Origin of the sequence: Kordiimonas aquimaris, assembly GCF_025574485.1 — a bacterium.
GTDB lineage: Bacteria > Pseudomonadota > Alphaproteobacteria > Sphingomonadales > Kordiimonadaceae > Kordiimonas > Kordiimonas aquimaris.
The window spans coordinates 443,567-674,252 of record NZ_JAOBPO010000003.1 but is presented as its reverse complement, the minus strand read 5'-3'; the positions used below and the strand labels follow the sequence as shown (position 1 = coordinate 674,252).

Below are 230,686 nucleotides of genomic sequence, written 5' to 3'. Positions count from 1 at the left end.
ATACTGCTTTTTCTTGTTTTGCTGTTTATGTTTCCCCTGAAGTTTTTTGCCAGTTTCGTTATTGATTATATTATTTTAGAAGGCTGGTTTGGTTTCGAAATGCCAGTGAATTATTCCATCTCATATGATCAGTATAATATATTGCACGTTTTATATGCGTGTGGTTTTGCATCTGTTTTTTGGTGTTTTTCATGGCTCTACAAAATAGCCTTCGATGAAAGAGAACTACTCCAATTAGACGATAAGGAAGCACTGCAAACGCAGGTTCATATTAAATCTTTTCTTATCGTTGGTATTGTTCCACTTTTCACAATACCTATGCTTTTCTTGCCAACTGCTTATGCGCCTTTCATTGCTGGTTTTGCCAACATTCTCGTTTGGCCGATACAGTGGCTATACGTACGCCAAACAGCCATAAAACTGCGTGCGATGTCAGAATCTACAAAAGGTAATGCATAATGGCTAGACCATTACCAAAAGATGTAGAGCAACAAATAGCAGGTATGGCGCGCCGTTCAGAGGCTCGTTCTGTTGGTGTGATGGGTTTTATGCTTGGTATTGCATGCGGTGTTGGCATAGGTGCTTCGTTTGTTCCTGCGGATAGTGGGTCATTATTTTTTCTAATTGGTGCAGGCGGTGTTGCCGCACTTTGGTTATTTGCTGCGCTTCGGCGCAAACAACAGTAGGAGCGTGAGGTCATGTTCAAGAAAATCTTGATAGCGAACAGGGGCGAGATCGCTTGCCGCGTGATCAAAACTGCCAAGAAAATGGGCGTTAAAACAGTAGCCGTTTATTCTGACGCGGATGCAGATGCATTGCATGTGGAAATGGCAGATGAAGCAGTTCATATTGGCCCGCCTGCAGCAGCAGAGAGTTACCTGATTGCCGAAAAAATACTACAGGCTGCTATAGACACAGGTGCAGAAGCTATTCACCCCGGGTATGGATTTCTGTCAGAACGCGCATCTTTTGTTGAAGCCGTTCAGAAAGCAGGCCTCACTTTTATTGGCCCAGATCCTAAAGCTATTGAAGCAATGGGTGACAAAATTACATCCAAAAAGCTAGCAGCAGAGGCTGGTGTTTCCACGGTGCCAGGTCATATGGGTATCATCAAGGATGCAGATGAAGCTGCCAAGATATCAGCGGAAGTTGGCTACCCGGTGATGTTGAAAGCTTCTGCTGGCGGTGGCGGTAAAGGCATGCGCATTGCCTATAATGATGAAGAAGCGCGTGAAGGGTTTATTTCTGCGCAAAATGAAGCAAAGTCAAGCTTCGCTGACGACCGTGTTTTTATTGAGAAGTTTGTTGAAGAACCGCGTCATATCGAAATTCAGGTGCTGGGAGACAAGCACGGTAATGTCATTTACCTCGGTGAACGTGAGTGTTCTATCCAGCGGCGCCACCAAAAGGTTGTGGAGGAAGCGCCTAGCCCGTTTCTGGATGAAGAAACACGTGCTGCGATGGGCGCTCAATCCGTAGCGCTTTCTAAAGCCGTGGATTACTGCAGTGCTGGTACGGTTGAGTTTATCGTTGATAAACATCGGAACTTTTATTTTCTGGAAATGAATACGCGGCTTCAGGTAGAGCACCCTGTTACGGAGTATGTAACGGGCATTGATCTTGTGGAACAGATGCTTCGTGTCGCTTACGGTGAAAAGCTTGTTATGGCACAAGACGATGTGAAGCTAACTGGATGGGCAGTGGAAAACCGCGTGTATGCGGAAGACCCGTTCCGCGGGTTCTTGCCGTCCATTGGGCGTTTGTCACGTTACATACCACCAAAAGAAACGGAAAATGTACGCGTGGATACGGGTGTGTACGAAGGTGCGGAAATTTCCATGTTTTACGATCCGATGATCGCAAAACTGGTGACGTATGGTTCGACACGTATGGAAGCAATTGAATTGCAACGCCGTGCCCTTGATGAATATTATATTCGCGGTATTGCACACAATATTCCATTTTTGTCTGCATTGATGGCACATCCTCGTTTTCAGTCTGGTGATATGACCACTAACTTTATTGCTGAAGAATATCCTGATGGTTTCCTCGGTGGTGCCCTAAGTGAAAATGTAAAGGAAGCGCTGATTGTTGCGGCGACATTCATTAACGCTGTGGAGCAGTCACGCGCTAGTCAGGTCGAAGGGCAAATAAGTACACCGGCAGGCCCGCAAGACCAAAGCTGGGTTATTGGTGTTGATGATGAAAGTATCCGCACACGTATTGTACCACTGCAAGATAGTGCAGAGGTAGCGATTGGTAATATGCGGATAGAAATTGTCACGAGCTGGCTGCCCGGTATGCCTGTTATGCAAGCAAATATTGGCGGCCGTGATATTGCTATTGAAGTTGATAAGAACCCACTAGGCTGGACATTAACAACAGACGGCGTATCGAAAGAAATCCGCGTTCTCGGCGAAAAAGCAAGCCAGTTATTGGAGTTGATGCCGGAGAAGGTTGCGCCCGATACTTCCAAATTCCTGTTATGTCCTATGCCAGGTCTCGTTGTTTCTGTTTCTGTAGTTGAAGGTGAAGAAGTTAAAGCAGGGCAATCGCTTGCTGTTGTTGAGGCCATGAAAATGGAAAATATTTTGCGAGCAGAGAAAGATGGTATTGTGAAGTCTGTATCAGCGTCGGCTGGTGAAAGTCTGTCGGTAGATGCCGTTATTCTCGAGTTTGAATAACCACACATGACTTTGATAGTAGATACCAAGGACATTCTGAGTGACCTGATTGGATTTGACACCACTAGTCATCGGTCAAACTTGGCATTGATTGATTATATTGAAAAATATTTGGCAAAGCATGGTGTGCATGCTCATGTTTTACATGCCGCTGAGCAGGCTAAGGCTAATTTAATAGCAACCATTGGCCCTAATGTGCCGGGCGGTGTTGTCTTATCAGGCCATACAGATGTGGTCCCAGTGGACGGACAAGACTGGCATACGCCGCCGTTTAAAATGACTGACAAAGACGGCAATTTCTACGGCCGAGGCACGGCGGACATGAAGGGGTTTATTGCGGTTGTCCTTGCATATGTACCTGTTTTTACCAAAGCTAAGTTAACCCGACCCATCCATTTGGCTTTTTCTTTTGATGAAGAGGTCGGCTGCCTGGGTGTGCAGGAGATGCTGCCATTTCTTAAAGAGAATGTTCCTTTGCCGCGTCTTGTTGTGATCGGTGAGCCTACTTCAATGCAGGTGGCTACGGCACACAAGGGTCAGTATGTAATGAAGACGAAGGTCATTGGTCAGGAGGCACATTCCAGCCGCCCAGATGACGGGGTTAATGCGGTTGTTGTAGCTGCAGAGCTGATCAGTATGATTGATGAAATGGCTCAGAATTCCAAGAAGAATGGCCCTTTTGATGATGCGTTTTCGCCGTCATACACCACGTTTAATATTGGCCCCATTTCTGGTGGAAGTGCGTTTAATATTATCTCAAACTACTGTGAATTTGACTGGGAATTTAGATTTTTACCAACGGTTGATGGCCCAGCAATAGCAAAGAAATATCAACAATATCTGGATGATGAAGTTGTTCCGCGAATCCGCATGAAGTTTCCGCATTGCAACGTTACCAATGAAATGTGGGCTTATTTGCCACCACTGAAATCAGAGCCAGGGGCGGACGGTGAAAGTTTTGCCCTTGCTTTGGCACAGCGTAATGATTCAACCGTTATCGCATTTGGTACTGAGGGTGGGCATTTTCAAAACCTTGAATTTCCGGTGGTGGTATGTGGCCCCGGTGATATCGCGCATGCACATAAACCTAACGAGTTTGTGCCTGTCACACAGCTTGAAGCGTGTGGGCGCTTTATGCAGCGCCTATCTGAAGCTATGGCCACTTGAAAATCAAGCGCTACGGCCTTCTTGCTGCATGCGTTAGTGAGCTATTAAGATAAAGGTATTATACTTGGGCTGCTAAATGCTTTTGAAGGGTTGATTGATTGAGCAGCATCCAACAGCTTGAAATGCAGCAGTTTTCTTTGGGAGATATGCCAGATCTGCCTCATTTCAAGCCTATTTTAGAAACATATTTTGCTAGACGAGGCGCCAAAGTGATGCCGAGTTGGTCAGATTTTGAATTTCGAGACTTTATTGGCTGGCATTCTAAATTGGCTTTATCAAAATATGAAGAAGGCGGTTTTCGCTTCCGTATTTTCGGCGATGATCTTGTTGAAGTATTTGCGCGTAACTTGACTGGAGAGCTACTGAGTGAATCGGTTGCGCCTGAGCAAGTGGAGATAACTCGTCGTTATTTTGAAAAATTAGTGACTGGCCCATTTATTGGTTTGAGAACGGGGCGTGTTCCGGTGCAAGGGAGAGGCTTTCTAAACTTTCAAGTGTTGCATCTTCCGCTTTCCGCGACAGGCAACAATGTTGATCATTTCATCCATATTTTGAAGCCGGGTTAATTGGCTATATCTGGAAAACGGGATGTGTTGCTTCAATTGGATTTGAAACATCTTGCTCGTTATTTTCTGTTGGCATGGCTTCAAATGGCATTTTTGTTACCTTTTTCTCAGGCGCTGGTGTTGCCGAAAGGTGCATAGGGCGCGGCTCTATGCCAAATACTTCATCAAAAACATCTTTAATGACAACATCAAGATCGTTGAGAGTTATCGGCAAGCCAAGATCAGACATACTGGTCACGCCGTGTTCTGAAATGCCGCAAGGTACGATCCCGTCAAAATGATTAAGATCGGGTTCTACGTTGATGGCAATGCCATGATACGTGACCCACTTGCGCACGCGAACACCAATTGCAGCGACTTTGTCTTCTCGGCCGGCGCCGCGTTCAACCCATACACCGACACGGCCATTGCGGCGTTCTGCAACGACGTTAAATTTTGCGAGTGATCGAATGATGACTTCCTCGAGGCTGTAAACAAACTGCCTTACATCGCGGCCACGTTTTTTGAGGTCTAGCAAAAAGTAACCAACTCTTTGGCCTGGGCCATGATATGTATATTCGCCGCCACGGCCTGCATCGTACACAGGGAAGCGCTCAGGATCTATGAGATCAGCGATATCAGCGCTTGTGCCAGCTGTATAAAGCGGTGGGTGTTCCAGAAGCCACACGAGCTCTGGCTCTGTTCCTGCGCGAATTGCTTCTACGCGGGCTTCCATTTCACTCAGTGCATCAGGGTATGCAACCAATTCGTCTGTTATGCGCCATTCTAGAGACATCGTGTCTTACCTTATTGGACCCGTGATATATAAACGGGGTTTAACGTGTTTTCATGCCTGCGCCAAGTTTTTGCTAAAACCTTACACGGAATGCTTATGGTTAACGAAATGATAAGGTTCGCTGTGTAAGCATCATCTTTGATCATGTTACTGGAATAGAGTTAATCATATGAATGTTGAAGCCGTAGGCAGAGTTAGCGTTGAGATAACAGTCGTTCTTGGGCGTACTGCTATGCCCGTCCGGCAACTTCTCAAGATGGGCCGCGGTGCTGTCATTGATCTTGATGCCAAGCACGAGGACGAATGCTGGATATATGCAAATGGTGAATTGTTTGCACGCGGCGAGATTATGATTGTTGGTGAAAAGATTGGCGTTTCCATTACGCGTATGATGAGTCAGTTACAAGTCTAGGCGCTGAAACATTTTGTCACATATCAATGTCTTTTTACGCTTGCAGGCGGTTGGCTTAGCTGATAGATAATCGCCCGATCTTGCGGCCGTGGCGGAATTGGTAGACGCGCAGCGTTGAGGTCGCTGTGGGCTTCGGCCCGTGGAAGTTCGAGTCTTCTCGGCCGCACCAAAACATTTTACCATTGTTTATGAAATAGGGCAATTCCTTCAAAGGGTTGCCTTTTTTATATCTTCCGCTTTGGATGCACGAGGTTTGCTGGCGGCCTCAGTAAGCGAGCCAAAATCAACCGCATAAATAAATTCGGTAATGCTGTTTAGGTTATTTTTCATTGTTTCCTGTGGGTAACAATATGTTTTTACATCGTCTATTGTTTCCCTAAAGCGTCCCACATAAAGTGGCGAACAAATCACTTGGTAATTGCAAGGAGCCATAACATGAAAACACGTGCAGCTATTGCTTGGGGCGCGGGTAAACCACTTTCACTTGAAACCGTGGACCTTGAAGGACCCAAGGCTGGCGAGGTGCTGGTTGAAATTAAAGCGACCGGTGTATGCCATACAGATGCTTTCACGTTGTCAGGTGATGACCCTGAAGGTGCTTTTCCGGCTATCTTGGGTCATGAGGGTGCAGGCGTTGTGGTTGAAGTCGGGGCAGGGGTTAAAAGCTTGAAGCCGGGTGACCATGTTATCCCGCTCTACACGCCAGAGTGCCGAGAGTGCGATTACTGCTTGCATCCAAAGACGAATCTTTGTCAGTCAATACGCGAAACACAGGGCCAAGGTGTTATGCCGGACGGCACAAGCCGTTTTAGCATCGATGGCACACCTATTCTGCATTACATGGGCTGCTCAACATTTTCTAATCATACAGTGTTGCCAGAAATTGCGCTTGCCAAAGTACGTAAAGATGCCCCGTTCGACAAGATCTGTTACATCGGTTGTGGTGTCACCACAGGTGTTGGGGCGGTTGCTTTTGATGCGAAAGTCGAGCCTGGTTCGAATGTTGTGATCTTTGGCCTTGGTGGTATTGGCCTTAACGTTATTCAGGGCGCTCGTATGGTTGGAGCCAATAAAATTATTGGTGTGGACATTAACAACGCGCGTGAGGCAATGGGTCGTCAGTTTGGCATGACCGATTTTATTAACCCAAAAGAATGCGACTTGATGGAAGCCATCATGGACCTTACCAACGGCGGCGCAGACTATTCGTTTGAATGTATTGGTAATGTTAATACGATGCGCCAGGCATTGGAGTGTTGTCATAAAGGGTGGGGCGAAAGCATTATTATTGGTGTTGCGGGTGCAGGCCAAGAAATTTCTACACGCCCGTTCCAGTTGGTGACAGGTCGTGTTTGGCGCGGTAGCGCTTTTGGCGGTGCGCGTGGTCGTACTGATGTGCCTAAGATTGTTGACTGGTACATGGATGGTAAAATCAATATTGATGACCTTATCACACACAAAATGCCATTAGACGATATTAATAAGGCTTTTGATTTGATGCACTCGGGTGAGAGCATTCGTAGCGTGGTGGAATTCTGATAATGGAATGCACCAGTGAAACCATCGCCTTTGGCGGTCAGCAGCGGGTATACAAGCATGCCTCATCAACAACGCAAACGGACATGGAGTTTTCTGTATTTATACCGCCACAAGCACACGATGGCACAAAGGTGCCTGTGCTGTGGTATCTGTCTGGCCTGACCTGCACACAGGAAAATGTAACAACCAAAGCTGGCTTTCAGCGTTTAGCATCAGAACTGGGTATTATGGTGATTTGTCCAGATACGAGCCCGCGCGGTGAAGGCGTGGCAAACGATGATGCCTATGATTTGGGTCAGGGGGCAGGGTTTTACCTGAACGCCACAAAAGAGCCGTGGGCGCGGCACTTCCGCATGTATGATTACATTACGCAAGAGATGCAGGAACTTGTTCGCAGAAATTTCCCTGCAGATATGAATGCACAAGGTATTACCGGACATTCTATGGGTGGGCATGGTGCCTTAACTATTGGGATCAGAAATGCAGGCATTTTCAAATCAATTTCTGCTTTTTCACCGATTGTGGCACCTATGCAGGTGCCTTGGGGGCAGAAAGCATTTGCTGCATATCTGGGTGAAGATACCAGTAGGTGGTCACAGTACGATGCATGCGTACTGATTCAATCAGCGGAAGACAGATCAGGTTTTGCTGAAATTCTCATTGATCAAGGGCTTGCAGATAATTTTCTTGGTGATCAGCTCAAGCCTGAGTTGTTTGCCGCGGCCTGTAAAAATGTTGGGCAGAGATTAAATCTAAGGAAACATGAAGGTTACGATCATTCGTATTACTTTATCGCCTCCTTCGTTGAAGACCATTTACGCCATCATGCACAGTATTTGACCTAAAATAATAATGCGGTGGCCTTGTTGTGCGCATGCCGCATCTTGAGCTTAGTCAGATCGCTGTGCCCTGCACCGATATGATGGTGTCATATTGTTTCGTTGTTACATTCATTATGTGTTCTGTTCTGAAGACGTGAGATGAAAGAAGTAAGTGTAGAAATCATTTTCGCGTTTCCAGCCTAGTTTTTCATAGAGTTTTTGTCCGGGTATGTTTGTGAGCGCTGTTTCTAGTCGCAACCATGTTGCGCCGGATTGCGCAGCAAAATTTTGTGCGGCTTGCATCAACTGATCAGCAACGCCCTTTTTGCGTGCGTCTTCGCTGACAAAAAGGTCATAAAGTATCCATGCTGGCCGCATACTTACAGAGCAGAAAGTTGGATAAAGTTGTGTAAAGCCAATGCACTGGCCATTTTCGCTGATAGCCATGAAGATCACACTGGTTTCATTTTTTAAGTGCATGCACAGGTAATTATTAGCCTCCGTTAAATCAGAAGATTGCTCATAAAATTGCCTGTAAGCGTCAAATAAAGGTGCTATTTTACCTGCGTCAGATAACTGTGCTTGTGTGATTTTCATGAGAGTCTTTATGAATTAGGCGTTATTATTAAAACTACTCCGCGGCTAAAGCTTTATGAGTGAGGTCGAGGCTCTTTCGAATTAAGGAGAACATTTCATCAATTTCGCTTTCGGTAATGACGAGTGCTGGCGACAGGAACATCGTGTCATCAACGGCGCGCATAATTACACCTGTCGAGAAACAGAAATCCCGGCATAACCCGCCAGCACGACCTTCTGGCTCATATCGGCGCTGTGAGCTTTTGTTTTTTACCAACTCAAGGGCACCTAGCATACCAACCCCTCTTGTTTGACCTACTAAAGGATGTTCACCCAGTTCAGCGAGGCTTTTCTGGAAATAGGCTGATGTTTTTTCGCCGCGAGCGCCAACTAACTCCATACTTTCAATTAATTGGATATTGCGCAGCGCTATAGAGCACGCTACCGGATGCCCGGAATAGGTGAAGCCATGGGCCATTTCGTTGTCAGAACTAACGATTGTATTTGCAATTTCTTCGTTTAGTGCAACGGCTGAGATTGGCACATATCCACTGGACATACCTTTTGCCATGGTTATTAGGTCAGGTGTGAAGTCGTAAGTCTGGCAGCCAAACCAAGAGCCGGTTCTTCCGAAGCCACAAATGACTTCGTCGGACCAAAGCAGCACATTATATTTGCGGCAAATAGCTTCAATTTTTTGCCAGTACCCCTCAGGCGGTATCATCAGGCCGCCTGCGCCCATTACAGGTTCGCCTATGAATGCCGCTACATTCTCCGGGCCAAGATCAAGGATTTTATCCTCTAGCGCTTGAGCACTGCGTGCTGCGAACTCTGTTTCACTTTCTCCCGGTTGTGCATAATCGTAGAAGTGCGGGGTTGGTTCAATGTGATGAATATTAGGAAGCGGTAGGTCGAAAATATCATGCATGAAGGGCAGGCCCGTGAGGCTCGCCGCACCAATTGTTGTGCCGTGATAAGCTCGATTACGGCTAATGATAGCCTTTTTTTGAGGCTTACCTTTCAAATTCCAGTAGTACCAAATAAGTTTCATCGCTGAATCGTTAGCTTCAGAACCTGAGCTTGCAAAAAATATCTGATTAAGATCAGCAGGTGTTTTTTCAGCAATAAGAGCACTTAGCTCAACAACAGCAGGCGTCGTGGTTTGAAAAAACGTATTGTAATAGCTAAGGTTCTTAATGGCGCTAGAGGCAGCGTCTGCCAACCCTTCAACGCCGTAACCAAGTTGAGTGCACCATAGGCCAGCCATGCCATCAATGATACGATTTCCATCACTGTCCCAGAGATATACGCCTTTACCGTGGGAAATTACGCGCGGTTTCTGATCTCTTAGTTCATGGTGAACGGTAAAGGGGTGCAGATGGTGCGCGCTGTCTAAGGCTTGGTATCGCGCAGTATCGGCTTTATCAGTTGATGCGTTTAGGGCTGCTGTTTCATGATCTGTAGCCATGTTTTATCCTTTATGCTTCCACCTTGGAAATAGTAGCTAACTTATTGTGCTCAAACGGGCTGTTGAAACTGTACTTTATTGTCCCTTGTGCTGCATTGCTCTTTATTTAAAGCCAGCGTTTGATTATCAAATTTATTTTTTACTCAATGTATTGGTGAAAGTTAAATTAAATGTTATAATTATGTGATCACAAATTGACCAAAAGGTCAACGATCAACCTGAGTCAGTTAGATAATTATCATAGGATTGTTTTAAGTAATCGGCTGTGAAGGCTTTTTTAAAAAAGACGATATGCTATGACCTGCCAAAGGAAACATAGCCCCATAACTATGGTGTTCCTGTAAACGCAAGGCATAGGTTAAGAATATGGTTGAAAAGCTTGCGCTAACTGATGAAGGAAAGCTTCAAGAGCAAGGTTCTTACATTCATGAGCAAGTATACGGCAGGCTGCGTGAAGCCTTGATGGCTGGCGAGCTGGTTCCTGGAAGAGCTATTTCCATGCGCCGATTGGCGGCTGAGTTTGAAGTTAGTGCTATGCCCGCGCGTGAAGCTATTCGGCGTTTGGTTGCTTTGGGTGCGCTAGAGTTGACGCCAACGCGTCGTGTCATGATTTCTCGAATGACGAAAGAGCGATTGTTAGAAATTAAGGCGGCACGGCTTGCGCTAGAACCTTTATTGGCAGAGGCGGCGTTAGCGAATGTTGCCAAGCGTGTTAGAGAAAAAAATAAGGTAATTCGATCTCTCGAACAAAGCGATGCGTTGTTGGATGAAGCTATCCGGAAGGGTGACGTGCTGGGTTATTCTCGCTTCAATCGCGATTTTCATTTTGAATTATACAAGGCCTCTGACGCGACAGTCATTTTGGGCCTGGTCGAAAGTTTATGGCTTCAATTTGGCCCATTTATGCGGCAGGTCATAGGGCGTTTAGGTACTTCTTGCTTGATTGATGATAAACACAAGGAAGCAGTGAGAGCATTCAAAGAATGCGATGCCGAAAGGCTTAAATCGGCTATCATGGCTGATATCGAACACGGCATGAACACAATCGACGTAGAAGACGCCGAATCAAAGCGCTAATTCTAAAACATATTAACTGTAAATATCTTTCATTGCTATTTGCATCGTTTTTGCAATGTCTCTGTGTGGTGATGTTGTTAGTAGTTGTTGCTTTGACAGTTATGGATACTTCTTGTAAATGTGATCACAAAATTATATTTTATTGATATATTAGCCTACCAGCGCTAGCTTTTTCACAAATTTACCAGATTCAGAAAATTTGTGCATGATCTGTCTTTTTGGCTTAATCGTGCTTCATGTGTGCGGACGCTAAAGCAATGAATGTGCAAACTAGCGATGCCAACTCTGATTAAGTGTGTTCTGCGCTTGTGGGAGTTACCGTCTGGACACAGCAGTTTATAGATGCTTACGACATATTAGATGTTGAAGGTGATGGTTGGTTTTATAACTGTAAAGGCAAAATGTAATGGTTGAATTGAGGCCGGATATAAAAGTGGCCATTTTACAAACAGGCCGAGCGATTGAGTCTGCATTGGCAGAGCACGGTGACTATGATGAAATGTGTAAAACATTGTTTAAGAAAGCACCGGATGAAATAGATACGTTCAGGGTTTTGGATAACCATTTCCCTGACGATATTGATGCTTATGATCTTTATATTATTACCGGTTCTAAACACGGTGTTTACGAGCCACACAAATGGATTTTACCGCTTGAAAACTTGATACGTGAAGCTTTTCATCGAAATAAAAAGCTCATTGGCATTTGTTTTGGGCATCAAATAATGGCGCAAGCTTTAGGTGGTTGTGTTGAGAAAAGCGACAAAGGTCTTGGTGTCGGTTTGATGGATTATGATGTGACCTCTGCCGATGGTACTGTAAGACCTGTATCATTATATGCCTGGCATCAGGATCAGGTGGTAAAAGCGCCAGATGGTAGTAAAGTTATTGCTAAGTCTGACTTTTGTCCGATTGCAGGGCTGCAATACGGCGATCAAGCTATTTCAGTTCAAGCCCACCCAGAATTTACCGCGGATTATGAAAGAGACTTACTGCTAGCGCGCAGAGGCATAACAGTCTCTAAAGGCGTTGCAGATAAAGCCCTTCGTTCATTAGATAGGCCAAATAGCGCAGTATATATTCAGTCATTATTTATCGAGTTTGCAAATGCTTAACGGGTGCTGAAGAATAAATAGTTATGATTGGGCCAAGTTAATGTCAGTTTTAGTTATAGTATAATTTCAACTCACAATATGCATGCCCTATCTACTGAGTGTCGAAAACATTGCTTGCAAACATGCTGTAGTGAGGGCGGCGGATTAATAGGCGGCTATGTAACACTACAAACTGCCTTGATGTAGATGCAAAACATATAACAATCTGCGATATTGCGAATAATTCCTCTTACTCATATCACTTATTTCCTCTATAGAGTTACAAGCGAAACTAAATGAGGATACCTATGTCTGCTATCGTACATCTTGCTATTCCAGCTGGTGATCTGGAAACCACTGTAAAGTTTTATACCGATGTTTTTGGTTGCACGCTTGGGAACAGCGAAAAAGGGCGATGGGTTGATGTCAATTTCTGGGGCAATGAGCTGACATTGCATCAAAGCGAAGAGCAGTTACCTTCTGTTCGCCATGATGTTGATATGGGCGCTGTGTTGGTGCCTCATTTTGGGGTTCACCTGACGCAGAGCGATTTTGACGCGCTCAAAGAACGCATTGCCGCAGCAGGACTTAAGTATATTGATGAGCCTTATCGTCGTTTCTCGGGTGATAAATACGAGCAAGAAACCTTTTTTATTGCTGATCCAAATAATAATATCCTAGAGATCAAGACGATGAAAAATCCTGAGGTTCTATTCCCTGACGTTTGACGATTATACGTTTCTGCATCAAGTGACATAGACAGTATGGTGGCATAAGTATGCTACTATGCTGCAAACAGTAAGATTGTGTGGATGGTCTGCTGTAGGCAGGCCAAAATACCTGTATATGCTCATAACACAGCATCTAATTGCTCTCGTTTTAGTAGTTAGTAACTATTGCTGCAATAAACTTAATCCTTGAGTAAAAAATCGCGGTACCTGAAACTATATCGCCTGTTTTCGCATGCAATACTAGCTTCCTGTCCGGGTTTCTTCTATCAATTGATCAACAATCATTCACTGGCTTAATTACGGCTAATGTTTGGGAGGGCGATTGTGACACAAGCTGAAAACAATAATGAAGAGTCAAAAGTTGAAGCGCTTGATGATGCTGTTGCGATAGCTGCTGATATTTTGGATATTCCGCAAACTGATGTTCACTTAAGCCGTCCATTCATGGATGAGTTGCAAGATGCAGTGAAGATTGATGATAGTGATCGTATTCAGGATTTGCTCGGCGAAATTCATGCCGCTGACGTTGCTGATTTGTTGGAAACCTTACCTTCGAGTAAGCGTGTTAAACTAATTGGCCTGATAGGTGACCAACTCGACCCCGAAGTACTCATTGAGGTTGAAGGTGAGGCACAAGATGACCTCTATGAACATGTTCCCAACGAACAAATTGCAGATGCTGTCACCGAACTGGACACCGATGATGCTGTATACATCATTGAAGAGCTCGACAGGAGTGACCGTGAAGAAGTTCTTGGAGCTTTGGCAACGGATGACCGGGTCGCAATTGAAGAGAACTTAAGTTATCCGGAAGACTCTGCAGGGCGATTGATGCAGCGCGATCTGGTTGCTCTGCCTGAATTCTGGACCGTTGGTCAAACGATTGATTTTTTGCGGTCTGCCGCACCTGATATTCCTGATGATTTTTATGATTTGTTCGTTGTAGACCCATCGCATCACCCTGTTGGTACCTTGCCCCTCTCACGCCTGATGCGTACAAAACGGCCTGTTACTATTGGCGAATTGATGGATGCCGACCCGTTTTTGATTGATGCGAATGCGGATCAGGAAGACGCGGCTTATCAATTTACCAAATATCACTTGATTTCAGCGGGTGTAGTGGACAATAGCGGGCGGTTGGTTGGTGTTATTACCGTTGACGATGTTGTTGACGTCATTGGAGATGAGGCTGAGGAAGACTTGTTGGCGTTGGCAGGTGTCGGTGAAGAATCCGGCCTCAATGAGAATTTCTTCGAGATCACCAAGGGCCGGTTTACATGGCTATTTGTCAATTTAGGGACTGCTATATTAGCGTCTATTGTTATTGGGGCATTCGATGCAACAATTGAACAAATGGTTGCGCTTGCGGTTCTTATGCCGATCGTTGCATCTATGGGAGGCAATGCAGGTACACAAACAATGACTGTTGCGGTGCGTGCGATTGCTACACGCGAAATCAGTTCCACAAATGCATTGCGCGTAATGATGCGTGAGCTTGCTGCAGCCAGCTTAAATGGCGGCGCACTCTCGGTATTATCTGGCGTGGTTGCTTACTTTTGGTTCGGCGATTTTATATTATCAGTAGTGTTCGCCGTTGCCATGATGGTCAATATCTTTGTAGCGGGATTTTCTGGGATGATGATACCGATAACACTTCATAAACTCGAGATTGATCCAGCGATTGCATCCAGTGTTTTTGTGACGACAATCACTGATGTCGTTGGTTTCTTTGGTTTTTTGAGCCTCGCTGCTTATTTTTTGCTTTAGCGGGGAGTGGATAAGACCATAATTATATATGAAGACAGGCCCGATATTACTCGTTGATGATGAACCTATTGTACTGCAGCTACATGCTGCCGCGGTACAGCACTTTGGCTTTGAAGCTATCATTGCAGCGACAGCAGAAGAGGGAATGCAGTATACGCGAGCCTACCAACCAGCCCTAGTTATCACAGATGTACAAATGCCAGGTGAAGGTGGTTTTGACTTTGTTGCTAATCTTGAACGATCGGGATTGAAAACGATGCCGGTGGTATTTTTAACAGGCTATGACGATATTGATATTGTGCGTAGTGGTTTGCGGGCAGGGGGTGATGATTTTATCATCAAAGGCGGCTCTATTGAGAAACTACGTAACCGCATTGCATTTTGGATGGTGGGTGGCTTTACCGAGCTACCAACAGACGTACGTCGACGTGCGTTAACAGCAGCAAATACAGTTACGGGTGATACATTCAGTAACGTAGAAGACCATATGCAGATAAACCCTGATGTACTGCGTCGAATTTCTGCTCGTGTTAGTGACGAACTGGCAGCATTACCGGAAACATTTGGGGAACGATTAGTCGAACGCATATGTTTTCTGGGTCGCTTATCAAAGATAGCTATTGAGGAATCACAGGGATTTGGTGACATGGTACGCTTTCCCGATTATGCGGTGAGTGCTGTTCGCGGCCTCGACATATCGTGGAAAAACGACATTTGGCCGCTTTTTATGAGATTTGACGATTGGGCGTGTGATACACGATTTGTCCTGTCGGGTGTCGAACCACTTAAGCAATTTTTCGACTATGATTGGTACAATAAGGGACTAGATCAATAATATTATTGATGCATTTTGACTTATGAGGATCGGTCAAGGTGTATCAATGTAAAAGGGAGATGGGGATGAAGAACCTGGTTCTTGCGGGCGTGTTTGCGGCCACAATGTCAATGTCAGCAAATGCTGCAGAGACGGTTAATCTAGATGTTATCAATAAAATTCGTGACGAAGGTTTTAATCGTTCACAAGTAATGGAAACACTCCAGCATCTGACCGATGGAATTGGCCCACGACTGACTGGCTCGCCAGCCATGTTGGAAGCTAATAACTGGACGCGTGATAAGTTAACTGAATGGGGCCTTAAAGATGCACGTTTGGAAGGGTTCGAGTTTGGCTATGGCTGGACTGCAGAGCGCTCTGAAATGTTTATGATAGCCCCGCGCCGCACGCAGTTATATGCTTTGCCTTTGACATGGCACCCGGGCACGGACGGCGTTATTGAAGGCGAGGTTGTTCATGCGCCTATAAGGTCAGCGGACGATTTCTCTAAATGGGAAGGTAAACTTTCAGGCAAGATTGTTATGGTACATTCTGTGCCATCTCAGAAACCACCTTCAAATCAGGTTTTCACGCGCCATGACGATAAAGGTTTGGAAAAAATCACTGATTATAATGTGCCGACCGGAGACCCTGAAGCTGGCACAGAAGGTTGGCGTAAATACAAAAGTTTTTTCTATGAACTAGAGCAGTTCCTGGCCAAAGAGGGTGCGATTGCAATGGTGCGCCGCTCGCCGCGCAAAGCAATGTTGATTGAAGCAACATCTTATCAATATAAAGCCGGCAAAAATGCGACAATTCCAGGAATTGGTATGGCATGGGAACATTATTCCCGGATGGCGCGCATGCTTGAAAATGGTGAAACTGTAAGAATGAGCATTGATGTCGATGCTACCTTCTATACGGAAGATACAAAAAGCTATTCCACACTTGCAGACATTCCAGGAAAAGGACGCAGGCCTGAAGTTGTCGTTGCTGGTGCACACCTTGATAGCTGGTTTGTCGGGGATGGTGCGGCAGATGATGGTGCAGGCGTTGCAGTTGTCATGGAAGCTGTTCGTATTCTTAAAGCAATTGGTGTTGAACCAAAGCGAACAATCCGTGTTGGTCTTTGGGGCGGTGAAGAGCAGGGTTATTATGGCTCTCAACAATATGTAATGGACCACCTTGTAGAACGGCCTGAAAACAAAGATGAGAAGCTGCAATACATGGGCTCTTATGAGAAGTACTATGGCCAGTTCCCAATGACACTGAAACCTGAGTATGACCGTTTCTCCGCTTACTTTAATCTAGATAATGGTTCTGGAAAAATTCGCGGTGTATACGGAGAAGGTAACGCCGCCATTGTGCCAATTTTTGAGGAATGGTTAAAACCTTTCCATGATTTGGGCGCTGACACCGTTACGCTTAACTCGACAAGTGGTACTGACCATGAGCCGTTTGATGATATCGGTTTGCCAGGCTTTCAGTTCATTCAGGATCCATTGGATTATGGTAGCCAGTTGCATCATAGCCAAATTGATACCTTTGATCATGTATATGAAGAAGACTTGAAGCAGGCGTCTGTGATTATGGCGGCCTTTATCTACAATGCTGCAATGCGGGATGAAAAGTTACCGCGTAAACCAATGCCAGTAGCGCCGGAAGTGCCGGTTATAGAAGAGTAGCATTAGGTATGCGAGTTATATCGAAGCGCCTTCGGGCGCTTCTTTTGTTTGCGCTGTATAATGTTGCCTACTCAATGGGCATATTGTCCAGTAAGCGAACCTTACCAATGCGTGCAACAGCAACTAAACGCGCTGGCATCGCTAGTTCTTCCATCGGTTTAAGCGTTTCAGGTTCAACCACGGACACATAATCCACGCTTGAGAAACCAGCATCCAGCAATTGTTGAGTGGTTTTGTTTTCCGCTTGCTTTATTGGTTCGCCATCACGGACGGATTTTATCATATTTTTCAGTATGACATTGAGTTGCCCTGCTGTTTTTCGCTCGGTAGCGTTAAGGTATACATTGCGGGAAGATGCAGCGAGGCCGTCAGCTTCACGAATGATTGGGCCACCAATAACATTTACTGGGATATGAAGGTCTTTCACGAACCTTTTGATAACAGCAAGTTGCTGGAAGTCTTTTTCGCCAAAAATAGCAACATTGGGCATACACTGAAGCAGAAGTTTTGAAACAACAGTAGCAACGCCTGCAAAATGGCCCGGACGCTCGGTGCCTTCGAACATTTCTGTTATTTGGTCGACAGTTACAGTTGTAACATCTCCGTTTGGATACATTTCCTCGACAGATGGCGCATAGACAAGCGCAGTGTTTGTTGTTGCCAGTTTTTCCAAGTCAGCTTGTTCGGTCCTTGGGTATTCTGAAAAATCTTCACCTTCACCAAATTGCGTGGGGTTTACAAAAATTGAGACAATGGGTGTATCTACATGCTGTGAAATGACGTCAACAAGTGACAGATGACCATGATGTAATGCACCCATAGTCGGAACCAGTCCTATACTGTGGCCTAAATTCCGTTGGTCCGATATGAATGCGCGCAGTTCCGTTACGGTGCGCACGACAGCAGGTAATGTGCTCATGTTAACGGCTTTGCTGTGTATTGGAGGTTAATTGTGCGTTGTCGAGACCGTCGAGGTCGTTGTAATTAATGATTGATAGAATATCGCCCACATAATCGGCGCCGCGTTCAGAGTAGTCTACCAGAGCGGGGGCAAGAGCGCTGCCTGTCAGCATTAGGCTATGCTTGCGTAGTTCAGCACGTCGATCACGCAACCCTTTATAGCTTTTATGCCTGTTGAGGTTGGTCATGTAGCTACGAACGCTATCAAGTAGATATTCAAACTTCTTGATGCGGTGGGTTTTCCCTTCGTCTCTGGATCGCGGTAAAATGCCTTGAGCATCACCCCAAACCCATTGTCCAAACAGGGCATTGCCTTCTTGCGCGAAATAGCTGGAGCCCCAACCAGACTCCATTGCGGCTTGAGCTAACGCGAGCGAAGGCGGAATCACATCAACTTTCAGCAATAAGCGGTCGATTTCTGCTGTTTTAGCTGGTGTGGATATTTTAACGCGGTAACGCTTCGCCATAGTTTCCAACCAGTTTCGTTGTCGTTTTCCCGCTGCGCCGGTATTTTTGATGCGTGATTTAATTGCGATAAGTCTGCCGCGATCAGCTACTATTAGCTCATTAGCGCGTAAAACCAGTGGTAGCATTGCAGATATAAATATTTGCTTCCGATATTTAGCGTCTTGTATGTCAGGTAAATTCTCAGGCAGTTTTGCAAGGAAGGTACGCGGTACTGCGTCAACTTCTTTCATGTTGTTGCCTAGTAGCTGCGACAAGCGTGGTGTCATCTCTGAGTCGCCGCTTGGCGGATACTGATGAGACAGATAGTTTGGTTTATCAGGAACCAGCGCATCATTTCTTGACTGGCTTAATAAATGACGCGCGGCACCAATTGGTATGATTGCCAAGAGCGCTATAAGCAGCAGAAAGCCTGTATATTGACGAATTTGATCTCGCACTCTTTTGCTTACTCCGTTGATACGAATTGGTATCTAGTTAGTAACAGCACTATACAAGCAAGTTCTTGCTATATCGTTGCACTTACAAGCAACGTTATTTTCTTTTATATCTGACTATTATATTTGTGTGCAATGGCGTATGACCATCCCGCAGCTCTTCAGGGTATGAAACAAGCTCCAAGTGTTGCATAAAGTAATCGTATTTCGTTTTGTGGAGTTTCAGTGTGCCCAACGGCGACGTTAAGGTAGAAAACACGATTCCAGATCGTCCTTATTTAATTGTTCTAGGTAATGAAAAGGGTGGTTCTGGAAAATCAACAACCGCGATGCACATCGTGGTATCGTTACTGAGTGAAGGTTATAAGGTTGGCACAATTGACTTGGATGCCCGGCAGAAAAGTTTAACGCGCTATATCGAAAATAGACGGAAATATTGTGCAGATAGAGGCAGTGACTTGCCTTTGCCGCAAGAACTTGTTGTGCCCCGGTCTGAATTGCGATCAGCAGATGCTGCAGAGGCGGACGAAAAACAACGCTTTGAAGAGGCTTATTTGAAGCTTGCGGGCAATGTCGATGTTGTAGTGATTGATTGTCCCGGCAGTGATACATACCTATCGAGATTAGCGCATACAGCTGCAGATACCTTGGTGACGCCTGTAAATGATAGTTTTGTTGACCTTGATTTGCTCGCACGGACTGATCCGGTAACATATAAAGTGCAGGGCCCAAGCCTTTATGCTGAAATGGTCTGGAAAGCACGCCAGCGCCGCGCGATGGCGGATGGTGGTAAAATTGATTGGGTTGTGCTCAGAAATCGTGTTGGAACACTTCACGCAAAAAACAAAGAACGTGTTGAGGCTGTGTTATCGGAGCTCGGCAATCGTATCGGTTTGCGGTACATTCCAGGCCTTGGTGAACGTGTTGTCTACAGGGAATTGTTCTTGCGTGGCCTGACATTGATTGATTTAAAACACGAAGGCGGATTGGACGGTAAAGGTCTGTCCATGTCTAACGTTGCAGCGAGGCAGGAATTGCGAGCATTGATAAATGCTTTACAGTTGCCTTTTCGCAGCAAAGGGGAAGGCAACGCATGATCGGTTATCTCTTTATAGGCCTGTTGCTCGCGGGTCTGTTACTTTTACTTCTCAATTGGTGGGCAAATGCTGATGTTAAATCGGCAAAAAGCGGGCTTCTTTGGGGTATTGTTGGCGTATGCGTCGTCTTGGCTATGCTCTTGTTGGCAACTGGTCGCGGCCTTTTTGCCATATTTCCGGCAGCTTTTGCTGCGTTTAGAATGTTTGGCCCGTCAATTTTAGGGCGTGTTTTAGGTAATATAAGTAATAACGGGCAATCGCCAACGCGCGGCAACAAATCCATGTCCAAAAGCGAAGCCCTTGAAGTTCTTGGTCTTGATGAGGGTGCCGACAAGGAAACCGTTAATGCGGCTTACCGCCGATTGATGGGGCAGGTTCATCCTGATAAAGGCGGTTCCGATTGGATGGCTGCAAAGCTGAATGATGCCCGTAAAACGCTTCTCGGCGAATAGTTTCTTATATTGTTAGCATCAAGCGCCTGACATATTGACAATGTGTCATGGTTACTCATTTATATTGATCTATAAACGCCACCAAATTCACGCACGTTAGAGGTAGTTATGTCTGCACACGCTTTTCACCCCACAGTTTTACGCGAATATGATGTACGTGGGATCGTTGATGAAACAATTTCTGCCGCAGATGCTCGCGCTCTAGGGCGCGCGTTTGGCACGGCTGTTAAGCGTGAAGGTGGATCGCGTATTACGGTTGGCTACGATGGTCGGTTATCTTCACCGGACCTGTCAGATGCATTGATCGAAGGTGTTCTTAGCACTGGTGTCGATGTTGACGCTATTGGTCTAGGCCCAACGCCGATGCTTTATTATTCGGTCTTTGAACTGGATGCTGATGGCGGTGTGATGATCACTGGTTCTCATAACCCACCAAACTACAATGGCTTCAAGATGATGATTGGTAAAAAGCCATGTTTTGGAGAAAAAATCCAAATGCTTGGCAGTTTAGCTGCTGAGGGTGATTTTGAAGTTGGCGAAGGTACGCTTACACAGATTGATATTTTTGATCGCTATATTGACCGTTTGGCACGTGACATTGATTGTAACGCATACAAAGTTGTTTGGGATCCAGCAAACGGTGCAGCAGGCCCAGCTGTTGAGGCGCTTATTAAACGATTGCCCGGTGAACATATCGTTATTAACGCCGAGATTGATGGTACTTTCCCCAATCATCATGCAGACCCTACAGTGGAGGCGAACCTTGAGCAGTTGAAAGTAGCCGTTGCTAAGCATAATGCTGATGTTGGTTTTTCCTTCGACGGCGACGGTGATCGTATTGGCGCTATCGATACGCATGGTCGTGTTGTGTGGGGTGATCAGATGCTCGCTATAATGGCAGGCGATTTGTTGAAGGTATTGCCTGGCGCGCCGATTATTGCGGATGTTAAGGCAAGCCAAGTACTATTTGACCGTATTGCAGAACTTGGTGGTAAGCCGGTTATGTGGAAGACGGGGCATTCCCTTATTAAGGCCAAAATGGTTGAGTTAGAGTCTCCATTAGCGGGAGAAATGTCAGGGCATATCTTCTACAAGCATAATTTTTACGGATTTGATGATGCCATATACGCGGGTATTCGTTTTTTGAACGCGGTATCGACACAGGGCGGCGATTTGGCTGCGCTTAAAGATGGTTTGCCGCATGCTATTAATACGCCTGAACTCAGGTTTGATTGCGATGAAATGCGCAAGTTTGACGTTGTTGATGAGGTAAAGGCGCGGTTAGAAGCTGCCGGTGCCAACATGTCGACAGTAGACGGTGTGCGTGTCCAAACTGAGGATGGCTGGTGGTTGTTGCGTGCCTCCAATACGCAAGCCGTCCTGGTTGCACGCTGTGAAGCTGCAACCGAGGAAGGACTTTCGCGTTTGAAAACTGCACTCACAGAAGCGCTTGCTGGCTCCGGTATTGAAGCACCTGCAGACCTGTAAGCATATTAACATTATGCTCACGTTTTGGTAAGATTATACGAAGATGGCATTTTTGCCCTTTTAGTCGCTGAAATACGTATTACATTACAAGTGAATGTGTTTTGGAGGTTTAATGTCTGACAAAGACAAGAATGATGATGACAAGGGAACGGGAACGGGGCTGCTAACGCGCCCTGAAACCAAAACCAAGAAACCATCAATGTATAAAGTATTGTTGTTGAATGATGACTTCACACCGATGGAGTTTGTCATTCACATCCTGCAGCGCTTTTTCCGCATGACCGTGGAGCAGGCAACAGATGTTATGTTGCATGTGCACCAAAAGGGCGTAGGTGTGTGCGGCGTTTTCACATTTGAAGTTGCAGAGACCAAAGTTAATCAAGTGATGTCTTTTGCAAAGCAGCATGAACATCCGCTGCAATGTACGTTGGAAAAAGAATAGATCAGGTATCAATGGAATTGCGACTTGGTTCTATAACTTGCACATGCAAGACTTCAAATATGACCACTACGAAATAAGGAAGCCGTTTTGCCTAGCTTTTCACCGCATCTTGAAGAAACACTGCACCGCGCTCTAAAAGAAGCAAACACGCGTTCGCATGAGTACGCAACGCTTGAGCACTTATTGCTATCCCTTCTTGATGACCCTGAAGCACTAGCCGTAATGCATGCTTGTGATGTTGATCTTGATGAACTGCGTGAACAGATAACCGAGTATCTCGACAACGAGATGGAAAGCCTTGCTGTTGACGGTGAAGGTATTGAAGCCACGCCTACAGCGGGCTTTCAGCGTGTTGTGCAGCGTGCCTTGTTGCATGTCCAATCATCAGGTCGTGAGGAAATGACAGGAGCAAACCTTTTGGTTGCCTTGTTCTCGGAGCGGGAAAGCCATGCCGTTTACTTCTTGCAAAGTCAGGATATGACACGGCTGGATGCGGTTAGCTACATTTCTCATGGTATTGCAAAAGTGCCTGAACTTGGTGAGGCCAAACGAGTTGAAGGTGCTGATGAAGCCGCTGACGACCTGGAGGGTTCGGAAGACGAACCATCGTCCAAGAAAAACAAAGCGCTTGACGCTTATTGTGTCAATCTGAATGAGAAAGCACAATCAGGTAGTATTGACCCGCTAATTGGCCGTGCCGATGAGCTAGAGCGTACGGTTCAGATTTTATGCAGACGCTCCAAGAATAATCCATTGTTGGTTGGAGACCCGGGTGTTGGTAAAACTGCTATTGCAGAAGGCCTTGCTCGACGAATTGTTGAGAATGATGTGCCGGATGTGTTAGCGCCAGCCGTTATTTATTCACTGGATATGGGAGCTTTGCTTGCCGGAACACGCTACCGCGGTGACTTTGAAGAACGCTTGAAAGGCGTCATCAAAGAAATTGAGAGAATTGATCAAGCCATTCTTTTCATTGATGAAATACATACGGTAATTGGGGCAGGTGCCACATCAGGCGGTGCGATGGATGCATCTAACCTGTTAAAGCCAGCGCTTGCTAATGGCTCCCTGCGGTGCATGGGGTCGACAACCTATAAAGAGTTTCGAAGCCATTTTGAAAAAGACCGTGCTTTACTGCGACGCTTCCAGAAAATTGATGTCAATGAGCCAACCGTACCTGACACCGTTAAAATTCTGAAAGGGCTTAAGCCATATTATGAGGAACATCATAATGTGCGCTACACTCACGATGCAATTAAGACGGCAGTTGAGCTTTCAGACCGTTACATCACCGATCGAAAATTGCCTGATAAAGCGATTGATGTGATTGATGAAACGGGTGCGGCTCAGATGCTGCTACCTGCGTCCAAGCGTAAAAAAACGATTAGTGTTAAAGATGTTGAAGCTGTTGTAGCAAAAATTGCACGTATACCGCCTAAAACAGTAACACGCGATGAAAGCCGTGTAATGTTCACGCTGGAGGATGACCTTAAGCGTGTCGTGTTTGGGCAAGATAAAGCAATTGAAGCGCTGTCTGCATCTATCAAATTGTCACGTGCAGGCTTGCGTGAACCTAACAAACCCATCGGTTCATATCTTTTTGCTGGCCCTACGGGTGTCGGCAAAACTGAGGTAGCACGTCAGCTTTCAGGGTTGCTCGGCGTGGAGTTGCACAGGTTTGATATGTCTGAGTATATGGAGCGCCACGCGATTTCTCGCCTTATCGGTGCACCACCAGGTTATGTTGGCTTTGACCAAGGTGGCTTGCTGACTGATGCCGTGGATCAGCACCCACACTGCGTTTTATTGCTGGATGAAATTGAGAAAGCACACCCTGATCTATTCAATGTTTTGTTGCAAGTTATGGATAACGGTACACTGACGGACCATAACGGTAAGAAAATTGATTTCCGGAATGTCATTTTAATTATGACAACAAACGCTGGGGCAAAGGACTTGTCTAAATCCGCGATTGGCTTTGGGCGCAGCACGAACGAGCATGCTAGCGATGACGCTATCAAGCAGATGTTCAGCCCAGAGTTCAGAAACCGTTTAGATTCAGTAGTGAACTTTGGTTTCTTGCCGCCAGAAGTGGTGGCGATGGTTGTGGAAAAGTTTGTTTTGCAGCTTGAGTTACAATTGGTTGATCGCGGTGTCGAAATCTCACTTGATGAGGCAGCAAAAGCATGGCTCGCTGAAAAAGGGTATGACCGTGCCTTTGGTGCACGACCATTGTCTCGCGTTATTCAGGAAAATATTAAAACACCGCTTGCAGACGAGCTTTTGTTCGGAAAATTGGCCAAAGGTGGTGAAGTTATTGTTAAATTGAAAGATGATAAACTTGCTTTCGAGATAACGCCGCATGCACCTAAAGCGGCAACAAAATCTGAAGCGGTTGGTAAGCTTAAGACAAAAGCATCTGTTAAAAAGAAAACAGTGAAGGCGTCTGTACCAACAACTAAAAAATGACGATACTCCAGTAACATTATTTGGATGGTTGGAGTGTAAATAATGCAGATAATTACTGATAGATTGATACTGCGTACTTGGCGAGATGAAGATCGTCAGGCATTTACAGAAATCAACACTGACCCAGACGTTATGCGCTATTTTCCGGCTCTACAGCCAGCAAGTGTCAGTAACGCAAGCGTTGATAAACGTATAGCGCATCAAGAGAAGCATGGGGTATGTTTCTGGGCCGCAGAGTTAATTGAAAGCCATGAATTTGTTGGCTTTATTGGCATGGAATACGTACACGAAGATATTCCTTACGCTGGTTCTCTGGAAATTGGTTGGCGTTTAGCTAAAGAATACTGGGGAAGAGGGCTAGCGCCTGAAGGAGCTCGTGCATGTCTTGCTTATGCTTTCTCAGCGCTAAAAGCAAAGCATGTTGTTTCGTTTACAACAGAAAACAATCTTTCATCACGCCGTGTCATGGAAAAAATTGGCATGGTTCATGAGCCACAACATGACTTTGATCACCCAGAGGTGCCGGATGATAGTTCACTGAAGCGACATGTTTTATATCGCATTAAACCAGACTCACTGTTTTTGGCTTAGGTGTCTTTTTTGAATGGTGTTTTGGTGCTCAAATAATTGATTTCACCAGCAATACCTTCGCGTTCTTGTTCGAGGAAATGAGCTACCGCAGTCTGAAAACTGTCATTTTGAATGTAATGAGCGCTGAATGTACGCACTGGTTCATATCCGCGTGCAAGTTTGTGCGCTCCTTGTGCGCCTGCTTCTACATGCCTTAATTTATGTTTAATAGCGTATTCAATGGCGCGGTAATAGCATGTTTCGAAGTGTAGGTACGGATGATCTTCTATGCAGCCCCATTGGCGTCCATAAATTGTATCTGGTCCGAGGAAGTTTAGCGCGCCTGCAATGTAGCGGTCAGCGCGTTTGCATAGGAAAAGAACAATTTTATCAGGCATTGCTTTGCCAATTGCGCTGAAAAAAGAGCGCGTAAGATATGGCTGACCCCATTTGCGCGCGCCAGTATCAATGTAGAATTCGTAGAATGCATCCCAGTGAGCTTCATTGATTTCCTGGCCTGTAATGGTTTCAATCTGGATGTCCGTTTCATGTACGGTACGGCGTTCTTTTTTTATTTGTTTTCGCTTGCGCGAGGAAAGCTGAGCAAGGAATGATTCAAATGATTCATAATCTCGATTGTACCAATGGAATTGTTGGTCGTGTCTTATGAGGAAACCGTTTTGTTCTGCAGTTATTGCTTCATCTTCAGGAACAAATGTTAAGTGCGCCGATGATAGGCCAAGCTTCTGCGTTATTTGTTGTAGCCCACCTAAAAGGGCGGACTTAAGTGCCTCATGGTGTTCTGGTGCGCAATTATTATTGATCAGTAGCCGTTGTCCTGTTGCCGGTGTGAAAGGGGCACAGGATTGCAATTTAGGATAATATTGACCACCAGCTCTTTCATATGCATCCGCCCAGCCATGGTCGAAGACATATTCGCCGTAAGAATGCCCTTTCAAATACATAGGCATGCATGCTGCGATTGTTGCGTCAACGGTTTCGCTGCTGCGTATGATCATGTGGTACGGGGACCAACCTGTACTGTCTCCAACACTGTTAGATTGCTCAAGTGCATGTAAAAAAGCATATGAGGTAAACGGGTTATGCGTTGTGTTGCACATATCCCATTCTGAAGCGGTTATTTCTTCGAGTGATTGCACAAAAGAAATATGCAAGTTCTCAAGTGCTATCACGTATTTTCCTGTATTTTATACGTCTGAAGATAAAGCATTAATACAGCCTATTCTCCCACGACAGCTGGTGCTTCAAATATCAATGCATCAGCATGATCTCTAGCAATTTTTTCCAATTGTTTGTCTTTGACCGTCCATGTCAGCAATGGTTTGCCGCGTTTACGCCAGCGAGAACAGAGACCATTCGGTAGAAGGTTTATATCACAAGCAAGAAAATCTGGTTTTAGCCGACCTAGCCATAATGTTAATGCGGTACGATTGCGCCAGCTTAAAAGTGATTCCCTTCCTACTACCAGGCCACGCGGATAGTTAGGCATATAAGCCTTGAACCATGAAATAACGCGGGGATCAAAGCTCATTACAGCGATTTCACCTCTATATCCTTCAAAGCAATGACGCACGCCAGCACACAACACTTGGATATCTGTCTTTTTTGATGTTTTGATTTCTACAAAAATGGGTGCTTTTGTATCAACAATTTCCATTACATCAGGTAGACTTGGCATTGGTTTGCCAGAATTACCAATGAGAAACTTTTGCATTTGAGCAAAGCCAAGTTTGTCAACTTCGCCATTACCATCAGTCATGCGGTCAAGTGTTTCATCGTGGAAGGCGACGATAATGCCGTCCACGGTAGCACGGACATCAACTTCTACGGCAAAACCGGCTTCAATCGCAGCACTTACTGCGGCGAGAGTGTTTTCTTCTCTGGCAGTGCCTGCTTGATGTAGCCCTCTGTGTGCAATGTTTTTTTTGGTTAACCATCCAAAGGTACGGTCACCAATTGCCTTATCTATTTGCCCCATCAGTTATTCCAACTCAATGAAGGCATCAATCTCAACGGGCACATTGAGCGGTAAACTGCTGACGCCGACAGCGGATCTGCTATGGCGACCTTTGTCGCCAAATACTTCAACCATCAGATCACTTGCGGCATTAATAACAATAGGCTGTTGCCCAAATCCGTTTTTGGAGCTTACAAAACCACCTAATTTAACGATGCGCTTAACTTTGTTGAGGTCACCGCCACATGCGGCATTCATTTGCGCTATCAGGTTGATGCCGCATAAGCGTGCAGCAGCGCATGCATCGTCCATACTGACATCGTCCCCAACAGTACCAGTGTAAGCTGGCTTTCCGTCTACAAAGGGCACTTGCCCGGATATACTCACCATATTACCAAAGATGACGAAAGGAACATAGTTGGCAACTGGCGCAACAGGTTCCGGTAACTTGATACCAAGCTCAGCAAGGCGTTTTTCAACTGACATAATATTCCCTAAACACAATACCCCTAGAAAGGATATACCAAAGCAGCATGTAATAAAAAAGAGGCTATAAGCCCCTTTTCATTTGGTGTGTCTTTGGTATCACAATATGTATTAGGCAGAGCGTAACTCATGCTGTCGATTTTGTTTATCTTCATACATTGATTTATCAGCGTTTTCGATCAAAAGAGCAGGGTCGCTCTTACCGTCAAATTCAGTTGTGCCTACAGAACAGTTCACTTCTATGTGTTTGCCTGCGTAGTTCACGATACTACCATTAATATCGTTCTGTAGTTTCAGAATACGCTTTTGCCCTAGCTCAGCAGAACAACGTGTTAACACAACCGCAAATTCATCACCGGCAATGCGCGCAACAATGTCAGTTGGACGCACATCTGCTTTCAACCTTTTAGCGACAAAGCGAAGAACAGCATCTCCAGCCATGTGCCCATTAAGGTCGTTAATTTCTTTGAAGCGATCAAGGTCAATAAACCCGAGAACGCCTGTTTCGCGGTGCCTGGCTGCGGCAGCTAGTGTTTGACCAAGTGACAATCTTAAACCGCGGCGGTTTGGAATGCCGGTCAATTCATCTGTAACTGATAATTGCTCAAGGTAGGAAATACGTTCCTGCTGCTCACACATGCGTTGCTCTGCGGCGGCTGCGTAACTCAAGACTTCAGTGATGAGTTGCCAACCATTACTATCGAACTTCATTTCTGCATCAGCTGCTGTTCGCATCAGTTTGCCGGCTAGTGTACTAACGTATGGGTTGATGTCAGCTTTGGTACTCTTAATACCTTGAGTCTGTTCAATCATTTGGGGGCTCCGTCCACTGTTATTCAGAGTGAAGTAGCAAGTCGTATGCCACTTTCAGATGTGATTTGCTGTGTAAAGCGCTTGATTTCTGAAGCTGCTTTGTCGGAAAAATTTGCCGGTAGGCAATTATGCTAGGCTTTTTTTGCCGCCTTTTTGGTTTCAGCAGTTTTTCCCTGAGGTTTTAATGTGCGCCCTTTGTGAACCGAGTGGAGGCCGTACCGACCTTTAAGCTTGTCCATGGCTTTTTCCGCATTTGCGCGTTTAGTCCGTTTTGGTTCAATAAGGTCCGGTTGATCGGCTTCGGTTAAAGGGCGAAATTGGCTAACCCCCATGCCTATTAGTCGATACGGTGTTCCATCGATCATTGGCCGCAACAAATCCTGCCCGACCTCAAAGATTGTCTCGGCCAATTGTGTCGGTGATTCTAGAGTGCGGGAACGTGTAATAATACGGTGCATGCTGGTCTTCAGCTTCAATGTCAGTGTTATGCCAGCCATGTTTTTACGTTTCAAATCAGCTGATACATTCTCTGCGAGTGACCATAATTTATCCTCCAATTCTGGATAATTTGCTAAATCGCGCTCCAGTGTACGCTCGCTTGAGATACTCTTAGCCTTTCCTGATGATGTTACTGACCTAACATCAATCCCGCGTGATAAACGAAATAAACGTTGCCCGATTTCACCGTAACGTCGCATCAGTGTGGCTTCGTCCATGCTTTGTAGTTGGTGGATTTCCGTTAGTCCGTCTTTGCGTAATTTTTCGGCTGCTTTTTTCCCGATACCATATATGCGAGTTATAGGCAGTGCGCCGAGGGTTTCATGCATGTCATGTTCACCAATGACTTTAAAGCCGCGAGGCTTTTCCCAATCAGAAGCTAGTTTTGCAAGAAACTTATTAGGCGCCAAGCCAACGGAAATTGTTACGCCGATGTCCTTTTCAATATCGTTTGCGAGCATCGCGAGCATTGCTGCAGGTGAGTGACCATGTAAGCGCTGGGTTCCGCTTAGGTCAAGGAAGGCTTCATCAATGGAAAGAGGTTCTACAAGAGGGGTTAAAGCTTCAAACTTTGCCCGGATATCTCTGCTTACACTTTGATATAGGCGCATATTTGGGCGCAGAATAACAGCATCTGGACATAGCTTTTTAGCTTTATACATCGGCATGGCTGATCGTACGCCGCTCATGCGTGCAATATAACATGCAGTGGATACAACGCCTCTGTGTTCCCCGCCGATGATAAGCGGTTTGTTGGAAAGTGTTGGGTCTTCCTTTTTTTCAACAGAAGCGTAAAAAGAATCGCAGTCTACGTGGGCTATCGACAAATCCAGAAGCTCAGAATGACTGACTAATCGTGAGCGCCCGCAGTTGTGACAGCCACGCAGCTTTGCTTCTGCGCTCAGTTCAAAAACTGAAGCGCAGGTACGACACAGCGTTGTTTTGGGTATGTTGGCGTTATCAACCATATTGCCGCTCTTACAGACGAAGATTTATTATCCATAATACTGTGATCGCGCATTATTTGATATAGTCAATCAAATGCGCTTTTAGCTCGCGCCAATCATCAATTCGAACATGGGCATCTGGTGCTTTGTTAATGAGTTTAGCGAGCCGTGGATCGCCCACAAAATGAACAAGATACGTATCTGGTGCATGTGTCGCGACCGAGCTTAGTTGTGGCGGAAGGTCATCAACAAAAACAATGGTTTGTGACGTTTCTTGCTGTATTTTTTTTATGGTTGGGCCTTTACCGCCACTGTTGGCGATAACAGGATAATTGAAGCCATGAGAATGTAAATTGTTTTGGCGTCTTACGCGGTGCTTGTGAGGTATATTAGTCAAGACTGCAATTTGAAAAACAGTAGATAATTGCTGTAATGCCTCTGCGGCGTGGTCAATTGCCGGCACCGTATCTACGTGTTTGTCAAAAAAAGATGCAATAAGATATTTTACTGTTTCCTGATCAGCCGCTGCCTGGTTTTCTATCTCCCGAATGTTTCCGGCTAGCTGAAAGGTCTCTAGGTTCAATACATAGCCTTCAGACTCAAGATGAAGTTCAAGGTGCTGAATAAATTTTAATAATACTTCGTCAGCATCAACCAACAAAATAGGACGATGTGGTGAAAAATCAGGGAGGGTAACTTCAGTGTCTTCGGTCATTGCAATAATTTACCAGTCTTGCCCAACGCCGCCACCAAGAGCACGCCATGCGCCAGTGACAGATTCTGGTGCTATGTCTTCATTCTCGGCAAAAGCAATAAGATCAGGTTCAAAGTTAACAAAAAACTCCAGAACGCTTATTAAAAACACTCTGTCCTGCACGGCGTTTTTGATCATGCTTTCATCTATGCCTGAAAGAGTCATGAAGCGATCTCTTAGTTCATCATTCTGAACAATGAATGCAACAGCTTTCAGGGCAAGAATTTCTGCTGTTTCATCGGACATAATGATGGTTCCTAATGGAAATATAAGCTTGGCTAATTTCTTAAATGAATACAAACAGATATAATTGTGAGTATGCTATGGGTAAATGCAATAGTTTGTTAGGTATTTTCTGCTTTAGTGCACTGTGTAGGCTTGTGTTTGTAAGCAAAGCGAGACTATTATTTGCATGGGGGTACGTTTAGTGTTCTTGAATTTGGGAGTGGGTGAGTTCCATGGCTAAGAAAATTCTAATTGTCGAAGACAATGAATTGAATATGAAATTATTTTGCGACCTGCTTGAAGCTCATGATTATGAGACAATTCAAACAAGAGATGGCATGGCCGCTCTTGATCTTGCACGTAGCCATCAGCCCGATTTAATTCTCATGGATATTCAATTACCTGAAGTTTCAGGCCTTGAAGTTACCAAGTGGTTGAAAGAAGATGAAGACTTGCAAAAGATACCGGTTATTGCCGTAACAGCGTTTGCAATGAAAGGCGATGAGGAAAAAATCCGCGAAGGCGGTTGTGAGGCCTATATCGCTAAACCAATTTCTGTCGGGCACTTTCTGGAAACCGTGAAACAATTTGCAGGATAATGCACGATGACAGCACGCGTGCTTGTTGTAGATGATGTTCCACCGAACGTTAAGTTACTAGAAGCCAAGCTTACAAGTGAATATTTTGATGTCCTGACAGCTTACAGCGGTCCGGAGGCGTTAGATATTATTAGCCGCGAGCACCCAGATATTATTCTACTTGATGTCATGATGCCGGGCATGGACGGTTTTGAGGTATGCAAGCGTATTAAGGCTGACCCTACTACAGCGCATATCCCTGTTGTTATGGTGACAGCACTTGATCAACCATCAGATCGTGTTGCTGGACTAGAAGCGGGTGCAGACGATTTTCTGACGAAACCGGTTCAAGACTTAGCGATGTTCGCACGTGTCCGCTCCCTTGTGCGTCTGAAAGTGATGATGGATGAGTTGCGTAACCGCAAAACAACCGGCGCGTCACTGGGTTGGGATGAAGAAGAGGGGGTGGCATTTGATGTAACTGCTCCTATTGATGGTTCGATTCTTATTGTTGATGAGCAAGAACGTGTTTTTGAACGTATAGCCAAAGCTCTTGAGGGTGTCGGACAGCTGGAGTTTATCCCTGGCGGTGATGATGCTGCGGAAAAAGCGAGAGAGAAGAACTTTGACCTGATTATTGTTTCTCTCACTATGCGCGACACTGATGGTCTTCGTGTGTGTTCCAAGCTTCGATCTTTCGAAGAAACGCGCCATGTACCGATTTTGGTTATGGTAGATGACGGTAATACCAAACTATTGGTCCGTGCGTTGGAGATGGGTGTTAATGACTATGTGGTTCGCCCCGTGGATAAGCTTGAATTTTTGGCGCGGGTTAAGACACAGCTAAAGCGCAAGCGGTATGCGGATAAATTATGGGAAAACTTCCATTTATCAATGCAGCTTGCCACAACTGATGCTGTAACGGGGCTTTATAACCGGCACTATTTGACCAGTCATTTGGACACACGTATGCAAACTGCTCAGAGCCAAGGTAAAGCTTTGTCGGTTCTAATGATGGATATTGATCACTTTAAGCATGTGAACGATACATATGGTCACGCTGCTGGTGACCTTGTTTTAAAAGAGTTTGCTAGTCGAATCGGTCGTAATATCCGCGGTGTTGATTTAGCTGCTCGGTATGGCGGTGAGGAATTTGTGGTCATGATGCCTGAAACGCCAACAGATTGGGCTACAATGATTGGGGATCGTTTACGTCAGGAAATGAGTGACAACCCGTTTGACGTTGGTCTGGCTGAGGGGCCTATAACGGTAACTGTCTCTATTGGAGTGGCGACAAGCAAAGATGGTCAAACACCGGGGCAGCTCATCAATGAAGCAGATAAAGCACTTTATGAAGCAAAAGCTGGCGGTCGCAATAAAGTAGTTATTGCTTCTTAATCAAGGTACTTTGTTGTTATTAAACATAAAAAACGCCGCATCCAGTTTGGAGGCGGCGTTTTTTTGATCAGATCAAGAATGCAAGATTATTTAATCTTGGCTTCCTTGAAATCTACGTGCTTGCGAACAACAGGGTCATACTTACGCTTGACCATTTTCTCAGTCAGAGTACGTGGATTCTTTTTAGTTACATAGTAATAACCAGTATCCGCTGTGCTCACGAGCTTGATCTTGATGCTGGACGGCTTTGCCATCTTACTTACTCCAAGAGAATAATTATTCAGACCGCGTCGCGCAGTCACATTGAGCGCGCAAAATACCCATGACTGCGCGTAAGTCAAGCATGTTTGTTGAATCTTAAAAAAATTATTGAGAAATCGGTTTTGCTAACTCTCAGGTAACTATTTGTATGGCATCACTAAGCTTTATCTCGTGCAGTAAGTAGAAAGCTAAAACATAATGATGCAATCGGATTTGTTAGATGAGTTACGTACCGAAGCAATTGACACTGCGGAAGACCGCCTCAGAAATATCCAGGAAGTGACGCAATGTTATACGCAAGGTACAGTAAACGCTGCTGATGCTTTATCGACGTTGCGTTTAGAGGCACATTCCTTAAAGAGTGTAGCCGCGTCATTTGAAATGAAAGCATTGAAGGTTATGTGTCACCGTTTTGAAGATTATTTCTTCAATGTGACAGACCTCAGCGAAAGCATCTGCCGTGATATTCAGTTTTTTGCAGACCGAATGGCTGAGTGCCTTGAGGCATTTGTGTACGGTAAAGATATTGATGTATCTAAACTGATGCGGAAACTGCCAAATAAGGCAGGCTTTGAAGTTGCAGATATTACAGTTGCCAATATTGAAGTTATGTTGGTGATGGCACCAGGAACAGCCACCAAGATTGTGACGAGAGAGTTGCTGGAATGCGGCTATCGGATGGTAAATGTTGCAAGCACGATGGATGCGTTTCAACTCATACCGTCCATGCAGCCTGATGCTGTAATTATTTCCCGTGTGATGCCTGAACTATCCGGTATAGACCTTGCTTGTGCTTTAAGTGCGATGCCTGCAACGAAAAGTATCCCCGTTGCTTTGTTGGCGACCGAGAATGGCGATATCAAAGATTTGCCCAAAACAGTGCCAGTGCTTCGCAAAGGTGCAAATTTTGCTGATGATGTTGCGGATGTATTTATGGAGCTTGGAATTTTATAGAGGAGCAATCTGTATTTATCGTCGCTTGCGATTGCCTCGGTTTCTTTGTTCAGCCCGTTTCCGCTGATGATACTTTTTTTGCTGTCCGTGGCCAGGTCTTGTTCCGTCGTCGATCAATTCAAGTCTCAAGCCACCAGTAAACTTGTTCGCCTCGGTCAAGCGAACGTCCAGTTTGTCACCTAGCTTGAATTCTTCGCCGAAGCGTTCGCCGACCAAGCGGTGGTGATCTTCGTCGTGCGTGTAATAATCATTGCCTATTTCTGAAATGGGGATCAGGCCGTCACCGCCGGATGGTTCAAGTTCAACAAATAGCCCAAACCGTGTTACGCCAGTGATGCGACCAATGAATTGATCGCCAACATGATCAGCAAGATACGCGGCCATATAGCGATCTGTTGATTCGCGTTCGGCAGCCATTGCTCGTCTTTCTGTGTTGGATATCTGCTCACCAATAGCATTAAGCTCTTCAATTTCAGGTGCTGTTAGTCCATCATCGCCGAGCCCAAGCGCCTTTATGAGACCACGATGCACCAACAAATCTGCATAGCGTCGAATTGGTGATGTAAAGTGAGCGTACTTGGGCAAAGCAAGGCCAAAATGCCCCTGATTGTCTGGTGAATAGTATGCTTGCGTTTGCGAACGCAATACAACTTGGTTAACCATTTGTTCGTGAGCTGTTTCCCGCACTTTGGAGAGAATGCCGTTGAAGAGGCGAGGCATCATTACTGCGCCCTTGGTTAACTTCATATCAAGAGTAGATAAAAATTCACGCAGGTTTTCGAGCTTGTCGAGCGGCGGTTCCTCATGTACCCGGTACATAGCAGGCACTCGTTTTCGTTCCAGCTCTTCTGCAGCAGCAACATTAGCCGCAATCATAAACTCTTCAACGATGCGGTGTGTATCCAGGCGTTCGCGTAGCACAATGCCTTTAACAAAACCTTCTTTGCTGAGTTCTATTTTTCTTTCAGGTAGATCAAGTTCCAATGGTTCCCGCTTATCACGCGCTGCCATCAATGCTTTGAATGTACCAAGTAGGGGGGCAAGCACAGGTTTAAGTAATGGCTCTGTCATTTCGTCTGGCAGGCCATCTAGTGCTGCCTGAGCCTGTGCGTAGTTAATATTGGCATGACTATTCATAAGCCCGCGTACAAATTTATGCCTAATCTTGTTTCCGTAAGCGTCAAACCACATGTGAACAGCCATGCAGGCGCGGTCTTTTCCGGGTTGTAGGCTACACAGTCCTGCTGATAATGCCTCTGGCAACATTGGCACGACACGGTCCGGGAAATAGCAGCTATTGCCGCGTTTTATTGCTTCGCGGTCCAATGCACTGCCTGATTGTACGTAGTGAGCGACATCAGCAATAGCAACAATTGCATGCCAGCCATCTTTGTTCTTTGGGTCAGAGTCAGGCTCGGCCCATATTGCATCATCATGGTCGCGAGCATCAACAGGGTCTATGGTGATGAGTGGTATACTTCTCAGATCATCCCGGTTGCTTAGGTCAACGGGTTTTGCCTGATCAGCACTTTTTAGTACATCATTTGGAAAGTCCATGGGTATGTCATGCGCATGAATTGCGATCATACTGATTGAACGTGCAGCACTGACGTCGCCAAGGGCTTCTCTGACACGTGCCCGTTTGGGCCCTGAAGAACGTCTACGATTAAGAACTGGCTCAGCTGTAACGAGCTCGCCATCAACAGCGCCGCGCACATCCTCTTTATCTACCCAGTATTCATCACGATTTTTCTTGTCTACAGGGTGAATGCGACCACCGTTTTCACCGCCTTTGAAGACACCAAGAATACCGCGAGGCGCAGGCTTTAAAACTTTAAGAATTTGAGCGCGGTAAACCGGCGGATCATTCTTTATCGGAATGAGCTTTGCTAAAGCGCGTTCACCAGCGCCGATCGCTGGCCCTTTTTTGCGTTTATCAGAACTCAGAAATATTTTTGGTGCAGGACCGCTGCCATCCCATTTCACTGGCCGGACAAGCACGTCGCCGTGTGTGTCAACACCGGCATACTCAACGACCTGAACAGCAGATAGCTGTTCTGCTGGCCTTAAAGAGCGAGATGCATCTTGGGCAATAATTCCGTCGTTCAGCATTTCGCGCAGCAGTTTTTTTAGCAGAACTTTATCCTGCCCGCGAATTTGAAATGCGCGTGCAATTTCGCGTTTAGTAGCTTTTGAACGGGCATCTTTCAGAAATCCAAGAATATCATCCTTGGTCGGAAAATGGTCGAGCGTGTTTTTATTTACCACAGACCGTGTGTCCTGATTTGTAAGATAAGAAGGCGCTATGACGCTTTCTTTTTCCGTTTTGCTGGTTTTTTCTTAGCAGGTTTCTTTTTGGAAGCTTTAGCTGCAAGCCATTCAAGCGCTTGTTCAAGTGTTACACTTTCAGGCTCTGTATCTTTTGGCAAGGTTGCATTGACACGTTTGTGGTTCACATAAGGGCCATAGCGACCATCCAGAACACGTATGGGGCCATCTTCTTCAGGGTGCTCACCCAGGTCCTTCAATACCGTTTTGGCTGCTCCGCCTTTTTTAGCTGCAGTGTCAGCTAAAATGGCTACTGCCCGGTTTAAACCGACACTAAACACTTCTTCAGTGGAACTTAGTTTTCCATACACTCCGTCATGTAATACATATGGACCATAACGCCCAATCGCGGCAGTTATTGGTTTGCTTGTTTCAGGGTGTGTACCAACTTCGCGCGGCAATGACAAAAGAGCGATAGCCATTTCAAGGTCAATCGAGCCCTTGTCAACGTCTTTAGGTATTGTCGCTCGTTTAGGTTTTTCGCCTTTTTCTGCCTCACCAATTTGAATATAAGCACCGAAGCGACCTGTACGAACACTAATATCAGCACCTGTTTCCGGGTCTGGGCCTAGTATAGTTGGTCCACCATTGCCATCTTCACCAGCCTCATCTGACTTTTGTCCAAACGGCCTTGTGTGTTTACATTCAGGATAATTAGAACAGCCGACAAAAGCGCCGTAACGGCTGGTTTTTAGACCCAAGCGGCCATCTTCACAGGCTGGGCATTTGCGCGGGTTTTCGCCTTCCTTTTCGACGGCGAACAGCATTGGCTCAAGAAATTCATCCAACGCATCAATAACAACAGCATTGCGTACGCCAATAATCTCTTCTGTCTTGGGCTTAAATTCACTCCAGAAATCATGCAGTACTTTTTTCCAATTTTCTTTCCCAGCGGATATAAAATCCAGTTTTTCTTCCAGATTTGCTGTGAAATCATACTGAACATACCGGTCAAAGAATTTCTCTAGGAAAGCTGTAACCAGCCGCCCTTTATCTTCCGGTACAAAACGATTGCGGTCCATGTGAACATAGTTTCGTTCGCGTAGTACCGTTAGAATAGAGGCATATGTCGATGGACGACCAATTCCTAGTTCTTCCATCCTTTTAACAAGGCTCGCTTCAGTGAAACGAGGTTGTGGTTCGGTAAAGTGCTGTTTAGGCAATACTTCGTTAAGTGTAACAGTTTCACCTTCATTCATCTTAGGTAGCAACGTCTCCGCTTCGTCAGCTTCGTCGTCTTTGCCTTCCTGATAAACGGATAAAAAGCCATCAAATGTAACGACGGTTCCCGTTGCTCGCAGTTCTGCGCGTTTGTCGGCTGAATTGATTGTTACAGTTGTACGCTCCATTTGCGCACTTTCCATTTGGCTTGCGATTGTGCGTCGCCAAATCAATTCATAAAGCTTCAGTTCATCTTTATCCAGTGCATGCGCAACGTCCGTTGGGCGGCGCATTGGGTCTGTTGGACGTACAGCTTCGTGAGCTTCCTGTGCATTCTTGGCTTTAGTTTTATAAACTCGAGGTTTTTCCGGTAGGAATTGCGCGCCGTAACGGCTCTCGATCATGCCCCGTGTTGCATTGAGTGCTTCCTGAGCAATCGTAACACCGTCTGTCCGCATATATGTAATAAGACCAGTTGTTTCACCGTCCAGCGTTTTACCTTCATAAAGGCTTTGGGCCACCCGCATTGTCCGATTGGCAGGGAAACCCAATTTACGTGCTGCTTCTTGTTGCAATGTAGAGGTTGTAAATGGCGGTTGTGGGTGTCTGCGTGCCGGTTTGCGCTCAACAGCTTGCACCGTTAAGGGTTCACTGCGAACAAGGGCTGCAGCCGCAGTTGCGGTTTCTTCGTTGTTTAGGTCGTATTTAGCCAGCTTTTTACCGTCTGTCGCGAAAAGCCGACCATTAAAGGCTTTGCCTGATTGCGCTTTTAGAGCCGCTTCAACAGACCAATATTCTTGAGGGGTAAATTCTTCAATTTCTGACTCGCGGTTACATATAAGCCTTAGCGCCACTGATTGAACGCGGCCAGCAGACCGTGCGCCGGGCAACTTGCGCCACAGCACAGGTGAAAGTGTAAACCCAACTAAATAATCAAGGGCTCGGCGCGCTAAATAGGCATTAACCATTTCATCATCAAGCGCTCTTGGTTCAGCCATTGCTTTCAAGATTGCAGATTTGGTTATTTCATTGAAAACGACACGTTTGACGTCGACGTCTTTTAGAGCTTTCTTCTTGGCAAGCACTTCAAGTACGTGCCAGCTAATAGCTTCCCCTTCACGGTCAGGGTCAGTTGCCAGATACAAACGATCCGCACCTTTTACAGCTTTGGCGATTTCGGTTAAACGCTTGTTTGAGTCGCGATCAACTTCCCAATCCATCGCAAAATCTTCATCAGGCTTCACTGAACCATCTTTTGCAGGCAAATCACGAACGTGACCAAAACTGGCTAAGACATTGTAATCTTTACCAAGATATTTGTTGATTGTTTTCGCTTTGGATGGTGATTCTACGATAACGACGTTCATACGCCTATAGTCTCCGTCAACTTTTTGGGGCGATTTTTCGCCTTTTTTTACCAGTCACATGTGTTCTGACCTAGTGGTATGTTAGCTGTAATGCAATGAGATTGTTACATTTTCATTGATTTAAACTGAACTGACTGCCGCTGTGACGTATTATTTTGCCTTCAAGTTCCATCAATTGTAACTCTGTTAAAACATCATTGGCACTTTTGCCTGAAAGCCTGACTATCTCATCGATATGAGTAGGATGCTGGCTAAGTAATTGCATGAGTTCAGGCAAAGCTTCTTGAGGTTTGATAGCGGCATTGTTTGTAGACTTTTCTTGGCTTGATACGGTGGTTGAGCGTGTCATGGAGGAGTCAGTAAATACAGACAATTCCTGTATTATGTCGTCTGAACTGCGCACCAGAACAGCACCGTCTTTGATCAATTGATTAGTGCCTGCGGAGCGTGGATCAAGCGGTGAACCTGGAACTGCGTATATATCTCGCCCTTGATCCGCCGCGAAGCGTGCAGTGATAAGAGAACCTGATCTTGCTGCGGCTTCAACAACTAATACGCCAGATGATAGGCCTGAGATTATGCGATTGCGCCGAGGAAAATGTCGTGCCTGAGGTTTGATGTTTGGAGGCATTTCACTCACGATCAAGCCATTTTTAGCGATTGCATTATAAAGTTCGGTGTTCTCTTGTGGGTAGATGATGTTAATACCACCAGCCAGGCAGGCGATTGTACCAGTGTTAACGGTAACCGAGTGAGCTGCTGTATCTATACCGCGTGCCAGACCAGAAGTAACTACAATGTGTTGCTCACCGAGTTCTTTGGCAATTTTTTTAGTCAGTTTTATCCCTGATGCGCTGGCGTTGCGCGCGCCGACAATTGCGATGCTCTGACGTTTCAATAAGCCTATATTACCTAGTACATATAATATTGGCGGGGCATCGCTGGTTGCTGCAAGAGGTTGGGGGTAGTCTTTGTCGCCGACAAAAAGGCATTTTGCCCCAAGTTTGTGGGCTTGTTCTAGCTCGCGCTCTGCAATGTTTATATCAACGATGTTTGCTGATTTTGGTCCATCCATTAATGACGCTACTGCATGGACAGCTGAACCGAATTTATTGATAAGTTTTCCGAAAGTGACTGGACCGACAGATTTGCTACGAGCTAATTGTACGCGGGCAATTTTTTCGGATTCTTGCAAAGTGAGGTGTCTTTCTATTCAGTTTTATCTGAATTCTCGGACGGCGTATCTGACTTTTTTTGACCAATTTTGGATTCAGTACCGCTAAGAATGCGTTTTATGTTGTCACTATGTCTTACAAAAATGACAATCGACATGCCTGCGATAAATATCCATGTTGACCCACCTGTAAAATAGTAACTGAATACTGGCGCAGACAGGGCCGTAATCAAACCAGCAAGTGAAGACATGCGAAAAAGAAGGGCCGAGAGCACCCAGCTGCCGCCAGCCGCCAACCCCATTGGCCAACTTATAGCGAACAAAGTACCGAAAAAAGTAGCAACACCTTTACCACCCGCAAACTTTAGGTAAAGCGAGAAACAATGTCCGATAAAAGCAGCCATGCCTGCAGCAGCTGCCAGTTCTGGCTGATTAACAACATACAATGTTGCAAATACAGCAATGGCCCCTTTGCCCGCATCCAACAGAAGTGTTGCGAGCGCGAGATCCTTGCGGCCAGTGCGTAGTACGTTGGTTGCCCCAATGTTGCCAGACCCAATACTACGAATATCACCAAGGCCTGAGAGACGTGTGATTACTAAGCCAAAAGGTACAGACCCAAGCAAGTAGCTTGAAAACAAGACTAAAAGAGTCTCAAGAGACAGGGACATTTACGATCCTTGCTGGAATACAGTTTTGCCGTCAACAATTGTGCGCCAAACTTGCCCTTGTACGGGTAAGGTGTCAAATGGAGTGTTCTTGGCGCTGGAAATCAGCTCATCAGCTTTGATCCGCCACGGTTTGTTTGGATCAAAGATAACGATATCAGCATAAGCACCGCTGGTAAGTGTTCCTGTATCTAGCCCAAGGAGTTTTGCCGGTGTAATGGTCAAGCTTTTAAGCAATGTATTCATGCTAACTTTACCTGCATGCACTTGTGCCAGCGCCAATGCCAGCATTGTTTCAAATCCTACTGCACCGGCAGCTGCTTGAGCAAACGGAAGCCGTTTTACATCTTCACTCTTGGGAGCATGATCGCTAACAAGAGTATCAATCGTGCCGTCGGCAAGTGCCTTAACAAGTGCTAATCTGTCTTCTTCACTGCGGAGTGGAGGTAAGACTTTGGCAAAGGTGCGATAACCCTCAAGGGCATTATCATTAAGGTGTAGATAATGTGCAGCTGTTGAACAACTCACGTTAATACCTGCTGCTTTAGCGGTTTTAATGGCTTCAACACCTTCACGCGAAGAAATGAGTGCGAAATGAACCCGCCCACCGGTGAGTTGAGCCAGTTTTGCATCACGTTCAATTTGCATTGCTTCTGCAACTGCAGGTATGCCTGATAAACCGAGGCGCAGAGCAGTTTCCCCTTCGTGTGCTACACCGTTGCTGCCAAGGTCTTTATCTTGTGCATACTGCACGATCAGCGCATCAAAGTGCTTTGCATATTCTAGTAGGCGCCTCATGACCTGACTGTTGGCAACGGGTTTAGAACAGTCTGTGAAGGCAACAGCACCGGAAGCTTTCATTTGGCCAATTTCTGCGATTTGCTCACCTTGCATGCCCTGGGTTGCAACACCCATCGGGTAAACAGTTACGATTTCAGCGTTAACGGAGCGGTGGCGTATTCGCTCAACAACCGCGTCTGTCTCAATCATTGTTGTTTGATCAGGCTGAAGAATAATAGTTGTGACGCCACCTGCCAAGGCGGCGTCTGCATCTACAGCATGTGCACGCATGTCAATGAAGCCAGGGCATAGTATCCGCCCTGCACAATTAACAATTATAGCACCGTCTGGGATTGAAACATCTGTACCGTATGTTTCAATTCTTTTGTCGTTTACAAGTAGTGTGCCTGTGTCATCAAATTTACTTGCCGGGTCTAGAATGCGCGCATTGGTGTAGGCTGTGATCATGAACCTGCCTCCTCGCGCAAGTTTCGCGTCAACACATCAATACATGCCATACGCACGGCTACACCCATTTCAACCTGTTCTTGTATAGCAGAGCGATCAAAGTCGTCTGCTACATCAGAGGCAATTTCTACGCCGCGATTCATGGGGCCGGGGTGCATAACAAGTACGTCTTTGTCTGCTGCTTGTAATTTTTCGCGCGTTAATCCCCAGAAGTGGAAATATTCACGCATGGAAGGCAAGAAAGCCCCTTGCATCCGCTCTTGCTGCAACCGCAGCATCATAACGACATCTGCACCTTCCAAGCCTTGTTTCATATCATGAAAGACTTCCACACCCAGATGGCCAATATCTTTTGGCAACAAGGTTGGAGGAGCAACAACGCGCACGCGTGCGCCCATTGCATTTAGCAGGTAAATGTTAGATCGCGCGACGCGGCTATGCGTTACATCGCCTGAGATTACGATGGTTTGCCCGTGAATGGAGCCTTTGCGTCTGCGAATGGTGAGGGCATCCAGCAACGCTTGGGTTGGGTGCTCAGAACGTCCATCTCCAGCATTGATAACGGCGCAATCCATTTTCTCTGATAACAATTTAACCGCACCGCTATCCCCGTGACGGACGATTAGAACGTCGGGATGCATCGCGTTCAATGTTGATGCGGTATCGAGCAAGGTTTCGCCTTTCTTAATGGACGAAGAACCTGTAGCCATTGAGATGGTGTCAAGCCCAAGGCGTTTGCCCGCGATCTCGAAGCTCATCAACGTACGCGTTGAATTTTCAAAAAACAGGTTGATTTGCGTTAGCCCTGCGCAAATGCGTTTGGTTTTTATAGCTTGTCTGTTTTGCTCGACATATCCATCAGCAACATCAAGCAAGTGTTTTATGGCGGTTGGGTCAAGTGCCCATGTGCCTAGTAGATGCTTATGTGGAAAAAGAGAACCTGATGGCGGATCGACGTCCGCGCGTGGGTATGATGTTTGTTCGGTCAGGTCTGTATTCATTAAGCTGGCCTTATAAGGGGAATAACACATGTCCGCAAGCCGGTTTTGCGTACGGCTTTAACTCAGTGAATTAAAACGTATAAATTACATAGCGTGCAACGCTCCCTGAAGAATGTAAGCTGCAGCCATTTTATCGACTAATTCTTTACGCCTTGCACGGCTTCGGTCAGCTTCAATAAGAGTGCGTTCTACGGCAGCCGTCGATAACCGCTCATCCCAAAGCGCCTGAGGGAGAGGTATTTTTTCAGCCAAGTTGCGGGAAAATGCCATTGTTGATTGGCACCGAGGACCTTCACTGCCGTCCATATTAACGGGCCAACCCAGCACAAAGCCACCAACACCTTGTTCGTTGACTATCGTTTGAAGGCGCATGACATCAACTTTAAATTTTGTGCGTTTGATGGTTTCCATCGGTGTTGCGATCATCAACATGGTGTCAGAAAGAGCCAGACCAATAGTTTTACTGCCTATGTCAAGGCCAAGTAGTCGCTGCCCTGTCTTTAACTGTGCCTTCAGCTCTGCGGTGGATAAAACACTCATCGGTTTTGGTTCAGCCATGCTTGGGCACGTATCGCTGCATTCTCGCGGATATTCATGTAAAACATATGATAATCATATACATGATAGTTTTCGCCAAACATCTTATAGTCTTGCCATGCTTCTCCAGGTTCTTTGGTTAAATATAAAAAACCATCTTCACCGCATTTAGCGCCATTGAAATTGCCAACAGGCTCGCCGATAGGCGACTCATCTTCAACAACTGTGACAGCACCTATGTTCATGCTGCTTTCCGCTGTGTCATCGGTTATCCATGTCAGTGGGTTAGTGCATAACATTTTTGTTCCTTGGCGCGGCATGCCACCCAATCCATTGGTAACGCGGAAATAACGCTGCAAGCCAGATGTGTCACCAGATGGTCCGAAGGTTTGGTGGGATACGACACATCCTGTATCGTCTGCAGAGTCACAGGCATTAATGCCATCTAATGCATCAAGGTCAGCCTCAATACTAACCGGCCAGCCGATAACATAGGCAGCCACCATTCTGTCTGCGAGAGAGGTGCCGGCAATACGGCTTTTGAGCAAGCTCAGCATGTGAAGAGAGCCTTGGCTATGACCTGCAACAATGAAAGGCCTGCCTTCGTTACGATCCTGAATGAATTGATCAAATGCATCTTGTACGTCTTTGTAGGCATATATGAGGGCTTGTAGACCGTTACCTTCTTCATCAAAGAAAGCTCCAAACGTTGCTTGGCGATATTTCGGTGCATATATGTTGCCAGCAAGGTTAAAGGCGCTTGCCTGCATTTTAAGTACACGTTTTTCAATCCGCATATTGGCGTCTGCGTGGTCAAGCGGAGCATTCCAGCTATCACGGCTAAGGTATGTTGTTGGATGAACAAAAAATACATCAACGCCGCTAATCGCTGTATGGTCCATTACACCGGCAGGTTTTGCTTTTGCGAATGTATCCATTGAAGGCAGAGCAACCCAATTGGTATCATCAGTGTAATCCAGTGGTTCAGTACTGATGGGTGTGTATGGTTCTGAAGGTGCAAAGGCGATTTTCAATGCGGCGGTTGGATTAGACTGGAACCAGAAAAAACCAGCCAAGACAATGACAATGATGCCTGTAACAATTACTAAAAAGATTCCAGCTGGTTTTGCTTTTAAGGCCATTTTACTGTTCCATATTTATTTCAACGTTTGATGAATTTGGCCAGTATGCCATCAAAATATCATCAACGAAACGTTCATTTTTATACTTTATGGCATCTTTACGCCTGCCTTCTATTACAAAGCCAGCTTTTTCATACAAATGAATGGCTATTGCATTGTCGCTGTGCACATGCAGTTCGACTTTGCTCAACTGATTGTGCTCTGACACCCAACCAGTATAAGTATTCAGTAATTCTTGTCCTATACCTTTGCCGCGGTGGTCTGGGTGAACGGACATAGAGAATGTTGTGACATGTCTTGTTCTTGCCCGTCGATCTGTTGCACTTTCCAGAACGCCTAAAATGCTTTTGCCGTGTAGTGCCACAATGCAGATTTCATGTGTATTTGCAGCTTTTCGTTTAATCCAGACGCGTTGTTGAAACGGCGTCATTTTGAACTCTTCAGGCTTTGTAACAAGATGCCTGCTTTCGGCAAAAATACTGCGCAGATATCGGTTCAAATATTTAGCATCGCTGGGAATTGCGTTTCTTATCAAAAAATTTGCAGTGGTCATACTGATTCCCTGCTTGCTACAGAGCGCTTGTAGCGTTAAGTTCCGCGCTGATTTCAGCAGTTTTTTCTGATGATTCCCAGATTTTTTCTGATAATTTCAAGAGATTCATGCCCAACAGGAATTTTTCATGTCTAATATCGATAAGGCAACCGTTGCCAAAATTGCAAGGTTAGCACGCATTAAAACCGAAGAAGATAAGCTTGAACCTTTAGCAGGTGAGCTGAATAACATCTTGGGTTGGGTGGAGCAACTAAGCGAAGTTAATACTGATAATATTGAACCAATGGCAAGTGTTGTGGACGCTAAGCTTCGCTGGCGCACTGACGAAGTGACTGACGGCGCAAAAGCTAACAGCGTTCTCAAAAATGCACCAAAACCAGAATATGGCTTTTTTGCTGTACCAAAAGTGATTGAGTAGGGTGTGTAGATGACTGATTTAACTAAATTAAAAATTGCTGAAGCACGCGACATGCTTGCCAAAGGTGAATTGACTTCGCGTGAGCTGACCGAGGCCCACATCGGCGCAGTTGATGCCATGAAGTCACTAAATGCTTACATTGTTACAACGCCTGACATTGCTCTTGCGCAAGCCGATGCTGCTGACGCGCAGATAAAAGCGGGTAATCAAAAAGCCATGACGGGCATACCTATCGGCATCAAAGACTTGTTTGCCACCAAAGGTATTCACACTCAAGCTTGCTCAAAAATTCTGGATGGCTTTAAGCCGGAGTATGAAAGTACCGTAACTCAGAACCTTTGGGATGACGGTGCGGTTATGCTTGGTAAGCTTAATATGGACGAGTTTGCCATGGGTTCATCTAACGAGACCAGTTTTTATGGTCCTGTGAAAAACCCTTGGCGCGCAACAGGTAGCAACAGTGATTTTGTCCCTGGTGGATCATCAGGTGGTTCTGTTGCCTCAGTTGCAGGTTTTGCTGCGATGGGTGCAACAGCCTCTGATACAGGTGGCTCTATTCGTCAACCCGCAGCTTTTACCGGTACGTTTGGTATTAAGCCAACATATGGTCGCTGTAGCCGGTATGGCATGGTTGCTTTTGCCAGCTCTCTTGACCAGGCAGGAACCATCACACGCGATGTGCGTGATGGTGCTATCATGCTTGAAAGTATTTCTGGCTTTGATCCGAAAGACAGCACGTCTGTTGATATTGCTGTGCCAAACTTTGAAGCAGCACTAACGGGCGACATTCGTGGCATGAAAATTGGTATTCCGCGTGAATATCGTTTGGACGGCATGCCTGCTGAAATCGAAGAGCTTTGGCAAAAAGGTATTGCCTGGATGAAAGATGCCGGTGCAGAGATAGTCGACATTAGCTTGCCGCACACAAAATACGCGTTGCCAACGTACTATATTGTTGCGCCTGCTGAGGCGTCATCAAATCTGGCTCGCTACGATGGTGTTAAATACGGCCATCGCAATATCGGTGATGGTGGTGGTCTTGATGACATGTACTATGCAACACGCGGCGAAGGATTCGGTGACGAAGTGAAGCGCCGGATTATGATCGGCACTTATGTGCTGTCTGCTGGTTATTATGACGCTTATTATCTTAAGGCGCAGAAAGTGCGCCAGCTAATTGCTGATGACTTCAAACAAGCCTTTGGACAAGTTGATGCGATTTTGACACCGACCGCACCAAGCGCAGCCTTTGCTTTTGGTGAGAAATCAGATGACCCGCTGGCGATGTATTTAAATGATGTGTTTACGGTTCCTGCGTCACTTGCAGGCTTGCCGGGCTCAAGCGTTCCTGCAGGTCTGAGTGCTGATGGATTGCCACTTGGCCTTCAGGTGCTTGGCAAAGCGTGGGACGAAGAAACAGTGCTTAAAGTTTCTGGTGTGATTGAACAAGCTGCTGCCTTTACGGCGCAACCGCAAGAGTGGTGGAGGTAAGGCCCATGTCAGATTATCGTATTCAAGGTGCAACGGGTGACTGGGAAGTTGTAATTGGGCTTGAGGTCCACGCGCAGGTTATCTCAAACGCCAAGTTGTTTTCTGGTGCTTCAACAGAGTTTGGCGCAGAACCAAACGCGCAGGTGTCACTGGTTGATGCCGCAATGCCAGGTATGCTGCCAACTATCAACGGTGAATGTGTGCGCCAAGCAGTGCGCACAGGCCTTGCCTTAGGTGCACAAATCAACAAATATTCTGTTTTTGACCGTAAGAACTATTTCTATGCTGATTTGCCGCAAGGCTATCAAATTTCGCAGTTCAAACACCCTATCGTTGGGCCAGGTATAGTCACGCTTGATCTTGATGGTGGACGCACCAAAAAGGTAGGTGTTGAGCGTATCCATTTGGAGCAAGATGCCGGTAAGTCGATGCACGACCAACATCCACAGTTTACATATGTAGACCTTAATCGTTCTGGCGTCGCTCTCATGGAGATCGTTTCTGACCCAGATATGCGTAGCCCTGAAGAAGCTGGTGCTTACCTAACCAAACTGCGTACGATCTTGCGTTATATTGGCTCATGTGATGGCAATATGGAGCAAGGGAGTATGCGTGCTGATGTGAACGTTTCTGTTCGAAAAGTAGGCGACCCACTGGGTACACGCTGTGAGATTAAAAACGTGAATTCTATCCGGTTTGTGCGCCAAGCCATCGAAATTGAAGCGAGCCGTCAGGTTGATATTATTGAAGCCGGTGGCACAATCGATCAGGAAACGCGTTTGTTTGATCCTGTAAAAGGTGAAACGCGCTCTATGCGTTCTAAAGAAGAAGCACATGACTATCGCTACTTCCCGGACCCAGACCTTTTGCCGCTTGAATTTGATGATGCATTTATTGATGCTGCACGTGAAAGCTTGCCAGAATTGCCTGATGACAAGAAAGCACGCTTTATAAACGAGTACGGTCTCAATGATTACAATGCCAGTGTGCTTGTTGCGGAGAAAGATCAATCTGATTATTTTGTGTCGTTGGTTTCGGCGTTGGCGACAGCAACTAAAAAATCTGAAAGCGATGTTGCCGTTAAGGCATCCAATTGGCTAACAGGCGACCTGTTTGGCGCGTTGAACAAAGCAAATAAGTCAATTGATGAAACGCCTGTTTCTGCTGAGCAAGGCGCAGAGTTGTTAGCTTTGGTTGAAGACGGCACAATTTCTGGCCGTATTGCTAAAGACGTATTTGAAATTATGTTTGATACAGGCAAGGGCGCAGCTTCAATCGTTGAGGAAAAAGGCTTAAAGCAAGTTTCCGATACGGGGGAAATTGAGAAAATAATTGACGAAGTTATTGCGGCTAACCCTAATCAGCTGGAGCAATATCGCGGTGGCAAGGATAAACTGATTGGTTTCTTCGTTGGTCAGGTTATGAAGGCAACTGGCGGTAAGGCCAACCCGGGCATGGTGAACCAACTGCTTAAACCAAAGCTTGATGGATAAACGTTTGTAGCAAACTTAAATTGAAGGGCCCGCCTTTTTGGCGGGCTTTTTCGTCTAAGTACCTGTTATGTGCGACAAGTGGTCGCGACGAATACTTCAGGTTACTGTATTGTTTCCTTTAACAGGGAGACATAAAAATGGAAACGACACTCAGTCGCCGTTCAACTTTAAAGTTAATGCTTGGGGCTGGCGGAGCCGTTTTATTATACCCTGGCGATGCATTGAGCACCGAAAAGGCTGGTAGTAATTTCTACACTGACGATGGTATGGACACACCACTCGTTAAAATTCTAGATGATAATAGTGCGATAATTTACAGCCCTAACCCTGATATGGGGCAAGGGACATCAACTGTAATCCCAATGATGATTGCGGAAGAAATGGACCTTGATTGGTCGCGTGTTCGCGTAGAAACTTTAAAGTTGAGGCGCCGGTTAGATGAGAAAGGGCAAATGCAGTATGTTTATGCTCGGCAACATTCCGGCGGTAGTGGCAGCGTAAGACGGGCATGGGGTGTTTTGCCACAATACGGTGCGCAGGGGCGCGATATGTTTTTGAGAGCCGCTGCTGATCACTGGGGGGTATCGGTTCATAAATTAATTGCCCGAGATAGTCATGTCTTTGATACCTCCAGTGATAAAAAGCTTTCGTATGCCGAACTGCTAGAGGCTGTGGCAAAGCTAAGTCCACGCGAAAATGTGCAATTAAAGAAACAAAATGAGTATCGATTGATCGGCTATCCGCAACGATCGAAAGCGGCGCATTCAATAGTCACAGGTAAGCCAATATTTGGCCTTGATCAACAAATTGCAGACATGTCGCACGTTGTTATTGCTCGGTGTCCACATTTTTGTGGAAGCCTCAAATCTTTGGATGAAAGTGCCGCACGCCAAGTTCAAGGTGTACAGGATATAGTGCAAATTGAACAATCAGATAAAGATGGTCCCATGGCGTGGCTATTGGTCGCAAGTGTGGCGGTTGTTGCGGATAGTTTGTGGGCGGCGAAAAAAGCTCGTGACTTACTGGAGATAGAATGGAATTCAGGCCCATATGAAGGTTTTTCTTCAAGTGAGGTAGAGACTGAAAGCCTTGCGGCACTTGATAGTGACGAAGGTTTTGCATTGTTGAATCATGAAGGGCGCATTAGAGAAGAAGGAGACTTTGATGCTGCTCTGCGAGATGCAGTGCTCACTCACGATGCGAAGTATGTTGTAAGACGGATCGCGCATGCTTTAATGGAGCCTCATTCCTGTATCGCTGACGTTCGAGATAGTGAGGTATATCTCAATTGCCCTGCGCAGACCCCTTCTCGAATTCAGGATCTAGCGCATTTGATGACAGGCATTGACCATGAGAATATTCATGTATCAGTAGCGCGCTCAGGTGGAGCTTTTGGTAGGCGGTGGGAACTTGATTACCCTGCCGAGGCAATTTTATTGTCGCAAAAACTAAAGCGCCCGATGAAAGTAACATGGACACGTGAGGACGAACTCACACAGTGTAGATACCGTGCCGCAAATAATTTTCGGATGACTGGTGGTTTAAACTCTGAAGGAAAAATGATTGCATTACGGCAACGTCAAGCGTCAGATTATCCAACTTTGGATAAGGATAAAGAACCAGCTATCCAGTGGCCTTATGAAGACTTGATGGGGTGGCATTTCGAGGCTGGTATCGTACCGAACCACCGCATGGAGGTTCGCTTTACGGCTGGGCCAGTGCCACGAGGGCCTTGGCGTGCCCCGGGTAGTGTCAATTCGGCTTTTGCTCAAGCTAGTTTTCTTGATGAAATGGCACATAAGGCAGGTATTGATGCGCTTGAGTTTCAGTTGAGTGTGCTAGGGAAACCGCGATTTCTCCCTGATGGAGATGAGGGGCCAATGGCTATGCATACAGGACGCATGGCAAATTGTTTGAAGCTGGCTGCAGATAAGGCGGGTTGGGGTGAAGCTCTGCCCGATGGTTGGGGCCGCGGCATTGCTGGTTATTTCTCCCATGTATCATTTGTTGCTCATGTAGTTGAGGTCTCTGTCATTGATGGAAAGCTTGTTGTTGAGCGTGTAGTAACTGCGGCGGATTGTGGCCTTGTTATAAATCCATTGGGCGTGAAAGCTCAAATAGAGGGTTCGATTCACGATGGCCTTTCTGTTGCTATAGGGCAAGAAATTACGATTGAAAATGCTACCGTTGTTGAAAACAACTTTGATACGTATGAAATGGCTAGAATAGATGCAGCACCGCGCAAAATTGAAATACATTTAGTGCAAAGCAATGAGCACCCAACCGGTATGGGTGAACCGGCGATACCACCTTTTGCTCCTGCTTTGATGAATGCAATTTTTAATGCTACGGGAAAGCGGATCAGACGGTTGCCAATCGCTGATCAAATATGATTTCAGCTTATATATGATTTCAGGGACTCTGCGATGTGAAACTCACTTATCGCGGGTTTTGTTATGCCGTAATTCTGCCATGACTTTTGTGCACTTTTACAATGTATGTAAATTAGCGTAGAGTTTAATGCGTGTTGCGTGTGAATGAAGTGAAATGCGGGGGTTCATGTTGGGTTCAGTTAGCTAGTGCTAATGTGTGCTTAACTTAGTTGGAGAGTGTTATGTTTAAAAAGTCATTATTGCTTTTAACGACCACAGCCATCTTGCTGCCCTTGCAGGCTGCTGAAGCACGATTTGTTGACGACCGCAAAGAACGCGTGATTTCTGAGCGTAGTGAAGCACGTGCCAATAGGCGCGCAGCGCGACCAGAGCGGGCGCGTTCTGGTCAAAGTAGGCAGCGTGTTGATGCGCGTGGTAGACGTTCGCAGCCTCAGGTTCGCGCTTCCCGAAGTGATCGGGCACAGCGTTCATCAAGACCTCAACGCGTAGAGCGCAGTGCGCCGCGTAATCAACAGGTAACGCAACCACAAGTGCGTCGCAGCGATGCGCGCTCACAAAGTAGAGCGCAACAACGACCACAAGACAGGTCTCGAGCAACTGAAAGTAGGCGTGTTCGCCAGCAGGTGGCACGCGAAACAACAAATGATCGCCAGCTTCAGGCAACGTTGTCGGCTGCTCCTTCACAGCAGCGCCAAACCACACGCGAAAGAGGCCGTGTGCGTGATACTGTGCGCCCAAGTCGCCAGCGCGCACGCGAAGCACAGCGCAGCCGCACGCGTGCAGCAAACAATGCTGTAAGGCGTGACGTAGTAAGGGACCGTACGCGCGGTGTTACACGCTATGATCGTGACGATGCAGCACGTTATGCTGGGGCACGAAGCCGTGCAGACGCACGCTATGACAGGATAGAGCGCACACGAAATAGAAATGAACCACGGTCTTATCGTGGACATCGTCGTGCTGATCCGTATCAACCGCATGTACGCCGTAATTTCCGACGGAGTGTATATAATAACTACTATTTCGGATTTGGTAGTTTCTTTGGTGGACCGGGCTATTCTATAGGCTACTCATACGGATATGATCCGTTTGGTCCGTTTAGCCCTTTCAGTCCTTTTTATTCACCAGTTTTTCAGCCATATAATCATTATAGCTATTTTGGCCATTGGCCGCATGCACGCGGTCTTTATGGCAGGCGAGCATTTTGGGGGTGGAACCATATCCATAGCCATTATCACTATGGTGATTACTGCCCTGGCTTTGATCGTGCCCATAACGGCTATTATGGCTATGATAATTACGCTTATTCAAACCATGGCCACTCAGGTGGCGATAATGTTGCCGGTACGTTGTTAGGCGCTGTTGTTGGTGGTATCATTGGTGCTGAAATTGATGGTGGGTATAACCGTACTGCGGGCGCTGTTGCTGGTGCTGTTGTCGGTGCCACTATTGGCAATGCAGTGACAAGTGACCATGAATACCGCGGTGATGGTACAGCAGAGTATCGCCCTTATTCAAGCAGTGACCATTTTGACAGCAATGGTCGTCACATTTATGAGACACAAACATATCAGCCACCGGAAGAAATACGGACTTGCATGAAATATGGTTACCGCCGCGGGAACTATGTGTGCACAAAGTGGACGGTTGAATATGCTTATGATGAAAGTGCGGATCAACAATAACTGCTTGTTTGACTAATTGAAAGCCGTCCTCTTGGGGCGGCTTTTTAGATTGGCTTTGACGTCAGATGGCAAACAAGCATTCAACTGGCAATGATTGCCTTAAGTTTCTCACTTCCTTCAATTAACTTTCGCTGGATATCAAGCTCGCGTGTTATTCTGCCTTCAATCTGCTGCCCTTCGCTCGAAGTCATAACGGCATTCAGATACGGTGATTGTTTCAGCCAGTTTATATCTCGCCATCCAAGGTTCACAGCTTGAGAAAGAAATCCAATGGCTTTGCTGTTTTGGCCAAGGGCCGCGGTGATTTCAGCCAAATGGATACGTTCATCCGCTGATGGGCTTGCTTCCACTGCTTCCATCTTGTCTGAAATCAATAATGCTTCTGCCTGAGTTACATTGCCGGCGTGGGCATTTAGTGCAATGACATCAAAATATGCTCCATTTCCAGCTGCTTCTAGGAAAACCCTTGCTTCATCTATATTCCCGAGTACGGCGTGTGCTCTACCGTGCAATTGTAAAATTTGCGGCGCAGATTGGTCGGCTCCTTCTGCTTGAGTAAGTATTTGAAGTGCGGCGTCTGGGTTTCCTTGGCGCAGGTGTGACTGTGCAAGTACACTTAATATAACTATTTGATTGGGGTTGAGAAATAAGGCCTTCTCATACCATTTTTGGAATGCCGGATGACCAATTAATTCCAGACTTTGTGCAATCTGCACTTCTGCATAACGCGAATGCCCTCCAGTTTGCATTGCTTGCGCTTCTAGTAGTAATGCCTGATAAAGTTCGCCGCGGATTAGTTGCGTGTGGGCCGCACTAGAGATGGCTGCCGTGTTTTGCGGATTAAGTTGATACGCGTACTGATAAGCAGACAGACTTTCATCGAGGCGTCCTTGTGAACCAAGTGAGTATGCAAGAGCAGACCAGGCATTACTATTGTTTGGTTGTTCATCAATCAGAGAGCGAGCAATTGCCTCAGCTTCTCTCTCAAGATTTGCATCATCACCGAATTTCGTCGTTTTTGTTGAAAGTGCAAAGCTCAACGTCATACGAGCATCAAAGTTATCAGATTCCATGGACAAAGCTTCACGCAGCATTGCAATAGCGCGGTCAGTCTCTCGTGATTGATGCAGTTTCAGTTGCGCTTGGGCGCTGTCTATCAAAATTGCAATGTCAGATTTCTGGCTTGTTTCCGGTGTTGTTTCAATACGTGCTGGTGCGAGGCTTTGCTTATTTAAAACCGCGATAGATAACGCAAAAAGAACCAGAACGCCAAAAGCAGTAGCGATAATATTTTTTCGCCTGAATGCTGATGCAAAGTTATGTACGGGTTGGCTTTTGGTGATTTTAACAATACCTACAACGGCATATCCTTGGCCTCTGCTTGTGCGAATGTATTGGGGGTCTTTTGCATTATCGGCAATGGATTTTCTGAGCAGCGTAATACGCTGTGCGATGGTTTCATCGCTGACGTGTTCAGCGTGCCAAACTTCCGTGCAGAGCACAGCTGGGCTCACTGCATTGGGTGCAGACACAACGAGCTTGACCAGAACATCAAAACTTAAATCAGGCATGTTTACAGCTTTGCCTTCACGGTGAACCGTTCTGGCGATTGTGTTGATAGTTAAGTCTTTCAAAACATAAATCATTACATCAAGCTTAAACGGTTTTGAAAACGTGCGCTTCAAGAAAATTCAACTTTCTTCAAGTGACGGCAGTTGCGCTAGTCATCATGTTTCCCGCTCACTGAAGTGTACTTATCACTGAATTTAGGGAGTATTTATGATGAAGATATATGCTGCACTAGGGCTTTGCGCCCTTGTTGCTATGCCCGTCTTTGCACAAGGTCGTTGGACTGACATGGAGGCGTTAGAAGCAAATGTAAGCAAAGATGATTACGGTACTGTAACAAGCGTTCTGATCATGGAAAACGGGCAGATTGCTTATGAAGGTTATTTTAATGGTGCTAATGCGAATAGTCTTCACAATACCCGCTCGGTTCCAAAGACAATCACTGGAATGGCCGTAGGTGCGGCCGTTGATGATGGTCTGTTGAGGGTAGACATGCCCGCAGCGAGTTTCTTTGGTGATATAGCTCCATTCGAGAACCCAGACCCACGTAAGTTCAAGATTACGATCGAAGATGTGATCACCATGAGCAGCGTACTTGAATGTGACGACAATGATCGATTTTCCCGCGGGAACGAGTCGCGTATGTCTATTGTGGAAGATTGGACGTCATTTTTCTGGGATCTTCCTATTCGCGGTTATCCAGGGTGGTCAGACACGCCTGCGACGGCAAAATATGGTCGCGTTTTTTCTTATTGTTCCGCTGGAGTAGAAATGGCAGGCCAATTGGTTGAGCGTGCAACGAAGACACGATTTCAGGATTATGTAAAAGCAAAGTTTTTTGATCCAATGGACATCACTCAATTTGAGTGGCAGGAAAATGGCTTGGGCCAAGCACATAAAAGCGGCGGTCTGTCGCTCACGGCGCGCGATCTTGCCAAATTTGCGGAAATGCAACGCAACAATGGTGTTTATAACGGTGAACGAATTCTGTCTCAGTCATGGACAGATGAGTCTGTGAAGCCGCGTGCAGTGGTTTTCGCCGACCGAGAGGTTGAGTATGGTTATTTGTGGTGGCGCTCAGCGTATGAAGTTTCAGGAGAGCGCTATGAGAATTACTTTATGACGGGGAACGGTGGCAACCGTGTTGTAGTTATGCCTGCTCACGAGCTTGTTGTTGTGATCACCAAGACGGATTACAATACAAGAGGTATGCATCAAGCCACTGACAAACTTATAGAAAAAGAAATCATAGAGCGATTATCGCAGTGATAGTCAAGCCTATGAGTTGAAGCAGTGTTGGCATGTAAGTATTATGGTCTATCGCCAGACAAACACATGCCAACCGCTATCAAATAAAAAAGCACCCCAATCTTTCGATTGAGGTGCTGTTGTTTGCCATAGTTTAGTTGAATTAGCTCTTGTATATCTTGCTGTCTGTAAAAGCCTTCTTGTAATAATCCGTTCAATACGGTGTATCTGGGCTTTCTGGTTGTTCGTATTTTGGCTCGTTTTCATAACGTCTTGGCCCATCATCATTGTAACGCGGTGCGTTATGATCAAAAACCACGCGGCTTCTGCTGCCGCTAAATGTAATGATAACCGGAGCCCCTTCAGGTAACGGATTTGTATCCTGTTGAACCATACTGACTAAAGCGCCGCTTTCTGTGCGAATAAGATACTCAAACCCGCCTTTTTTGCTGCCAGACTTTTCAATGCTGTTACCAATTAAGCCGCCGAGTAGAGCGCCGCCAATCGCGCCAATTACATTTTCAGCACCGCGCCCACGTCCACTGCCAATGGTTGAGCCCGCTGCTGCGCCAATACCTGCACCGGCTACTGTACCAACACCTGAGTTTTGGCGTTCAATCTGAACCCAACGATAGCTTTCAATTGTGCCGCGTTCAACACGGTTAACCTGACCAACTGCACGTTGATCGTACGAGTTTGGTGATAAATTTGTACTGCAGGCCCCTAAGGCCAATGCAAGTGGAATAATTGCCACCAATCCAGTCTTTTTCAATTTCATGTCAGGCTCCTGTTATGCCTCTAGATATGTAAACTTTGCGCTGAATAAAGGCTTTATAAAGGCAAATTTTTGAACATATGAGGGCAGGGTATACGCCTGATCCTGAACTCTGAATTAACAAAAGGGCATCAATGTCTAAATGGATGTTGGTTCGATATTGAAAAGCGGCATTGAAAGCCGCTTTTCTCATTGATTGTTAATATCTAGCTTTGAAGTACTTCCAATGCCTTATTAATTAGGTAAGCAATATGATCACGGTGAGCGCGTGTTGCCGCATCACCCCGCCAGCGTGCCATATTATTACGAATACTCTTTAAATTTGAGAAAGCATTCGAGCGGGCAATGTTATTGTATGCTGCACCGTTAAATATATTGATGAGGCCTTTTACATACATGGTCTGTAGCTCTTGACGGTGGCTGTTAACCGCCGTTCGGCTGTCATCTTCAAATACTGCTTTTGTCAGATCGGACAAAACTTCTGTCACGCTGTAGTTATTGCCATACAGGGCGCTATCAGACATGCGTTGCATTGTTGCAGGGTGCAGAATGTGATTAAGAATATCTGCCTGAATAGTAGCAACCCGGGCATGAATTTTAGGGTCTTCCGTGCCGCCGCCATGTAGGAAGCCGCGGCGCTGGATTGCTAGGTGTTGCAGCAATACGGGGTCAGCTTCAAATGCGTTTGGTGACAAGAGGTATGTACGCAGCATCTGCATGGCCTGTTTCTGACGTCTTTCTTCCACAGGACGATACGGCGCAGTTTCACCATCTTGTCCTGCAACAGCGCGCTCTACGTAAACACCGCCGATATAACGGGAGGCAACGCGGCCTTGCCACGCCATATCTGCTGTTAGAATAACATAGGCGTTGCGTAGCTCTTGGTAACTTTGGCCATCTTTAATGAAATTTTGTCTCAGTTTCCCCATGGCGTTTTGTGCCAGCTTCATACGATCTTCGGCGAAACGGATCGCATCATCGGTCATATCGAAAACATTAACGCGTGGATCAATTCCTTTTCCGGGTGATCGCATATCATCGGCATCGTTGCCGAAAGCGAGCCCTTTTTCAGCCGAGCGGGCCAAATGTGCTGCGCGTTTTTGCGGGTCATCCATGTCAGGGTCATATCCGAACTGGATAGCCCACGTGTCATATGTGCCGGGAATTATACTATAGTAGTGTGCCTGATCTTTACCTGGAGGTGCAAAATTAATGGACGGATAATCCATAACGGAGCCAGCAAGACCATCATCCTGGGCAGATATGTCATAAGCTGTTTCGTATGAGCGGGCCTGCGTTGCACGCATGTTGTGATTAAGACCAAGAGTGTGTCCAACTTCATGTAAAATCAGATAGTGAAGCGACTCTTCAACCATCTTTTTGGACACATCGGCACCTTGCTGCAGGGTACGGGCAAGGGTTTGGCCAACCATGGTGTTCAGTTGCATATGCGCACCGATACTGCAATTCCGGTTATGGTTTCTGATCGCTTCCATAAAAGATGTTGCGGTCTCTTCTTCACCAAGAGAAAGCGCCGCACTCTCGAAAACATTGCTGGTATTGATGCGGTTCGTCAGAAACGAATACTCCAACATGATATCAGCCGCGAGCAATTGTCCTGTTCGTGGATTGGAAAAGCTAGGGCCATAACCACCGAACGGCGGTTGTGGGCTTGATGTCCACCTTAGGACATTATACCGAATGTCGCCAGCGTCCCAATCAGCATCGTCTGGTTGAATTTTAACTTGTATGGCATTTCTAAAGCCTGCTGCTTCAAATGCTGGATTCCATGCTTCAGCAGCACTCTTGATGATAGGGCGAATATCTTCCGGTGTTGTATTTTCTATCCACCATACAATCGGCTCTACTGGTTCTGAAATTGCAGCTGATGGGTCTTTTTTAACCAGATGCCACCGATTTATCATATCGCGCCAAGGTGTTGCGGAAGTGGTTGTTTGATCATTAACATAATCAATAAAGTAGCCAACACGTGCATCATCAAAACGAGGTTTGTAATCATTTTCAGGCATGGCAACCAATGTGTGCTGGACACCCACAGTGATGTTACGTGCATCTGTTATATCGAACCAGTTGCCACGATTAACAGGTGATGGATTTGAGTATACGTAATCCACAGAAACCGCAATGTTTTCTGGGTAATTATGTACGTCAGTTATACGTGTTTTACCGCTTGATAATTTGCCAAGGGAAAATGATTGTCCTGGTGGGGTACGCGGATTGTTACTGGGTTTAATCTGATCAAAGCTTTCGCCTTTAAAAAGACCGTCCACGTTAATCAGATACGTTGTTTCTTCTTCGTTAGTACCTCGAATGCGGCTTGTCGCCATCACGGAACGGGAGATATTGGCGTCTTGTGCTTTTGCTAGATTACTATCCGGATCAAAATAGAAATAAGGATTTTGTTCAACGAATGCGATTTGATTGTATTGCTTTTCTATAGTGAATACTTTTTGTGACCTAAACTGACCTCTAAAATGCCCACCTTCAACAACGCCGTTTGTTATGTGCGAAAAATAAATGAATTCTTTACCGATTTGGTCATCACGGACTTCCATGCTTAAGCTACCGTTTTTAGGGTTACGGTAAACTTTAAACAGGCCTTCCATGTAATCGTGGTCTTTGACCAATGTTTTGATCAGTGTCTTTTTTTTCTTTTTTTTATCTTTCTCTTCGTCCTTAGCGTCTTTTTCCTCTTCAGTAGGCTTCTCTTCCTCGTCCGCTTTTTCTTCAGGGTCTTCCTGCTTTTTTGTAACAGCAGGTTTCTTTGGTTTTTCTTCCTGAAGAAAACCAGTGCTTGCGCCGATTGTCGCAGTGGTAACAATTGCACCAAATGCAATACTGGTCGCAAAGCGTTTTAAAAGCTTATCGAGATTAATCACTTTTGTTGTCCCTTATTGTCTTTATCAGACATTTCTATAGTGGCCTTTATGTACATAGCTCGAGACTTAGTTTCCTTAAGCTCGAAAGCGCGGTCAATCCCCAAGAAAACCGTTCGGCTTGTTAGAATGTCTGTTGGTCTCATTTTTTGAGGCTATTGCAAACTCTGACGTGCTCGCTCAAATGTGAGCGTAAATTCTGGACAAGGTTTTTCAGGTGCGCGAACAGAATAAGCGTCTAGTACATTCTTAAATTCGAGCCGTGCCAGCACTTTTTCATATTCGTCGGACGCCAATACTGATAGCCGCGCTTCAACGCGCGCAATGAATTCTTCAACCAAGTCATCATCAAGCTTGCAGTATTTGGCACCACCAGCAACAATTGCGCTTTCCCGTGCAATTAGCAAAAGCTTGTTTTCGTTAGCATTGGCTGAAATTGTCGGTAGAAATAACACCGAGCAAGTGAGAAAGAAAAAAACATTGCGTAGCTTGTGCGTCATTACACTCTATCCATTTTTTGTGCATGGTAATGCCCGAGGAACTTGCCTTCAAATCACGTTGCCGTCAAAAAGAAAAGTCAGCTGGGCCACTAGATTGAGTAATATCTGCCCCACGGCGCTGACCGTTCACCACTGCCATAACCGAATTTGTTTGTCCTGGTAATTCTTCCAACAGCATTGTGTTCATATACTCAATACGCTTGGGTACGGTAGCCCAATTGGCTTCCATATATATGAAAATGGTTTGATTTTGGTTTTCCATACCAATGTAATCTAAATTGATAAGCTGATCGTCGATTTTCAAGGCAATGCTTTCCCGTGCATAGAGAGACATTGTCGCCTGTAGTTTGCTAAAATCGGCATCTTCGAGAAAACTCAAGCGTTCACCACTAAGAATTGAGAGTTTTGTCTCAAGTTCATGACTGTGGGTTTGCATGACGAGTTCAATAGACCCGTCATTGTTATTCCAGTCAATCTGAGTGAAGGAACCATAAACATTGTGAGCGAGCAGTGGCGGCGAAACTATCAAGGCTAGAAGCAGGGCAAACCATTGCCATTGTTTCATTCGCCATGTGTAAGCTTTAAAATAGAAACCCATTATTCGTACCCTACAACGCGGTTGCGGCCATATGACTTTGCACTATATAGCGCTTGATCTGCCCTATCCAAAGTTGTTTCGATATTGATTTCGTTGGGTTGCCACTTTGCAATGCCGATACTTGTTGTAAACCTGAACTTCTCTGCCTCACTCACGGTTTGGTGTTTCGCGGTTTGCTTGCGAATTTTCTCAGCTAAGCGGAAAGCATCATCAAGCGAACAATTCGGTAAAATAGCAGCAAACTCCTCTCCGCCCATACGCCCCACAAAACCATTGTCACCAACAACTTCAGTCATAATATGTGCAAAATCACGTATCGCAACATCACCAGCGCCGTGACCATATGTATCGTTTACGCGCTTGAAATGATCAATGTCTAGCATGAGGGCCCATATGGAGGCGTCCTCTTTGGCTGTAGATATTGTTTCCTGTGCCTTAGCGGAAAAGCGTCGCCGGTTAAGTAAGCCTGTCAATGAGTCTGTGTTGGCCAGGCGTGTAAGCTCTGCTTGTTTAGCCTCCAATTCAGCCTTTGCATGGTAAAGCTGCTCTGCCATTTCTGCGGTCCGTGCAGCATCAGCCTCAAGCATAGTTTGATGCATAGCGTGATCATCACTGACAGCTAGGTCCTGCGTTACATCTGATAAAATCCATAAACGTAGATCTGTGCCATCAATCGGCTTAGTAGACCGTTCAATAGCTCGGCCATCTTTTAATTGTAACGTATCGGAGAATTGAATTTCAGGTGATGATAGAACCGCTGTTACGATGTCGTCTGCTTGGTCGCGTTCATTCAATTGGGCATGCAGTGCTTCAAAAAGGCTTTGAACGCCGTTGCATTGTGTTTTGTTGCCTATCAAGGCCGTACAGGCATTGTTTACGCCGTGAATATTGCCGTTCATATCGGAAACAAATATAGCGTCAGAGAGCCAGTTTGGATCAATTGTCCAGTCACTTTTTAATTCGGCCCTATCCACATAAATATTTTTAAGCATAAGGATCATGTGAAACAACATGGCGACCACAAAGATGAGTAACGCGATATCTCCAAGCGGCTCAGGTATATCAATAGCTGTATCAGCAACGACAATAAGAGACGCTATCAAAGCAATACATACGGTATAAAAGTAAGCTTTTTTCATCACTAAAAACGTGCCTTAATCAAGATAAGATACCGCCGTCTATGCCATTTCAACGCATTGACGTACACTCATACGCTATCACTATTTTATGAAGAGAGGTTGAATACATAAGAGGCAGGTGCGGCAACACCTGCCACCCAAACGATTAATCATCTGTCTTTTCATCTGAGTCTTCTGTTTTATCTTTAAGGACCTCTCGCATCAAATTGCGAGATGATTTTCTTTTGAATAATTCCAAGCGAGACATGACTGGTTTTGCAGGCCATGTATTGTTTGCAGAATCAGCATCAGCAATTTCATTATAAGGATCGAGAACTACTGACTTGATTTCTTTGTCGCGCACTAGCAACTTTGTTGCGTTTTTTGGATTTCGGCGCCAGATTTCCGCTGCAATATGTACTTCCTCTGATGATCCATCAGTGTATTCCACTTTTAAGATAAGTGGCATGACAAGGCCGCCAATGTTTTCAAAATCGATGAAATATAGCTCGTGTCCGAATTTTAGTAGTTCTTTTTCCCACCCTTTGAGGCCAGCGAGCTTGCGTTGATAAGAGTTGCGGTTTCCTTGTGTTACAATGAAGTCATCGTTTTCATTATAAAAATCAAGCAGTTCTGGAAAACGATCAACGCGGCGTTCGACTTTCTCGTCGTTATTACGCATTTCAGCAATATAGACGTTATCTTTTTCTGATTTCTCGCGCTTTAGCTGATTTTCAATGTCTGGATCTTCGGTATCGATCCGCGCATGAGTAACACCGGTTATAGCAATGTCAACGTGATCTGTTGTGTAGAACCACCCACGCCAAAACCAGTCAAGGTCTTTTGACGAAGCGTCTTCCATTGTGCGGAAAAAGTCGGCCGGATAGGGGCGCTTGAATGCCCAGCGCCGTGAATATTCCTTGAATGCAAAATCAAATAATTCACGGCCCATTACAGTTTCGCGAAGGATATTGAGAGCGATTGCCGGCTTTGTATACGCATTTGGGAAGTACCCAATAATACTGTCAGACTGTGTCATTATAGGTGTCTGGTTTGGACTAACCATGTAAGGTACAGCGCGGTCAGGGTGACCATACCGTGATGGGTAATTGGCTTCCCATTCACGCTCTGCCTGGCTTTGCAGAAAACTGTTTAGTCCTTCATCCATCCATGCCCAGTTGCGCTCATCTGAGTTGACAACCATTGGGAAATAAATATGCCCGATCTCATGGATTACTACAGAGATTAGGCCGTATTTAGCACGTTTGGTATATGTGCGTGTTTCCTCGTCACCCTTTCTTTCGATCACTGGCTTGGGACCGTTGGAGGTGATCATTGGATACTCCATACCACCGCCTATAGGGCCGTTAACTGACCATGCGACAGGGTAGGGATATTCAAAAGAGTACCGGCTGTAAGTATCAAGTGTATGTGCAATTGCGTGTGTTGAATATTTGTCCCACAGCGGCATTGCCTCGTCAGGGTATAGCGACATAGCCATGACGGTGCGCCCTGATTTTGGCATTTTTACACCTAGCGCATCCCAAACAAACTTCCGCGATGAACCAAAGGCAAAATCGCGCACATTTTCTGCAGCAAAAGACCAGGTTTTTGTATCTGATGCGCGTTCTTTTTCGTTTTCGAGCGCTTCTTCACGTGTAACAATAAATATGGGTCGGTCTGCGGTTTCTGCTTGCTTCAGGCGGCTACGCTGCGCAGATGTGAGAACATCACGTGGATTTTGCAGTTCGCCAGTTGAGCCTACGATGTGATCTGCTGGTACAGTAATATCTACAGTGTAATTACCGAATTCCAGTGTGAATTCGCCCGTACCCAAAAACTGCTTGTGCTCCCACCCCTGCAGGTCGGTGTACGCCGCGAGGCGAGGAAACCATTGAGAAATGAAGTAAACGTCATTTTCGTCGCGTTCATAAGGTTCATAGCCGCCGCGCGCACCAAAGATTTTACCTTCAACAATGTTGAACCACCAGTCTATCTCAAACGAGACAGTGTCACCCGCAGCCAGCGGTTGATCCAGATCAATACGCATCATGGTATCATTGATAATGTAACTCAGGTTCTTACCAGCTGATTGAACCCGTGTGAGGTTGAAACCCCAGTCTTTGCGGTCTGTTCGCGCGATATATTCCAGTGCTGAATATGACATTCGTTTTTTTGACGCACTGCTGGCTGCCATCGCGCCGACTGCATCTGAATGTTTGGAAAAACGGTTTTGATCAAGTTGCAACCATAGATAGGTCAATGTGTCGGGTGAATTGTTTGTGTATATAACTTTCTGTGAGCCAGAAATTCTTCGATTGGCTTCATCCAGAGTTACATCAATATCGTAATCGACTTTTTGCTGCCAATAAGCATGACCCGGGGCTCCTGATCCAGTACGATAAACATTGGGTGTTGGTAGGTATTCATCCAGCTGACGAAATTTGTCCTTAAATGTGCCTTTGGTTTGTTGAATAACATCAGCGGATGCATTGAATGACAACAATGAAACCAAAACCAAAACAAAAATTCGCATGCGAGCCCTCCCCAGATCATGTCGTTTGTTCAAGCAGAACCTAAGGTAGCGAGCGGTTTATCGCAAGAAAATAGCGAAACAAGACAATAGCTAAAATTCATAATGTTTAAAACGAATTGCGAAGGGTTTGCCGGTGATAGCTCGTACCTAAATTAGAGCGCCTTTTATTCATCAAGAATGCGAGCGCCGAAGGTTTATAAAATCGACAGATTGATAGCATAGGAAAATATGATGAAATATATATTAGCAATTGCAACGCTCGGCGTTCTCGGCACAACAGCCCTTGTTGCGCAAGATGGTCCGCGCGGCATGTTTAAGCAGCTGGACAGAGATGGAAATAATGTTGTTACACATGAAGAACTTCTAAATGAAGCGCGCCAGCATTTCGCTGATTTTGACCATGATGGTAATCAACTGATTGAACTAGCTGAACTACCGCAAGAGATGCCGCTTCGCGGTCCGCAAAAACGCCGCCTGGAAAGGGTGAAAGATCGCATGGAGAAGCGAGCGGAAAGGCGCGATGAAAGCCATGAGCCTCGTATGACAGTTGAAGAAGTTGAGGATCGCATGCGGCATTCGCGCATTCAGTTCATGGCCCGCATGGACAGAGATGAAGACGAGCAGCTTACTGTTGAAGAGTTTGCAGCACCGCTTATCAAGCGATTTAAGAAAGCGGATATAGACGGTGACGGAAATGTGACCTTGGAAGAATTTGAAGATACGCAAAAAAATATGCGTCGTGGACGTCGTGATAAGCGCGGGAAAAGGCAGAGCTACTAAGCGTTTGCTTCATCATGTCATTATTTTGACAGAATGGGGTAGTTTATCCTTGTGAACTCTTGGCTGACGCATCCGAGGCTTGCCCTTTATTGAGGCTGGCGTTAGGGTGCGCCAGATTTTTGTTCCGCATAAGGATAAGCTAATGTTCAAAGGGTCAATTCCCGCACTTATTACACCGTTTAAAGAAGACGGTACAATTGATGCTGAACGTTTTCAGAAGTTTGTTAATTGGCAGATAAATCAAGGGTCTCACGGTCTTGTTCCTGTTGGCACAACAGGCGAGTCGCCTACCCTTAGTCACGATGAGCATCATCATGTAATTGAGTTGTGTGTTGAAGCTGCAGAGGGACGTGTGCCTGTTATAGCAGGCACTGGTTCCAACAACACTGCCGAAGCAATCCAGCTTACTCAATATGCCGAAAAAGCCGGTGTTTCCGGTGCATTGGTTGTAACCCCGTATTACAATAAGCCAAGTCAAGAAGGGTTATTTCAGCATTTTCAAGCGATCCATGATGCATCAAATTTACCAATTATCATTTATAATATTCCAGGCCGGTCTGTTGTTGACATGACACCTGAGACAATGGCGCGCTTATTTGAATTGCCGCGTATTGTAGGTGTAAAGGATGCAACCGGCGACCTTGATCGATGTGCTAGCCAGCGCGCAATTGTTGGCGAAGGCTTTATTCAGCTGTCGGGTGAAGATGCAACGGCTGTGGGCTTCAATGCTATGGGTGGTGTAGGCTGTATATCTGTTACTGCAAATGTGGCTCCGCGACTTTGTGCTGATATGCAAAACGCCTGTACTGCAGGTGACTTTAAAACGGCACTCGCAATCCATGACAAGTTATTAACCATGCACCGCGTTATGTTTATGGAACCAAGCCCTGCGCCGGCTAAATATGCAGCTTCACTGCTGGGAATTTGTACCGATACTGTACGTTTACCGATTTTGCCCGCAAGTGATAATGCCCGCGCACTGATTGCATCAGCTGTTAACAGGCTTGGCTTAAGCCCAGCAGAGCTGTGAAATACTGATGGCGCAAAAAAAGAAAAAACAAAGTAAACCACCTTCGCGTGTCGCCGCGGACAACAGAAAGGCGCGCCACCTTTATTTCATCGAAGATGAATTTGAAGCGGGCATTGTTTTAGCTGGAACTGAGGTAAAGTCTCTGAGGGACGGCAAAGCCAACATCAAGGAAAGCTATGCGGAAGCCAAAGACGGTGAGTTATGGCTTATTAACGCTTACATCCCTGAATTTTCACATGGCAATCGTTTCAACCACGAGCCAAGGCGACCTCGGAAACTATTAATGCATGCACGAGAAATTTCTCGACTTGGCGGTGCAGTGCAAAAGGGCGGCATGTCTCTTGTGCCACTTAAAATATATTTCAATGATCAAGGGCGCGCCAAAGTGGAGCTTGGTCTTGGTAAAGGCAAGAAGCTGCACGATAAGCGTGAAACAGAGAAACAACGTGATTGGAACCGCCAGAAAGCCCGTTTAATGAAAGATCATGCTTAGTAAGCTTTTTGTTTAAGCTTATTTTGCTTCTTCTTCCACACGCTGCAGCGCGTTCATAAACATTTCTTCAGTCAATCGTTTTGTGTTCACATTATAGCGTGAGCAGTGATAGCTATCTACCAATGTCAGTCCGTTTGGCAACTTGTGAACGGCCTCATGGGCAAACTTGTATGCCGACTGTTTCAAGCCAAAAGTTTTGATCGCTGTATCATGTGCAATTTTGCCAAGCGCCAGCATCACTTTTACCTTGGGCAGGTGTTTCAACCGGGATATAAGAAACGGTCTACAGTTATTAACTTCACTACCTATCGGCTTGTTTTGTGGTGGTACGCAGCGAACAGCATTTGTGACCATCACTTTTTTGAGTGTAAAGCCATCATTAATGTGCTGATCATAGTTTCCGGAAGACCAACCCATCTGAGCAATGCATTTGTATAACAAGTCTCCTGCATAGTCGCCGGTAAAAGGCCTGCCTGTTTGATTGGCACCTTTAAGCCCAGGTGCTAGTCCGATAATGAGAATTTCCGCGTTATCGTCGCCAAAGCTTGGTACAGCACCGTTAAAAAACGCAGGAAATTTAGCTTGATTTGCCGTTCGAAAATCAACAAGACGTGGGCACAAGTTGCAGTCTGCTGTTGGCTCTGGTGGGCATGTTTCTGGTGTCATGATCAAAACTATACCATTTGCGTTTCAAGGTGTTCTTCATAACCAGCATCCATCGGTGCATCATCGTCTTGATGCGATACCGGCCTGCCAAACAGGTCGCGCATGTTCTCCAAATCTACAAATTGATCTGCCTGGCGACGCAGTTCATCGGCAATCATGGATGGTTTTGTACGGTTTGAGCTAATAACAGTTGCGCGTAGTCCGCGGCGTTGCACTGCCTCGAGAAGGCGGCGAAAATCACCATCGCCAGAAAATAATACAACATGGTCTAACTGCTCGGATATATTGAGCATATCCACGGCAATTTCTATATCCATATTGCCTTTGATTTTACGGCGGCCACTTTCGTCTACAAATTCTTTGACCGGTTTGGTGACAAGGGTAAAGCCATTGTAATCCAGCCAATCAACAAGTGGGCGCAAGGGGCTGTATTCCTGGTCTTCCAGTAATGCCGTATAGTAAAAAGCACGAATGAGCCGCCCTTGTTCTGCAAAGTACCTGCGCAATTGTTTATAATCGATTTCCATATCGAGTGAGCGAGCAGTGGCATAAAGGTTGGAGCCATCAATAAAAAGGGCAATACGTTCTTCAGGATAAAAGATCATAAAAAATTCCAGCTAAATTAGTAAAAGTAAGGTAATCAAATAATAAGCGGCTATTTGCTAATAAATGCATGCCGCTCAGGGATAATGTGCTGTTTTTATGTATTTGTCCAATTGTTGAATATGTTGATGCCACGAAGATGAAATCAAAGCAGGGTATATTTTTAGGGATAGGTAGTAACTTATCTTTTGGTTTATTGCAGCCGTATGAGGTTTTGCAACACGCAGTACAACTCATGCCCCAATTTGGCTTGGATGTTGAGAATGCATCTTCAATCTATGAGACACCACCATACCCTGACGCGCAGCAGCCTAACTTTGCCAACGCAGTTGTTGAGGTTAAAACACATCATCAACCACATGATGTTTTGCAAGCATGCCTGGATATAGAAGAGCGCTTCAACCGAGAGCGTAGAGAGAGGTGGGGCGCGCGTACATTGGATATTGATGTGTTGGCATATAATGAAATTATACTGCCTGACATGAAATCCTGGAGCAATTTCGCACAGCTTGATGATGTGGTCATTAACGATTTGGTTTTACCGCATCCGCGCCTTCATAAGCGCATGTTTGTTCTTGTACCTTTCCAAGAAATTGCGCCGTATTGGACCCATCCGGTGTTACATCATTCTGTTGTAGAGTTTTGCAGCCAAACCCAGGTTACAGGCAATGACGGTGGCATTAAAAAGCTAAGCTCAAAACTGTTGTAAATGAGGGTTTACAGCAGAGGCTGTCGCTTGTATAAGCGTGCGCTTGAGTGAAAGGGTTAGAGCCCTTAGTACAGATTTGGAGATAAAGCATGGCTCGCGTTACTGTTGAGGATTGCGTTGATAAAGTTACAAACCGCTTTGACTTAGTGTTGGTCGCAGCCCAGCGTGCACGTCAAATTTCAGCAGGTGCTCCTCTTGAAGTTGAGCGTGATAACGATAAGAATGCTGTTGTTTCATTGCGAGAGATTGCTGAAGAAAAGATTTTTGAAGATGATCTTAAAGAATCAGCTATTCACGGTTTGCGTAAGGTTGTTGAGTCTGACGAGCCTGAAGAAGTTGATATGTCAATTTTGATGGCGGGTATGGATGATGCTGGTGGGAAGCCTGCTGAAGCTGCTGCACCTGCAGTTGAAGAAGCTTCTACCGAAACTGAGTAGTTTGATTTTCAAATGACGCTTTAAAACCCGGTTTTGCCGGGTTTTTTTATGCCTGCAGTTGGCCAGATACATCAATAACAATCTTACCTTTAGCGCGCCATGACTGACTATGATCAAAGGCAGATTGAATATCATCTAAGGTATAAATTGAGTCGATTACGCTAGTGATTTTGCCGCAGCCAATCAGATCAGCTATCGCGGTAAGGTCTTCTGGAACCGGCTTTACTACAATAAGCTGTGTTCGTTTATGCTTGCCTGGCATAATGAGTGATGCGACCCAGCTTTTAGTTGCTTCAAACACTGTTTTTGCGTTTGGTATTGTCGTTACGTAGCGTCCGCCAGCTTTTAAGCATTTTGTGGCACGCCTCGGACTTGAGCGACCAATAACATCGTAAACCACATCGAACGTTGCCTCATATTCTTCAAAGTTGTTCTCTGCGTAATCCAGCACTTCATCCGCATCCAGTTGTTTGCACATTTTAATGTTTTTTCCACTACAAACAGCAACCACTTTTGCGCCGTGTGCTTTTGCAATCTGGACCCCATATGTGCCAACACCACCTGATGCACCGTTAATAAGGATTGTTTCGCTTGGTTTCAGTTGGGCAAGTCTGTGAATTGTCTGATAGCTGGTCATACCGGCACAAGGAATTGCTGCGGCATCAGCATGGCTTATTGTCTCTGGTTTTAGGGCAATGGCATTTGCACGGATTTTAATATATTCGGCAAAGGCACCAAATTGTCCTTTGAGCGGCTGCATCCCAAAAACGGTATCGCCAACTTTGAAGTGTTTTACGTTCGCGCCGCACGCAGTAATAGTGCCGGAAAAGTCGCTGCCGAGCGTTGCTGGTAGTGGTTCTACAAAACGTTTTCCTTGATATACACCGCGCATCAATAACCAGTCACGAGGATTAACAGAGGCAGCTTCTACTTTTACAAGTACCTCGTTATGCCCAATGCTCGGAACGGGAATATCTTCGACATGTAGAACACCATGTCGCCCATAACTGTGAATAACAGCAGCTTTCATTGCGATCTCTGTTTCTTTTCCTTTGATAAATATCACTTTAGCGCTTTAATTGGATAAATGGGCTGAAATTACTTTTTGGAAAGGCTATTTGTTGCTGTGCGGATTAAGTGGTCAAAAAAGGTAGAGTTTTAAGTGATAAGACAGTTTGAACTCGTTGATAAGGTTCGCGCCTATGATCAAAATGTTGATGAGGCGCTTTTGAACCGTGCTTATGTATTTGCAATGCAGGCACATGGCACGCAAACGCGCGCTTCTGGTGACCCATATTTTTCTCATCCGCTGGAAGTGGCTGGTATTCTTACTGATATGAAACTGGACAGTGATACCATTGCTACTGCATTGCTGCATGATGTTATCGAAGATACTGTCGCGACTGTTGAGCAAATCACTGATTTGTTTGGACCGAAGATTGCCGAAATGGTTGATGGTGTAACCAAGCTTTCTAAAATTGAAATGCAGGCAGAAACAACACGTCAGGCAGAAAACTTCCGTAAGTTTTTGCTGGCAATGTCGAATGATATTCGTGTGCTACTCGTGAAGCTAGCAGACCGCCTGCATAATATGCGCACCTTACATCATATCTCCAAGCCCGAGAAGCGCCGTCGTATATCGCTTGAAACGCTAGAGATATACGCTCCGCTGGCTGAGCGGATTGGAATGCACGTTCTCAAAGATGAACTGGAACATTTGTCTTTTGGGAACCTTGATGCCGAGGCAATGGAATCTATTACCGCACGCCTTAATTTTCTTATTGAAGAAAACCCTGACCTTGAACGTGAAATGGTAGCAGCTTTGCAAGAGCTGATGGATATTTCCGGTATTAAGGCAACTGTGAATGGCCGTATTAAAAAACCATATTCCATATGGCGAAAAATGGAGCGGCAAAACATCAGCTTTGAGCAGCTTTCAGATGTTATGGCTTTCAGGGTTATTGTCGATAGTGAAGACGAGTGTTACCGCGCACTCGGTGTTGTACATCGGCGTTATTCAACAATTCCAGGGCGGTTTAAAGATTACATTTCAACACCGAAGCGTAACTTCTATCGCTCTATTCATACCGCTGTGATCGGGCCGAAGAACAGGCGCCTGGAAATTCAGGTGCGTACACATGATATGCACGCAGAGGCGGAGCTAGGTGTTGCGGCTCATTGGCAATATAAGCAGGGCACCGAAAGTGTTGAAGGTTCGCAGTATGTTTGGGTCAGGGAGTTGCTTGAAATTCTTGAACATGCGCAAGACCCGGAAGAATTTTTGGAGCATACTAAACTCGCAATGTTCCAAGACAAGGTTTTTTGCTTTACGCCCAAAGGGGAATTGATTTCGCTGCCACGCGGTTCGTCTACAGTTGATTTTGCTTATGCCGTACACACTGAAGTTGGAGACCACTGTGTCGGAGCGAAGGTAAATGGTCGTATGGTGCCACTGCGGCATCAACTGCATAATGGAGATCAGGTAGAGATTTTAACCTCAAAAGCACAAACACCATCCGATAGATGGGACGCGTTTGTCGTAACCGGTAAAGCACGCTCGGCCATTAGGCGTCATGTTCGCCATACAAGGCATGAGGAATTCCACGGATTAGGCCGTTCTCTCATTGAAAAGGCTTGCAAGCGTTTGGGTTTGGATTTTTCAACAGCAGCAATGCAGGAAGCAGCCAGTGTACTTAATGTTGGTGACTTGGATGCATTGTATGTTGCGATCGGTGAAGGCGTTTTGCCGGAAGAGGCTGTGCTGGAGGCTGCGTTTCCCGGTTTTCAAATGGATACGCGTTCCGACAAACTGCCCGCTGTGCATGATGATTGGCAGCATACACGAGGACAAACAGGCCCGATTACAGGTGTTGATTCTTCTGTCGCGCTTCACATGGCCGAATGTTGTCATCCTGTTAGGGGTGACAGAGTTGTCGGTATTCGCGTCGAGGGTCGCGGTGTGGAAGTTCACACCATAGATTGCGGTAAGTTAGCGAGCTATGATGACAAACCTGAACTGTGGGTTGATTTGGGGTGGCGTGAAGCTGCGGAAGATGATGTATATTATGTGGCACGTTTGCACCTTGAGGTTTTGAATGAACGCGGTGCATTGGCCTCAATCGCTGCAGTGGTTGCTAAAGCCGGTGGTAACATGTCCAATTTAGAAATACTGGAACGTGATCCAGAATTTTGCATCATGTGTGTCGAGGTTGATGTGCAGGATGTGAAGCATTTGAATGATATTGCGCGCGCATTACGCGTGAACCGCGTAATAGAACGGGTCGATCGGGTTACTGGTTAACTCGCTTCGCAGATTTATATGTTGATTGCGTGCCTTCTACCGCGCTGGCAGCAACATCTATCGATAAAAACTTGACGTACTGATGTGTAAGTTCTATCCGCCACTAACAGTTATTCTATCATTAAATAAACGCTGCGGCGCTTAATCTGGAGGCATCCATGGATCAAGAAACAGTTCTGAATGAATTTCGTGCTGCTGGTGCATTACTTGAAGGACATTTTAAACTGTCATCTGGGCTTCACAGCCCGGTTTATTTGCAATGTGCGCGGGTGTTAATGGACCCTAAGCGAGCTGATAGATTGTGTACTGCATTTGCCGAGAAATTACGCGCAACTAACGTGTCTGTTGATTTGGTGGTTAGTCCTGCCATGGGTGGTGTGGTTGTGGGCTATGAAGTGGCGCGGCAACTTGGCGTGCCAGGCATATTCACTGAGCGTGTTGATGGTGAATTTGCATTGCGCCGTGGATTTGAAATCCCGAAAGGCGCAAACATTTTAATGATGGAAGATATCATCACCACTGGGTTGTCCTCGCGTGAGTGTATCAAAACAATAACTGAATGGGGTGGTAATGTCGTTGCAGCTGGGTGTTTGATTAACCGGTCTGGTGGGCGAGCGGAAGTAGGAGCGCCGGTTACAGCGCTCGCTACGATTGATGCGCCAACATATACGGCGGATACTGTTCCAGAGTCTTTGCGCGCTATTCCGGCAATTAAACCAGGTAGTCGAGGCTTAAAAGCTTAGTTTTGAGTGTAATATGTTGTTTCGTCGTCGTCATAAACCGTCTTTTTGGGCTAACTTGCGAAGCTGGCTTTGGCCAAAGTCTGGGTGGCGCCGTGCCGGTATCTATGTTTGGCATAGGTTAGCCCGTTTACCCGGAACACCGCACTCAATTGCTGTTGGCTTTGCCAGCGGTGTCGCCGTTTCATTCACGCCTTTTTTAGGATTACATATCCTGATTGCCATAGCGGTTACTGCACTTTTTCGCGGTAATTTTCTCGCGGCGGTCATTGGTACTGTTGTTGGTAATCCATGGACGTTTCCGTTATTTTTTGCGCTTACCAATAGTGTTGGCGGTCTTATTTTGGGCACCGAGAGTATGGCGGCTGTGCCGGTTTGGAACTGGGACGCTGTTTTTAATGCCCCGCTTGATTACATGGTTGATTTCATTCCCATTGTATTTCCATTAATTGTTGGGGGAATCCCGATTGCGACAGTTGTTTGGATTATATCTTATTTGGTTTTCAAAGGGCTGCTGACCAAGTATCGTATGCGCAAGATTCAAAAAAATCAGCGATCTACTGATACCGGAGATAATCTTGATGAGCACGCGTAAAAGTAGTCAGAAGTTACGCCTTGGTGTTAACATTGATCATGTTGCAACTATTCGTAATGCGCGTGGTATTCGCCATCCAGACCCTGTTCGTGCTGCTGGTCTTGCTGTTAGGGCAGGGGCTGATGGGATTACGGCTCATTTGCGTGAAGATCGCCGGCATATTTCGGATGAAGATATAGCAACGCTATCTGATGTACTAACCGTTCCTCTTAATCTTGAGATGGCAGCTACAGATGAAATGCTTGAAATTGCGCTGCGCCATCGCCCGCATGCAGTTTGTATCGTACCAGAAAAAAGACAGGAACTAACAACTGAAGGTGGGCTTGATGCCGCCGGGCAGCATAATAGGCTCAAACATTATGTAGATGAATTGGTGCGCGCTGGATCACGTGTCAGTTTATTTATTGATCCGGACAAGTCGCAGATTGACGCTGCAATGACCCTTGGTGCCCCCGTTGTAGAATTACACACAGGCGCTTACTGTGAATTGTCAGGTAAGCCTCAGGAAGAAGAGCTGGGCCGCATTCAATCAGCCGCGAAGTACGGTGCTTCGCTTGGTCTTGAAGTACATGCAGGACACGGCCTTTCATACGATACGGTCAAGCCGATTGCCGTTATTCCGGAATTACACGAGTTAAACATTGGTCACTTTTTGATTGGAGAAGCTATTTTCCACGGTCTTGAAGCGTCCATTAAGCAAATGCGCCGTCTCATGGATGAGGCTCGGGCTTAAGAATGGAACGTGTAGCAAAGTCGAAGCCATCCCGTTTTATTAAAAAACTTGCCGGATATACCTTTACCCAAACCAGCTTGCTTGATGAGGCTCTCACACATCCTTCTTTGTCAGGAAACTATAATTACCAACGTCTGGAGTTTTTAGGTGACCGTGTTTTGGGGCTTGTGGTGTCCACTTGGCTGCTGGAGGAATATCCAAACGAGGCAGAAGGTAGGCTAAATCAAAGGTTTACCGCACTTGTACGCAGAGAGACTTTAGCTGAGATGTCAGTTAAGCTCGGTATTGTTAAGGCATTGAAGCTAACCCCTGGCGCTGAGCAGGAAGGCACGCGCGATAAAGAAGCTATCCAGGCGGATGTTTGCGAGTCTTTTATTGGCGCACTATATCTTGATGGTGGTTTTGATGCTGCAAATGTCTTTATTCGAGAACATTGGAAATCTTTAATCGGCGCTGGGCCAAGTGCTTTTAAAGATAGCAAAACTATATTGCAGGAATGGTGTCAGGCGCGCAGCATTGCAGTGCCAAATTATAATGTAATCGAACAGACTGGGCCGGACCATAATCCTGTATTTACCATCGAGGTGAGTATCGATGGTCATGGTACAGCACGTGCATCAGGTTCAGCTAAACGCATAGCCGAGCAGGCCGCTGCGCAGGAACTATTCGATATTTTAACCGGAGAAAATTAATGGCTGATAGCCAAGAACCTCATGTTGGTTCCGCGAATGATAACCCAGAAAAATGCGGGTTTGTTGCCATTATTGGTGCCCCTAACGCTGGTAAGTCAACGCTACTAAATGAACTGGTTGGTGCCAAGGTTGCGATTGTAACCCACAAGGTACAGACAACGCGCACGCGCATTACCGGTATCGGTATGCATGAAAATACACAACTTGTGTTTATCGACACACCCGGGATATTTGAGCCAAAGCGCCGCCTTGATCGTGCAATGGTTAATGCTGCATGGAAAGGCTCCGAGGATGCGGAAACAACAGTATTGGTTGTTGACGCAAAAAAAGGGCTAACGCCTGAAGTTGAACGTATTATTGACGGATTGAAAGCAGCTGGCCGAAATGCTGTTTTGGCACTCAATAAAATTGATAGCATCAAGCGAGATACATTGCTCGCGCTTGCGCAAAGTATGAATGAAAAAGATGTATTCACAGATATATTCATGATTTCAGCACTCTCTGGTGATGGTGTGTCGGACCTCAAGGGGTATCTGTCTGATCTTGCGCCTGTTGGGCCATGGATGTATCCAGAGGATCAAATTTCGGACACAACCATGCGTTTGCTGGCGGCTGAAATAACCCGCGAAAAAGTGTATCTGCGTCTTCATGAAGAATTACCTTATGCCATTACAGTTGAAACTGAGGCGTGGGAAGACAAGCCTGATGGTTCTGTAAGAATTGAGCAGGTTATCCATGTGCAGCGCGATACCCAAAAAGGCATTGTGATTGGCAAAGGTGGTTCAATGTTGAAAACCCTTGGGCAAATGGCGCGTGAAGACATGACCGAGAACTTTGACCGTAAGGTGCACTTGTTTCTGCATGTGCGCGTTACTGAAAAGTGGGCAGACGACAAAACGATGTTCCAGGATATGGGGCTTGAATATGTTGACTAACATTAGAGCTACATAAAGTGGAGTGGACGGACGAGGGTATAGTGCTTTCCGTCAACCGTTTTGGTGAAAATGACGCCGTTCTAGAAGTGATGAGCCGTGCACATGGACGTGCGCGTGGTTTTGTTAAGGGAGGCATGGGGCGCCGGAACAAAGCCAACCTTCAGCCCGGCAATATGCTGTCACTTACTTGGCGTTCACGAATTGAAGCAAATCTTGGGCGCTTTCAACTAGAGTTAATACATAGCCCGCTCGGTAATCTTATCAGTGATGGACGGCGGATGTCTGCATTAGCCGCGGTTACAGCAGTTGTTGCCAGCACAATGCCTGAAAGAGAATCTCATCAAGGCGTTTATCAAGCTTTGCAAGGCTATGTCTCACTTCTTGAAGCCGAAGAAGGAACGTCAGCGCATTGGGCTGCCGCATTGGCGCAGATAGAACATGGTATTTTAAACGAACTTGGTTACGGCCTTGACCTGACTACTTGTGCGGCTACCGGGCGTCAGGATGATCTTATCTATGTATCCCCAAAGTCTGGTTGTGCAGTATCAAGTGAAGCAGGCGCACCATACAAGGATAAGCTTTTGGCGTTGCCATCATTCTTGATAAATGCTGATGAAGGTGAGCGGTCAATGCGGTCCGCTATACAAGGATTGAAATTAACAGGATATTTTCTTGAGCGAAACGTCTGGATTGTAGCAGGAAATGGCCAACCTGATGCGCGTGAACGGTTTGTTTCAAGCATTCAACGCTAGTCACAGGCGGAAGTTCACGGCTAAACACTGAGGCTTGAAAACTTTTTGTGGATAACCACAACATCTTGTGGTTTTTCGTCATTTGCTTGATATATTCAAGGTATGACAGAACTAGCACCAGAAAACATTGTTGAGGCACCGTTTGCGGACGCCTTGAGCGAACGCTATTTAGCGTATGCGCTATCTACAATCATGTCGCGGTCATTGCCTGATGTGCGTGACGGATTAAAGCCGGTACACAGGCGGTTGCTTTATGCCATGCGGCTTTTGAAGCTGGACCCTAAAACCGGCTATAAGAAATGTGCGCGTGTTGTTGGTGATGTTATCGGTAAATATCATCCGCACGGTGATCAGTCAGTTTATGACGCATTGGTGCGTTTGGCGCAGGACTTCTCTGTTCGCTACCCGCTAGTGGACGGCCAGGGTAACTTCGGAAATATTGACGGCGATAACGCCGCAGCTATGCGGTACACCGAGGCGCGCCTAACCGAAGTCGCGGCATTGTTGATGGATGGCCTCGACGAAGACGCTGTTGATTTCCGCGATACATATGACGGTGAAGACGAAGAACCACTCGTCTTTCCTGGTGCTTTCCCAAATTTACTTGCCAATGGCTCCAGTGGTATTGCTGTAGGCATGGCCACGAATATCCCGCCTCACAATGTAGGCGAATTGATGGACGGCCTTCAATTGTTGATTGAGGCGCGCCGTGATCCTTCTTTGGAGGTTACAACAGCAAAGCTTCTAGACTACATCCCGGGACCTGATTTCCCAACGGGCGGTCTGATGGTTGAGCCGCGTGAAAGTATTATTCAGTCATATGAAACTGGTCGTGGCAGTTTCCGTGTGCGCGCTAAGTGGGAAAAAGAAGAGTTGCCTCGCGGACTGTATAATATTGTTATCACTGAAATTCCCTATCAGGTTCAAAAATCAAAGTTGATAGAAAAAATTGCAGAGCTTGTTTCAGACAAGAAACTGCCCATCTTGGCTGATGTGCGGGATGAATCTGCTGAAGATATGCGCATTGTACTTGAGCCGAAAAACCGAACTATCGACGAGAAGATGTTGATGGAAAGCCTGTTCAAGCTGACAGAACTTGAAACACGGTTTTCCCTTAATCTCAACGTGATTGCTTCTGATCAGCGCCCACGTGTGCTCTCACTCAAAGAAACGCTTGATAGTTTCCTGGATCATCAGGTTGATGTGCTGATCCGGCGTAGTAATTTCCGCCTGCGTAAAATTGAACGCCGTCTTGAGATATTATCAGGGTATCTGATTGCCTACCTTAATCTTGATGAAGTGATCCGCATAATCCGCGAAGAAGACGATGCCAAACTGTCTTTGATGCAGACTTTTAAGCTAACGGACAATCAAGCCGAAGCCATTTTAAATATGAGACTGCGCGCCTTGCGTAAGCTTGAAGAGATGGAAATTCGCACCGAGCATAACAAGCTTGAAGAAGAACAAAGCAAATTACAGGCGCTGGTCGCGTCAAAAAAACTGCAGTGGCTTGCAGTTGGTGACAAGTTTGCTGATGTGAAGAAACGATTTGGTCAGGAAACAGAACTTGGTAAACGGCGTACCAAGTTTGGTGAGGCGCCGATTTCTGAAGCAATTCCGCTGGAAGCGATGATCGAGAAAGAGCCCATTACCGTTGTATGCTCTAAGCGCGGTTGGATACGGGCACTTAAAGGCCATACCAAACCTGAGGAAGTCCTGAAGTATAAGGAAGGTGACGAAGAAAAGTTTCGTTTCCATGCCTACACAACCGATAAGATTTTCGTATTTGGTAGCAACGGCAAGATATACACACTCGGTGGTGATAAACTGCCCGGTGGGCGTGGTAACGGCGAGCCCTTGCGTATCATGGTGGATATGGATGCCAATGACGAAGTTGTGTGCTTATTACCGTACATACCGGGCGGTAAGATGCTGGTCGCCAGTTCTATAGGCAAAGGTTTTGTCGTTGAGGCTGATAACGCTGTTGCTATGACAAAAGGTGGTAAGCAAATCATCAATTTACCGGGTGACGCGGTGGCAACACACTGTATGCCTGTTGAGGGTGACAGCGTTGCTGTAATTGGCAAAAACCGGAAATTGCTCGTATTTTCTATCGATGAATTGCCGACAATGAACCGCGGACAAGGCGTTGTACTGCAACGTTACAAAGATGGAGGTATGGTTGATATCATAACCTTCCACCGTGAAAGCGGACTGACGTGGCCAATGGGCGGTTCAGGTGATCGTTGGCGCACAGAAACTGAGCTTACACCATGGACAGGCAAGCGCGGCAACGCAGGTCGTTTGCCACCAATGGGTTTCCCGCGTAACAACAAGTTTCGTTAAGGTAGTTGTCGTCAGATATATTATGGTGAGGTTGGCAGCGGGTTTCCGCCCCACGTGCCATTGCATACTACGCTCGGGAGATCGCTTTTAGGCCTCAAGGTTGTTGTGTCATACTCATAAGTAATGGTTACGCCAAATTCTGCCTCTAACACTGCAATGTCCGTAGCTGCAGCAACTTTAAACCGATTGTAGGCTGCCACTGCATCAGCTTGTTTTTGCGCAGGTGTTTTTGTCGCATCGGCACGTATGGTATCAAGCTCGCGCTGGAAACGCCCCCAATGTTGCTCAATTATATAAACATTGCGCCCCCAAGGGAGAGTTGCTTTTGCTGACCATTCATATCGATAAACTTTTTGGCGCTTGATCACGGTGAGAATACGCTCAAACCAGATGGTAAGATCAGGTTCACCTTCCAGACCTTTACCATCATCAAGGCCAGGTTTTGTGCCGCCTGTTGGCGTTGTCATGCGGGCTGTCATCTTTGCCAGTAATTCTAACATTTTAGTAATGAGTGACTCGGTGTTGCGCTTTTCTTCCTTTGGTATGGATGTGTGCGCCACGCCCTCGACCATACCTTTACGGTGGCTTGCTTCATGCAAAAGTTGCGAAAGTGCTTGCCTAAGAAAACCTTCTTCAACGTCTGCGCGATTGGCTGCTGTTGCGCATTTGATAGCAAGCAACATAGAGCGCCACTGCCTGCGGGACAGCCTGATGCGTGTGTTGGCAGGTGTTGCTAGTAAGGTTTGATCGATTTTTCCAGTCATGCTGTTTTCAATATTGTCAAAACTGACACCAGCACGAACACATTGCCAAAGGTCGATACTCACTTTCTTCAGTATCAGTTTAATTTGGTCTAAATATGTATTTAGTTCTGCTTCCGTGACTGTCTTTGTTACTGGCGCCGCTTGCATGTAAATGGTCGGTATAACGGCAGTGACTGCATACGAAAACACTTCAAGCGAAGAATAGATGATAGTGCCGCAGGCAGATGTGAGTGAAATGTGATTTGGTGTTTGAGGCACTAATTCAAACGGTATCTCAAGGAGATTTTCACAAGTCAGCATTATATCTTGCTCACTTCTATAGATATGAGCTGTTTCTCCGTCATCATGCCAAACCGCAGCTTCACTTATTAACTTCAGTGGCAAGTCTTTAGGAGCGCCAATAATAAGGGGGAGTGCATTTCCCTTGATTGTTAGTGGAAACGCAGTGCTGTTAAATCCAAGTGCATCAACAGTCTCAGCAGGGTGAAGGCCAAACCCATTTATAATGACATAATCATCTACTGCTAAGAAAAAGCCGCTTTCAGTTGATTGCTGTTTCTGTTGCATCTTGCCCTCCCGTTTGTGTGTAATTGTAATATACAATCAAAAGAATATAAAAAACATCCTATAATAGTAATTTGTACAGCGGGAATGATGCTGGCTTACGTACTGCTTCGACTTCTTGCTTACTAGGTTTAAAATTCTATTTCATACTCATGAGGTACATCGGGCAAAGAATGGGAGTGGTGAATGAGTAAAGACAATCTTCAACGTTGGTATGATTTTGTTGAAAACCATGATCAGGACGCCTTGCGCGATATGTTGGCAGACAATGTAGTTTTTCATTCACCTGTTGTTCACACACCGCAGGAAGGTAAAGCGATTACCTTTGCGTATCTTGCGTCAGCCGGGAAAGTGCTTGGTGGTGATAATTTTGAGTATGTCGGCGAATATCTCTCTGAAAATGGTGCGGTAATTGAATTTATTACCGTAATTGATGGTATCAAAATTGATGGTATTGATATGATCACTTGGAACGATGATGGTAAAATTACCGAGTTTAAAGTGATGTTGCGCCCGTTAAAGGCAGTGAACAAGGTTCATGAAATGATGGGTTTAATGCTTCAGAAGATGGCTAAATAACCAGATTACTTCTAGTGGTGAAGGATATAATGCTTTCACCTGTAACCTGTATCTATGCATAAAGAACAAGCTTTTACACGATATGTGCTTGCAGGTAAAAGAAAAGGCGCTCAGGAGGGAGCGCCTTTAGGTGTTGGGGGTTTCGGATTTAGTATTGTTTATGTTTAAACTTAAGCTGTGCCCATGAAGAATGCATTGAGCTTGTTTCCGTCCAGGTCACGAAAATAGGCTGCATAAAAAGTGCTGTCATCGCCGCCTCGAAGGCCGGGTCCGCCTTCATCTGTTGCACCCAGAGCTATGGCTTTAGCGTATATTTTATCTACGGTTGCGCGATCAGGTGCTACAATGGCTATCATTGTTCCATTGCCCACTGTTGCCGGGTTGCCGTCAAATGGTTTCGCAATTGAAATGCCTGCGCCAGTTGGCGAATTACCCCACGCGACAAAGCTAGGGTCATCCCATACGCGCTTCGCCCCTACTATCGATAGTAGTTCGTCATAAAATGCTGCCGCTTTAGCAAAATCGTTTGTTCCCACAGTTGCGTATCCAAGCATATCGTATTCCCTCTCTATTCCGATGTTTGCCGGTATAAAGCTTAAATGGTGATAGAAATACATATAAAAAGGTGCAAATGTGCAGAGCAGCCATTCAGTTTTGAATATTGTTGCGTTTTAACTTTTGATCGGTCCGATGCCTTGAGAGAGAAGAAATGCTTCAATTTTGTCCGCTGATGTTAATCCTGCAACGCGTGTGACTTCTTTGCCATCGCGGTAAAATATGAGGATTCCGGTATAGTTCAGGCTGTTTCGGGTGCGAAAATCAACATCACGATCAAAATCTACGCGTATTGCCCGTACATTAGGTTGCCGACCTTCTTCGATAAGGTTTTCAAAGGCCTTGTGTTGGGCAAGGCAAGTTGGGCACCAGGAAGCATATACCTCAACCAGTAGAGGGTCTCCGCGTTCTATCAATGCGCTAAAGCGTTGCGCGTTGTATTCTTCCCAACCTGGCAAAATTGGATCAGCAGAACGCAAATTCATGTAGATCAGATTGCCAAAAAGGATGATGGCTAATAGGCCTGCAAATCCAATGCTTACCCATATTCTTTTTAAATGAGCGATTAATGTTACTGTTACTTTATTTTTCATGAACGCTGCCTATCAGCGTTAAAAACAGTTTGCAATAAACGTCAGATCAACTTTCTGTAAGCCGTAAAATCTGCCGAACTATAAGCCATTTTCACTGAGAAAGGCTTTGATTTTATCAGCCGAGGTAAGCCCGGTTTGGCGAGCAACTTCTTTGCCTTTATTGAACAAAACCATTGTTCCTGTGTATTTAAATTCAAACTGTTCAAGAAAGTCTTTGTTTTTATCAAAATTAACGCGAATGGCGTTGGCTGGCAATTTGTACCCATCAGATTGCATAGCTTCCAATGCTCTGTGTTGAAGGAGGCAAATAGGACACCATGATGCATATACCTCGACCAGAATTGGATCACCATCCTTCATCAGGCGTTCAAAGTATGCAGGTGTATACTCTTGCCAACCCTGAATGATTGGAGATGATGATCGGTTGATCATGTATGTGACCGCAATGGCGGGTACCATGAGAACGAACCCAAAGGTGAATAATATCCGGCGGTAAACCCGTTTGCGTGGTTTTGTGTTTTGCTGTTTTTTTGTCATGGCTACAGCATATAAACACGGTTCAATTTGCTGCAAGGATTGTGAGCTCAACTTTATATAAAGACTTTATCAAGAAATTATAAATTCATAATAACCCTTTGATATATATATTATTTCCTATTTGAATAACTGTGACGGTAGCCATGTAACCAATTCAGGAACAGTTGCTATCAGCAGCAAAGCAAGGGTTTGTATAATTACAAATGGAATAACACCTTTGTATATTGCTGTGGTTGGAATGTGTTCTGGAACAACACCGCGTAGATAAAACAAGGCAAAGCCAAAAGGTGGTGTCAGGAAACTGGTTTGTAGGTTCATTGCCATCAGAACGCCCAGCCAGATTGGGCCGTAAGTTCCATCCATAGCCAACAGTGCGGGGGCTACAACAGGCACAACGACAAAAGTGATTTCAATAAAATCAAGAAAGAAACCGAGCACAAACATTAAAATCATTACAAGAAGAATGGCTGTGAACTGACCACCGGGAAGGCTGTGGAGCATTCCTTCGATAATATCGTCACCACCAACGCCGCGAAACACCAAAGAAAATAATGAGGCACCGATAAGGATGGCGTAAATCATTGTGGAGATACGTACAGTTGAACGCATAACTTCAGAAAGAACACCTGATTTATGGGTCTTCCAAAGTGCAGTAATAAGGCCGGCAGCGAAGAACACCGCTAATATTATAGCAACCCAAAAGGCAAATGTATCGGAGGTCGGTATTACTTCGCGCGTCATGCGCAAGTCGAAATTGGTTGAGATCAGCAGCATCGCCAAAACTGACACGAGTGTAACAATGACGACACGCTGCATCGTTTGACCCATGCGAGCCGCACCAAGTAGAATTGCGCCAACAGCACCAACAGAGGCTGCTTCCGTTGGTGTTGCAATGCCAGTGAGAATGGAGCCAAGAACTGCAATAATCAGTACAAGGGGTGGTAATAACGCAAAGAACAAGCGTTTATAAAACCCTTTTGTTCTTTCTGCTTCATCAATCGGTATTGCCGGGCAGCTCTCTGGCCTTAGAATAGCCATGGCAATTTGATATAGAATGTACATGCCAACGAGCATAAGACCAGGTATCAGTGCTCCGGCAAACAGTTCGCCAGCACTCATCGGTATGGGCGAAAACAGGCCTGCATTAAGTTGAGCTTGCTGCCATGCGTTAGACATTACATCGGCGAGTAAAATAAGCACGATTGAAGGCGGAATTATTTGACCGAGTGTGCCGGCTGCAGCAATGGATCCGGTGGCAAGCGACGTGCTGTAGCCACGGCGCATCATTGTTGGTAATGATAACAAGCCCATAGTAACGACGGTGGCACCAACAATTCCGGTGGAGGCTGCCAGTAATGCGCCGACAATGGTTACCGAAATACCCAGACCACCTCTCATTGTGCCAAACAGTTTACCCATGCTTTCCAGCAGTTCTTCAGCAACGTTAGATTTTTCTAGCATTACACCCATGGCGACAAACAGGGGTACTGCGAACAAAAGCTCGTTTCTAACAACGTTTCCAAAAAGACGATTGGGCAATATCTCCAGAAAACTAGGGTCAAGCACATCAATGGCGTAACCAATGCCACCAAATAATAGGCCTGTGCCCGCTAATGTAAATGCAACAGGAAATCCTGTTAGCAATAAACCAACAAGAACCGTAAACATGGATATTGTTATGATAACTGACATATCCATTAAGCTTCTGCCTTGTTGGTTTGTTGTTTTCCAAACAGCTGTTTACCGGTGCGCAAAAGATCAGTCGCTGCATGCAGTGACATAGTCAGCGCAAATAATAAGAGTGTAGTTTTTAAAATATAAATGAAGGGTAGGCCGCTTGACTCAACACTGGTTTCTTTTATCGCCCAGCTTTCAAGGACATAAGGCAAAGTCGCTGACCAGAATAAAATAAGAAAGGGGATAAGCAAAAACAGGGTGCCAAGGAAATTGACCCATGATTTTCCTATTTCGCTGAAGCGCGTGTAAAATATGTCGACGCGAACATGCTCATCTTTAAGGGCAGTATAGCCAGCTCCACCGAGAAACATCATCGCATTGATGTATTGCAAGCTTTCCTGCAATTGAATGCTGCCGACATTGAACACATAAACAAGCAACACAACGGTAAATTGAACTAGCACGAGAGCTAGCGGTAACACTGAAAGTACTTTCCCACTGGTTTCAGCGAAATAGTCAAGCCGCTTGATAATTGTATCAATCATAGACTTGATCAGCCTTCAGAGAGCTGACGCGCATTCATATAGCCTTGCTCAGCAAGAGCCCCCCAACGAATACCTTCTATTCGCGCTTTGATATAGCTATCGTAAATGCGGCGTGTAAGGTCATCATGATCGGCCGTTTCAGCGACAACTTCTGCTGATATCCGTCCGAGCTCAATTAGTATCTCATCACTAAAGCGCCGCAATATAACATCATGTTCATTGATGAGTGTGTCGAGTGCGCGTGCATTATTTGAATTAAATTCTGCCAACATGATATCATTCTCGGCAGCTGATGCTGTTTCAATGATTGTACGCTCATGCTCGTTAAAATCATTCCATAGATCTAGGTTCATGCCGAGTGCAATGGCAGTGCCGGGCTCGTGGATGCCGGGGTAATAATAATTTTTGACTATGGAATAAAACCCAAAAGCGAGATCATTCCATGGCCCGACCCATTCTGTTGCGTCAATGTTGCCCTGACTTAAGGCCTGGAATATTTCGCCGCCAGCTTTTGTGACAGGCGATGCACCCAAACGTTTCAAAACTTCACCGCCGAGGCCAGGCATGCGAATACGCAGCCCCTGAAAGTCTTCAACAGTATTAATCTCTTTTGCGAACCATCCACCCATTTGTGTACCGGAATTGCCGCCGAGGAATGGCTTAACGTTAAAACCAGCAGACAGCTCGTCCCATAGTTCTTGGCCTCCGCCGTAACGTATCCATCCGGTAATTTCCGCGGCAGTCATGCCCATTGGAACAGCTGCGAAGAAATTGAAGGCGGGTGATTTGCCTTGCCAATAATATTCTGCGCCGTGGTAAAAGTCTGCCTTGCCTTGTGATACGGCATCGAAAGCTTCGAGGCCTGAAACAAGTTCATTTGCTGCATATAATTTTACAGACATGGCTCCACCTGAGAGCGCTTCAATTCTGCGTGCAATACGCTCAGCTCCGGTGCCGAGGCCTGGGAAATTTTTAGGCCACGCTGTTACCATTTTGAGACGTCGTTGTTTTAAACCAGAAGTGTCCACTGTGCCGGTATTTGCCGTGTCTGTGCCGCCACTGCAAGCCGCTAATGCGGTTGCTGCGCCAACTGCACCTACACCGCGCAGCAAATGCCGACGATTAATTGCTTTGTTATCACCAGCATCAGTCGATTTTTCGCTTTTTGCTGTTTTAGTGACTTTTTTTGTCACGCGCATGCCCCCGGATTATATTCGCAAAATTATATTTAATCTGTGTTAGCCCCACTTGCTAACAGAAATTTCAGAATGTTACCTGATATCAGTGACCATTCGAAACTGTGCGCAGTATAAGGTGAGATCAATACAGAGCAAGCAAAGAGCGTTCAAACGTGCCTAAACTGATTGTGAATGTGCATCAAATGGATACCAACCATTTGGCCCGAGCCGCTCAAGTGGCTTGAAGCGTGATTTATAGTTCATTTTCGTACTGCCTTCGACAAAATATCCTAGATAGATATATTGCTGATTCGCTAACTGAGCTCGGTTAATGTGATCATGTATGAGGTACGTGCCAAAAGAGCGCTTTGGCTCGTCCGGGTTAAAGAAGCTATATACCATCGAAAAGCCGTCGGACAGTTCATCAGTTAGTGCTACTGCCATCAGTTCTGCGTTAAAAGCACGCCTGTATTCAATAGTTATGGTCTGAACGGGGCTTGCCTCGACCATGTCTTTATATTCTTCAAACGTCATGTCTGCCATTGAGCCATCAGAGTGTCGTGTATTCAAATAACGCGAAAGCAGATCGTATTGTTCCTGAGTTGCTATAGGCGGGCGTATTTCTGACTGAATGTCGGCATTTGCACGTGCAATACGTTTAATTGATTTGCTCGGTGTGTGTGCAAGCGCATCAACTCGCACCGATACGCACTCGGCACATGCTTCGCATGCTGGTCTATACACAACATTCTGGCTACGCCGGAAACCCACCTTGCCAAGTGCTTCATTGAGAGCGTTTGCATCCGGCCCTTGGAGTTCGGTGAAAACTTTGCGTTCCTCTTCACCGTCCAAGTAAGGACACGCTGCGGATGCAGTAACGTAGAACTTGGGAAACTGTAAGTTCTGATTAGTCATAACGGACCAGCTTGTGAGTTTGTAAAATGAATACGATGGTTTTATGCATTACAATAACCCATAATACCATGGAACAAATAACGTAAATACAATCCACATAATGAAAATAAGGGGTGTTCCAACTTTCATGAAATCAGAGAAACTATAATGCCCTGGGGCCATGACAAGCAGGTTGGTCTGATAGCTCATCGGTGTTGCAAAGCTACAGTTCGCACCGAAGATAACAGCAAGCAAGAATGGCATAGTTGGTGCCTCAAGTGTATGGGCAACTGATACCGCAATTGGCGTGAACAACACTGCCGTTGCGTTGTTTGACAACACATTGGTCAGTAATGCCACCAGGATAAAGAAACCGGACAAGATCATCCATATGGGTGCCCCCATCATTTGGTTCATTGCTGTCTGAGCAAGCCATTCAGCACCACCTGTACCTTGCATTGCCGTGCCGAGAGCAAGGGCAGCGCCAACGATAGTAAATACCCGACGATCAATAGCGCGGCTCGCTTGCCGTACATTCAAACAGCGCAGTACCATCATCATAGTAGCGCCTAGAAGGGCCGATACCGTGATAGGCATGATTTCAAGTGCTGCTGTGAATACAACGCCGACAAAAACCATGAGTGCGCGAACTGCAAATTCTTTCATTGGTACATCAGTTGCTGATGATTCCATTAGCAGCACATCTTGATTAGATCGAAGATCAAGAATGTTGTCTCTTGCGCCCATTAGCAGCAACACGTCGCCAGCTTCCATGCGTAACTGTGATATAGCGGCACGGATCATCCGGCTGCGACGTTGTACGCCGAGAACGGAACAGCCTGTTTCCGCCCGGAAACCTGATTGAGACAGTGTGCGTCCATCAAGGCGCGAGGCAGGTGCTATAACGGCTTCTGCCAGAATCCGGCGTTTTCCTGCTTGTTCATCATTAGTATCATCACCCTCTGCATCTGCAACCACATCTGGTGAAGCATTCAGAATATCCGTCATAACATTGCGTGTTGCAGCGACCATCACGATGTCGCCGACTTGAAGTGTTACGTCATCATAAGGCGGTAATAGTTTTTGATGGCCGCGTTGGATCATTCGCACCGTTACATCTTTTAATCCGGGGAACATGCCTGCAATTGCCGTTTGGCCGACCATGCCGTTGTCGTATGACAACTCCATTTGGAACAAAAACTGTTTGCCGTTGCTTCCTGCTACGCGTTTGGCGATGCCTGCACGGTCCTCCAATAGGCGTGGGGCAACGAAGATTACATAAAAGAAGCCAACAACGGCAAGCGCTGCGCCGGGTATAGTAAAGTCAAAGAAGTTAATGGTACCGCCGTTAACCTGTTCATAAGCGCCTGCAGCAAGTAGGTTTGTGCTGGAACCAATTTTTGTCATGTTGCCGCCTAGAATTGCTGCAAAGCTTAGTGGCATCATGACTTGGCCTGGTGGTTTACCAAGCTTGTCTGCAAGTGAGGCAAGAATAGGGATAAATATAACAACAACAGGTGTATTATTCATAATACCTGATATCAGCATCACAACAAGAAAACTGACAGTTAATACTGTGTTGGGGTGATTTTGCCCCCAACCTACCAACATCTGTGCGGGGCCATTAAGCGCACCTGTTTGTACGAGGCCTTGCCCAACCACCAGTAGCGCCATGATAGTGATTAGGGATGGGTCAGCAAACCCCATCAGGATGTCACGTACACCTATTATTTTCGATCCGTCTTCGCCGTGAAGCGGCATGAATTCGAATAAGATCAATAGGATAGCAACAGTTGCTATTGATGATAGCTCAAGAGGAATTCGATCGTACGAATAAGCTGCAATAGCACCAACGACGATTGCGAATGTTAGCCACATTTGAATCGTAGGCTCAATGATCTCCACAGCAACAATGCTCCATCAACAGTGTGTAGGCATTATTTTTAACGAGAGACTTCATGTTGAACAAGGACAAACGATGGGCAAGTCACAATCATTTGCAGATACAACTTGGCAGAAGTTCATTTATACATTGAATAAGTATTGAATGGTTAGGAGGGCAATAAGGCTAGTTGCCGCCTGTGAGGTTAGGTGGCACAACAGGTGCTTCGCGTAAAACAAGAATTGTAATACGGCGGTTTTCAGTGCGTGTTGGTTGATCAGGATATAGCGGGTCGGTACCTGCTTTGCCGATAACTTCAAAGAAACGATCTTCTGTGACGCCAGATGTATCTAATACACGGCGTGCTGAATTGGCGCGGTCTGCGCTCAACTCCCAGTTTGTACTTCCATTTGAACCGGTGAATGAGCCACCATCAGTATGACCCTGAATAGTGATGCGGTTAGGGAGGTCTTGAACAGAGCGGCCAATTTCAGATAAGAGATCACGCGCATAATTGTATAATTCGTCTGAGCCTTTTCTGAACATGGCGCGGCGATCTTTGTCATGAAGTTGAATTTTCATGCCGTCTTCTGTTACTTCCAGTATTAACTGGTCCTGCAGTTCCGAAAGCGTTGGAGATTGCTGGATAGCAAGTCTTAGTCTTTCCTGCATTTGCTCAAAAGCAACATCCTCTTGCTCTCGAATACGGTTAGCTTCTGCAATTACATCCTGAATAGTAGGGTCACCACCACCCTCGCTGTCGGCGCCTTCATTGTCGCCGCTTGTCGGTCCAGATTGCGGAGGGCCGGGATTGGAGATAAGCACAGCAGGTGAGGGGTTTGAGCCAACGGAGTCTTCGGTTGGCGCATTGATAGCATCAACACCTGAACGCCCTGAGACTGCCGCTGTTGTTGGCGCAAAGTAATCAGCAAGACCAGCAAGAGTTTCTGGCGGTGCAACATTCAACAGCCATAAAAGCATGAAAAATGCCATCATTGCAGTTGCAAAATCAGCATAGGCAACTTTCCAGGCGCCACCATGGTGTCCACCTCCTTCGACCTTCTTTATCTTTTTGATAATCGGTCTAGGTTTTTCGTCGTCGCCAGCCAATGTGTATACTCGTTTGATTTCGGGTGATTATTTATCGCCCGAGAAGGTTAACAAGTAGTTGAAATTGTCGGTGTTTATACCGGTTTCATAATGAAATAAGCGTTACCTCATTCATTTCGGGGCCGTAATGTCATAATGGCCGTCACATTTTCAGGTACAGTGGTTGCTGTCGGAATAGTAAAGTAATCAACATCAAGCCATGTCTGGAACATGTCGCCGTAGTGATCGGAAAACGGATTACCTGATTGACCAGTAGGTTGAACATAAAGAGACTTGTCTGGGTCGGACATATCGAAAATACCACGGTAACTTGGGCCATAAGTTGAATGGTTCATTGTATTAGGGTTTTGACTGACGCCGCCTACATTAACGGTGAAACGCCCCCCTGGTACAGGAGCAGCAAGTTCATAAATACCTTTCATGCCGGGTATCTGGCTCATTGGACGGTGGCTTTGGAACAGCAGGTGCTCTGCACCCCATTGCCATGCATTAGCGTCGTTTCCGTAGCGCGTACTCAGTTCAGCAATGGCCGTGTTCATTGCCTGATTAGCCAGCTCAGTACATGTTTCTGAACTGTCATTAGTTGTCACATCATCACACCAACTTAGAGAGATATCTTGATCTAACACCGGTAGAGCATAATAGCCCGTGTTCCAGTCATCGTTGTTTTCTCCCTTGGTTTGTGACCAGTAAAGTGATGATTTGACTAACCGAGGCCTGTGACCAGTGTAGTTTGAATAAAGATCACCTAATTCGTCACTCACCAATAGTTTCTGATAATGGCGAATCCATGTGTAAAAAATCAATGGCTCCGCCGCGTCTGCATTCATTGCGCCATTCCAGTCTGCGAGCATGGTTTTGTGCGTGCTGTCTTGAACGGCACTTAAAAGCCAGGGCATAATATCTCGAGCCATATCGGAAACGACATCGCTGTGTAGTTCACCGAAAGTACCTAACGTATGTTTCTCAACACTTGCTAGTTGATGACGAATGCGGTTGCCACGATAAGGTAAAGCCCAATCACCTGTGATAAAATGAGGATAATTGTCGTCGACAATCTTCTCGTTAGCTGTCGCGATCACGCCGCCATCAGGGTTAAAACGTGTTGGTAATTCATTGTAAGGGATGAAACCTTGCCAGTCATATGTTGCATCCCAACCTGGCGAGGGTAGACGCCCGCCAATTTGGTTATCAGGATGACGCACAGGCACCATACCCGGTGCATAATAACCAATATTACCGTCGGTATCTGCATAAATCATATTTTGCTGTGGGCCTGCATAAAAACTGCCGGCTGCTTGAAACGATGCAAAATCTATTGCTGCACCTAATTTTTGCAAACCAACGACACCATCATCACGGTCCATTAGCGCCGTCCACTGCAATGCAATAACATGATCGTCGTCCAGGATGTCTTTAGAGCCTGTGTATATGTCAGAAACAACGGGACCATGGCGAGTCTCTCGCACGACCAGTTCTTCTCGGGCGCCGCCGCGAATAAGAATTGTTTCAGTTCTGGTTTTGAATCGTGCTGTCCCCGTTGGCGTAAGATAGCTGTCTTCACCGACCACTTTTTCAATGTAAAGGTCCATGATATCAGGCGCGGTATTGGTAAAGCCCCAAGAAATCTTATCATTACGCCCCAATACAATCGAGGGTGACCCAGGGAAAGTCACACCAACAACATTTTCACCGTTTGAGCGATTATGTAGGCGCATCAAGTACCAGATTGAAGGTGTTGTAAGGCCAAGGTGAGGGTCATTTGCCAGTAGCGGCATGCCACTTTCTGTATGAGTGCCGTCAACAACCCAATTGTTGGAGCCATAACCAGCAGGTTTTTCAGGACCCATTGCCAAAGCGGCGGCAGCGATAGGGCTGGCGGAAAATATGTCTTTTAGTTCCGGCAGAGGTAGCGCGCTGTCGCCCGGGTAAGGTGCATATATGCTCGCGACTTGCGCCGGAGTTAGTTTCGTGAGTAAGCGTGCGCGAGCTAGTTCTTGGCGCGCGTTACCTGAGAGATCCAGCCACATCATCTTTTGCCAGACTAGTGTGTCTATTGTTTTCCATGGTTCAGGTGTAATGCCTGTTAGCAGAAATTCTGGCGGTAATGCGCCTTTATGCTCATTTAAATAAGCATTTACACCGTCAGCGTATTTCTCAAGGTTGTCCGTTACATCAGCGGGTAGATGATCAAGGGCGCTTTGGGCACGGTGCGTAAAACCAAGTGTCCTAAAATAGCGGTCAAATCCAAGCCCGGCTTCACCTAAAACTTCTGCAACACGTCCGTGACCAATGCGGCGATTCATTTCCATTTGCCACAAGCGGTCCTGAGCATGAACATAGCCAGCTGCAAATGCCAAGTCTTGCTCATTGGCTGCATCTATATGAGGGACACCGCGCTGATCCCGGGCAACAATTATTTCTGCACTTGGGCCATCAAGGTAGAATGTACCATCAATCTCGGGGAGGCTACTTTTCATCCAGCCGAAAGCTATGATTGCAAACGTCAATAGTAATGAGCCAATGAAAATTAACCAGAATTTGATAGTGCGCATAATATCCCTAACTTGTTCGTGATTGTCTCAATATCAACAATACAGCCGCTTTTTCAGTATTAACCTGAATGATGGATACCTTTTCTGGACTGATGCGTCTAGTCAGTAACGTCACCGTCACCCTTTAGTTATGGGACGTGACACCATTTCTTTGCTTCTTGCTCTAAGGTTTAATTAAATCAGATAAAGGAATGGAATCATGAAAAGAGAAATTGCAAAAGGTTTTGCGCTGGTCGGGCTTGCTACTTCTATAATGTCCCCAGCTTTAGCCCGGGACATCAGCGGTGTAGATGCGGCTCTAATTGCTGAAAATGTGAATTTTGAAACGGTTTCTGATAATCACCGCGACATTGTGGAAATCGCCATGGGTGGATTTGACCCAACACTATATTTCGCAGGCGGCGTGCCAAGGCAAGGTGATACATCGATCAGCTATACCTATGAAGGGCAAGTTTATCACTTTGTAACATTGGAAAGCCGGAGCCGGTTTGCCGAGAACCCTAAAAAATACGCACCGCAATATGCAGGACACTGTGCTTTTGCCATGGCTGAACACCTGCGGGTGCAAGCTGACCCATCGGCCTTTGCGGTAGAAGACGGGAAATTGTTCTTGTTTGAAAATCAAACCAAACTTGAAATGTGGAAAACAAATAGCTTGAAATTTCGTGTGGTTGCCGACAAACGCTGGGAACTGGAAGCGAAAGATTTGTTTGGTGTAAAGGCAAAATTTTAAGCGTTACTTGCAACTCTTTTCATATCCTTGCTGGACAAGATGACAGGCCTCGCTTAGTGATCAGAGCCAATCGTTATTGATGTTTTTGGGCGTACGTGGAATTGGTGGAGGTTGTTATGGCAAATGTTGCATTTCTTGGTTTGGGTGTCATGGGATACCCCATGGCGGGACATTTGGCGCAAGCGGGACATAATGTCAGCGTTTACAACCGAACCATTACTAAAGCCGAACAGTGGATTGAGCAGTATTCAGAATGTGATGGCGTTGAATTGTTTGCTGCGCCAACGCCGGCTGGGGCAGTAGCTGATGCAGACGTTGTTTTTGCTTGTGTGGGCGCAGACAAAGATGTTGCCGAAGTTTGTGTCGGTGATGAAGGCGCGTTTGCTGCAATGAAAAGCGGTAGTATTTTTGTTGATCATACCACGGCCTCTGCAGAGTGTGCGCGGAGCATGGCATCTGCTGCCGCAAAACATAACATTGGGTTTGTTGATGCGCCAGTTTCGGGTGGAGAAGCCGGTGCGGTTAATGGTGCTTTGACGGTTATGTGCGGCGGTGAACCCCGCTATTTTGATGCTGTTGAACCCATTATTAATGCATATGCAAAATCTATCAAATTGCTTGGTGAAGTAGGGTCTGGTCAGCAAACCAAGATGGTTAACCAGATTTGCATTGCGGGAGTTGTGCAAGGGTTAGCAGAAGCGCTCCATTTTGCGATGGAGGCAGGGTTAGACGCTAACGCCGTTGTTGATGTGATCAGCAAAGGAGCAGCACAAAGCTGGCAAATGGACAATCGTGCTGTCACAATGATTGACGGTAGTTTTGATTTTGGGTTTGCTGTCGACTGGATGCGTAAGGATTTGGATATCGTTTTAAATGAGGCAAAAAGTCTCGGCGTTTCACTGCCTGTGACAGCGTTGGTGGACCAATTCTACGGCGATGTCCAAAACATGGGCGGCAATCGTAATGACACATCAAGCTTGATCAGGCGTTTCCGTGGATAAAGGTGATCATGATCCATCCGTATGGGAGCTGTTGACTGCGCGCGCAACTGTACGTCGAGCTACACGTGTCGGGTTGATTGTAGGCACCGTTCTTGTGACTATCAATCAATGGGAGGCCGTTTCGGGAGATGCGCCTTTTGATGTTTTGAAAGTTATATTAACCTACATGGTGCCCTATTGTGTTTCCAGTTACTCGGCTGTTATGGCGTATCTGGAATTTAACAAACCCAATACAGATTGATTGTGTGCCTTTTATGCTGAATTTCTTCTAATATATTGGCTAGCGACATCGTTGATGGCGACATTATAAACTCTAACCAGTCGTCCATACTTGGTTATAAGACGGAATATATTGAATGACTTTATTCAAGACATGCTTTTTGCATATCGGTGCTCCCAAGACGGGTACGTCGAGCATTCAGTATACGTTGTTCAATAACCGGGCACATCTTAAAGAAGCCGGTTTCTTCTATCCAGCAAATGCGTCTAACCATGTTTTTCTGGCTTCTCGCTTCAGGGATAATCCTGAGGAAATGATTTTTCATAAAAAGAGAGGCCGGCTTACGCGTGCTGTGATTGATGAATATCACAAAGCTGAGATGACACGTTTTGAGCAGGATGCCAGAGAAAGCAAGTGTGAGAACTTGATTTTGTCGTCAGAGTTCTTCCCGAGCACATCCAAAGCAGCCTGTCATGAGCTTTTTACTTACCTCAAGCAGTTCGCTGAGGAAGTGAAAGTCATCTATTATATTCGTCATCCTCTCAGTCAAATAACGTCTTCGTATCAACAGCGTGTAAAAGTTGGCATTCCTGTTGAGGATAATTATGCCGACTACAAGTTTTATGCGCCGAACGTATCGAAGAAATTTGCAAATGCATTTGGTGTTGAGAATATGGATGTGCGCGAATTTGATAGAAGATACTTGAAAAATGGTGACGCAGTTGCTGATTTTGCTGAAGCGGTAGGTATCTCTGATGCACTTCTTTCCCGTATGGAAGTATATAGTGAAAACCAAAGTCTGAGCCATGAAGCGTTTTTGATTGCAGACTCAATCAATCGGCAATTCCCGGCATATGAAGACGGGCGCTGGAATCCGATGCGTGCCTCACACCTTGATTTCACGGGCATTCCTGGTGAGCGCTTCAAGATTGATACAGCTGTTGTTGATGGGCGGGCAGTAGAATTTGCTGATGGTATAAAGTACTTGCGCGAGGCTTATGGCTTAAAGTTGGAGACGCCGAGTCCTAAAGACCAGAAAAATTCCGAAGCTTCCTGGAAGCCAGAAACAATTAATGCGATAGCAGCCACATTCAATGCAATGGGGTTGGAACGTCAGAAGTTGCGTGCGCGATTGCACCTTGCTGAGGGCAGGTTGGCACAGCAACTAGGGAATTATGAATTAGCCAAGCGAGAGCTTAATAGTGCGCTTGTTGAACAGCCTGATAATTTTCATGCGCTTGTGGTTTATCTGGAACTGTATAGGCAAAGCCATATTGAGCACGATAACATCGTGGCATGGCTTGAGGGTTTGGTGGCATTGAACCAGAAAGACGATAGATTTCATCAGGTTTTGGGTGAGGTTTTGCTCGGCAATGGTGATAATGTTCGCGCGCGCAGCAGCTTTGAGGCTGCGCTGTTGATTAACCCTGATAATATTACTGTTAAGCAGGCTATTGCAGCCCTTGACAGTGAAAGCCAATAAAAACTTCATTAAACCCCAGTTTGCTGCGTTTTAATGTGGATTATCTTGCATAATTCGTTTGACTTTCGCATCCGGCACCTATAAATCCCGCATCATTAATGAATGGACAGGGCAATAACGCTTCTGTCCGCGCGAGCAACACAGTGCACTGACTACGGACCGCACACGCTCGTGGCGCCAGCTTAAAAGGAGCGATTCGCATGTCCAAGCGTATTCAAGCGAAATACAAGATCGACCGCCGTATGGGCGAAAACATTTGGGGCCGCGCCAAGTCCCCAGTGAATAACCGTGACTATGGCCCAGGCCAACATGGTCAGCGCCGTAAAGGTAAACTGTCTGATTTTGGTATTCAGTTACGCGCTAAGCAAAAACTGAAAGGTTACTACGGTAACATCACTGAAAAACAATTCCGCCGTTATTATGCAGAAGCTGATCGCCGCAAAGGTGATACTGGTGAAAACTTGATCGGTATTCTAGAATGTCGTTTGGATGCGGTTGTTTACCGTTCCAAGTTTGTACCGACTGTATTTGGTGCACGTCAGTTCGTGAACCACGGCCACGTTCTTGTAAACGGCAAGCGTTGTAATATTCCTTCACGCCTACTAAAAGCTGGTGACGTTGTTGAAGTGCGCGAAAAATCACGTGCTATTCCAATGGTTATCGAAGCAGGTCAAAGCCCAGAGCGTGAACACCCTGAGTACATCAGCGTTGATGGTTTCAAGGCAACATATGTACGTGTTCCAACACTGGACGAAGTTCCGTACGCTGTGATTATGGAACCTAATCTGGTTGTCGAGTTTTACTCACGCTAATCTTCAGCGCCGATCCTGTTTAGGATTGGCTGCTAGACAAATTCAGAACCGCTCAGTACTTTTGGTGCTGGGCGGTTTTTTATTGGAAAAATGATGAAAGAACTAAGACGTGCAACAAGCGTTGATGAATATCTTGAGAAGCGGCCAAAGTTCGTTAGTGAGGCTGGTCATGCTTACGCCGATACATTTGTGCCAAGACCCTCAGATGTAATTATCGCTACATTTCCTAAATGCGGCACCACTTGGATGCAGCAAATAGTGCACGGCTTACGCACAAACGGTGATATGGACTTCGGTGAAATTACTGAGGCTGTTCCGTGGATAGAAATGGCATATGATTTAGGCATTGACTTAAACGCGCCGCAAAAAGGTGCCTTTCGCGCCTTCAAGGTGCATCACACGTATGACACTGTGCCCAAAGGTGCGCGTTATATATGGGTTATGCGTGACCCTAAGGATGTGGCGCTCTCGTTTTATAATTTCATGAACGGCTGGCTGATTGAACCCGGTACGGTTTCCGTTGATGAGTTTGTTCAGGAAGTTTTTCTAGGCGATTATCTTTATGGTAGCTATTGGGCATATTTGCTCAGTTGGTGGCAAGTAAAAGACCATGAAAATGTGTTAGTCACCAGCTTTGAAGATATGAAAGCTGACTTGCAGTCAGTGGTCGGTAAAATAGCAAATTTTATTAACTGCCCGGATACTGCGGAAATTGCGATCAAGCAGGCTTCTTTTAAGTTCATGAAGGATCATGAGCCGCAGTTTGATGATCATCTCGTTCCGCAGGCGCGAAACACTGCACTTGGCTTACCAAAAGATGTTGGCGCTACGAAAGTGAGCATCGGTCATGTTGGCAGCGCCAAACAGGGCCTTAGCGCTGAGACGATCAATATGCTTGATGCTCGTTGGTCGGAAATTATCACGCCTAAGCTTGGTTTTGAAACATATGATGCGTTGCGAAAGGCCGTATAAGTGTTTGTAGGTTTCCGTATTATTGTATTTGGTTTTTGTGTTGCTGTTCTGAGTTTTGCAAACGCTTTTGCTGCCGATGTAACTTACAAGAAGGATGAACATGGGCGAATTCTTGTACCGGTTCACTTTGGCGACCAAGTTTATAACTACTTGCTTGCTACATCGTCGCGGCGAATTGGGGTCAGGGACGGTAACTTAGATGCGCTAAACATAAAGCGCTTCCGGCGATCGGTTCTGGAGGAATTCTCTATTACAGGTGAGGTAAAGCTTCCAATGGGTGGCTTACCGAAGATGACGTTAGCTAATCGCCCAATTCTTGATCGCTATGTCACTATTTTTAATGAGAAGTCGGCGGTGGCAGGCGTCATTGGTTTCGATGCATTTGGTGAACAGCTGGTTCATATTAATCCGGCATCGCAAATTGTTGGCCTGCACGCTCATGCTGGTAATTTTGCTTCTCAAGGATGGCATATTATCAATGGGCGCAATAACCGGTACGGCGGCATCATTGTTCAGGTTGAATACATGGGTGTGATGCTTGATGTGTTGTTTGCGTCCAGTGTTAGCCATTCAATGCTGGATTTGAAGGCATACAGTGCGTTGAAGCAGGGCTTGCCTGCCCGTAAGAAGCGCGGTGGTTTTGCTGATGTTATGACAGGCATCAATGCCACTACAACTGTTATACCCACACAATTGTTGCCAGATTTTAAAATTGGTGGTTGGGCACTAGGTGATATTGAGGTTGTTACATCAAAACTAAACGTAAGCGATAACGCGAGTTCTGGTGATGCATTGCTGTTGATATTGGGCGCAGATGTGATGACAAGCAGAGAATTTACGCTTGATTACCGTGACTTCCAAATTTGGTATCCGGACAATCAGCGATAGAGGCTATATTGTGCTTAGGTAATTTCTCAATTAATCTTTACAGCTAGTTTAATTGTATTCATTCATCTCTGAATATAGTATTTACTCCGCATATTTTTTGTATACGGAGTTTTTCATGCTAATTCAACAAGTGCGTGACCCTGAAACGGATAGCTACACATACATAGTAGCTGACCTCGAGGCGCAGGAAGCGCTTATTATTGATCCTGTTATTACGCAGTATGATCAATATGTGAGTTTTCTGGATAGTCACGATCTTGCTCTTTTGTATTCAATTGAAACACATGTTCATGCAGACCATGTAACGGCGGCTTCTGCTTTAAAAAAACGGTTTGGCGCTCAGTTGGCAATCGGACAACATGCGCCCGTAACATGTGCAGACATTATGCTGAAGGATGGTGACAGTCTGCATTTTGGTGCCCAGCGCCTGAAAACGATCGAAACACCAGGCCATACAGCTGAAAGCTGCTGCTATATGATTGAAAATAAAGATAAAACAATGGTTTTTACAGGTGATACCTTATTGATTGGCGGTACTGGACGCACTGATTTTCAAAATGGCGACCCAGAGGCTCAATATTACAGCTTAACAAAAAAGCTTCTTGTCTTGCCTGATGATACCATCGTCTATCCGGGGCATGATTATAAGGGGCGTACCAGCAGCACCATTGGTGCAGAAAAGATACATAATCCGCGCCTGCAGGTATCAAATGTTCAGGATTACGTGGCGTTGATGAATGGCCTAAATTTACCCAACCCTAAAAACCTTGATGTTGCTGTTCCTTCCAACCTGCGCTGCGGTCAGTAATATTGGTAAAAAAAGGGCCGCAGAATTCTATCTGCAGCCCTTGATCTGAATGTTCAAAGCCGTTTTCTTATCGCGGCTTACGGAATTTAGCCACCATCCGCTGGCTTGTGTCACGGCCACTTGTTAACTCACGGAAATGGATGTTCTGCGGGTCATCAGGATTAGCGAGCACATTAGAATTTCCAACATATTCAAAGCCTGCAGCTGTTAGGTCAGCTATTGCGTTAGCAAGTGATGCGCGGTGCCATGCAGCACTTTGAGCACGCGGTGTGCCGTCTGGTGCTTGGTGTTCAATGATCACATAAGTCCCGCCAGGTTTCAGCATAGACATTGCTTTTGCATAGAATTCCTTGGAGGCATCCGGTGTCGCATCGCCTGTGTTCTCGTTATAGTGCATATGGTGATAGATCAACCCGGTAAACAGCATGTCTACACTGGCATCTGGGCCATCAAAATCAGTGATCTGGCCAACAAATGCTTCCACATTCGGCATTGCTGCATAGCGTGGTTCAAGAGTTGCTTTTCCGCGCTCCCAGCCACGTTCGCTGTTTTGTGCATACACCTTGCCTTCAGGTCCAACAACGCCAGCAAACAGTGCGCTGTAGTATCCGCTTGATGATGCATGATCCCATATGGTCATGCCGGGCTTAACGCCCAAAAACTCCATCACTTCAGCAGGTTTGCGCCCTGCATCGCGAGCAACTTCTGCCTCTGGGCGGTCCAGTTTTTCGATGATTTTGGCAACGTGGCCATCAGCAACTGCCGCAAAGCCCATGGTCAGGCAAGCTGCGCCGGTAATAAGTGCGGTTTTCACTCTGTTATAACTCTGGTGGTTCATGATGTCTCTCCCTCTACTGTAATATTATAAGCTCACATTAATAGGCTATGCCTTGGCTTGATGGCCCACAACATCAACTTTGGACATAGCGACAGATCACTATTGTGATAAACACGGGAAAGCATATTTCTTATAATGGTTTAACCAGATAACATCTAAAATATGGCCTTGTTCTGTTCACAGAAAGTTGTTCAAGGCGGCAGCCTTTAGGAGCGTTATTTATCATTCGAAACAGCTTGCGCCCGCTCGGGTCTGGGCTTAGTCTGTCGTCTTCAATTTAACCGTTCCGAGGGGAGCCAGTTTGCAATTCCGCAAACAATGGCTGAGAGTTTGACACGGCATTGCCGCGTCAAAGACCCTTCGAACCTGATCTGGTTGACGCCAGCGTAGGGACAGGAGCCACTATCATGCCCGATAATCCAAATACTGAGTTTAAAATCACCACTGGTGCACTGCCAGGGTCCAAAAAAATATATGTGAAGTCCGAAAACATGGACAATGTGCGCGTACCAATGCGGGAAATCCACCTACATCCTTCTGCGAACGAAGTACCGGTGCGTGTGTATGACACCTCTGGCCCATATTCAGAACCAAGTGCTAAAATTGATATTTATGAAGGCTTGCCTGAACTGCGCCGTGAATGGATTTTGGAGCGGGGTGATGTTGAACGCTACGAAGGCCGTGAAATTAAGCCTGAAGACAACGGCAATACTGGTGAGAAATACCTGGCGCCTGAATTCCCAGTGAAAAAGCAGCCATTGCGTGCCAAAGAAGGCATGAACGTGACCCAACTGCACTATGCACGTAAAGGCATCATCACACCTGAAATGGAATTTGTCGCTGTTCGCGAAAACATTGGCCGCAAGGCGCAAGCCGAAAAACTGGAGCGGGACGGTGAAAGCTTTGGTGCAGAAATCCCTGATTATATCACCGCTGAATTTGTCCGTGATGAAATCGCACGCGGCCGCGCTGTGCTCGTTAACAACGTAAATCACCCGGAAAGCGAACCAATGATTATTGGCCGTAATTTCCTTGTGAAAATTAACGCCAACATCGGCAACAGCGCTGTCACATCGTCTATCTCGGAAGAGGTGGACAAAATGGTGTGGGCGACACGCTGGGGCGCAGACACGGTGATGGATCTGTCTACAGGCCGTAACATTCACAATACACGCGAATGGATCATCCGCAACTCACCTGTGCCCATCGGCACTGTGCCTATTTACCAAGCGCTTGAGAAAGTCGACGGCGTCGCCGAGGACCTGACATGGGAAGTGTACCGCGACACATTGATTGAGCAGTGTGAGCAGGGTGTTGACTATTTCACTATCCATGCGGGTGTGCGCCTGCCGTTCATCCACATGACAGCCAAGCGCATCACAGGTATCGTGTCGCGCGGTGGTTCCATCATGGCAAAATGGTGCCTTGCGCACCACAAGGAAAGCTTCCTCTACACGCACTTTGAGGATATCTGTGAAATCCTGAAAAAATACGATGTGGCCTTCAGCCTTGGTGATGGTTTCCGCCCCGGTTCAATTGGTGATGCTAATGATGAAGCACAGTTTGCAGAGCTGATCACGCTGGGTGAGCTTACCAAAATTGCATGGAAGCATGACGTGCAGGTGTTCATCGAGGGGCCGGGTCATGTGCCAATGCACAAGATCAAGGAAAACATGGACTTACAGCTTAAGCACTGTGACGAAGCGCCCTTCTATACGCTTGGCCCCCTTACAACAGACATCGCACCGGGCTATGACCACATTACATCTGCGATTGGTGCTGCGCAAATCGGTTGGTACGGCACTGCCATGCTGTGTTACGTGACACCGAAAGAACATCTGGGTCTGCCGGACCGTAACGATGTTAAAGAGGGTGTGATTACCTACAAGCTGGCCGCCCACGCCGCTGATTTGGCGAAAGGCCATCCGGCGAGCCAGTTACGTGATGACGCGTTGTCGCGTGCGCGGTATGAGTTCCGCTGGGAAGATCAGTTTAACTTGTCTCTCGACCCAGAGCGCGCGCGTGATTTCCACGATCAGACCTTGCCGAAAGAAGCACACAAGGTGGCGCATTTCTGCTCCATGTGTGGGCCCAAGTTCTGCTCAATGAAAATCACCGCAGAGGTGCGTGAGTTCGCTGCCAAAAAAGAAGAGGCGGAAACAGGCATGAAGCGCATGAGCGAAGAGTTTAAAAAACGCGGTTCTGAGCTATATTTGCCAGCTGACGAGGTGGCAGAAGAGGTTGCCGCTGCGGAGTAGTTGCGCATAATACAATAACTAGCTAACCTGAAAGCTGAGGCATATATGCCTCAGCTTTTTTGTTGGGGGGGAAGGTATGCGGATAATTTATTATTTTATAATTACTTTTATGATTGCAACAGATTTTGTTGTTGCAGATGATCAATGTACATCAAACCTTTGGAGCTCATCACAGATTGAATCCATTAAGCTATATGTCGCTGACGGAGGCGTTATACAATACCCATCTGGTAACAGCCGCACTCTGATGGAAGAGTTTTCCTCCAAGGCTGCTTTCGCACACTTATATAGCCAGAAGTTAAGTAATCTTTCAGATGTTTTGTCTGATATTGAAGTGCAAAACTATGAATCTGTAAAAAGTTTTTACTTTGAGCAGCTTGCCGCTAATCAAACGCCTAAGGTGCGTAGTGAGTTAGCTTTTGCTCTCGGCGTGTATGCGAGTCTAGATTATGATTTGGAGACTGAGTCTCGTATGGCATTAGAAGTGTTGGCAAATACAACTGCAAACAATCTAGCTTATTTATGGGCCATTTATAGCACTTTTGAAAATAATGCTTCCAATACCAAGAATACTGAGCAACTCATAAAAGATTTTCATAAAAACCAGAAGTCGCCTTTTTGGCAGGCATGGTCTGCTTATGAGCTCGCCAAGCTTAGTTGGACGCAGCAGATTACGAGCATTTCTGGAGCGATACAACGACCCGGGAAAGTAAAGTATGCGACTACTATAGAAGCGAATACCCTGAAACTCCCGTTTGATGACGACGAGAGGAAAATTTTGGATTTATGGTTATATGCTGGCGAACAACTAGAGGCATTAGGCTGTCAGCGGTTTGTATATGCAATATTTCAAGAATTGGCGGACGTTAGCCGCATACGATATAATCATGAGGATGCTTACGACCTGTATCGACGATCGCTAGTAGGGATTGAAGAGTGGGCATCGATGGACGTGATGGTTCAAGCTTATTCTACTTTAATCAAGAAATATAAAGAGGATCTGTTTGATTTCAGTTTTCGCTCGAAGCTTATTGGTGACGGGCGTCGAACTGTGCTTTTGAATGCACGTGCAAAGCCATTATCAGACAAGGATTATATCTCGCGAATAATTAGTTTATTTTCCGATGTTTTGAATAATCATAAAAGAGATGTGCCTGAAATAGCTTGGCAAAATAAACGTCAGGATTTACTTGAAAGTGCTCAGGGCATTTTTACGGAATTTATACGTTCTGGAGTTAAGCGTGCTGCTGGAGGTGAAGAATGGATATCAAGATATGGCGAATATAATATTTCAGAGTTTACTGAAATTTTGACAATGATCCGAACATTTTATCGAAATCAGGATATCGATGACAAACAAGTATGTGTTCAGGATATGTGGTTAGAGCTGGACTTTATTAAAAGGCAGCATGAAAATTTCTATTTGGATGAATGCCCTAAGGGACCTGATGAAATTACGGCTGATCAATTGGCGGATGTAACGGACAAAGGCTATGCAGCATTGAAAAATAAAGAGTTCAGTGTAGCACAATCTATCTTCGAAGAACTTCAAGCCTTATCGCGTGAAGCTGACCAGCCATATTACGAGTCAGCAGCTATTATGGGCTTTGGCAGCATAGAAGAACAAAAAGGTGATTATCGAAAAGCGCTTCAATTATATGCTCAGGCTTTTTTAGCGTGGCCTGGTGCAGTTGTTGTTGCCCTAGATAGGGTTTGTGCTCGGCAAGAGTCAGTACTTTGCGTTGACGATTGGTTTGATCGGTTGCAGGCAGGTAATGCTGATATTATACGATAATAGAAGTTAGCAGCCATATCTTCAGCAAAGCGTATATGAAACGTGTAAAAAATGCATAGCAGATAATACGCTCTGAGGAAGAAGAGAAGCGGCGTCATGCTGAACGTGAGTGAAGAATCAAGTGTCGAAACCGGCTTCAAGTGCACAAGTTAAGAGTTCAAAAAAACGCGGCTCAGAGCTATTTTATGCCAGTGTTCTCCAAAACTGCGAGTTTATACTGAGCATTAACCATATCTAATACGCCGGACTCTCGAAATTTTGAAAGCGTGATGACAAAATGGTAATCTCCAGAAACTGGGACCTCAAGTATACCAGCATAATATCCGGCTTCGAGTTGATTAAGCGTCAATTTAGTGGTTTCGAATTCCTTAATTCTTGGCGCCACAACCACGACACTTGTTTCATATAGTTCTAAAGGGGTGCCGTCGACGTCATTCACTTTTAGGATAACTGCTTTCGATAACGGACCGTTTTCGTGTTCAAGTAAATCTAATTTTATTTCCCAATCAGGTTCTTCAGGATACGAGGCATTTTCAGTGTCGTGCTGTTCTTGTATTTCACTACCGTTATTCTCGATATTGCTGCTTTCAGAAGGATCGCTCTCCTCTGGGTTGCTGTTTTCAGAACAAGCGTACACAAAAAATGCGAAGCACAACGTTAATGGAATTCTATAAACGGAGTTTGTACGGCGTCGCATAATGCACCTTTCTACATGCCTAAAGTGGATAGCGTTCCTTATACGGTATTTAAAATATTGTTGCTTGTCTATTGTGTATTTCAGATGTACCTGAACAGCTGACCATAATACTGAATGTTCAATCTTGGCCCACACGGACGTGCATAATCTTTTTAAAGAGAATAGAACTGGAAAGAGCAAGCGTGAAAACATTCGAGGCAATAAGTGGGCCTTGGCTCAGCATAAACCCGTATATCGCCCACAGCGCCACACCAATCACAAACAGCGTATACATACCCAGCGAAATAGATCACGTATCGTCATTGCGTCATACCATTATTGCTTGCGGTAAAAACGCAAGGCTGGTCAGGAAAGCGGCGGAATAACCGACTAGTTCAACGATTTCTGGCATGAATGGGGGTGCTTTCGTAAAGGTCAGGTGCCGCCGTGCATAACATGAAATTGGATACGATTGGAACACGCAAGAGTACACGGTAATAGTACTTAAAATGCGGTTCAAGTCTACATTTTCGGGTAGGGTAAAGGCCTTTACAGCAGAGTAGTTGCGAAAGATACAATAACTAACTATTATCCGCAGAAGCATAAACGCTCGTTTTTTAGCGAGGTGGGAGAGGTTATGAGTCGTTGGATTAATGAATTTGATAATCATGCATTTCAGAGTCAATGGAAAAATATATTAGAGTTTTGCAACCAACAAAGCGTTCATAAAGATGCTAGCTCAACTGATACATTGGAATATGCACGTTTTTGCAAAGTGGCAACTTACCTTGATGGCATAATAAAAGGAATAGACCCTGAATTGGTGCCCATTAACGTTTGGAATTCAGTTAACAGTAGAGCCGCTGATTGTATGGGTCAGCTAAATTCATACAAGTCTAATAATACAATTGGACATGTCCAGAATGCCAATACTAATCTCGATCAAATTCATGGCGCTATAAGTGCTTATGCAATGGCCACAGGTAAAAGCTCCAGGTCGATGCAAGCAGCTATTCGTGAATATACAAAAGCAATAAAACGCTCGTTAGAAAATACCAAAACAACGTCAAAAAATTTAACGGATGAGATTGCGATTCAAAAGAAAAAATCTATTGAAATGACTAATGGGATTGAGAACTTAGTAGAAAAAATAGAAAAACTTGGCAACGAGTATTTTGAAGATACAGAGAGTGTACAAGGACTTAAAACACGCATGTCTATTCTGGCAAAAAATATTGAGTCTTGGCACTCTGATTTCGAAAATTACCATGAGAAATTAAATGGTAATGACGATGATTCTGAAACCTCAATTGTTGCGCAAATTGATAGTTCAAGAGAGTCTGCATTGTCAAATAGTGAGGAAGTATCTGATCTTCTGCAGAACACAATTTCGAAATTGGAGAGATTGGAGCGCTTTTATACTGATGTATATGGTAAAACTAATGATGATGGTGAGCGCGAGGGTGGCCTTAAACAAGAAATATATCAGAGAAGAGAAGAATTAACAGAGTTTGATGAAGAGCAAAAACTTCAATACGCCGCTCTAAAGGATAGAATTGAAAGCCTTCTGCCTGGTGCTACTAGTGCAGGCTTAGCTAAAGCATATAACGATCTTAAAATCTCTTTTGATGATCCAATAAAAAATTATTCAAGAATATTCTACGGAGCTATCGCGGGCATTTTTATTATAGCGTTATTTTTTGCCGTTAAGTCAGTTGGATGGTTTTACATTGAATTCATGGATTTGAATGTCCTCGCTGAACTTGGGAGTAATTTAGTCTTAAAGCTCCCTCTATTGGTGCCTTTAATCTGGTTGGCTATATTTGCTTCTACACGCCGTAGTGAAAGTCAAAGGCTTCAACAAGAGTATGCGCATAAGGAAGCTTTGGCCGAGTCTTATCAAGGCTTTAAGCAACAGATAGAAGAGTTAGGTAAGGAAGATACCGCTTTAATGTCCCAACTAATAGAAAGCACTATCACTACCATTACAAAAAATGCATCTGAAACTTTGGACGGTAGGCATGGAGACAAACCGCCATCTCAAGAGGTTATTGAAAAATTCACCTCTAATGCAATAAAAAATGAATGAAAATATACACTTAACTTAGATTAAGTTGGGTGATTATATTGTTTAAAACTAATTAGTCTTTGTATCCATCTCAATGCGATAAATTTTTCCGCCTCTATCACCTGAGAAGGTGGTTGTTACATACAGCGTGTTTTCACCAAACTCCCCGCGGCCAAACGCGAGGCTCGCCGCACCCGGCATGTTGGCTGCAATGCGTGATACTTGCTCTGTTTCAGGGTCATAGCGCCACACTTCGCCTGCAGCGCCGTTGGCTGCAATGTATATGCGGCCTTCGCGGTCTATCGCCAATCCGTCATTTGCGGCCATAGGGCCTGTGCGTGCCACACGTTTCGGCGCAACACGTAGCGGATTGCCGTCTTCCCCCAGTGCAATGGCCCACAGGCTGTCATCGCGGATAACAGGGCGAATGCTTTTGAATATTTGTGCGACATAAAGGGTTTTGCGGTCGTGTGATAGCACGATGCCATTGGGGTGATTGACGGCGGTGGTGAAAAGCCGCAGGCCGTTTTCCTCGTCAAAAACAAAAATCTCGTTGGTGGCATCGTCTGACACCAGCACAGAACCATCATCCCGCACTACAAGTGCGTTGGGATCGCCAAGGCCGGTGATGTAGGGTGTTTTGTCGCCTTCGGGTGTGATGCGCCACACAACACCATCGTTGTTGCGTTGATGGCGAAAGGCATTGGTGGGGCCAAAGTCTGCGGCCAGAATGTCCCGTTCACCGAAGGCTACCAGCCCCAGATTGCTATCAAGGTCGGTGAGCTTGCGCACCGTGCCATCAAGCATGATTTCCCATACTGCACGGTTGCCTGAAACAAACAGGCGGCCTTCATTATTGAATGTTAAACCTTCCGTACCGCGAAAGGGTTCATCAACAAAAACTTCAGGAATGGTGGGTGTCACAGCGCCGGTGGAGACCTGCGCTGTGACTGCGGGTATATAAAGTACGGCGGCAATAGTTAGAATTATGGTGATACGCAATGTAGCCAAGCTCCTTTATTGCCACGGGAGGGTACTGCAAGGCAGCAACCACGAGAGGGAACATAGGAAGAAACAACGCTTAAGGTGCATTAAGCTTACCTTAAATCTGCCAAAACAGACCGCTTGGTTGCGGGTGCATGTGTATCTGGCTAAAGTGATGACATGAACGATATGGCGCGCTGATATGCAGCCCATAAAGCAGCAAAAAAGGAATACACTATGTCCATGGTTATTGTCGTTGGTTCTGTGATCACTACGCCCGATACACACGATGAAATGCTGGGCATGAGTTTGGAACACTGCGCACGGTCCCGCGCTGAGCCGGGATGTATTGCCCACAACGTGCATGTGGACTGTGAAAACCCGGCCAAGCTTGTGTTTGTAGAATACTGGGCTGACATTGCGGCGTTGAAAACGCATTTTGGTGTGCCGGAAAGCCAGGCATTTGCAAGTGCGCTCACAACGCTGGCGGCAGGGCCGCCGGACATGAAGGTTTTCGCAGCTGATGAAGTTAAAATGGGATAGGTTGTTTGTGTAACGGTGCTTTAATTGAATGAAGGTTGTGCGGGGTTGAGGATCGCCCTAGTTCTTTCATTGCATGAACAGTATTAATGACGAAGGGTCATCACATGAGCACAGAAATTTCCATTATTGTTAAACTGAAGCTAGCCGAGCCGTTAACTGAAAAAAGCAGAGGCATTCTTGATAAGCTGACCAGCCATGTTGAAAGCACGGAGCCTGGCACGCTAGTGTATGAATGGTTTCTGGACGATGACCAAACCATGGTTTGCGTGCTGGAGCGCTACAGCGATTCTGCTGCTATCATTACCCATTCGCAGGCAATGAGCCCTGAACAACGTGAAAAAATGGCAAAGATTGGCACAATTGAAAGCATGTTGGTGCTTGGCACACCTGACGAACAGCTTGCCAGTATGCTGAAAAAAGCAGGTGCTACGATTATGGCGCCGCTGACTGGGTTTTATCGTTAAGGCAACGTATGGCATTTGATCCTGACATTGCAGCACGTATTCGGATGGCATTTTTGGCATTGGATCGTAGCGTTGAAGAACGCAAAATGTTTGGCGGTCTGTGTTTTATGGTGAACGGCCACATGACCGTGGGTGCATCAGGCCAGAACCAAGGCAGTGAGTTGATGGTGCGCTGCGGCGAAACACGTGCCGCAAAGGCTGCAGATGATAACACTCATGCGCGGTTGTGTGATTTCACGGGCCGGGTGATGAAATCCATATTATTGATTGAGCCGGATGGCTTTAAAACTGATGATCAGCTCATGGAATGGATTACGCTTGCGCTTGATTTCATTGACACAGAGCCACCGAAAAAGAAGAAGCCAGCTAAGAAAATGCCGCCGAAATACAAGCCAATGTAACGGTAATTCAGTAACAAAGTGAGTTCAGGTAATAATGTCAGAAAACAATAATCATACGCATGGATACCAATTGGCGCAGTTAAATGTTGCCTCGTTTCTTACTTCGCGGGATGATCCCAGTGTTGCTGGCTTTGTTAATGCACTGGATGAGATCAATGCGCTTGCTGATGCATCAGATGGGTTTGTTTGGCGCTTGCAGGATGATGAGGGCGCGGCCCTTGATTTTGATCCGTACGGCGACGGTACTATTGTGAATATGTCGGTATGGCGGGACGTGCAAAGCCTGTTTAGCTATACATATAAAACTGCACACGCACAGATTATGGCGCGGCGTAAAGAGTGGTTTCATATGCCGCAGGAAAATCATTTTGTGTTGTGGTGGGTACCTGCTGGGCACGTGCCATCACTTGAAGAAGCGATTGACCGCCTGCATATCTTGCGTGAAGAGGGGGCGTCACCGCTGGCGTTTCATTTCAAGCAAGCTTTTGATCCAATCGGGAACATGATTAACGCTAATCCTGACAAAGCATAGTATTTGCTAATTGCTGGCAGGATTTTCACACCAACGTTACTTGTAGTTGTTCTGCCAATGCACGATGCTGTTCTTATAAAAAAAACACTGCTATTTAGTGACAGCTAGGAACGCGCCAACCTCATGAAATCATTGACTTATATATGCTTATCAATTGCGCTTATCGGCACCTTTGCATTGATGGGCCAAATGACGTCAACCGGCGATCATGTCGGTAAGGATTTGATTGAACAGACGGTGTCTGATTTCATGCAGGAAGACGGCAAAGTTCATGCTGTAAGCTCTGATAGTCGAAAGGTCGCCTGTGACCATTTGGCGCTGTCAGGTTATGAGTGCAAAGACTGCACAGTCACAACCGCACTGTAGTGCTTCATTGTAGTTCTCCCTTAGCCATAAACTAACCGCCTGTTGCCAGATTTGTGTGCGCAGCTTATTGTTTGATATGTTTTATGCATGGGGAGGGCGCGCATGGCATTGACAGAATATAAAGTTTGGGACCGAACAACCCGCATTTTTCATTGGATTAACGTTCTGGCAGTACTGGTGCTGATTGCATGCGGTGTAGCACTGTTGAACGCTGGTAAAATGGGTATTCCTAATGATGGTAAAATCATTCTGAAAACTGTGCATGTGTATGCGGGCTATGTTTTTGCGATTAATCTGGCGTGGCGTTTGGTGTGGGCATTTATAGGTGGCCCATTTGCCCGTTGGCGAGCCATACTGCCGTTTGGAAAAGGCTACATGGCACAACTCAAGGCCTATATGTCTGGCGAGAAAACGGCGTACCGTGGTCATAATCCGCTTGGTCGATTGGCCGTAACGGCACTTTTGATTGCAATGACCACACAAGCAGTAACGGGTTTGGTATTGGCTGGCACAGATATTTACTATCCGCCGTTTGGTGCAATGATTGCCGAATGGATAGCCGCCCCCGGTGTAGATCCATCGGCTATTTTGCCGTATGACCGTAGCCTTGTTGATCCTGCTGCATACGATGAAATGCGTTCATTCCGCCGTGATTTCCTCGATGTGCATGTTCAGAATTTCTATATTATTATTTCGCTAATTGTTTTGCACATTGCTGCAGTTGTATGGACAGAAAACAAACATGGTGGTGGTATTGTTTCGGGAATGTTTACAGGACGAAAAGTACTGAATTCTACGCCTGAAGATGATGAGTCCTAAATTTATAAAGTCATGAATGGGAAGTATAAAGACTGCCTAGATAACAGTCTTTATACTTGTCGCATCTTCTTCGCCTGCCATCCATATAAGTGTATGCATCAGGCGTATGCCGCGCATGGCGGTAGTTTCATTATTCATGAAATAGCTGTTTGATTTTAAAGTTTTTAAGAAAACGTTCCTGTCAAGATATTGCCAGTAATCATTATCTCTGGGAATGCTACCCGCGAGTGTTTCGAAGTAATAGCGGTTGTGCCAAAGACTTTGGGCCCATTTTCCGAGGTCCGCGGGCGGTTTTTCTGTATACTGAATGTTTGGGGCCTTAGCTGAAAATATACGCGCTTTTTTGAGTTCAGTTAGTTTCCCGGGCTTGAATTTCAGCGTTTTTTCTTTGACGTCCAGTCGTCTAGCGAGAGCGGTTTGCATAACAGCACTTAAAGACGATGGCCCGAATGGAATTTTAAGCAGGCTTTTTCCAGCCAGTTTTTCAATAAGATCAAATGTTAATTTGCCGGCTGCGCGTTCTTCTGAGGGCAGTGCGTTAGCGGCAGCCATAATAACGGGGTCCATCAACGGCTCAAAAGCACCATATGCCATGTTAAGCCCACGCGACATAAAGCCAAAATGCCGGCGTGCCCGGTCTCGCATGTAAAAATCCATCCCCATCGAGTGTGTTGTGCGCGCACGTGTCATTAAACCGTCGATGACGCTGCTCGTACCTTCACGTAGGAAACGAGCGCGGTACAACTGGTGATGTGATGCTGGGCTGTTGCAATATGCATGTGCCCACAAAGCGGCATGTCTTAGTCGTTCGTCTGAAACACCACGCCAATGCGCACCAATACACGTTGAAAAAACAGGCTCGCCGCGTGAGAACTTGCCAAGGCCACTAAGGGGTTTATGCCAAAACAGAGACTTGCCGGGAGGGTCAATGAATGAACGTGTTATTTCACCCGCGCCGCCTCGTACGCGAAAAGTACCGCCGAGGCGCTGGGTGCCAAGGCTGTATGCGTAAAGGTTCGAAGAGCCTTGGCTTCGGTATATAGCACGGCGAGCCATAGTTTGTGATGTGTGTTGCGCACCTGCGTGGTTTTCTGGAAAGTTAACGGCTCGCGCGTTATAGCGATCGCCTATTTGGTAAGCTATCTGTTTGTCTGCGCTCTGGTCGCTGCCGCCTGAAAATATTTTAAGGTCCTTGATGCCTGCATTTATCGCAGCGGCGAGGGTGATGCGACTGTCAAGGCCGCCTGTCAGATCAAAGATGAGGTCACTGCGTGCTGTGGTAAACTTTAGAAGTGACATGTATTCGCTGAGGCGATCAGCTGCAAGCTCAAGTAATTCCTCGTAAGGGGTATGCGCATAAGCGTTCATGCCGCTGACAGGGACTAGCCGGGAATTAACGCCTATACCGGTGACGGCGCGTCCATTCGGGAGTAGCTTAATTTCTTTGATGCCAGTTTCCAAACCAGCGCCAACCCCAAACGCTGCTTCAAATGCACCTGAACGTGTACTGCGCGTTACAGGAAGCCCTATACCGCGAGCTGCAGCTTCAACTAAATAAATGCTGTTTCCGATGATGAGGCTATGACCAAATTGGTATATGAAAAGAGGATACTGTGATAGCGGATCGATAGTTGCTGTAAATGCCTTGGAATTTACATTGACGCGCACCGCTGTAAAAACGCCGCGTGTATCTGTTTTTTCTCCTTTGAGGCAAGAATTGATATAATTGTTCGCAGATGTTTCATCTAAAGATGCATCTGTACCGCTTGAGAAAGCTTGCGTGCGGGTTACGCCGTGCCCGTCCCACAATATAATATTGTTTTCTTCTTCCTCGCCTTCTTTTGGTGTTTTTTGCGTTCCGCTGGCTGCAAGCATAAGGCCGCCGAAGTTATAAAGTCTTAAGGGGCCATCAACACTTGCCATGCGCGGTGCGCTTGCCAAGGCTTGTTCAATTGTTTTGGCATGCGTGTTTGCGATGTTTGACGATATGAGAACGAATTCCACGTTTATTCCTCTTTGCAATCAGCATCACTATACGTAAAACAGTAAGAAGGTCAGTTTACTAATTATAAATTGAATGTGAATTGTTCCTATGGATATAGCGCTCTTTGGGCAGTTTTTATCACAGCTGTGTGATTGTATACACTCATGGTAGTAAAGCTGTGATGTTTTGGCTATCTTTCACGCGAATTTTATACGTACTATCGTTTATCACTTTGGGAGAGACACGATGATTAATTTGGGGCAAGCATTTATACGTACAACGGTTGCCGCCGTCACACTTGGAATGATCGGTGTTGCTGTGAATGCAGAACACCACGGCGAGAAAGATAATGAACTATTGTTGGAAAGCATTCTTCGCGATCAACCAACAAGTAGCATTAAGCGCTATGGGTTTCGTCACCCAAAAGAAACACTTCAGTTTTTCGGTATTGAGCCCGGTATGATTGTAGCAGATACCTTACCGGGTAGTTACTACAGCAATATTTTGCTGCCATACCTCGGCGACGAAGGTAAATTGATCGGTGTGCAATATTCTGAGAAGCATCGTGCAATAGATTTTGGTGACAATGCCGAAAGAATGGAACGCCATAAAGGCTTCCCTGCAAGGTTTACGGCAGAAGCTGAAGGTTGGCGCGGTGAAGGTAAAACAGATATTGATGCTTTTCTTTTTGGCGATATGCCGGAAAACCTGAAAGGTACTGTGGACGTATTTTTGCTGTTTCGTGCCATGCACCACTTAAACAAGCATGAAGAAGCTGGTGGTACACGTACTGAAGCATTTGCGGACATTTATGATGCGCTTAAGCCAGGCGGCGTTGTTGGTATTGTTCAGCACCGTGCTCCTGCAGGAAATAGTGACGAGTGGGCGCGTGGTTTTAATGGTTACATTAAACAGGAACCGTTGATTGCTAACATGAAGGCAGCCGGTTTTGAGTTTGTTGGTTCGAGCGAAATCAACGCTAACCCGCGTGATATACCTACGGAGGAAGATTTTGTTTGGCGTTTACTGCCTGTGTTGAACGGCACAAAGGATAACCCTGAGCTGCGCGCTGAGCGTGAAGCTATCGGTGAAAGTGATCGGATGACCTTGAAGTTCCGTAAGCCGGAATAATCACTACGGACTAACTACTTATACAAAAGGCGAGCTTTGGGCTCGCCTTTTTTCATTGGTATTTAACAACTGTCAAATCCAGCGCCGCACCTTTTGAGTGTATGTATCAAACGTATCACCAAAAGCGGCGCGCATGCGACTTTCTTCAAAGGGGATATACCACCAGTTGGCAACAGCAAAGAAAATGACGGGGAAGATAATATTCTCCCAGTAACCAACTTTTACAAATACGCCTAAGAGTATTAAAAGCATTCCCAGATACATAGGGTTACGTGAAAACCTGAACGGGCCATCCGTTACGATGTTGTCAGGATCATTATAAGGTAAAATATTTGTCTGTGCCTGTTTGAAGACATGCGACCCCCATAACGGCAATGCGACACCGATGGCTGCGATTGCATAGCCGGCATTTTCGATATTGCCGAGATGCATTTCGGTTAAACTTATAAACTTTCTAAGCATATATATGCCAAGTAAGCAGAGCACCGTAACGATCGGCGGTAGAATAATCTTACGCATTGTATTCTCTTATCCCTGTTGTCGTTTATTTATCCCAATACACTTGACTAATGTTGCCAGAGTGACTCGTAATCTAACAATTGTACATCATATCCATTTGTAGTCATATTTCCGATATACAGTATGATGATAGTATTCGTTATGTTAGAATATAGGGCTTAGTGAGGATAAATTACTTAAGAGGGACGCAAACTATGAAGCTAAAGTATAAATCAATGATTGGCGGGGCCGCCGTGCTTGCCTCAGTTGCAGCAAGCGCAATTGCGATGTCTGTTCCGGCTGTAGCAGACCATCACGGGCACATTGTTGCTGCAGTAAATAATGACGCTCGCCCTGAACAGGAAGTGGCTCGTGATGTTAACAGAAAGCCAACTGATGTCTTGTTATTCGCTGGTGTTAAACCAGGCATGACTGTGTTGGATATCAATTCAGCTGCAGGCTATTACACAGAAATTCTGTCTCACGCTGTTGGCGATGAAGGCAAGGTTTATGCACATAATGGTGCTGTGTATTGGGCCTTTATGCAGAAGAAGGCGCCAGCGCGCTTTGAGCAGCGCTTGAAAAATGTTGTGCCAGTTAATGAAGATAGCGAATCTGTAAACTTACCAGAAAATAGCGTCGATCTTGTTATGTCGGTGTTGGCGTATCACGATTATTTCTTTAATCACGAAGCCCGTAAACAACCGGAAGATATGAACGCTGTACTGACCTCTATCTATAATTCATTGAAACCTGGTGGTGCTTTTGTGGTGATTGATCATCAAGCGGAAGATGGTACTGGTTCAGAAATGGGTGATAAGTTGCACCGCATAAATTCTGAATTTGTAAAAGAGCAGGTGGCCTCGGTAGGCTTTAAAGTGGACAGTGAAAGCGATATACTCGCTAACCCTGAGGACAATGGCACTACTTCACCGTTTAGTCCTGAATTACGCGGTAAAACAGACCGGTACATCATTAAATTCGTAAAGTGATTTATTGAACGACTATCATTGCAATCAAGGGTGCTTCGGCGCCCTTTTTTATTTTACCTCAGAAGTTTGTAATCAATAACTAACGTTTATTTCACTGCTTCTTGATTAGTTATGTTGGGAATAGTGTGATGTACTTTAGGCCTTAAGCACGTGGTGTTGATGCATTTCGTGTCTGATGAATACTGCTGAAAATTTCAGGAAATATCATGGGTAAAATATCATATCTTGCGTTTCTTTTGGTTATATTTGTGACGCCCGTTCAGGCTGATAGGCCAGAAGCAACCGACGCTACGCAGCAAAAATTGGCTGCTCTTATTAATAATGATGACAGACCAGCAAATCACAGAGCGCGGGACAAATATAGGCACCCACTGGAAACATTAACCTTCTTTGGTATTGATCCTACTGAATCTGTCGTTGAGGTTTTTCCTGGTGGTCGCGGTGGCTGGTACCGCCGCATTATTGAACCTTTAATCACCGAAGGTGGTGGTAAATATTTTCCCGTGCGCGGTCGCTCTGGCTGGCCTGAAGGCTCTGCGGACGGTGTTCCTTACGGTGATATAGATATGGTTTTCGTATTTAGAGCACATGGTTTTCTAATATACGGTGAACCGGCAGAGGATCATGTAGCCGACCTGTACCGGATGTTGAAGCCTGGAGGATATTTTGCGATTGTGGACCATGCTGGTGATGAAGGTGTTGAGCAAGACCCATACGGCCAGAACGGGTATATAAACGAGAGCTATTTCAAGGCAATGGCTGAGAAGGTTGGCTTTGAATTGATCCGCACTTCGGATGTGAACCGTAATGCGCTTGATAACAAAGACCATCCGATGGGTGTGTATTCATTGCCACCATCGTCTCGCGGACCGCGCCGCGATGAGCATTTGGCGATTGGCGAGAGTGATCGCTTCACACATCTTTATCGTAAACCGCTTAATTAAATAGGTGGCTTAAGGGCAGGGTACTGGGTACTGCTTTTCAACTTTGTTGACTTCTTTAAGCAGGTCTTTGGGTAAGCTCATATCATGGGTTTTTAGCGCAGTTTCAAGCTGCTCTAACGAAGTTGCGCCAATTATGTTTGACGTCAGGAACGTTTGCATGTTCACAAAGATATTGGCGAACTGTGCCGGGTCGTAGCCATTGTCTCGTGCTAGCGCGACATAGCTTTCCATTGCAGCTTCGCCGTTTTTGGTAAGATACCGGCCAAAAGTTTGCGGGAATTTTACCAGGCGACCATTTTCTGGACGAGCTCCGTTCGCATATTTGCCCGTAAGAAAGCCTGAAGCCAGAGGAGAGTATGCAAGTAGGCCACAATTTTCTCGCTCGGAAATTTCAGCCAGTCCAATTTCATATGATCTGTTTAGCAGGTTATACGGGTTTTGCACGCTTGCCACACGCGGCATATTGCTTGTTTCAGAAAGCCTTAGCGCGTGCGAAGCCCCCCACGGCGTTTCGTTTGACAAACCAACCGCGCGTATTTTGCCTGCCGCCACCAGTTCTTGCATGGCAGAAAGCGTTTCTTCTAGTGGGACGGAGGAATCTTCGCTACCCGATGACCTATAGTGCAGCTTGCCAAAGAAGTTTGTCGGCCTGCTTGGCCAATGAGTTTGGTAAAGGTCTATATAGTCTGTACCGAGGCGTTTCAAACTTGCATCGCACGCGGCAATTACGGATGCACGGTCCAGGTCATTTCGCCCGTTTCTAAGCATATCTGTGCGGATATGCTTTAATGTTGGCATCGGTCCCGCAACTTTACTTGCAATAACCACATCTTTGCGTTTGCTTGATTTCTTGAGCCAGGACCCGATAATTTCTTCAGTGCGACCATATGTTTCAGGTCGTGCCGGCACAGAATACATTTCGGCAGTATCAAGGAAATTGACGCCGTAGGTTAGCGCCAATTCAATTTGGGCATGCCCTTCAGCTTCTGTATTCTGTTCGCCCCACGTCATTGTTCCAAGGCAGATTTTACTCACACGAATGTCTGTGCGGCCGAGTTGACGCATTTCCATGAGTAAATCCTTACCTTTTGTGGGGTATGTACTACTTAGTTTTTGACTAAGTTGTGGTCTGCCAGCAATTGCTGTAATTCGCCAGCTTCAAACATTTCTTTAATAATGTCGCAGCCACCAACAAACTCGCCCTTAACATAAAGCTGAGGGATTGTAGGCCAGTCCGAGTAAGCTTTAATGCCTTCGCGAATTTCCATGTCTTCGAGTACATTGTAGCTTTCATAGGAAACATCAAGGTGTTGTAGAACCTGTGCGACAACACTTGAAAAGCCACATTGTGGAAATATGGGTGTGCCTTTCATAAACAACACGACATCGTCTTTTTTTACATATGTTTCGATACGATCGAATACTGGGTTTTCACTCATCACTATAATCCTGATTTATGCTCATTTGCAGTACACATAAGCTTAAGAACGCCTCATGCCAAGGGGCTGCGTCAAAATAAGACCAAATTAATCTTAATTATTGGCTTAAACATGAAATTTGTCATTTAATTATTCTGGAACACTTGTTTGCAGTGCTAAAGCGTGTAGCTCGCCGCCCATACGCCCCTTGAGGCTTTTATATACCATCTGGTGTTGTTGCACACGTGATTTGCCGCGAAAGCCTTCATATACGACATGGGCCGCATAATGGTCACCATCACCGCGCAGGTCTTCTATACGCACTTCAGCTCCAGGCATGTCTTCCCGGATAAGCTGCTCAATATCGTCCGCGATCATTGCCATCTTTATTCCCTACATTTTACGAAGAGTGCTTACATTTGCATTAAAAGCATATTCTAACCTAAAAATGGAAAGCTGCCACCAAAATCAGTTCAATGAGGGTCGTTTAATTATCACTATTCGTTCAACTTGTGATTGATGCGAGTGCATGGTTCACAAGTGACCATCAATGTGCTTAATGGATGATGTCAAGGAACGAAGAGAAGCTATTCAGTATGCTATCGGCTAAGATAAAGCGCAATTTGATGACACGGCCCACGCTGCACCGCGTTGCTTCCTCTGTAATTTCGGTACTTCGCTCACATATAGCTCTTCCTGCTTATGTGTCACCATTGGAACCTTTTCCTGTCGAATCTGCGCAATTGATGCCTGCAAATAATCCGCTCTTTATCACAGCGCGTTTTAGAAGTGGTTCCACATTGCTTTGGCAGGTTTTTCACAGGTTAAAAGGCTTTACGTCATACTACGAACCGTTGAATGAGCGACGGTGGTTTGACCGAGAACATCGAGGCGACAGAATTGATAACACACATCGCGGTGTATCTGACTATGCGGTTAATTATGAAAACCTGGCGCATTTAGGTCAGTTCTTTAGAGAAGACTGGACGTATCACCGGCTAGCGCTTGGCAGTGAGAGCAAAGAAAAGAGGCTGGAGAAATACGTTCAGGCGATGGTTGAAGCTGCGCCTAAGCGCCCGGTTTTACAGTTCAACCGGGTAGATTTCCGCTTGCCATTCTTAAAAGCAAGGTTTCCTGAAGCTAAAATTATTCACCTTCGCAGAGAGCACAGAGATACGTGGCGATCGACGCTGAATGGGGCAGAAAATAATCAGGAATGGACCTTGACTAGTTTCGATGGTCTGTGTCGGTTTTACCTTCTGTCCTGGTACCGTGACTTATCTTTAACGTTTCCATTTCTATGGTCAGATCCGGATGAAACGCACCCTTATGAGATACATTACCTGATTTCAAGGCTGTCAGAATTGTTTGCGTTGAGAGACGCTGATGTATTTCTGGATTACGATGAGCTTAATCAGGATTTCAACGGCAAAATTACAACGCTTATGAATGCTATTGGCTCGGGTGATACAGCTCTGAGTGCTCTGGACGGTTTATATGAACCTAAACCGTCAGGCTATGACCATAGCAATGATGATGTTTTTTATCAGACTCTAGAGAATAAAGTTGAGCAGCGTTTGCAGCAAGCTTTGCCATTGAGGAATACCTAATGGATTGGCACAAGGTTGTTGCCGAAAATGGTATTGCCGTACCCTTGCTTGTCGCTACCTCAAAAAAGAAACCAATTGCCAGTTGTATACTTATGCCTGCTTTGGGTGTACCGGCAAAATTTTATAGGAAATTAGCTCAAGGACTTGCCGACGGTGGTGTGACAACGGTGGTTGTTGAGCAACGCGGTAACGGTGAAAGTTCATATAGGGCAGGTGATGGTAGTGTTTTTTCACTGACTGAATATTTACGAACGGATATAACTGCAGCGCATGATTGGCTTAGACAATATGTGGAAGGCGTGCCGTCTTATATTGGAGGGCATAGTCTGGGCGGGCATGTTGCATCCATGTTTGCAGCTCGTCATCCAAACGAATTTTCCGGCATAATACATTTTGCGTGTGGTATGCCGTATCCTGCGGACTTTTCACTGCTCGGGAAGATGATGATTAAAATATATGCTGGGCTTGTGCCAGTTTCAGCAAGGTTTTTTGGCTACTTTCCTGGTCAAAAATTAGGTTTTGCCGGTAGCGAGTATACTGGTTTGATGGAAGATTGGCGACAATGGACTCAGCGCGGAACGTATGACATTGACGGCTTTAAGGGCACTGAACAACAAATGGCAACGTACAGCGGTCGTATGCTTTCGATCGCTATTGCCAATGATAACATGATGACAATGCGTGCAATCAAGCGTGCATGTGCGCCGTTCGACAATGCAAAAATCACAAGCTTAATACTCGGCCCGAAAGAGCAGGGTGACTTTCTTGGACACATTAATTGGGCCAGAAAGCCGAACGGCGCCGTCAGCGCCGTTCTTGAGTGGTTAGATATAAAAGATCAAGATAACAAATGATTACTGGCTCTCTAGCGCCTTAATTACATCTGCAGCAAATGCGGGCATGTCAAACCCAGGTCCACCAGCGTGGTCATAACCACGGCGAACAATCATCAAGTTCTTTGATGGGATAATCATCAGGATTTGCCCGCGGTTACCAAGTGCAGCGTATGCATCTGATGGAACACCCGGGAAATCAGGGTAAAGCCACCACTGTGCACCATATCCACGGGTTGGTCTGTCAGCAGACTTCGCCGGCTCAACCGGAGCAGGTGTTGACACATACTTTGCCCAGCCTTCCGGCAAAATGCGTTCACCGTTCCAGACACCGTCATTCATGTATAACAGGCCGAGGCGAAGCAAGTCGCGTGATGTAGTCCATACTTGACTGGACATCACAAAGTTACCTTCCCAGTCAGTTTCCAACACTGTGTGATCCATGCCAATTTTATGGAGGAGTGACTTATATGGGAATGCTAGATAGGCCGCGTCGTTATTCATTACGGCACGCAGGTGGCGAATTGCCAACAATGTGTCATTGTTAGCGTATTTCCAGCGAGTGCCAGCTGTTGCTTCAACGGCAGAACGCGTTGACGTATCTGTAACCAGTCCGCCGCCAATATAAAGGCGATCTGTTCGGTTGCCTGCGCGATTGCTATCAAGGCCAGAACCCATGTGTAGCAGGTTTTCAAGTGTGATTTTGCCGCGTGGATCACCTGGACGAGACCACTCTGGCATCAGCTTGTTGGACTTTATATCAATGATGCCTTGGTGTGATGCTGCACCAATAACACTGGCTGCAATACTTTTTGCCACAGACCATGTGCGCTGTGAGGTTGTTGGTGTAAAGCCATCCAGATAATGTTCTGCGATAATAGTATCAGGCGTTGCAATGATGACAGCTGAGGTTCGAGCATGGCTGCCGTATGCGCCGCGCGTGAAAGCTTTGTTAAGAGCTGTATCCAGTGCTGCATTGCCTGTCGGGGCATCAATTTCTGGCCAGTTAGTCCAAGGTGCGCCGTTGTCGGCACGCGGATTTGTGTCGGCAAAGTTATCAGGCAACATAGGTAAGTTACCTGACATTTCTTCGACGGTAGCTCCCACCGGCAGTTGTACACATCCTAAATGTGGTCTCCACTGTGCTACACGTGGCGGCATATCCGTAGTATATGAAACGCTAACACGTTTATTGCCCATATCAACTCTTGGTGTGCCAAGGTCTTTAACCTTTTCCGCCACTAAGGGGTAAATACCTGTAAATTCATGTGAGTTGATTTGAGGCAGTGTTTTGGCTGCGTTAAAAATAGCACTACAGGTAAAAGCAGCTTTATATCCCGCAGCGTATGCATCAACGGTTGCCTCGTTTTCTTGTGCGCTTACTGTTGTTTGCAATAATAGAGCGCTTGCAACAGCCGTCGATTTTGCCAGCAATTTCATCATAGACCCTCTCCCGATAAAATAGTGTTGCGGTACCATAAGGGAACCGAACTGATTGCCCAAGACACAATCTTATGAACAGCTATGCCGCGATATTAAATGCCCAACACATCGCCTTTCCGGCACGGCTAATCTATTGTTGCCTTGATGCGCAGAACCTTAGGTGTATTGTTGTATTAGGCAAGAGGAAGATGAAACCTTGTTGAGATTTGCCAAATTTAAAAGTTTCTGGGTTGTGATGTTTTTGCCCACGCTAATGGCTGCGGGCGATCTTGACCCAATTGTCACGCTGCCCCTTGAACGCAATGAACGTGGCGGTTTGCATGTACGCACACAATCTTCTGACGGTATACCGTTGCGCCTTGTTTTTGATACGGCAGCTGCTAATTCAATTTTGTTTGATCACGCAGGTACAGACATGGTTTCTCGCAAGCTGGGTAGAGATCAACACGTATATTTTCCGTTTACGGACAGACTTTTAGGTTTTCGTTTGATTAATCAGTTTACCATTGAGCTTGGTCGGCACACATTCACCAGTAATAACTGGGTATCAGGCCCTTGGAAGCCAACAGGCTTGTTCCCTGGTAGAGAGACGCCGAATTATGATGCCATTGCAGGGCGCGATGTGTTTACAACATATGCAGTTGCCGTTGATCCACGAGAGCGAATGCTCAGCCTGTACGATAGCGGACGAGATTTTGAAGACCACTATGATACCGTATTACAGTTAGTTGAAACAAACGAGCATATGGCTGTCTCTGTATCAATTACGCGCAGTGATACTGGTGAAACGCAAGACAAGCTGATGATAATTGATACTGCTTTTCCGGGCGTGTTGATGTTTGCCAATGAAAGTGAATTGGAAATCCTTAATGTTGATGAACTGGCAACGCCCGCTGAAACTTTACCAACAGCTATTGTGGTTCCTAGTATGCTTGGTGTTGGCCGGATGGATCCAATAGAGCAGAACGTACTCATCGTATCTAAAGGTGGCTTTACCGCTGATGGCGTGCTTGGAACTGCATTTCTGAACAATTATCGGTATGCCTTTGATATGGCTGCGAAAAAAATATATCTATCTGAACGGTAGTCCGCCTTTCTTTATCTGAAAACATGTTGGTAATCCAAAACTTGGTTTGGCTATTCATGCTGTCTGACTTATACTGTTTTAGCTAGACGGGGGCATGAGGTCATAGCTAGGGGAGATATTAGTATGACACTGAACAATAAAGATTACATGACAATTGCAGGCGCGCTGATGGTTGCTGTTGGCGCTTTTTCACCGATGATTAATATCAGTGGCTTGAAAACAGTTACATATGCGGATGCCGCTGATCCACAAGTATATGTCCTTGTTATCTTGGCATTAGTTGCTGGAGGCCTGATTTTTGCCGGTAAACAATCTTTGAGCATGTTTGCTGCTCTCGGAGCATGGATTGTACTTCTATGGCCCGTACTTAAGAATATTGGACCAGAAGAAGATGGAGGGTTGCTCGGAAAAGTGACTGATGCAGCGGCTGACCCATTACAGACAGTTGCGCAAAAGTTGTTCAGTAATGTGCTTAATTTTGAGTGGGGAGGTTATGTCTTTTTAATCGGCATGCTTCTAGTACTGATTGGTAGCGTTATGTTGTTTTTAGATTCTCGGAAAACTTAACGCTATACGAAACAAGGTATCTAAAAGGGCGTTACTTAACGCCCTTTTTTGTTTTACCGTCAATTCAGTTTGCAAGCTTTAGGATGTCATCAAAGGTCATGCCGTCCAACTTGTCGCCAAGGTTTTTGTATAACGTTTCTTCCATTGAGTCGCCAGATGCAACGCTTTTTGCGGCGCTGAGTAACCCCTTTTTATCTCCTGCACTATCTTTCGCAAGGGCACTAAGCGCGCTTGTAAGTTGACCAGCTTGATCATCACTCAAAGAGTTTTTCATGTCACCAAGGCTGGTTTGGAATGCGCTCAGCGAACTAGTGTCTAGTTTTAACTTCTCAGCAACAGCTGCTGCTTTTTCGGCTACTTGTGTTGCTACTTCCTGTGCTTTTTCCATTGCACCGGTAGTGTTTTCACTGCTCGCTGTTACGGTTTCGTTTGCCGCAGATTCTGCCGTTTGATCTGATTTGTTGTCGCTACAAGCTGCAAGGCTGGCTGCAGCTGCAATGGCGGTAATTTGTGCTAAATATTTCATGTGTCGCTCCCTAAAAATCACGCGCCCCCAACGTAAGCTGTACTTGTAGCATAATTGTGGCGGTATATGCATTAATAGCGAGCTGTACTTGAATTAGATTACAGGCACACAACTTTGGCTTCGCGTATGGAAGTGGGGACCATGCGTCCGGCCACCATTTTGGGCACGGTTTTAACAACTTCTTTAATTGCAGGCGTGCCGGTTTCACATTTTTTGTTTGCTAGCAATTTTTGAAGTGTTGTTGTGTTTTCCGTTTGCGAGGCTTTGTCATCTTCAGCATACGTCGAGGGTGATGCAATCAGACCTAGCGCGAGTGTTATCGTCACGTATTTCATGTTCATTTCCCGAATAAGCAATTGGAGACAGGAACTATGTACACTATTTATGACCATTAGTAACTATGCTTAGGGCTATGTATTGATAGTAAAGAACTATCAATACATATATTAGCTCGCATTTTTCATGAAATTTGGCATCCAGTCTCGATGTGCTGATGTCAGGTCACTCATGGCTATGTCAATGGTTCCATCGTTCACATTTAAGCACTTACCACCAGTTTTACCAAGTATGGTAACGGGAATACCAGCGTCTTTTGCTTCACGCCGGATATCTTCAGCTGTGGCATCGTCGGCACTGATGAGATAGCGAGCCTGCGTTTCACTGAATAGGCTTACATGCAGAGGTTGGTCATCGTTGAGTGTAACGCTTGCGCCCATGCTACCTGCTATAGCCATGTCAGCAAGGCCTGCAATCAAGCCACCATCTGACAAATCATGACATGTGCTGACTTGTCCATTCTCAATAAGAGCACGAACAAAATCACCATTGCGGCGTTCGATAGTTAAATCAACATGCGGTGGCATGCCACTGTCTTCGCCGAGCAGTTGTTTTTGATATAAGCTGGCGCCTAGTTCATCTTTTGTTTCGCCAATTAGCAGAATAGTATCGCCTTCGGCTTTAAAGTTGATTGTTGCCCGGGCATCAGCGTTTTTAAGTATGCCCACGCCGCCAATTGCTGGTGTTGGCAAAATGCCAGAACCATTTGTTTCGTTATACAAAGATACATTGCCTGACACGATAGGGTAATCCAGCGCGCGGCAAGCTTCGCCCATACCCTCCAGGCAGCCAACGAATTGACCCATAATATCTTTGCGTTCCGGGTTGCCAAAGTTCAGGCAGTTTGTGATAGCCAATGGCATACCCCCGACAGCGGTTATATTACGCCATGTTTCTGCAACAGCCTGACGGCCCCCTTCAACTGGATTGGCAAAACAATAGCGCGGAGATACATCTGTGCTGATGGCAAGGGCTTTATCAGTACCATGAACGCGCACAACCGCAGCATCGCCGCCCGGGCGACCTATTGTGTCGCCCATAACCATGTGGTCATATTGTTCCCAAATCCAGCGACGAGAACATAAGTGTGGCCCACCTACCATATCCATCACAGCTTTATTGAGGTCATTAACCGCTGGAACATCTGCAGTTGGGCGTGTCGGCGTAGGCGTATAAGGGCGTTCATATTCCGGCGCATCTTCAACAAGGCTCGCGATTGGCATGTCGCCAACAATGTCGCCGCCAAAGGTCAGTGTTAGTTTGCCGGTATCAGTGATTTCGCCGATTACAGCGAAATCAAGTTCCCATTTTTCGAAGATGGCTTGTGCCATCTCTTCGCGGCCCGGTTTTAACACCATCAGCATGCGTTCCTGACTTTCCGACAGGCACATTTCATAAGGTGTCATGTTTGCTTCGCGCTGTGGTACTTTGTCGAGGTTCAGCTCAAACCCAACGCCGCCTTTTGATGCCATCTCAACAGATGAAGAAGTGAGGCCTGCTGCACCCATGTCCTGGATCGCAATAATGGCATCTGTTGCCATTAGCTCAAGGCAAGCTTCAATCAGCAGTTTTTCAGTGAAAGGGTCACCAACTTGAACTGTTGGGCGCTTCTCTTCGCTGTCTTCTGTAAACTCTGCAGATGCCATTGTGGCACCGTGAATACCATCACGGCCTGTCTTACTGCCAACATAAACAACAGGGTTGCCGACACCTGCGGCTGCACTGTAAAAAATCTTGTCTTTGTCAGCGAGACCAACGGTCATGGCATTGACAAGGATATTACCATTATAAGATGGGTCGAAATTGGTTTCGCCGCCAACAGTTGGTACGCCAACGCAGTTTCCGTAGCCGCCAATGCCCTCAACTACACCAGCAAGCAAGTGTTTGGTTTTTGGGTGGCTTGGCTCACCGAAACGCAGTGCATTCATGTTCGCGACCGGGCGAGCACCCATCGTGAATACATCGCGCAGAATGCCGCCAACACCTGTGGCTGCACCTTGGTATGGTTCAATGTAACTCGGGTGATTATGGCTTTCCATTTTAAAGATGACGGCTTGGCCATCACCAATGTCAATAACGCCGGCATTTTCACCGGGGCCACATATTACCCAAGGTGCTTCTGTGGGAAGCTTTTTTAAATGAAAGCGTGACGACTTGTATGAGCAGTGTTCTGACCACATCACGCTGTATATGCCAAGTTCGGTATAGTTTGGTTCGCGGCCCATTGCAGAAACGATACGATCATATTCTGCTTCAGTCAGACCGTGTTCCTTGACGATCTCAGGGGTGATTTTGATATCATTCATGTTGAGAAACCTAGTGCTGACAATTTACGAAAGGCGGTTCATGACCGAGGTGAAAAGCTTGCGGCCATCAGAGCCGCCTAGGGCTGGCTCTATCATGCGTTCAGGGTGTGGCATCATACCCAGAATATTTCCGCGTTTGTTAGTAATACCCGCTATTGCCCGCTGTGCGCCGTTGATGTCTTCATTGTAGCGAAAAGCAACTTGTCCTTCGCCTTCTAAAGTATCAAGTGTGTTTTCATCGGCGAAGTAGTTACCATCATGATGTGCAACGGGGATCAATATTTCTTCATCTTCAGCATAATCGGCAGTGAACATCGTATCATTGTTTGCAACTGTCATTTTTACATCTTTACAAACGAAGCTCAGGTTTGCGTTCCGCATTAATGCGCCCGGTAAAAGGCCTGTTTCAGTCAGCACCTGAAAGCCGTTACAAACGCCAAAAATAGGCACGCCATCTTCGGCGCGGCGAATAACTTCCTTCATAATATTTGATTTTGCTGACATGGCACCGCAGCGCAAATAATCACCGTAGGAGAAGCCACCGGGCAGGGCGATGAAGTCGACAGTGTCAAAATCAGTTTCCTGATGCCATACCATCAACGGCTTGTTGCCGGTAATTTTTGTAAGTGCAACGGCCATATCCCGATCGCAATTAGAACCGGGAAATACAATAACAGCGGATTTCATGGGCGCTACTCCAGCTCAATGCTGTAGTTTTCGATGACCGTGTTCGCTAGCAATTTGCGGCACATGGCATCAACATTTTCGTGTGCTTTATCTTTATCAGTTTCCGATAGTTCTAATTCAATGAACTTGCCTTGGCGTGCTTCGTCCACACCGCCAAACCCCATGTTGGACAAGGCATGTTCAATCGCTTTTCCTTGAGGGTCCAGAACCCCGTTTTTAAGTGTTACGTGGATACGGGCTTTCATGGTGTGCTCCCCTGAAGTTATGGCGCTTTAGCTGCGTGATTTTGAAGTTTTGTTTTTGTGGTCTGCGATCTCGGTGACATCTGCAGATGGCAAGATACCAAGTCGACGTGCAACCTCTTGATAGGCTTCCATCTCACCGCCAAGGTCACGGCGAAAACGGTCTTTATCCATTTTTTCACCGGTTTTCATATCCCACAAGCGGCAGCCATCGGGACTAATTTCATCAGCGAGAATGGTAATACAGTTTTCGTCTTCGTAAAAACGGCCAAACTCTAATTTGAAGTCTACAAGTTTGATACCTATGCCTGCAAACATGCCGGACAAGAAATCGTTTACACGCAGAGCGTAAAACATCATCTCATCGATTTCCTGTTCTTCCGCCCAGCCAAATGTCAAAATATGTTCTTCTGCTATCAATGGGTCGCTCAGTTCGTCCGACTTATAGCAGAATTCAACAAGAGGATTAGGAAGAGGAGTACCTTCTTCAATTCCGAGACGCTGAGACATGCTGCCTGCTGCGATATTGCGAACAATAACTTCAACAGGAATGATCTCTACTGCTTTTACCAGTTGCTCGCGCATCGAAATGCGTTCGATAAAATGATGAGGGATACCAATATTGCCGAGTGCTTTGAACAGATATTCGGAGATATGATTGTTAACGACACCCTTACCGGACAATGTTCCCGTTTTTTGCGCATTAAACGCGGTCGCATCATCTTTGAAATACTGGATTATGGTGCCAGGTTCTGGCCCTTCGAAAAGAACTTTTGCTTTGCCTTCGTAGAGCTTGTTTTTGCGGGACATCGTCGTTTTTCCTTTAATGGCGTTTATACGCTGAAGGATTGGTCCAAATTTTCGCGGACAATAGCCGAAGTCTTCGCGCGCGACAATGTTTGCGATGATCTTTCTGTAATAATTCGTAATAACGGTTGAATTTGATACGGAATGAGGCGAATAAACAATCATGTTGGGTTGAAATAAACGCGCTCTAACCCCATTTCGAGTGAGAATCAGTCAAAAGGAATGATGTAAATGACTACTTTCGACAGTCGCGAAAAAGCATTTGAGAACAAGTTTGCACATGATGAAGAAATGATCTTCAAGGCACGTGCGCGCCGTAACCGTTTGTTTGGCGAATGGTTGGCGGGTCTATTAGGCCTGAGCGGTGACGCTGTTAAAGAATATGCAGGTTCGGTTGTTGCTGCTGACCTTGAAGAAGAAGGCGACGGCGATGTGATTCGTAAAGTTGTGGCAGATGTTGAGGCGAAAGGTCTGGATATGACAGCTTCAGCACTAGAGGCAAAACTTGTATCATTTATGCCGGTCGCTAAAGAACAGATTATGTCTGAGGTCAAATAAACCAGCTTTTACTGTTTAAGTAGAACAAACAAAAAACGGAGCTAATCAGGCTCCGTTTTTTTTGTTTGTATGTAACCGTTAAACTTTTTTTGCGGTTAAGCCTCGGCGTCTTTGCCTGCGCGCAATTACTGCAAGCGCTGGCAGCAAAATCAAAAGTGATTCAGGCTCGGGGACTGGTGTAACCACCGCCTCGTTAATAGTGAGTGTGGCGTAATTCTTACCATTGTTAAGCTCAGTATTGTAAGTTACCGCATCACCAAAGTTTGTTGCTGAATCTGACCAGAAGTTACCGAGAATACCACCAAGTGTCAGCTCAGAACTGTTGCGTGCAGCCAAGTACAGTCCGATTGTGTATGTGCCAACGGTATTGAAGAAAGAGCCAGCGCCAGTTGTTATTGAGAGTAGTTCATTTGTGTTAACGTTACCAAAGTTCTCGTTACCTATGGAAACATTTCCGGTTAGCCATTGGCCAACGTTGGTCGTGTTGTTACGTACATACCAATTGACACTTAAGTTTGATGTATCGCTTATGTCGCAAAGTGCATATGATTCTGATGGAACACCAGCTCTATGAACATCCGAGCCGCATGCGTTGAGGGTGATGTTATCGCCAAGTTCAACGGGAGCGTATGAACCCGCATCAGCTTCTACATCCCAATATCGAGAATATGTTGCATTTGCGCTAAATGAGATGATCAGGCTTAATGAAGCTGCCTTAATAACAGTGTCTATAATTTTCACAATACACTCTTCTTGTATAAAGTATTACTGCAGCACAAATAGTTGAACTACAGAATTTGAATTTATTTTAGACCACCATTAAGAGAGCTTTTAATTTACATTTGTTAATAAATCAATAAAAACATTGATGGTAAAAGCTACAATATTGATTGCATATAATGCTTTAGGCAGGCTCATCAGCTTTGTTTTGAAAAAGAAAATTCTGGAATTATTATGAAACAGCGTTCGTTTAGAATCTTTTCGATAGCAGTGATTGCTGTTTCTCTCGTTGCTTGCAGCGGCGATAACGAGGCTGCAGAGAAGGCGAAACTCTATGAATCATACACAATGAATGACCTGAGGGCCTTCAAGGAAACAGGCGATCTAAGTCAGGCGATTGACGCAATTAATTATTATAGAGATCAAGATACCGCAACCAACGAGCACCTCTTTCTGCTTGCAGAACTTTATGTTGCTGCCGGCGACGGTATAGCGGCTGAGACGTTGGTTGAGCGATTGCGTGTCAGGGGTATGAGTGATGAAGATACAGCTGTCCTGTTAGCGCAATCAGTGATGCTGCAAAATCGGTTTGAAGATGCTGATCTCGCTCTATCTGTAGCCAAAATTCCCGTTGATCAATCATTTGAGGCATTTTTGTTGCGCGGTGACGTCGCGCGTTCAACTGAAAATTACGCAAAAGCAGAAGCGTTCTACGAGCTGGCTATTGAAGTAGATCCAACGGATTTTCGCGGCCATGCAGCAATTGCGCTGTTGGCTATTCAGTTAGCTGATCTTAATAAGGCGGAAAAGTATGCGACTGCTGCAGCAGAGCGTATTCAGGACGATTCGATAGTAAGTTATGTTCAAGGTATGATTGCGCGCTATTCTGGGGATTTGGATGCTGCGAATTCTCATTTTACCCGCGCGTTGGAGTTAAATGACACAAATATGTTAGCGCGCATTGAAATTGTAGGGGTTCATTTACTGCAAGATAATTTCGAGGCTGCTCAAGCTCAGCTTGATATTATCTATACACGTTCGCCGAACAATGCGATGGCCAATTATTACACAGCTTTAACTCTTATAACTGAAGGAAAAGTCGACGAAGCTGAAGATATATTGTTGCGTACGGAAGACTTTACCCGGGCGTACCCGCCGGCAACACGAGTTTACGGTCTGGCAAATTATGAATTGAAAGATTTTCCTACAGCAATTGCACTTCTTAAACAGGCAATTAGGTTCTATCCTAACGATGATAATACTCGATTGGCTTTGGCGGATAGTTTAAATCAACGCGGCCAATTCACGCAGGCATTGGAGGTGCTCAAGCTTTATACAGATAATACTGTAAATATTCAGGGGCTGACGTATGCTGCTGTGTCGGCTTTGGGTCAGAGCGATGTCAGCGCTGCTCGCAAGTATTTGGAAGGCGCACTCAGCCTCGCGGAACAAGAGCCTGAGCTGGACCTTGCACGTATCGAAGATATAAAAAGGCGCTACGCTTCAGCTTTGTATCTAGACGGTGATGTTGACAAGGCAACCTCGCTCTTAACTACTATATCTGAGGCAAACCCTGATGTGTCTATACTTTCGCACAAAGCAAATATGTTAATGGCGTCTGGAGACTTCACTGCTGCGGAGCAAACAGCGAAGCAAATATTGTCCGTTCAGCCGGGGCACCCCGCAGGTGCCAGCATTGTTGGTGCAGTTCGGCATAGGCAGGAGCGTTATGAAGAAGCTATTGCCTCTTATACACAAGCTTTGGAGGCTAATCCTTCATATCAATCGGCCTTAAAAAACAGAGCATTAACATATATAACTATCCGTGATTTTGAAAAAGCCCTTGCAGATATTGAGATTGTGATTAAGTCCGCGTCCAATGATGCTCAACTTATCGCTATGCATGGGCGGGCTTTGCTGGAAACAGGTGATGCAGAGTTAGCATCGGAGCAGCTTCAACGTGCAGTAACTCTTATGCCAAATGTTGCCATTGTTGCAGCTGATTATGCCGAGGCACTTGCAGAAACAGGTTATTATTCATCAGCATTGACACAAGCGCGCAGGGCACGCACGCTTGCACCTAATAATAACGAGTTTGTAGCATACCTCGAAGAAAAGAGCGCAGCTTGGGAGCAGGCGAAATCAGAGGTTGAGGCAAGTGAGTTAGTCGCGCGGCAGGAAGAGTTCGCGAAGATCGATGCTGAACGCGCAGAAGAGCGAGAACTCCGTGAAGCATTGAAAGCTGATTCGATCACCAGTGAAGATAGCGAAGATGAAAATGCTAAAGTTTTGGCCGAGTTGCGCGCTCTTGCAGAGGCCAATCGTAAAGCTGATGAAGAAGACCGTTTGGCTCGGGAAGCGCAGCTTGCCGAAGAAGCCCGTATCCAAGCAGAGGCTGGCGCGAGTGAGGTGACTACATCAGAAGAGCAATTGGCAGCAGAAGCTGCAAAACAGGCGCAACTTCAAGCTGAGCGTGAGCGTATTCATGCGCGTAACCGTATGTTCGGGGAGTGGTTGGCGAGCGAGCTAGCACTTAATGACGCCGAAGCTCAATCGTACATTCAAGAAGTTATCGATGCGGATGATAGTGAGCCTGGAAATACTGATATTGTTCGCAAAGCGCTGCTTGACCTTGAGAGGGCCGGAAAAGGTATGACGATACAGGCGATTGAGAAAAAGTTGATGGAATTTGATGCTGTTGCGCAAAGTCATAATAGAGATGAGTAACATATCGTCATGTTTAAAGTTTCATTGTCAGAGCTTCAGTCTTCTCAGCTGCGACTTCATATTTTGTAGACGCGGTATGTATATGCAGGTTTAATAGGCTTAAGTTTCGCTTAATTATATCGGTATAATGTTAAAAAATAAGACAGCATTAGTACCTTCAACCAAGTAAAGGATATTAGATGGAATACCGTATTGAGAAGAATGACACTGATATCAGGGTCTTGTTTAGTGGCGGTATCACTTTCTCGGAAAATGTCAGTTTTCGTCAGGTTTTGAAAGAACTTTCTGAAAATGATGTCAGCACGTGTGTGTTTGACCTGGAAGGTGTTGATATGGTTGATTCAGCTGGATTGGGAATGTTCTTAATTGCGAAAGAACAAGCAGATACTGCTGGGTGGAAACTGTCCGTTACTGGCGCACAAGGGCATGTTGCCAGCATGCTAAAACTTACCAAGTTGTCTGATTTGTTGTCTAGCTGATTTCATTTGTCCAAAACCAGCGATGACAGGATGACACTGCGATGAATTCTGATGATACGATGACCGTTCCTGGCCGAAGTGATGCCTTGCCTGACGGCGTTAAAGATGCGCATATCTTGATCGTTGACGATATGGCATTGATGCGGAAAATGATCGGAATGTCATTGGAACGCAGTGGCTTTGAAAATCTTACATATGCCGAAGACGGTGACGATGCTTTAAATAAAATTTCTGAGAATATCCCAGACCTTGTCATATTGGATATCAATATGCCCAACGTGTCTGGTTATGATGTTTGCAAGAAACTAAGAGCGGACCCTAAAACGGCATCTCTGCCAATACTTGTTCAATCAGCATCAGAAACACCGGAAGAAAGAGTGGAAGTTTTTGCAGTTGGGGCAACTGACTTTGTATCTAAACCGATTAATCAGCCAGAATTGCTTGCCCGGGTATGTATGCATTTGGAAAATCGTTTTCTAATCAGAAATTTGAGCGATTTTCAGACGCGCATGCAAGATGAACTAAAAATGGCGCGTGAAATGCAACACTCTCTTTTGCCCGGCGACGGCGTGGTAAAAACTGTTGAGGTGCGGTCACAGTCTGTAATTGAGGCGTTTTATAAAGCATCTTTTGAACTTGGCGGTGATTTATGGGGTACATGGCCTATTGCAGATGAAAAAGTGGGTGTCTTTGTTTTGGATGTGTCTGGCCACGGTGTTGGTGCGGCACTGAATACATTTAGTTTGCATGCAACAATGGCACGCTTTGAAGACAAAAAACATGATCCAGCCGCTTTTTTGTCTGCAGTTAATCAGACAATGGCTAACACCATGAAAACCGGTAAGTTTGCCACAATGTTTTACGCCGTTTTAGACTGTCAGACACACGACTTGGTTTATGCTGGTGCTGGCGCCCCCCAGCCGTTCATCTTTGGGGCTAATGGCTTGCGTAAGTTAGATAGTAGCGGTTTGCCTGTTGGTATTGTGCGTTCTGCTACTTATGAGAATTTAGAAGATAGGTTTGAACCGGGAGAGAGCCTGTTTTGCTATTCAGATGTCTTGATTGAAGCAGACAGGCCTGATGGCAGTATGTTGGGGGAAGAGGGGCTCGAGCAAAAAATGATTGAATTGCTTGATACAGGTGACCGAAATAGCATTGTAAAACGCTTTCTTGACGAATTCTACGAGACGCAAAAAGAGCACCTGCCCGATGATTTAACAGCAATAGCGCTGCATCGTGCTGCTGAGGCGGGCTTGCCATGACATCGCAGATTATTCGCTCAAATGTACCTGTTGCTGTTGTTCTCGATTCTGAACAGAGCAATTCATACAACGTATTTACAGAACTAGATTCGAATGAACTGACGGTTGTACAAGCAAAATCCCTGAGCTGCTTGACGGAATATTCATCAAAGCCAGAACACAAGCTGTCAGCTATAATTATTGATGCGACAGTAGGGCTCGAGACGCTCGAAGAAGCGGTGTCGAATGTAAACGCGCGTTTTATTGAAGATGGTGGCCCGGTTATAATTTTAACTGACGGAGAACCAGAAGCACACGATCCAATCATCAATATTAATAACTCTAAAGTAATAGATAGTAATCTTGGCGAGCGTGCACTACGTCGTTTTATTGCTGAAGAAATTGAACGTTATTCAATCGTGAGTGCGCTTAGAAGCGAAATTGAAAAGCGTACATCGGCTATCGGCCAAATTGTGCAAGGCATTTTCCAGTTTAAAACACGTAGAGAGGCGCAAAATCTGGCAACAATGTTGTCTTTAACTTGCAATGAACCTATGCCCGTTGCCATTGGCCTTACGGAATTGTTTGTGAATGCGATTGAACATGGGTGCCTGGAGATCGGCCATGATGAAAAAGGCCAACTACTGGAAACAGGCCAGCTTGCAGAGGAAATTTCTCGCCGACAAAAGTTGAAGCAATTCTCTGACAAGGTAGCTACGGTTGACTTTAAACGTGATGAAAAATCATTGTTTTTTGTTGTTCGCGATCCAGGCCCTGGTTTTGACCATGAAACTTATATGAGCGCAAGCCATGGGCACGAAAAGAAACACGGGCGCGGTATCGTGATGGCTAAAGGTTGTTTTTCTTCACTGAGCTATCATGGATGCGGCAATGAGGTACGTGCGGTTCACACATGTTCATTAGCCGATAGCTAACGCTGAATACCTTCAAAGGCATCGGCGTGTTCCTTGAAAACATCAGTCAGGAAATCATACATAGCGCGTATACGTGCACTGCGTTTTAGTTCAGCGTGGGTAACAAGCCAGATGTCTGAACTAAAGACCACCACATCACCGAATAAACGCACAAGATTACTATCTTGATCTGCCATGATGCAGGAATAGGCACCAATGCCATACCCTTCACGAACTGCAGATGCCAATGTGATAAGGCTGTTGGACCTGAAGGCTATCTGGCCGCGCGGGTGCATTGGGCGCTTCACATACTTGTTGGTGTAAGCGAGAATCTCATCATGAGGCAAAATAAATGAATGATCGCTGACCTCGTCCAGGGTTTCTGGCATGCCGTGTTTTTCAATATATTGTTTGCTGGCATAATATCCATAAGTCATTGTGCCGACACGTTTTGCGATAAGGTCGTTTTGTACTGGTCGGAACATTCGAATGGCAATATCAGCTTCACGGCGCAGCAGGTCAGAAGCATTGTTTTCAACTTTAAACTCCACTGTAATGCCGGGAAATTGTTCTCTGAATGGGCGTGTTTGATGAACAAGCCAATCGGCTCCCAAAATAGCAATGCATGATATAACGACACTGCCGCGCAAACTGCTGTCATGGCCAGTCAGTAAGCGTTCAATAGAATAGACATCATCACGCATGTGGGTAGCGTAGCTTATCATGCGTTCGCCAATGCTGGTCATTTCTAACCCAGTGCGCGTTCGCATAAACAGGTCAGAGCCGACATCTTCTTCCAGTGCAGTTAAGCGTCGTGAGAGCGTTGGCTGACTAACGCCGAGTTTGCGTGCAGCCGCTGAAAGGCTGCCTTCTTCTGCCATCGCAAGGAAATACTTTAGATCATCCCAATTAATCATACCGTCTTCTATCATCAGTCAACCATGTATTCATAAATGTATACTAAAGATGCATTAAAATGCAATTAACATGTAAAAAAGAATTACCAAATTAAGGTTGTCGGCGCTGAAACCCCGAAGAAACTAGGCGAGACCGGCATGACCGAATTGAAATACGATGCGAGAGGAAATGATTATGTTCCGTTATGTAAAAACTTTAACAATAGCGATTGGCACAATGGTAGCCTTATCATCAGTGAGCCATGCGCAAGTCATATACGGTGCGCAGGATAGCAACTTGACGCGCGCCATGAGTGCAATGAAGGCAGGCGAATTTGAAAGCGCGGCAACCTATTATAGGCGCGCTGTTAGAACGGATCTTGGTGCTGCAAGACTGGTGCCTGCACTTAACAATTTATGTGCTGTTGAATACGCAATTGGTAACTATAGCAAAGCAGAAAAAGCATGCTCTGAAGCGATTGGTGAGAACCGTCATTATTGGCGAGCATATGTCAACCGCGGTAACGCGCGTGTGGCGCTTGGCAATGATGAGGCTGCGCATAAGGACTTTCTAAAGGCGGTTAAATTTAAACCCGGAGCCAGCATTGCCAAAAATGCATTGGCACAATTTGAAAGTAAACAGGCAACGTTACTTGCATCTGCACCGTAAAGCGAGCTCTCCCCATTAACGCTTTACGTGGACCGCGCCCATATATGGGCGCGGTTTTCTTGTATGAAAAAATGAACGTAAAACTAAATCTATTTGGTAATTACACGACAGGTGTTTGTTTTACAGATTCTTATTACTGCGAACCAGCTCTCGTATGATACCGCGCGCTGGGTGTAAGCGGGCCATTAAATCTGTTGGCAATGGTAGAGGGTCATCAGTAATCATTGCGGCAATATATTCGCCGAGAATTGGCGCATATTGAAAACCTTTAGAGCCTAGGCCCGCAAGCATATAAAGGCCTGCATGCAATTTTACATCGCGGTGTAATCTATTTTTTGCATCTAATGTTAACGGCTGACAAACTTCAATTAAATCACCCCATTGCGGGATAGGGCCGGCAAATGGAAGATGATCAAAAACTGTTGCCCGCAGCCCGGTCCATGAATTTGCTACATCTGTGTTTTTGATGCGAATACCGGTGTTGTCATATAAATTTTGCAGAATTTCCTGGCGTTTGTGCATCGTTGATGGCGGTGGTGCATTTGGAATAGCTTCCAGTCGTTCGTATGTGGAGCCAATGCCGCGGAAGCTGTTTTCATCATCAGAAGGCAGTGGTGCTGTCAGGTAACCATCAAAGGATATTGCCATTTGAGATGCCAACGATGCGCTGTTATTTGCAACAATTTCCATTTGACCTGCGTTAGCGCGCAACTCTGGATGTCGTTTACCGTAAACGCCTTCCAGATTTGACTGCTTTAAAATATTATGGCTATCGAGGCCCGCTGCCAACACTACAGTATCAGCTTCTATGATCAGGTTATTGCTTGGGTCCAGTAGTTGCCACCCGCCATTAGAGTGTTGTATTTTTTGAATAGGATGGGTTTCTATCCGTAAGTCTTCCGACAGCTTCGGTATAATAGCTCTGGGGTTTAGCGAGTGCCCTTTGGGTAAAACAATATGCTCGCCGTCTAATGCCATCCAGTTGTCAGGCCATTGATATAATGCGGCAATTTTTTTCAAACGGGCTTTGTCTTCAAGCGTTTTTGCAACAAACCTTATGCCTTGAACAGAATGTTTCTCGTCAATGTATGCAGCGTGCTGTGCGGCAAAAGCAAATGCCATTGAGTAAAAGCGTTGTTCAGGCGATGCCCCCATAATAAATTTGGGGGCTAAAATGGCGGCAGGTAGTTTTTCTGAAGTGTTGCCTGACGCAGGGTCTTTAAATAGCAAGACATCTACACCACGTTTTTTCAATGCATGCGCAACCATTAAACCACCAATGCCGGCCCCAATAATGGCAACAGTTTTATGGTTGGAGGGCTCATACCTTGCCCACTGAGGCACGGACGGGGGTATCTGTGTTTGTTTGCTGTCAGGGCTTTTATACTTTCCAACAAGCCGCTCACGCTTGCGGCCAAATCCTGGCGTTTTTTGAATAGAAAAGCCGTTTGCTATTAAGCCTCTGCGAACAAACCCTGCTGCAGTAAATGTGGCAACTGTCGCATGCGGTTTTGAAAGTCGCGCCATTTGCTTGAAAAGCTCGTCAGTCCACATATTCGGATTTTTAGCGGGTGCGAAGCCGTCCAAATACCATGCATCAACCTTGGCGCTTAGCTTCGAAAATACATCTGTTGCATCACCAAACAACAAAAGCAGTGTGATTGTGCCATTTTCAAATGAAATCGAATGTATTCCTGAGCTAGGCGGCGGCCATTTGGCACAGAGCGTTTCTGAAAATTCCGCAAGTTCTGGAAAGGCAGAGTGTGCTTTCTTGAGGTCGGAAACAGACAAAGGGTATGCCTCAGCTGAAATGAATGTCATGCGAGGTTTGTCATTATCCGAGAGCCATGCTTGCCATGTAGCAAGAAAATTAAGGCCAGTGCCAAAGCCTGTTTCCCCGATCACTACATGATCACTGTTGCGAAAAAGCTCTTGTATATGAGCGCCTTGATAAAAGACGTATCTACTTTCGGCCAATCCACCATCAAGCGAATAATAGGGATCATCGAATTTTGATGATACGGGAACGCCTTCGCGCCATATCAACTGATTGGATTTTTTTTCCATCATAAACGCGGCACTTATGTCTAAAAATAAAGAAAACTGAAAGGTTTATAGGTCATACTCAAGTAATTAGACCACGATAAAGCATAGTCTAGAGTATTAATGTACAATGATGCACGTAGATAATCTTAAAAACATTGAGCAAGAGGCTCGGGCTGAAATTGCCAAGAAAGTTGGCAAGATACTAACGTTGTCTGATGATCAAACAGAAAAAAAGGCAGCACTTGAACTTGCAAAAATTTTGGCTGAAGATGTTGCGATATCGGTGCGTGAAGCCCTGTCTCAGGAGCTAAAACATTGTCAGTTTTTACCTAAAGATATCCTTGTTATGGTCGCCAAAGACATCGAAGAGGTATCTATGCCTTTTTTGATAGCGTCAGAAGCTGTAACCGATGATTTTCTGGAAGAAATTGTTCGTACTTGCAATGAACAACAACAGGAGTCTATTGCGCAAAGGCAAGGTATTTCAGAGGCAGTTGCTTTTGCAATAGCAGATGTTGGTAGCCATTCTGCTATTACTGTGTTGGCTGATAATGAAACTGCGGATTTATCTTCCCGCAGCTATAATCGGGTTGTTAAACGTTTCCCTGAAGATGTGAGCCTTATGGAAAAATTGGTCTCACGTGCTGATTTGCCAGCGGATATGGTTGAGAAATTGATTTTCAAGGTCTCGCATCAGTACGGAGAGATGCTGTGCTCCCGTTTCGGTTTGTCACAGGATTATGCGACATATTTGGCTTCTCTTGCCAAGCGACAGGTATTCTCAAAAATGCTTGAGTTGGCACCGCAAACCGAGATTTACAATTACCTTAAACAATTAAATAAAACGCGAGGGCTCGATTCTGATTTGTTATTGGCATACCTGCAAAATAACAATTTACGCCTGTTTACGTCAGCTATTTCAGTGCTGCTGGCCAAACCATATGATACCATAGACGCGTTGATCAGCAAACGTGACAAAACTGTTGTCGCGCGCTTGTTGGACGCTGCTGGGTTCTCAAAATCAGTGATTGGTGTTCTATTGATATCCTATGAACGCCTTAAGGTTTGAATGTTTTGTCTCATTTTGAGGCATGTCTCAAAATATAACAATTGAACTGTTTCATAATCGAGCGCTGAATCAGAGCGTGATTTCTAATGTACTGTTTAATATAGATTATTTTTCTGGCATAGGTGTTGCGATATCGTAGAGGTAATGACGCCTTGCCTGAGGCTGATTGCATTGAATAAGTTGTTATTTTGCCTGAGTAATGCTTTTTCAAACAAACGGTGGGTGGGCTTTGTCCATCCACCGTTTTCTTTTGATGCCTTGCTAATAAGTATCACGCAGATTAGCGTGATGCTTTATTACTTGGATTAGTGTTTTGATTTACGATTCATCTTTTTTCCGCGCTTTAATGTATTTTCTGAGTTTGCTGATCCTGCGAATTGGCGGCTGGCGTGTGGTTGGCGAGCTGCCGCAAAATAAAAAGTATGTTGCGATTGCTGCCCCCCACACCAGTAATTGGGACTTCCCGTTATTTATGGCGCTTGTGGGATACAAAAAGATGCGGATCAGGTTTCTTGGTAAGCATACTCTTTTTAAGGGTTTCTTTGGTCGGTTGTTTTACTGGTTAGGCGGCATACCAGTGAATCGTTCCAGCCCGCTTGCAGGTGACGTCATTGAGCAGGCAATTCATGTTTTTAAAGAAGCGGATGAACTCATTTTAGGGATCGCCCCTGAAGGAACGCGCTCTAATGTATCCAAATGGAAATCAGGTTTCTACCGAATTGCTGTTGCTGCGGATGTGCCGATTGCACAGGCTTATATTGACACTCGGAGAAAGGAAATCGGGTTTGGTCCCATGTTTATACCGACCGGTGATCTGGAAAAAGACCTTGCTGCTATTCGTCAGTTCTATAGTGATAAAATAGGCATTCGGCCTGCAAGAAACCAGTAATCAATCGGAAAACAGTACACGCGGGTTCATAATATTTTTAGGGTCCAGTGCATGTTTAATTGCACGCATTGCTGCCAGGTTCGCAGATGGCTTTGTTCTTGATAATTCATCTTTTTTCAGAATACCGATACCGTGTTCTGCTGAAATAGAGCCGCCAAATTCGATCACTACATCATGTACTAATCTATTCATGTCTTCCCAATGACTGAGGAAATCAGCTTTTGCCTGATTTGCTGGTTGCATAACGTTGAAGTGTAAATTGCCATCTCCCATGTGACCGAATGGCGTTACGCGTGCATCTGGATATTTTGCGTGAATGGCGTTGGTTGCCGCTTCAATGAATTTCGGGATTGTTGAAACCGGCACTGAAATATCGTGTTTTATACTACCGCCTTCATGTTTTTGAGCTTCAGACAGGCTCTCGCGTGTATGCCAAAATAGCTCGCGCTGTTGCTCGGATAGAGCAATGGCACCGTCAACGATAAGATTTTGCTCCAATGCTGCTTCAAGCAGAGTTTGTACCTTGATATTGATATCACTAGCTGCATCACTGGATGCACATTCAAGTAAAACATACCAAGGGTAAATGTCGCTGATGGGATCACGAAGGTCGGGTATGTGATTGAACGCAAAATCAAGGGCAGGGCGACACATCAGCTCAAATACGGATACCTGGTCTCCTGTGATGTCACGCGCCATTGAGAGTAACTTTAGTGCTGAATTGGCGTCGGGTAACGCGAGCCAAGCTGTTGAACGTTTCTTTTCAGATGGATAAAGCTTGAAACAAACCTTGGTAATGATACCAAGCGTACCTTCAGCGCCAATCATCAGCTGCGCCAACGCATAACCTGTGTTGTCTTTACGAAGAGGCGTCAATGCATCAATAATGCTACCATCTGGTAATACAGCTTCAACGCCTAAAACCAATGCCCGCGTTGTGCCGTACCGAATGACATGAACACCGCCTGCGTTTGTTGAGGCAACACCGCCGGCAGTGCAGCTTCCTTCTGACGCTAAAGACAATGGAAACAGCCTGTCCGAGGCGATGGCGGCCTCATGTATCATGCTGACCGTACAGCCAGCATCAACTGTGACGGAGTAATCTTCGGCATTCACATTATGTACGGATGTCATGCGCCTTAAGTTGATAAGTATTTCATCTGCGCCGTTTATGCCGGGTGTGCTGCCGCCTACAAGACCAGTATTTCCCCCCTGAGGAACAACTGTGATTTGATGTGTGCTGCAATACTTGATGATTGCGGCAACTTCATCCGTCGTTTTTGGGGATAACATGAGTTGAGTTTTGCCAATAAACTTGTCGCGCCATTCAGTTACAAATGGTTCAAGGTCATGTTTTTCTGTTGTTGAGCCATTCGCGTCGACAAGGGCTTTTAAGGCTATGATATGGTGATCCGCAATCATGTGCTGGACTCATCTCTAGGTGCGGATGCACGTTTCAAACGATCATTGATGGCAATACCAATGCCTGAATTGGGAATTGAAGCCAGTGCAATTGATCCTTCGGTGTGTTTGTCTGCTGAGCGCAGGTGTTGAAAAAGATTATGTGCTGCCTCAGCAAGATCACCGTTTGGGCTTAGATTGAGATCTCCAGTGGTATCGCCAAAACCAATAAAAAAGTGTTCGCCGGTATTTTCCTGATTCAATAACACAGCTGCGTTGGGTGCATAATGGCTTTGTAGTTGACCAGGAGCGACAATCTGAGTGCCTTCATAGTCTCTGACAGGAACGCTTGTGGCATGAACAATGTCGTCAGCGGTTACCATACCAGGGCGTAATAACTTAATCTGATTATCATGTACGGCCACAATAGTTGATTCTATACCCACCTTTGTGGCGCCGCCGTCAATAATCAGCGGTATCTTGCCATCAAAATCATTCAATACATCCTGCGCGGTGGTGGGTGACAGTTTACCTGATATATTTGCGCTCGGTGCCGCAATCGGACGATCCAGTTTGCTTATAATTTCACGTGTGGTGTTCGCAGCAGGGCATCTTACAGCTAATGTTTCAAGCCCGGCAGACACTGTTGGCGCAATTCCGTTCTCAGGAATTTGAGGTAATACAATAGTTAAGGGACCAGGCCAGAAACTATCCATAAGTAGTTTTGCCAGTGGCGTAACGCGCACATAACGCTGTGCCATTGCGTTATTCGAGACATGACAAATCAAAGGGTTATGGCTGGGGCGACCTTTCGCATGGTATATTTTCTTTACTGCGACATCATTCAATGCATCAGCGGCAAGGCCATATACAGTCTCAGTTGGCAGCGCGACAAGTTCGCTATCGAATATTTTCTCGACAGCGCGATCAATCGCTCCATTTTCTGTCTCGTGAATGAGCGTCGTTATAATACCTGCGCCGTTCGTCACGTGTTTGAACCCTATTTAAACCGCTTGAGACTAATAATTATACTACAGCCTTCGCTTATATACACAGCGGACCGTAAAGTGAAAGTCTCGCGTTAAAGTAAGATAGAAAACCAAGCAGGCAACCTATAGATGCTTGATGAACAATGAATTGAGTAAACGATGAGTTATTACCGCGCTCCTTTGGAAGAGATCAATTTCGCACTCGAAACTATGGCTGGAAAGAGCCAGTGGGCTTCTATGCCCGGCTTTGACGAGGCCGGAGAAGATCTGGTTCAGGCTGTTTTGGAAGAGGCCGGAAAGCTGGCTAATGATGTGATTGCGCCAACAAACCAAATTGGCGATGCGGAAGGCGCTGTTCTAACAGCAGGTGAAGTCAAGACACCAGATGCTTTCAAGCCTATGCATGCTGCATTTGTAGAGGGTGGCTGGCCTACACTTAGCGCACATCCTGATCTTGGCGGGCAGGGCTTGCCTGCTTCGCTTGAAATTGCGGTTACCGAGATGGTGACATCAGCGAACATGGCCTACAGCTTACAACCATTGCTCACAAGCGGCGCTATAGCTGCCATCAACGCTCATGCTGATGATGATTTGCGTATGCGATATTTACCGAAAATGATTTCTGGCGAATGGTCAGGAGCAATGAACCTGACAGAACCGTCGGCTGGATCTGATGTTGGTGCATTGCGCGCCAAAGCTGAAAAACGGGCTGATGGTACGTATAAGATAACAGGTCAAAAGATATATATTACATGGGGTGAGCATGATTTATGTGAAAACATCATTCATCTTGTGCTTGCCCGATTGCCTGGTGCGCCAGCCGGAACAAAAGGCATATCAATGTTTATCGTGCCGAAATTTCTGGTTAATGAGGACGGCAGCCTTGGTGGTCGAAACGACGTAAAATGTACGAGTATCGAACATAAGCTTGGCATTCACGCTAGCCCCACGTGTGTCATGGCGTTCGGAGAAGAAGGTAATTGCATTGGATACCTTGTGGGCGAAGAAAACGCTGGTATGCGCAACATGTTCACAATGATGAACCACGCGCGCATTGGTGTTGGATTGCAGGGCGTTTCTATTGCTGAACGAGCGTATCAGCATGCTGTGTTGTTCGCGCAAGACCGGGTTCAATCAGCAGCGATTAGTTCCAAAACTAATGAGCCAGTAGCGATTATTGAACACCCCGATGTACGCCGGATGTTGCTGACAATGCGCGCAACAGCAGAAGCTGCACGCGCTATTATATATAGAAATGTCTGGGCGAGTGATCGTGCTCATGCAGCGATAGATAGTGAGGAACGTGCAAATGCGTTGGGAGAAGCGGATTTGCTTACGCCTATTTCAAAAGCATACTCAACTGATATCGGTGTTGAGGCTGCATCGCTTGCCATTCAAGTGCATGGTGGAATGGGTTTTGTCGAAGAAACAGGTGTAGCGCAGTATTACCGGGATATCCGCATCGCGCCAATTTACGAGGGAACTAACGGTATTCAGGCGTTAGATCTGGTTGGACGCAAGCTGAACATGGATGGTGGTAAACACTGGCGTGCTTTAATTGCTGAGATGCGTGATTTTACTACAAATCTTAGTGGGAAAATGGCGGTATTCCAGCAAGCGCTCAATGAAGGTGTCGATGCATTGGAGAAAGCGGCAAATACGTTACAAGAAAATGGCTTTGACCGTGTTGTTGATACAGCTGCTGCCGCAACGCCCTACCTTCGATTATTCGGTACGGTTGTTGGTGGATACCTTCTTGCACAACAGGCCGTTGAGGCTGAGCATAGATTGAGCAGCGATATAGGCAATCCACGTTTTCTTAACGGGAAGATCACAACAGCAAAATTCTTCATTGAACAGTTGCTACCACCAGCAACTGCATTACTATCTCCAGTTAAAGCTGGTGCGGCATCTATCGCCGCTATGAGCGCAGAAGATTTTAGTCGCGAGCTTTGAAAGGGCATAAGTTGACAGTATCTGAAAATGCCGTGACGGAAGTAACCGACGGGCAAACGATTGACCACCGTGCAAGCGCTAGTCTCGTTGAAGAAGACGGTCTTGCTTATCCGTTTGCTGATGATGTGCCGGATGGTGCGCAAACAATAACAATTGCGCCCGGAATTCTATGGGCGCGGGTGCCTCTTCCTTGGTCACTTGATCACATTAATATCTATCTATTTGACGAAGGTGATAGCTGGAGCGTTGTTGATACAGGTGCGCGCTGCAAGGATGGTTTCGATGCATGGCAGTTGATCGAAGACAGTGTGCTGGACGGGAAGCCGATAGGCCGCGTTATTGCAACACACATGCATCCTGATCATTTAGGCTTGGCTGGATGGTTGGTCGAAAAATGGGATGCAAGTTTTTGGACAACTCAGGCGGAATACCTGCTTGCTAACACGCTATGGCTGAGTGGTCTCGGTGAGTACCCCGAAAGTGAAATTCAGCATTTGTTTAAAGCCGGTGTAGATCGATCATTTGAAGATAAAATCCGTGCTGCTGGCTACGGAAATTATAAAAAAGGCGTACATAAGCTGCCAGAACAATATCACCGTATGGAAGATGGTCGCGAATTTACGCTTGGTGGTCGCCAGTGGCGTGTTGTTATTGGACGAGGGCACTCTCCTGAGCATGCCTGCCTGCAATGTCTTGATGAGCCGCTCTTCATTTCCGGAGATCAGGTTCTGCCACACATTACATCCAATGTTTCAGTTTACTCGCGTGAGCCAATGGCAAATCCGCTGGCACATTGGATATCCACTCTGGACCGTATGAAGGAAGTGGGTGGTAATCCGTTGGTGCTTCCATCGCATGGCCGCGTATTCTTTGGTTTAAACGAGCGGGTTGACGGTATTATTAAAAGTCACATTATAAAGTTGGGGCGCCTACATGAATGGTGCATGGAACCGCGTACAACTGTGAAGACTTTTCGTGCACTATATCGCCGAAAAATTGAAGGTATGGAATTCTATCTGGCACTGGGCGAAGCTATTGCTCACATTCATTTGTTGGAGTCGCTTGGTTTGATGGAGCGTGAACTGAAGAATGATGTGTATGTGTTCACAGCTTGCGGTACATACAAAGGTAATGAATTATTGAGCGATATTAATAAGCTTTCCGGTATTAAAATGCGAGGGTTGAATACATTTGATACCTAAAATATGACAATAGTCTTTGCCATGACTGTTGTGGCTGATTATATAACGCACGTGTCAAACATTGATTATTAGGTATGGGCAAAATGCCATGAGTGAAGCAAGTAACCAATCAGATATGGAAAGCATGAGTTTTGAGCAGGCAATGACTGAATTGGATCAGGTGGTTGCCAAGCTAGAATCAGGTAATGCCCCGCTTGAGCAATCCATCGATCTTTACACGCGTGGTACGCAGCTAAAAGCACACTGCGAGAAATTGCTCGCGGGAGCGCAGGCGAAAATCGAGAAAATTACACTGGACGAGCAAAAACAACCGGTTGGAACAACCGCGTTCGAGACAGACGACTAAACCTGTGTCTGATTTTAACAATGATGCACTAAAAAGCGCACTTGCTGCGACCTCTAAAGCTGTTGAGCGGGTGATTGAGCCTATATTGGCGATGCCGACTGGCCCTGAGGCGCGCGTGGTTGAGGCTATGCGATACTCCTTTTTTGCTGGTGGCAAGCGTCTTCGCCCATTTCTTGTGCTTGCAAGTGCTGCGTTGTTTGATGTGAACCGCGAGCAAGCCTTGCGTGTGGCTGCAGCAATTGAATGTGTGCATTGCTATTCGCTTATTCATGATGACCTGCCAGCGATGGATGATGATGATTTTCGTCGCGGCAAGCCTACTGCACACAAAGCGTTTGATGAAGCCACGGCTATTCTTGCTGGCGATGCGTTGCTCACTCTTGCATTCGATATTTTAAGCGATGAAGCAACACACGCTGATCCGAATGTGCGTTTGTCATTAGTGCGTAAGCTTGCACGTGCTTCAGGGCATCACGGCATGGTTGGTGGTCAAATGATTGATTTGAGTGCTGCGGACCGAACGCTAGAGGAAGCCGAAATATACCGATTACAACAAATGAAAACTGGCGCGTTAATCAGCTTTTCTGTTGAGGCTGGCGCTGTGCTTGGCCATGCTGCACCAAACGTATTGTCGTCATTGCAGGGGTATGCTCGTGACCTTGGCCTAGCCTTTCAAATTGCAGACGATCTTCTTGACGTGGAGGGTGACCCTGATGTTGTTGGCAAGGCAACGCAAAAAGATGCAGATGCTGGCAAAGCAACACTTGTTGGCATCATGGGGATTGAGCGCGCACGTAAACAGGCATCTATATTAGCTGATCAAGCTATTGAACATTTGTCAGAATTCGACGATAAAGCGTCGCTTTTGCGTGCAGTAGCGCATTTTGCTATTTTTCGTCGCACATAATGACATATGGTGAATAATGTGCGAAGACAAAGGCTTATAGGGGTCTTGAAAAGGACATGTGGTGACAAAACGTCCAAACACTGATTTGCTGGATAAAATCCATACGCCAAAAGACCTGCGTCAACTTCCCAAGGAAGACTTGCGCGCTGTTGCGGATCAATTGCGTGCAGAAGTCATTGATGCAGCATCAACATCTGGTGGGCATTTTGGGGCTGGGTTAGGTGTTGTCGAGCTGACAGTGGCACTCCACTACGTGTTTAACACGCCAGATGATCGCTTGATATGGGATGTAGGCCACCAAGCGTATCCACACAAAATCCTGACGGGTCGGCGTGATGGTATCCGCAGTATTCGCCAAGGTGGCGGGCTTTCACCATTTACGAAACGCGGTGAAAGTGAGTATGACCCATTTGGTGCTGGTCATTCGTCCACGTCAATAAGTGCAGCGCTTGGTATGGCGGTTGCCAATAAGCTCGATAACAAGCCTGGACGCGCCATCGCGGTTATCGGTGACGGTGCCATGAGTGCAGGCATGGCTTACGAGGCAATGAATAATGCTGAGCAGGCTGGAAACCGTTTAATCGTTATTCTGAATGATAATGATATGTCGATTGCACCAGCTGTTGGTGCACTTAGTGCATATCTTGCTAAAATTATTAGCTCTGAGACATTTTTGAGTTTGCGTGGATTTGGTAAGAAAATCCTGGAGATGCTGCCAAAACCTTTGGCTGACCGTGCACGTCTGGCTGAAGAAACGGCGCGCGGTATGGCTGCTGGTGGCGGTACATTGTTTGATGAGCTTGGTTTTTACTATGTTGGGCCCATTGACGGGCATAATATGGACCATCTGCTGCCGGTACTGGAAAATGTGCGCGATGCGGTTGATGGACCCATGTTGGTTCATGTCGTGACGGAAAAAGGTAAAGGCCATCCGTTTGCAGAACCAAATGAAGAAAAATACCACGCTGTTCCTAAATTTAACCTGGTAACAGGTGAGCGTTCGAAATCAGCACCCAAAGCGCCAACTTATACCAACGTATTTGCGGAAGCTCTGATCGACGAAGCTGAACGTGACGACAAAGTTGTGGCTATAACGGCTGCGATGCCATCTGGAACCGGGCTTAATAAATTCGAGAAAGCCTTTCCTGATAGATGTTTTGACGTTGGCATTGCGGAACAGCATGCTGTTACATTCGCCGCAGGTCTTGCAACAGAAGGCTACAAGCCATTCGCAACGATTTATTCGACCTTCCTGCAGCGTGCATATGACCAGATTGTGCACGACGTAGCGGTGCAAAATCTGCCTGTACGTTTCGCCATTGACCGCGCCGGACTTGTTGGTGCAGACGGCCCAACTCATGCCGGGAGTTTTGATATTACCTATTTGGCCAGCTTGCCTAACATGGTCGTTATGGCTGCTGCTGATGAAGCCGAATTGAAACATATGGTTGCGACTGCGGTTTCTATCAATGACCGCCCATCAGCAGTAAGGTACCCGCGCGGTGAAGGAACGGGCGCCGAGATGCCAAAGCACGGTGAAGTGCTGGAGATTGGTAAAGGTCGTATTGTGCGTAAAGGGACCAAAGTTGCTATTCTGTCGCTTGGTGCACGTTTGAGCGAAGCGCTGAAGGCCGCAGAAGAACTGGAAGCCAAAGGTCTTTCTACTACTGTTGCAGACGCGCGTTTCGCAAAACCCGTTGATCACAAATTAATCCGTGATCTTGCTGCAAGCCATGATTTAATCCTTACGATCGAAGAGGGTTCTATTGGCGGGTTTGGTGCGCACGTGATGGATTACTGCGCAGAAGAGGGCATTCTGGACGGAAATTTGAGAATACGGGCACTAAAATTACCAGATGTATTCATTGACCATGACGCACCTGAAAAAATGTATGAGGACGCCGGTTTGAATGCTTCTGGTATCGTAGAGGCAGCATTGAAGGCGCTTGGGCATAACAGTTATAAAAAGTCGGCTGCCAATAACTAACCCTTACTTTGATCCGTAATATCGTTTTGGAGATCAGCTTGGCCAAAATTCGCACAGATGTGGCACTTGTTGATCGCGGCCTTGTCGCTACGCGCTCTAAAGCGCAGGCCTTGATTATGGCTGGTAAGGTTTTTTCGGGTGAAACCAAAATTACAAAAGCTGGGCATCAGATCAAAGATGATATGCCGCTTGAAGTGCGTGGACGTGATCACCCTTGGGTGAGTAGAGGTGGTCTGAAGCTTGTTAAGGCTATAGAGCACTTTGAAATTAACTTTTCTGAAAAAAAGGTAATTGACGTTGGTGCATCAACCGGCGGGTTTACTGATGTTGCACTGCATCATGGTGCAGCAAAAGTATATGCAGTAGATGTGGGACGTGGGCAGCTTGACTGGAAACTACGTAATGACGACCGTGTAGTTGTGCTGGAAAAGACAAATGCCCGGTATCTGGACGCTGCACATATTCCAGAACCCGTTGATATTGTTGTGTGTGATGCGAGTTTTATCTCACTTAAAACAGTGTTGCCTGCAGCATTGGGTTTTGTGAGGCCGGGCGGCGTGCTTGCTGCGTTGATCAAGCCGCAATTCGAGGTTGGCAAGGAGAATGTTGGCAAAGGCGGTGTTGTCCGCGATCCAATGTTGCACAAAGGTGTCTGTGAAGACACGCGTGCATGGCTTGATGCGCTACCTGAATGGCAGGCTATTGGCATAACCGAAAGTCCGATCAAAGGCCCGGAAGGGAATGTTGAATTCTTGATATGCGGAATCAAAGCAAATGACTGAAACACTCAAACTGACTATTGAGAGTGTTGGTGCCCAAGGTGACGGTGTTGGTACGCATGAAGGCATGCCTGTGTATGTCCCCATGACGGTAACGGGCGATAAGGTAACTGTGGAGGTCGCTGAGCGCAAACGCGGTGCTGTTAACGCTGTGCTGGCGAGTATTGATTCTCCGTCTGCAGATCGCCGCAAACCTGAATGTCAGCACTTCGGCGCGTGTGGTGGTTGCCAATTACAGCATCTCGGTGATGGTTTTTACATAAACTGGAGCAAAGAACGCCTTGTGCGCTCTCTTGGTCAGCATGGATTTGAGGGCATAAATATTCTTGAGCCTGTTGTAACAGGTTCTCGGTCTAGGCGGCGCGTTGCCTTTAAGGCACTGAACACTGCATCAGGCGTAGTAATTGGTTTTACACAAAAGCAAAGCCACCGAATTGTTCATGTCGTAGAATGCCCTATTACGCGATCCGGTATTATGCAGTTATTACCTGATTTGCGCGTGCTCTTGCACAAGCTTTTGCCTCAGCGTGGTTTGGCTACATTACATATAACGGAGACAGCATCTGGTCTTGATATGTTGATCGAAGGCGTTGCGGAACTTGATCTTGATGCGCGCGAAAGCTTGGTAAGGTTTGCTGAAACGCATGATCTTGCGGCGCTTCACTGGCAGAATGAGAGCTTTCTAGACCCCGTTGCTATCCGGCGCGAACCGATCATGAACTTTGACAGAGTGAAAGTAACAATACCGCCAGCTGCTTTTGTACAAGCAACGCTGGAGGGTGAAAAAGCACTTGTTGATGCTGTTGTTTCTGCTTGTGATGGATACAGGCGGGTAGCCGATCTTTTTTGTGGTCTTGGGACTTTTACTTTCCCGCTGGCGCACAACCATCAAGTTTTAGCAATCGAGGGTGCAAAAGCTGCTTTAAGCAGTCTTGAACTTGCGCGTAACAATGCGCAGCGCATAGGGCCCAAGCTGAAGCAAATTGTGACAAAGCACCGTGATTTGTTTCGTCGTCCCATGACGACCACAGAGCTTACAGGGTTTGATGCCGTTGTGATTGATCCACCAAGGGCAGGTGCCATTGAACAGATGCGTACATTAGCAACATCTAGCGTTAAACGGATTGTTGCTGTGTCATGTAACCCAAATACCTTTGCACGTGATGCTCGTATCTTGGTTGATGGCGGTTACAGGTTAGATAGCGTGCTGCCAGTTGATCAATTCCTTTGGTCATCACACCTTGAACTGGTCGCGGTATTCACCAAATGTGGTTAGGAAAGCGGGCTATTGAGCATTTAAAAATGCCCTGACGGCATTAGCTGTTTCTTCCGGGGCTTCCTCCATCGGCAGGTGACCAACATTCTTAAATGTTAGAAGCTTACTATTCGGTATTAATCTGTCCATTTTGATACCAGACTCTACCGGAATAAGGCTATCGTCTTCACCCCATAAAATAAGCGTTGGTTGCGTTATGTTTTCAACTGCGAGGCTATGACTGGCATTATTGCGATACCACGCAAACCTTAGACCTGTGGCGTGCCTGTTTCCAGGGTGACGTACGAGTTCCCAATAACGGTCAACCATATCTTCTGTGATGATTTCCTTAACACTGACACTTTTCTTCAAACCTTCGGAAGCCAGTGACCTTGGAGTGATGTTCTCAATAATCCAGTCACTGTACCATCGTCCGGCTAGTTCAAATGCAATGGGGCGGTCAACTTTTTTAGCAGCTTCAAGAGGCACTTTTACGCCTGCTGCATCTACAAGAACAAGCGATGTTACGTCACCAGGGTATTGCAATGCATAAGCTAGCGCAATACCACCGCCCATGCTATTTCCGCCAAGAGAAAACTTATTTATTTCAATTGATTGCATGAATTCTTTAATAAACAAAATCATGCTATTATACGTGTAGTCTTCGCTTTCTATTGGGCCTGTGAGGCCGTGGCCGGGCAGGTCTACAGTAACAATGAAGAATGTGTCTTTCAGATTGTTGACCCAAGGCTCCCACGTGTGCAGTGATGAATTGGATCCATGCAGTAATACAAGTGGTTCGCCCTCAGGGTTCCCCTGTATGCGGTAGTGAGCGGTGGCACCGGATGGCAGGGTTATGAAATCGGATGCACCGGTTGCATACTTCTGAGCGAGTACATGATGGGGAATATCCGAAGCCCAGTTTTTGTATATAAGCAAAGCCAGTAAAAGCAAGGCAATGCCGCCAACATATTTAAGCCACTTGAGCATGTAACACTCCTACTTAGCTTTTCTATCTAGACCACTGCAACAGGCGTCTCTCTATGATTTGTTCAACCACATTGAGCGCGGTGCATCATCATATGGTCAGCCAGTACAACAGCCATCATTGCTTCAGCGATTGGAACTGCACGAATACCAACACACGGGTCATGGCGGCCTTTTGTTGAAACATTTGTCGCTTCGCCGTCACTGGTCACACTTTGGCGCGGTGTCAGAATGGAGCTGGTTGGCTTTACTGCAAAACGAGCAACAACAGGCTGACCTGTCGAAATGCCGCCGAGAATACCGCCCGCGTTATTTGATAGAAATACAGGGCCATCATCGCCGGGGCGCATCTGGTCTGCGTTTTCTTCACCGGTAAGTGCGGCGCTTGCCATGCCGGCGCCAATTTCAACACCTTTGGCGGCATTGATGCTCATGAGTGCTGTTGCCAGGTCAGCATCCAGTTTGCCGTATACAGGCGCGCCCCATCCGGCAGGAACGCCTTCCGCAACAACTTCGATTACGGCGCCTATCGAACTGCCAGCCTTACGGATTTTATCGAGCTCTGATGCCCATTCATCCGCTGCAATAGGGTCAGGGCAAAAGAAAGGGTTTTGCTTGACTTCATCCCAGCTGAAACGGGTCCAGTCTATCATATGTTCACCCATTTGGACCATGCTGGCGCGAATTTTAATTCCTTCGCCTAGAACTTTGCGGGCAATTGCACCGGCGGCAACACGTGATGCTGTTTCACGAGCGCTTGAGCGCCCGCCGCCGCGATAATCGCGAATGCCGTATTTAGCGTCATATGTGTAGTCTGCATGCCCGGGACGGTAGGACTGGGCGATGTTGCCATAGTCTTTTGATCGTTGATCGACATTTTCAATCATTAACTGTATCGGCGTACCCGTTGTTTGCCCTTCGAAAACGCCTGACAAAATCTTCACTGTGTCAGGTTCGCGGCGCTGCGTTGTATATTTGGATTGTCCGGGTCTGCGTTCATCAAGAAACGTTTGAATATCACTTTCTGTCAACTCAATACGGGGCGGCACGCCGTCTAGTGTGCAGCCAATGGCAGGGCCGTGGCTTTCACCCCATGTGGTGAACCGAAATAAGCGTCCAAACGTATTGTATGACATGCGTTAATCCTATGCCTAATCTTGGCCAGATACAAACAGCCGCATCGACTCGTCATCTGTTGGCATACAAGTTGAGTTGAACCCAGCGTCAACATAATGCGTTTCGGCGGTTACGCCTGAAGACAGATCTGAAAGTAAGTAAAGACCTGCGCCAGCAACATCATCAAGTGTGATGTTCCGTTTAAGGGGGGCGTTCTTTTCATTATACTTCAGTAGTGTACGGAAATCGCCAACTCCAGATGCTGCCAGTGTCTTCATAGGGCCTGCGGAAATAGTGTTGACCCGGATGTTTTTCTCGCCCAAGTCGCGCGCCATATAGCGTGTGCTGGCCTCCAGCGCAGCTTTGGCAACGCCCATCACATTGTAGCGGGGCACAACCTTTTCGGAGCCATAATAGCTTAATGTCAGCATGCTGCCGCCATTGGTCATCATCTTCTCTGCGCGCTGGCCGACTGCGACGAAACTGTATGCTGAAATATTCATTGTCATCAGGAAATTACTCATGGTGGTATCAATGTACCGACCTTTAAGTTCGCTTTTGTCAGAGTATCCAATGGCGTGAACGAAGAAATCGAGTGTATCCCATTTGGCTTGCAGTTTTTCAAACATAGCGTCCATCGACTCTTCGCTTGAAACATCGCAAGGTTCTACAAAGTCTGACCCTAGTGAGCTCGCTAATGGCTCAACACGCTTTTTTAAAGCATCACCTTGGTATGTGAATGCAAGCTCGGCTCCGTGCTCAGCACATGCTTGAGCAATACCCCAAGCCATAGAGCGGTCATTAGCAACGCCCATTATAAGGCCGCGCTTACCTTCCATAAGTTTTGTCATGCCTAACCCCTTAATCTCATTTTATTATGTGTATCATCTTGGCGCACAAGCGGCGCATCCTACAGTTTGTTTACGCTGCGTCAATTATCTTAACTAGTAGGTGTTTTGTCGTCGTTTTGCTGATCGTCCTCTTTGAGAGCCCGCTCAATACGGGCAATTTGTTTGTCGGTTGCAGTATAAGCAGCGTTTAGCTCAGCGCCCATAACAAACCCAATGCTCACCAAGAAGCAAAACAGCTGCAGAATGACAACACCTGCCAGCGAGCCATAGGTTAAATCATAGTTATCTACGTACTTCAGGTAAACAGAAAGGCCTTTCGCGGTTGAAATCAACACCAACAGGCAAAACACGGTACCAGGCAAACGATATGGCTTTTTAACGCGCCGAGGCGTTAGCGAAAAATATACTGCATATAACCCAAGCAGCAAAATTAACGGGCTAACCAAAAGCCGCAAATAGTTCCATATTTGATCGAACCCGGAAGATACCATCTCTGGCGCATGTGTTGAAATAGCCTCAAGAATTGCAGGACCAATTACCAATATAGACATGGCCGCAATGACAGAGGCGGCGCCAATCACTACTACGGCAAGACTTTCAAGGCGCCTGATCCACATTGCACGTGCATGACGGCGGCCAAAAGCTTTGATCAAGACATCTCTTGACGCCTCGACACCAACCGCTGCTGTCCATAAAGCAAACAGGATTGAACTGGTGAGTATACTGGCACCAGTGTTACGAATAATGCCTTGTATTGGGGCTTTGATGACGCCTGAAACTTCAGGCGGCAGAACTTCGAACATAAAGTTTATTGCCTCAATTCCGCGTTCCGTCTGGCCTACAAAACCAGAGAGAGCAACAAGAAAGATTATTGAAGGAAACAGGGACAGCATTGTCAGGAATGCCATATTTCCAGCCGCTGCCATGGCATTGTTGCGGCCAAAATTTCTCAAGGCGCGCTGCCAAATCAGTTTGTGTCTTACCAGGTTTGTTATGTCGGCGTTTGCTATCAATTTAGGCCTGCTTTTTTACGCATATCGGGCCCTGTTCCTCCGGCCCAGTTTTGTATTGCGCGTTCCAATTCAAGGTCTCGTTTCTCCGGCGCCATAATCTTTAGTGTGACATACATGTGCCCGGTATCTTTGGTTGTTTTTACGCCTTTTTCTTTAAGGCGCAATCGTCGCCCACTCGAAGAATTGCGCGGTATACGAACTGTTAGTTTGCCGCGCGGTGTTGGCACTTGAATGTCGCCGCCCAGGATTGCCTCATCAATTGATATTGGCAATTCCAGGTGAATGTCATTGCCTTCTCTTTTGTAATACGGGTGCGGTGCTATGCGTATTTCAACAAGAGCGTCGCCTTTTGGTGCAGCACCAAGGCCGGGCCCTCCCTGACCAGAAAGGCGTATCACCTGTCCATCTTTGATGCCAGCAGGAACTTTGATGTCGACACTCTTGCCTGTATTCAAAGACAGGCGTCGTTTACCGCCTGTGATTGCTTCCTCGAAACCAACCGTTATCTCGTAGCTGATATCCAGCCCTTTTTTGCGGTTGGATGATTGATAAGGGTTTTGGCGCTGCCCTCCAGCACGACCACGCGCCCCACCGCCGCGGCCACCAGTGAAGCGGAAAAACTCGGAGAAAATGCCTTCAGCTTCCTCCATGTCAAAATCTTGATGGCGGTTATGTCCACCGCCGTAGCCGCCAGACCGAAAGCCACCTGCGCCGCCGAAGCCGGGAGCCTTATCGTTGCCGTTTTCGTCGATTTCACCGCGATCATAACGTCCACGTTGTTCAGCATCGCCTAATATGGAGTATGCTGCTGATACTTCCTTGAAACGCTCGGCTATCTTTTCATCGTCTTTGTTGTGATCCGGGTGCAGTTTTTTAGCGAGCGTGCGGTACGCTTTTTTCACATCATCCTGTGATGCGCCTTTTTTTACTCTTAAAATATCGTATAAATCGCGCATGCTTTTAGCACCAAACTGGTTTTCCAATCGTACAAGCTTTTGTTGCTCGCCGTTTCAGTAAAATTACTACATCCATATGTAGTGAAACTGCACGTAGGTGCAATTATAAAATATGTATACTCATGCCTCATTTTTCTATTTTGCCGTTTATGTTTAGCGGTTAGGGTGAGGTTAAACTAAACCCAGTGATGATATGCCGCTGTTTGGAAGGGTGTTTAAAAATGACGAGTGCTCCTTATCTGGAACCATTTGACCAGATGCGAATATGGTTGTCAGACGCTGAAAAATCAGAAATCAACGACCCCAATGCGATGGCACTTTCGACGGTTAATGAGCGAGGTGCACCAAGTATTCGAATGGTGCTTTTAAAAGGTTTCGATGAAAACGGTGTGGTTTTCTATACTAATTTTGAAAGTCGTAAAGGGCGCAATTTATTAGCGAATTCCAATGCAGCAGTGCTATTTCACTGGAAGACCTTGCGCCGGCAAATTCGTGTTGAAGGCACTGTTGAAGTTGTTTCTAATGCTGAAGCGGATGAATATTTTGCATCGCGGCCGCGCACCAGTAGAATCGGAGCGTGGGCGTCCAAGCAATCGAGGCCTATGGAAGGTCGATTTGAATTCGAGGCGGCTATTGCTCACTACACTAAGAAATTTGGTACAGGCGAGATACCAAGACCTGATTTTTGGTCAGGATTCAGATTAAAGCCGAACTATTTTGAGTTTTGGCGTGATCGAAAGTTCAGATTGCATGAACGTAAAACTTTCAAGCTTGATGACGATAATAAAAACTGGACCTGCGAAGAAATATATCCTTGATACATGACCCATTATGCGGGCCGAGGAATAAGTAAAATTTCCTCACGTTTTGACCTGATGGCTTTTAGCGTTAGATTATATGTGCACTCATTGCATACTTCATCGTAGGAGCACATTATGGACGGCGCGCATATCGTTGAAACTTCTGAAGATATTATCGCAGGTAAGTTAGCAAAACAGCGTGCTGCATACCTTGCTGAAGGTGCTGTTTCCCTGTCTACGCGGCGTGATCGATTGCAGCGCGCGCTCGCATGCCTGATGGAAAATAAAGACACGTTTATTCGCCTGATTTCCGAGGATTTTGGTAATCGTTCTGCAGAAACAACATTGTTTGCTGATGTTGCTGCCAGTGCTGGCGCGTTGAAGGATGCCATCAAGCATGTTGATAAGTGGATGCGACCTGAAAAGCGCTCATTGCAGTTTCCGCTGGGACTGTTGGGCGCCAAGGCGTCTGTTATGCCGCAACCAAAAGGCGTTGTTGGACTTATAACGCCTTGGAACTTCCCTTTAACAATGGTGTTTGTGCCGCTGTCTCAGATATTGGCAGCTGGTAACCGTGTTGTTATTAAGCCATCTGAACATACGCCTCGTACGTCAGCATTTTTTGCAAAGATTTTCGCCGAAAAATTTGATGAGACAGAGCTTACGGTTGTTAACGGTGCGGTAGAGACAAGTCAGGCATTTTCAAAACAGCCATGGGATCACTTGATGTTCACTGGTGCGCCTGTTGTTGGCAAATTGATCATGAGAGCTGCTGCCGAGAATTTAACACCTGTTACCCTTGAACTTGGCGGGAAAAGCCCGGTTGTTGTTGGGGAAAGTGCTGATCTTGATTTGGTTGCCGAGCGTGTTGCAACCATGAAGCTTCTGAATGCTGGGCAAATTTGCCTTGCGCCTGATTATATCAACCTGAAGAAACATCAACGTGATGCATTTGTAGACACTTACGAAAAAAGAGTCACGCGCATGTATCCAACGATGTTGGCGAACGATCAGTATACATCTATCATATCACGAAGACACCGCGAGCGTTTAGAAGGCTATTTGGACGATGCACGCGAGAAAGGCGCTGATGTAAGGTTTATCAATCCTGCTGATGAGGACTTTGTCGGTCAAAACCAAGCTAATAAGCTACCTGCAGCACTCATTCTAGACGCAACCGACGATATGAAGGTTATGCAAGAAGAGATATTTGGCCCTATTTTACCGGTGCGCACATATGAAAGCACGGAAGATATTATCTCTTATGTGAACGACAAGCCGCGACCTCTTGCACTTTATTACTTTGGCAATGACGCATCTGAAGAGAAACAGGTTCTCTCAAAAACCACTTCAGGGGGTGTAACTGTTAATGATGTGTTGTGGCATGGTGGTCATGACAACTTGCCATTTGGTGGCTCTGGTAATAGCGGCATGGGAACATATCACGGATATGATGGTTTCCGGGAGTTTAGCCACATGAAAGCTGTTCTTAAGCACCCAACACGTTTGAGTATCGCTAAATTGCTAGGCGTAATTCCGCCATATACAGATGTACTTACCAAAAATGTTGAACGATTGTTGAAAAAATGAAATGGTCGACTCAAAAGAGGCGATTATGACACAAAATTTTACGTTTGACGGTGTACCATCCATCATTGTTGAAAACGGTGCGACAGAGCGCTTGGCAGAAACTTTATCCGCCAGGTTTTCTGTATCTAAAATAATGATAGTTAGCGACCCTGGTATTGCGAAGCTGGGGCTTATGGAGCCTGCAATTGCTAGCCTGAAGAAGGCAGGTAAGACCGTGATAGTTTTCACTGATGTGGAAGCTGACCCATCAGAGGCAACGCTGAAAAAGGCTGCGGCTATAGCGATGGCAGAACAAGTTGAGCTGATCATCGGGTTTGGTGGCGGTAGCTCGATGGATGTTGCGAAGCTGGTTGCGATCCTTGCATGTGGTGAGCAAGAGCTCTCAGGTATGTACGGCGTTGGCAATGTCAGGTCTTCAAGATTGCCGCTTGTGATGGTGCCGACAACGGCAGGGACAGGTTCTGAGGTGACGCCAATATCTGTTATCACAACAGGCGCCACGACCAAGATGGGTGTTTCTGATCGCGCATTATATGCTGATATGGCGGTGCTTGACGCAAAGCTCACGGTTGGTTTGCCAAGGCATGCAACAGCAGCAACGGGCATTGATGCGATGGTCCATGCCATCGAAGCTTGTACGTCACGTATCAAGAAAAACCCTGTTTCTGATGCGCTTGCTAAAACGGCGTTGGTAATGCTGGGCGAAAACCTTTTGCCTGCTTGTGAAGATGGCAGTGATATAGAAGCACGTTCAGCAATGTTAACCGGTGCAATGATCGCGGGGCAGGCGTTTGCAAATGCACCCGTTGGGGCAGTACACGCGCTTGCCTATCCGCTGGGCGGGTATTTTCATATTCCTCACGGGCATGCCAATGCACTTGTTTTGCCGTATGTTCTTAAGTTTAATGCTGATGCAGCAGCCCCCTTGTATGCTGAGCTTGCTGATGTTGTTGGATTGGCAGGCAGCAACGTTCAAGAGAAAACGCGTATGTTTATTTCATGGCTTGAAAACTTGTCTGCCAAAACGGGTATTGAAACAAGGTTGCGCGATATGAAAATCAAGCAGTCTGACCTGCCAATGCTTGCAAAGGATGCTATGCAACAAACGCGATTACTTATGAATAACCCTGTCGATGTTTCAGAGGACCAGGCTTTGAAGATTTATGAGGCCGCGTGGTGAAGCAAGAAACCAGATCTCGAAAAGTGTACGGATACAAACAAACCATCCCGACACGGTGGATGGATAATGATGTTTATGGGCATGTCAATAACGTCAATTATTATAGCTTCTTTGATACTGCTGTTAATCAATTCCTGATTAATAAGGGCATTCTGGATATTCATGCTGGGGAGACTATTGGTTTAGTGGTCGAAACAGGGTGCCGTTATCATGCCTCTATAACTTTCCCTCAATCAGTGTTGGCATGCGTTGCAGTTAGTCATATTGGTAAATCCAGCGTACGCTATGAAATTGGTTTGTTTATTGACGAACAGCAGGAAGCTGCCGCAGAAGGTTTTTTTGTACATGTTTATGTGGACAGAGAGACGCGCCGCCCCACATCAATACCTGAGACGATGAGAGCGCAGCTGGAGGCGATTGCCTTAAGCGTATAAATCAGTGCGAAGATTTGAGAAGACTGGGGAAGTTTCATGGATGTTAAAGACAAGGTAATTTTTATTACCGGTGGTGCGAGTGGCATTGGCAAAGCGCTTGCCGAATTGTTCGCAGCAGAAGGTGCAAAAGCAATCGCTGTTGCAGATATGGATGCTGGCGGTGCGCAGGCTGTTGCTGATGGTATTGGTGCAAAAGCAAAAGCTTACAGCCTTGATGTGACAGATGCTAACGCAGTGAAGGCCGCTGTGGATGATGTTGAAGCGAGCTTTGGTCCGATTGATCTTTATTTCTCAAACGCAGGCATTTTCTTCTCTGACGGACCAGAATGGACCGCAATTTCGCAGACAGATGCACAGTGGGAGAAGATATGGCAGGTGAATGTCCATGCACATGTCCACGCGCTACGTGCTGTTCTCCCTGGTATGCTTGAGCGAGGCAATGCCGGTTTTGTTATAACGGCGTCTGCAGCTGGTTTGCTTAGTCAAACAGGTGATATCTCATATTCTACCACTAAACACGCTGCAGTAGGTTTTGCAGAAAGCCTTGCGATAACACACGGTGATGATGGTTTGTATGTTGCGGCACTATGTCCGCAGGCGGTAAAATCAAAAATGACAGCAGGCGGCGAGAATAGCTCAGCGGCTGGTGATGGTTTAATGGAAGCAGATGAGTTTGCCCGTCGCGTACTTGGTCAAATGCGGGAAGGGCGCTTTATGATCCGTCCGCACGAGGAAGTTGAAGGTTACTTCAAGCATAAAGCAAATGATTATGATCGCTGGGTTGGCGGCATGCGCAAGATGCGCCGTCGTCAACTCGAGTTAACCGGCAGACCAGTTTAGGGAGATAAAGAATGGATTATACAAAACTCATGGATTTCTCTGACAAGGTTGTTTTTGTCAGTGGTTCTTCACGTGGTATCGGTGAAGCTGTTGTGCGTGCGTTTGCTGCCAATGGTGCAGAAGTTATTGTATCTTCTCGTGATCAGACTGCTTGTGAAAAAGTTGCGGAGAGCATTCGCGCAGATGGCGGCAAAGCAACCGCTAAAGCAGCCCATGCTGGTAAAATGGAAGATGTAACTGCCATTTTCGATTGGATACAGGCAGAGTATGGACGCCTTGATGTGTTGGTTAATTGTAGTGGCACAAACCCGTTTTATGGTTTGATCGGCGACACACCTGAAGCTGCGTTTGATAAAACGATTGACGTAAATCTGAAAGGGCCGTTCTACCTGTCATCTCATGCGGTTAAAATGATGAAAGAACAAGGCGCTGGCGCGATTGTGAATGTTGCATCCATTAATGGCATTACACCAGGTGCACTGCAGGGTGTATATTCCATGACCAAATCTGCCATGATTAACATGACCAAGGCGTTTGCATGTGAATACGGTCCAATGGGTATCCGCGTAAATGCGATTTGCCCAGGTCTTGTAGAAACGAAAATGACACAGGTATTTACGTCAAATGAAGATCAGTTGAAAAAATATACTGATACATTTCCAATTCCGCGTGCTGGTCAGCCTGATGATATGGTTGGTGGTGTATTGTATCTGGCATCAGACGCTGCTGCATTTACAACAGGCACAACACTTGTGATGGACGGTGGCCATACGGCTTAACCATAAGGTTCATCCAGAGTAAGCAGAATAAATATACGGACCAGAGGCGAAATATGACCGAAGAACTGAATAAGACAGTTAAGATACGTGAAGGCGAAGAGTTGGATATTGCTGTTGTTGATGCGTTTGTTAAAGAGCGTATTACAGGCCTTATAGGCGTGCCAACCATTCGACAATTTGCCAGCGGTCATTCCAACCTGACGTATTCGCTTCAGTATGAAAATCGTAATTTGGTGCTGCGCCGCCCGCCGCATGGAACGCGGCCAAAATCTGGCCACAGCATGATCAGGGAATTCAGTGTAATGAATGCACTGAAGCCTGTGTTTTCCTCTGTTCCCGAGACTTTTTTCCATGTGGGTGACGAAGACAGCCCGCTTGGAGCTGAGTTTTACGTGATGGAACAAGTGGACGGCCGCAAGCTGGACCGGGATATCCCTAAAGCCTGGAACTTTGGTGAAGACGAGGGGCGCAAGTTATGCATTTCATTTTTTGATAAATTGATTGATTTGCATCGTGTTGATTATAAAGCGATCGGTCTCGGTGATTTTGGCCGCCCTGAAGGGTATGTTTCACGCCAAGTGCTTGGTTGGAACGGTCGGTACGAAAAAGCTATCACTGATGACGTGGAAAGCTTTGAGGATGTGCGTTCCTGGTTGGAAACAAACATGCCTAAAGGTGAGGTAGGCCATTCAATTCTGCATGGTGATTACCGTCTTGATAATGTGATTCTGTCTGAAGAAAATCCGTTCGATATCATCGCAGTTCTTGATTGGGAGATCAGCGCTCTTGGTGATCCTTTAATGGATTTAGGCAACACGCTTGCCTATTGGACACAAGCTGATGACCCTGATGATATGAAGATGTTCCGCTCGCAACCAAGCTATGCCCCGGGCATGCTGACACGGCGTGAAATCTGTGACATGTACGCGGAAAGAACCGGCTACGATCTCTCCAATTTTGACTATTATATGGTATACGGTGTGTTCCGCTTAGCGGTAATCATTCAGCAGATTTATTATCGGTACTATCATGGTCAAAGCAAGAACCCGACGTTTGCTGTATTTGGTGAGCGCACCAATGTGCTTGGGAATTACGCACGACAGTTGATTGAGAAGTCCAATATCTGACGGCGATAATCTATGCTGACTAAGTTGTGATGTAAACTTCATAAAGTTTTAATCTATTTATCTGTAAATATTTGTACTTTCAACATTATGCCGTATGAAGTCATTGTGTTTGGCAGCATAGTTTTGTCGTGGTTTTCGCTCGGGGAAAGGGGCGCTATATCCACACTGTTGGGGTGACCCATAACCAGTGCAGGAGCGTGTCGATTTATGAGTGAGAGATTAGCTTTTTCAATGGCGTTGGACTTAATGTTCAATGGCCAAAATATGGATTATTGTGAACGTCCATTAAGCTTGGACATTATTGACACTATGGCAATGTTCAGTGATTTACCTGACCGGGCTCATATTGGTGTTATTGGTCCTGGTGGCGGACGTTTGGTAAAAACATTATCCTCGCGCGGATTTGTTGTTGATGCTTACGAGGGTCGTACGGAATGTCTTGATCACCTGGAGCACACGTTCAGAGATAATGCTGCGGTAAAGATTTACCCGAACAAACATCTTAATGATCCTATTATGCGCGGCAAAAAGCGTTTTCATGCGCTGTTTTGCATGGACGATCTGCGCGCGTTTAGAGAAAATCAGGAATGGACAGAAAATGTTCAAGCCATGGTGCGCCCTGGGGGGTATCTGGTGTATTCGCAGGTTTCGAATAAACTTCCAACGCGCCAGAATACTCTGAGTAAATATTTTTCTCTTGCCGGCAACTATGACGTTAGTCAGGAAACGGCACAGCAAATCCGTAAAAGCTATCTTGAGCTTGAAAAATGGGAACCCGAGTACAATCAAAAGAAAATGGCACTAAAGACCCTGGGCATTGTTAAGTCTGGCTCAGGCTTGCGGCGTAATATATTGAGCGGTGCCGAGGTGCGCTATGTTGTTTGGCGACGTAAAAAAGCATCCAAAGCACATTAAGGATACGATAGAGTAGCCTGTGTTTATGACTACGGAACTTCTTTAGCGGCAAGGGCATGAAGTGTGGCGCGTATGCCGCCACTTTTTTGTGTGATCAAATTGAATTTACCATTTTGCTTCTCGATCAGTTGTTTGACGATAGACAGCCCGAGGCCCGTTCCCTGCTTACCTGAACTCGAAGATGTTTTGATCCGTGAGAAAGGTTTGTACGCGGCTTCGATGTCTTCTTCAGACATACCTTCACCGGAATCGATAATATGGACTTGATGATACGGATTGCCTACCTCAACCAAAATAGAGATAGGTGCTTTCTCAGGCGTGTATTTCACTGCATTGGTTAGCAAATTCAGCACGCATTCTATAAACCGATCTGCATCAATATCAGCCCAAACAGGCGTATCTGGTATATCAGTTGTCAATTGGTGTTCCGCGTTCGGATGGGCACCCAAAAGGATACCTATCGCTTTTTGTATCGGAATTCTAAGGTCAGTTTTTTTGCATGTAACCGCATATTCACCTGAGCGAAGTGATGATATTGTTAGAACATCTTTGATCAATGTTTGTAGATGATGTGTTGCTTCTTGAATGTGGTCTGTATATTCGCGCTGTTTCTCGTTGAGAGGGCCGAATATCTGGCGATGTAAAACTTGATTAAAGCCCGAAATCGCATTGAGTGGTGTTTGCAAATCATGACTCATACTTGCAAAAAATGTATCTTTGGTTTTGCTGGCAACCTCGGCCTCAGTAAGAGTTTTCTTCAGGTATTTGGTTGTGGCACATAGTTCGTCGTTTAAGGCTTCTTTTTCAATTCGTGTGCTTATGTGAGATATAATAATACGGTTCCCTCGGATCCCCATATAGAAATACCATGCGATCATTGGTGGGACAATGAAGGCAAAAACATTTGCAACTTCATTCTCGCTGGTCACAAGGCGCGCAAATATAAGGATTGCAAGACTTGAGAGCCCGGCAGTAAATCCGGGCATATAGATATTCAGTTCAATTGAGTAAACACTAACAATAACCAGCATAACCATACATAAGAACAGGTTTGATGTTAGATGACCTTCCACCCAGAATAACCAGAAGCCAAAGCCACCAATTAGCCCGTTTATCAAAAATAATGTGATAATTACTTTAGAGGCAGTGTCTATTTTGTCTGCGGCAAGCCATTTGTCGACACTTGTCCCGACAGTATATGAAGTTATTCCCCAGCCAACGATAAGAAACATAAACAACGAGAGACGATTGATCGCCACATCACCGATGGCCGGAAAAATGCCACTAATCAGTAAAACAAATACCAAAGCCCAAGCCGGCACCATTGCCGATTGGGCAATGCAGGTTGCTTTAACTTGTTTCAATTGCTCACGATAAATGAGATCTATATTACTTAGCACGTATGTACCTAAACAGAGACTGAAACTGTACTCAATACAAGCTACTGCTTAGTTAAAGTTCTTCGTCTATGCAATGTTGTAAAAACTAAACCTAAGATTGCTATTTTGATTCCTGCGGTTTTAATCTTAGTAAGCTTTCCTGTGCGGTTGACGCTAAAAGGCGACCGTCGCGTGCATAAAGTGCGCCGCGGGCAAGACCGCGCCCTTTACCTGTCCAGTATCCTTCGGTCTTATAATAAATCCAGTCATCAACGCGAAAATTATCGGCATGAAACCACATAGCATGGTCAAGGCTGGCAACAGTTTTGAGCTTTGGATCCCGAGGGATCATGGCATGAGGGCGCAGGTTTGATGACAGAAAAGCGAAGTCAGATATGTACGCAAGTAGCCGGCGATGAAGTTTTTGGTCATCGTTTGTTGTTTCTTTTAACTTTAACCAATAACCAGTTACCGGGTTCTCGGGCTTGGGGTCATCAATGTTCATGCGTTTGATAGCGCGGGTTTCAAAAGGAAAAAACGGGCGTTCTTTTCCTTTGCTGGCAAAAGCTTTCAATACACGGGAATAGTATGCTTCATCATCATCCAGGTCTTCTGGCTGCGGTACATCAGGCATATCGATTTGATGCTCAATACCGTCTTCGCCAACATGAAAGGAAGCAGCGAGCGTAAATATGGCTTCGCCGTTTTGCTTGGCAACGACCAAGCGTGTCGCAAAGCTGCGCCCGTCCCTGATAGGGTCAACGTCATAAATGATCGGTTGGCCTGCAATGCCGGGGCGGAGAAAATGGCTGTGAAAAGAATGCAGACTGTATTCAGGTTCAATAGTGCGTTCTGCCGCTTCCATTGCTTGTGCGGCAACGTGGCCGCCAAAAACATGTCGGTTCGGCCAGTCGTTTGGATTACCACTAAACAGTAGCTTATCCAGCTTTGTCAGAGAAAGTGAGCTAATCACTTGTGAAACTGAGGTCATAAATACTCTTTTACGTTCGGTAACTGGTATCAGCACGATCCAGCTTGCGTAGAATAGCAGGCCAAACGAAGTTGTCCGCTCCGCGTGCGCCAGCAACTACCTGAACATCACGAATAGCATTGCTCATGGATTCCTCGCTGGGTGCATAAAGCGGCATGCCTGTTGCCCTGGTAAGGATTTGCGTTTTGCAGGCTTTTTCAAGGAAGAACATCAATTCAAATGCTTGTGGAATTGTTTCACCAACGGTTAGCGTTCCGTGATTGCGCAGGATTAATGCACGAGCGTCACCAATATCTGTAACAAGTCGCTCCTGTTCACCGTCGTTAACGGCAAAACCCTCATAGTCATGATATGCAATGGTAGAATGCGGCGGTATTGATGATTGGCAAAGTGGTTCCAGACCAGATGCGAGATTAGATACTGCAATGCCATAGTCAGTATGTAGATGTATCACGCAGCCTGCATCTTCGCGGGCAGCATGGATTGCACTGTGTATAACGAAGCCTGCGGCATTTGGGATAAAAGGTGTTTCCATCAACGCTTTGCCTGACAGGTCCACTTTGATCAGACTGGATGCGGTCATTTCTTCGAACATCAGACCAAGCGGATTGATAAGGAAGTGATGATCGCCGCCAGGTACACGGGCTGACAAATGGGTGTAGATCAGGTCATCCCAACCGTAATGTGCACACATGCGATAAGCAGCAGCCAGATCAACTCGTGCCTGCCATTCTTCTTCGCTAACTTGATCTTTAACAGATGGTATATCCATAACACCCGGCGTACTCATACTGGTCTCCTTTGCATTGCTGCACATATTCATACATGTATCTGTTCTTCGATTTAGAGCAAAAACTGATCAGGTCCAAACGAAGTAGTAAATCAGTTACTTAAATTGTCGTTTTTGTCCGTGCGTTTGCCAAAGTATGAGCGAACTGACGTGCGAACAAAGCCTGCCACGGATTGAACAGGTAGAGGGGCGTGATCTGATGATTTAAGCCACCGATCTGATCGAAACCTGAGCACGAGCATAAGTGCCTTAATAGCATAGTCAGCGATGATTACCGCGTACATTGCTTCTACAGGGCCGTCCAGTAATATGACCATATAGCCGAAACTGAAACGGCCAACAATAACGCCGGTGAATGTGACGAAAAGCGGGAAGCGAGTTTCTCCGCAGCCCCGCAAGGCACTACCAATGGCAAACTCGATCGCCATCAGTGGTTGAATGATCGCCAATATAATAATGAAGTTTGCTGTATATTGCTGAACGTCTGGGTCAATCGAAAGTAAGGCAGCTAAAGGTTCTCTGAATATCAGCGTTACTACTGCGATAATAGACATGCTGATCGTGGCCATTTTCATTGACAGCCACCCATTGGCGCGGGCTGCTTCAGGGTTTCTTGCACCAAGGTTCTGTCCTGATAGTGCGGCGCTTGCTGCGCCAAACCCCATGCCAACAACGATACATATGCTTAAAATCGTAATACCAATGCCATATGCAGCGAACGCATTGGTTCCATAATCAGCGACAAGCACCATAAATAACACAAAACTGGTTTGTATAATCACCTGCTCAAGTGCTGCAGGCGCACCGATCACGATCAGGTTTTTCAATATGCGCATGTCAAATAATGCGCTTCCAACTGGAACTAACCGGTACTTCTTCAGAAGCCACCATACGCTGAACCAAAGCAATACACATGCTTGCCCGGCAGCTGTACCCCATGGAATGCCTGCAATGCCAAGTTTTGGCAAACCTAAACTACCATGCATAAATATATATGAACCGGCAATGCCTATAGCGGTTGCAAAGGCGCTATATTGTAGTGGCCGCACCACATCGCCAATGGCCCGAAAAGCAGTTGCTGTGGTGAGAACAAGTGCAAATAGAACATTCAATATGGCGGCGGGCTTCACATAGGCTATGGCGAGCGTATTGGAAACCGGGTCAAGTTTGAAGAAACCAATGATCTGTTCAGCAAAAAAGAATGTGATCGCACCGAGAAGGAGCGAAATAAGCATTGCTAAAATTAACGAGCTGGTTGTAGCAGCCGATGCATGTTTGGTATCTTCGGCGCCCCATGCACGTGCAACAATTGCTGTTGTAGCCACAGATAACGCCATAGCCGCTGACATAAGGAGAAAGTGTATGCGACCGCCAGTGACAACTGCAGCGCTCATTTCCGAGCCAAAGGGTGCAACAATCCAAAGATGCGCGAACGAAATAGAAACCATCAGAATATTACTGATGATATTAGGGCCTGCCAGTCGCCATACCTTATTTTGAGATAAGGCGTTTTCTTGTGTAAGCCTTGCCATATTGCCCTTTAAAGTCAGTCGTTGCACGAACTCCAGAGAGCCGTAGCGTTAAAATTGCGATAATTACAATATAATTATCTTCGTTTGCTTGACTTAGTCCGTCTGTGAACGATGTCACTTGTGAAACAAAAAAATCTTGTGATTAGGTTTTGTCAATTTCAACAGCGTGTGGGTGATCAATCACTTAATTGATCGCTGTCGAGTGAGGGAGTATTCAATGGCTGATTTAGATGGTTTTCGCAATGAGGTTCGTAGCTGGCTAGAGGAAAATTGTCCAATGTCTATGCGTGCTAGCGCAACTGGTGGACTTGCCTCTGGTGAAGACGATGTATGCTGGGGTGGCCGTAATTTTGAATTCAAGTCTGAAGATCAAAAATTATGGCTGGACCGCATGGCCTCAAAAGGGTGGACTGTGCCCACATGGCCTACTGAATACGGCGGCGCTGGACTGTCTAATGCTGAAGCGAAGGTTCTTGCATCTGAACTTCGCAGGGTGAAAGCCAAAAGCCCGCTAGTATCATTTGGCATATGGATGCTTGGTCCCGCTCTTTTGAAATTTGGGACACACGAACAAAAGCTTGAGCACCTTCCGAAAATCGCACGCGGTGAAATTCGTTGGTGCCAAGGGTATTCAGAGCCCAACGCTGGCTCAGATTTGGCTTCTTTGGCGACTAAGGCGGAAGACAAAGGAGACCATTATGTTCTTAACGGGCAAAAGGTTTGGACTTCCTATGCTGACAAGGCTGACTGGATATTCTGTCTGGTGCGTACAGACAATACCGGATCAAAACATCATGGTATCAGTTTTGTTCTGTTTGATATGGATCAGGAAGGTGTCTCAACAAAGCCTATCAAGCTTATTTCAGGTAATTCTCCCTTCTGTGAGACGTTTTTCGACAATGCGATCGCACTGAAATCCAACCTTGTTGGTGAAGAAAATAAGGGCTGGACTATTGCGAAATATCTTTTGACGCATGAGCGTACCGGTATTAGCGACATGGGGGTTCCAACGCCGCTCAATATGCTCGCCAAAGATAAACTTGGTCTTAGCGATGACGGGCAAATTTCAGAGACAATGCTGCGCCACCAGATTGCAGAGCACGAGATTGATGCCGCTGCTTTTATGTTCACGCTAGAGCGTGCCAAAGACGAGGCCAAGGCTGGCGGCGATATCGGCGCCTTTTCGTCAATGCTTAAATATTACGGCACTGAACTTAATAAACAGCGACATGAGATGATCCTGAAAGTGAATGGTTCTGATGCACTGGAGTGGGAAGGGCAATATTCCAACGAAGGCGATATTGCGCGCAACTGGTTGCGGACGAAAGCCAATTCTATTGAGGGCGGCACGTCTGAAGTGCAACTCAATATCATATCAAAACGCATTCTAGATTTACCGGCGTAAGGAGTACAGATTGTGGCATTAGTTTTAAGTGAAGAGCAGCAACTACTCAAAGATTCTGCAGAAGGCTTTTTAGCTGAAAAAGCACCTGTAAGCCAGTTGCGTGCGCTGCGTGATAACCGTGATGAAGTGGGCTATTCGAAAGAGTTATGGGTAGAGATGAGCGAAATGGGTTTTGCCGGACTGCTCGTTGATGAAGATAATGGCGGCGTTAATTTCGGTGTTGTTGGCGCAGGTATTGTTGCTGAAGCGATGGGTAAAACGCTATCTGCTTCACCGTATCTGTCCAGCGCTGTTATCGCAGCGTCAGTGATTGAAGCCGCAGGCAGTGATGAGCAGAAATCAGATTTGTTGCCACAGATAGCATCTGGCGAGAAGATTGTGACTTTGGCGATTGATGAGGGTGCTCACCACAACCCCGATAAAATAGCACTTAAAGCAATTAAAACAGACAGTGGCTACACACTAAGCGGTCTGAAAACCTTCGTTTGCGATGGTCATGTCGCTGATACGATTATTGTAGCTGCCCGTACATCCGGTGAAGCAGGCGAAAGCGGCGGTGTTAGCTTGTTCCTCGTTGAAAAGGGCGCTTCGGGATTGATCGTCGACAGGACCGTGATGACGGATAGCCGCAATTGGGCTAAAGTAACCTTTGAGAGTGTGACAGTTTCGTCTGACGCTATGCTCGGTGCCGCAGATGAGGGATTGAGTTTGATTGAGCCTGCATTAGACCGTGCTCGTATCATTGTTGCAGCTGAGCTTTTAGGTGTAGCGCAAGAGTGTTTGGATCAAACAGTAAAATACTTGCAAGAACGCAAGCAATTTGGTGTTTTGATCGGTACATTTCAGGGTCTGCAACATCGTGCAGCGCATCTATTCAGTGAAATAGAGTTAACACGATCTGCAGTGCTTAAAGCGATGCAGATGGCTGATACTGGTGGTGATATTCGCTGGTTCGCAAGCCTTGCTAAGGCTAAAGCATCTAAAACGGCGGAACTCGCGACTAATGAAGCGATACAGATGCATGGCGGCATCGGCATGACTGATGAGTTCGATATTGGTTTTTACATCAAACGAGCCAGAATTTTACAACAGTTCTTGGGCGATAGTAATTTCCACACTGATCGTTTTGCCACATGCTCTAGTTACTAGGATTTTTAACTGTTCGATGAATTGTTCGGGGAGAGACAATGCTTGAGAACTTGCAACTACCGGAAGTAGATCCGGCGACACCGATCGATGATTTGATCGCGATGCTGACAACGCCGACAATGCCTTTTGCCACAACCGAAGCAGAGGTGAATGGTCGTATGCAGACGGTTTTCGCTCACCAACCGGCAACAATGCGTGATGCGTTGATGATGTTTTATGGTCACGGTGACAGAGAGTATCTTGTGTACGGAGACACGCGTCTGACTTTCGCTCAAACCATTGAGAAAGCCAGCCAATTTGCTCAGGCTTTGGTCGATGATTATGGTGTCAAAAAAGGTGATCGTGTTGCGCTGGCTATGCGTAATTATCCTGAATGGGTTATTGCATACATGGGTATTGTTGCGTCAGGCGGCATTGCGGTTTTGATGAACGCTTGGTGGAAAAGCGAAGAGCTTGACTGGGCACTGAAAGATTGTGGTGCTGCGCTTGCTGTTACTGATTGCCGCCGTGCTGAATATATGATGGCTACTGCGGAAGAGCTTGATTTCAAGATCATTGTTGCTCGTGACGAGTTCACGTCTCATCCTCGTCTGAGTGATTTCGATGCAGCTCTTGAAGGTAAAAAACCGATGGCATGGCCTGAGGTTGATATGGACACTGATGATGTGGTCATGATGCTTTATACCTCTGGGTCTACAGGTTTTCCTAAAGGCGCGCCGTCAACACACCGCGGTGTTATCAGCGTTTTGTTTAACTGGATTGTGATTGCGCTCTGTCTCAAGATGCAGGGCAAAGTGAGCAGTGATCCTGATTTTCAGCCAGTGATGCTGGTTGCTGTACCATTTTTCCATGTCACCGGGTTGTTGCCGGTTGCCATGGTTTCTGCGGCTGTTGGCCGTAAGTTGATCATTATGCACAAGTGGGACGTTGAAAACGCTTTTCAGCTTATTGAAAAAGAGGGCGTGACCAGCTTTACCGGTGTCCCTACAATGTCTTACGAGTTTGCTACCAATCCATTACGCAAGAAATATGATCTGTCTACGCTCAGTGAATTAGGCGGCGGTGGTGCCGCCCGCCCGCCTGAACATGTGGCGCTTATAAAGAAAGAATATCCTAATTCCAACCCTGGCATTGGGTACGGTCTGACCGAAACAAACGCTATGGGCGCACTTCTGGCTGGTGAAGAATATGTTGAACGCCCAAACAGTGTGGGCAGAGCAACACCACCGCTTATGTCTGTGAAGATAGTGGGTGATGACGGAAAAGAATGTGTGACAGGCGACCGCGGTGAGATTTGCCTGAAATCAGTCATGAATGTTGCGAAGTATTGGAACAATCCTGCTGCAACGAAAGCGGCGTTTAATGATGGTTGGTTCCATACGGGTGATGTTGGTTACATTGACGATGAAGGTTACATTTTCATAGTAGACCGCTTGAAAGATATCATCATCCGTGGCGGCGAGAACATTAGCTCGCTTGAGGTTGAAGGTGTTCTGCACGGTATCAAAGGCATTGATGATGTTATGGTTTTCTCTTTGCCGGATAAAATGCTCGGCGAAATAGTCGGTACGGTTGTGGTGACAAGTGATCCTGCATTAACACCAGAAAAAATTATTGAAGAAACAGCGACGCATCTAGCTGCTTACAAATTACCTGCACAAATTTGGCTGGTCGATGAGCCGTTACCACTTATCGCGTCTGGCAAGATTGATCGTAAAAATATCAAAGCATATTACCAAGACCTTTGGCGGTCTGAAACTGAGAGGAATGAGTAATGGATTTAGGTTTAAGTAAAAAGGCGACCGCACTGCGCGACCGCATCCGCAGCTTTATTGACGAAAAGGTTATGCCGGTTGAAGAAGAATATCTGAGCGAGGTTGGCAAGGATGGTGAGCGCTTTGCTTACACTGCGCGCATGACGGAAATCCTTGAGAACCTTAAATCTGAAGCCAAAAAAGATGGCCTTTGGAATTTTTGGTTAACGGATTCTGATGCAGGTTTTGGCCTTACGACTGTTGAATATGCTTATCTTGCCGAAGAAATGGGTCGCTCTCATTTGGCAGCAGAGAGCTTTAACTGCAGTGCGCCAGACACGGGCAATATGGAAGTGATAGAGCGCTATGGTACGCAGGAACATAAAGATAAATGGTTGAAGCCACTTCTCGATGGAAAAATCCGTTCTGCTTATCTGATGACAGAACCTGATGTGGCATCTTCAGACGCAACAAATCTGGAAATGAGCGCTGTTCTGGACGGTGACGAGTATGTACTCAATGGTGAGAAATACTGGGCATCAGGTGCAGGAGACCCGCGCTGCGCCCTGTATGTTGTTATGGTGAAAACTGGTGGTGAAGATACGCCGCGCAAGAACCAGCACAGCATGATCTTTGTTGACCCTAAAACGGACGGTATTGAAATACTGCGTCCTATGATGGTGTTTGGGCATGACGATGCACCGCATGGCCACATGCATATCCGTTTCACCAATGTACGCGTTCCAAAAGGGAATTTGATCCTCGGTGAAGGTGCTGGCTTTGAAGTTTCACAAGGCCGCTTGGGCCCAGGCCGTATCCATCACTGTATGCGCTCTATCGGTGCTGCAGAGCGTGCACTTGAGCTACTTTGCCAGCGTGCAACAACACGCGAAGCATTTGGTCGTCCACTTGCCAAACTTGGTGCTAACTACGATATTATTGCTGAAGCTCGTATAAGTATTGAGATGTCTCGCCTGTTGTGTCTGAAAGCGGCATACATGATGGACACGATCGGAACGCAAGCCGCACAGCCGTATATATCGCAAATTAAGGTACAAGCGCCGCGGATGGCACTTGAGGTTATCGATGAAGCTATGCAGATGCATGGTGGGCGCGGTATCAGTCAAGATTTCCCGCTCGCAGCGATGTGGACAGGTCAGCGCACGCTGCGGTTTGCTGACGGCCCAGATGCAGTGCACCGCATGGTGATTGCGCGAACTGAACTGAAGAAATACCGCTCGAATAGTGTCTGAGGTAAGTGAAAATACAACATTAACAGTGGACAATTTGTTCACTGTTAATGGCAAGGTCGCACTGGTAACAGGCGGTGGATCCGGCATTGGCTCAATGGCCACCGAAGCGCTCGTGCGAGCAGGGTGTAAGGTTTATATTGCGTCGCGTCGTCTTGATAGCTGTCAGGCTGTAGCTGACGAGTTGAACGCTGCTGGCCCTGGGACTGTAATCGCTCTGCAAGCTGACCTGAGTACGGAGCAAGGGACATCAGCACTAGCGCAAGAGCTAGCTGACCGTGAAGGCAAACTGGATATCCTGGTTAACAATTCTGGCACAACATGGGGTGCACCTTTTGAAGAGTTTCCGCGTGCAAAGTGGGATTCTGTAATGGCCTTGAACGTTACGGCTGTTGCGGACCTGACCAAGCACCTTTTACCGTTATTGAAGCAAGCTGGTAAATCTGATGATCCTGCGCGTGTTGTAAATCTCGGTTCTGTTGTAGGCACGCGTCCGGTTTCTAATCAGGCGTATAGTTATGGTGCCAGTAAGGCTGCAATTCATCATTTAACACGAATGTTAGCTAATGAATTTGCCTCTATGCACATAACCGTTAATGCAATTGCACCCGGTCCGTTCCCAAGTCGCATGATGGCTCATGTTATTCAGGACGACGCACGTAGGCGTGCGATGGAAGCAAATGTGCCCTTGCACAGATGCGGTGAGCCGGAAGATATAGCAGGTGTGTTGTTGATGCTTTGTTCGCGGGCTGGAAGCTATATTACAGGCGGTATTATTCCGCTTGATGGTGGTTTATCTGCAATGCCATAATTTTAGTAACACGAATCACCTCGAATCAATGATTCGTTTATTAATTCGTGATTCGTTTCAATAGATTATCGCTAATTGCTGAATCAAAACTTGATCATGGAAAAAACGGCGTATCTTACGCTGTAACAGGAGGTGAATATGACAGATACTGTAACAAAAGAACAGCTTTCTGATTACATTGGTAAAGAAACTGGTTTGTCTGATTGGTTCTTGATTGATCAAGAGCGTATCAACAAATTTGCAGAAGTAACCGAGGACTATCAATTCATTCATGTTGATAAAGAAGCGGCTGCAAAAACACCTTTTGGTACGACGATCGCTCATGGTTTTCTGACGCTGTCGCTACTGTCTCACTTGGCGGGTGAAGGTATGCTGCAGGTAGAAGGTGCTGTGATGGGCATTAACTATGGTTGTGACAAGGTACGCTTTTTAGCGCCGGTGAAAGTCGACAGTGAAATTCGGGCGCGGGTTAAGTTGACCGAAGTAACTGAAAAACCTGGTAATCGTTTGTTGGTCAAAAACGAAATCACGATTGAAATCAAAGATGAAAAGCACCCTGCATTGATTGCAGAGTGGCTTACTATGGTTGTTGTTGGCGGTTAGAGCCGTCCATTAGTATTTAAGTTCGGAGATGAGTATGAGCATTTCTTACGAAGGTAAGGTTGCGATTGTAACAGGCGCTGGCGGTGGTTTGGGCCGCAGCCACGCCATTGCCTTGGCGGCGCGCGGCGCAAAAGTTGTTGTGAATGACTTGGGCGGCGATGTGCACGGGCAGGGTGGTTCTTCTGCCGCTGCACAGGCGGTTGTGCAGGAAATAATCGATGCTGGCGGTGAAGCTATTGCGCACGGTGCTAATGTCTGTGATGCGAAGCAGGTGGCCGACATGGTGCAACAAGCCATGGATAAATGGGGCCGCATTGATATCCTGATCAATAATGCTGGTGTGTTGCGCGACAAAACATTTGTAAAAATGGACCTGTCAGACTTTGAATTTGTCATGAATGTTCATGTGATGGGTGCGGTTACATGTACGAAAGCGGTCTGGGACATTATGCGTGAACAAGCATACGGCCGTATTGTGATGACGACGTCTTCTTCTGGTTTGTACGGTAACTTTGGGCAAGCCAATTACGGCGCTGCCAAAATGGCACTTGTTGGTTTCATGAACACACTGTGCCTTGAAGGCGCCAAATACAATATTAACGTCAATTGCCTTGCGCCAACTGCAGCAACGCGTATGACAGAAGGTCTTATGCCACAGGAAGCTTTGGATGTGTTAACGCCTGAGTCAGTAACTGCGGGTGTTCTTACTCTCTGCGACGATGATGCGCCAAATCGCACTATTTTATGTGCTGGCGGTGGCGGTTTCGCCAGAGCTATCGTTTATGAAACTGACGGCATTTATCTGACACCTGATGAGCAGACGCCGGAAAATGTTCGTGCAGCCATTGCTGATGTTGCCGACCCTGAGGGACAACAAGAGTTTGTTCAAGGCGGTCAGCAGACTATGAAATTTGTAACCAAAGCAGCCGCCGTACTTGGCGTAAAAGTAGGATAGGAATTCCCCATGCGTGAAGCAGTCATTGTATCAACAGCTAGAACTCCCATTGGTCGTGCATATCGCGGCTCTCTTAACGCTACTCTCGGCCCAACACTTGGTGCTCATTCTATCTCCCACGCTATAGAGCGTGCCGGCATTGAAGGTGCTGAAGTGGACGACGTGATTATGGGGTGTGCCTTAACTCAAGGCTCTACAGGGCAAAATATTGGTCGTTTGGCGGCACTTCGTGCAGGTTTGCCACCCACAGTTTCCGGTATGACTATGGATCGTCAATGTTCTTCGGGCATGATGGCCATTGCTACAGCAGCCAAACAGATCATCTCGGACGGTATGGACGTTACTGTTGGGGCTGGTATTGACAGTATTTCTGTCGTTCAGAATGAACATATGAACCGTTTTCAGGCAGTTGATAAAAGCTTGGTAGCTATGCATGAGCATACATATATGCCGATGCTGCAAACAGCAGAAGTTGTTGCTGATCGTTACGGTATTACCCGAGAAACGATGGATGAATACGGCCTGCAGTCTCAACAGCGTACAGCTGCAGCACAGCAAGCTGGTAAGCTTGACGATGAGATCGTGCCTATCACAACAAACATGGCTGTTGTGAACAAGGAAACGAAAGAAATGTCATTTCATGAAGTGACTTTGGAAAAAGACGAAGGCAATCGCCCTGAAACAACAATTGAGGGTCTTTCCGGCCTTAAAACTGTGATTGAAGGCGGCACTATTACGGCAGGTAATGCCAGTCAGCTTTCTGATGGCTCTTCGGCATCAGTTTTGATGGAAGCGAAAGTTGCAGAGAAAAAGGGCCTAAACCCACTTGGTATATACCGCGGTATTGCGGTTGCTGGCCTTGAGCCTGACGAAATGGGTATTGGTCCTGTCTATGCAATTCCTAAGCTTTTGAAAGCGAATGGTCTAACGATGGACGATATTGGTCTGTGGGAACTTAATGAAGCGTTTGCTGTGCAAGTGGTTTATTGCCGCGACAAGCTTGGTATTCCGAACGAACTCCTAAATGTGAACGGCGGCGCTATTTCTATTGGCCATCCGTACGGCATGTCAGGTGCACGAATGGTTGCTCATGCGCTCATTGAAGGTAAACGTCGCGGTGCCAAATATGTTGTCAGCACGATGTGTGTTGGTGGCGGCATGGGTGCTGCAGGCTTGTTTGAAGTAGCATAATCAAAAACGGGGCGCTTGTCGCCCCCAATTGGTTTTCACGATAGGGAGACGGCACATGAAGGCTGTATTGTGTAAAGAACTGGGGCTTGCTGACAAGTTGGTTGTGGAAGATGTAGCTACACCAGAAGTAGCGCCGGGCCATGTGCTTGTAGACGTTAAAGCTGCAGGTCTTAACTTCCCGGATACATTGATTATTCAAGGGAAATATCAGGTTAAACCTGATTTGCCTTTTACACCCGGCGGTGAAGGTGCTGGTGTGGTTGCCGCAGTTGGTGAAGGCGTTAAGCATTTAAATGTTGGTGATAAAATTATCTTCATGTGCCAGACGGGTGCATTTGCGGAGCAAGTTGTGGTCCCTGCGATTACAGCCATCCCAATGCCCGATACACTCTCGTTTGAGATGGCAGCTGGTATTACACTGACATACGGCACAAGCTATCACGCGTTGAAGCAGCGTGCTCAGTTACAAGAGGGCGAAACTGTTTTGGTTTTGGGAGCCGCAGGCGGTGTTGGTATAGCGACCGTTGAGCTCGCAAAAGCAATGGGAGCCAAGGTTATTGCTGCTGCCAGTACAGATGAAAAGCTTGAATTCTGCAAAAAGTCTGGTGCAGATGAATTAATTAATTATTCAACTGAAGATTTGAAAGCACGGATTAAAGAGATCACAGGCGGTAAAGGCGTTGACGTTATTTATGATCCTGTTGGTGGTGATTATACGGAAACGGCTTTTCGTAATATGGCGCCAAATGGACGATTACTGGTTATTGGTTTTGCGGCTGGTGATATTCCAAAAGTACCAATTAATTTGTGTTTGCTGAAACAGGCATCATTGGTTGGTGTGTTTTGGGGGGCTTGGGTTGCTAAAAACCCGGGTGAGCAAATGCAAAATATGCAGGAAATTATGGGTATGGTTGCATCTGGTCAGGTGCGAGCCAGCGTGAATGATGTTTTCCCTCTCGCGGATGTTGAAAAAGCATATGCCTGCCTGACAGAGCGGCGGGCAAAGGGCAAAGTTATCCTGACGCCGTAATATTTTACCTATAGTATTGTTCTGCATTTTATTGAGGCGCGCTTATGGTGCGCCTCTTTTTGTTTCTATTGATACCCTACGGCCCTTGAATAAATCTATCATCGCCATATCCTCATAATACAAGGAGAAGTAGTAACGATGAAGGCGCTTCAGTTAATCGTGGGTAAAACGGCGCGTGATCGTATTGTCGAGCATGGACTTACACCCGACTTGATCCGACTTATTGTTGGTGCCTCAGGTGGGCCTAAATGGCTTATATTAAAAGGCCTTGATCGTTTTTTGTGTCACGACTTTTTACCTCAAGCAAAACAGAAGATAGACCTTGTTGGTTCATCTATTGGTGCGTGGCGCATGACAGTTTATGCACACCCGGATACGGGTGTTACATTTGACAAGTTTCTGGAAAGTTATTTTAGTTTCAGGACAGAAACTTTAAAAACCACTGCCGATTTAACACGTGCTTCTTATGACATTTTAAATGAACTTTATCCTGCGGGTGAAGCGCGGCGCTTGATTGATAATCCTCAGCGTAACCTGAATATTGTTGCTGTACGCGGGAAAGGTGTTGCTGGCAGTAAAAAGCAAATGCTTGAAGCTGCAGGCATTGTAGCTGCTGCCGGTGCCAACAGATTGTCTCGCGATAGATTGGACAAGTTCTTTGAACGTGTTGTTTTCCATAGCGGAGAGGGCGCGGCATGCCCAGACGTTTGGCAGGATTTCAGCAGAAAAGACGTAAAGTTAACGCCCGAAATTCTGGCTGATACCTTGATGGCAAGTGGGTCTATCCCTTTTGTATCGGAGCCTTTAATGGATATTGCTGGCGCAGGGCCGGGTGTTTACCGAGACGGCGGCGTTATTGACTATCATTTTGATGTGCCTTGGTCCTATAGCGACGGCATTGTGCTGTATCCGCACTTCTATGACTATATTGTTCCTGGCTGGTTTGACAAAAGTCGGCCAGGTCGACGTGCAACAGGGAAGGTGTGGGATCAAATGTTAATGCTGTCTCCGTCACCAGAATTGGTTGCCTCTCTTCCAGGCGGAAAAATTACTGACAGGACAGACTTCACATCAATGAATGATGATGCGCGGTTAGCCTACTGGCAGTGCGTTGTTGATGAAAGTGAGCGAATGGCTGAAGAGTTTGCTGAATTACTGGACGACCATGGTAAATTAGTGGACAGTTTGCAGAGCGCTCGGGTCGAAATATAAATTTTATGAAGCTTGGTCTTGAGTGCTGATGATTGTTTTTAAGGAGTGGTAATGCCAATAGCGTACCAACATGAGATTTCTTTTAATGCTGACAACCTCTTGTCGAACCACCTTGGTAGTTTAGTTGATGAGTCTGTTAAAAATCACGGCGGTAAAAAAGCATTTAGTTGTATTTTACCGACCGGACATAGCCAGACTATGACATTTCATGAGTTGGGTACGCATTCTGACGCTGTTGCCGCTTACCTCAGGGAAGAGTTGAACTTGCAAACCGGTGATGTGGTTGCCGTGCAATCGCCTAACACACTCGCATACCCTGTGCTGATATGTGGTATTCTCAAAGCTGGCCTGACGATTACAAATGTGAACCCGCTCTACACTGCTGACGAGACCAATCATCAATTGAAAGACAGTGGTGCCAAAATCTGGTTCGTAATTGATGTGTTCGGTGACCGTGTTAAACAATCTACTGAAAATACAAATGTTGAACAGGTATATTGCCTTTCATTGCTAGACTTTTTTCCATCATTGCAGCGACACATGCTTGGCTTTGCCATGAAGTACATAAAAAAAGCCATTCCTGCATTTGAAGGTGAAGCCGCAGGAAGCATGCGCACTGTTATTGACACTGGGATGAAGCACCTTAAGCGTGTTGGCGATACGTCGAAATACCGCGAAGGCCAGTCTGTGTTTGATCCTGCTATCTATCAGTATACGGGCGGCACTACAGGGCGCAGTAAGGGGGCAGTGCTGACACACTATAATGTGGTTGGTAATATGTCACAGGCTGACATGCGCCCTGATAAGCTGGATATCAGGCTTGAAGATGCGTTGTTACTGATCTTGCCTCTCTATCACGTATATGCGCTTGCTGTTGGCGCTCTTGCCTGCATGAATAACGGCGTTCATGTTGTTTTAGTTCCTGTGCCACGGCCTCTTTCGAACCTTAAAGCAGCATTTGATAAATTTGACATTACAATCTTGCCGGGCATCAACACGCTTTATACTGGATTGATGCAGGAAAAGTGGTTCACAGATAGCCCACCTAAAAGTTTGCGCGCTTGTTATTCCGGTGCCGCACCGCTGCAACCGGCAACAGCAAACGCTTGGCATGATCTAACGGGGCTTGAGATATATGAGGGCTACGGCATGACTGAATGCACCTGTGTCGTGAGTTCCATGCCTCTTAATCGCCCACCTAAACGCGGTACGTGCGGTGTGCCTGTACCGGGAACAGACCTTAGAATTGTTGATTCTGAAGGCAATGATTTACCTGTTGGCGAAGCAGGTGAACTGTTGGTGCGGGGCCCTCAAGTTATGAGTGGTTACCTCAATAATCCAGATGCTACGGATGAAGCACTTACTGACGGGTGGCTGCGCACAGGTGATGTTGGCAAGCTGGATGAAGAAGGTTATCTCAGTATCGTTGATCGCATTAAGGACATGATAATTGTATCTGGATTTAATGTTTTCCCTGTCGATATTGAAGATGTGTTAACCAAATATGATGCTGTTCGTGAAGCTGCCGTGGTGGGTGCAAAGCATGAAACAACCGGAGAGAAGGTTGTTGCGTACATTGTGCCTGCTAACGATACGCTAACAACTGACATGGTGACTGCGCATTGTAGGGAACATCTAACCGGTTATAAAGTGCCTAAAACTATTCATTTTGTTGAGGAATTGCCAAAGTCGCCTGTTGGTAAAGTACTAAGGCGCGAGCTTAGAGTTATGGCAAATACTGATTAACCCTGAATACCTTAAAGAGATCAGGGTTAACATTGAGGAACCATCATGGACTTAAAACTTAAGGGCAAAAAAGCGCTGATAACAGGCGGAACGCGCGGTATTGGCGCTGCTATAGTGAAACTGTTGGTTGCAGAAGGCGCAAGTGTTGCCACGTGTGCTCGATCTGAAGATCAAGTTGCTAGGTGTCAGAAAATGCATGACGAGAGCGGTAGCGATGTTCATGTTTCGGTTTGTGATGTAGGGGACAAGTCATCCTATGCCAATTGGGTTAATAATGGCATCAGCGCCTTGGGCGGTATTGATATATTTATCGCAAATGTCAGTGGCGGTAATCAGCCAGGTGAAGCAGGCTGGCAATCGGCATTTAATGTGGATGTTATGGCAACGGTGCGCGGATGTGAGCTCACTATACCGGAAATGGCTAAAAATGGTGGCGGTTCAATCGTCATTATCTCAAGTATTTCTGCATTAGAGTCACTCGGCGGTGCTGGGGCGTATGGTACTATGAAAGCTGGGCTGATCGCATATGCAGGCCAGCTTGCAGAAGATGCCGGGCCACATGGTATCCGCGTTAATGCGGTTTCGCCTGGCCCTATCCATGTAGATGATGGTTTCTGGGGAAGTGTCAAAGCATCTCAGCCAGAGACATATGCTGCAGTTGCTGCACGCCATCATACAGGTAGAATGGGCAGTGTTGATGAAGTTGCAAATGCAACAGTTTTCCTTGCCAGTTCGGCGGCATCATGGGTCACTGGAACAAACATGATTATTGATGGCGGATTTACCAAGCGCGTACAATTTTAAGTGATTTAACTTATTTAAGCTGTCCTTAATAACTGACATATAGTCTAGATTGCGGAAACTCTTCCAAGGTGTTAGCGTAAATTAACACGAACACGGGGGCCGCTAGTTAATGATAAAACGGGTACTAATATTTATTCCTGTCCTGACAGTGTTGCCTATTTTTATAGGTCTCATGTTTTCCATTATTATAAATGGTATGACAGAAATTGATTGGTGGGCTGTCGGTTTAGCCGTTATCGCGGCACTTGCCGTTGCCGTTATTATGTACATGTTCATGATAAACCGGGTTATTCGGCCCAGTACAGCTTTCGTTAATGCCGTGGATAGACTGGTGGAAGGTGACGAGATTGATAAAGTCGCGTTGCGGAAAAGATTTGCTGGCCGCAGTGACATGTTGAACGCTTTTGATAGTATGGCCGATCAATTTAAATCAATTCACAAGCAACTTGAAACAGCAAGCATGATACAGGCACAGCTGGAAGCGGTTGTAAAAGATAAGCATGACAACGAAGAAATTCTGAAAGAACAGCGAAGTGCGTTTGCTAAACTCGCGAATGAACTTTCCAAGGCGCGCGATGCGGCTGAGTCAGCGAATGTTGCGAAGTCCGAATTTCTTGCAACCATGAGTCATGAGATCAGAACACCACTTAATGGTGTTATTGGTATGATTGAGCTACTGCTTGATTCTGAGCTTGATGAAAGTCAGCTTTATTTTGCTCAAACTCTCCATCAGTCTGGCCAGACCTTACTTACTGTTATCAATGATATTCTGGATATTTCCAAACTTGAAGCAGGTAAGGTTGATCTTGAATTTAAATCAATGCGATTTAGCCGTGTTGTTGAAGATACTGTTCACTTCCTTGAACCAAAAGCGTCCGAAAAAGGCCTGAATATAAGCTGGAAACCTGATGAGGAAGTGCCAGACATTATTGTGTCTGACCCTACGCGGTTGCGCCAGATTCTCTTTAACCTTGTCGGCAACGCAATTAAATTTACGGAGCGCGGCGGTGTAAGCATTTCTGTGCAGCAAATAAGTGCGCGTGATAATAAGTTAACATTGAAGGTATCTGTCCAGGATACAGGTATCGGCATCAATGCTGATGCACAGAAAAAATTATTCCAGAAATTTACTCAGGCTGATGCGTCAACAACGCGTCGGTTTGGTGGTACAGGTTTGGGTCTCGCAATTTGTCGTCAATTATGTAGCTTGCTTGGTGGTGATATCGGTGTTGACAGTGAAGAGGGCGAAGGCTCTTGTTTTTGGTTTACGTTCCAATGTGAAATAGGCGAAAAAGCCGACCTTGTGGCTGATGATAAGCGTGTTGTTGTAACGAATATGCGCGACGCGCAGGCAATCAAAAAATTACGTATTCTAATCGCTGATGACAATATGATTAATCAGCGCATATTATCCAATATGCTTGGAAAATTAGGACATGACCTTGAAGCTGTTGAGAACGGTGCGCTTGCATGCTCAATGGTTGAAGAGCATGACTTTGATTTGGTTTTGATGGATATACAAATGCCTGTGCTGGGCGGTATTGACGCGACAAAATGGATCCGGGCAATGGACGCCGATAAATCAGGCATTCCTATTATTGGCTGTACCGCTGATGCCTTCCCTGAACAGTTAGAGAGGTTTAAACAGGCAGGTATGCAGGACGTTGTAACCAAGCCGATAAATCGCCAACGGTTGCTGACATCTATAAACACTGTCCTTGATGAAGAAATCCATGTGACTGCGCTTGTTGAAAATGAAGCTAATACTAAGGTGCTGGTATCCGGTTTTAATGAAAAAAAGAATAAAGTAGATGCAGATTCAGGTGCGCACAGCGTTGACCCCTTGGACGCATTACTGGATGATCTGCATTAGAGTTCATTGCTAATTTATTTTTGTTTGTGCGGATATGGAAACTTAAACGTGGATAAATTAGCTAATTTTTAGCATATTTTTTTAATTTCACGAAAATATCAGTTGAATGCTTTAGTGAAAACACTCACATGTGCGTCCAATATATAATTCGCTTTACTGTCGGAGAGTAGACATGGCTGGACCAACAGGTGCCATCGCGGCAATTGGTAATACACCGCTCATTAAATTAAAATATGCATCTGAACTAACCGGATGTACCATTTTAGGAAAGGCCGAGTATGCAAACCCTGGCGGGTCGCTGAAAGATCGCCCAGCTCTTAACATTATTGAGGATGCCGAGAAAAAAGGCCTGCTGGAACCTGGTGGTTTAATCGTTGAAGGCACGGCGGGAAATACTGGTATTGGCCTGACAGTAGTTGCTAATGCAAAAGGCTACCGCACGCTTATTGTAATGCCGGAAACGCAGGCGAAAGAAAAGATAGATACACTGCGTGTTATGGGGGCAGGCCTCAAGCTTGTGCCAGCCGCACCTTATTCAAACCCAAATAACTTTCAGCATGTTGCAAGACGCCTTTCTGAAGAACTTGCGAGCAGTGAACAGCACGGTGTTATATGGGCAAATCAATTTGACAATGTTGCAAACCGCGAAGCCCACGTGAAGACAACAGCGCAAGAGATATGGCAGCAAACTGAGGGCAAGGTTGATGCCTTTATCACTGCCGTGGGCTCAGGTGGTTCGCTGGCTGGTACAGCCATTGGCCTTAAAGAACATAACAAGGATATTGTTATTGGCCTTGCTGACCCTATGGGCGCAGCGATGTATAGCTATTTCAAAACCGGCGAGCTCAAGTCTGAGGGCGGCTCTATATCGGAAGGTATTGGTCAATCACGGATAACAGCCAATATTGACGGCGCACCGATTGATGAAGCGTTCCAGATATCAGATCAGGAAGGTGTTCCACTTGCGTTTGATCTGCTCGCCAAAGAAGGTTTGTGTGTTGGCTCGTCTTCAGGAATTAACCTTGCTGGCGCTATCCGGTTGGCCAAGCAAATGGGACCAGGGCACACTATAGTAACGCTGCTTTGTGACAGTGGGCTGCGGTATCAGTCCAAGTTGTTTAACCCTGAATTCTTGCGTAGTAAGGATTTGCCTGTTCCGGCTTGGTTGTCTTAGTTATTTGCAGTACGGTTCGAATTACTTCTCCGGTAATATGAATGTGATTAATTTTGCCTCGTTTTCGTCACACTAAGTGATAATAAACATTTTGCTATCAAGGTTTAGGTAGTTTTGTTTTTCGAGTGGGGTCGAGATTATGGCTGAAAATCAGCAAGATACTATTGCTATGACTGCGGTTGACGCAGGCGCAATAGAAGGTAGCGGTGTACAGGTCGTTACTGCCGTTAGAATTAATGACATTATAGAAGGTGCAGGCATTGGTAATGCGCCGAGTGTTTCGCTCAGTGTAGATATCACTGACGCATTACTCCCAAGCATTGCAAGTGTGAGGGTTGTTTTTCGTGGTCCTGATGGTGATTTGATTATTCAGACGGCTAACTCGGATGACGGTGACGATCTGGAAAATTTTACGCTGGACCTACCACGGTTTGCGGTTAGCGGGCGATACGAAGTCTCCGAAGTGCTGGTAAGGTTTCTTGGCGATCCGATGACTACGGGATTCCCTGAAGAAGGTCTCACTTTGACGGAAGACGAAATTTCAAGCTTGGCAGAGACGCGTTTCGTTGATCTTGTTAATATTGATCAAGATATAACCCCTCCTGTTCTCAGCAACTTACTTTTGCCCACACGATCAATATTGGTAGATAACGATTTACCGGGTGCTATTGGTGGTGGCAATTCTGCTGAAATTACATTTCAGGCAGAGTTTTCGGATGAAGCGTCCGGCTTGAATTTGATTGAATTTGAATTTGATATTGGGCCCGGGTCGCCAGCAGTTATTGGCGCCGCTGTTGGTTTGTTTGGTGATTTATCAAACGGAGTTAGGCAACTTTCGACATTCAACACCGAAGCGCCGGCCGGGAATTATATTTTTGAATTGCTGCGCGTTTCAGATGATCAGAACAATACATTAATACTGACCGCAGATGATTTGGCAGGCCTTGGTTTTCAAAATTCAGTAAACATTGTCACACAAGCAGACATTCAGGACGCAAGCAGCCCAACTGTTTCAGCATTTGCGCTGGCAACAAACACGGTCATTATCAATCAGAACGCAGGCGAGCTTGGTGTAACATTAAATGCAACGGATGAAGGCTTTGACGCCACCGGTGTTCAAACAGTTACACTTGTTTTGATCAGTGATATGGGAAGCCGCTACCAGCTTGAGGCAGATGTGATTTTCGGAGAAGGCTCGGATGCTACTGCGACTTTTTCGTTCCCGCGAGACTTTCCTGCCGGTGACTACGTTATTCAACGTATTAGCGTGAATGATGGCGCTTTTAACCGTCAGGATATCATCCTTGAAAATACAAACCTTCAGGTAGTCAACGCTGAAGGCGGCGATATTGGTGACAACAACTTGCGCGCAAGCGATACAAATAGTGTGATTGTTGCGCGATCAGGTAATGACACAGTTATTGGTGGTGCTGGGTCGGATAATTTGTCGCTGGGTGACGGCAATGATGTTTCTTTCGCCGGTCAGTCTGACTTGGGCTCGGATACTGTTATAGGCGGTAGCGGAGATGATATTATAGGTGCCGGTGCAGGCGATGACCTTATTATTGGTGGCCGTTTTATTACTGTTGATGTCCAAACTCTGCTGTTTCGTGATCTTGAAGTGCGCCTTGATGGTTCTGATACTTTATTTGGCGGCGCTGGCGACGACACCATTTATGGCGGCAGCCCGCGGTTTGAAGGCAATGATACCAATCAGGCCTTTATCGCTGATTTTGGCTCAGTCGCGGCGGATGTAATATATAGCGGGCTTGGTAATGACAGTGTTCGCGGGTCATTCGGTGATGATGTTATAGGCGGCGGTGCAGGTGCAGATACAATTATTGGCGGTGCCGGCCATGACACCATTTTTGGCGGTATGGGCGGGGTAACCAGCGGCAATGACCTTCTTTCAGGTCAAGCTGGAAACGATCAGATATTTGCTGCTGATGGGAACGACCTCATTAGCGGTGGTGCTGACAATGATACTATTTTTGGCGGTAGCGGTTCTGATACTATAAACGGTGATGGCGGTCAGGATGATATCTACGGTGGTGCTGGCGATGACTTTCTGTCTGGTGGCGGGGGTGGCGACGTTTTCTTCTTCATTCCGAACAGTGGCGCAGATGAAATTATCGACTTTGACGTTTTGGACGATGCATTGTCGCTGTCTGAGTATAGTGAACGTTTTTCAAGCATTGGTGAAATAAGAAACAATGCTCGCGCAACAACTATTGATGGCCAAGTTGGCTTGTTAATAGATTTGGGTGAAGGCGACCAGATTTTCATTCATAACATAACAAGCGTATTGGCGGTTGAGATACAGTTTTAAACCTTGTTTTTTAGTGGCAGACTAACTGCTAAGGGGCAGCTTTGAACGTTTGAGAATTGTTCTGAGTGCAAAGCTTGAATGCACACGGGCAACGCCGGGTAAACGTGTTAATATGTGGTGAATGCGCTCATAATCAGGCGCGTCTCGCACCACAACACGAATGATGTAATCTACATCACCGCTCATTAGATAACACTCCATCACTTCCGGTACGTGGGTAACAGCTTCTTCAAACTGTGTTAATTGCTCTTCGCGTTGGCTCTCTAACGAGGCACGTACAAAAACAGTACCTGGCAAGCCGATGGCTGCTGCATCAAGGTGTGCAGCAAAGTGCGTGATAATACCCATTTCATCCAGATTCTTGACACGGCGCAAGCAGGCAGACTCTGACAAGCCAACATGCTCTGCAAGTTCAACATTTGTCAGTCGGCCATTTTCCTGCAATGCATTCAAGATTGCAGTATCTATTTTGTCAAAAAATTGCATCGCATTTAATTTCTTATTTTACCATAAATTTCGCATTATAATGCATATAACTTACATTATGCACATGTCTTTGCAAGGACATGACATATGCTTTGCAGTAAATTCTAGCCAGATTCGATAAGGCAATGCTGCTTGGGCACTGCCAAGTTAAGTTTCGTTAGAATTTTAAATGGAGCAGAACATGCTGGTGGGCATCCCTAAAGAGATTAAAAACCGTGAATACCGTGTTGGCTTAACACCTGCGTCCGTGCGCGAGTTGATTGCTAATGGTCATGAAGTAATAGTGGAAAATAACGCTGGTGCAGCGATCGGTTTCCCTAATGAGGCATATGAAACTGTTGGTGCTGTAGTATTGCATAGTGCTGCGGAAATATTTGCGCGCGCCGACATGATTGTGAAGGTTAAAGAACCTCAGCCTGTTGAGTGTGCCATGCTTCGTGAAGGCCAAATCCTATACACCTACTTGCATCTGGCACCAGACCCAGAGCAGACCAAAGGTTTGATTAATTCAGGCGCTATTGCAATTGCATATGAAACAGTGACGGACAACTTTGGCGGTCTGCCATTGCTTGCACCGATGTCAGAAGTGGCGGGGCGTATGTCAATTCAAGCAGGCGCGCATGCTCTGGAAATGAGCCAGGGTGGTCGCGGTATGTTGCTGGGCGGTGTGCCAGGCGTTTCTCCAGCTAAGGTAACAATCTTGGGCGGCGGCGTTGTTGGTACCAATGCAGCACGTATGGCTGTTGGTATGGGCGCGGATGTCACCATTCTTGATCGCTCTATTCGCCGTATGCAACAACTGGATGATATTTTCCAGGGCCGTGTGAAAACGATTTTCTCAACACGCGATGCGGTTGAAGAACATGCACTTGTTGCTGATCTGGTTGTTGGTGCAGTGCTCATTCCAGGTGCTGCTGCGCCCAAGCTAATCGACCGTGAGATGGTAACACGGATGCAACGTGGTTCTGTTTTGGTTGATGTTGCTATCGACCAAGGTGGTTGTTTTGAAACATCCAAAGCAACAACACATGAAGAACCAACATACATCATTGACGAAGTTGTGCATTACTGTGTTGCCAACATGCCAGGCGGTGTTGCTCGCACATCAACGCTTGCGCTTAACAATGCGACGCTTGGCCATGCTGTCGCGATTGCAAACAAAGGCTGGAAGCAGGCATTGCGCGACGATCGTCATTTACTTGCAGGCTTGAATGTGTCTGAAGGCAAGATCACATATGAAGCTGTTGCGCATGATCAAGGGCTTGATTATACGCCGGCTGAAGAGGTGATTGGCACAGCCTGATTTTTAGGTTAGGGAGATGTATGGAAAATCGACCTAACCTTCAAATATATGCTCTTGGCGGCACCATTGCGATGGTGCCAGCCGCCACGCCCGGTGTACATCCAACATTGACAGCAGATGACCTTCTTGCTGCTGCACCAGAACTCTCTGCTTTTGCACAAGTATCTGCAGAAACCCTGCTAAACAAGGGTAGTGCAAATATTAGTTTTGACGAAGTTGCTATGGTTTGTCGTAAAGTGGCGCAATCTGATTGCGATGGTTTCGTTGTAACGCAAGGCACTGATACGATGGAAGAAACGTCGTTTCTGGCCAGTTTACTTCACCAAGGCAAGCAGCCAATTGTGTTTACTGGCGCCATGCGTTCACCGACACAGCCTGGTGCTGACGGAAAGGCAAACCTCGTTGCCGCCGCACTAACAGCGGTTGCCGATAAAACGCCTTCAGTTGCTGTTGTAATGAATGATGAAGTTCATCATCCATTTTATGTGACCAAAGCGCATACTTCGAATGTTGCAGCTTTCCAGAGTGTTGTGCGTGGCCCTATTGGGCAGATTGCTGAAAATAATGTATTTTTGCATCCTTTCCAAAATCACCCCACCTTTGATACGCCGGATGGTTTTGCTCCAATTGCGCTTTTAACTGCGTTGTTAGATGATGATGGACGTATGTTCGATCATATACTGGATGCCGGATATAAAGGGTTGGTTATTGAAGGCTTTGGTGCAGGGCATGTATCTGAGCAGATTGCGGATAAACTTGCGGATATTGCTAAATCTATCCCTGTTATCCTGTCATCAAGAGTACGTGCAGGCGTTGTTTTTGAAAAAACCTATGGATACCGCGGAGCTGAGATGGACCTGTTAAGCCGGGGTCTTGTACCTGCAGGGCGATTAAGTGGTCGAAAAGCGCGCATCCTGCTTTCGCTGCTCGTTAGTTTATACGGCGAAGGCTGGCAACAAGAGTTCAGCAACGTTGTGAAACATGTGTGACTATTTTTTGAGATTTAAGATATAAGTGTTTGATTTAGTTGCCGAAAAATAGTCTTTTAAATTGACCTATAGTGCACTTTGATTCTGCATAAGCTTATCGAACAGAGCATCAAATTGTGCTTTTTCTTCGTCTGAAAAATTGGCAAGTAAGCGTTGTTCATGAGTAAGCGCAATCGGAATAATGTCTTGGTATATGGCTGCACCAGATTCGGATAGTGTCAAAACGGAGCGTCTGCGATCATCTTGCGAGAATTGACGTTCAATACGACCATCTTCCAGTAGCTTCTTAACCGCGCGCGAAACAGCCACTTTGTCCATTGCAGTTTTTTCGACAACTTGATTTGCTGATATGTTTGGTTCTTCACCCAGTGCTGCCATCACACGCCATTCAGGCAAGGTCAGACTAAAGCGTTCTTCGTAGCCATCTGCAATTGTACGGCTGATCTTGTTCGATAAAAGCGACAGGCGGTAAGGCAGAAAGTCTTTTAATAGCAAAGTCTTGTTAGTCACGGTGATAAACCTTTAATAGTAACTCTTGCAATTAGTTTCTTATGAAACTAATGTTAGGCTTCAATTGATCATCGAATCAATACGTTCATTTGTATACAGGATTATGGGAGCGTTGTGCCATGGCAGACCTATTTGAAAACCCGGTTGGCTTAGACGGATTTGAGTTCGTGGAGTTTTCGGCCCCTGAAAAGGGCTTGTTGGAGCCTGTGTTTGAGATGATGGGCTTTACACTTGTTGCCAAGCATCGATCCAAGAATGTTGAGTTGTGGCGGCAGGGTGATATTAACTTCATCACAAACTATGAAAAGAAAACACCTGCGGCCTATTTTGCTGAAGAACACGGGCCATGTGCGTGCGGTATGGCTTTTCGTGTTAAAGACGCAGCAAAAGCATATGATCATGTTGTATCAAAGGGTGCGCAACCTATTGAAGTGCCAACGGGGCCGATGGAATTACGGTTGCCTGCTATTAAGGGCATTGGCGGCGCTGCACTCTATCTGATTGACCGATACGAAGACGGCGGCAGCATTTATGATATAGATTTTGAGTGGCTCGACGGTGTTGACCGACACCCTGAGGGTTGTGGTTTTAATGTAATCGATCATCTGACGCACAATGTTTATCGTGGCCGCATGGATTACTGGGCTAATTTCTATGAAAAATTCTTTAACTTTCGCGAAATTCGCTATTTCGACATTAAAGGTGAGTACACCGGTCTTGTATCTCGCGCGATGACCGCCCCTGACGGGCTTATCCGGATTCCGCTTAACGAAGAATCTGGTGGTGGAAATGGTCAAATTGAAGAATATCTCATGCAGTATAACGGAGAGGGTATTCAACACATTGCCTTTTCATGTGATGATCTGCTTGGTTGTTGGGACAAATTGAAGGCACGGGGTGTGCCTTTCATGACGGCACCACCAGACACATACTATGCGATGCTGGACGAGCGTTTGCCGGGGCACGGAGAACCAGTGTCAGAGTTGAAAGAGCGCGGTATTTTACTTGATGGTTCAACCGAAGAGGGCGATCCGCGATTATTGTTGCAGATATTCTCTGACACACAGATTGGACCAATCTTTTTTGAGTTCATTCAGCGCAAGAAGGATGAAGGGTTTGGCGAGGGTAATTTCAAGGCGCTTTTCGAATCCATAGAGCGCGACCAAGTCGCCCGTGGTATTGTAGGCGGCAAAGGCACAGCGGCGGAATAAGCTGAAGAGGAGTAATTCCATGGATATCAAACGTATTCATCATGTGGCGTATCGCTGCCGTGACGCTAAGGAAACTGTGTCTTTCTATCAACAGCACCTAGACATGGATTTTCAACTAGCAATTGCTGAAGATGAAGTGCCGTCTACGGGTGAGCCGGATCCGTATATCCACATATTTATGGATGCGGGTGCTGGTAATGTTTTGGCATTTTTTGAACTGCCAAACCAGGCTGATATGGACCGCGATCAGAACACACCTGAATGGGTGCAACATATTGCGTTTGAAGTTGAGTCCGAAGATGCATTATTGGCTGCCAAGGCTCGTTTGGAAGATGCCGGTATTGATGTGCTCGGGCCAACAGATCACACGATATTCAAATCGATTTATTTCTTTGACCCTAACGGACATAGGCTTGAACTTGCGGCCAACACAGCTAAACCAGGTATGCATCAGGAATTAAAGCGTGTTGCGCCCGCGATGCTGGAAGAATGGTCGCGCACGAAAAAAGCGCCGAAGCATGCAGATTGGCTGCATGGTAATGGCGAATTTGTAGCGCCGAACGAAGATTAAATTGGAACTGACTAGTGTGGCTAAAGCGGCCAAATATAGAGAATGATCCAGACATATAGAATAATACAGAGGGCTTTATGAAACTTGCATCGCTTAAACATGGACGTGACGGAAAACTTGTTGTTGTCTCAAAAGACCTTGGCCGCATGGTTGATGCTTCAAATATTGCAAGTACTTTGCAAGCAGCAATCGACAATTGGGCAAGCACTGCACCACAGTTGGACGCTTTGTACCAGCAATTAAACAATGATCAGATTGAAGGTGAGGTATTTAACGAGGCGCTATGTGCTTCGCCCTTGCCCCGTGCTTACCAGTGGGCAGACGGGTCTGCCTATGTGAACCATGTGGAGCTTGTGCGCAAAGCACGTGGTGCAGAGATGCCGACAAGTTTTTGGACAGACCCATTAATGTATCAGGGTGGTTCCGATACTTTCCTTGATCCGCGTGGTAACATTGTGATGCCGCAAACAGAGGGGTGGGGTGTTGATTTTGAGGCAGAAGTCGCTGTTATTACAGATGATGTGCCGATGGGCGTATCAAGCACAGATGCTGGAAATCACATCAAATTGCTCATGCTCGTAAATGATGTTTCATTGCGTGGTCTTATTCCGGGTGAACTGGGTAAAGGGTTTGGGTTTTTTCAAGCGAAACCTTCGAGTGCATTTAGTCCCGTTTGTGTAACGCCTGATGAACTCGGTGACGCCTGGGTCGATAATAAACTTCACCTGCCTTTGTTATCGCATTTTAATGGCACATTGTTTGGCAAGCCTGATGCTGGCATCGATATGACCTTTGATTTTGCTGATTTGATTTCGCATGCAGCAAAAACGAGACCACTTGGGGCAGGGGTAATCATCGGGTCTGGTACAGTTTCGAACAAACTGGATGACGGTCCGGGCAAGCCAGTTGCAGAAGGCGGTGTTGGGTATAGCTGTATTGCCGAAATCCGCATGATTGAAACAATTGAATCTGGTGCGCCGGCTACTCCTTTTATGGATTTTGGTGATAAAATTCGTATTGAGATGAATGACAAAAACGGTCAATCTATTTTTGGCGCTATTGATCAAACACTAACCAAAAACTAGGTTTTTCAGTGATACTATATGATTATTTCCGATCTTCAGCTGCATACCGTGTGCGCATTGCGCTTGCGCTAAAAGGGCTGGAAGCAAAGTCAGTTCCAGTAAACTTGAAGCCTACGATCAATGAACATAAGGGTGACGCGTTTCTGGCGATAAACCCGCAAGGGCGGTTGCCGTATTTTGTTGATGATACTGTTGCAATTGGTCAGTCGCCTGCAATTCTTGAGTATCTTGAGGAAGCGTATCCAGACGTGCCGTTGTTGCCGCAAAATATTGCCGACCGTGCAGTTGTTCGACAGCTTGCCAACATCATTGCATGTGACGTTCACCCACTTAATAACGTATCTGTGTTATCGAAGTTAAAACAAGAATTTGGTGCCGATGAAGTAGCTGTGAATGATTGGTATGCAGATTGGATTTGTAAAGGATTCCAAGCATTTGAATCTATAACTTCAAGTGTTTCTGGGAGTTATTGTTTCGGCGATAAGCCCACCCATGCCGATATTTACCTTGTCCCACAGCTCTATAACGCCCGGCGCTTCAATGTACCACTTGACGCCTTTCCTTCTATCGTGCGAATTGATGCCAATTGTAATAAGTTGGCAGCGTTCCAAAAAGCATTGCCAGAGAATCAACCGGATGCGGCTGTTTAAGCAGATCGCATATCCAAGCGTTCTGGAAGCTGAAAATGGAAATTGTTACGCGCCTTGGTCGCACAGTGAATGTCAACGATGATTACACAATTGATCAGGACTGGGGAAAGTTTACTGCTGAAGAGCATGACCGGTGGGATCGTTTGTTTGCACGCCAGGGTCAGTTTCTAAAAGGACTGGCTTGTAACGAGTTTCTCGAAGGGCTTGAAGTTTTGGAACTTTCAGGTGGCGGTATTCCAAACTTTGATCATTTGTCAAATTTGCTTGAAAAAAGAACAGGCTGGCGTGTGGTTGCGGTGCCTGACTTGGTGCCAGATGATGTTTTCTTCGAACATCTTGCCAATAAGCGTTTCCCTGCGGGTAACTTTATTAGAAGTGAAGCCCAGTTAGATTATTTGCAGGAGCCGGATGTTTTTCATGATGTTTACGGACATGTACCGTTGCTGGCTAATCCTGTTTTTGCTGAATATATGGAAGCGTATGGTAAAGGTGGTTTGCACGCGCTGGGCCGCGGCGTATTGCCAAACCTTGCGCGGTTATATTGGTATACAGTTGAGTTTGGTTTGATTAATACGCCAGACGGTATGCGCATATACGGTGCTGGTGTACTGAGCTCAAAATCAGAGAGTTATTTTTCCATTCATGATACCAGCCCAAACCGTATTGGTTTTGGTGTAGAGCGAACCATGAAGACCGAATATCATATTGATGATTATCAGAAGACATACATGGTTATTGATAGTTTTGAGTCCTTGCTGGAGCAAACATACGAAGACTTTGGCCCCATATATGATCGCTTGGAAAACGACGCCACAATATACCGAGTTGATGCTGTTTTAAAGTCAGACAAAGTGTTTCATCACGGTACGCAAGCCTATGCAAAAGCCGGCGTTCATCATGCGCGCCCTGTCCGGTAAATAAGTCTTTAGTCCTTTAGCTGTATCTGGCAGCCGACCAGTGATCCAACTAATAGACTCGTGCGCGCATGTGATAGAGTGGCAATATATTGCCGTAATTTTCAGAAACCTTATTGCGACAGTGTATTCTATCACGAAAGTTTTTTGCCGCTTTGAGTTCTTAAATTTCTAATTCGCGCGCAAAAGTAAGATTACGTTGATTTTAACCTGCAAAATACGTCATTAATGCTGACGTATTTTGGGGTACCATATAGTGAGGGACTGAAGAATCATGTCTGAATACAAGCCGCTCAAGTTTAATGTTCCTGAACCTACCGGCCGCCCGGGCGACCAGCCTGATTTCACCTATGTTCAAATCCCTGAGGCAGGATCAGTTCGCCGTCCTGAGATTGACGTACCTGCAACGGACATCAAAGACCTGGCGACAACAATGATCCGGGTTATGAACACCGCTGGTGATGCAGTTGGGCCTTGGGCAGAAGATATTCCTGATGAGGCATTGCTGAACGGCCTTAAGGCTATGCTGCGCACGCGGGCCTTTGATGAGCGTATGATGACCTTGCAGCGGCAGGGCAAAACGTCTTTTTACATGAAGTGTACGGGTGAAGAAGCGATAGCGATTGGTCACAAGGCTGCGTTGATGAAAGGCGATATGAACTTTCCGACCTATCGCCAGCAAGGGCTGCTGCTTTCAACGGACTACCCTATAGTTGATATGATCTGTCAAATTCTCTCCAATGAGAAAGACCCTCTTAAAGGGCGTCAGCTTCCAATTCTTTATAGTGCGCGTTCACATGATTATTTCACTGTTTCTGGTAATCTTGGTACTCAGTTCATTCACGCAGTTGGCTGGGCAATGGCATCGGCGATCAAAGGTGACACGAAGATATCATCAGCATGGATTGGTGATGGCTCGACGGCTGAGAATGATTTCCACTCTGCACTTGTAAATGCGTCTGTTTACAAACCGCCTGTTATTTTCAATATCGTGAATAATCAGTGGGCAATTTCAAGCTTCCGCGGTATTGCGGGCGGCGATAAAGCTACCTTTGCCGAGCGTGCTCATGGCTACGACATTCCTTCACTGCGCGTTGATGGCAATGATTTCCTTGCAGTGTTTGCAGCTTCTCGCTGGGCAGCAGAACGGGCACGCCGCGGTTTCGGTCCAACGCTTATTGAGTGGGTCACGTACCGCGTTGCACCGCACTCAACATCGGATGACCCGTCCAAGTATCGACCCAAGGAAGAGTCTGATGCTTGGCCACTCGGTGATCCGGTGTTGCGTTTGAAAAACCATCTTATTGCGCGGGAGCTCTGGAGTGATGAGCGCCATAAGCAGGCTGAAAGCGAATACGATGAAGAAATTCGTGTCGCAACCAAAGAGGCGGAATCCTACGGCGTGATGGGTGCAGGCTCCAGCCCTAAAGACATGTTTGAAGCCGTGTTTGAAGATTTGCCACCGCATTTGCGTGAACAACGCCAGAAGATGGGAGTATAACCATGCCGCAAATGTCTATGATTGAAGCCATCCGCGATGCAATGGATGTTAAAATGGCCGCAGACGAGAACGTTGTTGTTTTCGGTGAAGATGTTGGTTATTTCGGCGGTGTTTTCCGGTGTACGCACGGCCTTCAGCAAAAATATGGTACAAACCGTGTGTTTGATACCCCTATTAATGAAAGCGGAATAGTTGGTTCGGCGATCGGTATGGCGGCATACGGCTTGCGCCCTTGTGTTGAAATACAATTCGCGGATTATATTTACCCTGCTTATGATCAGATCGTTTCAGAGGCTGCGCGCTTGCGCTACCGTTCAGGTGAACAGTTTACTGCACCGATAACGATACGTACGCCAGTTGGTGGCGGCATCTTTGGCGGGCAAACGCATAGCCAGAGCCCGGAATCGCTATTTACACACATCGCAGGCGTTAAGTCGGTTATTCCCTCTAATCCATACGATGCAAAGGGTTTGCTCATTGCTGCGATTGAAGATCCTGATCCTGTAATCGTCTTTGAGCCAAAGCGCTTGTATAATGGCCCTTTTGATGGTCATCATGACCGGCCAGCGAGCAACTGGTCCAAGCACCCACTTGGTGACGTTCCTGAAGGGCATTACACAGTTGAAATCGGTAAAGCGACGACTTTCCGTGAAGGTGAAGATGTTACTATCCTGACTTACGGCACGATGGTTTATGTCGCTGAAGCTGCCGTAAATGAAACAGGTATTAATGCAGAAATTATTGATCTGCGTTCGCTTTTGCCGCTGGATGTAGATGCAATCGTTAAATCAGTTGAGAAAACTGGCCGCTGTATGGTGTTACATGAGGCCACACAAACTTCGGGGTTTGGCGCTGAGCTTGCCGCGCAGGTACAAGAACGTTGCTTCTATCATCTGGAATCACCGGTTGTTAGGGTCGCTGGATACGATACGCCGTATCCACATGCACAGGAATGGGACTATTTCCCGGGACCAGCAAGGGTAGGCCGAGAACTTAAAGCTATGATGGAGACGGTATAATGGGACTGCATAAAATCCAGATGCCGGATGTTGGTGAAGGTATAACCGAAGCTGAGATCGTAGAATGGAATGTCAAAGTTGGTGATGTCATCAAAGAAGATGACGTACTTGCTGCCGTTATGACTGATAAAGCAACTGTCGAAATACCAAGCCCTGTTGATGGTACAGTTGCTGATATTTCTGGTGAAGTAGGTGACATGACGGCTGTTGGTGCAGTTATCATAACACTGGAAGTGGAAGGCGAGGGTAACGCCGCTAGCATATCTGCGGAGGCTTCTGCACCGAAGGCTGTGGAAGAAAAGCCTGCTTCTAAACCTGCGTCAGAACCAAAGGCAGAGCCTGCACCGAAGAAAGTTGCAGAGGTCAAGAGGCCAACTGTTACAAAAACGAGTGCAGCGTCCGGTGCGCTGCGTGCAGAAGGGGAGAAGCCACTTGCATCACCTGCTGTGCGTAAGCGAGCTGCAGACGCAGGTGTTAAATTACAGTATGTACACGGTACAGGTCCGGCAGGGCGTATTAGTCATGACGACCTTGACGCATACATCTCTGGTGCGTCTGCGCCTGTGGGCGGCGCGTCCAAAGTTGCAGACACGTCTGTCGAAGAAATTAAGGTCATTGGCCTGCGCCGCAAGATTGCTGAGCGCATGCAGGACGCCAAGCAACGCATTCCTCACATTACATATGTTGACGAAGTTGATGTTACTGCAGTGGAAGATTTGCGCGCACACATGAATGCCACTGCAAAGGAAGGCCAGCCAAAGCTTACAATATTGCCATTCATTATGCGCGCTATGGTTATTGCCATCAAAGATTATCCCAAACTGAATAGTCACTATGATGACGGTAACGACACACTGTATCAATACGGTGGTGTTCATATTGGTATGGCCGCGCAAACGCCGGGCGGTTTGATGGTGCCAGTGATCAGGCATGCTGAAACTATGAGTGTTCACGGTATGGCCGACGAAGCAAAGCGCCTTGCAAATGCTGCACGCGATGGTTCCATTACGCGTGATGAATTAACCGGCTCTACCATAACCCTGTCCAGCCTTGGCAAGATGGGTGGTATTGTTTCTACGCCTGTTATGAACAGCCCTGAGGTTGCTATTGTCGGCGTAAACAAAGTTGAGATGCGCCCAGTTTGGCGTGATGGTGGGTTTGTTCCGCGCAAGATCATGAACCTGTCTTCCTCGTTCGATCATCGTATTGTCGATGGTTGGGATGCTGCTGAGTTTATTCAACGTATTCGGGGCCTTCTGGAAAACCCTGCAACTCTGTTTATGGAGGCTTAGATGAGCAAACTTAAATGTAAGCTTCTGGTACTTGGTGCAGGCCCGGGCGGTTATGTTGCTGCTATCCGTGCGGGTCAGCTGGGCATTGATACGATCATTGTTGATGGTCAAGCGCCGGGTGGTACATGTTTGAACGTTGGCTGTATCCCGTCAAAGGCACTTATTCATGCCGCGGAAGAGTTTGAGAAAGCCGTTCATTTCACAGGTGATAATGTACTGGGCATCTCAGCCAGCACACCAAGCCTTGATCTGTCAAAAACCATTGCCTGGAAAGATGGCATTGTTGGACGTTTGAACAGTGGTGTTACGGGCTTACTGAAAAAAAACAAAGTAAAACTTGTTGTTGGCTGGGGCCGTATGGAAGACGGGAAAACCTGTATTGTCGAAACGGATGATGGTCCGGTTACAATACAAGCAGAAAACGTAATTCTTGCCACGGGTAGTGTACCTGTTGAAATCCCGAGTTTACCATACGGTGGGAACATAATTTCAAGTACAGAAGCACTGTCCCTTGATAAAGTGCCAGAAAAACTTGTGGTAATTGGCGGTGGGTATATCGGCCTTGAGCTCGGTACGGCCTATGCCAAAATGGGCTCAAAGGTTACTGTTGTTGAAGCAATGGATAGCATTCTTTCGCAGTATGATACTGAACTTACGAAACCCGTTGCTGCATCACTGAAACAGCTTGGCATTGATGTTCTTCTCGGGACGAAAGCAAAAGGTGTTACCGATAAAGGTGATGCTCTGATTGTGGAAAACCCCGATGGTGAAGAACAGCAGTTGGCTGCTAGCAAAATACTGGTGACAGTAGGTCGTCGGGCTAAAACTGAAGACTTTGGTTTGGAAGGCCTTGATTTAACAATGAATGGTCGTGTCGTTGCTATCAACGATAAGTGCGAAACATCAATGCGTGGTGTTTATGCAATTGGTGACCTAACCGGTGAGCCAATGCTCGCGCACCGTGCGATGGCGCAAGGTGAAATGGTTGCCGAGATTGTTTCCGGTATGAACCGTACATTTGATAAAGTTTCAATTCCGGCAGTTTGCTTTACTGACTCGGAAATTGTCACGGCTGGTTTGTCGCCAGATGAAGCAAAGGCTGCTGGATATGAAACTAAAATAGGCTTGTTCCCGTTTGCAGCTAATGGCCGCGCAATGACAATGGAAGCCGAGAGTGGTTTTGTGCGTGTTGTTGCTCGTGCTGATAATGATTTGGTGCTTGGTATACAGGCTGTTGGCAAAGGCGTTGCTGAATTGTCTGCCGCGTTTTCATTGGCGCTTGAGATGGGCGCGTGCTTGCAGGATATTGCAGGTACTATTCACGCTCATCCAACACAAAGCGAAGGCTTCCAGGAAGCAGCGCTGAAAGCACTTGGTCACGCACTGCATATTTAAGCGTAATTGATGAGGCAACTCCGTTCGGTTTTAGGGGTGCCATATACATTCGCTCGCTTATTGTTCACTATGTCAAATAAGGATAAGATAGCGCACGGTGCAATATACCAATTAGTTGAAGACAGGCTGTCTGATGAAAAAAATATTTCTAGCTGTTTTATTGACGTTGACGTTTTCATCGCCGAATTTTGCAGATGATCTTACTGACCTCACTACTGTATCTGATGCTTGGTGGGGACTTTGGCTTCCTCCGAAAACTGCTGACCTTGATCTTGCTGCAGAAATAGAAGGCGGCGCGGTTGGTTTTGGTTATTTTGGTGAAGAGCCACGTTCTATTGACGATATTCAAGCCTGGAAAGGTAGAATGCGAGCTTGGCTGGATACATTGGAAGCTCTTGAATACAAGCATATTGACCGGGAGTTCGAGGTTCATGGCAACATGGGACTGGAATGGGGTCATTACCATGAACGCCAAGTAAAGATAGGTGGCGAGGTTCGCCGCGACCATAAGGGTCGTTATACGATTACTTGGTTGAAAAATTCTGAAGGACGTTGGCGAATGGCTGCTTACCACCGTTCGGCATTACCTGAGTAATAGCAGATACACTTCCGTGAGTGTCGGCATTTGAAACTTTCCTCTTAACGGGAAGCTTTTGGCGGTTTTAGGATGCCGAAAATGTAATAAAAAAGGCCCTACAGCGTCTTACTGTAAGGCCCTTTTAAGAATATGATGGCGCTACGCAGCTGATGTCAGCTTTTTCTCAGCAGCAGTGCGGATAATTTCTTCCGCCATTTCATTGGCAATTACGCCGGTTGGTCGTTCTTGGTTTGCGCTTGCTTCAAACACAGTTTTCAGTGTTTCGCCAATGCGTAATACTTTTGCTTCACGCGCCGCATCAGAAACTTTTTCTTTGTGTACTTCTGATTCAACAGAAATAATACCGCCAGCATTAATGACATAATCGGGGGCGTAAAGAATACCACGCATGCGGAGGTCTTCATCGTCTATGCCTTCACGTTCCAGCTGGTTGTTGGCAGCACCTGCCACAATAGAGGCGCGAATATCTTTGATTGTTTTCGGGTTTAACCCGCCACCAAGCGCACAAGGAGCGAATACATCACAATCAACAGCATGAACGCCGTCTGGGCTGACAACCGTAACGTTGCCTTTGGATTGTGCCGCTTCAATGTTTGAAGCAACAACATCCGTTACAATGACTTCTGCACCTGCGCCGAGAAGGTGTTCCACAAGGTAAAGGCCAACATGCCCAACACCTTGAACCGCAACCTTTATGCCTTGCAGATTATCTTTACCAAGGCGGTGTGAAACGGCAGCTTTAATACCTATAAATACACCAAGCGCTGTGTGAGGCGATGGGTCGCCAGTACCAAATTCGCCGTCATCAAGGCCAGAGACATACGACGTTGTTTGTGCGGCAGCAGCAAGCATCTCAGGCGTAGTTCCCACATCTTCAGCTGCGTAATATGAACCACCAAGGCGCTGAACATAACGCCCAAACGCTTTCATTAATTCAGGTGTGCCAAGTTCCTTGGGGTTGCCGATAATGACCGATTTGCCACCGCCAAGGCGCAAGCCAGCCATTGCATTTTTATAGGACATACCGCGCGACAGTCTTAGAACATCATAAATCGCGTCTTGCTCACCGCGTGTTTCAGCAATTTGTGTAGGTGCTGTTTTGAGGTGCGATGCTGTATAATCCCAAAACCGCAGACCACCAGCAGCGGGGCCGAGAGCGGTAGAATGCACAGCAATAATGGCTTTCAAGCCTGTCTCGTTGTCTGCGCAAAATGCTATTTGTTCATGATCTTTAAAGCTGTTTGAATCAAACACGGGCATCGGCAATTCCTTTTTTCACATCCCGTTTCTAAAACAGCGTCCAGCGGTGACCGCATTGGCCAAACGTTATAAAACACTACCTGGATACGCCTTACGTGCCGCGTGATTAAAAACAAAATGCTACGCCGTCAATAGTGACTGTACATCATGCTGCTTATTACCACCCAACGATCAAGAGTATGTCACCAAATATCAGAAATGAACTTACGTTCTTTTGATTATTCGGTAATCTTCGGCATGAAGTAGCATACCGTTTTGAAACATGCTTTCAAAAATGAAGAAAATAGAAAAAACGGTATAAATAAATAACAGCGACAAATTATTGAAAATGCCGCTGTTATTTGAATTTAGCTAATTGCTACTTTTACGTGTTTTATTGAATAGCTCATGTACGGGTTAACATGCGCAAGATTCTAAGATTTAAAGCAGAAAAATATGAGGTGTCATTGTGTGACGCGTATAGTTTTCATGGCAGGGCTTTATTAAATTCTTTTACTTTTGAGATGATAGAATTAATGATTTCCTCATGCAAAAATATGTCATGCTCGCCTTTCAGGACATGGAGGTCTGCTTTTTTACCGAGTGTTGAAAGGTGGTTATAATATTGCAGGCTTAAATACTCTTGTGTGACGTTGTCATTATCTCCGACATAGATAGAAATTGAAGTATCAGCAGAAACGGAGTCTACAACATCAATCGGCGACACGACGTTCAATTGCCCGTTAAATCCTTCATATTTTGATGTTTTATACATGTCTGCCCGCCATGCATTGATATTGCATGGGCACGATACGATTACGGCATGATCAATGAGGGTGGGGTAGGCAGCAATCAGTTTTGCTGTGATGGCTGAACCACCTGAGTGACCTGCTACAATAACCTTACCAGCATTATAATAGATATTCAGTTGCTCAATTGCTGTCGCGATTTGATCGATTCTGGGTTTGTCATAACTATCACCAATAGCTTCCCCTCTAACACCGTCAGACGTCCTTCCCAAGCTATCCGTATATCCTGGGCGCAACATGCCAATACTTATGGTATTTTTCGCTTGAGCCACTATCTGTCTGGCAAATGCATATTGATATGACGGGTTATTGAAGGGCGCATCCCCGTGAAGAGCTACAACAAGAACGGGTCTTTCAGTAAGCTGGTCGCTTTTGTATGTCTTTATTTTGGTGGTTTTGTTTTGAATGTTGATTTCATCAGGTGAAATATGGTTTTGCGCCTCAACGGGGCTCGCCAACGCCATCACAAACCATGCTGTGACATATAGAAAGAATTTCATATCAGCCTCATGGGTGATTGGGTTTAGCGTGTTTCGTTGAATAGCTCGCGCCCTATCAACATGCGGCGAATTTCAGAGGTGCCAGCGCCAATTTCATAGAGCTTCGCATCGCGCCACAGGCGCCCTGCTGCATACTCGTTGATGTAACCATTTCCACCAAGGGCTTGAATAGTTTCGCCTGCCATCCATGTTGCTTTTTCTGCGGCGTATAGAATGCATGCAGCAGCATCCTTGCGTGTTGTTTCGCCGCGATCGCAGGCCTGTGCAACAGCATAGACATATGCGCGTGCAGAGCCCCATGTTGTATACATATCTGCAATTTTACCTTGCATAAGCTGGAATGTGCCAATGGGTTGGCCAAACTGTTGCCTGTCATGAACATAGGGAATCACCAGATCAAGGCAAGCACGCATGATACCGAGTGAACCACCAGATAGCACCACACGTTCATAATCAAGGCCAGACATAAGAACGCGCACGCCGCTGCCTTCCTCGCCAACACGATTTTCAAAGGGTACCAGACAATCTTCAAATACAAGTTCACAGGTGTTGGAACCGCGCATGCCAAGTTTATCAAGCTTTTGTGCTGTAGAAAAACCTTTCATTCCTTTTTCGATCAGGAAGGCCGTTATACCGCGCGGACCGGCATCCATGTCAGTTTTGGCATACACCAGCAAAACATCGGCATCTGGTCCATTAGTGATCCACATTTTGTTGCCGTTCAAGACGTATCCGTGGTTGGTTTTCTCGGCCTTTAAGCGCATTGAAACGACGTCTGAACCAGCGCTGGGCTCCGACATTGCCAGCGCCCCTACATATTCGCCTGAAATCAATTTAGGCAGGTATTTTTCGCGTTGCTCGGCGTTGGCGTTTTTAACAATCTGATTAATACAAAGATTAGAATGCGCGCCGTAGCTAAGCCCAACCGATGCCGACGCACGGCTGATTTCTTCCATCGCAATCACATGCGCCAAATAACCCATGTCCGACCCACCCAGTTCTTCTGGTGCGGTCATGCCAAGAAGGCCAAGTTCACCCATTTTTTGCCACATATCGCTTGGGAATGTGTTGGTTTCATCAACCTCAGCAGCACGCGGTGCAAGTTCGCTTTCTGCAAAACGAGCAACAGTTTCGCGCAGCATATCAATATCTTCACCGTGATTGAATTGTAAGTGAGGAAACTCAAACATGTTTTTTCCTAATTTCGATTAGTTTCTAATTAAATGTTGTTTTATTCATCGCCGATAACAATAAGAACTGTACCGTCTGCAACTTGGTCGCCAGCGCTTGGTGTTAGTTCTGTAACAATGCCATCACGAGGTGCTGTAATGGTTTGTTCCATTTTCATGGCTTCCATAACAAGCAAAGGGTCACCGCGTTTGACCACAGCACCAATACTTGTTTTTAGCTCAAGTATTTTGCCTGGCATTGGCGCCACAATTGTACCTGGTCCATCGGCATCATCACTGCTTGTGCTGTCCAAAGTCACGCGTGTCAGCGAAAGTGTGGTGTCCTTGTTAACAAGTGTAACGGTATGTTCGCTGACCTCTGCAAAACATTGGTGGCGCAAACCGTCCCGGACATAGCTTAATTGACCCTCGCGCAGGACAATGTCGCTTAACTCCCAAACATGCTCGTTAATAGCGGCGCGTATTAAACTGTCCTGATTTTCCAGATTTACAGCAATCTGTTCGCCTTCTGCACTGACGAAATTAATTTGCTCGCCGTTCGGCAGATTTAACCTGAAACCATCGTTAATTGCCCATGGATCAGCAATACCGGCTTGTGGTTCAACTTGTCTGCTTGCCCATACGGCAATTGCAGCTAATGCGTAATCATTACGGCCGGCTTCAGGTCGTTTAAGCAAACTGTCTGCAAAAGCAGGAATGAAACCAGTATGTACATCTCCAGCCTGAAACTCAGGGTGCCGGAGAGCACGCAAAAGGAAATCACGATTAGTGGTTACACCAGATATGGGTGTTGCTTCCATCAGGCCAATCAATGCGTTGATTGCATCGTCGCGCGTATCGCCCCAAGCAATCAACTTTCCGATCATCGGGTCATAATGAATAGAAACCTCATCTCCCGCAGATACACCTGTATCAATACGTGTGTTGGCTGGCAGATCAGCAAAAGGGTTAAACAAGCCTATGGTGCCAATAGAAGGCATAAAGTCGTTAAATGGGTCTTCTGCATACAGGCGTACTTCAACTGCATGACCGTGTGTCAGAACATCAATCTCGTCTTGCGAAAGTGGCAGCGCATGACCTTCAGCAACAGAAAGCTGCCACTCAACTAAGTCCTGTCCTGTGATCATCTCTGTTACAGGGTGTTCTACCTGCAAGCGAGTGTTCATTTCCATGAAGTAAAACGGTGCATTATCAAGCCCGTTTGTAACATCAACAATAAACTCAACTGTGCCTGCACCACTGTAATTGATAGCTTCGGCTGCGCGCACAGCAGCTTCGCCCATGGCGCGGCGCATTTCTGTGCCCATGCCAGGGGCAGGGGCTTCTTCAACTACTTTTTGGTGCCGTCGCTGCAGTGAACAATCCCGTTCAAACAAATGAACCGCATTGCCGTCTTTGTCGCCGAAAACTTGCAGTTCAATATGACGGGGCTTTGTAATCAGTTTTTCAATCAGCAGCTTATCGTTTGCGAACGAGTTTTTCCCTTCGCGTTTTGCGGCTTCAATCGCAGCTGCAATTTCACTTGAATTGTTTGCCGCGCGCATGCCTTTACCACCGCCACCGGCTACAGCTTTAATTAAAACCGGGTAGCCGATTTTTTCAGCCTCTGCAGTTAATGTTTCAAGCGATTGATCATCGCCGTGATAACCTGGCACCACCGGTACACCTGCGTCAGTCATCAGTTTTTTAGCCGCACCTTTAAGTGCCATTGCATTCATTGATGCAGCACTGGGCCCAACAAAAATGATACCTTCATCGGCACACGCGTTTGCGAAGGTTGGATTTTCAGACAAGAAGCCGTATCCGGGATGAATTGCATCTGCTCCTGTTGCTTTGGCGGCTCCAATAATTTTGTCAATTACCAGATAGCTTTCTGAGGCAGCAGCAGGGCCAAGGTTAACCGCTTCATCTGCCATAGCGACGTGCATCGCTTTTTTGTCTACGTCCGAGTGCACAGCAACGGTTTTAATGCCTAGGTTTTGACATGTTGCAATGACACGACATGCAATCTCACCGCGGTTTGCGATCAGCAGCTTCCGGATTTTTTTGATAGTGTCCGTCATTGCTCGCTACTCCAACTTGGTTTGCGTTTCTCAAAAAATGCGCTCAGGCCTTCTTGCCCTTCAGCACTTGTACGTCTGGCAGCTATACGTTCTGCTGTTTCTGCTCGTAGCTCATCTGTTATCTCAGCACCTGCAACAAATTGTATCAATGATTTGCACTCGGCTTGTGCGACAGGGCCGCTTGATAAAAGCTGATCAATAATGCCTTCAATGATCATTTCAGCTTCATCGCGGGTTTGGGCAATTTCATGCACGAGGCCAATACGGCGTGCTTCAATGCCATCAAATCGCTCACCGGTTAGAAAATACCGTTGTGCAGCACGCTCACCAATAGCAGCAATTACATACGGTGATATGGTTGCTGGTGTTAGGCCAAGCTTCACTTCCGATAGTGAAAACACGCCAGTGGCCATTGCAACAGCAATATCGCAGCAAGCCGTTAAACCAACGCCGCCGCCAAAAGCTGCACCGTTAACGAATGCAAGTGTCGGTTTAGGGCAATTACGGATTGCAGCCAGCATGCCGGACAACCGCATTGCATCTTCTTTGTTTTCTGCTGCAGTGAAGGTCGCTGAGCGTTTCATCCAGTTCAGGTCTGCGCCCGCCGAAAAGCTTTTGCCTGCACCTGTCAGAACAATTACTCGTACGCTTTCATCCATACCAAGCGTATTATATGCGGTATGTAAATCTGCAATAACGCTATCGTTAAATGCATTATGTACGTCTGGCCGGTTCAGCGTAACAGTTGCCACGCCGCGCGTATCTGTTTCTATCAGCAAGTTGTTGTCCATTGTCACACTCCCTGGTGAGTAAATTACATTCGGAATATGCCAAATTTTGTTGATTGAACGGGGGCGTTCATTGTTGCCGAAAGGCCAAGGCCGAGTACGCGGCGTGTATCTGCTGGGTCGATTACACCGTCGTCCCAAAGCCTTGCGCTTGCATAATATGGATGGCCTTGTTCTTCGTACATGTCGCGAATGGGTGCTTTGAAAGCTTCTTCTTCTTCGACGGACCAGCTTTCGCCGCGTGCTTCCATACCGTCACGCTTAACAGTTGAAAGTACCCCTGCAGCTTGTTCGCCGCCCATTACAGATATGCGAGCATTAGGCCACATCCACATGAAACGTGGTTGATAAGCGCGCCCGCACATCCCGTAGTTGCCGGCACCGAAGCTGCCGCCAATAATGATCGTAAATTTAGGCACATTGGCACATGCAACAGCCGTTACCAATTTTGCGCCGTCGCGGGCAATGCCGCCGTTTTCGTATTTTTGCCCTACCATGAAGCCAGTGATGTTTTGTAAGAACACCAGCGGAATACCGCGCTGCGCGCACAGCTCAACAAAATGAGCACCCTTGAGCGCACTTTCCGAGAAAAGAACGCCGTTATTGGCAATAATACCAACAGGAAAGCCGTGTATGTGGGCAAAGCCACAAACTAATGTTTCGCCGTAAAGCTTTTTAAATTCATCAAAAACACTGCCATCAACGATGCGGGCAATCACTTCACGAATGTCAAAAGGTTGGCGGGTATCTTTTGGTATTAAGCCATAAATTTCGCGGGCATCATAAAGTGGTGCTTGTGGCTCTTGAACAGCAACAGAACAGGTTTTCTGATGATTAAGGTTGCTTACAATGTTGCGCGCAATTCCAAGTGCATGATTATCGTCTTTTGCAAGATGATCTACAACACCGGATGTGCGGGCATGTACATCGCCGCCGCCCAAGTCTTCGGCAGAGACGACCTCACCTGTAGCCGCTTTAACGAGAGGTGGGCCACCAAGAAAGATGGTTCCCTGATTTTGTACTATGATGCTTTCGTCTGACATGGCAGGGACATAAGCACCGCCAGCGGTGCAGCTACCCATTACGACCGCGATTTGTGGAATACCTTCTGATGACATTTGTGCCTGATTATAAAAAATACGGCCAAAATGATCTCGGTCTGGAAAAACATCGTCCTGATTGGGCAGGTTCGCACCGCCGCTGTCGACCAAATAAATACAGGGCAAACGGTTTTCACGTGCAATTTCCTGTGCGCGAAGGTGTTTTTTGACTGTTATCGGATAATATGTGCCGCCTTTTACTGTCGCATCATTGCAAACAATCACACATTCAATACCTGCAACACGGCCAATGCCTGTAATCACGCCACCAGCAGCAATGTCAGCATCATACATATTATATGCAGCCAACTGCGAAAATTCGAGAAACGGCGTTCCGGGGTCAAGTAGCGCATTCACTCGATCGCGTGGTAGAAGCTTGCCGCGGCCAGTATGTTTATCACGCGCGCGCTCGGATCCACCCAGGGAAATTTGCTGGATCTTATCCTTAAGATCGTCAACCAATGCCTGCATGTGGTCGGCGTTTTCGCGCACACTCGCCGATGACATATTCACTGCTGATTGCAGAATTGTCATTCTCGTTTCTCCCGAATATGTATGAATTTTACAGATAGCGCATGACGTTTTAATCGTGCATCACCTATAATCCACTGGCATCATATGTGGTATATTGCTATTGGTACAATCGAATAATAAAATGAAAACCATAGATGGTGTCTATGATGGATATTTACCTTTTACGATACTTTCTCGCAGTTGTGGAAACGGGTAATTTTACACGTGCTGCCGAACGCGCTTTTGTAACACAACCAACCCTGTCTGCGGGCATAAAAAAACTTGAACAACAAGTCGGACATGTTTTGTTTGAGCGGTCAAACCGGCGTGTGTTTTTAACCGATGCAGGAACGCGTTTTTTGCCGCGCGCCAGAGCTATTATCCATGAATGTAATGTTGCCCAACAGGTACTTGATGAAGCAACGCAAACACCGGTTATTCGCCTTGGTATCTTGCACACGCTGTCTAATCGTACAGTCGGTATGTTGTTGGAACAGTTCAGGCAATTGCGCCCGACTGTCGCATTTGAAATTGTTGACGGTACCGAGCAGGAGCTGGAAAACCGCCTTGAAGATCGCAGCCTTGATTTTGCCTTGTCTATCAATAGAAGCGGCGCGATGGATACGGTTGTGAATCTACGGTCCGAGCCATATGTGTTTATTGTGCCAAAACATCACCGATACGCTGAACGAACACGCGTTTCGGCTGTTGATCTCGCTGAAGATTACATGATTGTTCGCACTCGATGTGAGGTACTTAGTGAGACTAGCCGCTATTTTACTGATCGTAATGTGCGTCCGCGGCTGGTGTATCGTACACCAAATGACAGCCGCGCTATTGCGATGGTAGCTGCGGGGTTAGGTGGTACTGTTGTGCCGCAAAGTTTAGTTGATGATCGTGTTCATGTTGTGCGTCTTAATGGTTTCGATCTTGAACGGCACTTGGGCTTGTTTTTACCGCGTTATGAATTGCCCCTTGAAACGAAGGATATTGCTCAGGCATTCGTAGAATATGTATCTGAAGCGTGGGCTTAGACCGCTTGTGTTTTAGAACACAAGATTTTGATCATGTATCAGCTGTTTAATATCGCACAACGGGTGTTTAATTATGATAGTTGCTCTTCAATAATGATCTGCGGTACGTACTATACGTAAAGTTTATAGTTTTTGTAATCCAATTGGGGGAATGCGCCGTGAACCTTGGACGCGTTGTTTTATCTGTTGTTTTCATAGCACTGGCAGGTGCTGCAGCATGGCTTTTGCTGACAGATCCAAATGCTGGCAAGCGTGGTGGCCGCGGAAACCGAAGTGTTTCAGTTGTCACAAAGCCTGTTGTTGAGCGTGAGTTTGTCGATATTGTTGAAGCCCTTGGTACCGCAAGCGCCAGAGAGTCTGTTGTTTTGACAGCGCGTGTTTCTGATACTGTTAGCAAGGTAGCGTTTGAAGGCGGTCAGATCGTTAAAAAGGGTGATTTGCTGGTAGCTCTTGAAGACGCTGAAGAACAAGCGCAGCTAAGTGAAGCCAAGGCAAACTTGCAAGAAGCAGAAAGTCAGTTCTCTCGTACGGAAGACCTTGTGACACGAGGCAATGCATCTACCTCTACACTTGATGCACAGCGCCGCCGTGTAGATGAAGCGCGTTTCCGTTTGATCGCAGCGCAAGCGCGTATCAATGATTTACGTGTTGTTGCACCTTTTGACGGTGTTTTAGGCCTGAGACAAATCAGTGAAGGTTCATTGATTAACCAGAACAACCCGATCACAACGATTGATGCAATTGATATTATCAACCTCGATTTCTCGGTGCCGGAACGCTTTATTGCAACACTGGCACCTGGTCAAAGCGTTAACGCCCGCGTAGAGGCATTTCCAGGCCGCGTTTTCAAAGGCATCGTTAAAACAGTGGATAGCCGCGTAAACCCTGTAACACGCTCAGTTATTGTGCGTGCAGAAGTTGTGAACAGTGACCGTGCGCTCAAGCCTGGGCTACTAATGACAGTAGAAGTAATTAGCCGCAGATGGGACGGTCTTGCTATACCGGAAGAGGCTGTCGTGCCCACGGGTGGTAATGATTATGTTTTCGTCAAAAACAATGATGTAGCGGAGCGCAAGCGCGTCACACTTGGTATTCGCCGACCTGGTTATGTTGAGGTAACGGAAGGCGTTTCTGCTGGTGAACGTGTCGTTGTTGAAGGCACACTGCGTTTGGGGCGCAGTGGTATTAAAATTACCGAAGCAATGAGTAGCAACGAACGTGATGGAGGCAATCAATGATCCTCTCTGATATTTCAGTAAAACGTCCGGTTTTTGCAACCGTTATAAGCTTGATGCTTGTCGCATTTGGTGTGATTTCTTTTGGTGATATTCCAGTTCGTGAGTTGCCTGATGTTGATCCACCGATTGTTGGTGTGCGGACCAATTATCCGGGTGCTAATGCGGCTGTTGTTGAGACGCGTGTAACCCAGATTGTTGAAAGTGCTATCGCTGGTGTGCCGGGAATTAAAACCATTGAGTCGACAAGCCGTGACGGTAGTTCGAATATTACGATCGAGTTTGACTTGGATCGTGATATCGACTCTGGCGCCAACGATGTACGCGACCGTGTTAGCCGTGTTTTAAACAATTTACCGGAAGAGGTGGACCCACCCGAGATTGCGAAGGCTGACAGTGACACACGCCCCATTCTTTGGTTCAATCTTGCTAGCCCGGTTATGGATGTTTTACAGCTGACTGATTATGCGGAGCGTAATATCGTTGACCGCCTTTCTGTGGTGGACGGTGTTTCAGGCGTTCGTATTGGTGGCCAAAAACGTTATGCAGTGCGGATTGACCTGGACCGTCAGGCCATGGCTGCGCGCGGTATAACCGTGACTGAAATTGAAGCTGTTTTACGTGCTGAGAATGTTGAGTTGCCAGCAGGCCGTGTCGAGTCAGTTAACCGTGATACGATTGTACGCCTGAACCGTGAATATGCGCGTGCAGAAGATTTTGAGACCATGGTTATCCGTGAAGGTGGTGATGGTGGTTTTGTGCGGTTGGGTGATATTGCGTCCGTTGAACTGGGTGCGGAGCGCGACGAGCGTACATTCCGTGGTAACGGCATTTCGGTAATTGGCCTTGGTGTTGTTAAACAGTCTAAGGGAAACACCCTTGCGGTGGCACAAGCTGCCAAGCGAGAAGTGGAGCGCCTGCAGGAAACATTGCCGGAGAGCATGGAGCTTATCGTTGCGTTTGACACTTCCATCTTTATCGAGAAGGCAATTTCAGAAGTATATTCAACCTTAGCAATCTCGATGGCACTGGTTGTGTTGGTGCTATATCTATTCCTCGGCAATATCAAAACAGTTATTGTGCCTGCAGTGACTGTGCCTGTCTGTATTGTTGCCAGTTTCTGGGTACTGTCTCTTACAGGCGTGAGTATCAACCTGATTACATTGCTGGGTCTTGTGCTTGCAATTGGCTTGGTGGTAGATGACGCCATTGTTGTCCTTGAAAATATATATCGCCGCGTTGAAGAAGGTGAACCTGGGCTCGTTGCTGCTTATCGTGGTGCACGCCAGGTTGGATTTGCCGTTATCGCAACCACACTTGTGTTGATCGGTGTGTTTGTGCCGATTTTCTTCCTGTCTGGTAATGTTGGTCGTTTGTTTGGTGAACTTGCAATCACCATGACGGCTGCGGTTGTGTTCTCAAGCCTTGTCGCATTAACGTTAACCCCGATGATGTGTTCTAAACTTGTGCGCCGCCGTAACAAGAAGCCTGCGTTTGCCAAGTTTCTGGATCGTACGTTTACTAAAATTCAAGATGGTTATGGCCGTTTTCTTCAAACATGCCTTGATAGCAAGCTGCTTGTCGTTGCAACTTTTTTGACGTGCTTCATCATTATATTTGGTTTGTTCCAGCAAGTGCCTTCAGAGCTTGCACCGATCGAAGATCGTGGTGCTTTGTTCATGCGTATTCGCGGCCCTGAAGGTGCCAGCCATGAATTCATGAAAAATCAGATGGTGAAAATCGAAGAACAGGTTTTGCCATATGTTGAGAAAGGCGAAATGGAGCGCCTCCTTGTGCGTGTCGACGGCAACGGCGGGTTTGGCTTTATCATCCTGAAACCTTGGGATGAGCGCGATCGAAGTTCAACTGAAATCCTGAATGAATTAAGGCCGAAACTGCTGACAAACGTGCAAGGCGCGCTTGCGATACCGATCGAGTCCTCGGGGCTTGGCCGCGGTGCCAATAATGAAGCGTTCCAGTTTGTTATCGGTGGTTCAACATACGAAGATATTGGTCGTTTCAAAGACATTATGCTCGAGGAACTGCGTGACTATGAAGGTCTCGTGAATGTGGATGCTGATTTCCGTGAAACACAACCACAATTCCGTGTACAGATTGATCGCAACCGTGCGGCTGATATCGGTGTGTCTATCCAAAGTATTGGGCGCACACTCGAGACCATGATGGGGGGCCGCCGCGTCACCACATTCGTGCAGGACGGCGAAGAGTATGATGTAATCTTACAGGCGCAAAAATCAGATCGCCGCGAGCCGCTTGATATGGAAAACATCCATGTGGCATCAAGCAGAACGGGTGATCTGATACCACTTTCCAATTTGGTCTCTGTTACGGAATCGTCCGGAGCAGGAGACCTGCGGCGATTTAACCGCGTTCGTGCACTTACCATTTCGGGCAACCTTGCACCGGGGTACACAATTGGTGATGTAACAACATGGATGGAAGACCGTGTGCGTGAAGTACTGCCTGATGTAACATCGATTGATTACAAGGGTGCAACGCGTGAGTTTAAAGAGGCAGGCGATGATATCATCTTCATCTTCATTCTTGCACTTGTTGTTGTGTTCCTGATTTTGGCGGCACAGTTTGAAAGCTTTATTCACCCATTCATCATAATGCTTACTGTACCACTTGCCGTGCTTGGTGGTTTGTTTGGGCTCTATATGGCTGGATCGACGTTGAACATATACAGTCAGCTTGGCCTTATCATGCTGATCGGGTTGGCGGCGAAAAACGGTATTTTGATAGTTGAATTTGCCAACCAACTGCGGGACGAGGGGCAAGGTGTGAGGGAGGCATTAATGAATGCATCCAAAACACGCCTTCGTCCGATCATGATGACAGGTCTTTCTACAGCGATGGGTGCAGTGCCTCTCATGATGGCATCCGGAGCAGGGGCGGCTAGCCGTCAAACTATTGGTGTGACGGTGTTCAGCGGTGTGCTTATCGCCACGTTCTTTACATTGTTTATCGTACCGGTGTTTTATGATGCTCTTGCCAAATTTACGCGGTCACCAAATTACCTCGCGACCGAGTTGGATAAATACGATGAAAAAGAAGCAAAGGGTATTCCGGCAGAATAGAGGGTTGGAATGCGGATTAAATTCCTGAAAATTATAAAATGGGCGACTGGCGTAATGCTGGTCGCCTTTTTTGTTTATTGCGCCGCCTTTTTGCGCGCAGGTGAAACACATATTATCCAGTCCAGTGTTCTTGGTGAAAACCGTTCTATCTCGGTTTATTTGCCGTATGGCTATGAGACTGACGGAAAGCAAACCTACCCTGTAGTATACTCGCTTGACGGTGAAAAATGGCGCCACGGTGCCATCATTGCCGCCAATGCACGTTTCTTATCTACCATGGGTTTTGCAGATGCTGCGATCGTCATTGCAGTACACACAGAAGGGCACCGGGTGCGCGATTATGTGCCGTCAAATAATGCCACATCCTTTTTGCAGTTCCTGAAAGTAGAAATTATACCGTGGGTCGAAAGCCGGTACCGGGTAAATACACACAGGGCTTTGTCTGGTCATTCGCTTGGCGGCCTGTTTACCTTATATGCATTGGCGCAAGAGCCAGCCTTATTCCAAGCTTACTTTGCTTATGATCCAAGTATTTTGCGCGATGATAATCTATTGTCAAAGGTCGCCCAAGTGATTGAAAATGGTGGTGCTGATGGCACATATCTATATGTGAATTTCGGGTTTCATACAGAACGTTACCGTCAACGCATGAATGACCTGTGGTTGATCATGCAGCAAAACCAAACGCGATTAACGCATACAAGAAAGACGTATTATCCTTTGCCGCATTCACTTATCATGCTGCCTGGCCAGCTTGAAGCAATGTTGAATGCAAGATGACTATGCCGTCATTTGTTTTTCGCTCCGGTATGCGGTAGTTTAATTAATGTATGCGTGAGGGGGTACAGATGAACAAAATAAACGTATCAAGTTTGATCGCTTTTGCCGGAGTATTGTTATTCCAAAGTCCGGCACACTCATATGGTTTTAACAGTTTGGCGTCGTCATACGGCGTGCACCAGGATACGGCCTCAAAACAAAATGAAGAAGAAATTGAAGTAACAGGCGAAATTTTATCAGATAAGCTTAAGGGGCGCCTTCAGGAAGGTTTTTCAGCCTATATGAAAGGCGATTTTGTCTTAGCTGAATTGGCGTTTTCCAGTGCGTTGAAAGAAGCGAGAAATGATGAGCTTCTTGATACCCAGAATCTGAAAATATTCGGTGATGATTTTTTGTCGAATGCTAGCAGGCCTTTATTTTCATACTTAACCCCTACTGACAGAAAACGTATTTCAGCGGTATATTACATGCGCGGAATATCGCAAGCCCGCCAAGGCAAGACGGATAGCGCTAAAGTATCAATGCGAAAGGCGATCAAAGTTAACGCGAAAAACGTCGATGCACGTGTTGATTATTCACTGCTCGAGTTACAAAGTGGTAATATACGCAAAGCTGAAAAGCAAATAAAACGCATCAAAAAATTGTTGAAAAAATGTAAAGATGAGTCCGCTGGTGATTGCGATAATTTGAATGACCGGTTTGCACAACTGCAAACCGTTTATGCGCAAACATCCGTTAACTAGTGTAATTTGCAGTTCATTTATCATCCGCTAATCGCTTGATGCACACACGTCAGCGATTGATACCGTAAGATTGTCGTTCAATTCTGTATAAACTAGCCTTATAGATTAGCGATAAAGTTGCTTTTAAAGCAGCATCGATTTTGGGAACGACACATTGGGGAGAGCGCGCATGTCTATGCGAAAAATTTCAATAGCAATGGTTTTGGCTGGCTTAGTTACGGGCTGTAGTGATGAAGGTGGTAACTCTGCTGATACAACTTCTACAGATAATACTTCTTCAGCAAGTGCTGCACCAGTGATAGAGCCATGGGGCTATCCTCTTGATGCTTTGGACAACAATACGCGCCCGCAAGATGACTTGTTCCAGTTTGCAAATGGCGGTTGGCTCGCTGCGACACAAATTCCTGATGATCGTAGCGGCGTTGGCTTTTCACAGATCATGCTGGATCGCAATGAAGAGCGTATCAAAAGCATTATCGAAGACCTTAAAACAAAGGATGTCATCGCCGGAACCAACGAGCAGAAGATTCGTGATCTACATGCTTCATACATGCATGGCGCTGTCATCAATGAGGCCGGTATTACACCGTTACAATCACGCCTTGACATGATTTCAGCTATTGAGGGCCATACCGGTGTTGCGCAGGCTATGATGAATGCTGACTTGGGTAGCCGTGCTCTGTTTGGTTTATTTGTTGCTATCGACTCTAAAAATCCAAGCTCATACACTGTCTATGCTTCGCATGCCGGTACAGCACTGCCTGACAAGAGTTATTATGAGCGTGATAGTGAGCGCCTGACGGCACTACGTGTTGCTTACATTGATTATATGGAAGCAGTTTTCGCTCGCTTGGGCCACACAGATGCGCGATCCCGTGCAGAAGCAGTATTTGCGCTTGAAAAAGCTGTTGCGTCCAACCATTGGACACGAGCAGAACGCCGCAATGCCGATCGGACTTATAACCCGCATACAATTGCAGAACTCGAAGCATATGCACCGGGTTTCCCGTGGGAGCAAGCATTGGAAGCATGGGGCGCGTCAGATATAGACGAAATAGTCTTACGTGAAAAAGAGAGCTTCCCGGCCCTTGCGCAGTTGTTTGCCGAAACGCCTGTTGATGTATGGAAAGATTATCTGACATTTCATGCAATGGCGGCGCATGCGCCGTTTCTCTCTGACGATATAGCTGAAGAACGTTTTGCATTTTTTGGTACGGTTTTACGCGGTCAAAAAGCACAGCGTAGCCGCGAAGAACGCGCAATTCAGTATGTAAATAGTGAGTTGGATCAAGCTGTTGGTAAAATTTATATCGACCGTTTCTTCCCGGAAGAATCCAAGGTGCTGGTGCGTGAGATGTTTGAGAACATTCGTGTCGAACTTGGTGAGCGGATTGATAACCTGACGTGGATGTCTGCTGACACAAAAGTTGCAGCGCGGACCAAGCTTGCTAAAATTAATGCCAAGATCGCATATCCTGACACTTGGCGTGACTATGGTGCCTTGTCGGTGTCTCCGGACAGTCTTTTCAGTAATGCTGTTGCCATCCGCAAGTATGAGCGGGCGCTTAATATTTCGCGTCTTGGCACAACGGTGGATAAGGACGAATGGTTCAGCGGCCCGCAGACGGTAAATGCCTTTTATAGTCCCTCGCGCAATGAAGCTTTCATCCCGGCTGGTTATATTCAGTCGCCCCTATTTGACCCGAACGCAGATCCGGCGCTGAATTATGGTGCTCTGGGCAGCATTATCGGTCATGAAATTGGCCATGGTTTTGATGACCAAGGTTCAAAATATGATGGTGACGGCGTGCTGCAGGCATGGTGGAATGAAGAAGACCGTGCTTCGTTTAACACGCTTGGTGATGGCTTTGCGGAGCAGTTTTCACAGTATGAACCAATCCCCGGCCTTAATGTGAATGGGCGCCAGACGCTGGGCGAGAATATTGGTGACCTTGCTGGCATGATTGTAGCCTTCCATGCATGGGAACGTTCATTGGGCGGTGAGGAAGCACCCGTGCTTGATGGCTTTACAGGCCCGCAGCGTTTCTTCCTTGGTCGTTCGCAAGGGCGCCGTTACAAACGCACGGAAGAAAGCTTGCGTCAGCGTCTGCTTTCAGCGCCGCATAGCCCGATGTATCTGCGTGTAAACGGTATGGCACGTAACATGGATGAGTTTTACGAGGCATTCGATGTGCAGCCCGGCGATGCCATGTATATTGCGCCTGAAAACCGTGTGCGTATTTGGTGATAACATTGAAATCTTGCAGGATTATAAATTACCACCATATGTGTACCTGGAACGTTTTATGTGAATATAGCTTCTTTAAGCTATATTCACAGTTTGGAAAGGTCATATACGATGGGTAAATCTATAGAGGCGCTTTGGACAGCTAGATTTGGGGATATTAATCAACCTAACGCTTGGTTAAATGGCGGAGTAGTAGTTTTTGAGTCTGGGAATATGTATGGAGGAGATGGAGGTACTTATTACATTGGATCTTTTAAAGTTAGTGAAGATCAATTCGAAGCAGCTTTCAAAACCGTGATATATGACCCAAGGTATGAGTCTGTTTTTGGGAACATTGGATCTGAAGTTGAGATCAAAGCGAAGGGAAAGCGGGCTTCTGACGATCTAATTGTTGGTGAAATGTATGCGATAAAGTTTCCAGACCTTAAGGTCTCATTTGATCTTACCTATAGAGCTACTTTACCATAACTCTATAGTTAAGGTTATTATCTTGGTTTGATCAAATTCTATGCTGAATGGTTATTTTAGGTTTTACAAAGATGATATGTGAGTGCTCGTTTTATCATAAGCTCCAGTATGCTGGTTTTCTCTGATGACAGGTCTTCAATGAGAACAGCGCGGTTGCCTTCATATGTGAAGTCATCGGGAAATGTTGATCTGAAATCAGCTATTAATGTTGTCTGACAGTGCACAAACAGTGCGGTGGGCCCTGCCTTTGATTGCCCAAGGCGAATGGTGGTGCCTGCCTTGGTTTTTGGCGTGATGTAGGACGGTTGCCCCCACCGCAGCACTTCTTCAATAACGCCAACCTCTGGTGTGCGCCTGCCAGCATCAAAAATCATACTGCGTATGTTGAGCAGTGTGGTTTTTACTTCATCAGGAAACGCGTGAAAACAAGCCTTTATTTCAGGCCTCATTTCTACTTTGTCGCTCGTTCCAATATAATCCACAGAAGTGAAACTCTTTTCCTCAGCATTAAACCGTTAGTGCATATTCTACTTTGAAATCAGCGGCTTCAAGGGCATGTACAAGCCGCATGGCATGTTCTTTGTCTTTGGCTTCCACAACCAGCTCCATTTCTGTTTGCTTGAGCGAAATGGCGCCAAACTCCCGCTGGTGACGCACCTCAAGCACATTGGTGCCGATGTCTGCCACAATACGCGTAACCCGCGCCAGTGCGCCAGACTGGTCCATCATGGTGATGCGCAGCCGCGCCAGCCTGCCATCGCGCGCCATGCCGCGCATGATAGCAGAGGCAAGCATGCGGCTGTCGATGTTGCCGCCAGACAAGACCATGCCGACTTTCTGGCCCTTGAACATTTCAGGGTATTGCATGACAGCTGCCAGGCTTATGGCGCCGGCGCCCTCAACCACAACTTTCTCAATTTCCATAATAGTTACAATGGCTTTCTCGATCTGGCGTTCTGATACTGTCACAATATCATCGACCAGTTCTTTTACTACTTGTTGTGTCCGCTCGCCCGGTTTGTTAACCGCAATGCCTTCCGCGATCGAGATGTTGTCTCCCGCCAGTTTGGAACCGTCCATGCGTTCCTTCATGGCAGGGAAGGCTTCTGTTTGCACACCGACAATGCGAATGTTTGGATTAATCGCCTTGGCGATGGTCGCTATGCCGGATATTAATCCGCCGCCACCAATAGGTACCACCAGGGTTTCAAGGTCTGGTTGATCATCCATCATTTCCAGACCCACGGTGCCTTGGCCGGCCATTACCAATGGATCATCAAACGGATGCACATACGTGAGATGTTCAGCCTCTGCCATTTCGTATGCTGCTTGCGTTGCGGCTTCAAAGTCTGCACCGGTTAACACAACGCGCGCACCAAGTTCCTCCGTACGCTTTACTTTATTGAACGGTGTGCCTTCGGGCATGACGATGGTTGCCGGAATGCCGAGGCGACCAGCGTGATAACTGATCCCTTGTGCATGATTGCCAGCAGACGCGGCAATAACACCTTTGGTGCCCTTTGGCAGTGCAAGCAAACGGTTCAACGCGCCGCGTTCTTTATACGCTGCCGTAAACTGAAAAATTTCAAACTTCAGGAAGCACTCTGCACCTGTAATGGATGACAGAGTGATAGACTTGTTCAGCGGCGTGCGCACCACAGCGCCTGCAATGGAATTTGCTGCCTGCCTTACGTCATTTGCGTTAATGGGTAGGGTATCTGCCAAAGGTAATTTAATGTCGTTCACGGATCGGTACCTGAAATAATATTACAAGCGACAGCGATGCCATACCTGTGTTTCAGTGTCCAGAAAAAGTAGTGAAAAATTTGAAAACACAACAAGTTTTCATGATTCAGTCATGTTTTTTGACTTTTTTGAAATATTTTCCACCGATTTTGGTGTGTTTAGCGCAAAAAACGACTGATTAAGGCGTCAATAGCGGCCTGTGTCTCTGGTTCTCGCATTAAAGGAACGTGACCAACGCCGCCTACTGTAACGGCTTTAATATCAGGGTGCTCCCGGTCCATACGCGCCAGTGTTTCACCTGATAGAATATCTGATAATTCACCGCGCAGTACGACAAGTGGAACGGTATGCATTGCTTCAAAAATCGGCCATAAATCAGGCGCGGCTTGATCATCGTTGGTTTCAAAGTTCTGGCTAATCGCAGGATCATACTGCGATATAGGCAGCCCGTTCCTGTCCTCATGTGTGAGGTGCGTTAGCATCGCCCAATCATCATCATTGAAGTGAGGGTAAACGCCGCGATTAGAAAATTTAACATTTTCAATGGCTTCTGCCCAATTTTGTGGCGGCTTGCCTTTGCCGATATATGACTTTATGCGCTCTATACCGGCAGGGTCAATCTCGGGACCAATGTCGTTAATAACTGCAGCTTTAATCACACCTGGGCGTACTGCATTCATCATGATGGTTATTAATCCGCCAAGTGAAGTGCCGATTGCAATCACGCTGTCCAAGCCTAAATGCCGCAATAAGGCAAACATATCATTGACGTAAGTAGCTGGCGCATAACGTTCTGGTTGCGGATCCCAGTCTGAAAGACCGCGCCCGCGTTGTTCTACGCAAATCAAGCGGCATCGGTCAGACAGATGATCTGCGATAAAACCAAAGTCTTTTGCATTGCGGCTGAGCCCCGGCATACAAAGCACAACGGGTGCACCAACAGGCGCGGTATTATAATCCCGGTAATGTTGGCGAAGACCATCATCATTGATGAAAAACGCGTCACTATATGGTGCCATTGAACATGCTTTCATATTTTTTGCGCAGCTCGCGTTTTAATATTTTTCCGTTCGCGTTACGCGGCAGACTGCTTGTTAAAACAGTAGCGCGAATACGTTGTTGCTTGCCAAGTTTATTGTTCGCCCAGGTTGTTATTTCATTCGCGTCAAGATTGCTTGTTTCATGCGGGACCACAACGGCAAGCGGTGTTTCTCCCCATTTGGGGCAGGGCACGCCGACAACCGCGACTTCGCTGATCGCCTGATTTCCTATCAACAACGCCTCAATGTCTTGCGGGTAAATATTTTGTCCGCCAGAAAGTATCATGTCTTTCTTGCGGTCAACGATGTAAAGGTATCCGTCAGCATCCAGCTGGCCGATATCTCCTGTACGCAGCCAGGCTTTGCCGTTTGGATCAACCCATGTCGCTTCTTTTGTCGCTCCCGGGCGGTTGAGGTATCCGGGCATAACAATGCGGCCTGAGCCAACAATTTCGCCGGTATCCCCTATAGCTACCTCCTGGTCATTATCACCTATGATTTTAATGTCGGTACCAATAAGAGGTTTGCCAACCGAAGCCATGCGCCCTTCAGCTTCTTCTGGGTCAAGTGTTGTGATAACGCCTTCGGTTAGCCCAAACAGTTCAATAACAACTGTATCGCCCAATAGCTTGAATAAATTAGCTTTTAACTGTGCATGTAACGGTGAACCACAGCTCATTATAGCCGACACACTGGCAAGGTTGTAGGTGCTGTTTTGGGCAGCTTCGTAAACACGCTGCAATTGAATAGGCACCATAGCAAAGTGCGTGATCTTATGTGTTTCAATGGCCTTTAAAGCCTCGGCGGGGTCAAATGCTTTGTGTACAATCAATGTTCCACCAGCAAGCAGTGTACTGAGCATGGCGACCCAGCTGATGTTGGAATAAAGCCCGATTGTGAACAAGGTACGTGCTGCACCATGATATCGCAGTGCAATTGCGAGGTCATAAGCCCAGTCACGCCTGCCTTTGTGCGTGTGCAAAATGCCTTTTGGCGTGCCTGTGGTACCAGAACTGTAGATGATATTTAGCGGGGCATCGTCTTCAATAAGTAGTGTTGGGTTTTCAATGCTGCCTGTTGCTTTAAAGCTGTCGTAATTATTGCTTAGGCTGATGATTTTTATGTTTGGCCGATCAATCACATACTGGTTTAAGCGGTCACGCTGTTCTTCACTTGCAAAAATTGTGGCAGCATCTGCATCTTCGAGCATGGCCGTTAGTGCATCATTTGAAACCGATAGGTTGATTGGAACAGAACATGCGCCTGATTTCATGATGCCGACGAGAACTTCGACCATTTCGAGGCTGTTACTCATCACAACCCCGACATTGCAGCCAACACTAATACCCTGATTGATTAGAGCATTGGCTAAGCGGTTGGTTGCTTCGTTGAACTGACGCCAAGATACCTGATCTTCGCCGCAAATTATGGCGATTTTATTGTTTCGCCATTTGCCATGCAAGCTCAGGATTTCAGGTAATAGAGGCGCGCTAGTATCAAACGCTGTCATTCGTTTGTCCTGTTATTGAGCATCAAATTGAAAGTTCGTTTCGACCGGAAAACTAAGAGCATTTGCTATTGTTTTCCGGTCATTACCACAGCCAGCCTGGGGTTAAAATTTAACGCCGAACACTGCAGTTACAGTGCGTGGTGGTCCGTAAAATGCAGAAGCAATTCCTTCAAGGCCAAGCGTTGAGACAGTTCCAGTTTCGTTGGCAAAGAAATAGCCAGCAACAATGTATTCTTTGTCAAACAAGTTACGACCGTGAACACCAAACTGGTATTTGCCGCTTTCTGATGTCCAGACAATGCTCGCGTCGAACAGTGAATACCCAGGCTGGTCGAGGAATGCAGACGGTATTTCAAACTGGTTTGTCAGGCTTTTGTATGACCATGCACCGCTAAAGGATAGCTCGCCGTCTTCACCGAAGAACTCAGAAGGGCGATTATACGTCAGGCGAAGATTTGTTGACCACTCTGGTGTGTTTTGAACGACACGCTGATCCGAGATGTCTTGCAATGATGTTACGCCGGTTACAGGGTCGGTTACTGCGGAAATAAACTCGCTGTATTCTGTGTCAATCCAACCCAATGAGAAATTAGTTGTCAGATTATCTCCATTAATGCCGATATCTTGGCCTAAAATAGCCGAGCCTTCGAATTCAACACCTGTAAAGTTGGCTGCACCGGCATTTGTCGTGATGCCTGAGAAGCTGTCATTAATACCGTCGCCGTTAGTGTCTACACCAATGGATCCCGGAACCTGTACATCGTTGTAATCACTATAGAAAACAGCAAGGTTGGTATTTACAAGGCCGTCAGCCCATGTAGATTTTACACCTGCTTCATATGTAGTGATAGTCTCTGGATCAAAGTTAATAAACTCAAATATCTCAGTTTCCGAGGTTGTGCCGTCATTGTTCAAATCCGGCGCAGCTGTGCTTTGTGCACGTGGGTCGAAACCACCACCTTTGAAGCCTTCACTATATGAAATATACCATGTGTGGTCATCGTTTGGATGCCAGGAAAGACTGGCTCGTGGGTTAAAGTCCTTGTAGGTGCGCGACCCATTGAAGTCTGACGTTGTTGCAATTTGAGTTGCTGTGCCACCAAACGTTTCAGACAGGCCACCAATGAATGTACGGCGCAGAATATTTGAAGTACGTTTGTCACTTGTGTAACGACCACCGATATTTAACTCCACCTTTGTGTCAGTGTTAAGCACATCAGATATGTCGAACGTAAAATCACCAAAAACAGACCATGTTTTTGTGTCTACATCACCAAGTGTGTTTGCATTCAGGCCTGGTAGCCCGATTAAATTACCAGTATTTGCGAGCACGACATCAAATTCATTAAATGCTGTTGCATCAAGGTAATAGAAGCCCAGAACACCATTAACCTTATCATCGCTGTATAATAGCTGAAATTCTTCACTGAATTGGTCATTGCGGTACAGGATAGGTACATCAACATCAGCAGCAGGCAGACTGTCGAAGTCGATTTGCTGAAAGCTTTTGTCTTCACGGTAGGCTAAAATATTTTTCAGCGTTACTCTGTCGCTGATTTCGTACTCTATTAATGCCGTACCGCCGTATTGTTCGGCATCGTTGCGGCCTGTAATGCCAGCGCGCGTATCAAACACATCATCAAGCACAGGGGCACCGCTGAACAAACCTGGGATAAGGCGATGGCCAGATTTAGGGCTAGACTCGTCTTTCAGGTAATCGCCAGACAATCGTATAAACAATTTCGGGGAAGGGGTTAATTCCACGCTGCCGCGAAAAGCCAAAATATCTTTGTCATAGTGTTCGGCACCTGTGTTGATGTTTTCACCGAAGCCATTTCTCTGCAAGTAAGCAGCTGATGCACCAAAGCGAACGCTGTCACTGACAGGTAGTTCTGCCGTCGCTGTTATTTCATGTTGGCCAAAAGTACCACCTGCAACATTTAGCTTAAGTGATCGTTCTTCACCGATCCGGCGTGTTACATACTTGATGGCACCACCAATTGTATTACGACCGTATAATGTGCCTTGGGGGCCACGCAGTATTTCAATGCGTTCAACATCGTATATATCCAGCACGCCGCCTTGAGGGCGATTGACATATACATCATCAATATAGATACCCACACCGGCCTCGAAACCTGCAACAGGGTCTTGCTGCCCGACGCCGCGAATGAATGCAGTAATTGTTGTGTTGGTACCGCGCGATACCTCAAGGGTCGTGTTAGGCGTGCTTTGTGCCAATACGGTAATGTCTTGTGCGCCAACCTTAAACAATGTTTCGCCGCTAATAGCGGTTACCGCAATTGGAACGTCTTGCAGGCTTTCACTGCGGCGTCTTGCTGTAACCTGTATTTCTTCCAGTCCCGCGTTTGTATCGGCTTCCTGGGCAACTGTCGGCGCGCCAGCAATAAGTGCAGAAATGCCTGCACCTGCCAATAAAGTCAGGCGCGTAAAATTAGTCGATGTCATTTTTCTCTCCCCGATGTTCTTTGGGCAGCTGGTCACGATCTCTTCCCAAAGATCAGTGTGGCCCACATTAAAGCCAATTAAATTCAACAAACGTTGAAAGTCAACATAAAAATTCAACGATCAATGAATTATTTAAATGTGCATTTACCTGCGCATCGGCATTCGTTAGTGTTTGCGTTAAAACAATATGGGGAAATTTGTGCCGGAAAATGCCAAGAAAACAGTACCTAAGCGTAAAGATCGAATTCTGGATGCTGCCGAAGCTTTGTTTGCCAAACATGGTTTTGATGGTGTGTCCATGCGCATGGTTGCAGATTCAGCGGAAGTTGACCTTGCATTATCCAGTTATCATTTTGGCAACAAGCGTGGCCTATTCGATGCTGTGTTAATGCGCAGGGCAGAGGTTTGGAATACTGCGCGCCTTGACGCGCTCGAAAAATTGAAGTCGGAAGCAGGGACAAACGGACCATCGGTGGAGGAAATAATTGACGCATTTCTCAGGCCGATGCTTGCTAATGGATATCAGGATGATCCGGGTTGGCGACATTATTTTGAATTGGTAGCACAAGTTAACAGTTCGTTTGAGTGGGGCGGTCAGTTGATGACTAAATATTTTGACCCAGTTGTGCGAAAATTTATGGATGCATTGAAGCAGGCTTTGCCTGATGCGGATCCTGTTGATCTGTATTGGTGTTATCACTTTTTGTCTGGTGCGCTCACACTTACTTTTGCGCATACGGGCCGAATTGATCAGTTGTCTGATGGTGTTGTTAAATCTGAAGATATGCTTGGCGCCTATGAGCGAATGGTGCCTTTTGTATCCGCTGGATTTAAGAAACTTTGCGAGAAATAAAACTATGGGGAAGGGCGCTGCTTTTAAGCAGTGCGCTGATAGGTAACGTCACTAACTGAAAGCTTAGGGAAAAATGAATGAATAAATCGATCATAGCGGGTGCGCTGATGACTGCAATGCCACTAGCCGCACCTCTTACTGCGGAAGAGTTTACCATTGAGCGTTTGGAGGCAAGTCCAAACATTAACGGTGCAACAGTTCAGGGTTTGAAGATTGCCCCAGATGGGCGACGGATTACGTTCTTGCGCGGAAAAGCCGAAAACGCGGCGCAACTAGATTTATGGGAATTTAATGCACAAACAGGCTTGTCTAAACTGCTTGTCGATTCAGCAACACTGCTGGACGGCGGCGCTGAAGAATTAAGCGAAGAAGAAAAAGCGCGCCGTGAACGAAACAGAGCACAGGCTGGTAAAACAGGTATTGTTGCTTACAACTGGTCTGCAGATAGCAAGTCACTTTTGTTCCCGATCAGCGGCGATGTTTATGTGTTGCCTATTGGCGGTAAAGTGAAGCGCTTGACCGATACAGAAGCATACGAAACTGACATTAAATTTAGCCCAATGGGCTCGTATGTCTCGTTTATACGAGACCGCGAACTCTATATTGTAAACATTGAAACTGGACGCGAGACTAAACTTACCAGCGGCGCAACGGATACCATTGCAAATGGTATGGCCGAGTTCGTCGCTCAGGAAGAATTAAACAGGTTTACAGGTTATTGGTGGTCTCCCGACGAAACAAAGGTGGCATTCGAGCAGTTTGACGAAAGCAATGTGCTTGTTAAAGACCGCTATGAGGTGCAGCCGGATGGCGGCGTTATATCACTGAAGCAGCGGTACCCTGAAGCAGGCAGCACTAATGTTGATGTTCAGCTTGGTGTTGTAACTGTTGCTGATCAAAGTGTGAAATGGGTTGATCTCGGTGCTGAGAAAGACATTTACCTCGCTCGGGTTAACTGGCTGTCAGACAGTAAACATGTTGCCGTGCAGCGCTTGAATCGAGCGCAGACACAACTTGATTTGCTTTTTGCAGAAGCTGGTGGAGCCTCTGAAACATTCTTGAGTGAGAAATCTGATATCTGGGTGAATGTTGATGAGAATATACGTTTCTTAGGTGACGGTACGACCATGCTGTGGACGAGCGAGCGTTCTGGTTACAGGCATATTTACCGCTACAATACAGAAACAGGTGAAATCACTGAGTTAACATCTGGTGATTGGGTAGTGTCCGGTATTCAGCGTGTCGATGAGCAGACCGGCACTGTTTATTTTACGGGACATAAAGACAGCCCGATTGAACGGCATCTATATGCTGTATCGCTGGATGGCGGAGACATCCACAAAATAACGTTGGATGAAGGTTGGCACGGCGTAACAGTGGGTGCTGAAGTGTTCATTGATAATTTCTCAAGCCCAACACAGCCGCCGCAAGTAACGGTGCGTAACTTGTCTGATGGTGGTCTGCGATCAACGGTTTTGGCAAACACACTGGATGAAACGCATCCGTACTATAGATATACGAGCACGCAGGCGCAGCAGCGCTTTGGCACAGTAAAGGCGGATGATGGTACTGATTTGTATTACCGCATGTATCTGCCACCTAACATGGATGAAAATAAGAAGTATCCTGCTGTTATGGCGCCTTACGGCGGCCCGCACGGGCAGCGTGTGCAAAAAGCATGGACCGTGAACTTCAACGAAATTCTAGCGCGTAAAGGCTATGTCGTTATGGTGCTAGATAACCGCGGGATGTGGAACCGGGGCTTGCAGTTTGAAGGGCATATTAAAGATGCGATGGGTACTGTTGAAGTGGCTGATCAGGTATCAGGCGCTAATTACCTGAAAACATTGCCTTACATTGATGGTGATAATATCGGAACGTGGGGCTGGTCATACGGTGGCTATATGACATTGATGCAGATGTTCACTGCCCCTGATGTGTTCAAGGCAGGCGTTGCTGTGTCTCCTGTAACAGACTGGCGTTTGTATGATACGGCTTACACAGAACGGTACTTAAGTCACCCTGATGCGCCGGGCAGCGTTTATGCCAACAGCAGTGTGTTCAAGTATGCCGATAACCTGAAAGGTAATTTGCTGGTGATGCATGGTATGGCTGATGACAATGTGTTCTTTGATCACACTGTGAAATTGCTGTCTGTTTTGCAGAACAAAGGTAAGAAATTTGAACTGATGACTTATCCTGGTAAAAAGCATGGTATTCGCGGAGCGAAAACGCGAACGCATCTGTGGAATCAGGCGTTGGACTTTTTCAATCGGTCACTGAAAAAGTAAAATTTCCACCTAATAAATTCAGCAGGCAGGGCGTTATTCTTTAGTGAAAACTTTCCTGCCTGCAACCCATGTAGATAGCACTTCAATGTCTTTTAAGGTTGCTGGTTCCGCTATGTAGGGGTCTGTATCCAGCACAACAAAATCTGCCCATTTTCCAACACTTAGCGTGCCAATTGAACCGTCCTGAAAGGCTGAGTGAGCGCCGGCTTTTGACATAGCGTCAATGGCTTCTCCGGTGGTCAATGCTTGGTCCTTGTACCAGCCATTGCCAGTTGGGTTATCAAGGGTGTTGCGTGTTACGGCGAAATACAGTGTTTCCATAGGCTTCCAGGGCTCGCCGGGCAGATCACTGTTCAGTATAAGCGGCGCGCCTGCATCAAGTATTTTGCGCCAAGCATATGCAAGACCAATACGATTTGGGCCAACGCGGTCTTCAGCCCAACCGCTATCACCGACAGCATGGGAAGATTGCACGCTGGAGATAACACCAAGCTTAGCCGAGCGTTCAAAATAGTCTGGCAACACCACTTGGGCATGTTCGATCCGCCAGCGGTGGTCTTGTGTCGGGTATGGCGCCAATGCATTTTCATAAATTGAAAGTGTTCTGTTGTTGCCTTCGTCGCCGATTGCATGAACGGCCATCTGGAAGCCTTTTTCTGCCGCGTTTTCAGCAAGCCAGTTCAGTTGCTCAGGTGTTATGCGCTCAGTGGGGTTCGCGGCTGCTGGGTCGTCGCTATATGGTTCTTGCATTAATGCGGTTCGTGAACCGAGCGAGCCATCATAAAACACCTTAATGGACCGCACAGCAAACATAGTGTCTGGCTGTTCATGGATGCCGCGCTCAAACCAGTGGTTCATCAGCTCATTATCGTTGCCGTTCAACATGCCGTATACTCTTATGGAGAGCTTGCTTTCTTCCGCGAGTTCCATAAAGGTCGCAGCGTCCATGTTTGTCATGCCGGCTTCATGAACGCTTGTAACGCCTGCTTTCACCATAATCTCAAGGCCTTTGGTGATGGCATCTTTGCGCATGTTAATATCAGCGGTCGGTATGTGTTGGTTTATCAAACCTTGTGCAAGGGTCAGCATTACGCCTGTTGCCGTGCCGTCTGGCCTACGGAGTATTTGTCCTACCTCAGGATCAGGTGTGTTATTGGTGATTTTCGCTATTTCGAGCGCTT

Annotated in this window: 212 protein-coding genes, 1 tRNA gene, 1 pseudogene and 1 riboswitch (2 of these 215 cut by a window edge); of the genes and pseudogenes, 127 read left to right on the top strand and 87 right to left on the bottom strand. The window is 46.2% G+C overall.

Going from position 1 to position 230,686, the window contains the following annotated elements; all coding sequences use genetic code 11:
* The 5 genes from OEU88_RS12910 to OEU88_RS12890 all read left to right on the top strand — a co-directional run.
* Positions 1-459: the 3' portion of a TMEM175 family protein gene (locus OEU88_RS12910; protein ID WP_262695603.1), read on the top strand. It extends 291 nt beyond the left edge of the window; only the last 459 of its 750 coding nucleotides appear in the window; its start codon lies beyond the left edge, outside the window; it ends in the stop codon at positions 457-459.
* Positions 459-686, top strand: a complete 228-nt coding sequence (locus OEU88_RS12905) for a hypothetical protein (protein WP_262695602.1) — start codon at positions 459-461, stop codon at positions 684-686. Before OEU88_RS12910 ends, OEU88_RS12905 begins: the two co-directional genes overlap by 1 nt.
* Positions 687-698: 12 nt before the next feature.
* A complete protein-coding gene (locus OEU88_RS12900) occupies positions 699-2,684 on the top strand; it encodes an acetyl-CoA carboxylase biotin carboxylase subunit (RefSeq protein WP_262695601.1) in 1,986 nt (661 codons plus the stop codon).
* 6 nt (positions 2,685-2,690) lie between these two features.
* The gene (argE, locus tag OEU88_RS12895; protein ID WP_262695600.1) at positions 2,691-3,851 is read left to right on the top strand and encodes an acetylornithine deacetylase; all 1,161 of its coding nucleotides are present in this window, start codon (positions 2,691-2,693) and stop codon (positions 3,849-3,851) included.
* 98 nt (positions 3,852-3,949) lie between these two features.
* The gene (locus OEU88_RS12890; RefSeq protein WP_262695599.1) at positions 3,950-4,417 is read left to right on the top strand and encodes a PAS domain-containing protein; all 468 of its coding nucleotides are present in this window, start codon (positions 3,950-3,952) and stop codon (positions 4,415-4,417) included.
* Between the two features lie 151 nt (positions 4,418-4,568).
* Here OEU88_RS12890 and lipB read toward each other — a convergent pair.
* Positions 4,569-5,192: pseudogene (gene lipB, locus OEU88_RS12885) on the bottom strand (lipoyl(octanoyl) transferase LipB); the annotation flags it as partial.
* Between the two features lie 169 nt (positions 5,193-5,361).
* On the opposite strand from lipB, the gene OEU88_RS12880 reads away from it, so the two are divergent.
* Both OEU88_RS12880 and OEU88_RS12875 read left to right on the top strand, forming a co-directional pair.
* Entirely contained in the window at positions 5,362-5,604 is a 243-nt protein-coding gene (locus OEU88_RS12880) for a FliM/FliN family flagellar motor switch protein (protein WP_262695597.1), read from the top strand.
* Between the two features lie 82 nt (positions 5,605-5,686).
* Positions 5,687-5,773 (top strand) — tRNA-Leu (locus OEU88_RS12875).
* A 38-nt stretch (positions 5,774-5,811) separates the two neighbouring features.
* On the opposite strand, the gene OEU88_RS12870 is transcribed toward OEU88_RS12875, so the two are convergent.
* The gene (locus OEU88_RS12870) at positions 5,812-5,934 is read right to left on the bottom strand and encodes a hypothetical protein (protein WP_262695596.1); all 123 of its coding nucleotides are present in this window, start codon (positions 5,932-5,934) and stop codon (positions 5,812-5,814) included.
* A gap of 105 nt (positions 5,935-6,039) precedes the next feature.
* Between OEU88_RS12870 and OEU88_RS12865 the strand changes: the two genes are divergently transcribed.
* Both OEU88_RS12865 and fghA read left to right on the top strand, forming a co-directional pair.
* Positions 6,040-7,143: an S-(hydroxymethyl)glutathione dehydrogenase/class III alcohol dehydrogenase gene (locus tag OEU88_RS12865; RefSeq protein ID WP_262695595.1), complete on the top strand. Its 1,104-nt coding sequence runs from the start codon at positions 6,040-6,042 to the stop codon at positions 7,141-7,143.
* A gap of 2 nt (positions 7,144-7,145) precedes the next feature.
* Complete coding sequence (gene fghA, locus OEU88_RS12860; RefSeq protein WP_262695594.1) at positions 7,146-7,988, top strand: S-formylglutathione hydrolase; 843 nt, start codon at positions 7,146-7,148, stop codon at positions 7,986-7,988.
* 108 nt (positions 7,989-8,096) lie between these two features.
* Here fghA and OEU88_RS12855 read toward each other — a convergent pair whose 3' ends face one another.
* Positions 8,097-8,561 (bottom strand): GNAT family N-acetyltransferase, encoded by a 465-nt coding sequence (locus tag OEU88_RS12855; protein WP_262695593.1) that lies wholly within the window; start codon positions 8,559-8,561, stop codon positions 8,097-8,099.
* Positions 8,562-8,595: 34 nt separating this feature from the next.
* Positions 8,596-10,008 carry an aminotransferase gene (locus OEU88_RS12850; RefSeq protein WP_262695592.1) on the bottom strand — a complete coding sequence of 471 codons (1,413 nt, stop codon included), beginning with the start codon at positions 10,006-10,008 and terminating at the stop codon, positions 8,596-8,598.
* Positions 10,009-10,374: 366 nt separating this feature from the next.
* Here OEU88_RS12850 and OEU88_RS12845 point away from each other — a divergent pair, with 366 nt between their 5' ends.
* From OEU88_RS12845 to OEU88_RS12820, 6 genes are all read left to right on the top strand, one after another.
* Positions 10,375-11,085: a GntR family transcriptional regulator gene (locus tag OEU88_RS12845; protein ID WP_262695591.1), complete on the top strand. Its 711-nt coding sequence runs from the start codon at positions 10,375-10,377 to the stop codon at positions 11,083-11,085.
* Between the two features lie 406 nt (positions 11,086-11,491).
* Complete coding sequence (locus tag OEU88_RS12840; RefSeq protein ID WP_262695590.1) at positions 11,492-12,199, top strand: type 1 glutamine amidotransferase; 708 nt, start codon at positions 11,492-11,494, stop codon at positions 12,197-12,199.
* 287 nt (positions 12,200-12,486) lie between these two features.
* Positions 12,487-12,906, top strand: a complete 420-nt coding sequence (locus OEU88_RS12835) for a VOC family protein (RefSeq protein WP_262695589.1) — start codon at positions 12,487-12,489, stop codon at positions 12,904-12,906.
* Positions 12,907-13,233: 327 nt separating this feature from the next.
* Positions 13,234-14,676 carry a magnesium transporter gene (gene mgtE, locus OEU88_RS12830; RefSeq protein ID WP_262695588.1) on the top strand — a complete coding sequence of 481 codons (1,443 nt, stop codon included), beginning with the start codon at positions 13,234-13,236 and terminating at the stop codon, positions 14,674-14,676.
* 28 nt (positions 14,677-14,704) lie between these two features.
* Positions 14,705-15,511: a response regulator gene (locus OEU88_RS12825; protein WP_262695587.1), complete on the top strand. Its 807-nt coding sequence runs from the start codon at positions 14,705-14,707 to the stop codon at positions 15,509-15,511.
* 65 nt (positions 15,512-15,576) lie between these two features.
* Positions 15,577-17,175 carry a M20/M25/M40 family metallo-hydrolase gene (locus OEU88_RS12820; RefSeq protein WP_262695586.1) on the top strand — a complete coding sequence of 533 codons (1,599 nt, stop codon included), beginning with the start codon at positions 15,577-15,579 and terminating at the stop codon, positions 17,173-17,175.
* Positions 17,176-17,242: 67 nt separating this feature from the next.
* Here OEU88_RS12820 and panC read toward each other — a convergent pair whose 3' ends face one another.
* The gene (gene panC, locus OEU88_RS12815; protein ID WP_262695585.1) at positions 17,243-18,094 is read right to left on the bottom strand and encodes a pantoate--beta-alanine ligase; all 852 of its coding nucleotides are present in this window, start codon (positions 18,092-18,094) and stop codon (positions 17,243-17,245) included.
* 1 nt (position 18,095) lies between these two features.
* Entirely contained in the window at positions 18,096-19,040 is a 945-nt protein-coding gene (locus OEU88_RS12810) for a glucosaminidase domain-containing protein (protein ID WP_262695584.1), read from the bottom strand.
* 224 nt (positions 19,041-19,264) lie between these two features.
* Between OEU88_RS12810 and OEU88_RS12805 the strand changes: the two genes are divergently transcribed.
* From OEU88_RS12805 to OEU88_RS12780, 6 genes are all read left to right on the top strand, one after another.
* Positions 19,265-20,134, top strand: coding sequence for a division plane positioning ATPase MipZ (locus OEU88_RS12805; protein ID WP_262695583.1), 870 nt, complete (start codon positions 19,265-19,267; stop codon positions 20,132-20,134).
* The gene (locus OEU88_RS12800; RefSeq protein ID WP_262695582.1) at positions 20,131-20,586 is read left to right on the top strand and encodes a DnaJ domain-containing protein; all 456 of its coding nucleotides are present in this window, start codon (positions 20,131-20,133) and stop codon (positions 20,584-20,586) included. Before OEU88_RS12805 ends, OEU88_RS12800 begins: the two co-directional genes overlap by 4 nt.
* 108 nt (positions 20,587-20,694) lie before the next feature.
* Complete coding sequence (gene pgmG / locus OEU88_RS12795; protein WP_262695581.1) at positions 20,695-22,074, top strand: phosphoglucomutase/phosphomannomutase PgmG; 1,380 nt, start codon at positions 20,695-20,697, stop codon at positions 22,072-22,074.
* A 112-nt stretch (positions 22,075-22,186) separates the two neighbouring features.
* Positions 22,187-22,516, top strand: coding sequence for an ATP-dependent Clp protease adapter ClpS (gene clpS, locus OEU88_RS12790; protein WP_262695579.1), 330 nt, complete (start codon positions 22,187-22,189; stop codon positions 22,514-22,516).
* A gap of 87 nt (positions 22,517-22,603) precedes the next feature.
* On the top strand, positions 22,604-24,985 hold the full coding sequence (gene clpA / locus OEU88_RS12785; protein WP_262695578.1) for an ATP-dependent Clp protease ATP-binding subunit ClpA: 2,382 nt from the start codon (positions 22,604-22,606) through the stop codon (positions 24,983-24,985).
* A 42-nt stretch (positions 24,986-25,027) separates the two neighbouring features.
* Positions 25,028-25,576, top strand: a complete 549-nt coding sequence (locus OEU88_RS12780; RefSeq protein WP_262695577.1) for a GNAT family N-acetyltransferase — start codon at positions 25,028-25,030, stop codon at positions 25,574-25,576.
* On the opposite strand, the gene OEU88_RS12775 is transcribed toward OEU88_RS12780, so the two are convergent.
* The 7 genes from OEU88_RS12775 to OEU88_RS12745 all read right to left on the bottom strand — a co-directional run bounded on the left by OEU88_RS12775 (position 25,573) and on the right by OEU88_RS12745 (position 31,277).
* Positions 25,573-26,748, bottom strand: a complete 1,176-nt coding sequence (locus tag OEU88_RS12775) for a GNAT family N-acetyltransferase (RefSeq protein WP_262695576.1) — start codon at positions 26,746-26,748, stop codon at positions 25,573-25,575. The two genes, OEU88_RS12780 and OEU88_RS12775, sit on opposite strands and share 4 nt — an antisense overlap.
* 47 nt (positions 26,749-26,795) lie before the next feature.
* Positions 26,796-27,554 carry a glycerophosphodiester phosphodiesterase family protein gene (locus OEU88_RS12770; RefSeq protein ID WP_262695574.1) on the bottom strand — a complete coding sequence of 253 codons (759 nt, stop codon included), beginning with the start codon at positions 27,552-27,554 and terminating at the stop codon, positions 26,796-26,798.
* Positions 27,555-27,557: 3 nt separating this feature from the next.
* A complete protein-coding gene (locus OEU88_RS12765; RefSeq protein ID WP_262695573.1) occupies positions 27,558-28,019 on the bottom strand; it encodes a RidA family protein in 462 nt (153 codons plus the stop codon).
* Positions 28,020-28,130: 111 nt separating this feature from the next.
* On the bottom strand, positions 28,131-28,832 hold the full coding sequence (locus OEU88_RS12760; protein WP_262695572.1) for a GGDEF domain-containing protein: 702 nt from the start codon (positions 28,830-28,832) through the stop codon (positions 28,131-28,133).
* Positions 28,833-28,963: 131 nt separating this feature from the next.
* Entirely contained in the window at positions 28,964-30,298 is a 1,335-nt protein-coding gene (locus OEU88_RS12755) for a DNA polymerase IV (RefSeq protein WP_262695571.1), read from the bottom strand.
* Positions 30,299-30,350: 52 nt separating this feature from the next.
* Complete coding sequence (locus OEU88_RS12750; RefSeq protein WP_262695569.1) at positions 30,351-30,992, bottom strand: hypothetical protein; 642 nt, start codon at positions 30,990-30,992, stop codon at positions 30,351-30,353.
* Between the two features lie 9 nt (positions 30,993-31,001).
* Positions 31,002-31,277, bottom strand: coding sequence for a DUF3572 domain-containing protein (locus OEU88_RS12745; protein ID WP_262695567.1), 276 nt, complete (start codon positions 31,275-31,277; stop codon positions 31,002-31,004).
* 212 nt (positions 31,278-31,489) lie between these two features.
* On the opposite strand from OEU88_RS12745, the gene OEU88_RS12740 reads away from it, so the two are divergent.
* Both OEU88_RS12740 and OEU88_RS12735 read left to right on the top strand, forming a co-directional pair.
* Positions 31,490-31,855, top strand: a complete 366-nt coding sequence (locus OEU88_RS12740) for a response regulator (protein WP_262695566.1) — start codon at positions 31,490-31,492, stop codon at positions 31,853-31,855.
* Between the two features lie 6 nt (positions 31,856-31,861).
* A complete protein-coding gene (locus OEU88_RS12735) occupies positions 31,862-33,232 on the top strand; it encodes a PleD family two-component system response regulator (protein ID WP_262695565.1) in 1,371 nt (456 codons plus the stop codon).
* Positions 33,233-33,318: 86 nt separating this feature from the next.
* Here the strand turns inward: OEU88_RS12735 and rpmG are convergent, their stop codons facing one another.
* Positions 33,319-33,486: a 50S ribosomal protein L33 gene (gene rpmG, locus OEU88_RS12730; RefSeq protein WP_262695563.1), complete on the bottom strand. Its 168-nt coding sequence runs from the start codon at positions 33,484-33,486 to the stop codon at positions 33,319-33,321.
* Between the two features lie 205 nt (positions 33,487-33,691).
* On the opposite strand from rpmG, the gene OEU88_RS12725 reads away from it, so the two are divergent.
* Positions 33,692-34,447 (top strand): Hpt domain-containing protein, encoded by a 756-nt coding sequence (locus tag OEU88_RS12725; protein WP_262695562.1) that lies wholly within the window; start codon positions 33,692-33,694, stop codon positions 34,445-34,447.
* A 15-nt stretch (positions 34,448-34,462) separates the two neighbouring features.
* Here OEU88_RS12725 and rnr read toward each other — a convergent pair whose 3' ends face one another.
* The 9 genes from rnr to OEU88_RS12680 all read right to left on the bottom strand — a co-directional run bounded on the left by rnr (position 34,463) and on the right by OEU88_RS12680 (position 45,626).
* On the bottom strand, positions 34,463-36,715 hold the full coding sequence (gene rnr / locus OEU88_RS12720; RefSeq protein WP_262695561.1) for a ribonuclease R: 2,253 nt from the start codon (positions 36,713-36,715) through the stop codon (positions 34,463-34,465).
* Between the two features lie 35 nt (positions 36,716-36,750).
* Positions 36,751-39,303: a type I DNA topoisomerase gene (gene topA / locus OEU88_RS12715; RefSeq protein ID WP_262695560.1), complete on the bottom strand. Its 2,553-nt coding sequence runs from the start codon at positions 39,301-39,303 to the stop codon at positions 36,751-36,753.
* A gap of 112 nt (positions 39,304-39,415) precedes the next feature.
* A complete protein-coding gene (dprA, locus tag OEU88_RS12710; RefSeq protein WP_262695559.1) occupies positions 39,416-40,498 on the bottom strand; it encodes a DNA-processing protein DprA in 1,083 nt (360 codons plus the stop codon).
* Positions 40,499-40,512: 14 nt separating this feature from the next.
* Positions 40,513-41,148 (bottom strand): glycerol-3-phosphate 1-O-acyltransferase PlsY, encoded by a 636-nt coding sequence (plsY, locus tag OEU88_RS12705; RefSeq protein WP_262695557.1) that lies wholly within the window; start codon positions 41,146-41,148, stop codon positions 40,513-40,515.
* Entirely contained in the window at positions 41,149-42,393 is a 1,245-nt protein-coding gene (pyrC, locus tag OEU88_RS12700) for a dihydroorotase (protein ID WP_262695556.1), read from the bottom strand.
* Positions 42,390-43,394, bottom strand: coding sequence for an aspartate carbamoyltransferase catalytic subunit (locus OEU88_RS12695; protein ID WP_262695555.1), 1,005 nt, complete (start codon positions 43,392-43,394; stop codon positions 42,390-42,392). The genes pyrC and OEU88_RS12695 overlap by 4 nt, the downstream gene beginning before the upstream one ends.
* An 84-nt stretch (positions 43,395-43,478) precedes the next feature.
* Positions 43,479-43,934 carry a Holliday junction resolvase RuvX gene (ruvX, locus tag OEU88_RS12690; RefSeq protein WP_394805266.1) on the bottom strand — a complete coding sequence of 152 codons (456 nt, stop codon included), beginning with the start codon at positions 43,932-43,934 and terminating at the stop codon, positions 43,479-43,481.
* The gene (locus OEU88_RS12685; protein ID WP_262695553.1) at positions 43,931-45,073 is read right to left on the bottom strand and encodes a DUF3089 domain-containing protein; all 1,143 of its coding nucleotides are present in this window, start codon (positions 45,071-45,073) and stop codon (positions 43,931-43,933) included. The genes ruvX and OEU88_RS12685 overlap by 4 nt, the downstream gene beginning before the upstream one ends.
* A 1-nt stretch (position 45,074) precedes the next feature.
* Positions 45,075-45,626, bottom strand: a complete 552-nt coding sequence (locus tag OEU88_RS12680; protein WP_262695552.1) for a GNAT family N-acetyltransferase — start codon at positions 45,624-45,626, stop codon at positions 45,075-45,077.
* Between the two features lie 127 nt (positions 45,627-45,753).
* Between OEU88_RS12680 and gatC the strand changes: the two genes are divergently transcribed.
* From gatC to OEU88_RS12655, 5 genes are all read left to right on the top strand, one after another.
* On the top strand, positions 45,754-46,044 hold the full coding sequence (gene gatC / locus OEU88_RS12675; protein ID WP_262695551.1) for an Asp-tRNA(Asn)/Glu-tRNA(Gln) amidotransferase subunit GatC: 291 nt from the start codon (positions 45,754-45,756) through the stop codon (positions 46,042-46,044).
* Between the two features lie 9 nt (positions 46,045-46,053).
* Positions 46,054-47,535, top strand: a complete 1,482-nt coding sequence (gatA, locus tag OEU88_RS12670; protein ID WP_262695550.1) for an Asp-tRNA(Asn)/Glu-tRNA(Gln) amidotransferase subunit GatA — start codon at positions 46,054-46,056, stop codon at positions 47,533-47,535.
* Between the two features lie 5 nt (positions 47,536-47,540).
* On the top strand, positions 47,541-49,028 hold the full coding sequence (gene gatB / locus OEU88_RS12665) for an Asp-tRNA(Asn)/Glu-tRNA(Gln) amidotransferase subunit GatB (RefSeq protein WP_262695549.1): 1,488 nt from the start codon (positions 47,541-47,543) through the stop codon (positions 49,026-49,028).
* 137 nt (positions 49,029-49,165) lie between these two features.
* A complete protein-coding gene (locus OEU88_RS12660) occupies positions 49,166-51,421 on the top strand; it encodes a xanthine dehydrogenase family protein molybdopterin-binding subunit (protein WP_262695548.1) in 2,256 nt (751 codons plus the stop codon).
* A gap of 221 nt (positions 51,422-51,642) precedes the next feature.
* Complete coding sequence (locus OEU88_RS12655) at positions 51,643-53,106, top strand: glycine zipper 2TM domain-containing protein (protein ID WP_262695547.1); 1,464 nt, start codon at positions 51,643-51,645, stop codon at positions 53,104-53,106.
* 80 nt (positions 53,107-53,186) lie between these two features.
* Here the strand turns inward: OEU88_RS12655 and OEU88_RS12650 are convergent, their stop codons facing one another.
* Positions 53,187-54,791, bottom strand: coding sequence for a winged helix-turn-helix domain-containing protein (locus OEU88_RS12650; RefSeq protein WP_262695546.1), 1,605 nt, complete (start codon positions 54,789-54,791; stop codon positions 53,187-53,189).
* A gap of 94 nt (positions 54,792-54,885) precedes the next feature.
* Here OEU88_RS12650 and OEU88_RS12645 point away from each other — a divergent pair, with 94 nt between their 5' ends.
* Positions 54,886-55,944 carry a serine hydrolase domain-containing protein gene (locus OEU88_RS12645; protein ID WP_262695545.1) on the top strand — a complete coding sequence of 353 codons (1,059 nt, stop codon included), beginning with the start codon at positions 54,886-54,888 and terminating at the stop codon, positions 55,942-55,944.
* Between the two features lie 193 nt (positions 55,945-56,137).
* Here OEU88_RS12645 and OEU88_RS12640 read toward each other — a convergent pair whose 3' ends face one another.
* From OEU88_RS12640 to OEU88_RS12615, 6 genes are all read right to left on the bottom strand, one after another.
* Positions 56,138-56,701 (bottom strand): outer membrane lipoprotein, encoded by a 564-nt coding sequence (locus tag OEU88_RS12640; RefSeq protein WP_262695544.1) that lies wholly within the window; start codon positions 56,699-56,701, stop codon positions 56,138-56,140.
* A 203-nt stretch (positions 56,702-56,904) separates the two neighbouring features.
* Positions 56,905-59,598, bottom strand: coding sequence for a zinc-dependent metalloprotease (locus OEU88_RS12635; RefSeq protein ID WP_262695543.1), 2,694 nt, complete (start codon positions 59,596-59,598; stop codon positions 56,905-56,907).
* Between the two features lie 152 nt (positions 59,599-59,750).
* Positions 59,751-60,095 carry a hypothetical protein gene (locus OEU88_RS12630; protein ID WP_262695542.1) on the bottom strand — a complete coding sequence of 115 codons (345 nt, stop codon included), beginning with the start codon at positions 60,093-60,095 and terminating at the stop codon, positions 59,751-59,753.
* 64 nt (positions 60,096-60,159) lie between these two features.
* Positions 60,160-60,693, bottom strand: a complete 534-nt coding sequence (locus OEU88_RS12625) for a DUF6702 family protein (RefSeq protein ID WP_262695541.1) — start codon at positions 60,691-60,693, stop codon at positions 60,160-60,162.
* Positions 60,693-61,832, bottom strand: a complete 1,140-nt coding sequence (locus tag OEU88_RS12620) for a GGDEF domain-containing protein (protein ID WP_262695540.1) — start codon at positions 61,830-61,832, stop codon at positions 60,693-60,695. Before OEU88_RS12620 ends, OEU88_RS12625 begins: the two co-directional genes overlap by 1 nt.
* 145 nt (positions 61,833-61,977) lie before the next feature.
* Positions 61,978-64,347: a M1 family metallopeptidase gene (locus tag OEU88_RS12615; protein ID WP_262695539.1), complete on the bottom strand. Its 2,370-nt coding sequence runs from the start codon at positions 64,345-64,347 to the stop codon at positions 61,978-61,980.
* Between the two features lie 231 nt (positions 64,348-64,578).
* Here OEU88_RS12615 and OEU88_RS12610 point away from each other — a divergent pair, with 231 nt between their 5' ends.
* The 3 genes from OEU88_RS12610 (at position 64,579) to smpB (ending at position 66,650) form a co-directional block, all read left to right on the top strand.
* Positions 64,579-65,127: an EF-hand domain-containing protein gene (locus OEU88_RS12610; protein ID WP_262695538.1), complete on the top strand. Its 549-nt coding sequence runs from the start codon at positions 64,579-64,581 to the stop codon at positions 65,125-65,127.
* A gap of 142 nt (positions 65,128-65,269) precedes the next feature.
* Positions 65,270-66,157, top strand: a complete 888-nt coding sequence (gene dapA / locus OEU88_RS12605; RefSeq protein WP_262695537.1) for a 4-hydroxy-tetrahydrodipicolinate synthase — start codon at positions 65,270-65,272, stop codon at positions 66,155-66,157.
* Between the two features lie 7 nt (positions 66,158-66,164).
* Positions 66,165-66,650 carry an SsrA-binding protein SmpB gene (gene smpB / locus OEU88_RS12600; RefSeq protein ID WP_262695536.1) on the top strand — a complete coding sequence of 162 codons (486 nt, stop codon included), beginning with the start codon at positions 66,165-66,167 and terminating at the stop codon, positions 66,648-66,650.
* Positions 66,651-66,668: 18 nt separating this feature from the next.
* Here the strand turns inward: smpB and OEU88_RS12595 are convergent, their stop codons facing one another.
* Both OEU88_RS12595 and OEU88_RS12590 read right to left on the bottom strand, forming a co-directional pair.
* Positions 66,669-67,316, bottom strand: a complete 648-nt coding sequence (locus tag OEU88_RS12595) for a uracil-DNA glycosylase (protein WP_262695535.1) — start codon at positions 67,314-67,316, stop codon at positions 66,669-66,671.
* Positions 67,317-67,324: 8 nt separating this feature from the next.
* Entirely contained in the window at positions 67,325-67,921 is a 597-nt protein-coding gene (locus tag OEU88_RS12590; RefSeq protein WP_262695534.1) for a LabA-like NYN domain-containing protein, read from the bottom strand.
* A 137-nt stretch (positions 67,922-68,058) separates the two neighbouring features.
* Between OEU88_RS12590 and folK the strand changes: the two genes are divergently transcribed.
* Both folK and rpoZ read left to right on the top strand, forming a co-directional pair.
* Positions 68,059-68,628, top strand: a complete 570-nt coding sequence (gene folK / locus OEU88_RS12585; protein ID WP_262695533.1) for a 2-amino-4-hydroxy-6-hydroxymethyldihydropteridine diphosphokinase — start codon at positions 68,059-68,061, stop codon at positions 68,626-68,628.
* A gap of 89 nt (positions 68,629-68,717) precedes the next feature.
* Complete coding sequence (rpoZ, locus tag OEU88_RS12580; RefSeq protein ID WP_262695532.1) at positions 68,718-69,065, top strand: DNA-directed RNA polymerase subunit omega; 348 nt, start codon at positions 68,718-68,720, stop codon at positions 69,063-69,065.
* 46 nt (positions 69,066-69,111) lie between these two features.
* Here the strand turns inward: rpoZ and OEU88_RS12575 are convergent, their stop codons facing one another.
* Positions 69,112-70,131 carry an NAD(P)-dependent alcohol dehydrogenase gene (locus tag OEU88_RS12575; RefSeq protein ID WP_262695531.1) on the bottom strand — a complete coding sequence of 340 codons (1,020 nt, stop codon included), beginning with the start codon at positions 70,129-70,131 and terminating at the stop codon, positions 69,112-69,114.
* 96 nt (positions 70,132-70,227) lie between these two features.
* Between OEU88_RS12575 and OEU88_RS12570 the strand changes: the two genes are divergently transcribed.
* From OEU88_RS12570 to parC, 8 genes are all read left to right on the top strand, one after another.
* Positions 70,228-72,366, top strand: a complete 2,139-nt coding sequence (locus OEU88_RS12570) for a RelA/SpoT family protein (RefSeq protein WP_262695530.1) — start codon at positions 70,228-70,230, stop codon at positions 72,364-72,366.
* 158 nt (positions 72,367-72,524) lie between these two features.
* A complete protein-coding gene (pyrE, locus tag OEU88_RS12565) occupies positions 72,525-73,109 on the top strand; it encodes an orotate phosphoribosyltransferase (RefSeq protein ID WP_262695529.1) in 585 nt (194 codons plus the stop codon).
* A 13-nt stretch (positions 73,110-73,122) separates the two neighbouring features.
* Positions 73,123-73,701, top strand: a complete 579-nt coding sequence (locus tag OEU88_RS12560; protein ID WP_262695528.1) for a DUF2062 domain-containing protein — start codon at positions 73,123-73,125, stop codon at positions 73,699-73,701.
* Positions 73,688-74,434 carry a pyridoxine 5'-phosphate synthase gene (locus OEU88_RS12555; protein WP_262695527.1) on the top strand — a complete coding sequence of 249 codons (747 nt, stop codon included), beginning with the start codon at positions 73,688-73,690 and terminating at the stop codon, positions 74,432-74,434. Before OEU88_RS12560 ends, OEU88_RS12555 begins: the two co-directional genes overlap by 14 nt.
* 2 nt (positions 74,435-74,436) lie before the next feature.
* Positions 74,437-75,126 carry a ribonuclease III gene (gene rnc, locus OEU88_RS12550; protein ID WP_262695526.1) on the top strand — a complete coding sequence of 230 codons (690 nt, stop codon included), beginning with the start codon at positions 74,437-74,439 and terminating at the stop codon, positions 75,124-75,126.
* On the top strand, positions 75,126-76,061 hold the full coding sequence (era, locus tag OEU88_RS12545) for a GTPase Era (RefSeq protein ID WP_262695525.1): 936 nt from the start codon (positions 75,126-75,128) through the stop codon (positions 76,059-76,061). The genes rnc and era overlap by 1 nt, the downstream gene beginning before the upstream one ends.
* A gap of 17 nt (positions 76,062-76,078) precedes the next feature.
* Positions 76,079-76,813, top strand: coding sequence for a DNA repair protein RecO (gene recO, locus OEU88_RS12540; protein WP_262695524.1), 735 nt, complete (start codon positions 76,079-76,081; stop codon positions 76,811-76,813).
* Positions 76,814-76,915: 102 nt separating this feature from the next.
* Entirely contained in the window at positions 76,916-79,159 is a 2,244-nt protein-coding gene (parC, locus tag OEU88_RS12535; protein WP_262695523.1) for a DNA topoisomerase IV subunit A, read from the top strand.
* A gap of 20 nt (positions 79,160-79,179) precedes the next feature.
* On the opposite strand, the gene OEU88_RS12530 is transcribed toward parC, so the two are convergent.
* On the bottom strand, positions 79,180-80,490 hold the full coding sequence (locus OEU88_RS12530) for a hypothetical protein (protein ID WP_262695522.1): 1,311 nt from the start codon (positions 80,488-80,490) through the stop codon (positions 79,180-79,182).
* Between the two features lie 183 nt (positions 80,491-80,673).
* Between OEU88_RS12530 and OEU88_RS12525 the strand changes: the two genes are divergently transcribed.
* Positions 80,674-81,066, top strand: a complete 393-nt coding sequence (locus OEU88_RS12525) for a nuclear transport factor 2 family protein (RefSeq protein ID WP_262695521.1) — start codon at positions 80,674-80,676, stop codon at positions 81,064-81,066.
* 170 nt (positions 81,067-81,236) lie between these two features.
* Here OEU88_RS12525 and OEU88_RS12520 read toward each other — a convergent pair whose 3' ends face one another.
* The 10 genes from OEU88_RS12520 to OEU88_RS12475 form a co-directional block, all read right to left on the bottom strand.
* Positions 81,237-81,620: a VOC family protein gene (locus tag OEU88_RS12520; RefSeq protein ID WP_262695520.1), complete on the bottom strand. Its 384-nt coding sequence runs from the start codon at positions 81,618-81,620 to the stop codon at positions 81,237-81,239.
* A 117-nt stretch (positions 81,621-81,737) separates the two neighbouring features.
* Entirely contained in the window at positions 81,738-82,214 is a 477-nt protein-coding gene (locus OEU88_RS12515; RefSeq protein WP_262695519.1) for a thioredoxin family protein, read from the bottom strand.
* A gap of 78 nt (positions 82,215-82,292) precedes the next feature.
* Positions 82,293-82,751, bottom strand: a complete 459-nt coding sequence (locus OEU88_RS12510; protein ID WP_262695518.1) for a thioredoxin family protein — start codon at positions 82,749-82,751, stop codon at positions 82,293-82,295.
* A 117-nt stretch (positions 82,752-82,868) separates the two neighbouring features.
* Positions 82,869-84,449 carry a TRAP transporter large permease gene (locus tag OEU88_RS12505; RefSeq protein WP_262695517.1) on the bottom strand — a complete coding sequence of 527 codons (1,581 nt, stop codon included), beginning with the start codon at positions 84,447-84,449 and terminating at the stop codon, positions 82,869-82,871.
* Positions 84,449-84,973, bottom strand: coding sequence for a TRAP transporter small permease subunit (locus OEU88_RS12500; protein WP_262695516.1), 525 nt, complete (start codon positions 84,971-84,973; stop codon positions 84,449-84,451). Before OEU88_RS12500 ends, OEU88_RS12505 begins: the two co-directional genes overlap by 1 nt.
* An 8-nt stretch (positions 84,974-84,981) precedes the next feature.
* Positions 84,982-86,100: a TRAP transporter substrate-binding protein gene (locus OEU88_RS12495; protein ID WP_394805265.1), complete on the bottom strand. Its 1,119-nt coding sequence runs from the start codon at positions 86,098-86,100 to the stop codon at positions 84,982-84,984.
* Positions 86,101-86,328: 228 nt separating this feature from the next.
* Positions 86,329-87,066, bottom strand: a complete 738-nt coding sequence (locus tag OEU88_RS12490) for an arginyltransferase (protein WP_262695514.1) — start codon at positions 87,064-87,066, stop codon at positions 86,329-86,331.
* A gap of 48 nt (positions 87,067-87,114) precedes the next feature.
* A complete protein-coding gene (locus OEU88_RS12485) occupies positions 87,115-88,950 on the bottom strand; it encodes an SLC13 family permease (protein ID WP_262695513.1) in 1,836 nt (611 codons plus the stop codon).
* Positions 88,951-89,113: 163 nt separating this feature from the next.
* Positions 89,114-90,037, bottom strand: a complete 924-nt coding sequence (locus OEU88_RS12480; RefSeq protein ID WP_262695512.1) for a flagellar motor protein MotB — start codon at positions 90,035-90,037, stop codon at positions 89,114-89,116.
* A 107-nt stretch (positions 90,038-90,144) separates the two neighbouring features.
* Positions 90,145-92,592, bottom strand: a complete 2,448-nt coding sequence (locus tag OEU88_RS12475) for a penicillin acylase family protein (protein ID WP_262695511.1) — start codon at positions 92,590-92,592, stop codon at positions 90,145-90,147.
* Positions 92,593-92,791: 199 nt separating this feature from the next.
* Between OEU88_RS12475 and OEU88_RS12470 the strand changes: the two genes are divergently transcribed.
* The 8 genes from OEU88_RS12470 to OEU88_RS12435 all read left to right on the top strand — a co-directional run bounded on the left by OEU88_RS12470 (position 92,792) and on the right by OEU88_RS12435 (position 99,509).
* A complete protein-coding gene (locus OEU88_RS12470) occupies positions 92,792-93,325 on the top strand; it encodes a YHS domain-containing (seleno)protein (protein ID WP_262695510.1) in 534 nt (177 codons plus the stop codon).
* Between the two features lie 116 nt (positions 93,326-93,441).
* Positions 93,442-94,326 (top strand): NAD(P)-dependent oxidoreductase, encoded by an 885-nt coding sequence (locus OEU88_RS12465; protein ID WP_262695509.1) that lies wholly within the window; start codon positions 93,442-93,444, stop codon positions 94,324-94,326.
* Positions 94,319-94,567, top strand: coding sequence for a nitrate/nitrite transporter NrtS (gene nrtS, locus OEU88_RS12460; protein ID WP_262695508.1), 249 nt, complete (start codon positions 94,319-94,321; stop codon positions 94,565-94,567). The genes OEU88_RS12465 and nrtS overlap by 8 nt, the downstream gene beginning before the upstream one ends.
* Before the next feature lie 115 nt (positions 94,568-94,682).
* Complete coding sequence (locus OEU88_RS12455) at positions 94,683-96,029, top strand: tetratricopeptide repeat protein (RefSeq protein ID WP_262695507.1); 1,347 nt, start codon at positions 94,683-94,685, stop codon at positions 96,027-96,029.
* Positions 96,030-96,229: 200 nt separating this feature from the next.
* Positions 96,230-96,841, top strand: coding sequence for a 30S ribosomal protein S4 (rpsD, locus tag OEU88_RS12450; protein WP_262695506.1), 612 nt, complete (start codon positions 96,230-96,232; stop codon positions 96,839-96,841).
* 93 nt (positions 96,842-96,934) lie between these two features.
* Positions 96,935-97,813, top strand: coding sequence for a sulfotransferase domain-containing protein (locus OEU88_RS12445; protein WP_262695505.1), 879 nt, complete (start codon positions 96,935-96,937; stop codon positions 97,811-97,813).
* Positions 97,814-98,701 (top strand): hypothetical protein, encoded by an 888-nt coding sequence (locus OEU88_RS12440; RefSeq protein ID WP_262695504.1) that lies wholly within the window; start codon positions 97,814-97,816, stop codon positions 98,699-98,701.
* Between the two features lie 115 nt (positions 98,702-98,816).
* Positions 98,817-99,509: an MBL fold metallo-hydrolase gene (locus OEU88_RS12435; RefSeq protein ID WP_262695503.1), complete on the top strand. Its 693-nt coding sequence runs from the start codon at positions 98,817-98,819 to the stop codon at positions 99,507-99,509.
* A gap of 67 nt (positions 99,510-99,576) precedes the next feature.
* Here OEU88_RS12435 and OEU88_RS12430 read toward each other — a convergent pair whose 3' ends face one another.
* A complete protein-coding gene (locus tag OEU88_RS12430; protein ID WP_262695502.1) occupies positions 99,577-100,347 on the bottom strand; it encodes a class I SAM-dependent methyltransferase in 771 nt (256 codons plus the stop codon).
* Between the two features lie 279 nt (positions 100,348-100,626).
* A riboswitch (TPP riboswitch) is annotated at positions 100,627-100,757 on the top strand.
* Between OEU88_RS12430 and thiC the strand changes: the two genes are divergently transcribed.
* Together thiC and OEU88_RS12420 are read left to right on the top strand one after the other, a co-directional pair.
* Positions 100,755-102,605, top strand: coding sequence for a phosphomethylpyrimidine synthase ThiC (gene thiC, locus OEU88_RS12425; protein ID WP_262695501.1), 1,851 nt, complete (start codon positions 100,755-100,757; stop codon positions 102,603-102,605). Its footprint overlaps the riboswitch before it by 3 nt.
* Before the next feature lie 76 nt (positions 102,606-102,681).
* A complete protein-coding gene (locus OEU88_RS12420; protein WP_262695500.1) occupies positions 102,682-104,400 on the top strand; it encodes a hypothetical protein in 1,719 nt (572 codons plus the stop codon).
* A gap of 178 nt (positions 104,401-104,578) precedes the next feature.
* Here OEU88_RS12420 and OEU88_RS12415 read toward each other — a convergent pair whose 3' ends face one another.
* A complete protein-coding gene (locus OEU88_RS12415) occupies positions 104,579-105,097 on the bottom strand; it encodes a hypothetical protein (protein ID WP_262695499.1) in 519 nt (172 codons plus the stop codon).
* 616 nt (positions 105,098-105,713) lie between these two features.
* Here OEU88_RS12415 and OEU88_RS12410 point away from each other — a divergent pair.
* The gene (locus OEU88_RS12410) at positions 105,714-107,165 is read left to right on the top strand and encodes a hypothetical protein (protein ID WP_262695498.1); all 1,452 of its coding nucleotides are present in this window, start codon (positions 105,714-105,716) and stop codon (positions 107,163-107,165) included.
* Between the two features lie 48 nt (positions 107,166-107,213).
* Here the strand turns inward: OEU88_RS12410 and OEU88_RS12405 are convergent, their stop codons facing one another.
* Positions 107,214-108,146, bottom strand: a complete 933-nt coding sequence (locus tag OEU88_RS12405) for an SMP-30/gluconolactonase/LRE family protein (RefSeq protein WP_262695497.1) — start codon at positions 108,144-108,146, stop codon at positions 107,214-107,216.
* 219 nt (positions 108,147-108,365) lie between these two features.
* Here OEU88_RS12405 and OEU88_RS12400 point away from each other — a divergent pair, with 219 nt between their 5' ends.
* From OEU88_RS12400 to OEU88_RS12375, 6 genes are all read left to right on the top strand, one after another.
* A complete protein-coding gene (locus OEU88_RS12400; RefSeq protein ID WP_262695496.1) occupies positions 108,366-108,671 on the top strand; it encodes a putative quinol monooxygenase in 306 nt (101 codons plus the stop codon).
* Positions 108,672-108,775: 104 nt separating this feature from the next.
* The gene (locus OEU88_RS12395) at positions 108,776-109,135 is read left to right on the top strand and encodes an antibiotic biosynthesis monooxygenase (RefSeq protein WP_262695495.1); all 360 of its coding nucleotides are present in this window, start codon (positions 108,776-108,778) and stop codon (positions 109,133-109,135) included.
* Positions 109,136-109,143: 8 nt separating this feature from the next.
* Positions 109,144-109,536: a TfoX/Sxy family protein gene (locus OEU88_RS12390; RefSeq protein WP_262695494.1), complete on the top strand. Its 393-nt coding sequence runs from the start codon at positions 109,144-109,146 to the stop codon at positions 109,534-109,536.
* A 34-nt stretch (positions 109,537-109,570) separates the two neighbouring features.
* On the top strand, positions 109,571-110,068 hold the full coding sequence (locus OEU88_RS12385) for a DUF3291 domain-containing protein (protein WP_262695493.1): 498 nt from the start codon (positions 109,571-109,573) through the stop codon (positions 110,066-110,068).
* A gap of 123 nt (positions 110,069-110,191) precedes the next feature.
* Positions 110,192-110,434, top strand: a complete 243-nt coding sequence (locus tag OEU88_RS12380; protein WP_262695492.1) for a hypothetical protein — start codon at positions 110,192-110,194, stop codon at positions 110,432-110,434.
* Positions 110,435-110,536: 102 nt separating this feature from the next.
* The gene (locus OEU88_RS12375) at positions 110,537-111,253 is read left to right on the top strand and encodes a cytochrome b/b6 domain-containing protein (protein ID WP_262695491.1); all 717 of its coding nucleotides are present in this window, start codon (positions 110,537-110,539) and stop codon (positions 111,251-111,253) included.
* 36 nt (positions 111,254-111,289) lie between these two features.
* Here OEU88_RS12375 and OEU88_RS12370 read toward each other — a convergent pair whose 3' ends face one another.
* Positions 111,290-113,257, bottom strand: coding sequence for a hypothetical protein (locus tag OEU88_RS12370; protein ID WP_262695490.1), 1,968 nt, complete (start codon positions 113,255-113,257; stop codon positions 111,290-111,292).
* A 226-nt stretch (positions 113,258-113,483) separates the two neighbouring features.
* Between OEU88_RS12370 and OEU88_RS12365 the strand changes: the two genes are divergently transcribed.
* The gene (locus tag OEU88_RS12365; RefSeq protein ID WP_262695489.1) at positions 113,484-114,368 is read left to right on the top strand and encodes a class I SAM-dependent methyltransferase; all 885 of its coding nucleotides are present in this window, start codon (positions 113,484-113,486) and stop codon (positions 114,366-114,368) included.
* Between the two features lie 72 nt (positions 114,369-114,440).
* Here OEU88_RS12365 and OEU88_RS12360 read toward each other — a convergent pair whose 3' ends face one another.
* The gene (locus tag OEU88_RS12360; RefSeq protein WP_262695487.1) at positions 114,441-114,887 is read right to left on the bottom strand and encodes a methyltransferase family protein; all 447 of its coding nucleotides are present in this window, start codon (positions 114,885-114,887) and stop codon (positions 114,441-114,443) included.
* Positions 114,888-115,081: 194 nt separating this feature from the next.
* Here OEU88_RS12360 and OEU88_RS12355 point away from each other — a divergent pair, with 194 nt between their 5' ends.
* On the top strand, positions 115,082-115,858 hold the full coding sequence (locus OEU88_RS12355) for a class I SAM-dependent methyltransferase (RefSeq protein ID WP_262695486.1): 777 nt from the start codon (positions 115,082-115,084) through the stop codon (positions 115,856-115,858).
* 206 nt (positions 115,859-116,064) lie between these two features.
* A complete protein-coding gene (locus OEU88_RS12350; protein WP_262695485.1) occupies positions 116,065-116,802 on the top strand; it encodes a class I SAM-dependent methyltransferase in 738 nt (245 codons plus the stop codon).
* Positions 116,803-116,811: 9 nt separating this feature from the next.
* Here the strand turns inward: OEU88_RS12350 and OEU88_RS12345 are convergent, their stop codons facing one another.
* From OEU88_RS12345 to OEU88_RS12335, 3 genes are all read right to left on the bottom strand, one after another.
* The gene (locus OEU88_RS12345; protein ID WP_262695484.1) at positions 116,812-117,873 is read right to left on the bottom strand and encodes an aldo/keto reductase; all 1,062 of its coding nucleotides are present in this window, start codon (positions 117,871-117,873) and stop codon (positions 116,812-116,814) included.
* A 35-nt stretch (positions 117,874-117,908) separates the two neighbouring features.
* Positions 117,909-118,241: a Grx4 family monothiol glutaredoxin gene (gene grxD / locus OEU88_RS12340; RefSeq protein ID WP_262695483.1), complete on the bottom strand. Its 333-nt coding sequence runs from the start codon at positions 118,239-118,241 to the stop codon at positions 117,909-117,911.
* A gap of 129 nt (positions 118,242-118,370) precedes the next feature.
* Positions 118,371-118,604 carry a BolA family protein gene (locus OEU88_RS12335; protein ID WP_262695482.1) on the bottom strand — a complete coding sequence of 78 codons (234 nt, stop codon included), beginning with the start codon at positions 118,602-118,604 and terminating at the stop codon, positions 118,371-118,373.
* Positions 118,605-118,846: 242 nt separating this feature from the next.
* Between OEU88_RS12335 and OEU88_RS12330 the strand changes: the two genes are divergently transcribed.
* Entirely contained in the window at positions 118,847-119,830 is a 984-nt protein-coding gene (locus OEU88_RS12330) for a sulfotransferase (protein ID WP_262695481.1), read from the top strand.
* Positions 119,830-120,684, top strand: coding sequence for an alpha/beta hydrolase family protein (locus OEU88_RS12325; protein WP_262695480.1), 855 nt, complete (start codon positions 119,830-119,832; stop codon positions 120,682-120,684). The genes OEU88_RS12330 and OEU88_RS12325 overlap by 1 nt, the downstream gene beginning before the upstream one ends.
* Here the strand turns inward: OEU88_RS12325 and OEU88_RS12320 are convergent, their stop codons facing one another.
* Positions 120,685-122,106: a serine hydrolase domain-containing protein gene (locus OEU88_RS12320; RefSeq protein ID WP_262695479.1), complete on the bottom strand. Its 1,422-nt coding sequence runs from the start codon at positions 122,104-122,106 to the stop codon at positions 120,685-120,687.
* 199 nt (positions 122,107-122,305) lie between these two features.
* Between OEU88_RS12320 and OEU88_RS12315 the strand changes: the two genes are divergently transcribed.
* Together OEU88_RS12315 and OEU88_RS12310 are read left to right on the top strand one after the other, a co-directional pair.
* Positions 122,306-123,193, top strand: a complete 888-nt coding sequence (locus tag OEU88_RS12315; protein ID WP_262695478.1) for a hypothetical protein — start codon at positions 122,306-122,308, stop codon at positions 123,191-123,193.
* Between the two features lie 123 nt (positions 123,194-123,316).
* On the top strand, positions 123,317-123,760 hold the full coding sequence (locus OEU88_RS12310) for a hypothetical protein (RefSeq protein WP_262695477.1): 444 nt from the start codon (positions 123,317-123,319) through the stop codon (positions 123,758-123,760).
* 64 nt (positions 123,761-123,824) lie between these two features.
* Here OEU88_RS12310 and OEU88_RS12305 read toward each other — a convergent pair whose 3' ends face one another.
* The 6 genes from OEU88_RS12305 to purC form a co-directional block, all read right to left on the bottom strand.
* Positions 123,825-124,286 carry a DUF6694 family lipoprotein gene (locus OEU88_RS12305; protein WP_262695476.1) on the bottom strand — a complete coding sequence of 154 codons (462 nt, stop codon included), beginning with the start codon at positions 124,284-124,286 and terminating at the stop codon, positions 123,825-123,827.
* Positions 124,287-124,384: 98 nt separating this feature from the next.
* Entirely contained in the window at positions 124,385-124,621 is a 237-nt protein-coding gene (locus OEU88_RS12300) for a hypothetical protein (protein WP_262695475.1), read from the bottom strand.
* A 111-nt stretch (positions 124,622-124,732) separates the two neighbouring features.
* Entirely contained in the window at positions 124,733-126,928 is a 2,196-nt protein-coding gene (gene purL, locus OEU88_RS12295) for a phosphoribosylformylglycinamidine synthase subunit PurL (RefSeq protein ID WP_262695474.1), read from the bottom strand.
* A 24-nt stretch (positions 126,929-126,952) separates the two neighbouring features.
* The gene (gene purQ, locus OEU88_RS12290) at positions 126,953-127,615 is read right to left on the bottom strand and encodes a phosphoribosylformylglycinamidine synthase subunit PurQ (RefSeq protein ID WP_262695473.1); all 663 of its coding nucleotides are present in this window, start codon (positions 127,613-127,615) and stop codon (positions 126,953-126,955) included.
* A gap of 5 nt (positions 127,616-127,620) precedes the next feature.
* Complete coding sequence (gene purS, locus OEU88_RS12285) at positions 127,621-127,860, bottom strand: phosphoribosylformylglycinamidine synthase subunit PurS (protein ID WP_262695472.1); 240 nt, start codon at positions 127,858-127,860, stop codon at positions 127,621-127,623.
* A 27-nt stretch (positions 127,861-127,887) separates the two neighbouring features.
* On the bottom strand, positions 127,888-128,667 hold the full coding sequence (gene purC, locus OEU88_RS12280) for a phosphoribosylaminoimidazolesuccinocarboxamide synthase (protein WP_262695471.1): 780 nt from the start codon (positions 128,665-128,667) through the stop codon (positions 127,888-127,890).
* A 228-nt stretch (positions 128,668-128,895) separates the two neighbouring features.
* On the opposite strand from purC, the gene OEU88_RS12275 reads away from it, so the two are divergent.
* Positions 128,896-129,222 carry a DUF1476 domain-containing protein gene (locus OEU88_RS12275; RefSeq protein ID WP_262695470.1) on the top strand — a complete coding sequence of 109 codons (327 nt, stop codon included), beginning with the start codon at positions 128,896-128,898 and terminating at the stop codon, positions 129,220-129,222.
* A gap of 78 nt (positions 129,223-129,300) precedes the next feature.
* On the opposite strand, the gene OEU88_RS12270 is transcribed toward OEU88_RS12275, so the two are convergent.
* The gene (locus OEU88_RS12270; protein ID WP_262695469.1) at positions 129,301-129,963 is read right to left on the bottom strand and encodes a hypothetical protein; all 663 of its coding nucleotides are present in this window, start codon (positions 129,961-129,963) and stop codon (positions 129,301-129,303) included.
* 213 nt (positions 129,964-130,176) lie between these two features.
* Between OEU88_RS12270 and OEU88_RS12265 the strand changes: the two genes are divergently transcribed.
* From OEU88_RS12265 to OEU88_RS12250, 4 genes are all read left to right on the top strand, one after another.
* The gene (locus OEU88_RS12265; RefSeq protein WP_262695468.1) at positions 130,177-132,669 is read left to right on the top strand and encodes an ATPase inhibitor subunit zeta; all 2,493 of its coding nucleotides are present in this window, start codon (positions 130,177-130,179) and stop codon (positions 132,667-132,669) included.
* 179 nt (positions 132,670-132,848) lie between these two features.
* Positions 132,849-133,148: an STAS domain-containing protein gene (locus OEU88_RS12260; RefSeq protein WP_262695467.1), complete on the top strand. Its 300-nt coding sequence runs from the start codon at positions 132,849-132,851 to the stop codon at positions 133,146-133,148.
* A gap of 41 nt (positions 133,149-133,189) precedes the next feature.
* Positions 133,190-134,410: a PP2C family protein-serine/threonine phosphatase gene (locus tag OEU88_RS12255; protein ID WP_262695465.1), complete on the top strand. Its 1,221-nt coding sequence runs from the start codon at positions 133,190-133,192 to the stop codon at positions 134,408-134,410.
* The gene (locus OEU88_RS12250; protein WP_262695464.1) at positions 134,407-135,324 is read left to right on the top strand and encodes an ATP-binding protein; all 918 of its coding nucleotides are present in this window, start codon (positions 134,407-134,409) and stop codon (positions 135,322-135,324) included. The genes OEU88_RS12255 and OEU88_RS12250 overlap by 4 nt, the downstream gene beginning before the upstream one ends.
* Here OEU88_RS12250 and OEU88_RS12245 read toward each other — a convergent pair.
* Entirely contained in the window at positions 135,321-136,220 is a 900-nt protein-coding gene (locus OEU88_RS12245; RefSeq protein ID WP_262695463.1) for a LysR family transcriptional regulator, read from the bottom strand. The genes OEU88_RS12250 and OEU88_RS12245 overlap by 4 nt on opposite strands.
* A gap of 175 nt (positions 136,221-136,395) precedes the next feature.
* Here OEU88_RS12245 and OEU88_RS12240 point away from each other — a divergent pair, with 175 nt between their 5' ends.
* The gene (locus tag OEU88_RS12240) at positions 136,396-136,869 is read left to right on the top strand and encodes a tetratricopeptide repeat protein (RefSeq protein ID WP_262695462.1); all 474 of its coding nucleotides are present in this window, start codon (positions 136,396-136,398) and stop codon (positions 136,867-136,869) included.
* A gap of 120 nt (positions 136,870-136,989) precedes the next feature.
* Here the strand turns inward: OEU88_RS12240 and mnmD are convergent, their stop codons facing one another.
* The gene (mnmD, locus tag OEU88_RS12235) at positions 136,990-138,939 is read right to left on the bottom strand and encodes a tRNA (5-methylaminomethyl-2-thiouridine)(34)-methyltransferase MnmD (RefSeq protein ID WP_262695461.1); all 1,950 of its coding nucleotides are present in this window, start codon (positions 138,937-138,939) and stop codon (positions 136,990-136,992) included.
* 103 nt (positions 138,940-139,042) lie between these two features.
* Here mnmD and OEU88_RS12230 point away from each other — a divergent pair, with 103 nt between their 5' ends.
* Positions 139,043-139,984 carry a DUF2336 domain-containing protein gene (locus OEU88_RS12230; RefSeq protein WP_262695460.1) on the top strand — a complete coding sequence of 314 codons (942 nt, stop codon included), beginning with the start codon at positions 139,043-139,045 and terminating at the stop codon, positions 139,982-139,984.
* A gap of 313 nt (positions 139,985-140,297) precedes the next feature.
* Entirely contained in the window at positions 140,298-140,873 is a 576-nt protein-coding gene (locus OEU88_RS12225; protein ID WP_262695459.1) for a lysophospholipid acyltransferase family protein, read from the top strand.
* On the opposite strand, the gene OEU88_RS12220 is transcribed toward OEU88_RS12225, so the two are convergent.
* Together OEU88_RS12220 and OEU88_RS12215 are read right to left on the bottom strand one after the other, a co-directional pair.
* On the bottom strand, positions 140,874-142,295 hold the full coding sequence (locus tag OEU88_RS12220) for an FAD-binding oxidoreductase (protein WP_262695458.1): 1,422 nt from the start codon (positions 142,293-142,295) through the stop codon (positions 140,874-140,876).
* Entirely contained in the window at positions 142,292-143,263 is a 972-nt protein-coding gene (locus OEU88_RS12215) for an L-threonylcarbamoyladenylate synthase (protein ID WP_262695457.1), read from the bottom strand. Before OEU88_RS12215 ends, OEU88_RS12220 begins: the two co-directional genes overlap by 4 nt.
* 159 nt (positions 143,264-143,422) lie before the next feature.
* Here OEU88_RS12215 and OEU88_RS12210 point away from each other — a divergent pair, with 159 nt between their 5' ends.
* From OEU88_RS12210 to rlmD, 7 genes are all read left to right on the top strand, one after another.
* Positions 143,423-145,219, top strand: a complete 1,797-nt coding sequence (locus OEU88_RS12210) for an acyl-CoA dehydrogenase (protein WP_262695456.1) — start codon at positions 143,423-143,425, stop codon at positions 145,217-145,219.
* A gap of 11 nt (positions 145,220-145,230) precedes the next feature.
* Entirely contained in the window at positions 145,231-146,421 is a 1,191-nt protein-coding gene (locus OEU88_RS12205; RefSeq protein WP_262695455.1) for an MBL fold metallo-hydrolase, read from the top strand.
* Positions 146,422-146,509: 88 nt separating this feature from the next.
* A complete protein-coding gene (locus OEU88_RS12200) occupies positions 146,510-146,767 on the top strand; it encodes an exodeoxyribonuclease VII small subunit (RefSeq protein WP_262695454.1) in 258 nt (85 codons plus the stop codon).
* A 4-nt stretch (positions 146,768-146,771) separates the two neighbouring features.
* A complete protein-coding gene (locus OEU88_RS12195) occupies positions 146,772-147,674 on the top strand; it encodes a polyprenyl synthetase family protein (protein WP_262695453.1) in 903 nt (300 codons plus the stop codon).
* A gap of 61 nt (positions 147,675-147,735) precedes the next feature.
* Entirely contained in the window at positions 147,736-149,661 is a 1,926-nt protein-coding gene (gene dxs, locus OEU88_RS12190) for a 1-deoxy-D-xylulose-5-phosphate synthase (RefSeq protein WP_262695452.1), read from the top strand.
* Between the two features lie 38 nt (positions 149,662-149,699).
* Positions 149,700-150,443: a TlyA family RNA methyltransferase gene (locus OEU88_RS12185; RefSeq protein WP_262695451.1), complete on the top strand. Its 744-nt coding sequence runs from the start codon at positions 149,700-149,702 to the stop codon at positions 150,441-150,443.
* Positions 150,436-151,716, top strand: coding sequence for a 23S rRNA (uracil(1939)-C(5))-methyltransferase RlmD (gene rlmD, locus OEU88_RS12180; RefSeq protein WP_262695450.1), 1,281 nt, complete (start codon positions 150,436-150,438; stop codon positions 151,714-151,716). The genes OEU88_RS12185 and rlmD overlap by 8 nt, the downstream gene beginning before the upstream one ends.
* A 9-nt stretch (positions 151,717-151,725) precedes the next feature.
* Here rlmD and OEU88_RS12175 read toward each other — a convergent pair whose 3' ends face one another.
* The 5 genes from OEU88_RS12175 to OEU88_RS12155 all read right to left on the bottom strand — a co-directional run bounded on the left by OEU88_RS12175 (position 151,726) and on the right by OEU88_RS12155 (position 156,618).
* On the bottom strand, positions 151,726-152,685 hold the full coding sequence (locus OEU88_RS12175) for an alpha/beta fold hydrolase (RefSeq protein WP_262695449.1): 960 nt from the start codon (positions 152,683-152,685) through the stop codon (positions 151,726-151,728).
* A 62-nt stretch (positions 152,686-152,747) separates the two neighbouring features.
* Positions 152,748-153,818 carry a chorismate synthase gene (gene aroC / locus OEU88_RS12170; RefSeq protein WP_262695448.1) on the bottom strand — a complete coding sequence of 357 codons (1,071 nt, stop codon included), beginning with the start codon at positions 153,816-153,818 and terminating at the stop codon, positions 152,748-152,750.
* Between the two features lie 15 nt (positions 153,819-153,833).
* Positions 153,834-154,649: an enoyl-ACP reductase FabI gene (locus OEU88_RS12165; RefSeq protein WP_262695447.1), complete on the bottom strand. Its 816-nt coding sequence runs from the start codon at positions 154,647-154,649 to the stop codon at positions 153,834-153,836.
* Positions 154,650-154,738: 89 nt separating this feature from the next.
* Complete coding sequence (locus tag OEU88_RS12160) at positions 154,739-155,662, bottom strand: YihY/virulence factor BrkB family protein (protein ID WP_262695446.1); 924 nt, start codon at positions 155,660-155,662, stop codon at positions 154,739-154,741.
* Positions 155,659-156,618 (bottom strand): J domain-containing protein, encoded by a 960-nt coding sequence (locus OEU88_RS12155; RefSeq protein ID WP_262695445.1) that lies wholly within the window; start codon positions 156,616-156,618, stop codon positions 155,659-155,661. The genes OEU88_RS12160 and OEU88_RS12155 overlap by 4 nt, the downstream gene beginning before the upstream one ends.
* 221 nt (positions 156,619-156,839) lie before the next feature.
* Between OEU88_RS12155 and pdxH the strand changes: the two genes are divergently transcribed.
* The 8 genes from pdxH (at position 156,840) to OEU88_RS12115 (ending at position 164,283) form a co-directional block, all read left to right on the top strand.
* Positions 156,840-157,436, top strand: coding sequence for a pyridoxamine 5'-phosphate oxidase (gene pdxH / locus OEU88_RS12150; RefSeq protein ID WP_262695444.1), 597 nt, complete (start codon positions 156,840-156,842; stop codon positions 157,434-157,436).
* Positions 157,437-157,553: 117 nt separating this feature from the next.
* On the top strand, positions 157,554-159,008 hold the full coding sequence (locus OEU88_RS12145) for a coniferyl aldehyde dehydrogenase (RefSeq protein ID WP_262695443.1): 1,455 nt from the start codon (positions 157,554-157,556) through the stop codon (positions 159,006-159,008).
* A 25-nt stretch (positions 159,009-159,033) separates the two neighbouring features.
* Positions 159,034-160,188, top strand: a complete 1,155-nt coding sequence (locus tag OEU88_RS12140) for an iron-containing alcohol dehydrogenase (RefSeq protein ID WP_262695442.1) — start codon at positions 159,034-159,036, stop codon at positions 160,186-160,188.
* Entirely contained in the window at positions 160,185-160,622 is a 438-nt protein-coding gene (locus tag OEU88_RS12135) for an acyl-CoA thioesterase (RefSeq protein ID WP_394805264.1), read from the top strand. Before OEU88_RS12140 ends, OEU88_RS12135 begins: the two co-directional genes overlap by 4 nt.
* A gap of 36 nt (positions 160,623-160,658) precedes the next feature.
* A complete protein-coding gene (locus OEU88_RS12130; RefSeq protein WP_262695440.1) occupies positions 160,659-161,462 on the top strand; it encodes an SDR family NAD(P)-dependent oxidoreductase in 804 nt (267 codons plus the stop codon).
* A gap of 11 nt (positions 161,463-161,473) precedes the next feature.
* On the top strand, positions 161,474-162,241 hold the full coding sequence (locus OEU88_RS12125) for a glucose 1-dehydrogenase (protein WP_262695439.1): 768 nt from the start codon (positions 161,474-161,476) through the stop codon (positions 162,239-162,241).
* A 53-nt stretch (positions 162,242-162,294) separates the two neighbouring features.
* Complete coding sequence (locus OEU88_RS12120; RefSeq protein WP_262695438.1) at positions 162,295-163,368, top strand: phosphotransferase family protein; 1,074 nt, start codon at positions 162,295-162,297, stop codon at positions 163,366-163,368.
* A 207-nt stretch (positions 163,369-163,575) separates the two neighbouring features.
* Positions 163,576-164,283, top strand: coding sequence for a hypothetical protein (locus OEU88_RS12115; protein ID WP_262695437.1), 708 nt, complete (start codon positions 163,576-163,578; stop codon positions 164,281-164,283).
* A gap of 29 nt (positions 164,284-164,312) precedes the next feature.
* Here OEU88_RS12115 and OEU88_RS12110 read toward each other — a convergent pair whose 3' ends face one another.
* The 4 genes from OEU88_RS12110 to OEU88_RS12095 form a co-directional block, all read right to left on the bottom strand.
* The gene (locus tag OEU88_RS12110) at positions 164,313-165,683 is read right to left on the bottom strand and encodes a sensor histidine kinase (RefSeq protein WP_262695436.1); all 1,371 of its coding nucleotides are present in this window, start codon (positions 165,681-165,683) and stop codon (positions 164,313-164,315) included.
* Positions 165,684-165,783: 100 nt separating this feature from the next.
* Positions 165,784-166,653 (bottom strand): acyl-CoA thioesterase, encoded by an 870-nt coding sequence (locus OEU88_RS12105; RefSeq protein ID WP_262695435.1) that lies wholly within the window; start codon positions 166,651-166,653, stop codon positions 165,784-165,786.
* A 10-nt stretch (positions 166,654-166,663) separates the two neighbouring features.
* Positions 166,664-167,443 carry a class II aldolase/adducin family protein gene (locus OEU88_RS12100; protein ID WP_262695434.1) on the bottom strand — a complete coding sequence of 260 codons (780 nt, stop codon included), beginning with the start codon at positions 167,441-167,443 and terminating at the stop codon, positions 166,664-166,666.
* 92 nt (positions 167,444-167,535) lie between these two features.
* Positions 167,536-168,975 carry an MATE family efflux transporter gene (locus OEU88_RS12095; protein WP_262695433.1) on the bottom strand — a complete coding sequence of 480 codons (1,440 nt, stop codon included), beginning with the start codon at positions 168,973-168,975 and terminating at the stop codon, positions 167,536-167,538.
* A 217-nt stretch (positions 168,976-169,192) separates the two neighbouring features.
* On the opposite strand from OEU88_RS12095, the gene OEU88_RS12090 reads away from it, so the two are divergent.
* From OEU88_RS12090 to OEU88_RS12020, 15 genes are all read left to right on the top strand, one after another.
* On the top strand, positions 169,193-170,380 hold the full coding sequence (locus OEU88_RS12090) for an acyl-CoA dehydrogenase family protein (RefSeq protein ID WP_262695432.1): 1,188 nt from the start codon (positions 169,193-169,195) through the stop codon (positions 170,378-170,380).
* Between the two features lie 12 nt (positions 170,381-170,392).
* The gene (locus OEU88_RS12085; protein ID WP_262695431.1) at positions 170,393-171,529 is read left to right on the top strand and encodes an acyl-CoA dehydrogenase family protein; all 1,137 of its coding nucleotides are present in this window, start codon (positions 170,393-170,395) and stop codon (positions 171,527-171,529) included.
* A 38-nt stretch (positions 171,530-171,567) separates the two neighbouring features.
* Entirely contained in the window at positions 171,568-173,304 is a 1,737-nt protein-coding gene (locus OEU88_RS12080; RefSeq protein ID WP_262695430.1) for a class I adenylate-forming enzyme family protein, read from the top strand.
* A complete protein-coding gene (locus OEU88_RS12075) occupies positions 173,304-174,536 on the top strand; it encodes an acyl-CoA dehydrogenase family protein (RefSeq protein ID WP_262695429.1) in 1,233 nt (410 codons plus the stop codon). Before OEU88_RS12080 ends, OEU88_RS12075 begins: the two co-directional genes overlap by 1 nt.
* Positions 174,529-175,344, top strand: coding sequence for an SDR family oxidoreductase (locus OEU88_RS12070; protein WP_262695428.1), 816 nt, complete (start codon positions 174,529-174,531; stop codon positions 175,342-175,344). The genes OEU88_RS12075 and OEU88_RS12070 overlap by 8 nt, the downstream gene beginning before the upstream one ends.
* 138 nt (positions 175,345-175,482) lie before the next feature.
* On the top strand, positions 175,483-175,947 hold the full coding sequence (locus OEU88_RS12065; RefSeq protein WP_262695427.1) for a MaoC family dehydratase: 465 nt from the start codon (positions 175,483-175,485) through the stop codon (positions 175,945-175,947).
* 34 nt (positions 175,948-175,981) lie between these two features.
* A complete protein-coding gene (locus OEU88_RS12060; protein ID WP_262695426.1) occupies positions 175,982-176,902 on the top strand; it encodes an SDR family NAD(P)-dependent oxidoreductase in 921 nt (306 codons plus the stop codon).
* Positions 176,903-176,911: 9 nt separating this feature from the next.
* Positions 176,912-178,093 carry an acetyl-CoA C-acyltransferase gene (locus tag OEU88_RS12055; RefSeq protein WP_262695425.1) on the top strand — a complete coding sequence of 394 codons (1,182 nt, stop codon included), beginning with the start codon at positions 176,912-176,914 and terminating at the stop codon, positions 178,091-178,093.
* A 55-nt stretch (positions 178,094-178,148) separates the two neighbouring features.
* Positions 178,149-179,123: an NADPH:quinone oxidoreductase family protein gene (locus OEU88_RS12050; RefSeq protein ID WP_262695424.1), complete on the top strand. Its 975-nt coding sequence runs from the start codon at positions 178,149-178,151 to the stop codon at positions 179,121-179,123.
* A gap of 138 nt (positions 179,124-179,261) precedes the next feature.
* A complete protein-coding gene (locus OEU88_RS12045; RefSeq protein ID WP_262695423.1) occupies positions 179,262-180,335 on the top strand; it encodes a hypothetical protein in 1,074 nt (357 codons plus the stop codon).
* A 51-nt stretch (positions 180,336-180,386) separates the two neighbouring features.
* The gene (locus OEU88_RS12040) at positions 180,387-182,081 is read left to right on the top strand and encodes a long-chain-fatty-acid--CoA ligase (RefSeq protein ID WP_262695422.1); all 1,695 of its coding nucleotides are present in this window, start codon (positions 180,387-180,389) and stop codon (positions 182,079-182,081) included.
* 45 nt (positions 182,082-182,126) lie between these two features.
* On the top strand, positions 182,127-182,885 hold the full coding sequence (locus OEU88_RS12035; protein ID WP_262695421.1) for an SDR family NAD(P)-dependent oxidoreductase: 759 nt from the start codon (positions 182,127-182,129) through the stop codon (positions 182,883-182,885).
* Positions 182,886-182,994: 109 nt separating this feature from the next.
* Complete coding sequence (locus OEU88_RS12030) at positions 182,995-184,758, top strand: ATP-binding protein (RefSeq protein WP_262695420.1); 1,764 nt, start codon at positions 182,995-182,997, stop codon at positions 184,756-184,758.
* A 172-nt stretch (positions 184,759-184,930) separates the two neighbouring features.
* Positions 184,931-185,932: a cysteine synthase A gene (locus OEU88_RS12025; RefSeq protein ID WP_262695419.1), complete on the top strand. Its 1,002-nt coding sequence runs from the start codon at positions 184,931-184,933 to the stop codon at positions 185,930-185,932.
* Between the two features lie 139 nt (positions 185,933-186,071).
* Positions 186,072-188,261 (top strand): calcium-binding protein, encoded by a 2,190-nt coding sequence (locus tag OEU88_RS12020; RefSeq protein WP_262695418.1) that lies wholly within the window; start codon positions 186,072-186,074, stop codon positions 188,259-188,261.
* A 21-nt stretch (positions 188,262-188,282) separates the two neighbouring features.
* Here the strand turns inward: OEU88_RS12020 and OEU88_RS12015 are convergent, their stop codons facing one another.
* Positions 188,283-188,747, bottom strand: a complete 465-nt coding sequence (locus OEU88_RS12015) for an Lrp/AsnC family transcriptional regulator (protein ID WP_262695417.1) — start codon at positions 188,745-188,747, stop codon at positions 188,283-188,285.
* A gap of 181 nt (positions 188,748-188,928) precedes the next feature.
* Between OEU88_RS12015 and ald the strand changes: the two genes are divergently transcribed.
* The gene (gene ald, locus OEU88_RS12010) at positions 188,929-190,050 is read left to right on the top strand and encodes an alanine dehydrogenase (protein ID WP_262695416.1); all 1,122 of its coding nucleotides are present in this window, start codon (positions 188,929-188,931) and stop codon (positions 190,048-190,050) included.
* A 20-nt stretch (positions 190,051-190,070) separates the two neighbouring features.
* Complete coding sequence (locus OEU88_RS12005; protein WP_262695415.1) at positions 190,071-191,039, top strand: asparaginase; 969 nt, start codon at positions 190,071-190,073, stop codon at positions 191,037-191,039.
* Positions 191,040-191,105: 66 nt separating this feature from the next.
* Here OEU88_RS12005 and OEU88_RS12000 read toward each other — a convergent pair whose 3' ends face one another.
* Positions 191,106-191,549 carry a MarR family winged helix-turn-helix transcriptional regulator gene (locus OEU88_RS12000; protein WP_262695414.1) on the bottom strand — a complete coding sequence of 148 codons (444 nt, stop codon included), beginning with the start codon at positions 191,547-191,549 and terminating at the stop codon, positions 191,106-191,108.
* A 119-nt stretch (positions 191,550-191,668) separates the two neighbouring features.
* On the opposite strand from OEU88_RS12000, the gene hppD reads away from it, so the two are divergent.
* From hppD to OEU88_RS11950, 10 genes are all read left to right on the top strand, one after another.
* Positions 191,669-192,760, top strand: a complete 1,092-nt coding sequence (gene hppD, locus OEU88_RS11995) for a 4-hydroxyphenylpyruvate dioxygenase (protein ID WP_262695413.1) — start codon at positions 191,669-191,671, stop codon at positions 192,758-192,760.
* A gap of 19 nt (positions 192,761-192,779) precedes the next feature.
* Positions 192,780-193,331, top strand: a complete 552-nt coding sequence (locus tag OEU88_RS11990; RefSeq protein ID WP_262695412.1) for a VOC family protein — start codon at positions 192,780-192,782, stop codon at positions 193,329-193,331.
* A 77-nt stretch (positions 193,332-193,408) separates the two neighbouring features.
* The gene (locus tag OEU88_RS11985; RefSeq protein ID WP_262695411.1) at positions 193,409-194,416 is read left to right on the top strand and encodes a fumarylacetoacetate hydrolase family protein; all 1,008 of its coding nucleotides are present in this window, start codon (positions 193,409-193,411) and stop codon (positions 194,414-194,416) included.
* An 8-nt stretch (positions 194,417-194,424) separates the two neighbouring features.
* Entirely contained in the window at positions 194,425-195,066 is a 642-nt protein-coding gene (gene maiA, locus OEU88_RS11980; RefSeq protein WP_262695410.1) for a maleylacetoacetate isomerase, read from the top strand.
* 35 nt (positions 195,067-195,101) lie between these two features.
* Positions 195,102-195,983: a phenylalanine 4-monooxygenase gene (gene phhA / locus OEU88_RS11975; protein ID WP_262695409.1), complete on the top strand. Its 882-nt coding sequence runs from the start codon at positions 195,102-195,104 to the stop codon at positions 195,981-195,983.
* Between the two features lie 271 nt (positions 195,984-196,254).
* Positions 196,255-197,481: a 3-methyl-2-oxobutanoate dehydrogenase (2-methylpropanoyl-transferring) subunit alpha gene (locus tag OEU88_RS11970; protein WP_262695408.1), complete on the top strand. Its 1,227-nt coding sequence runs from the start codon at positions 196,255-196,257 to the stop codon at positions 197,479-197,481.
* Positions 197,482-197,483: 2 nt separating this feature from the next.
* A complete protein-coding gene (locus OEU88_RS11965; protein ID WP_262695407.1) occupies positions 197,484-198,500 on the top strand; it encodes an alpha-ketoacid dehydrogenase subunit beta in 1,017 nt (338 codons plus the stop codon).
* Entirely contained in the window at positions 198,500-199,792 is a 1,293-nt protein-coding gene (locus OEU88_RS11960; RefSeq protein ID WP_262695406.1) for a dihydrolipoamide acetyltransferase family protein, read from the top strand. The genes OEU88_RS11965 and OEU88_RS11960 overlap by 1 nt, the downstream gene beginning before the upstream one ends.
* Positions 199,793-201,187 (top strand): dihydrolipoyl dehydrogenase, encoded by a 1,395-nt coding sequence (lpdA, locus tag OEU88_RS11955; protein ID WP_262695405.1) that lies wholly within the window; start codon positions 199,793-199,795, stop codon positions 201,185-201,187.
* Positions 201,188-201,320: 133 nt separating this feature from the next.
* A complete protein-coding gene (locus OEU88_RS11950) occupies positions 201,321-201,782 on the top strand; it encodes a YybH family protein (protein WP_262695404.1) in 462 nt (153 codons plus the stop codon).
* Between the two features lie 141 nt (positions 201,783-201,923).
* Here OEU88_RS11950 and OEU88_RS11945 read toward each other — a convergent pair whose 3' ends face one another.
* The 6 genes from OEU88_RS11945 to OEU88_RS11920 all read right to left on the bottom strand — a co-directional run bounded on the left by OEU88_RS11945 (position 201,924) and on the right by OEU88_RS11920 (position 210,008).
* A complete protein-coding gene (locus OEU88_RS11945; RefSeq protein ID WP_262695403.1) occupies positions 201,924-203,045 on the bottom strand; it encodes a Glu/Leu/Phe/Val family dehydrogenase in 1,122 nt (373 codons plus the stop codon).
* A gap of 466 nt (positions 203,046-203,511) precedes the next feature.
* Positions 203,512-204,333 carry an alpha/beta hydrolase family protein gene (locus tag OEU88_RS11940; protein ID WP_262695402.1) on the bottom strand — a complete coding sequence of 274 codons (822 nt, stop codon included), beginning with the start codon at positions 204,331-204,333 and terminating at the stop codon, positions 203,512-203,514.
* A 23-nt stretch (positions 204,334-204,356) separates the two neighbouring features.
* A complete protein-coding gene (locus OEU88_RS11935) occupies positions 204,357-205,523 on the bottom strand; it encodes an isovaleryl-CoA dehydrogenase (protein WP_262695401.1) in 1,167 nt (388 codons plus the stop codon).
* Between the two features lie 41 nt (positions 205,524-205,564).
* A complete protein-coding gene (locus OEU88_RS11930; RefSeq protein WP_262695400.1) occupies positions 205,565-207,586 on the bottom strand; it encodes an acetyl/propionyl/methylcrotonyl-CoA carboxylase subunit alpha in 2,022 nt (673 codons plus the stop codon).
* The gene (locus OEU88_RS11925) at positions 207,583-208,377 is read right to left on the bottom strand and encodes an enoyl-CoA hydratase/isomerase family protein (protein WP_262695399.1); all 795 of its coding nucleotides are present in this window, start codon (positions 208,375-208,377) and stop codon (positions 207,583-207,585) included. The genes OEU88_RS11930 and OEU88_RS11925 overlap by 4 nt, the downstream gene beginning before the upstream one ends.
* A 23-nt stretch (positions 208,378-208,400) precedes the next feature.
* A complete protein-coding gene (locus OEU88_RS11920; RefSeq protein ID WP_262695398.1) occupies positions 208,401-210,008 on the bottom strand; it encodes a carboxyl transferase domain-containing protein in 1,608 nt (535 codons plus the stop codon).
* 143 nt (positions 210,009-210,151) lie between these two features.
* Between OEU88_RS11920 and OEU88_RS11915 the strand changes: the two genes are divergently transcribed.
* The 7 genes from OEU88_RS11915 to OEU88_RS11885 all read left to right on the top strand — a co-directional run bounded on the left by OEU88_RS11915 (position 210,152) and on the right by OEU88_RS11885 (position 219,596).
* On the top strand, positions 210,152-211,021 hold the full coding sequence (locus tag OEU88_RS11915; RefSeq protein WP_262695397.1) for a LysR family transcriptional regulator: 870 nt from the start codon (positions 210,152-210,154) through the stop codon (positions 211,019-211,021).
* A 158-nt stretch (positions 211,022-211,179) separates the two neighbouring features.
* Positions 211,180-212,259: an efflux RND transporter periplasmic adaptor subunit gene (locus OEU88_RS11910; RefSeq protein WP_262695396.1), complete on the top strand. Its 1,080-nt coding sequence runs from the start codon at positions 211,180-211,182 to the stop codon at positions 212,257-212,259.
* Positions 212,256-215,357, top strand: coding sequence for an efflux RND transporter permease subunit (locus tag OEU88_RS11905; RefSeq protein WP_262695395.1), 3,102 nt, complete (start codon positions 212,256-212,258; stop codon positions 215,355-215,357). Before OEU88_RS11910 ends, OEU88_RS11905 begins: the two co-directional genes overlap by 4 nt.
* A 9-nt stretch (positions 215,358-215,366) precedes the next feature.
* Positions 215,367-216,137 carry an alpha/beta hydrolase gene (locus tag OEU88_RS11900; protein ID WP_262695394.1) on the top strand — a complete coding sequence of 257 codons (771 nt, stop codon included), beginning with the start codon at positions 215,367-215,369 and terminating at the stop codon, positions 216,135-216,137.
* 68 nt (positions 216,138-216,205) lie between these two features.
* A complete protein-coding gene (locus OEU88_RS11895; RefSeq protein WP_262695393.1) occupies positions 216,206-216,880 on the top strand; it encodes a tetratricopeptide repeat protein in 675 nt (224 codons plus the stop codon).
* Positions 216,881-217,049: 169 nt separating this feature from the next.
* Positions 217,050-219,128: a M13 family metallopeptidase gene (locus tag OEU88_RS11890; RefSeq protein WP_262695392.1), complete on the top strand. Its 2,079-nt coding sequence runs from the start codon at positions 217,050-217,052 to the stop codon at positions 219,126-219,128.
* Positions 219,129-219,239: 111 nt separating this feature from the next.
* Positions 219,240-219,596, top strand: a complete 357-nt coding sequence (locus OEU88_RS11885) for a GrlR family regulatory protein (protein WP_262695391.1) — start codon at positions 219,240-219,242, stop codon at positions 219,594-219,596.
* A gap of 56 nt (positions 219,597-219,652) precedes the next feature.
* Here the strand turns inward: OEU88_RS11885 and OEU88_RS11880 are convergent, their stop codons facing one another.
* The 5 genes from OEU88_RS11880 to OEU88_RS11860 form a co-directional block, all read right to left on the bottom strand.
* Positions 219,653-220,078: a hypothetical protein gene (locus tag OEU88_RS11880; RefSeq protein WP_262695390.1), complete on the bottom strand. Its 426-nt coding sequence runs from the start codon at positions 220,076-220,078 to the stop codon at positions 219,653-219,655.
* Positions 220,079-220,103: 25 nt separating this feature from the next.
* The gene (locus OEU88_RS11875; protein WP_262695389.1) at positions 220,104-221,342 is read right to left on the bottom strand and encodes a threonine ammonia-lyase; all 1,239 of its coding nucleotides are present in this window, start codon (positions 221,340-221,342) and stop codon (positions 220,104-220,106) included.
* Positions 221,343-221,500: 158 nt separating this feature from the next.
* Entirely contained in the window at positions 221,501-222,361 is an 861-nt protein-coding gene (locus tag OEU88_RS11870; protein WP_262695388.1) for an alpha/beta fold hydrolase, read from the bottom strand.
* The gene (locus tag OEU88_RS11865) at positions 222,348-223,892 is read right to left on the bottom strand and encodes a class I adenylate-forming enzyme family protein (protein WP_262695387.1); all 1,545 of its coding nucleotides are present in this window, start codon (positions 223,890-223,892) and stop codon (positions 222,348-222,350) included. Before OEU88_RS11865 ends, OEU88_RS11870 begins: the two co-directional genes overlap by 14 nt.
* A 102-nt stretch (positions 223,893-223,994) precedes the next feature.
* Complete coding sequence (locus OEU88_RS11860) at positions 223,995-226,361, bottom strand: TonB-dependent receptor (RefSeq protein ID WP_262695386.1); 2,367 nt, start codon at positions 226,359-226,361, stop codon at positions 223,995-223,997.
* Between the two features lie 199 nt (positions 226,362-226,560).
* Between OEU88_RS11860 and OEU88_RS11855 the strand changes: the two genes are divergently transcribed.
* On the top strand, positions 226,561-227,214 hold the full coding sequence (locus OEU88_RS11855; RefSeq protein ID WP_262695385.1) for a TetR/AcrR family transcriptional regulator: 654 nt from the start codon (positions 226,561-226,563) through the stop codon (positions 227,212-227,214).
* A gap of 77 nt (positions 227,215-227,291) precedes the next feature.
* Positions 227,292-229,505 (top strand): S9 family peptidase, encoded by a 2,214-nt coding sequence (locus OEU88_RS11850; RefSeq protein WP_262695384.1) that lies wholly within the window; start codon positions 227,292-227,294, stop codon positions 229,503-229,505.
* Between the two features lie 33 nt (positions 229,506-229,538).
* Here OEU88_RS11850 and OEU88_RS11845 read toward each other — a convergent pair whose 3' ends face one another.
* Positions 229,539-230,686, bottom strand: the 3' portion of a protein-coding gene (locus OEU88_RS11845; protein ID WP_262695383.1) for an amidohydrolase. Its footprint extends 664 nt past the window's final position; only the last 1,148 of its 1,812 coding nucleotides appear in the window; the start codon falls outside the window, past its right edge; it ends in the stop codon at positions 229,539-229,541.

Coding starts and splice junctions, on each gene's coding strand:
- OEU88_RS12525 (WP_262695521.1), top strand. CDS start 80,674: ATGAGTAAAGACAATCTTCAACGTTGGTATGATTTTGTTGAAAACCAT.
- pdxH (WP_262695444.1), top strand. CDS start 156,840: ATGACGAGTGCTCCTTATCTGGAACCATTTGACCAGATGCGAATATGG.
- OEU88_RS11870 (WP_262695388.1), bottom strand. CDS start 222,361: ATGGCACCATATAGTGACGCGTTTTTCATCAATGATGATGGTCTTCGC.
- OEU88_RS12305 (WP_262695476.1), bottom strand. CDS start 124,286: ATGAAATATTTAGCACAAATTACCGCCATTGCAGCTGCAGCCAGCCTT.
- OEU88_RS12475 (WP_262695511.1), bottom strand. CDS start 92,592: ATGCGCACTATCAAATTCTGGTTAATTTTCATTGGCTCATTACTATTG.
- OEU88_RS12260 (WP_262695467.1), top strand. CDS start 132,849: ATGGAATACCGTATTGAGAAGAATGACACTGATATCAGGGTCTTGTTT.
- OEU88_RS12360 (WP_262695487.1), bottom strand. CDS start 114,887: ATGCGTAAGATTATTCTACCGCCGATCGTTACGGTGCTCTGCTTACTT.
- pyrE (WP_262695529.1), top strand. CDS start 72,525: ATGGATCAAGAAACAGTTCTGAATGAATTTCGTGCTGCTGGTGCATTA.
- OEU88_RS12020 (WP_262695418.1), top strand. CDS start 186,072: ATGGCTGAAAATCAGCAAGATACTATTGCTATGACTGCGGTTGACGCA.
- OEU88_RS12175 (WP_262695449.1), bottom strand. CDS start 152,685: ATGCTCAAGTGGCTTAAATATGTTGGCGGCATTGCCTTGCTTTTACTG.
- OEU88_RS12470 (WP_262695510.1), top strand. CDS start 92,792: ATGAAAAGAGAAATTGCAAAAGGTTTTGCGCTGGTCGGGCTTGCTACT.
- OEU88_RS12735 (WP_262695565.1), top strand. CDS start 31,862: ATGACAGCACGCGTGCTTGTTGTAGATGATGTTCCACCGAACGTTAAG.
- OEU88_RS12120 (WP_262695438.1), top strand. CDS start 162,295: ATGACCGAAGAACTGAATAAGACAGTTAAGATACGTGAAGGCGAAGAG.
- OEU88_RS12825 (WP_262695587.1), top strand. CDS start 14,705: ATGAAGACAGGCCCGATATTACTCGTTGATGATGAACCTATTGTACTG.
- OEU88_RS12410 (WP_262695498.1), top strand. CDS start 105,714: ATGAGTCGTTGGATTAATGAATTTGATAATCATGCATTTCAGAGTCAA.
- OEU88_RS11990 (WP_262695412.1), top strand. CDS start 192,780: ATGGATATCAAACGTATTCATCATGTGGCGTATCGCTGCCGTGACGCT.
- OEU88_RS12330 (WP_262695481.1), top strand. CDS start 118,847: ATGACACGGCCCACGCTGCACCGCGTTGCTTCCTCTGTAATTTCGGTA.
- OEU88_RS11960 (WP_262695406.1), top strand. CDS start 198,500: ATGGGACTGCATAAAATCCAGATGCCGGATGTTGGTGAAGGTATAACC.
- OEU88_RS12400 (WP_262695496.1), top strand. CDS start 108,366: ATGTCCATGGTTATTGTCGTTGGTTCTGTGATCACTACGCCCGATACA.
- OEU88_RS12200 (WP_262695454.1), top strand. CDS start 146,510: ATGAGTGAAGCAAGTAACCAATCAGATATGGAAAGCATGAGTTTTGAG.
- OEU88_RS12220 (WP_262695458.1), bottom strand. CDS start 142,295: ATGATTGCGGATCACCATATCATAGCCTTAAAAGCCCTTGTCGACGCG.
- OEU88_RS11865 (WP_262695387.1), bottom strand. CDS start 223,892: ATGACAGCGTTTGATACTAGCGCGCCTCTATTACCTGAAATCCTGAGC.
- OEU88_RS12595 (WP_262695535.1), bottom strand. CDS start 67,316: ATGACACCAGAAACATGCCCACCAGAGCCAACAGCAGACTGCAACTTG.
- OEU88_RS12740 (WP_262695566.1), top strand. CDS start 31,490: ATGGCTAAGAAAATTCTAATTGTCGAAGACAATGAATTGAATATGAAA.
- gatC (WP_262695551.1), top strand. CDS start 45,754: ATGTCTAATATCGATAAGGCAACCGTTGCCAAAATTGCAAGGTTAGCA.
- purS (WP_262695472.1), bottom strand. CDS start 127,860: ATGAAAGCCCGTATCCACGTAACACTTAAAAACGGGGTTCTGGACCCT.
- OEU88_RS12515 (WP_262695519.1), bottom strand. CDS start 82,214: ATGAAAAATAAAGTAACAGTAACATTAATCGCTCATTTAAAAAGAATA.
- OEU88_RS12025 (WP_262695419.1), top strand. CDS start 184,931: ATGGCTGGACCAACAGGTGCCATCGCGGCAATTGGTAATACACCGCTC.
- OEU88_RS12725 (WP_262695562.1), top strand. CDS start 33,692: ATGATGCAATCGGATTTGTTAGATGAGTTACGTACCGAAGCAATTGAC.
- purL (WP_262695474.1), bottom strand. CDS start 126,928: ATGAATGATATCAAAATCACCCCTGAGATCGTCAAGGAACACGGTCTG.
- gatA (WP_262695550.1), top strand. CDS start 46,054: ATGACTGATTTAACTAAATTAAAAATTGCTGAAGCACGCGACATGCTT.
- OEU88_RS12335 (WP_262695482.1), bottom strand. CDS start 118,604: ATGGCAATGATCGCGGACGATATTGAGCAGCTTATCCGGGAAGACATG.
- OEU88_RS12390 (WP_262695494.1), top strand. CDS start 109,144: ATGGCATTTGATCCTGACATTGCAGCACGTATTCGGATGGCATTTTTG.
- rnc (WP_262695526.1), top strand. CDS start 74,437: ATGGAACGTGTAGCAAAGTCGAAGCCATCCCGTTTTATTAAAAAACTT.
- OEU88_RS12780 (WP_262695577.1), top strand. CDS start 25,028: ATGCAGATAATTACTGATAGATTGATACTGCGTACTTGGCGAGATGAA.
- purC (WP_262695471.1), bottom strand. CDS start 128,667: ATGTCCCGCAAAAACAAGCTCTACGAAGGCAAAGCAAAAGTTCTTTTC.
- OEU88_RS12345 (WP_262695484.1), bottom strand. CDS start 117,873: ATGGAAATGCGTCAACTCGGCCGCACAGACATTCGTGTGAGTAAAATC.
- OEU88_RS12005 (WP_262695415.1), top strand. CDS start 190,071: ATGGAAAATCGACCTAACCTTCAAATATATGCTCTTGGCGGCACCATT.
- OEU88_RS12245 (WP_262695463.1), bottom strand. CDS start 136,220: ATGATTAATTGGGATGATCTAAAGTATTTCCTTGCGATGGCAGAAGAA.
- OEU88_RS12075 (WP_262695429.1), top strand. CDS start 173,304: ATGGATTTAGGTTTAAGTAAAAAGGCGACCGCACTGCGCGACCGCATC.
- OEU88_RS11895 (WP_262695393.1), top strand. CDS start 216,206: ATGAACAAAATAAACGTATCAAGTTTGATCGCTTTTGCCGGAGTATTG.
- OEU88_RS12750 (WP_262695569.1), bottom strand. CDS start 30,992: ATGACCGAAGACACTGAAGTTACCCTCCCTGATTTTTCACCACATCGT.
- OEU88_RS11905 (WP_262695395.1), top strand. CDS start 212,256: ATGATCCTCTCTGATATTTCAGTAAAACGTCCGGTTTTTGCAACCGTT.
- OEU88_RS11940 (WP_262695402.1), bottom strand. CDS start 204,333: ATGAAATTCTTTCTATATGTCACAGCATGGTTTGTGATGGCGTTGGCG.
- ruvX (WP_394805266.1), bottom strand. CDS start 43,934: ATGAGTGTTTTATCCACCGCAGAGCTGAAGGCACAGTTAAAGACAGGG.
- topA (WP_262695560.1), bottom strand. CDS start 39,303: ATGAACGTCGTTATCGTAGAATCACCATCCAAAGCGAAAACAATCAAC.
- OEU88_RS12230 (WP_262695460.1), top strand. CDS start 139,043: ATGATGCACGTAGATAATCTTAAAAACATTGAGCAAGAGGCTCGGGCT.
- OEU88_RS11850 (WP_262695384.1), top strand. CDS start 227,292: ATGAATAAATCGATCATAGCGGGTGCGCTGATGACTGCAATGCCACTA.
- OEU88_RS11970 (WP_262695408.1), top strand. CDS start 196,255: ATGTCTGAATACAAGCCGCTCAAGTTTAATGTTCCTGAACCTACCGGC.
- OEU88_RS12680 (WP_262695552.1), bottom strand. CDS start 45,626: ATGACCACTGCAAATTTTTTGATAAGAAACGCAATTCCCAGCGATGCT.
- lpdA (WP_262695405.1), top strand. CDS start 199,793: ATGAGCAAACTTAAATGTAAGCTTCTGGTACTTGGTGCAGGCCCGGGC.
- OEU88_RS12560 (WP_262695528.1), top strand. CDS start 73,123: ATGTTGTTTCGTCGTCGTCATAAACCGTCTTTTTGGGCTAACTTGCGA.
- era (WP_262695525.1), top strand. CDS start 75,126: ATGGCTGATAGCCAAGAACCTCATGTTGGTTCCGCGAATGATAACCCA.
- OEU88_RS12610 (WP_262695538.1), top strand. CDS start 64,579: ATGAAATATATATTAGCAATTGCAACGCTCGGCGTTCTCGGCACAACA.
- mnmD (WP_262695461.1), bottom strand. CDS start 138,939: ATGATGGAAAAAAAATCCAATCAGTTGATATGGCGCGAAGGCGTTCCC.
- OEU88_RS12350 (WP_262695485.1), top strand. CDS start 116,065: ATGGGTAAAATATCATATCTTGCGTTTCTTTTGGTTATATTTGTGACG.
- OEU88_RS12310 (WP_262695477.1), top strand. CDS start 123,317: ATGACACTGAACAATAAAGATTACATGACAATTGCAGGCGCGCTGATG.
- OEU88_RS12105 (WP_262695435.1), bottom strand. CDS start 166,653: ATGACCTCAGTTTCACAAGTGATTAGCTCACTTTCTCTGACAAAGCTG.
- OEU88_RS12115 (WP_262695437.1), top strand. CDS start 163,576: ATGAGTGAGAGATTAGCTTTTTCAATGGCGTTGGACTTAATGTTCAAT.
- OEU88_RS12625 (WP_262695541.1), bottom strand. CDS start 60,693: ATGGGTTTCTATTTTAAAGCTTACACATGGCGAATGAAACAATGGCAA.
- OEU88_RS11935 (WP_262695401.1), bottom strand. CDS start 205,523: ATGTTTGAGTTTCCTCACTTACAATTCAATCACGGTGAAGATATTGAT.
- thiC (WP_262695501.1), top strand. CDS start 100,755: ATGCCCGATAATCCAAATACTGAGTTTAAAATCACCACTGGTGCACTG.
- OEU88_RS12430 (WP_262695502.1), bottom strand. CDS start 100,347: ATGAACCACCAGAGTTATAACAGAGTGAAAACCGCACTTATTACCGGC.
- OEU88_RS12210 (WP_262695456.1), top strand. CDS start 143,423: ATGAGTTATTACCGCGCTCCTTTGGAAGAGATCAATTTCGCACTCGAA.
- fghA (WP_262695594.1), top strand. CDS start 7,146: ATGGAATGCACCAGTGAAACCATCGCCTTTGGCGGTCAGCAGCGGGTA.
- OEU88_RS12055 (WP_262695425.1), top strand. CDS start 176,912: ATGCGTGAAGCAGTCATTGTATCAACAGCTAGAACTCCCATTGGTCGT.
- OEU88_RS12620 (WP_262695540.1), bottom strand. CDS start 61,832: ATGAAAAAAGCTTACTTTTATACCGTATGTATTGCTTTGATAGCGTCT.
- OEU88_RS12380 (WP_262695492.1), top strand. CDS start 110,192: ATGAAATCATTGACTTATATATGCTTATCAATTGCGCTTATCGGCACC.
- OEU88_RS12320 (WP_262695479.1), bottom strand. CDS start 122,106: ATGATGAAATTGCTGGCAAAATCGACGGCTGTTGCAAGCGCTCTATTA.
- panC (WP_262695585.1), bottom strand. CDS start 18,094: ATGAGCACATTACCTGCTGTCGTGCGCACCGTAACGGAACTGCGCGCA.
- OEU88_RS12685 (WP_262695553.1), bottom strand. CDS start 45,073: ATGGCCTTAAAAGCAAAACCAGCTGGAATCTTTTTAGTAATTGTTACA.
- OEU88_RS12905 (WP_262695602.1), top strand. CDS start 459: ATGGCTAGACCATTACCAAAAGATGTAGAGCAACAAATAGCAGGTATG.
- OEU88_RS12800 (WP_262695582.1), top strand. CDS start 20,131: ATGATCGGTTATCTCTTTATAGGCCTGTTGCTCGCGGGTCTGTTACTT.
- OEU88_RS12300 (WP_262695475.1), bottom strand. CDS start 124,621: ATGAAATACGTGACGATAACACTCGCGCTAGGTCTGATTGCATCACCC.
- OEU88_RS12500 (WP_262695516.1), bottom strand. CDS start 84,973: ATGATTGATACAATTATCAAGCGGCTTGACTATTTCGCTGAAACCAGT.
- hppD (WP_262695413.1), top strand. CDS start 191,669: ATGGCAGACCTATTTGAAAACCCGGTTGGCTTAGACGGATTTGAGTTC.
- OEU88_RS12250 (WP_262695464.1), top strand. CDS start 134,407: ATGACATCGCAGATTATTCGCTCAAATGTACCTGTTGCTGTTGTTCTC.
- OEU88_RS11890 (WP_262695392.1), top strand. CDS start 217,050: ATGTCTATGCGAAAAATTTCAATAGCAATGGTTTTGGCTGGCTTAGTT.
- OEU88_RS12615 (WP_262695539.1), bottom strand. CDS start 64,347: ATGCGAATTTTTGTTTTGGTTTTGGTTTCATTGTTGTCATTCAATGCA.
- OEU88_RS12155 (WP_262695445.1), bottom strand. CDS start 156,618: ATGCGCGATTTATACGATATTTTAAGAGTAAAAAAAGGCGCATCACAG.
- OEU88_RS12050 (WP_262695424.1), top strand. CDS start 178,149: ATGAAGGCTGTATTGTGTAAAGAACTGGGGCTTGCTGACAAGTTGGTT.
- OEU88_RS12870 (WP_262695596.1), bottom strand. CDS start 5,934: ATGAAAAATAACCTAAACAGCATTACCGAATTTATTTATGCGGTTGAT.
- OEU88_RS12035 (WP_262695421.1), top strand. CDS start 182,127: ATGGACTTAAAACTTAAGGGCAAAAAAGCGCTGATAACAGGCGGAACG.
- pgmG (WP_262695581.1), top strand. CDS start 20,695: ATGTCTGCACACGCTTTTCACCCCACAGTTTTACGCGAATATGATGTA.
- dapA (WP_262695537.1), top strand. CDS start 65,270: ATGTTCAAAGGGTCAATTCCCGCACTTATTACACCGTTTAAAGAAGAC.
- OEU88_RS12660 (WP_262695548.1), top strand. CDS start 49,166: ATGGAAACGACACTCAGTCGCCGTTCAACTTTAAAGTTAATGCTTGGG.
- OEU88_RS12125 (WP_262695439.1), top strand. CDS start 161,474: ATGGATTATACAAAACTCATGGATTTCTCTGACAAGGTTGTTTTTGTC.
- OEU88_RS12420 (WP_262695500.1), top strand. CDS start 102,682: ATGCGGATAATTTATTATTTTATAATTACTTTTATGATTGCAACAGAT.
- OEU88_RS11915 (WP_262695397.1), top strand. CDS start 210,152: ATGATGGATATTTACCTTTTACGATACTTTCTCGCAGTTGTGGAAACG.
- aroC (WP_262695448.1), bottom strand. CDS start 153,818: ATGTCATACAATACGTTTGGACGCTTATTTCGGTTCACCACATGGGGT.
- OEU88_RS12100 (WP_262695434.1), bottom strand. CDS start 167,443: ATGAGTACGCCGGGTGTTATGGATATACCATCTGTTAAAGATCAAGTT.
- gatB (WP_262695549.1), top strand. CDS start 47,541: ATGTCAGATTATCGTATTCAAGGTGCAACGGGTGACTGGGAAGTTGTA.
- OEU88_RS12510 (WP_262695518.1), bottom strand. CDS start 82,751: ATGACAAAAAAACAGCAAAACACAAAACCACGCAAACGGGTTTACCGC.
- OEU88_RS12755 (WP_262695571.1), bottom strand. CDS start 30,298: ATGGTTGATAACGCCAACATACCCAAAACAACGCTGTGTCGTACCTGC.
- OEU88_RS11860 (WP_262695386.1), bottom strand. CDS start 226,361: ATGACATCGACTAATTTTACGCGCCTGACTTTATTGGCAGGTGCAGGC.
- OEU88_RS12770 (WP_262695574.1), bottom strand. CDS start 27,554: ATGGGGCAAATAGATAAGGCAATTGGTGACCGTACCTTTGGATGGTTA.
- OEU88_RS11930 (WP_262695400.1), bottom strand. CDS start 207,586: ATGACGGACACTATCAAAAAAATCCGGAAGCTGCTGATCGCAAACCGC.
- OEU88_RS12045 (WP_262695423.1), top strand. CDS start 179,262: ATGAAGGCGCTTCAGTTAATCGTGGGTAAAACGGCGCGTGATCGTATT.
- pyrC (WP_262695556.1), bottom strand. CDS start 42,393: ATGATCACAGCCTACACCAATGCGCGCATTCTAGACCCGGCAAGTAAA.
- OEU88_RS12840 (WP_262695590.1), top strand. CDS start 11,492: ATGGTTGAATTGAGGCCGGATATAAAAGTGGCCATTTTACAAACAGGC.
- OEU88_RS12655 (WP_262695547.1), top strand. CDS start 51,643: ATGTTTAAAAAGTCATTATTGCTTTTAACGACCACAGCCATCTTGCTG.
- OEU88_RS11925 (WP_262695399.1), bottom strand. CDS start 208,377: ATGGACAACAACTTGCTGATAGAAACAGATACGCGCGGCGTGGCAACT.
- OEU88_RS12900 (WP_262695601.1), top strand. CDS start 699: ATGTTCAAGAAAATCTTGATAGCGAACAGGGGCGAGATCGCTTGCCGC.
- OEU88_RS12520 (WP_262695520.1), bottom strand. CDS start 81,620: ATGCTTGGATACGCAACTGTGGGAACAAACGATTTTGCTAAAGCGGCA.
- grxD (WP_262695483.1), bottom strand. CDS start 118,241: ATGAGTGAAAACCCAGTATTCGATCGTATCGAAACATATGTAAAAAAA.
- phhA (WP_262695409.1), top strand. CDS start 195,102: ATGGAAATTGTTACGCGCCTTGGTCGCACAGTGAATGTCAACGATGAT.
- OEU88_RS12140 (WP_262695442.1), top strand. CDS start 159,034: ATGACACAAAATTTTACGTTTGACGGTGTACCATCCATCATTGTTGAA.
- OEU88_RS12255 (WP_262695465.1), top strand. CDS start 133,190: ATGAATTCTGATGATACGATGACCGTTCCTGGCCGAAGTGATGCCTTG.
- OEU88_RS12835 (WP_262695589.1), top strand. CDS start 12,487: ATGTCTGCTATCGTACATCTTGCTATTCCAGCTGGTGATCTGGAAACC.
- OEU88_RS11900 (WP_262695394.1), top strand. CDS start 215,367: ATGCGGATTAAATTCCTGAAAATTATAAAATGGGCGACTGGCGTAATG.
- plsY (WP_262695557.1), bottom strand. CDS start 41,148: ATGTCCCTGTCTCTTGAGACTCTTTTAGTCTTGTTTTCAAGCTACTTG.
- OEU88_RS12040 (WP_262695422.1), top strand. CDS start 180,387: ATGCCAATAGCGTACCAACATGAGATTTCTTTTAATGCTGACAACCTC.
- OEU88_RS12490 (WP_262695514.1), bottom strand. CDS start 87,066: ATGACTAATCAGAACTTACAGTTTCCCAAGTTCTACGTTACTGCATCC.
- smpB (WP_262695536.1), top strand. CDS start 66,165: ATGGCGCAAAAAAAGAAAAAACAAAGTAAACCACCTTCGCGTGTCGCC.
- OEU88_RS12855 (WP_262695593.1), bottom strand. CDS start 8,561: ATGAAAATCACACAAGCACAGTTATCTGACGCAGGTAAAATAGCACCT.
- OEU88_RS12865 (WP_262695595.1), top strand. CDS start 6,040: ATGAAAACACGTGCAGCTATTGCTTGGGGCGCGGGTAAACCACTTTCA.
- OEU88_RS12455 (WP_262695507.1), top strand. CDS start 94,683: ATGACTTTATTCAAGACATGCTTTTTGCATATCGGTGCTCCCAAGACG.
- OEU88_RS12695 (WP_262695555.1), bottom strand. CDS start 43,394: ATGAATACAGACCTGACCGAACAAACATCATACCCACGCGCGGACGTC.
- OEU88_RS12630 (WP_262695542.1), bottom strand. CDS start 60,095: ATGACGCACAAGCTACGCAATGTTTTTTTCTTTCTCACTTGCTCGGTG.
- OEU88_RS12130 (WP_262695440.1), top strand. CDS start 160,659: ATGGATGTTAAAGACAAGGTAATTTTTATTACCGGTGGTGCGAGTGGC.
- OEU88_RS12325 (WP_262695480.1), top strand. CDS start 119,830: ATGGATTGGCACAAGGTTGTTGCCGAAAATGGTATTGCCGTACCCTTG.
- OEU88_RS12090 (WP_262695432.1), top strand. CDS start 169,193: ATGGCTGATTTAGATGGTTTTCGCAATGAGGTTCGTAGCTGGCTAGAG.
- OEU88_RS12645 (WP_262695545.1), top strand. CDS start 54,886: ATGATGAAGATATATGCTGCACTAGGGCTTTGCGCCCTTGTTGCTATG.
- OEU88_RS11920 (WP_262695398.1), bottom strand. CDS start 210,008: ATGACAATTCTGCAATCAGCAGTGAATATGTCATCGGCGAGTGTGCGC.
- purQ (WP_262695473.1), bottom strand. CDS start 127,615: ATGAAATCCGCTGTTATTGTATTTCCCGGTTCTAATTGCGATCGGGAT.
- rpoZ (WP_262695532.1), top strand. CDS start 68,718: ATGGCTCGCGTTACTGTTGAGGATTGCGTTGATAAAGTTACAAACCGC.
- OEU88_RS12080 (WP_262695430.1), top strand. CDS start 171,568: ATGCTTGAGAACTTGCAACTACCGGAAGTAGATCCGGCGACACCGATC.
- OEU88_RS12445 (WP_262695505.1), top strand. CDS start 96,935: ATGAAAGAACTAAGACGTGCAACAAGCGTTGATGAATATCTTGAGAAG.
- OEU88_RS12555 (WP_262695527.1), top strand. CDS start 73,688: ATGAGCACGCGTAAAAGTAGTCAGAAGTTACGCCTTGGTGTTAACATT.
- OEU88_RS12880 (WP_262695597.1), top strand. CDS start 5,362: ATGAATGTTGAAGCCGTAGGCAGAGTTAGCGTTGAGATAACAGTCGTT.
- OEU88_RS11985 (WP_262695411.1), top strand. CDS start 193,409: ATGAAACTTGCATCGCTTAAACATGGACGTGACGGAAAACTTGTTGTT.
- OEU88_RS12365 (WP_262695489.1), top strand. CDS start 113,484: ATGATTAATTTGGGGCAAGCATTTATACGTACAACGGTTGCCGCCGTC.
- OEU88_RS12760 (WP_262695572.1), bottom strand. CDS start 28,832: ATGATTGAACAGACTCAAGGTATTAAGAGTACCAAAGCTGACATCAAC.
- OEU88_RS12355 (WP_262695486.1), top strand. CDS start 115,082: ATGAAGCTAAAGTATAAATCAATGATTGGCGGGGCCGCCGTGCTTGCC.
- OEU88_RS11950 (WP_262695404.1), top strand. CDS start 201,321: ATGAAAAAAATATTTCTAGCTGTTTTATTGACGTTGACGTTTTCATCG.
- OEU88_RS12015 (WP_262695417.1), bottom strand. CDS start 188,747: ATGCAATTTTTTGACAAAATAGATACTGCAATCTTGAATGCATTGCAG.
- OEU88_RS12095 (WP_262695433.1), bottom strand. CDS start 168,975: ATGGCAAGGCTTACACAAGAAAACGCCTTATCTCAAAATAAGGTATGG.
- OEU88_RS12845 (WP_262695591.1), top strand. CDS start 10,375: ATGGTTGAAAAGCTTGCGCTAACTGATGAAGGAAAGCTTCAAGAGCAA.
- rpmG (WP_262695563.1), bottom strand. CDS start 33,486: ATGGCAAAGCCGTCCAGCATCAAGATCAAGCTCGTGAGCACAGCGGAT.
- rlmD (WP_262695450.1), top strand. CDS start 150,436: ATGACTGAAACACTCAAACTGACTATTGAGAGTGTTGGTGCCCAAGGT.
- OEU88_RS12765 (WP_262695573.1), bottom strand. CDS start 28,019: ATGTCAGTTGAAAAACGCCTTGCTGAGCTTGGTATCAAGTTACCGGAA.
- OEU88_RS12165 (WP_262695447.1), bottom strand. CDS start 154,649: ATGACAAAACTTATGGAAGGTAAGCGCGGCCTTATAATGGGCGTTGCT.
- OEU88_RS11945 (WP_262695403.1), bottom strand. CDS start 203,045: ATGCCCGTGTTTGATTCAAACAGCTTTAAAGATCATGAACAAATAGCA.
- argE (WP_262695600.1), top strand. CDS start 2,691: ATGACTTTGATAGTAGATACCAAGGACATTCTGAGTGACCTGATTGGA.
- ald (WP_262695416.1), top strand. CDS start 188,929: ATGCTGGTGGGCATCCCTAAAGAGATTAAAAACCGTGAATACCGTGTT.
- OEU88_RS12435 (WP_262695503.1), top strand. CDS start 98,817: ATGCTAATTCAACAAGTGCGTGACCCTGAAACGGATAGCTACACATAC.
- OEU88_RS12275 (WP_262695470.1), top strand. CDS start 128,896: ATGACTACTTTCGACAGTCGCGAAAAAGCATTTGAGAACAAGTTTGCA.
- OEU88_RS12375 (WP_262695491.1), top strand. CDS start 110,537: ATGGCATTGACAGAATATAAAGTTTGGGACCGAACAACCCGCATTTTT.
- OEU88_RS11965 (WP_262695407.1), top strand. CDS start 197,484: ATGCCGCAAATGTCTATGATTGAAGCCATCCGCGATGCAATGGATGTT.
- OEU88_RS12590 (WP_262695534.1), bottom strand. CDS start 67,921: ATGATCTTTTATCCTGAAGAACGTATTGCCCTTTTTATTGATGGCTCC.
- OEU88_RS12850 (WP_262695592.1), bottom strand. CDS start 10,008: ATGGCTACAGATCATGAAACAGCAGCCCTAAACGCATCAACTGATAAA.
- OEU88_RS12465 (WP_262695509.1), top strand. CDS start 93,442: ATGGCAAATGTTGCATTTCTTGGTTTGGGTGTCATGGGATACCCCATG.
- OEU88_RS12240 (WP_262695462.1), top strand. CDS start 136,396: ATGTTCCGTTATGTAAAAACTTTAACAATAGCGATTGGCACAATGGTA.
- OEU88_RS12265 (WP_262695468.1), top strand. CDS start 130,177: ATGAAACAGCGTTCGTTTAGAATCTTTTCGATAGCAGTGATTGCTGTT.
- parC (WP_262695523.1), top strand. CDS start 76,916: ATGACAGAACTAGCACCAGAAAACATTGTTGAGGCACCGTTTGCGGAC.
- folK (WP_262695533.1), top strand. CDS start 68,059: ATGAAATCAAAGCAGGGTATATTTTTAGGGATAGGTAGTAACTTATCT.
- clpS (WP_262695579.1), top strand. CDS start 22,187: ATGTCTGACAAAGACAAGAATGATGATGACAAGGGAACGGGAACGGGG.
- OEU88_RS12385 (WP_262695493.1), top strand. CDS start 109,571: ATGTCAGAAAACAATAATCATACGCATGGATACCAATTGGCGCAGTTA.
- OEU88_RS12060 (WP_262695426.1), top strand. CDS start 175,982: ATGAGCATTTCTTACGAAGGTAAGGTTGCGATTGTAACAGGCGCTGGC.
- OEU88_RS12065 (WP_262695427.1), top strand. CDS start 175,483: ATGACAGATACTGTAACAAAAGAACAGCTTTCTGATTACATTGGTAAA.
- OEU88_RS11885 (WP_262695391.1), top strand. CDS start 219,240: ATGGGTAAATCTATAGAGGCGCTTTGGACAGCTAGATTTGGGGATATT.
- OEU88_RS12640 (WP_262695544.1), bottom strand. CDS start 56,701: ATGAAATTGAAAAAGACTGGATTGGTGGCAATTATTCCACTTGCATTG.
- OEU88_RS12505 (WP_262695517.1), bottom strand. CDS start 84,449: ATGGATATGTCAGTTATCATAACAATATCCATGTTTACGGTTCTTGTT.
- OEU88_RS12530 (WP_262695522.1), bottom strand. CDS start 80,490: ATGCAACAGAAACAGCAATCAACTGAAAGCGGCTTTTTCTTAGCAGTA.
- OEU88_RS12745 (WP_262695567.1), bottom strand. CDS start 31,277: ATGTCCGATGAAACAGCAGAAATTCTTGCCCTGAAAGCTGTTGCATTC.
- OEU88_RS12820 (WP_262695586.1), top strand. CDS start 15,577: ATGAAGAACCTGGTTCTTGCGGGCGTGTTTGCGGCCACAATGTCAATG.
- OEU88_RS12145 (WP_262695443.1), top strand. CDS start 157,554: ATGGACGGCGCGCATATCGTTGAAACTTCTGAAGATATTATCGCAGGT.
- OEU88_RS12395 (WP_262695495.1), top strand. CDS start 108,776: ATGAGCACAGAAATTTCCATTATTGTTAAACTGAAGCTAGCCGAGCCG.
- rpsD (WP_262695506.1), top strand. CDS start 96,230: ATGTCCAAGCGTATTCAAGCGAAATACAAGATCGACCGCCGTATGGGC.
- OEU88_RS12415 (WP_262695499.1), bottom strand. CDS start 105,097: ATGCGACGCCGTACAAACTCCGTTTATAGAATTCCATTAACGTTGTGC.
- OEU88_RS12030 (WP_262695420.1), top strand. CDS start 182,995: ATGATAAAACGGGTACTAATATTTATTCCTGTCCTGACAGTGTTGCCT.